Source organism: Bradyrhizobium daqingense, assembly GCF_021044685.1.
Taxonomy (GTDB): domain Bacteria; phylum Pseudomonadota; class Alphaproteobacteria; order Rhizobiales; family Xanthobacteraceae; genus Bradyrhizobium; species Bradyrhizobium daqingense.
In genome coordinates this window covers 6,858,290-7,088,975 of record NZ_CP088014.1, presented here as the reverse complement: position 1 = coordinate 7,088,975, position 230,686 = coordinate 6,858,290, and the positions used below count along the sequence as shown (strand labels likewise).

Here is a 230,686-nt window from a genome sequence, read left to right as displayed (position 1 = left end):
TCGCCGGCATCAATCCGGAGGACCTGCCGCAGGTCCAGGCTGTCGTCGATGCCATGAAGCGTGGCGAGAAGGAGGAGGCGCGCCTCGTCTATCGCAACTCGCACCGGGAGAACGGCGAAGTCTGGCTCGAATCGACCATGCGGGTGACGCTCAAGGACAATGGCCGCGTCGACGGCGTGGTGGCGATTTCGCGCGACATCACCGAACACAAGAAGCTGGAGACCAGGCTCGAGACCCTCGCAATCGAGGACAGCCTCACCGGCCTTGCCAACCGTCGCCGCTTCGACGAGCGGCTGAAGGAGGAGTGGGCGCGCGCCTATCGCGACCGCTCCAGCCTCGCCTTGCTGATGATCGACGTCGACCACTTCAAGGCCTACAACGACGAATACGGCCATCCCGCCGGCGACGCCTGCCTTCGCGTCGTGGCGCAGGTCATCGCGGCCGAGACGCAGCGTCCCGGCGATCTGGCGGCGCGCTATGGCGGCGAGGAATTCGCCATGCTGCTGCCGAGCACTGATGCCGCGGGCTGCGCCCGGATTGGCGACCGGATCCGGCGGGCGATCGGCGAGGCGGGCCTCGTTCACACCACCAACCATGCGACCGGTTTTGTCACCGCCTCGCTCGGAGGCGCGGCCTGTCGGCCGGTGCTGGAGCGCACGGCGGGCGTGGTCTCGCTCGTCGAGGCGGCCGACCAGGCGCTCTATGCGGCCAAGGAGGCCGGGCGCAACCGGCTGATGATGTCCGGCGAGGTCGCCGGCCTGATGGCCAAGGCCTCGGGTCAGTAGCTCATCGCTTCAATAATGCGGCGGCGGTTCATTGGCGGGCCCCGGCGCGTTCGCCTCGGCCTCCTGGAGCCGTTCGTTCAGCTGTGCGACCTGCCGCGTCAGCACATCGATCTGCTTCCACTGCGCCGTGATGGTCTGGTTCAGCGTCTCGATGGTGTCGTCCTGGTAAGTCAGGCGCGTCTCCAGCATGTCGATGCGCTCGCTCAGACCTTTGATCTCATTCGTCACGGCCGTGCTCCTTGTCCCCTCCGAGCAGGCCCTGTTCACGCAATCCATGGCCGAGCGCGATGCGCTCGTCGAACACGAAGCACTCACCTCGCCAGCGGCTCTGTGTCTCCGGCACCTCCTCCAGATATCTCAGGATGCCGCCCTTGAGATGATAGACCTCGGAAAAGCCGCGCGCGAGCAAATGCGCGCTCGCCTTCTCGCAGCGGATGCCGCCGGTGCAGAACATCGCGATCCTGCGGTGCTTGGCCGGATCGAGCTGCTCTGCCGCAAAATCCTTGAATTGGCCAAAGCTCTTGAGACCGGGATCGACCGCACCCTCGAACGTGCCCATCGCCACCTCGAAGGTGTTGCGGGTGTCGAGCAGCAGCGTGTCGGGGGCCGCGATCAGCGCATTCCATTCCGACGCGTCGACATAGGTGCCGACTTGCCTCGTCGGATCGGCGGCGGCATCGCCGAGCGTGACGATCTCCTTCTTCAGCCGCACCTTGAGCCGGCCAAACGGCATCGTCGCGGCGGTCGAGTATTTGAGCTCGAGATTGTCGAGCCTGCCGCCGAACATGTCGCCGTGCGCGAGCTCATGCGCGAACGCGTCGATGGCCTCCGGGGCGCCGGCGACGGTGCCATTGATGCCCTCCTGGGCCAGCAGCACGCTGCCCTTTAGCGCAAGGCCGGCGCAGAACGCGCGCAGCGGCTCGCGCAACTCCCGGAAATCCGGGAGGGCGGCAAACTGGTAGAAGGCGATAACCTTGGTGAGCGAATTCTCGTCGGGCATGGCGGCTCGTTTAGCAGGCGACCGTCGCTGGGAAAACCCGCTCCGGGGCCGAACGCCGAGCAGACCATACGCCCAGCGGATGGCAGCCATTTCACTGGTATGCCAGCATTGCTCCGGGAGGTCGGAATGTGTCATGTAAGCCCGGTTTTCCCGAGATGGCGCGCCACCGCGGCCACGGCCCAGAGAGCCTAACGAGAGCAAGAATTCGCATGAGAAACTTCCATTTCCCCGGCAGGTCCACGGTTCACGCCACCAACGCGATGGTGGCGACCTCGCATCCGCAGGCATCGCTCGCCGCGATCGAGGTGCTGCGCGAGGGCGGCACGGCGGTGGACGCGGCGGTCGCAGGCTCGGCCGTGCTCGGCGTGATCGAACCGCAATCGACCGGCATCGGTGGCGACTGCTTCGCGCTGATCCAGCCGCGGGGCGAAGGCAAGATCCTCGCCTACAACGGCTCCGGCCGCGCGCCGAAGGCGGCGAACGCCGACTGGTATCTCGAACGCAAGATCAACTCCGTGCCGCTGACCTCGGCGCATGCGGTCTCGATCCCGGGCGTGGTCGATGCCTTCGCCACCGTGCTGCGCAATCACGGCAAGTTCGGCTTCGATCGCCTGCTCCAGCCCGCGATCAAGGCGGCCGAGGAAGGCTACGTCGTCGCGCCCCGCATCGCCTTCGACTGGAAGAACCAGTTCGAGAAGCTCAAGGCCGGCACCAACACCGTGCGCTATCTGCTGCCGGGCGGCAAGCCGCCGGTCGCCGGCGACGTCATCCGCCAGGCCGAGCTCGGCAAGACCCTGCGCGCCATCGCCAAGGGCGGCCGCGATGCCTTCTACAAGGGCGAGATCGCGGAAGACATGGTCGAGACCCTCAGGGGAATCGGCGGACTGCACACGCTCGACGATTTCGCCGCCCATACCACGGAAGTGACTTCGCCGATCGGCACCATGTACAAGGGATACGACGTCTGGCAGTGCCCGCCGAATGGCCCGGGCCTGACCATGCTGCTGATGCTGAACATCCTGTCGAGGTTCGACCTCACGAAATACGCGCCGCTCAGCGTCGAGCGCTTCCATCTCGAGGCGGAAGCGGCGCGCATCGCCTACATGCATCGCGAGCTGCACGTCGCCGATCCCGACCACATGCAGATCGAGGTCGCCAGGATCCTCGCCAAGGAATTCTGCGACGAGCACATCAGCAAGATCCGCATGGACGGCATGCTCGACCTGCCGAACGTCGCGCCGCCGATGAACCCCTCGACCATCTACATCACGGTGGTGGACAAGGACCGCAATGTCTGCTCGTTCATCAACTCGATCGCGCATTCCTTCGGCTCGGCCATCGTCTCCAACAAGACCGGAGTCCTGTTCCAGAACCGCGCCGGCGGCTTCCGCATCCAGCCGGGTCATCCGAACAGCATCGCCGGCGGCAAGCGGCCGTTGCACACGATCATGCCGAGCCTCGTCACCCAGGGCGGTCGCTCCGTGATGCCGTTCGCGGTGATGGGCGGGCAGTATCAGCCGGTCGGCCAGACCCACGTGCTGACCAACATCCTCGACTATGGCTGCGACGTGCAGGAGGCGATCGACATGCCGCGCGGCCTGCATTACGAGGGCCAGTACCAGCTCGAGGACAGCGTGCCGGCCGCGATCGTCGAGGGCCTGAAGAAGCTCGGCCACAACACCACCAGCGTGGTCGCCCCGCTCGGCGGTGCCCAGGCGATCTGGATCGACTGGGACAAGGGCACGTTGACCGGCGGTTCCGATCCGCGCAAGGACGGTTGCGCGCTGGGTTATTGAGCGGTCACGAGGTTCCCGGCGTAAGATCAGGAAAAGTTGACGAAGGGCGATGCGGCATTTGCGGCATCGCCCTTTTCGCGTTCGGAACGGAGCTCATTGCTTCAGGTTAAGGGGCGATGGGCGGTGCAGCGTGCGCTGCTTGTAGCTCAGCGGCGGAGGCGTCGATGTCCGACAAACCAGGTTCCAAACAATCAGCATTCGATCGGCGCGCCTTCATGGCCGCTGCGGCTGGCAGTGCGCTGGTCCCGATGACGGCGCGCGGGGCCGTGGAGGACGCCAGGCCTCCGGCCGCACAAGATCCGTCGCTTCCCGTCGACGTCACGCTGCAGGTCAACGGCAAGGACAAGCGCCTCAGCATCGACGCGCGTACTACGCTGCTCGATGCGCTGCGCGAACATCTCAAGCTTACCGGCAGCAAGAAGGGCTGCGACCACGGCCAGTGCGGGGCCTGCACGGTGCTGGTCGACGACCGACGTGTGGTGTCGTGCCTGACCCTGGCGCTCGCTGCGGAGGGGCAGGAGATCACGACCATCGAGGGGCTGGCTACCGATGACCATCTGCATCCGATGCAGCAGGCCTTCATCGACAACGACGCGTTCCAGTGCGGCTATTGCACGCCGGGCCAGATCATGTCCGCCGTCGCCTGCGTCAAGGAGGGGCATGCGAGCAACGAGGCCGACATCCGTGAATACATGAGCGGAAATATCTGCCGCTGTGCCGCCTATCCCAACATCGTCGCGGCGGTGAAGCAGGCCGCGCCCGAAATCCTGAAAGGCTAGGCGCATGCGACCGTTTTCGTATCAGAGGGCGACAGACCCTGACATGGCCGTGCAGGCGCTCGGCGCCGCCGCGGCCGCGAACAATCCGCTGACAAAGGCCCCTGCGCAGCCGCTCGCCGGCGGCACCACGCTGATCGACCTGATGAAGCTCGACGTGATGCGGCCTGCCGCGATCGTCGACATCAATCCGCTCGCGCGCAGTTGGTCGGCAATCGAGCTCAGGGAAGGCGGATTGCGCCTCGGCGCGCTCGCGAAAATGTCGGATGTTGCCGCGCATGGAGAGATCCAGCGGCACTATCCGGTGATTGCAAATTCCCTGAAGCTCGCGGCCAGTGCCCAGCTGCGCAACATGGCGACGCTCGGCGGCAACGTGATGCAGCGGACGCGTTGCAGCTATTTCCGCGACGTCTCCTATGAGAATTGCAACAAGCGCAATCCCGGTTCGGGCTGCGCCGCGATGGACGGCGTCAACCGCATGCATGCGGTACTCGGCGTCTCGGACCAATGCATCGCGACCTATCCCGGCGATTTCGCGCAGGCGCTGATTGCGCTGGATGCTCTGGTCGAGATCACGGGCAAGGGTGGCACGCGCAGCATGCCGTTCTCCCAGCTTCACAAAGGCGCCGGGCACGACCCCCGACATCGAGACTTCGCTTCAGCCTGGCGAGCTGATCTCGGCTTTCTCGATCCAGGGCCGCTGGCCGCGCTCGGTGTATCTCAAGGCGCGCGACCGCCAATCCTACGAGTTCGCGCTGTCCTCGGCCGCGATCGCCCTCGACGTGCAGGATGGCACGATCCGGGATGCGCGCGTCGCGCTCGGCGGCGTCGCCACGGTGCCCTGGCGGGCGCGCGAGGCGGAGGCGCTTCTCAAGGGACAGAAATTCGACGACGGCTTGGCGCAGCGGGTTGCCGATGCCGCTTTCGCAGAGGCCAGGGGGCGGCGGCACAACAGCTTCAAAATCGCGCTCGGCAAACGCGTGGTGGCGCGCGCGCTCCAGCAGGCCGTAACGATGGAGATCTGATCATGACCGCTGCTGCTCCCGAGCCCAAGACCAACATGGGCAAGCCCGTGCCGCGCTATGACGCGGTCGTGAAAGTGACGGGACGCGCGACTTATGCGTCCGACATGCCGCTTGCCGATCCCGCCTATGCGTTCCTCGTCATCAGCGCGATCGCTAAGGGACGGGTCGACAGCTTCGATCTCGGCGAGGCCAAGCGCGTCCGCGGCGTGATCGACATCGTCACCCATGAGAACGCACCGAAGCTGAAGGAGTCGAAGCTCTTCAGCAATGGCGGCTATGCGGGCACGACGATCCAGCCGCTGAAATCGGCCGAGATCGCCCATGACGGCCAAATCATCGCGGTGGTCGTGGCCGAAAGCTACGAGGCGGCGCGCGAGGCCGCCAACCGCGTCAAGGTCAGTTATACGGCCGCCACGCCAAGCGCGACCTTCGACTCGCCCGGGACGACCACGGCGCCCGCGAAGGGGCAGACTGCCCAGTTCAAGGAAGACCCGAAGGTCGGCGATTTTGCCAAGGCGTTCGAGGAGGCCGAGGTCAAGCTTACCGCCTCCTACGAGACACCGACGCAACATCACAATCCAATGGAGCTGTTCTCGACCAGTTGCGCCTGGATGGGCGACAACCTCGTCATCTACGAGCCAAGCCAGTTCGTGTACGGCCTCAAATACGGTGTCGCCGAGCAACTCGGCATCGACGCCGACAAGGTGCGGGTGGTCAACCCCTATGTCGGCGGCGGATTCGGCTCACGCGGCTCGATGACGCCGCGCACCGCCATCATCGCCGGCATCGCCAAGCGGCTGAACCGGCCGATCAAGCTGGTGCCGACCCGCGACCAGGGCTTCACCATCACCACCCATCGTGCCGAGACCCGCCACGAGATCAAGCTCGGTGCGCGCCGCGACGGCAAGCTGGTTGCGCTCAAGCACGAAGGCGCCGAGGTGTCGTCGCGACCCGATGCCTATTGCGTCGGCGGCACCAAGACGACGACGCGACTCTATGCCTGCCCGAACGTCGACAGCCTGGTCTCGATCGTGCGCGCCGACCGCAACACGCCCGGCTTCATGCGCTCGCCGCCGGAAGTGCCGTATCTGTTCGCGCTGGAAAGCGCGATGGACGAGCTCGCGGTGAAGCTGAACGTGGATCCGGTGGAGCTTCGTCGCATCAACGACACCACGAACGAGCCGATCAGCGGCAAACCCTACACCTCGCGGTCGCTGATGGCCTGTTTCGACGAGGCCGCCAAGGCGTTCGGCTGGGCGCAACGGTCGCCTGAGCCGAAATCGATGTCGGACGGCGACTGGCTGATCGGCTATGGCTGTGCCGCCACCTGTTATCCCGCGCAGATGGGACCCGCAGCCGCGCGCGTGCGGCTGCAGCGCGACGGCCGCACCCGCGTCGAGATCGCCGGCCATGAGATCGGCACCGGCGCCTACACCGTCATCGCGCAGACCGCCTCCGAACGGCTCGGAGTGCCGCTCGAGAAGGTCGCCGTCTTCATCGGCGATAGCGATCTGCCGCCGGCGCCCGTTGCAGGAGGCTCCAACTCGACCGCCAGCACCTGCTCCGCGGTGATGATGGTGTGCGATCAGATCCGGCAGCGTCTGTTCAAGGCGGTGGTGCCGAGCCAGAGCCTGGCGGACAAGGCGAAGGAGACCGTGGGCATCGGCCAGACACCGGCAACGCAAGCGGCGAAGGGTGACCGTCCGCTCGACCTGGAGAAGGCCTTCGACGCGCTCGGGGTCGGCGTCGTCGAGGAATATGGCGAGTGGAAGCCGGAAGGTGCGCCGCTGGATTCGTTCCGCGCCATGCATAGCGGGCAGGTGCGGCTCGTGGGTGGGCATTCCATGAAGGACCAGATCGCGTATGCTTTTGGCGCGGAGTTCGTCGAGGTCCGCATCATTCGCTTCACGCACGAGATCCGTTGCCCGCGTTTCGTCGGCGCCTTCGCCGGCGGTCGCATCATGAATCCACGCACGGCGCGCAGCCAGCTGATGGGCGGGTTGATCTGGGGCATGTCGTCGGCGCTGCTGGAAGCCACCGAGATCGACGAACGCTATGCGCGCTACGTCAACGATAACCTTGCTGATTACCTCGTCCCCGTGAATGCGGACGTATCAGGCGTCGAGGTCATTCTGCTCTCCGAGGAGGATGATCGCATCAATCCTGTCGGCGTGAAGGGCCTCGGCGAGCTCGCCAATGTCGGCACCAATGCGGCGATCTGCAATGCGATCTACCACGCCACAGGACAACGCATTCGCAAGCTCCCGGTCCGGCTGGAAAATATCGAGGTGTGAGGGGTGGAAACCTCACCCGCGTTGCGCTAGACACCTTCCGCCTCAAACGGAAGGTGCCTTATGCAGCGTTTTCAGCGCGCGCTTCTCGCCCTGATGTCGGCACTCGCGATCACCGTGATCGCCGGCGTGTCGCATTTCGTTTCCACCACGGCCTCGGCCCAGACCGCAGGAAAGACCATGACCACAGCTTCAGGCTTGCAGATCATCGACAGCGTCGCCGGCACGGGTGCTTCGCCGAAGCCCGGCCAGATCTGCGTGATGCACTACACCGGCTGGCTTTATGAGAACGGCCAGAAGGGCAAGAAATTCGACTCCTCCGTCGACCGCAACGAGCCGTTCGAATTCCCGATCGGCAAGGGCCGCGTCATCGCCGGCTGGGACGAGGGTGTCGCCTCGATGAAGGTCGGCGGCAAGCGCACGCTGATCATCCCGCCGCAGCTCGGCTATGGCGCGCGTGGCGCCGGCGGTGTGATCCCGCCGAACGCGACGCTGATGTTCGACGTGGAATTGCTCGCAGTGAAGTGAGCCCAGGTCTTTCCGCATCGTCTTTCCGCGTCGTCATGGCCGGGTTTGATCCGGCCATCCACGCCTTGGCAGCCTGAAGAAAGAACGTGGATGCCCGGGACAAGCCCGGGCATGACGAGAGAACAGAACAAAAAGACCGGCCTTGCGGCCGGTCTTTTCGGTTTCAGCTTGTGCGTATTATTCCGCTGCGCGACGTGCGGCGGCCGCAGCGCGATCCATCGCGTCCTTTGCGGCGTCCTTGGCATCGCCCATGGCCTGCTGGCCCTTGCCCTTCACTTCCTGCACCACGCCTTCGCCCTTCATGCGATCGGATCCGGTGGCTTCACCGATGCCCTGCTTGGCCTTGCCGATCGCCTCGTTGGCGGTGCCTTTGATCTTGTCAGTCGTGCTGCCCATGGAATTCTCCTTTCGGTTTGCTTGGAATGACAACGCTGGACGGCTACGAGGGTTCCGATTTTGGTATGGCTGGCGGGCGCTGCTTTGGGTTAGTTTGCCGCGCACGGAACCAACAGAAGGCAAGCCCCATGACCGGCCATGATCATTCGCATTCCCACCATGACCACGATCATGACGATCGCTGGAAGCATGACGGCGTGCGCGTCATTCCCGGCAACCAGCTCGACACCAACGTGCCGTCGACCGCAGGCATGGACCGCGCCGCTGCCATCAATTTCGCCCGCGTCGGCGCGCAGAAATTGTGGGCAGGCACGGTGAGCATCAAGCCCGACGCCAAGACCGGCGCGCATCACCACGGCCATCTCGAAAGCGTCATCTATGTCGTGAAGGGCAAGGCGCGGATGCGCTGGGGCGAGAAGCTGCAATTCACCGCCGAGGCCGGCCCCGGCGATTTCATTTTCGTTCCGCCCTACGTGCCGCATCAGGAGATCAACGCCAGCCCCGACGAGGTGCTGGAGTGCGTGCTGGTGCGCAGCGACGGCGAGGCGGTGGCGATCAATCTCGACATCGAGCCGGTCGAAAAGCCCGAGACGGTGCTGTGGATCGACCCGGTTCACCGCGATCCCAACGAGAAGAAGTAGGCTTTCCGAGGCGGCGCGGGGTTCATGCGACAGGACCCCCGCAGGCGCGACCTCAAAAATATTCGGAAGCGATGTCGGGTGGCTGCCTGGCCATCCGTCCTTGGGCAGAACCCGCCAAGGAGCTTCCGATGCCCAAGATGATATTCGTCAACCTGCCGGTGACCGACCTCAAGCGTGCGACCGCCTTCTATGAGGCGATCGGTGCGGTCAAGAACCCGCAATTCTGCGACGACACGGCGAGCTGCATGGTCTTTTCCGAGACCATCTTCGCCATGCTGCTGACCCACGACAAATTCCGCCAGTTCACGCCGAAGCCGATCGCGGATGCCAAGTCCTCGAACCAGGTGCTGCTCTGCCTGTCCGCGGACAGCCGCAGCGACGTCGACGATATCGTCGGCAGGGCGGCGGCCGCGGGCGGCATGGCTGATCCCAGCCCGAAGGACGAATACAGCTTCATGTACGGCCGCAGTTTCGAGGATCCGGACGGTCATATGTGGGGCGTCAACTGGATGGACCTCGCGGCGGCCCCGCTGCAGCCCGCCATGGCCACGGCCTGATCGAAGCCGTGGAACAGGAGCATTCACATGTCCAAGGTCACGCCCTGCCTGTGGTTCAACGGTGATGCCGAAGAGGCCGCCAATTTCTACGTCTCCCTGTTGCCCGATTCCAGGATCGTGCACGTCCAGCGCAACGTCTCCGATGGTCCGTCCGGCAAGGAGGGCTCGGTGCTCGTCGTCGAGTTCACCCTCGGCGGGCAGCGCCTGGTCGCGCTGAATGGCGGCATGAAGATGGAGTACACCCACGCGATATCGCTGATGATCGATTGCGACGACCAGTCCCAGGTTGACAGCGTCTGGACCGCGTTCCTCGCGCATGGCGGCAAGGAAGAGCAGTGCGGCTGGCTCAGGGATCGCTGGGGCGTGGCCTGGCAGGTGGTGCCGAAGGCGATGTTCGAATTCCTGTCGAGTCCCGACAAGGCCGCGGCCGCACGCGTGGTGCAGGCCATGATGAAGATGGTGAAGCTCGACGTGGACGTGCTGCGCCAGGCATTCGAGGGCAAGTCGGCGGCGTGAGGCGCGACAATGTCGTACCGTGGGCAAAGACGCTCTTGCGCCGTGCCCACGATTTGCCCGCGATCAAGAGAAGTGGTGGGCACGCTTCGCTTTGCCCACCCTACGAGACCGTGCCCGCCCTAATAATTGATCCTGAGCCCGACGCCGCCATGGATGGTGTTGCCGACCGGCTGCGGGCCCAGCGTGCCATTGGCGAAGAGATCCACGATCCAGCCTTTTTGCACGCGGAATCCGAGGCGGCCGCCATATTCGAACCAGCCCTGGTTGCCCATGGTCGGCACCACCATGCCCTGGCCGGTCACGGTCGCCACGATGCCGCTGTGGGTCGCAAAGGATTGCACCCAGCCGCCGTTGATGTTGGCCTCGATGTTGCTGCCGTAGAGATGCGTCCACTGGCCGCCGATCTTGACCAGGCTGGCGCGGTCGGTCCCGGTCGCAAGGGTGGCGTCAAACGGATTGAAGGCCACTGCGCTGTCGGTGTAGCCCGATACGCGCTGCCAGAGTTGCCACACCTCGATGGAGGCCGCGACCTCGTCGCGCGGTGACAGCCGGCTGATCCACCCGGCGCGGCCATAGACGGCATAGTTCGAGGCGTTAGTCGAGCTGGTCACGCTGACCGGGCCGAGGCTGGTGTCGTAGCTGCGTGTGTAGCGCGCCTTCTGCCACGGCGTCAGGATCGTGCCGACGTCGAAGAACGGGCGCGACGAGCCCCAGTCGGTGAAATCGTAGCGCAGCGCAAAGGCGCCGATCGGCGCGCTCGTGATCTCGTAGCCTTTCCCGTCGTAATGCGTATAGGCGATGCCGGCGAGCAGCGACAGATTGTTGGTCAGCTCCTTGCGGCCGTGGATGCCGGCAGAGAACGAGCCGGCCGAGCCGAAAGCACTGACGCAGTCGCCGCAATTGACCTGCTCGTTGACGCCGAGCAGCACCGTGCCGAGCACGCGGTTGGTGATCATCTGGTTGAAGCGCTGATTGGCGAGGCCGCCGGTCGAATTGCCGCTGGACTCGGCGCCGGTCGGCGTCGCGGATGGACCCGGCGCAGGGCTCGGTGACGACGTGGGACTTGGTGACGGCGATGGACTTGGTGAAGGCGTGGGGCTCGGCGACGGCGAAGGACTCGGTGACGGGGAGGGACTCGGCGACGACGATTGAGCTGCGACTGAACCGATGCCGAGCGCAGCCGAGCAGAGCGCCACGGCAACAAGCAGCGCTGCACGCCCCATGAACTGTCTTGCCCGGTTCACCATCGTCACCGCCCGCACAGCATGCCGTCGTCCTGGACGGCTGGCGTGATGGTCGGCGAGGCGCCGGCATATTGGTTGACCGCGCACAGCCCGGCGCTCGCCGCGCAATCGGCGGCAAAGGTCCAGGGCGGCGTGTTGGACTTGGTGATGCTGACATTGCCGCCGGTCGAGGTGATGATCGCGGTGTCGCCGGGCTGGGTGAGCTGCACGCATTGGGACTTCGTCGTGCAGACGCTGGCCGCGCCGTCCTGAAGCACCACGACGGAGCGGCCGCGCTGCGAGAGGATGTCGAGCGTGGTGCCGCGCACGCCGATGGTCGCGAGCGGCGTCGTGATCTTGTAGGCGCTCTTGTCGGAGTTGCCGGTGACGAAGCGGAAAGCCCCGGTGGTCATGCGGATCGCGACGGCGCGATAGCTGTGGTCGTCGTTGAAGACGGTGCGGTCGAGCTTCAATGTCGCGCTGGGGCCCAGCGACAAATTGGTGCTATCGGCCATGACGAAGCGCGCCGCGCTGTCGGCTCCCGTGCGTACGGTCTCGTCGCGCAACATGCTGTCGCCGACGTTGATCGGGGTCGTGGTCGCGGCGACGCGCACCACGTCGTTCTGGATCACGACGGCTTGGCCGACGCGTGTCTGCGCGTGCGCGCCAGGACCTGCGCACAACGCGGCTGATAACAGCGACGGGAAAAACCAAAAACGCAAATTCATTTCACAACCGATCGATATGTCCCTGATCGTACCGGATCGCGCGCGCTTGCGATGTGGCGGAATTATCACAAGCGGCGCGGGACGTGCGTCATGCTTAGTGACAGTTGCGGCAGAATGCGTTCAATGAAAATCGCGATCTCTTTTTTTGTCCGCGGTGACGCAAATTTGCCACGCAAAACATCCCCACAGCAGACGCTCGAATTGCCCGCGGTTCCAGCGATGTCGCGGAGCGCAGTGATCGCTGTCGCGATATTCCTGACCGCTCATCTCCTGCTGCTGATCGGTGTCGTAACGCCGCAGAAGTTCGTCTTCGACGAGGTGCATTATGTGCCGGCAGCGCGGCAGATGCTGGCACCTGCGATGTCGCAGCCGATGCTCAACCCGATGCACCCGCCGCTTGCCAAGGAGCTGATCGCGGCGTCCATCGCAGTCTTCGGCGACAACGCGCTCGGCTGGCGCTATCCGGCGACCTTGTTCGGCGCGCTCGCGGTCGTCGCGATCTATCTGTGCGGGCTTGCGCTGTTCTCCGCGCAGGGACCCGCGATCGCCGCCGCGCTGATCGCCGGCAGTAACCAGATGCTCTACGTGCAGGCGCGCATCGCCATGCTCGATATCTTTGCGCTCGGATTCGGCCTGCTCGCGACCGCCGCCTTCATGCATGGCTTTCGAAGAGAGCGGCCGCATGCGCTGTTCGCGCTCGCGGGCAGCCTGTTCGGCTGTGCTGCGGCGTGCAAATGGAGCGGCTTGTTTCCGCTCGGCGTCTGCATCGTCATCGTCACAGTGATCGGCTTAATGCAGGGCTGGCGCACACAGTTTGCCGACGCCAGGCCGAGCGACTGGTATCGGCCCGACCTGTGGACCGGTTTTCGCGTGCAGCACGCCGCGCTCTGCTTCGCCGTCCTGCCGGCAATGACATATTTTGCAGCGTTCGTTCCGCTGTACGGATTGTCGCTGCCGGACCTGATCGAGGCGCAGCGGCGCATCTTCGCCGACAACACCACGACCGCGATCGCCGGCCACACCTATATGAGTTCATGGCCGTCTTGGCCGTTCCTGGCACGTCCGGTCTGGTTCCTGTTCGACAAGACGGCAGAGGACCAAATCGCCGCGATCGTTTTCCTCGGCAATCCGCTGGTGGCGTGGCCGGCCCTGCTCGCGCTCGCATTGGTGCTGCGCGACTTCGTCGTCTTGCGGCGTTGGGACGCCTTCCTGATCGCAGCGTTCTATTTCGGTCCCTGGCTCGCCTGGGCGCTGCTGCCGCGCACGCTCGGCTTCATCTATTACTATCTGCCCGCCGCGACCGCCGCGTCCCTTGCGCTGGTCTATGTGCTGCGTCGGGAGGGTTTGCCGCGCTGGCTGCTGTGGGCCTATGTCGGCATTGCTGCGGCCGGCTTTGCGGTCATGTTGCCGATTTCGGCGGCCTTCATCGGCGTCTCGATGCAGACCTTCAACCGATTGATGCTGTTCCAGAGCTGGATATGACAACGCCGCCTGCCGGGGAGGCAGGCGGCGGAGTTGTTGCGACGAACGGCCGGAAGAGTTATTTCGACGCGGTCTTGGTGTCCATGTTCACGACCTGGACCCGGCGGTTGACCGGATCGGCGCCGTTGCCGGCATCCTTCAGCTTGGTCTCGCCGTAGCCGACAGTGACGAGATCGGTGCCGTTGAGGCCGTAATTCTGCATCAGGTACTTCTTGATGGTGTCGGCGCGCCGTTCGGAGAGACCTTGATTGTACTCTTCGCCGCCGGTCGCGTCTGTGTGGCCGGCGACCACGAAGGTCGAGCCCTTGAGCGCCGGATCGGACAGGGCCTTGCCGAGCGCCTGCACCGAGGCCATCGAGGTCTTGGCGATGTCGGCCGAATTGTAGTCGAACTGGATCTCCAGATCGATCTTCGGCTTGGTCGCCGCGAGCTCGGCGATCTGCTCGCGCTCGCCCGTCGACAGCGACCGGGTCGAGCGGTTGCGCACGGTGTTGAGGAACGTCGCTTCCTTGGCCTGCGCCGTCGTGTCGGCCTGCGGACCGACGGACAGGCCACGGGTGGCGGGCTTCGGCTTCAGGGCATCCAGAATCTTGTCGGTCGAAACGTTGTTGTCGCCGGCCAGGGCGAGGCCCGCGCTCATCGAAAGCGCGGCCGTGAGAGTCATGGCCTTCAGTCCAAAGAGCTTATCAAAACGGGTCATTGTCCTATCCTCGTGTTACGCCTGATGGCGATTTGATGCTGCGAGCCTAGGGCAGGTTCAAAGACCTTGATGTGATCTTGGTCACATCCAACACCGCCGAGACGACATCACTCTGCTTTCCGGCAGCCATTTACGCCCGGTTCCTCGAACCACGCGCGCCGCGTGCATCGCGACGCCGCATGGCCCTCAGCCGAACAAGAATTTGTCCAGATGCCCGCCTAGCAGGCTTCAACTATTCGAAAATCCGTTCGCGACAGGAGCCGAGTTCCATCCCGTGCCGAGGTCGAGCGACTATCAGCGTGACTACCCATTCCATCGCAGCGGCCCGCCGGATCGGACAGTGACCCTGAGTTCCATGCCCATCTATATCGGTGCTGCGATGATCGCGGTGGCGATCTTGCTGTCGACGTTGATCACGGGGCTGACCTCCCGCTACGTCGGCCTGGAGGGGCTGACCGAAGAAAACATCTGGCTGGTCGATCGTCTCACCGGCAACGTCTATCGCTGCCAGTCGGAGGGGCGCGGCAAGGCGTCGTGTGAACCCGATGTGGCGACCGGCAGCGTCGGGAGCGCCCAAAAGCCGCACGCTAGAACCTCCGAAAATATCTTCTCTGCGAGCCCTTGTCCCGGAAAGATAGATGTCGCGTTGGCCGGCATGTAGCCGGCTTCGTTTCCGGAGGAGAAATTGATGAAGACCCTGTTGCTCGCGGCAACGTTCGTTGCACTTGCTCTGTCGCCCGCATCCGCCGCCAAGATGGAATGCACCAGTGCGAACATGGCCAAGCTCGTTGCCGGACTGGGCGGCGAAGACACGCCGGGCAAGATGGCAGCGCGGAAGTCGATGGCTGCGGCCAATTCCGACATGAGCAAAGGCAACATGCGAGGCGCCTGCAAGCACTACGTGAGTGCCGAAAAGGCAATGGCGAAGAAGTAAGACATTCCCGCCGAACTGGCACATTCTGGCCGCGCTGGCAGCAGATGGCAGCGCGGCTTTTTTCGTGAGGCCGGTGCTTCGCCGTCTCTCTTTCTCCCGGCGCGAATCCCGCTACATTGCCTCCCGCAATGTCCCGCGCCCCGAAACCTCTCCCCCTCTCGACGACACAGGCCCGGCAGATCTGGCTGCATGCCCAGCGGCTGGATCAGCGCGCCCCGTTCGGCGAGGGCGCACAGGCGGTGGCGGATGCCGTCGCCCATCTCGGCTATGTGCAGATCGACACCATCAATGTGATCGAGCGCTGCCACCACCACATCCTGTTCAGCCGTATTCCGTCCTACCGCCGCGCCGACCTGCGCCAGGCCCAGAGCGTCGACAAGAGTGTGTTCGAATACTGGACGCATGCGCTTTCTTACGTGCCGGCGACCGACTTCCGCTTCTTCCTGCCTGCGATGCGCGAGCACCGGCGCGAGGGGCACAAATGGTTCGCCTCGGTGAAGCCGGCCGACACGCGCAAGGTCATGCGGCTGCTGCGTGCCGGTCCCCTGACGATCCGCGACATCGACGACGATGAGCTGGTTGAGAAGGAGCACCTGTGGCAGAGCCGAAAACCCTCGAAGCGGGCCTTGCAGCTCGCCTTTTATACCGGCGCCGTGACCATCAGCACGCGCCTTGGCATGCTCAAGACCTATGAGTTGACGAGCCGGCATTTCGGCTGGGACAAGCTGCCGAGGCCGGCATCGGCGAAGGAAATCACGGCCTATCTGCTCGACCGCGCGCTGCGCTCGCAGGGGGTCGTCAGCCTGGATTCGATCTGCCATCTCGACGCGCCGCGCAAGAAGGCGGTCGCAAGCCTGATCGCCTCGCGCGTCCGCCGCGGCGAGCTCGTGCCGATCGCGATAGCGGGCGCCGGTAAGCAGGAGCATTGGGCCTCGCCCGCAGCGCTGGAGCCACATGATGTGCCGACCGATCTGGTTCACATCCTCTCGCCGTTCGACCCCCTGATCATCCAGCGCAAGCGCACCAATCTCATCTTCGGCTACAACCATCTGTTCGAAGCCTACGTGCCGAAAGCCAAGCGCAAGCTGGGCTATTTCGCGTTGCCGGTCCTGGCCGGCGACGAGATCGTTGCCGCGCTCGATCTGAAGACCGATCGGCAGGCCAAGAAGCTGCTGATGCAGAAATGGACCTGGGTCGGGCAGGGCAAGAAGACGGCAGGGCGCAAGGAGCTCAAGCGCGCGATCGAGGACGAACTCGATCGCTTCGAGCGGTTTCAATTGGCGGAGTGAGTCTTCGCGGGGTGGGTTGCGACGAGCCGGTCGAGCCAAACGCCGAGCAATATCCCCACCGCGTAGGCGGCCAAATTCCAAAGAGAGAAGATGCGTCCGAGGAGCAGCGCGCCGGCCGTCATGAGCCGGAACGCATCGAGCCACGGCGTGTGCACCAGGCGCGAGAATTCCACAATGACGGCGATCACGATCGCGATCGTCGCAATCTGCGTCCGCGTCCGCCGACGCAACAAGACGCCGACCAGCAGAAACACCATGGTCGCCCACAGCAGCGAGCCGCCGTACTTCACCACGAAGGCGGGCAGGCCGAGCGCAAAGCCGTACCAGCGCAGCGACAACCCGCAGACGATCACCGCGAGCGCGAGGGTGGCGCGGACCAGCGATGTCCGTCGCGGCGCAACAGGGTGATGCGGCTGCGCTTGGTGCATTGCTCGCTCCATTGACTCTTTGTCCGCGATGCTCAAAACCGCCACTCAGCCCTAGAAAAGCAACAACCCGGGGGAAGCCATGAGCCAGACCACCACCTATGCCGGTTCCGCCGGCGGCGCCAAAAACACCAGCGAGAACGCCAGCAAGAGCGACGTCGAGACCTCGACCATCCGCGCCATCTCCTGGCGTCTGATTCCGTTCCTGGTGCTGGCCTACTTCTTCTCCTATCTCGACCGCGTCAATCTCGGCTTCGCGGCGCTGACCATGAACGCCGAGCTGAAGTTCACGCCGCTAATCTTCGCCTGGGGCGCCGGCATCTTCTTCATCGGCTATTTTATCTTCGAGGTGCCGAGCAATCTCGCGCTGGAGAAATTCGGCGCGAGCCGCTGGATCGCCCGCATCATGGTGACCTGGGGCATCATCTCGGCGTTGATGGCAATGGTGAGCGGCGTCACCAGCTTCTACATCCTGCGCTTCCTGCTCGGCGTCGCCGAGGCCGGCTTCTTCCCGGGCATCATCCTCTATCTCACCTACTGGTATCCGGCCGAATATCGCGCCCGCTTCCTCGCGGCCTTCGCCATCGCCGTTCCGGTCTCGACCGTGATCGGCGCGCCGGTCTCGGGCCTGTTGCTCGGGCTCGACGGCATGATGGGGCTGAGGGGCTGGCAATGGCTGTTCATTATCGAGGGCATCCCCTCGGTGCTGCTCGGCATCGTCACCTGGTTCTACCTTACCGACAAGCCGGAGAAGGCGGACTGGCTCTCGGCCGAGCAGAAGGCCTGGCTCAAGGCCAGGCTCGACTCGGAGATCGCGGCCAAGCAGGCCGTGAAGCATCTGTCGCTCGGCCAAGCCCTGTCGTCGCCGAAGGTGATCGCCCTCAGCCTGATCTATTTCGGCTTCGTCGGCGCGCTCTATGGCATGCAGTTCTGGCTGCCGCAGATCGTCAAGGCATTCGGGCTCACCAACGCGCAGACCGGCTTCGTCACCGCGATTCCGTATCTGTTCGGCACCATCGCCATGGTCCTGTGGGCGCGGCATTCGGATGCGAGCCGCGAACGCGTGTTCCATGTCGGCGCGCCGCTGCTGCTCACCGCGGTCGCGCTCGGCGCGTCCTCCTATCTCACCGATCCCACCCTCACGATGGTGATGCTGACGGTGGCCGCGATCGGCGTGTTCTGCTGCTTCGGCGTGTTCTGGACCCTGCCGACCGCCTGGCTTTCCGGCACCGCAGCCGCCGGGGCCATCGCCCTGATCAACTCGATCGGCAATCTCGCCGGCTTCGGCGGGCCGTACCTGATCGGCTGGGTCAAGGAAGCGACGGGGCAGACCTCCACCGGACTGCTGGTGCTCGCCGTGCTGCCCCTGATCGCCGGGATTTTAGTGTTTGTCGGCGGCCACGACAGCAAGCACGAGTTCGCTGAACAAGGGCGGTAACTTAGGTCGCCCTGGCGACAGCCAGGGTGCATCCACCGCAGCCTCTCTCGGCGCAGGGGAAACGTTTTCAAGGTTGGAGTCCTGCCTTCTCCCGAGCGGAGGGGGCGCACCGCCCCTCAACCGATCACGCTTTCATGATGACTGACGATTATTGACTTTTATCAGTGATTAGTTGACATTCCTCTCATTCGAGATGCAGGAGTGTCCTCCGATGTTTGTCCGGTCGGTTTTGTCGAGCTATTCCAGGCTCTTGGCGGGTGTGTCGCTGGCCCTGATGGCCGCCGCGCTGGCCGGATGCAATGACACCGTCGCCGAAAAGGCCGAGCCGCCGCGGCCGGTTCTGGTCGCGACCGCCCATTATGATGCCGAGACGCCGGAGCGCAGCTTCGTCGGCACCATCAGGCCCCGGATCGAGAGCGATCTCGGCTTCCGCGTTGCCGGCAAGGTTGCAAAGCGACTGGTCGAGGTCGGCCAGACCGTCGAAATCGGGCAGCCGCTTGCAACCCTCGACGAGGTCGACCTCAAGCTCCAGGCCGAGCAGGCGCTGGCTGAGCAGACCGCCGCGACCGGCGTGCTGGCCCAGGCTGCCGCCGCCGAGCAGCGCGCCAAGGATTTGAAGGCCAAGGGCTGGACCACGGACGCCCAGATGGATTCGAGCCGTGCCGCCGCGGACGAAGCCCGCGCGCGGCTGAACCGCGCCGAGCGCGCGCTCGAGCTCAGCAAGAATTCCCTTTCCTACGCGACGCTCAACGCCGACGCCCGTGGCGTCGTCACCGCAACGCTGATCGAGCCCGGCCAGGTGGTTGCCGCGGGCCAGGCTTCGATCCGCGTCGCCCGCTTTGCCGAGAAGGAAGCGGTCGTCGCGATTCCTGAGACGCTGGTCGGACGCGCCAAGTCGGGCGTCGCCAGCGTCACTCTTTGGTCCGAGCCGGGCAAGAAGTATGCGGCCAAGCTGCGCGAGATCGCGCCGGCGGCCGATCCGGCCACGCGGACTTATCTTGCAAAGTTTTCGCTGCCCGAGGCGGACGACAAAGTCTCGCTCGGCATGACCGCGACGCTGACACTGTCGGACGCGGCCAGCGAGCGCGTCGCCCGGCTGCCGCTGTCGGCGCTGTTCAACGAAGGCGGCAAGCCGTCGTTCTATGTCGTCGACGACAACGGCGGCGTCACGCTCAAGCCCGTCACGGTGAAGTCCTACGAGAGCAACGACGTCGTCATCACCGGCGGTGTGGAAGAGGGCGCCAAGATCGTCGCGCTCGGCGTGCAGAAACTCGATCCGGGCCAGAGGGTGCGGATCGTGTCGTCACTGTCCTTTTAAGTTCTGTCATTCGGGGGCGCCCCGAGGGGCGAACTACGGTGCGCAATTGCGCACCTGAGAATCTCGAGGTTCCGGGTCTGGTCCTTCGGACCACCCCGGAACGACGTCAGAAATGAGTTACGTCGTGGGAGGTGAGTTTCGGCCCGAGCGCAAATGCGAAGGCTGAAGCGGCGAAGCGATCCAGAACTTGCCCAGCCCCCTGGATTGCTTCGCTGCCTCGCGACGACGCCTCGAACAGAGTGGCTGTCGTTTTTGGCAATTGGATCGTCTTTCGGAGAGTGCGATGAAGCGCTTCAACCTTTCGGCCTGGGCCGTCAGCCATCCGACGCTGGTGCTCTTCTTGATGATCATACTCGGTGTCGCTGGCTACTTCTCCTATGAGAAGCTCGGGCGCGCCGAGGATCCGTTCTTCACGGTGAAGGTGGTCAACGTCTCCGTGATGTGGCCCGGCGCGACCGCGCAGGAGATTCAGACCCAGGTCGCCGATCCCATCGAGAAGAAGATCCAGGAGCTGCCTTATTTCGAGAAGGTGCAGACCTATTCCAAGCCCGGCTTCACCGCGCTCCAGGTGACCTTTCGCGACAACACCCCGCCGAAGGATGTGCCTTATCTCTTTTATCTGCTGCGCAAGAAGCTGGTCGACGTGCAGGGCCAGTTGCCCTCCGGCATCCTCGGGCCCGTCGTCAACGACGAGTTCTCCGACGTCGATTCCATCCTCTACATGATGACAGGCGACGGCGCCGACTATGCCCAGCTCAAGAAGGTCTCCGAAGGCTTCCGCCAGCGCCTCTTGAAGGTTCCCGGTGTGACCAAGGTCGACGTCTACGGCAACCAGGACGAGCGCATCTTCGTCGAGTTCAGCCACGCCAAGCTCGCCACGCTCGGCATCACGCCGCAGGCGCTGTTCGATTCGCTGGCCAAGCAGAACAACGTCACGCCGGCCGGCACGGTCGAGACTTCCTCGCAACGCGTGCCGCTGCGCGTCACCGGCGCGCTCGACGGCGCCAAGGCGGTCGCGGAGACCCCGGTCGAGAGCAATGGCCGCGTGTTCCGCCTGGGGGATATCGCCACCGTCACCCACGGCTATGTCGATCCGCCGAGCTTCGTCGTCCGTCAGGAAGGCAAGCCCGCCATCGGCATCGGCGTCGTCACGGCCAAGGGTGCCAACATCCTCGAGCTCGGCAAGGAGGTCGAGAAGGCCACCGCCGACTTCATGAAGGCGGTGCCGCAGGGTATCGACGTCAAGCTGATCGCCGACCAGCCCAAGGTGGTCGAGCACGCCGTCGGCGAGTTCGTGCATTCCTTCATGGAAGCGCTCGTCATCGTGCTGTTCGTCTCGTTCCTGGCGCTCGGCTGGCGCACCGGCATCGTGGTCGCGCTGTCGGTGCCGCTGGTGCTCGGCATCGTCTTCATCGTCATGAACACGATGTCGCTCGACCTGCACCGCATCACGTTAGGTGCGCTGATCATCGCGCTCGGCCTGCTCGTCGACGACGCCATCATCGCGGTCGAGATGATGGTGGTGAAGATGGAGCAGGGCTGGGACCGCATGCGTGCGGCGTCCTTTGCCTGGGAATCAACTGCGTTTCCGATGCTCACGGGAACGCTGGTCACGGCCGCTGGCTTCCTCCCCATCGGCTTTGCCAATTCGGCGGTCGGCGAATATGCCGGCAGCATCTTCTGGATCGTGGCGATCGCGCTGGTCGCCTCCTGGTTCGTGGCGGTGATCTTCACGCCCTATATCGGCGTCAAGCTGCTGCCGGAGATGAAGGCGCACCACAACCACGATCCGCACGCGGTTTACGAGACCCGCATGTACAGGGGATTGCGCGCCATCGTGCAATGGTGCGTCAACCACCGCATCACCGTGGTGGTCGCGACCGTCGGCGTCTTCGCCGCCTCCATCGTCGGCTTCGGCCAGGTCCAGCAGCAGTTCTTCCCGCTGTCGGAGCGGCCCGAGCTGTTCCTCCAGCTGCGCCTGCCGGAAGGCACCGCCTTCAACGTCACCGAGAAGGCTGCGAAGAAGGCCGAGACGCTGCTCAAGGACGACAAGGACATCGAGACCTACACCGCCTATGTCGGCCAGGGTTCGCCGCGGTTCTGGCTTGGCCTCAACCCGCAGCTGCCGAACGAGGCCTTCGCCGAGATCGTCATCGTCGCCAAGGGCGTCGAGGCGCGCGAGCGCATCAAGGCCAAGATCGAGAACGCGGCTGCCGAGGGCTTCCTGTCCGAGGCGCGCGTGCGCGTCGACCGCTTCAATTTCGGCCCGCCGGTCGGCTTCCCCGTCCAGTTCCGCGTGATCGGCCCCGACGCCAACAAGGTGCGCGAGATCGCCTACCAGGTTCGCGACGTCATGCGCCAGAACAAGAGCGTCAAGGACGTCCAGCTCGACTGGAACGAGCAGTCGCCTTACCTCAAGCTCGTCGTCGACCAGGACCGTGCCCGCGCCATGGGCCTGACACCGCAGGACGTCTCGCAGGCGCTGTCCATGTTAATCTCCGGCGCGCAGGTCACGACCGTGCGCGACGGCATCGAGAAGGTCGGCGTGGTTGCCCGTGCGATCCCGTCCGAACGCCTCGACCTCGGCGGTGTCGGCGATCTCACCATCACCTCGCGCAACGGCGTCGCCGTGCCGCTCCAGCAGATCGCCAAGATCGAATATGCGCACGAGGAGCCGATCATGTGGCGGCGTAACCGCGACATGGCGATCACCGTGCGCTCCGACGTCGTCGACGGCGTGCAGGCGCCTGACGTCACGGGCCAGATCACGCCGAAGCTGAAGCCGATCATTGATCATCTCGAGCCGGCCTACCGGATCGAGCCGGGCGGCGCCTTCGAGGAATCCGCCAAGGGCAATGCCTCGATCTTCATCCTCTTCCCGGTGATGGTCATGGTGATGCTGACGCTGCTGATGATCCAGCTGCAGAGCTTCTCGCGCCTGATCCTGGTGTTCCTGACCGCGCCGCTCGGCATCGTCGGCGCCTCGCTCGGCCTCAACGTCGCCAATGCCCCGTTCGGTTTCGTGGCGCTGCTCGGCCTGATCGCGCTCGCCGGCATGATCATGCGCAACACCGTCATCCTGGTCGACCAGATCGAGACCGACGTCTCCCATGGCATGACCCGCCGCGAGGCGATCGTGGAGGCGACGGTCCGTCGCGCCAGACCGGTGGTGCTGACGGCGCTGGCCGCGATCCTCGCCATGATCCCGCTGTCGCGCTCGGCCTTCTGGGGCCCGATGGCGATCACCATCATGGGCGGCTTGTTCGTGGCGACCTTCCTGACGCTGCTGTACCTGCCGGGCCTCTACGCCCTGTGGTTCAGGAAGAGCCTGGATGAGGCGGGGACGCCCGAGCAGCCTGCCGCGCCGCAGCATGGGAGCGATGACCAGCACGCAATTCCGCTTGCCGAAGCGGCTGAATAGATGAGAAGACTGCTGACCAGCGAGTCCTGACTGATGGCCCTTATTTCGGAACATATCGAAGTCGACACCCGGGATCGTATCCTCGAGGTGGCCGAGCGGCTGTTCCGCCAGATCGGCTACCAGAAGACCACGGTCGGCGACATCGCCAAGGAGCTCAGGATGAGCCCCGCCAATGTCTATCGCTTCTTCGAATCGAAGAAGGCGATCCATCAGGCGGTGGCGCGCTCGCTGATGGGCGAGGTCGAGCTGGAGGCGCAGCGGATCGTGGCACGGCCCGGTCCGGTGCTGGATCGCTTCCGCGAGCTGCTCACCACCATCAATCGCATGAACACCGAGCGCTATGTCGGCGACAATAAGCTGCATGAGATGGTCGAGATCGCCATGCAGGAGGACTGGGACGTCTGCGTCACCCACATGGAATGTGTCGCCGGCATGATCGGCCAGATGATCGCGCAAGGCGTGGCCTCCGGGGAGTTCGAGGCACCCGACCTGCAACTGGCCGCGCTCTGCTCGTGCACGGCGATGATGCGCTTCTTTCACCCCCAGATGATCGCCCAGTGCGCCACCAAGCCGGGCCCGAACATCGACCAGATGATCGATTTCGTCATCGCGGGTCTGTCCCCGCGCCACTGACGGGCGGGGGAATTTCTCCTTATAAGCAGGCCGGCCACCCCGCGCTAACCGGCCGGTGGCGGACCAGGACGGAGCAACACACTCCGTCATTGCGAGCGCAGCGAAGCAATCCAGACTGTCTCCGCGGAGGGATTCTGGATTGCTTCGCTGCGCTCGCAATGACGATCAGGGAAAAGCCAGCGTGACCGACAAAGACCTGTACTTCTACGAGCCCTCCAAGGGCCACGGCCTCAAGCACGACCCCTTCAACGCCATCATCGCGCCGCGGCCGATCGGCTGGATCTCCTCGCGCGATACCAGGGGCCACGTCAACCTCGCGCCCTACAGCTTCTTCAATGCGTTCTGCTACGTGCCGCCGATCATCGGGTTCTCCTCCACCAACTGGAAGGACACGGTCTCGAACATGGAGCAGACGCGGGAGTTCGTCTGGAATCTCACCACCATGGATCTCGCCAAGCACATGAACGCGACCGCCGCGCATGTCGCGCCTGAGGTCGACGAGTTCGAGGTCGCGGGCCTCACCGCGGTGCCCGGCAAGCTCGTCAACGTGCCGCGCGTGGCCGAGAGCCCGGTGGCCTTCGAATGCAAGGTGTCCGACATCGTCCGCCTCAAGGGCGCCGACGGCAAGGAGGCCGACGCCTGGCTGACGCTGGGCGAGGTCGTCGCCGTCCACATCGACAGGGCCATGATCAAGGACGGCGTCTATCAGACCGCCGCCGCCCGTCCGATCGTCCGCGCCGGCCGTCGCGGCGACTATTTCGAGATCAAGCCGGAAAACATGTTCGAGATGGTGCGGCCGGATTAGGTCCGGGCTGCTACTCTCTCCACACGTCATTCCGGGGCGCGCCGTCAGGCGCGAGCCCGGAATCCATACTCCCGATCATAGTTATGGATTCCGGGCTCGACGCTTGCGCGTCGCCCCGGAATGACGGCGCGACATCCGTCCCCTTTCCCCTCCTGGAACTGCCCGCACGCCCCGGCCGTTATGGTCCCCGGGGCGGCCGCCCGGCCGCGTCAATTGGCTGCATTCTGCAGGCGAAGTGTTCACTTCCCCAGGCCACTTTCCGCTAAAATGCCAGATATCCGCGCCGACGCATGAGGTCCGCCATGAGCTTCCGCCGCGACAAAATCACGAAGCCGATCTTCTCCTGGGCACGCGGCGTGCTGCCGGCGATGTCCGACACCGAGCGCGAGGCGCTGGAGGCCGGTGACGTCTGGTGGGATGCCGATCTCTTCACCGGCAATCCTGACTGGTCGAAGCTTCTGAAGGTGCCGCAGGCGAGGCTGACTGAGGAGGAGCAGGCCTTCCTCAATGGCCCCGTCGACGAGCTCTGCGCCATGCTTGACGAGTGGAAGATCTTCTGGGAATGGCGCGACCTGCCGCCGGATGTCTGGCACTTCGTCAAGCGCGAGAAATTCTTCGGCATGATCATCCCGAAGGAGTTCGGCGGCCTCGGCTTCTCGCCCTATGCCCATTCGGAAGTCGTCCGCAAGATCTCGACGCGCTCGATCGCGGCGGCGGTCACGGTGATGGTGCCAAACTCGCTCGGGCCCGGCGAGCTTCTGATGCGGTTCGGCACGACGGAGCAGCAGGCGCGCTGGCTGCCGCGGCTCGCCGACGGCCGCGACATTCCCTGCTTCGGCCTCACCAGCCCCGAGGCGGGGTCAGATGCCGCCTCGATGGTCGACACCGGCGTCATCTGCAAGGGCGAGTTCGAGGGCCGCGAGGTCGTCGGCCTCCGGCTCAACTGGCACAAGCGTTACATCACGCTCGGCCCGGTCGCGACGCTGCTGGGTCTCGCCTTCAAGGCCTATGATCCCGATCATCTCGTGGGGGGCCAGGAAGAGCTCGGCATCACGGTCGCGCTGATCCCGACCAATCTGCCCGGCGTCGAGATCGGCCAGCGCCATCTGCCGTCGATGCAGGTGTTCCAGAACGGCCCAAACTGGGGCCGTGATGTCTTCATTCCGCTCGATTATGTCATCGGCGGCAAGGAACGGCTGGGGCAGGGCTGGAAGATGCTGATGACGGCGCTCGCCGCCGGCCGCGGCATCTCGCTGCCGTCGCTCTCTGCGGCCGGCGCCGCCTATGCCGCGCGCACCACCGGCGCCTATGCCCGCATTCGCGAGCAGTTCGGCATCTCCATCTCCAAGTTCGAAGGTGTCGAGGAGCCGCTCGCGCGCATCGTCGCGACCGCCTACCAGCTCGATGCCGCACGGCGGCTGACCTGCGCGGCGCTCAATGCCGGCATTCATCCTGCCGTCATCTCCGGCATCATGAAGCTGCACGCCACCGAGCGCATGCGCACCGCGATCGACGATGCCATGGACATCCATGGCGGTAAGGCCGTGATCGACGGCCCGCAAAACTATCTCGGTAATCTCCATCGCGCCGTGCCGGTCGGCATCACCGTCGAAGGCGCCAACATCCTGACCCGCAATCTCATCGTGTTCGGGCAGGGCGCCATCCGCGCGCATCCCTTTCTGCTCGACGAGATGAACGCGCTCGCCGATACCGATCGCGAGCGCGGGCTCACCGCGTTCGACAAGGCATTCTGGAAGCACGTCGGCCACAGCTTCCGGACTCTGTTCCGCGCCTTCGGCCGAAGCTGGACCTTTGGTGCCTTTGCAACGGCACCCGACGCGGGCGATGCCACGCCATTCTATCGTCAGCTCTCGCGATACTCCGCCGCCTTCGCGCTCTGCGCCGACATGGCGCTGCTGACGCTCGGCGGTGCGCTCAAGCGCAGGGAGATGCTGTCGGCGCGGTTTGGCGACATTCTTTCCGAGCTCTATCTGCTCTCGGCGGCACTGAAGCGCTGGCAGGACGAGGGGCGGCAGAAAGAGGATTTCGCCGCGCTGGAATGGTGCATGGCGACAGGCTTCAAAACGATCGAGAACCGGCTTGCCGAAATCCTCGCCAATCTGCCGAACCGCTTCGTTGCCGGCTTCCTCAAGCTGGTCGTCCAGCCGTTCGGCGCCCGCGTGCTCGGCCCGTCCGACCGCATCGTGCATCAATGCGCCGGCATCGTGCTGGAGCCCTCGGCGGCGCGCGAGCGTCTTACGCCGGACCTCGCTCTTCTCGATGACGACGGCGGCTTTGCCCGGCTGGAGCGCGCGTTCAAGCTGGTCGCGGCCACCGACGCCATCACCAAGCCCATGCGCGCTGCGCAGTTGCGCGACTGGAAGGAGGCGGTGACCAAGGGCGTGATCACGCAGGCCGAGGGCGAGCAGCTCGCGGCGGCCCGCGCAGCCGTCACTGGAGTCATCGAAGTCGATGATTTTGCGCCGGAGGCGCTGTCCCCGATTTACAAGAAATCCGGCGACGTGCATCAGTTCTTCCAGGAACTCGGTGAACAGAGGGCGGCGAGCTGATGGCACGACCGGTTTTCATCGTCGACGGCAGCAGGACGCCGTTCCTGAAGGCACGCTCAGGACCCGGGCCGTTCACGCCGGTCGATCTCGCCGTGCAATGCGGCCGGCCGCTGCTGGCGCGCCAGCCGTTCTCGCCTGACAGCTTCGACCAGGTCATCCTCGGCTGCGTTAACGTGATCGCCGACGAGATGAACCCGGCCCGTGTCGCCGCGCTGCGGCTCGGCATGGGCGAGGATATGGTCGCCTTTACGGTCCAGATCAATTGCGGCTCCGGCATGCAGTCGATCGACACCGCCTACCGCTACATCCGCGAGGGCCATGCGGACATGATCCTTGCCGGCGGCACCGAGGCGCTCAGCCATGCCCCGCTGGTCTGGCCCAACTCCGGCGTTCGATGGTTTGCCGGCCTTGCCACCGCCAAGGGCGTGGCGGCCAAGCTCGCGGCTGCCTTCAAGTTGCGCCCCCGCGATCTGAAGCCGATCATCGGCCTCGAGCGCGGGCTGACCGATCCCGTCACCGAGCTGAATATGGGGCAGACCGCCGAGGTCGTCGGCCATCTCTTCGGCATCACGCGCGCACAATCCGATGCCTACGCGGCCGAAAGCCATCGCCGGCTCGCGCATGCGCAAGCCGAAGGTTTTCTGAAAGGCGAGGTCGAGACCGCGTTCTCCCGCGATGGCAAGTACTTCGACCACGATGACGGCGTGCGCCCGGACTCGACGGCGGAGACGCTGGCAAAGCTCCGGCCGGTGTTCGAGCGGCCCTGGGGGCAGGTCACCGCCGGCAATTCCTCGCAGATCACCGACGGCGCATCCTGGGTGATCCTGGCCTCCGACGCTGCGGTCGCAAAGCACAAGCTCACGCCGAAGGCTGCGATCGTCGACAGCAACTGGGCGGCGCTCGATCCCAGCATCATGGGATTGGGTCCGGTGATGTCGACGACTCCGCTGCTTGCGCGCAACGGCCTCACCATCAAGGAGGTCGTGACCTGGGAGCTGAATGAGGCTTTCGCCACGCAGGTGCTCGGCTGCCTTGCGGCGTGGAACGACGATAAATTCTGCCGAGAGATCCTCGGGCTCGACGGCGCGGCCGGCGAGATCGACCGCGAGAGGCTGAACGTCGATGGCGGCGCCATCTCGCTCGGTCACCCCGTCGGCACCTCCGGCAACCGCATCGTGCTGCATCTCGTCAACGCGATGAAGCGGCTCGGCACCCGGCGCGGCGTCGCCACCGAATGCATCGGTGGCGGGCTCGGCGGCGCCATGCTGATCGAGGCGGTGTGACCATGGATTCCAAGATCATGACCGCACTCGCCGATCGCGTGCTGACGCTCGGGCCCCCTCCCGCCCCCGACAGCCCCTATAAGCACTTTAAGCTGACGCGCGATGAGGACGGCGTCGCCTGGCTGCTGTTCGACCGCGCCGACACCAGTGCCAACACGTTGTCCTCGGACGTGATGGAGGAGTTCGATGCCGTACTCGCGGCGATCGAGACTGAGCGCCCGGCCGGCCTCGTGATCCGCTCGGCAAAGCCGTCCGGCTTCATCGCCGGCGCGGATGTCAACGAATTCCGCGGCGCGTCCGATCCCGGTATGGTGGAGACGCGGATCCGTGCCGCGCATGCGGTGGTCGATCATCTCGAAGCCTTGAAGCTACCGACGGTCGCGGTCATCCACGGCTTCTGCCTCGGCGGCGGGCTCGAGGTCGCGCTGGCCTGCCAGTCGCGCATCGCCATCGAGGGCGCGCGCTTCGGCTTCCCGGAGGTGATGCTCGGTCTGCATCCCGGCCTCGGCGGCACCGCGCGTTTCACCGCGCTGGTCAATCCGGTCCAGTCGATGGCGCTGATGCTGACCGGCCGCACCGTTGATGCACGCCGTGCCAAATCGCTCGGCCTCGCCGACACCGTGACGCAGGAGCGCCACGTCCAGGGTGCGGTGAAGGATGCGCTGTTCGGACGCCTGAAGCGGGCCAAGCCCGGGCTGATGACGCGTGCCGCCAATCTCGGACTGGTGCGTGGATTGCTCGCCAAGCGCATGCGCTCGGAGGCGGCGAAGGCTGCGTCCCGCGAGCACTATCCCGCGCCCTATGCACTGATTGATCTCTGGGAGACACACGGCGGCAGCAAGGCTGCGATGCTGAAGGCCGAGCAGGCCTCGTTCGCCAAGCTGATGGTGACGCCGACCGCGCAGAACCTGATCCGCGTCTTCTTCCTGCGCGAGCAGATGAAGAAGGCGGCCGGCAGCGGCAACACCATTAAGCATGTCCACGTCATCGGCGCCGGCGCCATGGGCGGCGACATCGCGGCGTGGTGTGCGGGGCAAGGCTTGCGCGTCTCGCTCGCCGACATGAAAGCCGAGCCGATCGCGGGCGCGGTCAAGCGCGCCAATGAGCTCTACGGCAAGATCATCCGCAGGCGGACCGAGGTGCGCGATGCGCTCGATCGCCTCATCCCTGACATGGGCGGGGAGGGCGTGCGTAATGCCGATCTCATCATCGAGGCGGTCCCTGAGAAGCTGGAGCTGAAGCAGAAGGTCTATGCTGGGGTCGAGCCGCGGATGAAGCCGGGGGCGATCCTCGCCACCAACACGTCGAGCATCCCGCTGCAGGATCTGCGCACGACGCTGGCGCGGCCGGAGCGGCTGGTCGGCCTGCATTTCTTCAATCCGGTATCGCGGCTGCAACTGGTCGAGGTCGTCAGTCATGACGGCAATGTCGCTGAGGTGCTGAAGGAGGCGCTCGCCTTCGTCGGCGCGATCGACCGCCTGCCGCTGCCCGTGAAGAGCTCGCCCGGCTTCCTCGTCAACCGCGCGCTGACGCCGTACATGCTGGAAGCGATGGTGATGCTGGACGAGAAGATCGACCAGCGCCTGATCGATGCCGCGGCCGAGCAGTTCGGCATGCCGATGGGGCCGATCGAGCTGGCCGACCAGGTCGGGCTCGACATCTGTCTCGACGTCGGCGACATGCTGCGCACCAAGTTCGGGGACCTCTTGCCGCCGACGCCGGCCTGGCTGCGGGAGAAGGTCGCCAAGGGCGAGCTCGGCCGCAAGACCGGCAAAGGCTTTTACACCTGGAAGGACGGCAAGGCGGAGAAGGCGCAGTTGCCCGAGACGGGGCCGCGCGTCACGGACCAGATGATCGACCGTCTGGTGCTGCCGATCTCCAATGTCTGCGTCGCGGCGCTGCGCGAGGGCATCGTGGACGATGCCGACGCGGTCGACGGCGCCATGATCTTCGGCACCGGTTATGCACCGTTCCGCGGCGGGCCGCTCAACTATGCGCGCACGCGCGGCGTGGAAAATGTCGGATCCACTTTGCGCGGACTGGCCGAGCGATTCGGCGATCGCTTCGCGCCCGATCCGGGCTGGCACAGTTTCAAGTGAGAGAACCATGAGCGACCACGCCACGACCGCGCCGAGCGGCGATCTCTGCATCCGCACGCTGGCGATGCCTGCCGACACCAACGCCAACGGCGACATCTTCGGCGGCTGGCTGCTCAGCCAGATGGACGTCGGTGGCGGTGTATTCGCCTCGAAGGTCGCGAAGTCCCGCACGGTGACGGTCGCGATCGAGGCGATGAACTTTCGCAAGGCGGTCTATGTCGGCGATCTCGTCTCTGTTTACGCCAATCTCGTGCGCGTCGGCCGCACCTCGCTCACCGTGCATCTGGAAGCCTGGGCGCTTCGTCGCGGCGAGCAGTATCCGTTCCTCGTCACCGACGGCAACTTCACCTACGTCTCGATCGACGAGCATGGCCGCCCACAGGCGGTCCGTGCGACGGACACGACGATCGCGACGTAGTCGCGCGCGGCGCTCTGCCTCATCTCACGAAAACGTGGCAAGCGACGCCAAACGCGGCGCGCACGAGTCAACGCGTCGCGGCTTTGCCAAGAACGGGTCATAAAACGGATGAGGTCCGGGCGTACTCAATTGCGTGTCGATTCGGGGTGGAAACGGCCTCAAATGCCTGGGGAACCTTTGGGCAGGAGCACCGTTATTTGCCCGCACTGAGGAATCCACGGACCATGCCGGACAGCTACATTATTGAAGTCAACTCGCAGACCGCAGGTATCGTCGTTCGTTCTCAGGGAGGCTACTGCTTCTTCGCCTCATCCCACCGCTTCAATCGCCTCGAAGGTCAGCTCTTCCGCAACGCTCGCGAAGCCGAGCGCGCTGCGCGCAAGCTGATTAACGGCGATGTGAAGGAGGCGGCGTAAGCTCCGCGCTGTCATTCCGGCGCGCGCGAAGCGTGGTCGGAATTTTTTGCCGCTTAGAATGTCGATGAACGGATTCCGGGCCCGCGCCTTTCGGCGCGTCCCGGGCTGACACTATTGCTACAATTTCGTCGCGGCACGCGAGAGCAGCTTCCACTCGTCGCCCTGCTTCTGCCAGTTCATCAGGATGTGAAGGTTGGTGGATACTTTTTTCCCATCGGCCGCCATCTCCTGTTCGCCGAGCCAGTGGAAGCGAACGATCGCAGCCGGACCGACGACCTTGATGGTCGGATCCTTGTATTCGATCGAGAGGAATTTCGACTTGCCGTCGGTGGCGCTGGCGATGAAGGCCGCCTTGTCCTCGACCTTGCCGCTGGAATGGCTGTAGCTCAGTTCCTCCGCGCACAGCGCGCTAAGCGCCTTCGGGTCGGCCGCGATCTGGGCGAGGCGGAAGGCCTCCACCTTTTTCGCCACCGCCTCTTCGTCTGCCGAGGCGGCGAGGGCCGGTGCTGTGAGAGCGAGCGCGGAGACGGCAAGAGTCGAGAGAGCCAGGTCGCGTCGGTTGATCATCGTTTCCTCCTTTTTGATCTTGCGACGAGTGTTGCAGCCGCACGCGACTTTGTCGAGTGTCGCATTGTGGTCATGTGCATGCGCCATTGCGTGTCAGAAGGCGTATTGATACGCCTTCCGCATTGATGCGTCGCGGATTTGGGAAAGTAGGGAAATGATCGAAGCAATCGGCCGGGCATTGTTGTTCGACATCGACGGCACGCTTGCCAACACCGACCCGCTGCACCTCATGGCCTTCAACCAGGTGCTGGGGCCACGGGGCCATGTGTTCGATCACGTGCGCTTCTCCAGGGCAAGGCTTTGCCAATGCGTCGATCGGCGAGCGTTTCCTGCCGGGCGAAACGCCGGAGCGGCGCGCCGCGATCCTCAGCGAGAAGGAAGAGATCTTCCGCACGCTCGTCACCGGGCAGATCGAGCCGCTGCCGGGGTTGATGTCTGTGCTTGACCGCGCGGATGCGGCCGGCGTTCCCATGGTCGCCGTCACCAATGCGCCGCGCCTCAACGCCGAGCTGCTGCTCGGGGGCCTCGGCATCACCGAGCGGTTCAAGGCCATCGTGATCGGCGACGAACTGGCTCACGGCAAGCCGCATCCGCTGCCTTATCAGGAAGGGTTGCGCGTCGTCGGCGCCAGCGCTGCGGCCTCGGTTGCGTTCGAGGATTCACGCTCGGGCGTCCAGTCGGCTGTCGCAGCCGGCATTCCGACCATCGGTATCCGGACGAGCCTCAGCCATGCGGATCTCGTCGGTGCCGGCGCCGTTGCCTCGGCGAGCGCCTTTGACGATCCCGACCTGCTCACACGCCTTGCCGACGCCATGGCATGGTGAGCGGCCGCATCCGTTAACCGTGATCGTCTCCCGCATTGACCGATCGCGCGAACCGCCGCACCATGCATCGTTCTGATTTGAGGTTTTCGCCGTGACCGGACTGACTCATCGCCAAGCCGAAATCCTCAACATCGCGCGCGCCTCCGGCCGCGTCATGGTGGAGGAGCTCGCGCGCCGCTTCGAGGTCTCGGCACAGACCATCCGGAAAGATCTCAACGATCTCTGCGAGCGGAGATCGTTGACCCGCATTCATGGCGGCGCCATCATTGCCTCGGGTGTCGAGAACCTCGCCTATGAGGCGCGCCGCTTCGTCGCCGCCGACGAGAAGAAGGCCATTGGCGCTGCGGCAGCCTCGCTGATCCCGAACGGCTGCTCGCTGTTCATCAACATCGGCACGACGACCGAGGAGGTGGCGAGTGCGCTGACCTCGCACGAGGATCTCCTCGTCATCACCAACAATCTCAACGTCGCCATGCTGCTCTATCGCCATCCTCGCATCGAGGTGGTAGTCGCCGGCGGCACGGTGCGGCGCGCCGACGGCGCGGTGGTCGGCTCGACCGCGACGCAGCTGATCGGCCAGTTCAAGGTCGACTATGCCATCATCGGCGCGTCCGCGATCGACGAGGAGGGCGCCTTGCTTGACTTCGACTACCGCGAGGTGCAGGTCGCGCAGGCCATCATCGCCAATGCCCGCAGCGTCATGCTGGTTGCCGATTCCACCAAACTTCGCCGCAGCGCGCCGGTGCGCATCGCCCACATTACCCAGATCCAGACCTTCGTCACCGACCAGGAGCTGCCCGAGCGCCTCGCCACCATCTGCCACAGTAAGGGCATCGAGGTGGTGGAAGCGCTGCCGAAGGGTGCCGACATCGACGATGCGACGGCGGATAGCCAGGATGCGGCACCGGAAGCTTCACCGGTGGTGCGGCTGAGATAAGGTTCTTAGACATCGTCCCACGGATTGAGCAGCGCAACGCCGGTAGGTTCGAAATCTCCTAAGTTGCGCGTGACGATCGTCAGGCCGTGAACAAGCGCGGTTGCCGCGATGAGAGCGTCGCGTTCTGCCCTTGGGTTTGGAACGTGAAGTTGCGCGCAGCGCTGCGCAACGGCGGTGTCGATGGGCAGGATGCGATCTTCAAAGCGAGCCAGAATGTGATCGTCGATCCAGGCGCGCAGGATGGCACCTTGCTTGCTGTCTTTTCGCTCGATCAGGCGCGCGCCAAGTTCGATTTCGAGGATCGAGATCGCGGATATGAAGAAGCTTGCCGCGGGGATTGCATTAGCCCAGGTGGCGACATTGCGATGCGCCTTGTCGGGTCGCCTCAGTTCGGAAACGACATTGGTGTCCAGCAGAAACATCAATCGAGATCAGCAGGCCTGAAGACCCCGCCGGTCATGCGCGGCGGATCGAAATCGAAGTCCGTTCCCGGCTGTGCCAGAGCTTCGGCAAGACTCATATGTCCGCCGGTCAGGCGCAAATAATCTTCGATCGTTAGCAGGACATGGGCGGGCCGGCCGCGGTCCGTAATAAAGACGGGTCCCCGTGCAGCTGCTTTCTTGGCGCCGCTGGTGTCGTGGTTGAATTCTCGGCTGGTGAGGGTGGTCACCATCGTTTGGACCTCGCTCGGGACGATCTGCACAGCAATATATGTAGGCACGTTACTACATTCAAGTTTGGCGCTTCCGCCTTTGCGGATCCTCCCCGCAATCCTGCTGATTTCCCGGTCCTGCCACCCACAAAATTAATCTCCTTTCGCTTCCCTTCGCTTCTCTTTCGTCTTGCTTTCGTTTTTCGGTGTGATCTAATCAAAAGCGAAAGTAGCCGCTCGAAGAACGGGCGGCATCGGGGGATGCGTCTGTTGGAGCGTATTTACGACCTCGCCATCATCGGAGGCGGTGTGAACGGCTGCGGCATCGCGCGCGACGCGGTGGGCCGCGGCAACACCGTCTTCCTGTGCGAAATGAACGATCTGGCGAGCGGGACGTCGTCCTGGTCGACCAAGCTTGTGCATGGCGGCCTGCGCTATCTCGAATATTACGAGTTCCGCCTGGTTCGTGAGGCGCTGATCGAGCGCGAGATCCTTTGGGGCATCGCCCCCCACATCATCCGTCCCCTGCGTTTCGTCTTGCCGCATCACGCCGGCCTGCGCCCCGCCTGGCTGCTGCGCCTCGGTCTCTTCCTCTATGACCACATCGGCGGCCGCCATCTGCTGCCCGCCACGCGCTCGGTCGATCTCAAGCGCGACGAGGTCGGCAAGCCGCTGATTCCGAATCGCTACAGCCGCGCGTTCGAATATTCCGACTGTTTCGTCGACGACGCCCGCCTCGTCGTGCTCAACGCGCGCGATGCCGCCGACAAGGGCGCCGAGATCCGCACCCGTACCCGCGCCACCGAGATCCGCCAGTCAAACGGCGTCTGGATGGTCGGCATGGTCGACACCCTGACCGGCGAGCGCTCGCAGATCCAGGCGCGCGCACTCATCAATGCCGGCGGCCCCTGGGTCGAGGACGTGCTCGGCCGCGGCGCCGGCGTCAATGCGAAAGCCAAGGTGCGCCTGGTCCAGGGCTCGCACATCGTGGTCAGGAAGCTCTACGACCACGACCGCGCCTACATGTTCCAGAACGCCGACGGCCGCATCATCTTCGTCATCCCGTACCAGGACGACTTCACCCTGATCGGTACCACCGACCGCGACTATGACGGCGACCCCGCCAAGGTGAAGGCGACTCCCGAGGAGATCCAATATCTCTGCACCGCGGCGAGCGAATATCTGGCCAAGCCGGTGACATCGGACGACGTGGTCTGGACCTATTCCGGGGTGCGTCCGCTCTATGACGACGGCGCCAGCGAGGCCAAGGCCGCCACCCGCGACTATGTGTTCGAGCTCGATACGCCCGGCGGCGTGCCGCTGCTCTCGATCTATGGCGGCAAGATCACGACCTATCGCCGCCTCGCCGAGGAGGCGCTGGAGCGGCTCGCGCCCTATCTTCGCAGCGCGAAAGCGCGCGAGGGCTGGACCGGAAAATGGCCGCTGCCCGGTGGGGACATGAACGTCTCCGACATCGACGGGCTGATCGCCGAGCTGCAGCGCGGCTATCCCTTCCTCAGCCACGAGCATGCGCGACGCCTCGCCCGTGCCTATGGCACCCGGGCGATCAAGCTGCTGGGCGATGCCAAATCGGCGGCCGATCTCGGCCAGTCCTTTGGGGCGACGCTGACCGAGCGCGAGGTTCGCTATCTCATGGCCAACGAATGGGCGGTCACCGCCGAGGACGTCGTCTGGCGCCGGTCCAAGCTCGGCCTGCGACTATCTGCCGACGAGATCGCCGAGCTTGACGACTGGATCAGGACCCATGCCGTGCAGCAAACTCCCCTGCTGGAAGCAGGAGGACGCTCATGACCGTGACTCTCGATCACGTGACCCGGACTGTCGAGGGCGTCCCGCACATCCGCGACGTCTCGCTGACGCTGGAGAGCGGAACCCTCAACGTGCTGCTCGGCCCGACGCTGTCGGGCAAGACCTCGATCATGCGGCTGCTCGCAGGCCTCGACAAGCCAACCACGGGCAAGGTGCTGGTCAATGGCAAGGACGTCACCGGCGCCGACGTGCGCCAGCGCTCGGTCGCCATGGTCTATCAGCAGTTCATCAACTACCCCTCGTTCACGGTCTACGAGAACATCGCTTCGCCCCTGCGCGTGCAGGGCAAGCCGCGCGACGAGATCGAGGCGCGTGTCGCTGAGGCGGCCAAGCTGCTGCGGCTCGAGCCGTTCCTGAAGCGCACGCCGCTGCAGCTTTCCGGTGGCCAGCAGCAGCGCACCGCGATCGCGCGCGCCCTGGTCAAGGGCGCCGACCTCGTGCTGCTCGACGAGCCGCTCGCTAATCTCGACTACAAGCTGCGCGAGGAGCTGCGCGCCGAGCTGCCGCGCATCTTCGAGGCCTCGGGCGCGATCTTCGTCTATGCCACCACCGAGCCGACCGAGGCGCTTCTGCTCGGCGGCAACACGGTGTGCATGTGGGAGGGCCAAGCGCTGCAAATGGGCGAGACCGCCAAGGTCTACCGCCGGCCGCAGACCCTGCGCGTCGCGCAGGTGTTCTCCGATCCGCCGCTCAATCTGGTCGGTATCGAGAAGAAGAACGGGCAGGTCGTCTATGCCGGCGGCACCGCGTCACCGTCCTCCGGTCTTTATGCAGGCCTCGCCGATGGGATCTATCGCGTCGGTTTCCGTGCGCATCAGCTCGCCCTCGCGAATGGCGAGGCCGATCGTCACGCCTTCCACGCCACTGTAACGGTGACGGAGATCACCGGTTCGGAGAGTTTCGTGCATCTGACCCGCGACGGATTGAACTGGGTGGCGGTGCTGCACGGCGTGCACGAGTTCGAGCCCGGGCAGACGCTCGACGCCGTGCTCGATCTGAATGATGTTTTCGTGTTCGACGCGGCCGACCGCCTCGTCGCCGCTCCAGGTTCGTAAGGGGAGATGCGCCATGGCCCGCATTGACCTCGTTGATCTCGCACATTCCTACGGCGGCAACGATGCGCCGCAGGAAAGCTTTGCGCTCAAGCCCGTCACCATGACCTGGCGCCAAGGCGGCGCCTATGCGCTGCTCGGCCCGTCCGGCTGCGGCAAGACCACCCTGCTCAACGTCATTTCAGGCATCATCAGCCCGTCGCGCGGGAAGATCCTGTTCGACGGCAAGGACATCACACCGCTGTCAACGCAGAAGCGCAACATCGCCCAGGTGTTCCAGTTTCCGGTGATCTACGACACCATGACGGTCGGGGAGAACCTGGCGTTTCCGCTGAAGAACCGCGGCGTGCCGAAGGCCGAGATCGACAAGCGCGTGGCCGAGATCGGCCGCCTGCTCGATCTCGAGCCCTATCTCAATCGCCAGGCGACGCGGCTCACGGCGGACGCCAAGCAGAAGATCTCGCTCGGCCGCGGCCTCGTCCGCTCCGACGTCGCCGCCGTTTTGTTCGACGAGCCGTTGACGGTGATTGATCCCGAGCTGAAATGGCAGCTCCGCTCCAAGCTGAAGGCACTGCATCGCGAGCTCGACCTCACGATGATCTACGTCACCCACGACCAGACTGAGGCACTGACGTTTGCCGACACGGTGGTGGTGATGCATGACGGCCGGGTGGTGCAGAGCGGCACGCCGGCCGAGCTGTTCGACAAGCCGGCGCACACCTTCGTCGGTTATTTCATCGGCTCGCCGGGCATGAACATCCTGCCGGCGGAGGTGAGGGGACGCGAGGCCAGGATCGACGGTCACGTCATCGCGCTCAACCGCGCCTATGACAATCTGCCTGCGGGCGCGAAGATCGAGATCGGCGTGCGTCCCGAATTCGTCGAGGCCGTCGCGCCGGCGCCGGGCCTGCTGACGGCGAAGATCGAGCGCATCGACGATCTCGGCCGCATCCGTTTCGCACGGACGCGTCTTGGCGACGCCAAGCTCGCGGCGCGGGCCCCTGGCGGCTTCACCAGCGCGGACGGCACGGCCGGGCTGAAATTCGATCCGTCGCACGTCCACGTCTATGCCGACAGCCTTCTGGTGGAGGGAGCCGCCTGATGGACAAGACCGTCAACCAAAAAGCCTGGTTCCTGGTGCTGCCGGTGTTCCTGGTCGTCGCCTTCTCGGCGGTGCTGCCGCTGATGACGGTGGTGAACTATTCGATGCAGGACACCTTCGGCAACAACCAGTTCTTCTGGAACGGCGTCGGCTGGTTCAAGGAGTTGCTGGATCCCTCGACCGACCTCGGCAGCCGCTTCCTTGCTTCGCTCGGGCGCAACCTGTTCTTCTCGCTGGTGATCCTCGCCATCGAGGTGCCGCTCGGCATCGTCGTCGCATTGTCGATGCCGCGCCAGGGCTGGACCGTCGCCGCCTGTCTCGTGATCCTCGCGCTGCCGCTGTTGATTCCGTGGAACGTGGTCGGCACGATCTGGCAGATCTTCGGCCGGCCCGACATCGGCCTGCTCGGCTATGTCCTCAATGCCATGGGCTTCGACTACAATTACGTCTCCAACGACGTCGACGCCTGGGTCACCGTGATCGTGATGGACGTCTGGCACTGGACCAGCCTCGTCGCGCTCTTGTGCTATGCCGGCCTGAAGTCGATTCCGGAAGCCTATTACCAGGCGGCGCAAATCGACGGTGCCTCGCGCTGGGCCGTGTTCAAGGCGATCCAGCTGCCGAAGATGAATCGCGTCTTGCTGATTGCGGTGCTGCTGCGCTTCATGGACAGCTTCATGATCTACACCGAGCCGTTCGTCGTCACCGGCGGTGGGCCGGGCAATTCCACGACCTTCGTCTCGATCGAGCTGGTCAAGATCGCGCTCGGCCAGTTCGACCTCGGCAAGGCCGCGGCGCTGTCGCTAGTCTACAATCTGATCATCCTGATCGTCTGCTGGATCTTCTACACCGTCATGACCAATGCCGGCGTCGAACGGAAAGCCCAGACGGACAGCGAGCCGGCGGTGGAGCCCAAGCCTGCGGCCGCGCTAAAGCCCGTGCCCGCGCTCAAGCCAAAGGAAGGAGTGGCCTGATGCATTCGATCCCCGGCCGCCGCCTCATCATGGGGCTATTCCTCGTCTTCCTGCTGCTGCCGATCTACTGGCTCGTCAACATGAGCTTCAAGACCAACGCCGAGATCGTCTCGACGATGACGCTGTGGCCGCACACGCCGACGCTGCAGCACTACAAGCGCATCTTCACCGACGAGAGCTGGTACTCCGGCTACATCAACTCGCTGGAATACGTCGTCCTCAACACCATCATCTCGATCTCGGTGGCGTTGCCGGCGGCCTACGCTTTCTCGCGCTACCGCTTCCTCGGCGACAAGCACCTGTTCTTCTGGCTGCTGTCGAACCGCATGGCGCCGGCGGCGGTCTATGCGTTGCCGTTCTTCAACCTCTATTCGGCGATCGGCCTGTTCGATACGCCCTGGGCGGTCGCGCTCGCGCACTGCATCTTCAACGTGCCGCTCGCGGTGTGGATCCTCGAAGGCTTCGTCTCCGGCGTGCCGCGCGAGATCGACGAGACTGCCTTCCTCGACGGCTACTCCTTCCCGCGCTTCTTCATCAAGATCCTGGTGCCGCTGATCGCGAGTGGCATCGGCGTTGCCGCCTTCTTTTGCTTCATGTTCTCCTGGGTCGAGCTCCTGCTCGCGCGCACGCTGACCTCGGTGTCGGCCAAGCCCATCGCGGCGATCATGACACGTACGGTGTCGGCCGCCGGCATGGATTGGGGGTTGCTGGCAGCCGCCGGCGTGCTCACCATCATTCCGGGCGCGCTCGTGATCTGGTTCGTCCGCAATTACATCGCGAGCGGCTTTGCGCTCGGCCGGGTCTAGGAGGTTCTCATGGAATCCATCGCATGGATGGCCTGGACGCTGCCGACGGCGATCTTCTTCGCCGCGATCGCCGGCACGCTCGCCGTGATGACGTGGCTTGCGGCGGTCTATCCCGAGGCCGAGCGCGTCGGTGTGCTTCGCATTCCGACCACGCGCGGTGATCGCCTGTTCATCTCGCTGATCACGGCGGCGGTGATCCACCTCCTCTGGATCGGCCTCTTCGGCACCGATGCGATCGCGACGCTGCCGATCGGCGAGGAGGGGCTCGAGATCTCGCGCCTGTGGCTCGCAAGTGGAATTTCGCTGGTGGCGGCCGTGCTCATTTTCCGCACGGTCTGAAGCTCGCGAAGGGACGGCCAGATCCGGAAGCAATCCGGGTCTGTATAAAAGTTTGTCGCTGCAACGGAGGAAACCATGCGACAGTTTAGGAGAAGGAAAGGTCCATTGACCAAGAATAGTTTTCTGACCATGTCCAGCGCTACTGCGATCGTTGCAGTGTCGCTCGCCCTCTCGGCGCCGGTTCGCGCCGCCGACGAAGCCGTGATCCAGAAGTGGATCGCGGAATTCACGCCCTCGACGCTGTCGAAGGACGACCAGAAGAAGGAGCTGGAGTGGTTCGCCAAGGCCGCCGAACCCTTCAAGGGCATGGAGATCAACGTCGTCTCCGAGACGATCACGACTCATGAATACGAGGCGCAAACGCTCGCCAAGGCGTTCTCCGAGCTCACCGGCATCAAGCTCAAGCACGACCTCATCCAGGAAGGTGACGTCGTCGAGAAGCTGCAGACCCAGATGCAGTCGGGCAAGAACGTCTATGACGGCTGGATCAACGACTCCGACCTGATCGGCACGCATTTCCGCTACGGCCAGACCATCGCGCTGTCGGACTTCATGACCGGTGAGGGCAAGGACGTCACCAACCCCATGCTCGACGTCAACGACTTCATCGGCAAGTCGTTCGGCACCGGGCCGGACGGCAAGCTCTATCAGCTGCCCGACCAGCAGTTCGCGAACCTCTATTGGTTCCGCTACGACTGGTTCACCAATGCCGACTACAAGGCCAAGTTCAAGGCCAAGTACGGCTACGAGCTCGGCGTGCCCGTGAACTGGTCCGCCTATGAGGACATCGCCGAGTTCTTCACCAACGACATCAAGGAGATCAACGGCGTCAAGGTCTACGGCCATATGGACTATGGCAAGAAGGACCCGTCGCTCGGATGGCGTTTCACCGACGCCTGGCTGTCGATGGCCGGCAACGGTGACAAGGGCATTCCGAACGGTCTGCCGGTCGACGAATGGGGCATCCGCATGGAAGGCTGCCGCCCGGTCGGCTCTTCGGTGGAGCGTGGTGGCGACACCAACGGTCCGGCCGCAGTCTACTCGATCACGAAATATCTCGAGTGGATGAAGAAGTATGCGCCGCCGCAAGCGCAGGGCATGACGTTCTCCGAGTCCGGCCCCGTGCCGGCGCAGGGTAACATCGCCCAGCAGATGTTCTGGTACACCGCCTTCACCGCCGACATGGTGAAGCCGGGCATCGCCGTGATGAACGCCGACGGCACGCCGAAATGGCGCATGGCTCCGTCGCCGCACGGCTCGTACTGGAAGGAAGGCATGAAGCTCGGCTATCAGGACGCGGGCTCGCTCACGCTCCTGAAGTCCACTCCGCCGGATCGCCGCAAGGCGGCCTGGCTCTATCTCCAGTTCATCGTCTCCAAGTCGGTGTCGCTGAAGAAGAGCCACGTCGGTCTGACCTTCGTGCGTGAATCCGACATCTGGGACAAGTCGTTCACGGAACGTGCGCCGAAGCTCGGCGGTCTTGTCGAGTTCTACCGCTCGCCCGCCCGCGTGCAGTGGACCCCGACCGGCAACAACGTGCCCGACTATCCGAAGCTCGCCCAGCTCTGGTGGCAGAACATCGGCGATGCGTCGTCCGGTGCGAAGACGCCGCAGCAGGCGATGGATGCCCTTGCGGCCGCTCAGGACTCCGTGATGGAGCGCCTGGAGAAGTCCGGCGTGCAGGGCGCCTGCGGTCCCAAGCTGCACAAGAAGGAATCGGCCGAATACTGGTTCGCCAAGGCCCAGAAGGACGGCACGATTGCTCCGCAGCGCAAGCTCGCCAACGAGAAGCCGAAGGGCGAGACCGTCGACTACGACACGCTGATCAAGTCGTGGCCGGCCACGCCGCCCAAGCGCGCGGAAGCGAAGTAAGCCTCGCGCAGAGCATCAAGACACGAAGGGCCGGGAGCGATCCCGGCCTTTTTTTGTTATATAACCACTCTGCTCACCACACCGTCATTGCGAGCGAAGCGAAGCAATCCAGAGCCTTTCCGCGGAGGCAGTCTGGATTGCTTCGTCGCTTCGCTCCTCGCAATGACGGAGGATGGAGTGTTTGCGCCGCTTACTCCGCGGGCTCGGCCGCCAGCGTCGGATAGTCGGTGTACCCCTTCGCGCTGCCGCCGTAGAACGTGGTCTTGTCCCAGTCGTTCAGCGGCGCGCCCTGCTTCAGCCGCTCGACGAGGTCGGGGTTGGAGATGAACGGCTTGCCGAAGGCGATGAGATCGGCCGCGTTGGCGTCCAGCACCTTGGTGGCCAGATCGAAATCGTAGCCGTTGTTGGCGACGTAGGCGCCGGCGAAGCGCTTGCGCAGCGAGGCATAGTCGAAGGGAGCGATGTCGCGCGGGCCACCGGTCGCGCCCTCGACCACATGGAGATACACCAGCTTGAGTGCGCTGAGGCCGTCGACGATGTGGTCGTACAGCGCCTGCGGGTTTGAATCGGAGATGTCGTTGGCGGGCGTCACGGGCGAGATGCGGATGCCGGTGCGGCCGGCGCCGGCCTCGGCAACGACGGCCTTGGACACCTCGAGCATCAGCCGTGCGCGATTTTCGATCGAGCCGCCATAGGCGTCCGTGCGCTTGTTGGCGCCGTCCTTGGCGAACTGCTCGAGCAGATAGCCGTTGGCGCCGTGAATCTCGACTCCGTCGAAGCCGGCTTCGAGCGCATTCTTCGTCGCACGCTTGAAGTCGTCGATGATTTCAGGGATCTCGGAGAGCTCGAGCGCGCGCGGCTCGGAGACGTCGGCGAAGCCGCCATTCACGAAGGTCTTGCCCTTGGCGCGGATCGCGCTGGGCGCCACCGGAGCTGCGCCATTGGCCTGGAGGTCGACATGCGAGATGCGGCCGACATGCCAGAGCTGGATGAAGATCTTGCCGCCACGCTCATGGACGCGGTCCGTGACCTTGCGCCAGCCCGCGACCTGATCCTTGGAATAGATGCCGGGCGTGTCCTGGTAGCCTTGGCCCTGCTGCGAGACCTGGCTCGCTTCGGTGATCAACAGGCCTGCGGAGGCGCGTTGGCCGTAATAATCCGCCGCGAGCGAACCGGGCACGAACGTACCGGGCACGGCGCGGTTGCGTGTCAGCGGCGCCATCACGAGGCGGTTGGCCAGTGTGATCGGGCCGAGCTTGTAGGTCTCAAACAATTTGGTCGGACGGCTCATGGGGATGCTTCCAGGCAATGAGAGGTGACGAACACTTGTGCATCGCGACATCAGGTGCAAGGGCCGAGCCATACTCAAAGTGCAGGCATGCTACGCGGCACGGCCGCGTAGCATAATTCATGTGCACTCTCAGCCACGGCAGCAGAATTCCGCTGCGCGGCCTGCCATAGGCAAATCAGGTCAAGCCCATGAAATCGCGCTTGCCGATCTCGACGCCGTTGTGCCGCAAAATGCCGTGGGCGGTGGCGGCGTGGAAATAGAAGTTCGGCAGCGAAAAGGCGCTCAGAAATTGCTGGCCTTTCAGGGTCGTGGTCTTATCGGGTCCACTCGGGAAGGTGACGTCCTTGCTCTCGGCCCCCTCGAACTGCTCCGGCTTGAACGACTTCACATAGTCGATCGTCTTCGCCAGCCGCTGCTTCAATTCCGCAAAGCTGGTCTCGGTGTCGGGCGTCGAGGGCACCTCGCTGTGCGTCAGCCGGGCACAGCCCTTGGCGGCGAAATCGCTGACGAGCTGGACCTGCCTCGACAGCGGCAGCATGTCCGGGAAGAGGCGGGAGCCGAGCAGGACGTTCGGGTCGATCTTCCTGGCCGCGCAATGTGCCTCGGCCTTGGTGAGCAGGCCGGTGAGGCTGTTCAGCATTTGCAGATAGGCGGGGACGACGGCGTCGTAAAAGGACATGTGATGCTCGCTTGTGAATGGGAAATCTTAGGAGAAAACCTGAGTCACTCACATGGGAGGCTCATGGAAAAATACAATCGCTGAAGGTGGCTTGTGCGATGCGAAAATTCTACCTTGCTGGCTCGTGCTGTCTAGGTGCCACACCCTCACTGTCATCGCCCGCGAAGGCGGGCGATCCAGTACGCCGCGGCAGTCGTTTTGAATCTCGATGCCTTTGGAATACTGAATGCCCCGCCTTCGCGGGCATAACTACGGCCACCGTATTTAGCGCACCACGCCCGCCGGCTGCGCCTGCGCCGTGCCGCTGCCGCGCATGCGCGCGAGCAACTCCGCGGTCGGCCAGGAATCCGCCGGCAGGCCGTACTTGATCTGCATCGCCTTCACTGCCGTGCGGCTCAATTGGCCCATCACGCCATCGACCTTGCCGACATTAAAGCCGGCGCGGACAAGGTGCTGCTGCAACTCCTTCAGTTCGTTGAGCGGCAGTTGCACAACCGGCACGGCGGGCTGCCGCATCGGCGCGGCGCCGGCGATGCGGCTGGCGAGATAGGCTGCGGTGGTCGAATAGATCAGCGAGTTGTTCCACTCGGTGTAAGCCGCGAAATTCGCGTAGGCGAGGAAAGCTGGCCCGGTGCGCCCCATTGGCAACAGCAGCGAGGCGGGCAGGTCGTCGTGCGGCAGCGGCCGGCCATCGGGATAGGTGACGCCGAGTTGCGCGAATTTCGCGCGCGGCAGCTTGATCGTCAGGTCGGCCTGGTCCCACGGAAAGTTCGTGGGCGCGCGCACTTCCTGCAGCCATGGCTCGCCACGCCGCCACTTCAGTCCGGTGGCGATGTAGTTCGCGGTCGAGCCGATCACGTCGGGCGCGCTGCGTAACAGGTTGCGGTGGCCGTCGCCGTCATAGTCCACCGCATAGTTGAAATAATGCGTGGGCAAAAACTGCGTCTGCCCGAGCTCACCCGCCCAGGAGCCGATCATCTCGGATGGTGAGAGATCGCCGCGGTCGATGATCTTGAGCGCCGCGATGGTTTCCTTCTGAAACATCTCGGAGCGGCGGCAGTCATAGGCCAACGACACCAACGACGGCAGCGTATGCAGCTTGCCGAGCTCTGCGCCAAAGCTGCTCTCCAGTCCCCAGAAGGCGGCGATCACGGCAGGCGGCACGCCATATTCCTTCTCGGCGCGCGCGAACGCCGCCGCATGCATCTTGATGTGCGCCTGAGCGTTCCTGGCCGCGCCCTCCGACGCCCGGTTGCGCGAGAATTCCGTGAACACCTGACCGAACACGCGCTGGCCGCGGTCGCGGTTGACGATGCTCTGGTCGTAGGTGAGGTACGGCGCAGCCTCGGCGAGCGCACGCTCCGACACGCCGGCTGCAACCGCCTGCTGCTTCAGGTCGGCCAGGAAGCGATCGAAGCTCGCGCCGTTGTGGCAGGATGCCGCGCGCGGCGAGGGCGCGGCGGCTTTCGGCACTGCGGGCCTTGCGGGAGGCGGAAGGATTTGGGCGGAGGCGGTAGCTGTGCATGCGAGGAGCGCGACGGCCGCGATCGAAAATCGGGTCTGGACCATGGGGGTTCCGGCGGGGAGAGATGGGCGTGGATTCAGCCGAAGTCTAGGTGAAGTGATGGCCTCAGGCTATCCCTGCGCTCGCCGCTGATCCCGTCTGGAAGACGATAGGTCGCCCGCCTTGCTGCATCGGGCATGTATTCAAAAATCAAGCGCTTGGCTCGGTTGGATCAAACGCGCCGAATCGGGGTTGACCTGTCGAAACCGCCACTGAAAGGCTCGTCCCTATGGCCGAGTTGGCTCCGGCGTCGTCGCAACGAACACCGGCCGTGCGAGCTACGTCCTCGCCCATGCTCACGGCCGGCGGCATCGTTCTGGCCATCGGAGCCCTCTATCTCGGCCGTGAAATATTCGTTCCTTTTGCTCTTGCGATCCTGCTGAGCTTCGTTCTCACGCCTTTGGTCAATTGGCTGAGACGTTGGAAAGTGCCCCGCATTGCTGCGGTACTGATCGCCGTCTCCATTGCCTTTATCGTCGTTGCAGGGATCGCCTTGGTCGTTGGGCGCCAGCTGGTCCAGCTCGCCAGCAACCTTCCCAATTATCAGACCACCATCACCGACAAGATCCGCTCGTTGCAAAGCTCGGCGCCCGGCGGTGGGGTCGTCGACGCCGTCACTACGACGATGCAGGATCTGGGCAGAGAGATATCGGGAGACGAGAAGAAGCCGGGGAGCGCGCCGTCCCGGCTTGGCGCCGGCGGTGAGAGTCGGGAGCCCGTTACCGTACGGATGGAGCCGCCACAGCCGAGACCGCTGGAGCTCATTCGCTCTGTCATAGGGCCGTTGCTGGCGCCGCTGGCTACCTCCGGGTTGGTCGTCATCTTCGTGATCTTCGTGCTGCTCGAGCGCGAAGACCTGCGCGATCGCTTCATTAAATTGGCGGGAGCCGGTGACCTTCAGAAGAGTACTCAGGCCATCAACGATGCTGCGTCCCGGGTCAGCCGTTATCTGCTGATGCAGCTCGTTGTTAATCTGACTTACGGCGTGCCGATCGGTGTTGCACTCTACTTTGTTGGCGTCCCCAACGCGATTCTCTGGGGCCTCCTCGCAGCGGTACTTCGCTTCATTCCCTATCTCGGTCCTTTTATCGCGGCGATATTTCCTGCTGCCCTGGCCATCGCCGTCGATCCGGGCTGGACGATGCTGTTCTGGGTCGTCGGATTGTTCGTTACCGCTGAACTCGTCAGTAACAATGTCATCGAGCCTTGGCTTTACGGCTCCAGCACCGGGCTGTCATCTCTTGCAATCATCATCGCTGCGATTTTCTGGACGATGCTGTGGGGACCCGTCGGGCTGTTTCTGGCGACACCTTTGACCGTCTGCCTCGTCGTCATTGGGCGCTACGTCCCGCAGTTGGAGTTCTTGGGCATACTTCTCGGCAGCGACCCTGTGCTTGCGCCGGAGGAGCAACTCTACCAGCGTCTGTTGGCCGGCAACCTGGAAGAGGCGGTTGAGTTCGCCGAGAACTATGTCGACGAGTGTTCCTCGCGTGAGCTGTACGATAACGTCGGAATTCCAGCGCTGCGCTTGGCGGAGAATGATCGTCAGCGCAACAGCATCGATACCAACTACCGTCGTCTGGTTGCGGATACCGCTATCTCGGTTGTGCGGGAGGTTGACGACCATATCCGCGAGAAAGCGTCTGCAGTGACAGAGGGCAGTCACTCGGCGCAGCGACCATGCGTCCTTTGTCTCGCGGGACGCACGGAGCTCGATCATGCGGCGGCGGAGATGCTCGCGCAGGTGCTCGAGGAGCACGGCATCGGTGCCAAGGTCCTGCCGCCGATCGTGGTCAGTCGGGGAGCATTGGAGCAACTTGATCTGCAGGGCGTCGACGCGGTGTGCCTGTCTTACTTTCACCCGCAGCCGCAGGTCTATGCCCGCTATGTCTTTCGCCGCCTGCGCCGTCGGGCTCCCCAGGTGAAGCTGGCTGCCTGCTGCTGGAATTTGATCGCGGGAACGGAGCAGGCGGGAGAGCTCAAGACTCAAATGGCAGCAGACGCGGCTTTCGCCTCTCTCCAAGCCTGTGTCGAGCAGGTCGAAGCATGGGTCGGTCGCGCCGCAGCTCTGGGCGAGACGCCCCAGCTCACGGCCGACGCCGAACGTGCGCAGATCGCAGCGTTGCGCGGCCTGGGCTTGGACGCCTCGAAACGTCAGGACCTGGAGGAGGCGTCGAGAAAGGTTGCGCAGGCGTTCAACGTTCCGATCGCGCTGGTGACATTGGTCGACAATATCCAGCCGGCCGCCGCCGCTGACAGCCGCGCCCAAGACGTTCAAGCGGGTCTGCAGGGCAATCACGAGGGCTCCCTCGACGCGCATGTGATCGCTGCAGACGATATGCTGGTCTCGGAGGATGTCACCGAGGACCCGCGCTTCGCTGATGATCCGCATGTCTTGGAGAGGGGCATTCGCTTCTATGCGGGAGTCCCGCTACGGACTTCATCCGGTCATGTCGTAGGCTGCCTTTGTGTCATCGACACTCAGCCGCGGGAGTTCACCGACCAAGATCGTGACCGCCTGCAGGAGATGGCGAACCAATTGATGGTCGATATCCAGAGCGGTCGAGCGACCACAGGCGTCGAGTCGGATAGCTCGAGAGAGGTGCATCCCGCCCCCTAGCGGAGAGCAAACCGACCTTGCCGCCAAGAGTGCGTGGCACTAGCCGAACAGCCGCATCAGTAGCGCCTTGCCGACCGGGAGCGCCCTGACGCCCCGATAGGCGCGGACATACTCGCCGGCATAGAACGATCGGATCGCATGGACGCGCGTGTCCATGGCCTCCTCGAAGCGCACGGCGAATCCATCAGTGGTCCGTCGCACCACGATGGCCGCGATCGAGCGGCCGTAGATCTGGCACTCGACGGTGCTCCCAAGTGCCGGCGGATCAGGGTCGATCAGCCGCGCACCGGTGATCGAGATGTCGGCGAGCCGCGCGAGATGCGATCTGCCGTCCTGGCGCAGCAGCACCGGCTCGTTGCGATTGAAGCGCTCCGCCTTGCGCTTGCGCGGTTGCTCGATGCAGACGAAGCAGACCACGGTGAGGATGAACGCGTTGTAGAAGCTCCAGGCCAGCGCCAGTCCGCCATAGGCGATGTTCTCGCCGCGCTGGTGCAAGATGAAGGCATAGGCGATGGCCGCGAGCGTGATGAAAAGTGCACAGCCATAGATCCGCAGCAGCGGCCATTCGACAAATCGCCGGTCGCGATCGCCACCTTTCGCAGTGACCTTGAACTTGTGTCCCTTCGGTTTCAGCAGGCCGGTCGCCACCGCTTTGAGCACGGCGGGCGCGGCGATCAGCTGGGAAACATCCGTCATCATCGCGAGCGAGCGGCCGCGCGACAGCCAGGCCATGCTGAGGCCGTTCCAGACATAGAACGGCAGAAAGAGGCGCAATAGCTCGCTGAGATCGGCCCGCACCGCCTGGATGCCGAACAGCAGGAACAGCCAGGGCACCACGAGGCCCGCCACTTTCGAGGTGTAGACCGCCGACCAGCTCATGAAAGCATCGACCAGCGAAAGCCGGTCGACGAAGGACAGCTTCGAGCCCCGCGAGAGTGGTCCGCTGCGGCCGCGCACGATCTGCATCAAGCCGAGGCACCAGCGGGCGCGCTGGGTGATGTATTCCTTCAGCCCTTCCGGCGCGAGCCCGATCGTCAGGCGCTCGTTGAGATAGATGGTGTTGAGGCCGTGCTCCTTGAGGCGCAGCGTGACGAGATAGTCTTCCGTCACCGAATCGGTCGGAAAGCCGCCGATCTGCATCAGCCCGGAATAGCGGATGAGGGAGGAGGTGCCGCAGCAGAACGCGACGCCCCAGGCGTCCTTGGCCGGCATCAGGATGTCGAAGAAGAAGCGCTGCTCGTCGGGCCAGACGTCGGTCGCGGCGAGGTTGGTTTGGATCGGGTCGGGATTGATGAAGTGCTGCGGTGTCTGCACCACGCCGACCGACGCATCGTCCATGAGCGAGACGGTGCGCGCAAGGAAATCGGGCCGCGGCACGAAGTCCGCATCGAGGATGGCGACGAATTGCGGCCGCTCCGGCAGCGTCCCGACGTGCTTGAGTGCGTGATTGATGTTGCCGGCCTTGGCGTGGTGGTTGTCGGGCCGCGTCAGATAGTGGCAGCCAAGCTCGCCGGACAGCCGCCGCAGCCAGGGCCGCCGCCCGTCGTCGAGCACCCAGACGCGGTAATGGCCGTAGTCTATGCCGGTGGCGCCGATGATCGTGCGCTCAAGGATCCCTCGTTCCTCGTTGTAGGTGCAGATGAAGACGTCGATCATGGGTGCGCGCGGATCGGCGGCGCGGCGGTCGACCCTCGCGGCGCCGGTTCGGTCACGCGTGCGGCTCAGGAACAGCAGCGACAACGCGACCGCGACGAGCGAGGCCGCTTCCAGCAGCATGAAGGGATAGCCGATCGCGGCATCGACGGTCAGGCGCGGCGGCGGAAGCGTGGAGCTGACCCGCCAATAGAGGTAACGCAGCAGCAAGGCCACCGACACGATGGCCAGGAACGAGCGTGCCATCGTGCTGTCGCGCCTGAGCAGCGGCACGATCGCCATGAAGGCGCCGAGCGCGATCAGGCCGGGCGCCAGCGCCGCCGTCACGGTGCGGTCTCGTGCCGCGCAAACACGACGCGGCCGGTGCGTCCGACCGTGCAGGCGCGCGCCGCGGCATCGCGCGAGGCCACGGTCACGCGATAAGGCTCCTTGCTGAGCGCGTCCGGGTTGATGGCGAGATTGGCCGGCGCGCCTGCGGCGCCGGTCAGGTTGACCACGGTGCCGGAGATCGGCTCGCCGCCGTCGTTCGGCTCGAAAGTCGCGCGATCGCCGAGCTGCAGGCGATTGTAGACGCTCTCGGTGACGTTGGCGGTGATGACGGCGCCGCTGCAATCGAGCACCTTGAGCAGGGGCTGGCCGGCCTGCACGTCCTCGCCGGGCGAGGTCATCATCTCCCAGACGCGGCCTGCGACGGGTGTCGTAATGTTGGCTTCGGTGAGATCCGCGAAGCGGACCTCCTCGACGATAATCTCGTTGGCGAGCCAGGCAATCTCCGTGTCGGTGCGGGCGAGATCGGCCTCGAGGTCGCCGGCGCGCTGGCGCATCTCCTCCTCGCGCTGCACCGAGCTTGGCCGGTCGTTGTAGCTGTCGCCGAGGAAGGATCCGTTCCGGGCCGCGGCCAGCTCGACCTTGGCAGCGTCGAGCCGCTTGCGCGCACCGAGCTCCGTCTGCTGTGAGACCGAGAGCTCGCGCGTCAGCCGCGCCAACTCCACGGTCGAGACATTGCCGGATTTCGCTAGCGATGAGGCGCGTTCGACCGCGGCACTGGCCTCGTCCCGCCGCGCTGCCGCCGCTTCGATCGAGGTCTGGATCTCGGCGATGCGGGCTTCGAGCTGCAGCACGCGTCCGTCGCGGAATTGCGCGGCCTGCCGCGCCAGGTCCTTTTGCGCGGCCTGGGCCGAAGCGAGCTTCGCCGCAAGGCTCGGCCGCTCGTTCTCCAGGCGCGATTTCTGCCGCCGGAGATCGTCGAGCCGGGTGCGATCGCCGCGCGAGTTGAAGACGCGCAGAACGACGGTGCCGGCCTCGAGCCTGGCCTGGTCGGTGACGCGCTGGGCGGCCGCGACGCGACCACCGATCGGCGTGCGCAAGGTGACGAGGCGGGAATTCAGCACGGCCTCGACGCTCGAATTTTCCCAGATCGCGCGCAGTGGCAGCCAGCCGAACACGGCGACGATGGCGAGCCCGATCGCGACCTTGGCGCCGCGCCGCAGATGCGGCCAGCGGCGCCCCGGTTCTTGCTCGCTCTGCGTCTTGGCATGGCCGGCCTCGTCATTGGCGAAGAGGTGCTCGTGCAGGGAGTCCTGCAAACCCTTCGCATCAGTTTTGGCGTCGTGAGGGGAGGGAGCGGACGAGGGGGCGACGGAAGCGGCGCTCGAGCGGTCTACCATGGCGGTCACCTTGCTGACGGGAGGCCAACGGAACCGGTCAATGCACAAGTCCAATGCAGCGTGCCCGGTTACCGCGAGTTATGCGGAGATTGCGCTTTCTAGGTTGCTAAGCCTCCGCGTGTGTTTTTGTGTAAATCTCGGTCAAGCTTTAGTGGCGGCGGAAAGGCTGACTGGGCCGCTGGCCTCTGCGGCTCCACGACGCACGAACCTTGCAGCCGGCGGCCGCATTCATACCTCGAATGTGCCGGCCAGAGGTTCGCCCGCGGCCGCCCCAGGAGACGGCCATGAACTATTTTCGTACCGCAATGCTGCTCGCAGGTCTCACTGCCCTGTTCATGGGCGTGGGCTATCTGATCGGCGGTGCCTCGGGCGCCATGATCGCGCTCGTCATTGCCGCCGCGACCAACCTCTTCACCTACTGGAACTCCGACCGCATGGTGCTGTCGATGTACGGCGCCCATCAGGTCGACCGTGCCAGCGCGCCCGAGCTGGTCGGCCTCGTCGCCGAGCTTGCCGGCCGCGCAGCCCTGCCGATGCCGCGCGTGTTCGTGATGGACGAGATCCAGCCCAACGCGTTCGCGACCGGCCGCAATCCGCAGAATGCCGCGGTTGCCGTCACCACCGGCCTGATGAACCAGCTCAGCCGCGAGGAGCTCGCCGGCGTGATCGCGCACGAGCTCGCGCACATCAAGAATCACGACACGCTGCTGATGACGATCACCGCGACCATCGCCGGCGCCATCTCGATGCTCGCCCAGTTCGGCATGTTCTTCGGCGGTGGCAATCGCGAGAACAACAATGGTCTTGGCATCGTCGGCTCGATCCTGATGATGATTCTCGCCCCGCTCGGCGCCATGCTGGTGCAGATGGCGATCAGCCGTACCCGCGAATATGCCGCCGACAATCTCGGCGCGCGTATCGCGGGACAGCCGATGTGGCTGGCCTCGGCGCTGGTGAAGATCGAGGGCGCCGCGCATCAGGTGCCGAACTACGAGGCCGAGCGGAATCCCGCGACCGCGCACATGTTCATCATCAATCCGCTGTCGGGCCACGGCGTGGACAATCTGTTCGCGACCCATCCCTCCACCCAGAACCGTATCGCCGCGCTCCAGCAGCTCGCGGCCGAGCTCGGCGGGCGGGCCGCGCCCTCGGTCGGCGCCAACGAGAACTATCCGCCGCGGAGCCCGTGGGGACGCTCGTCGTCGCGTGGACCTTCACGCGGTCCTTGGGGCTGATGCGGAACCGGCGGGAATAAGCGCCCGGCTTTGTGATCTGGAGCACACTGGATCGTCGGAGCCGGTGTTAACACTTCGGCGAGACCATTTCTTCGAAAGGGGATGGGTGGCCGGCTCGCTGCCGGCCATCGTCGAAGATGACCAGAGCCGTCGTGCCATTGCTGATCGTCCTGTGCGTGCTCATCGGGCTGTCCACGCACATGGTCGTCAATTGCGGCGACGAGGACGATCCCGACATCTGCTCGGCCGTGATCGGCTTCTCGCCACTGCGCGGTTCGCTGATCGCCTTCGCCTATGAGGGGCGCGCGCGGATCGCCCTGCGCCGCGGTGACTTCAAACGTGCGATCGCCGATTTCGACGAGGCCATCCATCTCAATCCGAACCGCGGCTCGCTCTATCGCGACCGGGCGCTGGCGCGCCGGCAGAACGGCGAATTGGAGCTTGCGGTTGCGGATTACGACGAGGCGATCGCGCATGATCCCAAGCGCGCCACGGCCTATCACCAGCGCGGGCTCGCGCTCGCCGCCATGGGCGATCTCGACCGCGCCATTCTGAGCTACAACACGGCGGTCCGCCTCGACCCCGCGGATGCGCAGGCCCGCCTCGACCGCGGCCTTGCATTCCTGGCCCGCGGCCAGACCGACGACGCCCGCGCCGATTTCGAAGCCGCGCTGACGCTGCCTCTGGCGAAGGACAGCCGCGCGCATGAGACCGCCCGCGCAAAACTCGCCGAGCTCGCCAGCGGCGAGCCGACCCGGCTCGCCGCGCCGAGAAGGTGAGAGGGTTCTCTCCGCGAGTCCAGAATCGCAGGCTGGGCAAAGGCGCGCTTGCGCCGTGCCCACCATGCATCCAACGCTGCAACAGAAGTGGTGGGCGCGCTGCGCTTTGCCCACCTTACGAGACTTACTTCTTGGCTTTTACCTTTTTCGCCTTGGCGGCCTTCTTCGCCGGCTTCTCGTCCTTTGCCTTCTTCTTCGGCTTGGTCGCAACCGGCGTGCTGGCGGCAAGACGCATGGCGCGGGCGTAGCTGTCGGCGACGTTGTCGGCGGACATTTGCAGGCGCTTGGCGGCCGCGGTGGCCTGCTCCAGCGTGGCCTTGGCCATCATCTTGAAGCGGTCGCTGGCTTCCTTGCCCTTGGCCTTGGCCGCAAGGCCGTTGAAGCGGTCCCGCCGCTCCTTGGCGCGGGTCATGAGGCCCGTATGCAGCTGTCTGGCCAGTTGCCGGATCACGACATCCAGGTCGGCGTCCGCCATGTTGTTCTATCCCCTTCGAAAACGGTATCGATGCGGGCGGGACTATGCAGATCGGGCCCCCCCTTGGCAATTGCCGCCTGCGCGTCATCCGCAGCTTCCGACTCGCCGAACAAAAAGCCGCGCATGCTGCGCGGCTTTGATCTGGTTAGGCGCAGAAGATGCGGCGCCCGCCTCACTTCAGCGAGGCGACGGGCCCGCTCGTCGGCGCCGGGTCGGGGTCGAAGCCGAAGACGCCGACCAGGTATTTGTAATAGTCCGGCATCTTCTCCTTCAGCGCCTCGCGCGACTTCGGGTCGTGGAATTCGCTTTTCCCGGCCAGGAAGATGCTCGCGGTCACGGCAAAGAACTCCATGGGATTCTTCATCGCATAGGAGTCCTTGGGCAGCAGCTCCTTGGACTTGGCCAGGGCGAAATAGCCGATCACGCCCTTGTTGGCGTAGCCGTCCGGCAACAGCCGTGCGTGATAGGCGTGCAGGAGCTCGTGCAGCAGCACCGCCTCCTTCTCGTAGCGCATCATGTCCGGCCGCAGCATGATTACGCCGAGGCCCGAATCGACCGCGAGGTCGATGGCATTGGGATTGGTCCAGCGCTGCTTGTTCGGGTCCCAGACCGTCAGCGTCCGGGGCGCGCTGCGCTGGATGTCGGGCGTGACGCGGCCGTAGCATGCAGTCGCGGCGCCTTCGTCGAGGCAGGCGAGCTCGCTCGCCACGATCGGAACGGTGCGGAAGAAGCGCAGCACGCGCGGCGACAGGCCGACGCTCTCGACGACGTCGATCTGGGCCTTCAGATTGTTGGTGAGCTTGTCGACATCCTTTCGCTCGGAATTCTCCGACAGGTCGAACATGTAGCCGCGATAGCTCTGGAAGCCCGCCGGCAGCGGCTGCGCGGCTTCGGTGGACGCATCGAGCGACCCGGCAATGGATGGATTGGCGAAGAGCGCGCCAACGACGGTCGCTGTGAGCAGCAACGCAATGCGCATGATGAACCCCCTGATCTCACCTCGCCCGGTAGGATAGGCCACCGTCGTTTGCGAAACGTGAGTGGGGCGAGACTAAGGCGCCGATGTTGAGGCGTGCTTAATCCCTGGTTGCAGTTCGCAGCGGCGAATTAGTGCGGGGTTAACCAAGCGTGGATCGGCGGCGTGCTTCGGCGTAACATTCGCTACGGGCACCGGGCCCGAAAGTCCAGATAGCCGGTAGGAGGATGCCATGTATGCCGCCATCCGTCAGGCCAAGGCGAAAAGCGGGAGCGCGGAAGAGCTGGCGCGCCGCATCAAGGACGGCGCCGTTCCGATCATCAGCGATGTCGATGGTTTCCGCGCCTACTACGTCGTCTATGCCGGCGACGACACGGTGACGGCGATCTCGATCTTCGACAAGTTCGAGCAGGCGGAGGAGGCGAACCGGCGCGCGATCGCCTGGATCGAGAAGGATCTCGGGCCGCTGCTCGCCGGGCATGCGAGCGCGGCGGCCGGGCCGGTGATCGTGCATACCCTGGCATAGGCGTTAGGCAGATCAATCAAGCCGCATCCCCTACCGTCATGCCCCGCGAAGGCGGGGCATCCAGTACTCCGCGGGGCCTCGGCTCAATCACCGCGGCCGCGGAGTACTGGATCGCCCGCCTTCGCGGGCGATGACAGCGGTGGGTATGGCGTTCGCTTTTCGCCAAATACATGCTGCGCTTTACGGTGCCCGTTCCTCACAACTCCCGCGCATTCGAGAAGGCGAAGCTCGACACCCGCCGCGTCGTCTCGTCCAGAATGAGCGTGCGCGTGATCGGCGGCTCGGCGCGCTGGGCGCAGTTTTCGCGCTCGCAGAGCCGGCAGTTGACGCCGATCGGCGTGCCCTCGGTCTTCTCGAGGTCGATACCCGCCGCGTAGGTCAGGCGCGCGGCGTGACGGATCTCGCAGCCGAGGCCGATGGCGAAGCGCGGCTGCGGCAGGGGATGCGGAGCGACGGGGCGGCGTACCATCTGTGCGATCGAGAAATAGCGCGTGCCGTCCGGCAATTCGATCACCTGCTTGAGCAGGCGGTCCGGCGTGTCGAAGGTCGAATGCACGTTCCACAGCGGACAGGTGCCGCCGAATTTCGAGAACGGGAAGGTGCCGGAGGAGAAGCGTTTGGAGACGTTGCCGGCATTGTCGACGCGCAAGAGGAAGAACGGAATGCCGCGCGCGTTCGGCCGCTGCAATGTCGTGAGGCGATGGCAGACCTGCTCGAAGCCGGAGTTGAAGCGCTGCGCCAGCACGTGAATGTCGTAGTTCAGCGCTTCGGCTGCGGCGAGGAAGGCCGGATAAGGCATCATCACGGCAGCTGCGAAATAATTCCCGAGCGTGATGCGGAACAGCCGGCGTGGCGTATCGTCGAGCGGGCCGGCGCGGCCGATAATGGTCTCCAGGGCTTGCGCGCATTCGCCGAGGCCGAGCTGGAAGGCGAGCTGGAACGCGCGGCCGGGCGGGTCGACCAGCTCCGAGATCAGGAGCTGGCGGCGGTGGCGGTCGAAGCGCCGCAGCGTCTCGCGCATCACGTCGACGGGCATGATGCGGGTCTGGATCGAATGCTTTTCGCGCAAGCGGGCGGCCAGCGCTGCATAGAGCCCCTCGGCGGGCACGTTCAGTTCGTCGCGCAGATTTTCCGCGGCCTGCTCCAGCTCCGGAAAATAGTTGCGGTTGGCCTCGATCAGCTCGCGCACGCGCTCGACCGGATTGGCCTCATAGCGCGTGCCGACATCGCGGTCGGCCATCTGGGCCGCCGCCAGCGTCTCGCCCTGGCGCGCCTCGGCATAGGCGGCATAGAGCCGTTGCAGCGCATGGGTGACGCCGGGGCAGAGCTCGGCGAGATCGCGCAGTTCCTGCTTGGGAACGTCGATCTGGCGGAACAGGGGATCGGAGAAGATCTCGTTCAGCTCGGCGAAGAAGCGGTCTTCGTCGGCGGTGGCGAGGTCGCGCAGATCGAGGTCGTAGGTCTCAGCCAGCCGCAGCAGGATCTGCGCCGTCACCGGACGCTGATTCCGCTCGATCAGGTTGACGTAGCTCGGCGAGATCGACAGCCCCTCGGCGATCTGGGTCTGCGACAGCCCCAATTGCTGCCGGATCCTCCGGAAGCGCGGGCCGACGAACAGTTTCTTCCCGGACTCGGCAGGCATGCCTTTCATCTCCATCAAGGACAGCTATGCTGACCTATTGTTTACAAATTTTACAAAATAACATCTATTACATGTTCTGATGTTACATGACATCACCAATAAGAAACAAGGTCCCTGTACGAACTTTCCGTTTTCGCGTTTAGCTCCTGACACGCATTTCGCAATGCATTGTCAAGAATGTCGATGGCTTGGGTCATCGCCAGCGAAAGGATAAGGCTCATGAACTACCAGCCTCGCGGCATCAGCAACCTCCAGGGTCCGTCCTCGTATCAGGACGAGATCAAAGCGGCCCAGGCGCTCCTCGAGACCCAGCCGAGCTGGAACGGCGTGTCGGCCGAGGCCGTCGCGCGCATGCGCCTGCAGAACCGCTTCAAGACCGGCCTCGACGTCGCCCGCTACACTGCGGCGCTGATGCGCTCCGACATGGCGGCCTATGACAAGGACCCGACCAAATACACCCAGTCGCTGGGCTGCTGGCACGGCTTCATCGCCCAGCAGAAGCTGATCTCGGTCAAGAAGCACTTCGGCAAGACCGACCGCACCTATCTCTATCTCTCCGGCTGGATGATCGCGGCGCTGCGCTCCGAGTTCGGTCCGCTGCCCGACCAGTCGATGCACGAGAAGACCTCGGTGCCGGCCCTGATCGAGGAGCTCTACACCTTCCTGCGGCAAGCCGACTCGCGCGAGCTCAACGACATCTTCCGTCTGCTCGACAAGGCGCGCAAGGAAGGCGACAAGACCCGCGAGAAGGAGCTGATCGAGAAGATCGACAACTTCCAGACCCATGTCGTGCCCGTCATCGCCGACATCGACGCCGGCTTCGGCAATGCCGAGGCGACCTATCTGCTCGCCAAGAAGATGATCGAGGCGGGCGCCTGCGCGCTCCAGATCGAGAACCAGGTCTCGGACGAGAAGCAGTGCGGCCACCAGGACGGCAAGGTCACCGTGCCGCATGACGTCTTCCTCGCGAAGATCCGCGCCTGCCGCCACGCCTTCCTCGAGCTCGGCGTCGAAGACGGCATCGTCGTGACCCGCACCGACTCGCTCGGCGCCGGCCTGACGCAGCAGATCGCCGTCAGCCACAAGCCCGGCGACATCGGCGACCAGTACAACAGCTTCCTCGACTGCGAGGAAATCACCGCGGAGAACGCTCGCAACGGCGACGTCATCATCAACCGCAACGGCAAGATGATGCGCCCGAAGCGGCTGCCCTCCAACCTCTACCAGTTCCGCCCCGGCACTGGTGCAGACCGCTGCGTGCTCGATTGCATCACCTCGCTCCAGAACGGCGCCGACCTGCTCTGGATCGAGACCGAGAAGCCGCATATCGAGCAGATCGCCAGCATGGTCGATCGCATCCGCAAGGTCGTGCCGAACGCCAAGCTCGCCTACAACAATTCGCCGTCGTTCAACTGGACCCTCAACTTCCGTTGGCAGGTCTACGACGCCTGGAAGGAAGCGGGTAAGGACGTCAGCAAGTACAACCGTGCCGACCTGATGAAGGCGGAGTACGACGAGACGCCGCTGGCGCAGGAAGCCGACGAGCGCATCCGCACCTTCCAGGCGGATTCAGCCAAGCGCGCCGGCATCTTCCACCACCTGATCACGTTGCCGACCTATCACACGGCAGCGCTCTCCACTGACAATCTCGCCCGCGAATATTTCGGCGAGCAGGGTATGCTGGGTTACGTCAAGAACGTCCAGCGCGCCGAGATCCGTCAGGGTATCGCCTGCGTGAAGCACCAGAACATGGCCGGCTCCGACATTGGCGACGACCACAAGGAGTACTTCGCGGGCGAAGCCGCCCTCAAGGCGGGCGGCGCCCACAACACGATGAACCAGTTCGGCTAACGGCGGATCGGACCGGTCTGGACGCCAAGTCGGAGTCCAGGCCGGCCACGCACCTCAACAGGAGACTGACAATGACCAAAGGCAGCAATTTCTGGGTGATCGGCGGCGAGTTCGGTTCGATGAACTTCCACAAGCTCGTGGAAGGCTCGGCCCAGGTCAAAGGTCCGTTCAAGACCCGCAAGGAAGCCGAGGACTGCTGGCGCGAGGTCTCGGAAGAGAGCCGCCACAAGGCCGGCGTCCGCTTCTCCATCGTGGAAGAGCCTTCGCGCGTCTCGGCCTAAGGGCCTCGGCTGCCGACTGACTTAAGAAGACGTCCAAGGACGGATGGTCCCGTCCAGGCCCTGCCTGGGTGGGATCGTCTGTTTTTGGTACAGGTGAAACGTCTGTGGGCGCCGTAAGTATCTGGAATTGTGGACCCTTTGCTGGCGCTGTGGTTGCTGATAGGTTAACCGCGGTGTTTGAGGACGAGGCCGACAATGTCAGAGCCGGAAACCAGCGGGATCCATCCAAGCCAGCCGCGCCCGGTGCGGCTGCGCGATGCGTTGTTGCGCGCCCGGATCGAGGCTGCGGACCGGACCGGCGTGGTCGTGGATTTGCGCGATGCCGAGGTGGCGCGGCTGGAGATCCTGAACGACGCGCTCGATCCCCTGTTCGCGCAGGTACCTGATAAGATCGACCTGTTCGACCGCGGCATCAGCCAGGGTGATGCGCCGCGACTCTGGATCGACGTCGTCGCCCATATCATGATGGGGCGTGACAAGCGGATGTACCGCTTCGTCCAGGACACCCGCTTCGGCCGCATCGTGCTCGCCGAGTCGCACGACACCGCCGTCATCGTCGAAGCCGTCACCGACTATGTCGCCCGCCGCATGATCGAGCGCGAGCACGCGATGGTGGTCCCGCCCGAACCGCAATCCGCCGTCGCTCCGCCGCCGCGCCGCTCGCGCGTCTGGCCGTTCGTGTTCGGCTTCGTGCTCGGCGCTGCCGCACTGTTCGGCGTTGCCGTGCTGGCGACCCTGCAAAGCTGGTGAGGCTCTCTCGGTTGTCATTCCGGGGCATGCGAAGCATGAACCCGGAATCTCGGGATTCCGGGTTCGATGCTAACGCATCGCCCCGGAATGACGGTGTGACCTCAGATCAACCGCACATGCTTGATCTGCCCGACCTGAAATCCAGCCCCCAGGCTCCGCACCGTCTGCTCGCAGCGCCAGCCGGCATTGTCCTTTTCGACTCTCAGCAGATTGTACGCAGCCGCCGGATAGCGTCCGTGCGCGAGCGCGGAGGCCGAGGGGACGCCGAGCGCGGGAATGTTGCCGTTCGGCCCTTCGAACCACATCGTCGAATGGATGTGGTCGTGCCCATGCAGGATGAGCTCGACGCCGTGGCGCTTCAGGAGCGTGAGCAGGGCGGCCGCATCCGTCATCCGCTTTTGGCGCGCCAGGGATTTCAGCGGATGGTGCACCAGCAGCACCCGGAAGACGTCCTCCGCCGCGAGGCGCTCGAGGACCGCTTCGAGAGATGCGAGCTGATCGGGCCCGAGCGTCCCCGTCGCCATCAGCGGCAGCGTCGGCACCGCCGTGGACAGGCTGATCAGCGCGAGCGGCCCGCGCCGGCGCACGGCGGGGAAGGCCGCGGCATCAGGCGTGTCCGCGGCGATGTAGTGTAGGAACGTCTCGCCGAAGCGATGACGCGTCGCGCTGACATAGGCGTCGTGATTGCCAGGGATCGCAGTGACGCGGTCGGGCGGGCCGACGCTTTCGAGCCAGGCCAAGGCCGGCGCGAACTCGGCATCCAGTGCCAAGTTGACGAGATCGCCCGTCACCGCGATGTGGTCGGGCGCCTGGGCCTTCATGTCGGCAACCAGCGCATCGAGCACCTCGCGGCGCTGGTATTTGTACCGGTTGCGCGTCCAGTTGACGTAGCCGAGCGCGCGCTTGCCGGCGAGCTCGGTCAGCCGCGGCTTCGGCAAGGGTGGCAGATGCGGATCGGACAGATGGGCGAGCGTGAAGGGGGCCATGGCGCGCGATTGCCTCGCTATTGCTTCGCTGTAATGGCAAGGTCGCAGGGAAGACGCAACCCAAGCCTGAAATCCAAGCCTGCGCGAGCCAAGTCTGAGCAAGCGAGCAAGTCAAGTCTGAGCAAGTCGAGCCTGCAACGGGGTGTCAAGCCTGATGGGAGAACGATTGGACCGTGTCCGACGGAAAGCCGAGCCGCTGCTGCGGCGGATCTTCCACACCTATTTCCTGCTCGTCCGCGGCATGACACTCGGCGTCCGCGCCGTCGTGCTGGATGCGGAGAACCGGGTGTTCCTGGTCAAGCACAGCTACGTCTCCGGCTGGTACCTGCCGGGCGGCGGGGTCGACTTCGGCGAGACCATGGAACAGGCGCTGCGGCGCGAACTCAAGGAGGAGGGCGACATCGATTTGACCGGAGACGCCATGCTGCATGGCATCTACCTCAACAGCCACGTCTCCCGCCGCGACCACGTCGCGGTCTACGTGGTCAGGCAGTTCAGCCAGGACCGCCTTCCAGCACCTAACCGCGAGATCGTCGAATGCGGGTTCTTCGCGACCACCGCGCTGCCGGAGGGCACCACGCCCGGCACGCGGCTGCGGATCGCGGAAGTGCTGGGCGGCCGGCCTCCGATTGCGACGTGGCGCTGAGGGCGGCCTGTGCTAGTAACCGGCTCGAAGGATGCCACGGACATCGGATGAAGATTGCCAAATTCGCGTTCGGCCTGATCTGCCTTACGATCCTCGCCAGCAACATCGTCACGATGTCGCGCTGGAGCGAGGCGCGCGGGGTCTATGACGACATCTGCTATCTCCGGCAGGCGCACCTGTTCCAGCGCCTCGGCATCGGCGGGTTCAACACCAATACCGCGCTGGACGACGATGGCTATTTCGAAGGGAAGTTGAAGGAGATCGCCTTCGACGAGTGGCAGGATCAGAGCCGTTGGCCGTGCCACAATCCGATGCCGGGCGGCAAGCTCGTCCTGCAATATCCGCCGGGCACGGGATTCCTGCTGGCGCTGTTCCCTGAAGGCCGTCAGGTGGCGCCGCTCTACATTGCCGCAAGCCTGATCGTATGCGGCCTCGCTCTGTTTGGGATCTTCATGGCGCCGACGTTGACGTCGACCGTGGGCGCGGGTCTGTTCGGTGCGCTCGCCATCTATCTTATGATCAATCCGGCAAAGGCGAGCTATTCGATTGCGCCGACCATGGCGGTTTGCGCCCTCGCGGGATTCTTGACTGCGCTGTGGCTGATCAGGGACAAGCGCAGCGTGCTGCTGTTGGCACTGATTGGCCTCCTGCTCGGCGCGTCCGTCAGTTTCAGATTGCCGAACGCGCTGCTCGTCGCCGGCTATTGCCTGTTCCTGGCCGGCGCCTTCACATGGTCGCGGACGGTTTCGAGCTTCGTGCAGGGTCTCGCCTTCGGCATCGGCGTCCTCGTCGGCATGATCCCGACATTGGTTGCCCACGCCATCAATGCCGGCAGCCCGTTTGCCACCACCTATGGCAGCGTCGACGCGATCCCGCCGGGCTTCGACCTTGCCGTGCTCGGCCAATATCTGCGCGACATGCAGTTCGTGCTGATCGTGCTGGCGATCGGTTCGACGGCCTGGCTGTTCTTCGACGGAAAGCAGAGAGCGCGGCAAGTGGCCCTCGTCGTCGCCGGCAATCTCGCGGTCAATCTCGTCTTCTTCCTCAGCCACCCGATCTTCACGCCTTATTACATCGTGCCGATCACGATGCTGTCCCTATGGACCGTGTCATTCGCCTGGCTGATGCAGGCGGAAACGGCGCGTGAGGCGGTGGTCCCGGCTGGCCTGGAGGCGTTGCCGCGATGACTTTCGCGCCGCTTCGGATCGCCGTGCTGGTGCCCTGCTATAACGAAGAGGCGGCGGTCGCGACCGTCGTCGCTGGTTTCCGCAAAGTGCTGCCCTCGGCCGAGATCTATGTCTACGACAACAATTCGCGCGATCGCACGGTGACGGTTGCGCGCGACGCCGGCGCCATCGTGCGCAGCGAGCGGCGGCAGGGCAAGGGCCACGTCGTGCGCCGCATGTTCGCCGACGTCGATGCCGACGTCTATGTCCTGGTCGACGGCGATGCCACCTACGACGCGCCGAGCGCGACACGCATGATCGACAAGCTGCTCGACGAGCATCTCGACATGGTGGTCGGGCTCCGCATCGACCAGTCGCAGGCCGCCTACCGTCTCGGCCACCGCACCGGCAACCGCATGTTGACCGGCTTTCTGGCATGGACCTTCGGCCGTGACTTCCAGGACATCCTGTCGGGCTACCGCGTGTTCTCGCGCCGCTTCGTCAAATCCTTCCCCGTGCTGTCGGACGGTTTCGAGATCGAGACCGAGCTTGCGGTCCACGCGCTGGAATTGTCGCTGCCCGTCACCGAGATCGAGACGCCGTATTACGCGCGTCCCGAGGGCTCGTTCTCCAAGCTCAACACCTGGCGTGACGGCTTTCGCATCCTCGGCACCATGCTCAAGCTCTATCGCGCGGAGAAGCCGCTGCGTTTCTTCGGCGCCATTGGAATTGTCCTGGCCGTGGTGTCGATCGTGCTCTCGATCCCGATCGCGATCACCTTCATCGAGACCGGCCTCGTGCCGCGGCTGCCGACCGCCGTGCTGTCGATGGGTCTCATGATCATGGCGATGCTGTCGGGCTCGTCCGGGCTCGTGCTCGACACCGTGACGCGGGGCCGGCGGGAGATGAAGATGCTGGCCTACCTGGCCCAGCCGGCCCCGAAAAGGATCTGAACTCAGGGCCGCGCCCATGGACCTCCACATGCGCAAATGCTACTCCGCCGGATGACATGAACGATCTCTCACTGACCATCCTTCCCGAGGCCGCTGGCGATGCCCAGGCGGTCGAGCGGCTGCATGAGCGTACCTTCGGTCCCGGCCGTTTCGTGCTCAGCGCCTACAGGATTCGCGAGCACGTCGACCATTTGCTCGACCTGTCCTTTACCGCACGCATCGGCACGTTGCTGGTCGGCTCCGTCAGGCAATTGCCGATCCTGATCGGCGATACGCCGGCACTGCTGCTCGGACCGCTCACCGTCGAGCCGCCGTTCCGCGACCGCGGCATCGGCCGGCTGTTGATGGAACGCGCGCTGAAGGACGCCAAGGCGAAAGGCCACGCCATCGTGCTCCTGGTCGGTGACGAACCCTATTACAGCCGCGTCGGTTTCAAACAGGTCGCCAAGGGCCGCGTCACCATGCCGGGGCCGGTCGACGCAGCCCGCATCCTCGTGTTCGAGCTCGTCGACGGCGCCTTCGAGGGCGTGTCGGGGCAGGTGGGGCCCGACTGGAGCAAGGTGCGGGGATAGCCCGGTTTCGACGCTCTCATACGGAGTATCGACGATGCAGGTGCGGCCGGCTGACATCGCTGAAATCGATCATCTCGCACGATTGTGGCATGACGTCTGGCATGAATCGCATGCGGCGCTTGCGCCGCCTGAGCTGGTCCGCCTCCGCACGCTCTGGAGCTTTCGCGATCGGCTGTCAGCCATGCTTTCCGATGTCCGCGTCGTCGGCCCGGCCGGCGCGCCGCTCGGCTTGTGCGCCATCAGGGGAGACGAATTGTACCAGCTCTTCGTCTCGTCAAAAGCGCGCGGGCTCGGTGCGGCCGCGGCGCTGATCGCCGATGCAGAGGCCCGACTCGCCGCGCGCGGAGTGGAGCTGGCCTGGCTGGCATGCGCCGTGGACAATCACCGCGCCGCGCGGTTCTACGAGAAAAGCGGCTGGCGAATGGCAGGCACGTTCGTGATGCTGTCGGAAACGTCGAACGGACCCTTCCCGGTCGACCAGTGGCGCTTCGAAAAGCGGCTCGCGCCTTCGTAGCCCGATGGGGCCTCATCCCTTCGTCATTGCGAGCGCAGCGAAGCAATCCAGAATCTTTCCGCAGAGGCGGTCTGGATTGCTTCGTCGCAAGAGCTCCTCGCAATGACGGTGCAAGCCGGAGGCCGGCTTGAACCGCATCAGAATTTGAAGTTCGCGAATGCCCGGACGCCGATGCCGGGCAACAGGACCTGGTCCTTGTTGAAGGAGACCGCATTGCGGATGTTCTCGTTCAGCAGGTTATTGCCGACGAACCCGACATGCATCTCGCGCGCTCCGAACCAGCTTTGATCGAGCTTGGTCTTGTAGCTGACCTCGGCCCTCAGCAGGTTGTAGCCAGGCGTCGGCGTCTCCGCGATCGGTGCGATGTCGTTTTGCGCGAATGCGTGCAGCAGGTTCATCCTCGCAAACCAGTTGGCGTCGCGATAGTACACACCACCGCCCAGCCGCTGAGGCGGAATGCGGGGCACGTTGGTGCCGCCATCGAAGGTCGCGCGCACGATGTCGTATTGACCTTCAATGCCCCAGATCCCGTTCCAGACCGGCATCACGTCGTACTGGAACTGGAATTCCCCGCCACGAAACGTTGCGTCGCGCTGCGAATAGACCGCCTGATTCAATTCGAGGCCCGGGCCAAGCTGGCAAACGCCGTCCTCACACGTGTTGCCGGTCAGGCGCCGGTAGATGAAACCATTGAATTTGGTGTAGTAGCCCGTGAGTTCGAAGCGAAGCGGCCCTATCGCTCGTCGCAGGCCCGCCTCGACCGACTTGGCGGTCTCGATGCCAAGATTGGGATTGCCTATGTCGAAAGTGGTGGTGGCGTCGTGGCCGCCGCGCGAAAACAATTCCGCCGGTTTCGGCGCACGTTCGACATATTGGCCGGTGATGCTCGCGACCAGATCCCAAGGAAGGTTGTGGATCAGGCCGATGCTTCCGCTCACCGGCGTGAAGTTGCGGTTGAACGCCGTTGCAGGGCCGATCGCGGCCGGATCGGCGGTGAGGTCGAACACATCGGGGACGAAGGCTGGCGCCGTGCCGCTCAGCCTTGCGTTCTCGACGCGCCCGGCGATCTGAGCCTTGGTAGCTTCGCTGAATTTGAACTCGTTGAAGATGTACCCGGCGACCTTTGTGTTCTTGTTCGGATCGAACAGTCCGTTGATCGGGCTGCCCGGATCGTCCGGACTCGGCGCGGTCAGCTTCTGGTGCGACGCCTGAACGCCCACAGCGGTGGTCAGCGCAGCAAAGCGGACGTCGAACGGCGCGAGCTGCACCTCGACGCGGCCTTCCTGTTCCTTGTTGGTGAAGGTCTGTCTCACGCCGAGGGAGGCGAGGTCGGCAGAGTCGGCGAGCCCGACCTCATCGTGCTTATAGTCGGTGGCGCTGGCCCAGAATCGGATCGCATCGATCGCCGCAGCGTCCGGCCGGTATTCGCCTTTTGTCGTGAATTTGGTTTGCCGTCCATCGATCCGCGTCAGGAACTCGCTGCCCTCGATACCGGGGATGTGGTAGAGCGCGTTGTGCTGCGTGATCGCAGCACCAACGTAGCCGCCATCGAAGATGTAGGAGCCACCGACGGATCCGCCGTAGGCCTGCGATGCCGAATTCGGCTGTCGCCCGTTGAAGGGCAGCGTCGGGTCGGTCAAAAACGGGTAGCTTGGGATGCTGTAGTCGCCGCCCTTGCGGCCAAAGGCATCGGCGTGGACGGCAAAGTTACCGCCGCCGGCGTCGAGCAACACGGCACCTTCGGCCCCGCGATCGACCGAAGTCACTGCCGTCCGCGTCTCCGCGGTGATGCAGCCCGGCGATCCGACGTTTGCCAGCGGCGCCTTGGTCGGGAGCCCGTAAGTCGAAAAGGGCGCCGTGCAGGACGGCAAGGCATCCGGAATTCGATTGTTGGTTGCGCTCACCACGCCGCCGATCGCGGTGGAGCCGTAGCGCAGCGTCGCCGGTCCGCGGATGACCTCGACCTGGTTGGTTGCCAGCGGATCAATCGGCACGAAGTGATCCTCGCCGAGATCGGACGCGCCGTTGCTGCCCGTTCCGTTCTCGACAATGCCGACACGGTTGGTGTCGAGGCCGCGAATGATCGGGCGGCTGGATGCGCCGGGTGCGAATTCAGAGCCGGTGATGCCGGGCTTCGAGAACAGGAGATCGCCGAGAGTGCCGCCACCCTGGCGGCGGATCTCCTCGTTCGGCACCACCGTGACCGTCGCGAACTGGTCGGTGACAACAGGCAGCACGCCCTGCTGGGGCGCGGCGGCGGGGGCTGCTGCCGGCGTTGCTTCCGCGGGGGGCTGCTGGCTGCGAACGCGTGCGGTCCGGGTGGGGCGGACCGGACTGCGCGTCGGCACCACCGCTCTGCGCACGATGGGGCTCGGCGCCGTTACCGTGACGGCCGGGAGTTCGGTCGACGAGCCGCTTTGGGCGAACGCCGGCGTGGCGGCGGCACCGAGCAGGAGCAGGCTTGCTCCGCCAAGACGCTGCGCGCGTCGCAATTGAAATGACATGGTCCTGATTCCAGCCAGGCCGTCCGCATGGGGTCTGTTGATCGGAGGCGGCCTGCCGTCGCGGCGCGACGGAATTCGACTTCAACTTGTCCCAGGCAATCGCCTGAAGACGGCGAGGCTGGGCGTGATCAAGCGTTGGAAGTCAGGACGCGGGAGGGGCGCGGGGCTGGAATGCCGTGCCGGCCGATTTCAGATGGATGAATTCGGCATCGGTGGTGCGATGGAGCAGCTCGATCGCCTGCGGCAGCAGCAGCACGGGCGGCGTTGCCGACATGACGGTGCCCGCCATCGCAATGATGGCGCAGATGGCGCAATTGTCCTCGCCCTGATGATCGCGGTCATGGCCTGCCGGCGATTGCTTCTGGACCGCGGCGCGGTCGATCGCAGCCGCGCCCTTGGCGCTGTCCTGGGCGCCACTATCGGTCTGTTGGGCCGAGGATTGCGCAAGGGCGGCCTGCGCGAACCAATGGCTGTGGCCGAACGTCAGCGCGAACTGCACCAGCAGCGCGAAGAACGCGAGCCGGGCGCCGTGCCTGATATTCGACCGGAACCACTTCATCGGAAAAGCCACCCCCAACACCGAACGCCAATCCCCGGGCCTCTCGATGTTATAGTGTAACATCGCCTGATCGGTTCACCGATGTCAACGCCAGGCGGATCGGCGCGCGCAAGCCGCCGACCCGATGTGTCGTTCCGGCAACTAGCGCCCTTCGCGGGCCCAGGTCGCGGCGAAGGCACCCAGCAGCAGCAACAGCCCGATCACGCCGGCGAAGATTGGCAGCACGCCGACGCCTTTCACCACGCTGGCATCGCGCATCCGCACGCCCATCCAGCCGTCGCCATGGAACATGCCCACCGAGCGCACCGGCAGGATGCGCGGCAGCTCGACATTCGAGCCGCTGGCCACGCGAACGGCGTCGCCGCCGGTCGCCTGTGTCAGCGGCTTCAACGTCTCGGTAGTGGAGGTGACTTCAGAAAACTCCTTCGGATTGGTCGGGCCGACATTGATCAGCGCCTTCAGCGTGCCGTCGGTCGCCTGCCACAGGCCGAGTTCGCTCGCCGGCAGGCTGGCGCGCCATTCGCCGGGATCGCCGGGGCTGAGCGTGAGGTCGTGCGACACGCCCGACGGCGATGTGACGCTCACGGGCTGGACGCTGTCCGACATGGTCTGGCGCACCACGACGAGGTTCTTGCCCTGCACCTGGAGCCGGAGCGCCTCTTCGTCGAGATCCGGCTGCTTCATCAGCCAGTGCGACGTCCGCCTGAGCAGATCGAGATGCGGGCCGCCGCCTTCATAGCCGCGTGCCCACAGCCAGATGTGGTCGGACAGCAAGAGCGCGACGCGGCCCTCGCCGAAGCGTGACAGGAACAGCAGCGGCTTGCCGTCGACGCCGGTCATGACCGGCGGATTGACGGCATTGCGGGTGTCGACGGTGCGGAAGAACCGGCTCCAGCGCGGCGGCTCGCTGCCCGAACCCTCCAGCCCGCGCGTGACCGGATGACGTTTGCCGATGTCGGACAGATGCGCATAGAACGGCTTCTCCGTCACACCGACGGGTTCGGCCGGCAGCACCGAATCCAGCGGCGTGCGCCAGATGCTGGTGTTGGAGGCGTAGTCTGGACCGGCCGAGACCAGCACCGCGCCGCCGCCGCGGACATAGCGCGCGATGTTGTCGAAATAGGCGATCGGCAGCACACCCTGGCGGGCGTAGCGGTCGAAGATGATCAGCTGGAATTCGTTGATCTTCTGCTGGAACAGCTCGCGGGTCGGAAACGCGATCAGCGATAATTCGTTGATCGGCGTGCCGTCCTGCTTCTCCGGCGGCCGCAGGATGGTGAAATGCACGAGATCGACGCTGGCGTCGGACTTGAGCAGGTTGCGCCAGGTCCGTTCGCCCGAATGCGGCTCGCCCGAGACCAGCAGCACGCGAAGCTTGTCGCGCACGCCGTCGATGGCGACCACGGCGCGGTTGTTCACCGGCGTCAATTCGCGTTCGAGCGGCGAGGCTTCGATCTCGACGATGTTCGGCCCGGCATGTTTGATGTCGACGTCGACGCTGGCGGCCTGGCCGCTGGAGAGCGTGCGCTCGTTGATGACCTCGCCGTCGCGACGGACCGTGACCTTGGCACGCTCGCCGGAGACGCCCTGATCGTCGAGCCGGTAGCTGATGGTCTGGGTCTGCCCGACGATGCCGAAGCGCGGCGCTGCCGTGATCGCGATGCGGCGGTCGCGCTCGTCCTTCTGTCCGGTGACCAGCGCGTGCACCGGCGCCTGGAAGCCGAGCGCGGCGGCGTTTGCCGGAATGTCGTGGACGCGGCCGTCGGTGATCAGGAACGCGCCGGCGACGCGGTCGACCGGCACGTCCGACAAGGCCGAGGCGAGGGCGCCGAACAGCTTCGTGCCGTCGGTCTCGCCATCGGCCTGGCCAGCGTCGACGACGCGGACCTCGAGGCCCTTGATCTTCTTCAGGCTGTCGACCAGCGCTTCCTGCGCCTGCGCGGCCTCGCGGTTGCGGTTGCCGAAATTCTGGCTCGGGCTCTTGTCGACGATGACGGCGGCGACGGAAGTGAGGGGATCGCGGTCCTCGCGGGTGAAGGACGGATTGGCGAGGGCCAGCAGGAACAGCGCCAGCGCCGCGACACGGACGGCGGCACCGCGCGCCCGCGCAACCAGCAGCACGAGCGCAACGACGACGATCGCGGCGAGCGCGAGCCACAGCACGATGGTGGGAACGAGCGGGGTGAACGCGATACCGTAGTTCATGTCGTCACTCTCTCGGCCTCGTCATGGCCGGGCTTGTCCCGGCCATCCACGGATTGCCATGCGGCACGAAGAACGTGGATGCCCGGCACAAGGCCGGGCATGACGGCTACATCTTTGCGGGCCTTCAAATTCAAAACCCCGATCATTGCCCCAGCCGTTCGATCAGCGCCGGTGCGTGCACCTGGTCGGCCTTGTAGTTGCCGGTCAGCGTGTACATCACGATGTTGGCGCCGGCGCGGTAGGCGAATTCGCGCTGGCGGCTGTCGCCGCCGGTCACCGGCAGCATGGCCTGGCCGTCAGGTCGCACTGCCCAGGCGCCGGCGAGGTCGTTCGAGGTGATGATGATGGGCGAGACGCCGTCGCCGCCGCGCGCCGGCCGCTGCGCGCTGTCCTCGTCCTCGTCGCGCGGCAGGGTCTCGACCCAGGTCTGGCCGGTGACGAAGCGCCCGGGGAAATCGCGCAAGAGGTAGAAAGTCTTGGTCAGCACGTGCTCGCGCGGCACCGGCTCGAGCTCGGGCACGTCGAGCGAGGACAGGATTTCGCGCAGCGTTCGCATGGCCGGGGTCTGCGCCGCGCCGTTCGCGCCGGGCGGGGCCTCGATGGCGTCGCGGGTGTCGAACAGCACGGTGCCGCCCTGCTTCATATAGGCGTCGATCTTGTTGATGGCGTCCCGCGGCGGCTTGGGCGCGCCGGGCACGATCGGCCAGTAGATCAGCGGGAAGAAGGCGAGCTCGTCGCGCGCGGGATCGACGCCGACGGGATCGCCGGCTTCCAGCGCCGTGCGCTGCGCCAGGAACAGCGTCAGCCCGTTCATGCCGGCCTTGACGATGGAATCGACATCCGCATTGCCCGTCACGACATAGGCGAGACGGGTCTGAGATACCGCCTTCATCGCGAACTCGTCGGACGCGCTGTCGGCGCGCGCCGGCGTGGGCGAGAGCACCGCGAAGCCCGCAAGCGCGATCCCGAGCACGATCATCGCAGGCGCGGCGCGGCGGCGCAGCAGCGCAGCAAGACCGCCGCCGATCAGCGCGACGATGATGGCGTCGATCAGGAACAGCGCCAGCGCCGTCGACAGCAGCCAGCCGCGCAAGTCGCGCGGCTCGGCATTGGTGTAGGTGGCGTGCCGGGCGCGCAGGCTCGCGGTGTTCAGGGCTGCGATGCGATCGGCGCTGGCGAGCGTGTTCGCGGCGAGCGGTCCTTCGGCCGGACCATAGAAGCCCGGCGGATGATCGGGTGTGGCGCGGTCGCGGTAATCCGCGGGCAGCGGCTTTGCGGTCGCTGGCGGCGGTCCGAACGCGCCGAAACCGTCGAGAATGTGCAGCGGCGCCACCGTTTCAGTGGTCGCTTCGCTCGCGACTCCGGCACCGGGCTTGGAGGTGTAGCCGGACATGTCGACCACCCGCCGCAGCATTTCGACGAAGGTGCCCGACATCGGCAGGTCCGACCAGCGCATGTCGGCGCTGACATGGAACAGGCTGACGAGGCCCTTGCCGCGATGCTCGCCCGTCACCAGCGGCGTGCCGTCTTCCAGCGAGGCCCAGCTCTTGGTGGCGAGCACCGCATCGGGCTCGGCCAGCACCTGGCGGCTGACGGCGACGTCCTTGGGCACTGCGACGCCGGCGAACGGACCGTCGGCGGCGAAGGAGGCGAGATGCTGCGGCTTCTCCCAGGTCAGACTGCCGCCGAGCGTGCGGCCGCCTTTGCGCAGCTTGACCGGCACGAGATCGTCCTCGGCCTGCGCCAGCCGGGGGCCTGCGAACCGCACCAGCACGCCGCCCTGGTCGATCCAGGCATTGAGGCGCTCGCGCAGCTCAGGCGCGATGGTGCCGACATCGGCGAGGATGATCATCGGCAGCTTCTGATCGAGGAACTGGGTGATGCCCTGTTGCGGCGAGCCCTTGTCGGCGAGCCGCATGTCGGCGAACGGCGCCAGCGCGCGGGTGAGATAGAAGGTCGGCGCCAGCAGCGGCTGCGCGGTCTCGCTGGTCGCACCCGAGACGATGCCGATCGCGCGGCGACGCCAGCGTTTGTCGAGCAGCTGCACCGCGCCGGCGGAGCGCTCGCCCGAGATTTCGAGCCGCGTGATGTCGTTGCGCAGCTCGACCGGCAGATCGAACGACGCGTCGGTCTCCTTGTCCTGCGGTCCGAACGAATAACGCGCTTCGCCGATCGGCGAGGACTTCTGGTCCAGCGCCCGCACAGTGCCGGCGGCAATTCCGCCGTCGGTGCGCAGCACCTTCACGGTCATCCTGGCGGCGGCGTTCTCGGCCGCGACCAGCGCCAGCGGCGCAGAGGTGCCGCCGTCGAAGATGGTCAGGCTGCGATCGCCGATGGTCTTGCCGAGGCCCGTTACGAATTCCTCGCCGCGCCCGGTGTCGATTCCGTCGGAGAGCCAGGCGATCTCGCAGTCACCGGTGGCTTTCAGGAAGCGGTCGATCGCGGCCAAGGTATCGACGCGGTCGATCGAATAGGGCTTTGGCGCGAGCTGGCGCAGCGCCACGCGCGCCGCCCCCGCCGGCATCAGCGTGATGTCGCGGTTCGGCTCCGACAGCGGCACCAGCGCGATCGCGCGGCGGTCATTGTCGGCGTTGGCGATCAGCTCGTCGGCGGCCCTGATCCTGACGTCCCAATGCGAGGCCGCGCTCCAGCCGTCGTCGAACATGATCATCAGCGGCGCCTTGCTACCGGCGGCGCCTGTCTGCGGATTCCAGATCGGGCCGGCCGCGGCGAAAATGACGAGAGCCGCAGCCAAGAGCCGCAATGCGGTCAGCCACCATGGCGTCCGCGAGGGCGTCTCTTCCCTTGGCGCGATGTCGAACAGCAGTCGCGTCGGCGGAAACTCGATCCGGCGCGGCCGCGGCGGCGTCACCCGCAGCAGCCACCACAGCACGGGCAGGCTGATAAGGCCGATCAGGAGCAGCGGTTGGGTGAAGGCGAGCGGCAGTCCCATCATGCGGCCGGCCCCGCCTTGATCGTCGTGGTGCGGACGCCAGACTTGCTGACCTGCATGCCGGCATGCAGGAACAGCAAGAGCTCGGCGGCGGAGCGGTCGGTCGTGTGCGTGGTGAACAGCCAGTCGAGCTTGCTGGTTTCGGCGCGGATCTGGTCACGGTGCAGCGCGAGCCGTTCAGTGTAATCCTGCGCCCAGCTCTCGGCGCGGCCAGCCGTGATCACCCCGAAGCCTTCCGGCTCGACGAATTCGACGCGGCCGGAATAGGGGAACGTCTCCTCGGCGGGATCGACGATTTGCACCAGCGTGCCATGCGCGCCGGAGCCGGAGAGCCCCGCCAGCGTCGCCGTGATCTCAGAAATCGGCGACCAGAAATCCGATAGCACGATGGTCTCGGCGAGCGCCGACGGCACGAAGGACGGCGGCAGGCTGAGGCGGTCGGCATCGTCATGCAGCATCGCCTGCGCCATCTTGTCGATGACGCTGCGGCTCGCGGTCGGCGCCATCAGCCCGGGAATGCCGACGCGCTCGCCACCGGAGACCAGCAGCTCGGCCAGCGCGAAGGCGACGATCAGCGTCCGCTCGAGCTTGGATTCGCGCGCGGTCTTCGAGGCGAATGCCATCGAGGGCGAGCGGTCCGGCCAGATCCAGACCGTGTGCGAGGCCTCCCATTCGAGCTCGCGGACATAGAGATGGTCGTCACGCGCCGAGCGGCGCCAGTCGACATTCTGCGCCGGCTCGCCCGAGATGAAACGACGGTATTGCCAGAAATTTTCGCCGGAGCCGGCGCGGCGGCGGCCATGCAAACCGTGGATGACGTTGGCGGCGATACGGCGGGCCTCGAGCACCAGGCGTGGCAGCGAAGCGGCGAGCGTGCGGCTTTCGCCATCGGCACGTCGGATCGCGATGATCTCCTTCGCTGTGTGCCCGTTCTCTGCCGCCATCAACCGATCCGTGTCTTCAATTGCCGGATCACGTCCGGGATGGTGCGGCCTTCGGCGCGCGCCTGGAAGGTCAGCGCCATGCGGTGCTTGAGCACGGGCTCGGCGAGGTCGAGCACGTCGTCGATCGAGGGCGCGAGGCGACCGTCGATCAGCGCGCGGGCGCGCACGGCCAGCATCAGGGATTGGCTGGCGCGCGGGCCGGGGCCCCAGGCAATGAACTTGCCGGCTTCGCCGGCATCCGGGCCCGGGCGGGCCGAGCGCACCAGCGACAGAATGGCTTCGACGACGGAATCGCCGACCGGCAGGCGGCGGATCAGCCGCTGCGCCGTGATCAGCGCGTCCGGGGTCATCGCGCCTCTGGCCAGCGTTTCCTCGGCGCCGGTGGTCTCGAACAGGATGCGGCGTTCGGCATCGCGATCGGGATAGTCGACGTCGATCTCCATCAGGAAACGGTCGAGCTGTGCCTCTGGCAGCGGATAGGTGCCTTCCTGCTCCAGCGGATTTTGCGTGGCGAGCACGTGGAAGGGTTTCGGCAAATCGTGGCGCGCGCCTGCCACCGTGATGTGCTGCTCCTGCATGGCCTGAAGCAGTGCCGATTGCGTGCGCGGGCTGGCGCGGTTGATCTCGTCGGCCATCAACAGCTGCGCGAATACGGGCCCCGCGATGAAGCGGAAAGCGCGCTTGCCCGCGGTGCTCTCGTCCAGCACCTCGGCGCCGAGAATGTCCGACGGCATCAGGTCGGGCGTGAACTGGATGCGCTTGGCGTCGAGACCGAGCGTGACGCCGAGCGTCTCGACCAGCTTGGTCTTGGCGAGGCCGGGGACGCCGATCAAGAGCGCATGGCCGCCGGAGAGGATGGTGACGAGGGTGTTCTCGATCACGCGGTCCTGGCCGAAGATGACGGAGCCGATCGCCTCCTTCGCCGCACGAATCTGGCCCGACACCTGCTCGGCCGAACGGACGATTCCGTCCTCGAGTTTCTCGACACTCTCCGCCATTCGCTCGCTCCTTCAGCCGGCTACGCGGCTTGCTTGCGTCGTCACGTCACCTGCGTCACTTCAGGTCATCACGCCAGATCATGGGCCCCATGCTAGACTTGCAGGAAGGCCATGTATTCGTTGAATTAACCTATCCCCACCTTATCGGCTTCGGGTTATGTACGGCATCACGAAGTGGCGACCTCCCACACCGGGCTTATCCGGGGTGGAACCGAGCGCCAACGTACAACGTAGACCTGCAGCAATCGTGCCAAATAACATCCGTGCCAAATGACAAAGTCAGGGCAAACCATGGCGAACCAAGGGCAGAGCGCCGATCGCGGTCTCGAAGGGCTGACTGCTGCCGCCAAAAACGCTGCGAACGCCGAGGGCACCAAAAAGGGGTTGCCGCCGGTGCATCTGTGGAATCCGCCGTTTTGCGGCGATCTCGATATCCGAATCGCCTCCGATGGTACTTGGTTCTACATGGGCACGCCAATCGGCCGTCACACGCTGGTCCGCCTGTTCTCGACCATCCTCAAGCGCGAGGGTGACAAGCATTTCTTGGTGACGCCGGTGGAGAAGGTCGGCATTCACGTCGACGACGCGCCATTCATGGCGGTCGAGATGCTCGAGAACGGCGAGGGCCGCGATCGCGTGCTGAGCTTCCGCACCAATGTCGACGACTGGGTCACCTGCGATGCCGCGCACCGGTTGCGTTTCGAACAGGCCAGGGACGGCGGGTTGATGCCGTATTTGCATGTCCGCGCCGACCTCTGGGCCAAGGTGACCCGCGCGCTCTATTATGATCTGGTTGACATGGGCGAGGAGCGGATGGTCGATGGCCAGCCGATGTTCGGCGTCGAATCATCAGGAGAATTCTTCGCCATGGCCGATGCGGAGCAGGTGAGGGCCGCGCTTTGAACAAGCCTATCCCGAAGAACGATCCGGCCGTGATCAGCGCTGTGGATTTCTTTGCCCGCTCGAAGGCGAGGCTCGGCTTCGATGTCCCGCCCGGCCTCTACGATCCCAACATCATTCCCGCCTCGGGCGATCCCGGCACCGACAAGATGCTCGAGATCATCGCGCGCGAGCAGCCGGTGCGCCCCGCAGCGGTCCTGATCGCGGTGGTCGACCATCCCGAGCCGACCATCCTGTTGACGCAGCGCTCAGCGCATCTCAACGACCATGCCGGCCAGATCGCCTTTCCCGGCGGCAAGATCGACGCGACCGATTCCTCGCCGCTCGATGCGGCGCTGCGCGAGGCGGAAGAGGAGGTCGGGCTGTCGCGCGATTTCGTCGAGCCGATCGGCTATCTCGATCTCTACGGCACCGCCTTCGGCTTCCGCATCCTGCCGACGGTTGCGAGGGTGAGGCCCGGCTTCGAACTCACGATCAACCAGTCCGAGGTTGACGACGCCTTCGAGGTGCCGCTGTCCTTCCTGATGAATCCGGTGAACCACCAGGTGCACAGCAAGGAATTCCGCGGCATGGCGCGGTCCTATTACGCGATGCCGTTCGCGGAGCGCTACATCTGGGGGGCGACGGCCGGTATGCTGCGCGTGCTTTATGAGCGGATCTATTCATCATGATCCGACCGATTCTCACCGAGATCGGAATTTTCCTCATCCCCTTCGCCGTCTATGCGCTGTTCCTGGCCGCAACCCGGTCCGGTCTGTTCGCGCGATCGTCCTGGCCGGTCTATATCGTCGCGCGCCTCGCTCTGGTCGCGCTGGTGCTGGTGATCGCGGGGATGATCGGCATGGCGCATTATGGCGCCGGGCCGGATTCGACCTACGTTCCCGCGCATGTCGACAATGGCAAGTTCGTGCCGCAGAAATAAGGGCTGGACGATGAGCGCGGAGCCGTTACTCGCCGATGCGCCCTGGTTGATCGCTGGCGGGACCGCACGCGTCCTGCAATTGCTCAATGCGGACGGCGAGGAGGCGCGGGTGGTCGGCGGCGCGGTGCGAAATGCGCTGCTCGGTCTCGTGCCCGGTGACATCGACATCGCGACCACGGCGCTCCCGGACGACGTGATGCGACGCGCCAAGGCCGCCGGCATCAAGAGCGTGCCGACCGGCATCGATCACGGCACCGTCACGCTCGTCATCGACAGCAAGCCGTACGAAGTGACGACGCTGCGCGAGGACACCGAAACGTTTGGTCGCAAGGCCAAGGTCGCCTTCGGTCGCGATTGGGTGAAAGACGCCGAGCGGCGCGACTTCACCATGAACGGCCTGTCGGTCGATGCTCATGGCGTCGTCCACGATTATGTCGGCGGCATCGCGGATGCCAGAGCGCGGCGTGTGCGCTTCATCGGCGATCCCGATCAGCGCATCGCCGAGGATTTTTTACGCATCCTACGCTTCTTCCGCATCCACGCCGCCTTCGCTGCCGGCGAACCCGACCGCGACGGCTATCTCGCCTGCATCCGGGGACGCGCGGGCCTTGCCAGCCTCTCGGCCGAACGGGTGCGCATGGAGATGCTCAAGCTGCTGGTCGCAGACGGTGCCTCCGCGGCAGTGCTGGCGATGGCCGAAGGCGGCTTGCTGCAGGCGCTGACCGGCGGCGTCGTCTATACCGGGCCGCTGGCGACGATGATCGCGATCGAGCGCGAGCTCGGCCTCACCGCCAGCAGCACGCGGCGCCTTGCCGCGTTGACGGTGGCCGTGACCGAGGATGCCAAGCGCGTCGCCGCGCGCCTGAGACTCTCCAATGCCGAGACCAAGGCGCTGGATTCGATGGGGCATCGCTGGTGGCGCCTTGCCACCAAGGACGAGGCCAATGCGCGGCGGTTGCTCTACCGGCTCGGCGCGGAGCGCTACCACGATCGCGTGTTGCTGGGCTGGGCGCGCGCCGGCGGCGACGTCACCGCGACGCGATGGCGAGCGCTTGCCGAACTGCCGCAGCGCTGGATTGCGCCGAAATTTCCGCTGAAGGCCGCCGATTTCATCGCGCGCGGCATGGCAGAGGGGCCTTCGCTCGGACATGTGTTGACGCTTGCCGAGGACGCTTGGCTTGCGGCGGATTTTCCACTAGAGACAGCCGCGCTCACTGCCATCGCCGATCAAGCTGCGGCTCGCATCAGCCGCGATGAGAGAAATTGACCATCGTCTCAGGCTTCGCCGACATCTCGATTTTCCAGCTCCTGCTGGTCGCAATGATGGCGTTGTTTGCTTCGATCATCGGTGGTCTCGCCGGCTACGGCACCGGCGCCCTGATGCCGCTGGTGCTGGTGCCGCTGGTCGGCGCCGAGCCGGTGGTGCCGATCATCGCGATCTCGGCGATGCTCACCAATTCCAGCCGTGCACTCGCCTATATCCGTTATGCCGACCGCCGCCGCGCGCTGATTGTGCTCGCCTGCGCAGCGCTGACGACGGCACTCGGCGCCTATGGCTACACGCGTCTCACCAATGCCGGCGCCGCGCTCGTGATCGGCGCCATGCTGATCCTGAGCGTGCCGCTGCGCCGCGTGCTCCGCCGCCGACAGGTGCGGATCGGCGATGGCGGCCTTGCCGCCGGCTCGGTCGGCTACGGCGTGCTTGTCGGCGGCACCTCGGGCTCCGGCGTGATCCTGCTCTCGCTCCTGATGGCCGCGGGCCTCGAAGGCGCCGCCGTGATCGCGACCGACGCGATGATCTCGCTCGGCACCGGCTTCATCAAGATTGCGGTGTTCGGCCTCGCCGGAGCCGTGACCGCGCAGGTGCTCGCCTTCGCGCTTCTGATCGGCGCCATCGCCGTCCCCGGCGCGTTCCTGGCAAAGGCCTTCGTCGAACGGATGCCGGTGCACATCCACACCGCGATCCTCGACGCTGCCGTGATCACCGGCGGGCTGGTGATGATCTCGGCGGCGGCGAGGCAGCTGATCGCTTAGTCGACGCTGGCTGGCTTGGAATTCTCGTCTGCTATCCGTGGAAGCGGGCTGTGACGTGACCAGCCGATGATGGTCCTCATTCCTGAGTCGAGTGACGGCGATCACAGAGCGGTTGTAACTTCAAAGACATGTAGGTAGTCTTCGGGGCAGCCTGAGGCTGGCAATGGCTTTATTTCGAAGCATCTTATTGGCTTTATGGATTGTTGGACTGGGGGCGGGCTCGGCGTTTGCCGAGAAGCGCGTGGCCCTGGTCATCGGTAACTCGGCGTATGAAAAGGTCGCACGGCTCGGCAATCCTTCCAGCGATGCGGTACTCGTGGCGAACACCCTGAAGGCTGCCGGCTTCGATCTTGTCGATCTGCGCCTTGACCTGAAAGTAGCCGACATGAGGCGCGCGTTGCGCGACTTTATAGAACAGTCCCGCGATGCCGAGGTTGCGGTCGTCTACTATGCAGGACATGGCATCGAGGTTGACGGGGTCAACTATCTCGTTCCGATCGATGCCGTGCTCGAACGTGACACCGACATTTACGACGAGGCATTGTCGCTCGATCGTGTGTTGGTCGCTATCGAGCCTGCGAAAAAGTTGCGGCTCGTGGTTCTCGACGCGTGCCGTGACAGCCCCTTCTCGAAGGCGATGAAGCGCACACTCGCCTCCAGGGCGATTGGACGCGGCCTCGCAAAGGTGGAGCCATCAAACCCAAACACCCTGATCGCCTTCGCATCAAAGGCTGGCTCAACGGCGTTGGACGGCGATGGCAAAAATAGTCCATTCACGGCGGCGATGGTTCACCACGTGACCAGGCCCGGGTTGGATCTTCGAAAGGCTTTCGGTTACGTCCGCGACGAAGTCCTGAAGTCTACCGCCAACAGGCAAGAGCCGTATCTCTACGGTTCACTTGGGGGCGACGATTTGTCACTTGTCCCGGCAGCGCCATCCGCAACGGGACCGCAGGGCGATCCTCAGGCGGCTGTCCGGAGAGACTACGAGCTGGCGCTGCAACTCGGGACCCGCGACGGCTGGGACGCTTTTCTCTCTCAATACCCGGATGGTTTCTACGCTAACCTGGCAAGGGGACACGCGAAGAAAATCGCTGCAGAAGAGGCGCGGGCAGCTGCTGCTGAAAAGGCGAGGCTTGCGGAGCAGGAGAGGGCTCGGCTCGCCGCGGAAGGTGCAAGACAGTTCGAGATTGAAAAAGCAGCCGCGGCCGCCAAGGCTGCTGAAGAGGCCCGTATCGCCGCCGAGAAGCTCAAGCAAATCGAACAGGACAAGGCCGCTGCCGCTGAAAGAACTCGTCTGGCGGCCCAGGAGAAGGCGGCCCAGGAACAGGCGCTTAGAGAACAGGCGCTTCGAGAAAAGGCCCTGCGAGACAAGAACCAGCAGGTCGCCGCGCTACCACCTTCCCTCGAGCCGGAGCAGCCCAGCCCGGATACGGCTCGCGCGCTGCAAGCTGAGCTACGCCGTGTGGGGTGCAACGTGGGCGTTGTCGACGGCGTTTGGGATGAGCCCTCGCGCAAAGCCCTCGACCTCTTCAACAAGCACGCAGGCATGAAGTTGAATGTGAACGTCGCCACGACCGACGCGCTGGACGCTGTCAAGAACAGGAGCGGACGAATATGTCCGCTGATTTGTGAGAGCGGTTACCGTGCCGAGGGGGACCGCTGCACGAAAATCACCTGCCGCAAGGGCTACGTCCTGAACGACGACAATGAGTGCGATAAGAAGGGGGCCTCGCCCGTGGCAAAGAGCAAGCCGGAGATGCCGCAGCGCGAGGCAAGACCCTCCTCATCCTCCGCCGTCGCGCGTGCTGATGCGGCTCTCTCCAACGGCACCTACCAGAAGTGCATGGGCCCGATCACGGGATGCTATGCGAGAGCCATTCAGCAGATGGATCCGGAAAGAGCCAAGATCTGGTGCAGTCGACGGCCGACGTGCTGAGTCAGGCGCATGCTCTCAATGAGCGATCCGCTCTCTTTTCTGAATCGATTCTTGGATGCAGTTTGACCGGACACTTAAATCAAGGCGGGGAGCCAGAGATGCCGAGGATTTTTGCAGTTGTTTTGATCGTGATGTTTCCGCTGGTGCTTGCGGGCGAGGCGAGCTCGCAGGGGCACAGTCCCGCAGCCAAAATGAGCTCTGACAACGGACAATGTCCCACCGGAAGCTGCGCCATGGACGGATCGGCTTTCGCAAAACACCGAAAATATTGTTCGCCAGCCAATTGTCTGAACAAACGTTTCAACAAGAAGCAGACGCAGAGGTGAGTTCGATCGAGGCGCCCTCACTTCGTGTCGAGCGATGCAAATGCGGAAGCGATCCGAATTGGGCGTCGGCTATTGCCGCGTTCGCCGGGACAGCAGTTCCTTGGGTATGTCGGAGAGGCGCGCCTTGATGCGCGGTGAGGCGAAGTCGAGAAAGGCGCGCAATTTCGCCGGCATGAAGCGGTTGGGCGAATAGACGAAGCTCACCGGTTGCGGCGGCGGCTGGAAGCCTTGCAGCAGCGGCACCAGCTCTCCGGATCTAACGGAGTCCGCGACCAGATAAGAGAACGCGACGGTGACCCCGATGCCCGTGCGCGCGGCATCGGCGGCCGATTCCAGACTGCTTGCGACGAAGCGTGAGCGTACCGGCACTGCATAGTCGATCCCCTCGCGCCTGAACCGCCACGTCGTCGGCGACTGCATCGGCGGATAGCTGATGCAGTCGTGCGCGGAGAGATCGTCGGGCGACTTCGGCGTCCCGCGCGATTTCAGATAGGCCGGGCTGGCGCAGGCCACGCGATGGATTTCTCCAACGCGCACGGCGATCAAGCTGCTGTCGGCGAGATCGCCGACGCGAAGAGCGACGTCGATATGCTCGTCCAGGAGATTGATCGTGCGATCCTGCAGGTTGAGCTGAACGTCCACCTCCGGGAATGCCGCCAGGAATTCAGCCAGGATCGGCTGCAGGCATAGGCGGCCGAGCGCGACCAGCGTCGTGACGCTCAAATCTCCGCGGGGCGTCGTGTACTCGCCGGATGCGACGCGTTCGGCTTCGCTGACATCGGCAAGGATCCGCTTGGCCGCAGCGATGTAGGAGCGCCCCGCATCGGTCGGGACCAGCACGCGGCTCGACCGGTTGAACAGCTTGGTGCGCAGATGCGCCTCCAGCTCGGAGACTTTCCGGCTCACGGTGGCCAGCGGCATTTTGTGACGGCGGGCCGCCGCCGACAGGCTTCCGGCCTCCGCAACGGCCAGCACGATCGACATGCCCTCGAGACGGTCCATTTCATTACTTCCATTTTTTGGAAGGATACATCTCGATTTTGCCAGATACCGGTCAATTTCGGAAGGGCCTATTCCTCTCCGCGACGTAGCGACGTCAGCCAACCAACGGAGACGGACATGACCCAGACCAAAGGCACGGCCCTCATCACGGGCGCATCGACCGGCATCGGCGCCATCTACGCCGATCGCCTCGCCAAGCGCGGTTACGACCTCGTTCTTGTCGCGCGCAACCGGCAGCGCCTCGCATCGCTGGCGCGCCGGCTCGTCAACGAGACCGGACGCCAGGTGGAGACGGTCGAGGCGGACCTCACGTCGAGCGCCGACCTGCAGCGCGTCGAGCAGATCCTGAAAGACAATGCCGGCATCTCGATGCTGGTGAACAACGCGGGTGTCGGCTCCGCCGCCCCGCTCGTCGCCTCCGACGTCGAGAAGATGTCGGACATGATCCGCCTCAACGTCGGCGCTTTGACGCGGCTGACCTATGCAGCGGCTCCCGGATTCGTCGCCCGCGGCCACGGCACGATCATCAACATCGCGTCCATCGTCGCGATCGCACCGGAGGTGCTGAACGGCGTCTATGGTGGCACCAAAGCCTACGTGCTCGCCTTCAGCCGCTCGCTCGTTCACGAGCTCGCCGGCAAGGGCGTTCGTGTGCAGGCGGTGTTGCCGGGTGCCACTGCGACCGAATTCTGGGACGTCGCCGGCACCCCGGTTCACCAATTGCCGGCAGCCATCGTGATGTCAGCCGACGACATGGTCGATGCGGCGCTCGCCGGCCTCGACCTCGGGGAGACCGTGACGATCCCCTCGCTGGCGGACAAGTCGGAATGGGACCGCCATGAGACGGCGCGCCTTGCCATGACGGACAAGCTGTCCAGCGCGATTCCCGCCCCTCGCTACAATTTGCACACGCCGGTCAACGCGTGAGCTTCCATCCACACACACAAAGAATGGAGATTAAGATGTCACGGATCATCACTGAGCTGCCGATCTCGCCCATCACGCTGGGCTTCACCATCCGCTGGCGCGACCAGGCCGAGCGCTTGCTCGTCTACGCCGAGCCGGCCAGCCGCATCGGCCTCTATGTATCGCTTGCGATCATCTACGCCTGGTTCGGCGGCATGAAGTTCACCGACTACGAAGCCCAGGGGCTGGTGCCGCTGGTGGAGAACAGCCCGTTGCTGAGCTGGTTCTATGCCGTGTTCTCGGTGCGCGGCTTCTCCACCTTCCTCGGCTTCGTCGAATTGAGCATCGGCCTTTTGATCGCGCTGCGGCTGGTGAGCCCGTTCTTCTCCGTTGCCGGCGGTCTTCTCTCGGCCGGACTGTTCGTCACCACCGTCAGCTTCATGGTCTCGACGCCGGGCGTCGTGGTGCCGGAGCTCGGCGTGCCCGCGATCTCCGTGGCGCCGGGGCAATTCCTCCTGAAGGACGTCGGCCTGTTCGCCGCCTCGTTCTGGGTCTTCGCGGACTCGCTGAAATCGGTCATTCGCAAATGAGCACACGGATCGAAATCCGGACATTCAACGACGCATCAAGGAGCACGACAATGAGCAAGCGTCTTGACTACAACCAGATCGCACCGGCAGGCTTGAAAGCGCTGGGCGGCGTTTATGGCTACGTCACGCAGAGCAAGCTGCCGGCGACGCTGGTCGAACTGGTCTACTTACGAATCTCGCAGATCAACAATTGCGCCTACTGCCTCGACACGCATACGCGCGACCTGCTCAAGAAGGGCGTCGGCATCGAGAAGCTCGCGCTGCTTCAGGCCTGGCGGGAAGCAAGTGGTCTCTTCGATGAGCGCGAACGCGCAGCTCTTTCATGGGCCGAGACGGTCACGCGCGTCGCGGAGACCAACGTGCCCGAGGAGGCCTACCAGGCCGCGCGTGCCGTCTTCGACGAGCGCGAGCTCGTGGACCTCACCATCGCGATCGGCCTGATGAACGCCTACAACCGCATGGCCATCAGTTTCCGCGCGACACCTCCGGCTATCGCCGCGTGATGACCCAGTCCTTGCAACGAAAGGCACCTGCCATGAAATCGCATCCGAGAATCGCGGCCGCGGCGTTGATCGCCGCGGCCCTCTGGGCTCCGCTCGGAGCCCAGGCCGCCGAACCCTCGCTTGGAGACATCAAGCGCACCCATCTCCTGAAGGAAAATCTGAGCATCCCCGGACGTGAGGTCATCCAGGTGCGCGTGGACTTCCCTCCCGGCGTGACCGCTGCCAGGCACAGTCATCACGGTGAAGAGCTCGTCTATCTCATCGAAGGCGAGCTCGAATATCGGCTCGACGGCCGAGCGCCGGTGGTGCTGAGGGCCGGCGACGTGCTGTTCATTCCGCACGGCACCAATCACGCGGTGAAGAACGTCGGCACCGGCAACGCGGCGGAGCTCGCGACCTACATCGTCGAGAAGGGCAAGCCGCTGCTGACGCTCGGGCAGTGAAGCGCCGCGATCCGGCCACGAGAGTTCGGGAGCTCGGGACCTCAATTCACCAACCGGACACTGCCGATATCGGTGATGTCGTAGCCGCCCAGTTCGTTCGCCCTTTCCGCGAACGGACCTGAACGAAAGAAGCCGAACAGCTTCTGCGGCTGCGGCAGGAAATAATCGTGCTGCCGCAGGGCGAGATCGAACCGCTCCCATGTCAGCGGCACGAAATCGAGCCCCGCCGTGCGCGCAACGGATCGGGTCGCAATTCCGCAATCGGCTCTGCCCGCGCGCACGGCATGGCCGATTTCATCTCCGGTTGCGCAAACGGGTTGCTGCAGCGCGAGTTCACCCATGGCGACGCCCTCGCGGGCGAGCAAGGTCATCATGAGGAGCTGCGCGCCGGCGCCGCGCGGCCGCTGCGCCAGGCGCGCTCTCGACTTTGCGACGGAGGCAAGATCGGCAAGCTTCAGTGCGTTGCCCGGTGCGACGACCAAGCCTTGCTCGCGCCGGGCAAAAGCTATGACGACCGCGTCGCTCAGGTCTTGGGTATCGGCGATCCGGGCAACATTCGTTTGCTCGCCGTCCTCATCGAGGGCGTGAAGGTGGATCGCGGCCATCATGATCTCGCCGCCGGTCAGACGCCGCATCCCTTCTCCGCTGCCTTCCGGAAGGCTCGCCAATCCGCAGCCGCTTTCCCGAAGCGCCCATTCCAGCAGCGGGTCATGACTGCCGCCGACGATCGGGGGCGCCGGCTCCCGCGATATCGGAGTGGGAGCCATGCCGGCCGTCAGCCATCGGTTGAGCGCGGTACGCGGGAACAGCCATTTGCCTGTGACCTTGGTGCAGGGAACGGCGTTCTTCGCCACCAACTCGTAGAGCTTGCGCTCTGAAAGGCGGAGGAATTCAGCGGCCTCCTCAGTTGTGAGTAGCTCACGCATCCTGAATGTACCTGCAGATTAATGAAGCTATTCCGAGTTTGACCATATTGGGACAATGGGCGCAATATTGCATATGCCCGAGAACGCATCCGCCCTCGAACTTGTGCTTGCCGCCGATCGGGCGCTGTTCGCCATCGTGCGGCTCTCGTTGGCGGTCAGCCTGTCCGCCGTTGCACTTGCAGCCATTCTCGGCGTGCCCTTTGGGGCACTTCTCGCGCTCACCCGGTTCCCGGGCCGGCAGGCCACCATTGTCATCCTCAATACGCTGATGGGGTTGCCGCCCGTGGTGGTCGGGCTCGGCGTCTTTCTCGCGCTCTCGCGTTCAGGTCCGCTGGGGTCATGGGGTCTGTTGTTCACCCCCGCCGCCATGGTCGTCGCGCAAACGATATTGGTCGCCCCGATCATTGCCGCGCTGACGCGGCAAACGATCGAGGATCTCTGGAGCGAATACCGGGACGAGTTGACGGCCATGAACGTCGGTCCGGTGGGCCGGGTGGCGACGCTGGTTTGGGACGCCCGTTTCAGCCTCATCACCGCGCTGCTCGCCGGGTTCGGCCGGGCTGCCGCGGAGGTCGGCGCCATCATGATCGTGGGCGGCAACATCGACGGGTTCACCCGCACGATGACCACTGCGATCGCGCTGGAGACCTCGAAAGGCGATCTGCCTCTCGCCGTCGGCCTCGGCATCGTGCTGATCACGATCGTGCTCGCCGTCAATATTCTCGCGTGGACAGCACGGCGCGCGAGCGAGCGATGGGCGGGATAGGCATGCGTGCGCCGTCCACCGAGCTTCCGATTCGATTCGAGAACGTGACCTTCTCGGTTGGTCCGTTGACCATCCTGGACGGCATCGACCTGAATCTGACCGCGGGCGCGCCGACCGTCCTCGTTGGCCCCAACGGCGCCGGAAAGACGACGCTGCTGCGCGCCGCCATGGGGTTGGTGTCGCCGACACGCGGCCGCATCAGCTGGGGTGGTCGGGTCGACGTTGCACCGTTACGGCGCGCCATCGTGTTCCAGCGCCCGGTCATGCTCAGGCGGAGTGCGAGCGGCAATATCCGTTACGCCATGAGCGCTGCGGGCCTGCCGCGCGCGGAATGGAAGCGCCGCACTGACGAGGTTCTCGGGCTCGTCGGGCTCGACCACGTCGCCGATCGTCCTGCCCGCCGGTTGTCCGGCGGTGAACAGCAGCGGCTCGCGCTGGCGCGTGCGCTCGTCCGTGATCCCGCCGTACTCTTCCTCGACGAGCCCACTGCGAGCCTCGATCCGGCTGCGACCAAAGCCGTCGAGGATGTGATCCGCGCCGTCAGCGAGCGCGGGATCAAAGTGGTCATGTCGACCCATGATATCGGCGAAGCCCGCCGGCTGGCCGGGGACATCGTCATGCTTCACCGCGGCCGCGTCATTGAAACGGCCGCTGCGTCGTCGTTCTTCGCCGCGCCCGCAACATCCGAGGCGAGGAAGTTCGTCGCCGGAGAACTGATCATCTGATCGAGACGGAGAGATCGAAATGCTGAGCCGCCGCCACCTGCTTGCAATCGCCGCCTGTGTTGTGCTGGGCGGCCCCGCCTTTGCACAGGAAAAGTCGATCGTGGTTGCCTCGACGACATCGACCCAGGACTCCGGCCTGTTCGGCCACATCCTGCCGCTGTTCAAGGACAAGACCGGGATCACCGTGAGGGTGGTTGCTCAGGGAACGGGACAGGCGCTCGATACCGGCCGCCGCGGCGATGCCGATGTCGTCTTCGTCCATGCGAGGCCGGCAGAGGAAAAGTTCGTGGCCGAAGGGGCCGGCGTGAAGCGTTACGCGGTGATGTACAACGATTTCGTCCTGATCGGTCCCGAGAGCGACCCGGCGGGCGTCAAAGGCACGAAGGATATCGTCGCCGCGCTCAAGGCGATCAAGGAGAAGGGCGTCGCATTCATCTCGAGGGGCGACAAATCGGGGACCCATCAAGCGGAGCTCAATCTCTGGAATGCTGCCGGCATCGACATCGCGAAGGACAAGAGCGCCTGGTACAAGGAGATCGGGCAGGGAATGGGCGCTGCGCTCAACGCCGCCTCGGCCTCTAATGCCTATGTGCTCGCCGACCGCGGCACGTGGCTTTCATTCAAGAACCGTGGCCCGCTTGCGATCGTCGTTGAAGGGGACAAGCGGCTGTTCAACCAATACGGCGTCATCCTGGTGAACCCGCAGAAGCACCCGAACGTGAAGCAGGAGCTTGGCCAGCAGTTCATTGATTGGCTTGTTTCGCCGGAAGGACAGAAAGCCATCACCGACTACAAGATCAACGGCGAGCAATTGTTCTACGCCAACGCAAGCGACCGGGGCGCGTGATGCGGGCGGCGAGCTCGCCACCGCCATCATCGGGAACGGGAAGCCGCTGTTGACGCTCGGCGATTGAAGCGTCGCGATAATCTTGGCCGCGTCGCGTCACACATATTTTGCGGGCAAAAACGATGTTTGACAGCCCTCGGATGTGTCGCCGGGGCTACAGCAAAAACGCGTGATCGCCTCTACAAATTGGCTTCGGCGGACTGCCGCCAATCGGTGGTTCTATGCGGCAAGGCGCCGCCTCACGGGCGCAACGTAGAGGGAAGTCATGAAATCCGTTGTCTCTGGTGCTCTCCTGCTCTCGGCTCTCGGTCTCTCCCAGGCAGCCTCCGCGGCCGATCTCGGCAGGGCCTACACCAAGGCGCCGCCCGCGCCGGTCGCGTTCAGCTGGACCGGTTTTTATGCCGGCGTGCACGGCGGCTATGGCTGGAGCGATCCGACCGCGACCTTCGATCCCGGCGCGCTCGCGACCGGGACGGTCCCAGGCTACGTCGTGACGGGCGGCACCGGGCGTTCTCGCTGGACGTGAGTCCCAAGGGTGGGTTCGGCGGCGGCCAGGTCGGATACAACTGGCAGTCCGGCACGTTCGTCTACGGTGTGGAAGCGGATGTCAGCGGCGCAGCCATCAGGGAGACGGCAAGCCGCGCCTTCAGCGTCACCGGAACGATCGGCGGCGACAATGGCGCGTTCACCGGCGTGTTCAACCTCAATCAGGAGATCGACGTCTTCGGCACGGTCCGCGGACGCATCGGTTATGCTGCGAACAATGTGCTGATCTACGGCACCGGCGGCTTTGCCTGGGGGCACGTCAAGAACAGCATCTTCACCTCCAACCTCGCCACTCCGAACATCGCCAATTTCAACGGCTTCTTCCCGGCCTTGACGCGAAGCGCGTCATCGTCGGAGGTCCAGGTGGGTTTCTCGGCGGGCGGCGGCGTTGAATGGGCCTTCAATCCGCGCTGGACGTTCAAGGCCGAGTACATCTACATCAATCTCGGTCGGTCGAACGGCAATGCTCTTGCATTCCCCGGAGCGTCCTTCACGGATACCGAGGTTCAGCTTCATACGGCCAAGGGCGGCATCAACTACCGGTTCTGATGCGGCCGACATTTGCAGTGCGGGGGCACCCCGCTCAGCTGACCTCGACGGCTTTTCAGCTGCGCGTTGGTCGTTCTTTACGCAGCAGAACCTGCTTTGCCCCGGGGGAGAGCTTCTATACGGGAAGTCGCGACCGATAGGGCGCGGTCAGCAGCAGCATGAATAGCGCTCGGTCAGCTTGGTACTTTGCGCCTGGCCGACTTGATTCCCGGCCCTGCACGATGACCGCGCCGTCGCTGGTGCAGATGCTCCAGGTCCATTTCCTTCGCCTGCGCTGCACCAGGCGCACTTCGAATATCGGAAATTCCGGTCTGACCATTCGCCGCCGCTTCTCGTCAAACATCCAACTCCGGACTTGAACTCGGAGGGCCGACTTGTGTCTTCACCCATTTGGGTGATGAGCAGCGCGCATGCCAGCGCGAGCCCGATCCGTAAGTCGGCGTCATGATGCCTGGTCTGATCCGCGGCTTGCGGATGGAGACCGTCTAGCCGCCGCCCAATGCCTTGCCGGCGAGCAGGCTGACGAGTTCCTGCTGACGCGAAAGACCGGTCTTCGAAAGCACGGCTTTGAGCTGCGTGCGCACCGTCTCACGCGTAACGCCGATTGCTGCGGCCAGCGCATCCAGCGATTCGGCCCGTGCGACGCCGCGCGCGACCTGGGCCTCCGCCGGCGTCAGGTCGAATAGCCCTTGCAGGACTTCCGCAGTCGGCACCGCGCCGCGATCGACTGGAGTCACGACGACCATGAAGGTGGCGCGAGTGAAGACATCGCGGGCCGATCCGCGCACCGGGAGGACATGCAGGACCATCGCGACGCGATCCATCGCCGCTGCGATGGCAACGGATTTGACGGTCCGTCTGTTGCCGACGAACGGGGTCCCCAGCGCCGCGACGAACAGACCGTCCGCGGTGGCATCGGTCAAAGTCAGACGCTCGACGCGGTCGTGGAACATCGACGGCATCAGCGCTTCGAACAGGCCGTTTGCCGCGAGCAATCGGCCGCCGCCGCGCAATATCGCTCCGGGCAGCCCGATCACCTGCAGCGCATCGGCCTGTGCGCGAGCACGCTCGAAGCCCAGGCGGTTTGCAGTCAGGCACGCCCGAGCCAGATGCGGCCTCAGATCATCCAGGAACGAGACGATTTCGCGCGGCACCGGTCCATTGTCGTGGTGCCGTGGCATGACGATCGCAATCGAATCGCCACTCGGTATTGGGATGATCGTCCCGGCCCTGTAACCGAGCCCGTGCTTGCGGTAGAAATTGCGGTACACCTCATTGGTCGCAATCTCCTCCTCCGACACGAGGTCTCCATCATTGAGGAAGCCGGCGTAGTTGAGCGCGGCGGCACGCGGCAGCAACGGGTCGCGCTCGCTCCATCCTTCCTTCAGGAAAACAGGCATGGCCTCGTTGTGATTGACGGAGTTGACCGCACTGACATAGCCGTCGCGGACGGCGAAGAGCAGGCCGCCATTCCCGCCGATAGCGTGACCGATTTCACCGAGGACCTCGGGCCACAATGAGGTGATCAGCCCGGCCTCGTAGATGCGGTCAATCAGATGATCGAGATGCCCAAATCCGTTCATGCGCAGTGCGACAACATCAATGACCCAATTATAGCCGGACGACCGGGCGACGCAATCAGCCCTTATGCGGAGGGATCGACCTGGCTCTCCACTTCCGAAGAAAAGGAGTCCGACGCTCTATATCGCCGGCGAGCCTCATGCACAGTCCGCCGCTATCTGGAGAGCAGCCAGATCGCCGGTGCGCAAATCAAGCCCACAACGATCAGCATCAGCATGAGGCGGCCGAGCTTGCCCCAGACGCCGAGTTCAGAGAAATCGCGCTTCGGCATTCTGTCCAGCCAGCGGCGAAAGCGAGCCAAGTGCGGGCCCAATCCGCTCAGATCCAACCATTCCAGCATTCCAGCCCTCGCTGTCCGCGATATTGGCAGAGGCGCGTCAATCCGACCATAAGCCAGGTTTAATAATTGAGGTCGGCGTCTCCTCGCGGCCCCGGCCGAAGTCCTTGGTTGCACCTGCCCAGCGCGCAAAAATTCGAACGTGGCGTTCGTTACTACAATAGCCGCAAGCGTGGGTGGCCCACGACGTGTGCTCGCCTGCTACTCACGGTTAATGTTCGCTTCTCGTTGCCAATACAGGGAGGGCATTCAGGTCAGCCCATCCATTTTCTCGGAGGCGGCTCCCGAAATGGCGCCCGGCGCATTGTCATTCACCGCAACCACTTGAGTTCGGTTTTCCATTTTATTCCTCGGACCTTCGCGTCGACACAAGCTCGATTTGCCTGATGCAATCCGATGGCGGTCCGCGCACCGCTCCGGTCGGCTTTGCGCGCCTCGATGCCAGTTTCTGGGTGCGCTTGTTTGCTGGCGCGCCTCACGCGTGCAGAATCCTGCGCCTGCGCAACCGCGAATTCGTCGAGGCGGCGCTGTGCCAGGGCGAGGGCACGCTGCGCATCGTGCTCGGCCATATCCTACCCAATGCGATCTCGCCGATCCTGGTCGTGACGTCCTTGACGGTCGCCACCGCCATCTTGTTGGAGAGCGCGCTTTCGTTCATGGGCCTCGGCGACCCGAACCTGATGTCCTGGGGGTTCATGATCGGTGCGGGGCGCACCGTCATTCGCAATGCCTGGTGGATGAGCGTGTTTCCCGGGTTCGCCATTCTCATCACCGTGCTCGCGATTAACCTGTTCGGCGAAGGCCTCTCCGACGTCCTCAATCCCCGTGTTTCGAGGCGCCGGTCGTGAGGGGAGACTTGCAAGCCACGGCCCCCGTGCTTTCGGTCGAGAATCTCTCGATCGCGCTGCCCGAAGGTGGCGATCGGGCCTTCGCGGTCGAGAACGTCTCCTTCGAGGTGAGGCCGAACGAGGTCGTCTGTCTCGTCGGCGAGTCCGGTTCGGGCAAGTCGATGATCGCGCACGCGCTGCTGTCGCTGCTGCCGAAGAGAGTCGCTGTTGCCTCGGGCGCGGTGACGGTCGCAGGCCATAATCCGCTAAAGCTCCACGGGCAGGCGCTGCGCCGCCTGCGCGGGGGTGAAGCTGCGATGATCTTCCAGGAGCCGCTGTCCTCGCTGAATCCGCTCAAGCGCGTCGGTAAGCAGATCGAGGAGATGATCCTCACACATCAGAAGCCGACGCCGTCGGCGAGCAGAGGTGTACGAACGCGTGCAGCCGCTCCTGACGCAGGTGGGACTGCCCAATCCAAAGCTGCTCGAAAGGAGCTATCCGTTCGAGCTGTCCGGCGGCCAACGCCAGCGTGTCATGATCGCGATGGCAATGGCCAACCGGCCTGCGCTGCTGATCGCGGACGAGCCGACCACTGCGCTCGACGTCACCACCCAGCGCCAGATCCTGGGTCTGATCGACGAACTCAGGCGTGACCGCGGCATGGGCGTGCTGCTCATCACGCATGATTTCGGCGTCGTCGCTGATGTTGCAGATCGTGTCGTGGTGCTGCGCCACGGCAAGGTGGTGGAGCAGGGAACGGTCGAGGAAGTCCTGCGCCAGCCCAAGGCCGACTATACGCGCGAACTGATCGACGCGGTGCCGAAGGCTCGCCTCGACCAATTCAGCCGGAAGGCCGTTCATCAGGAGCCTCTGCTCGAGGTGATCGAGCTTCAGAAGACGTTCCGGGTCAAGCGCGGCTTCCTTCAGCCGCCGCGCGAGGTTGTCGCAGCCGACGGCATTTCATTGACGCTCCATGAAGGCGAGACGCTCGCCGTGGTCGGCGAGTCGGGTTCCGGCAAGTCCACCCTTGGCCGCATGATCCTGCGGCTTACGGAACCAGACGCCGGAGCCATTCGCTTCAACGGTCAAGACCTGCGCCAGCTCCGTGGCGAGGCGCTCCGCCAGGCGCGCAAGCAGCTTCAGATCGTGTTCCAGGACCCCTTCGCCAGCCTCGATCCGCGTCAGAAGATCGGCGATGCCATCGCCCGCGGCCCAATGGCCTTTGGCACGTCGCGCGCTGAAGCCATGGAGCAGGCGAAGAAGCTGCTCATGCGGGTCGGCCTCAACGCCGTCGCCGCCGATCGTTACCCTCACGAATTCTCCGGCGGCCAGCGCCAGCGCATCTGCATCGCTCGGGCATTGGCGCTGAGGCCGCGCGTGCTGATTGCTGACGAGGCTGTTTCGGCCCTCGACGTCTCCGTACAGGCGCAGGTGCTGGCGCTGCTCGCCGAGCTGCGGCAAGAGATGAAGCTCGCCATGGTCTTCATCACCCACGATTTGCGCATCGCCGCCGAGATCGCCGACCGCGTCATCGTGCTCCAGAAGGGCCGCATCGTAGAGGAGGGGGCAACCGCCGACGTCTTCACCGCGCCTCGAGCAGCCTATACCCGCGACCTGCTCGATGCAGTTCCGGGGCGCAACATCTTCGACCAGCCGGGCTTTGCGAGCGCGACTGGTGATATTCCGACAGCAAGGATGAGTTCATGACCGACGTTTCGCTTCCCTCCGCCGTTCGCGAACGCATCGAAGCCGCCGTGGATGCCGCCTTCGACAAACAGATCGACACCACAATCGCGTTCACCGCGATTCCAAGCACCCGTGCGGCCGAAGCGCCCTGTCAGGACATGTTCGCAAAGCTGCTGCGCGATCGCGGCTATGAGGTCGACGATTGGGTTATCAATCAGGACGATCTCAAGACACTGCCCGGTTACGGACCCGTCGAGACCGATTTCTCGCGTGCGCGCTCCGTCGTCGGCACCTACCGGCCGGCCAAGGAGGAAGGCCGCTCGCTGATCCTCCAGGGTCATTGCGACGTCGTCCCGGCAGGCCCGCTCGACATGTGGGAGCGGCCGCCGTTTCAGCCGGTGGTCGAGAACGGTTGGCTCTATGGCCGCGGTGCCGGTGACATGAAGTCGGGCACCATCTCGGCGCTCTACGCGCTCGATGCGATCAAGGCGGCGGGCTACAAGCCCAAGGGCCGCATTCACCTGCAGTCAGTGATCGAAGAGGAAAGCACCGGCCTTGGGGCGCTTTCAACCCTTCAGCGCGGCTACCGCGCCGATGCCTGCATCCTGCCCGAGCCGACCGACGAAAAGCTGATGCGCGCCCAGGTCGGCGTGATCTGGTTTCGGCTGAAGGTACGCGGAATACCCGTCCATGTCGCACGCGCCGGTACCGGCTCGAATGCGATCAAGGCCGCCATCCATCTGATCCAGAAGCTGGAAGGTCTCGAAGCCGAATGGAACGAGCGCGCCAAGACGCACCCATCCTTCAAATCGGTCAATCACCCGCTCAATTTCAATCCCGGCATCATCAAGGGCGGGGACTGGGCGTCCAGCGTTCCCGCCTGGTGCGACGTTGATTGCCGCATCGGCGTTCTGCCGGGATGGAAGATTGCCGACGCCCAGGCCGAGATCGTGGACTTTGTCAGCAGGGCGGCGCGCTCGCATCCCTTCCTTGCCAATAACCCGCCGGAGATCGTCTGGTCCGGCTTCCTGTCGCCGGGCTATGAAGCGACGGAGATCCAGGAAAGCGAAGCCGTACTGGCTCCCATCTACGAGCATGTGTTCGGTCGCAAGCTGACTGATTTTTCGTCCACTGCGCTGACCGACGCGCGCTTCTATGGTCTCGACTTCGGCGTTCCAGCGTTTTGCTTCGGCGCAACAATGGAAGGCGCACACGGCTTCAATGAGCGTGTCGACCTCGCATCAGTGAAGCGGGTCACGAAGACGCTTGCACTATTCGTCGCGAGCTGGTGCGGAATCGAGGCGAAGTAGCGCGAGCACCCACCAGGGGAGATGTGCAGCGGTCCTGCAAAAAGATCGTGCTCATAGAACCTGGGGGATGTTCGCCAGACAGGAGGTTCGCAGATGGATAATCAGGGGGCTGGTGGCAGGCCGCCGGTCAAGACCAAAGAGGATCTGCGCGCGCATTTCGGGCAGGTGAACCTGATCGCCGAGAAGAAGGTTCTCCATCATCTCGATAAGTTCTGCCGTGATTTCATCGCGCTGTCCCCCTTCCTCGTTCTCGCGACGAGCGACGGCCACGGTCACGCCGATGCAAGCCCTCGCGGCGACGCACCGGGTTTCGTTGCCGTGCTCGACGACAAGACGCTGCTGATTCCCGACCGGCGCGGCAACAATCGCGTGGACACGTTCGGCAACATCATTGCCTCGGCGGGGATCGGCCTGCTCTTCATGGTGCCCGGAATCAACGAGACCCTGCGGGTCAACGGTCGCGCGGAGATCTCGCAGGATGCCGAGCTGCTGGCGCCGCTCGCGGTGCAGAACGTCGTCCCGATTATAGGGCTCAAAATCCATGTCGAGGAGACCTACTTCCACTGCGGCAAGGCGCTCATGCGCTCGAAACTGTGGAGCCCGGCGACACAGGTCGAGCGCAACAGCTTCCCGACACTCGGCCGGATCATCGCCGAGCAGACCGCCGCCATCGAGACAGAAGTTGCCGAGAAGACGCTGGAAGAAGGGTATCGTACGAGGCTCTACTAAACGACAGGTTCGGCATTGCCATGCCGAGGCGCTATCGACACTGCTGCAGACAACGTGGCCGGCAAAATCAAGGCACGCGTCGCGGTGGTGTGAAGGGGGGAAATCGCCCTCATTGTGGGGGCGCCGCGTGACTACCCTGGAATGACTGTCGATCCTGTCGGAAGCGGTCAATCTCCGTGGACCGATGAACTTTATGGTCGGTCGTCCGCTCAGCGGCTTCTCAGGCTCCTGTGTGATTGATAGCGCCGACATGCTCATCCGGGACTCATTGCGGCGAAATTCCCGCCGCCTTGATGATCTTTCCCCATTTAGCAGTCTCCGCCTCCAGAAAGGCTTGGAGTGCCTCCGGCGTCGCGCGCTCGGGTTCGACCGGCGACATGCTGAGTTCGGCGAAGCGGCTGACCAGCGCGGGATCCTTCAGCGCCGTCTGCAGCGCGCTGACGAGTTGGCCGACCACGGGCTTTGGTGTGCCGCGCGGCGCGTAGAGACCGTACCAGGTCGTCACGTCGAATGCCGGAACACCGGCCTCGGCGGAGGTCGGCACGTCCGGGAGGGTCGCAACCCGCTTCTTGCTGGTGATCGCGTAGCCCTTGATTGTGTTCGATTGAATGTAAGGGGTCGGGCCGGTGGCGGGATCGCAATAGACGTCGATGTGGCCGGCGATCACGTCGTTCAACGCAGGTCCGCCGCCCTTGTAGTAGATCGGCGTCAGCTTGGTGTCGGTGGTGCTCATGAACATCAGGCCGCAGAGCTGTGAGGCCGAGCCGAGACCGACATTGCCGAAGGTGATCTTGTCACCGGAATTGCGAACGGTCGTAACCAGATCGCGGAGATCCTTGGCCGGAAAGTTCGGCCGCGCTACCAGGATCATCGGCACGTCGGTGACAAGTCCGATCGGGGCGAAGTCACCGACGGGATCAAACGGCAGCTTGGCGTAGAGGGCAGGGGCCGTGGCCTGGCCGACATGCATCAGCAGAAGCGTGTAGCCATCAGGGGCCGCCTTGGCGACGCGGTTGGTGCCGAGCGTGCCGCCGGCGCCGACGACATTCTCGATGACGATGGACTGTTTCAGCGTTGCGGTCATGGCGCTGCCGAGGATGCGCGCGATGACGTCGCCGGGGCCGCCGGCGGAGAAGGGCACGATGACCGTGACCGGCCGATTGGGATAGTCATCCGCGATCGCCGCGCCACAGGGAGAGAGCAGGAAAAATAGGATCAGCGATCGTACGAGATACGGCATCGAACACTCCCTGGCGGCATTTTTCTAGTCGTCGGAAGCCGCCGCCTCCTTGGCCGCCGACGATTTTTCGATCATGTCGAGCGCGGCCACCGCAGCCGCATTGATATGGTCCACGCAGCAGCGCTCGGCGAGGTCCGCATCGCCGCTCTGGATTGCGCGCCAGATGGCGGTGACCTCGCGCAAGCTCTTGTTGATCCGCTTCGGTTGCGACATCGAGGTGATCCGCAGCAGCTGGATGCGGTCGTGCAGCGGCTTCAGCGCGCGTTCGATGAAGGCGTTGCGGCAGCCGCCGATTAGCGCGGCGTAAAACTCGGTCTTGGCTTCGAGGCAGCCGACGAGGTCCTGCTTGGCTGCGGCCGCCTTCAGTCGTGTCAGAGCCTCCCCGATCCGGCGAGCCACGTCCGGATCGTGAAGCCTCGCGCATTCGCGGCCGGCAAAGCCTTCGAGCACCGCGCGTGCCGCATAGAGCTGCCGGGCCTCCTCGAGGCTGATCGTGGAAACCACGGGGCCGCGATGGGGGACGGTATTGACCAGCCCGTCGGCTTCCAGCGCGCGCAGCGCTTCCCGGATCGAGGGCCGGCTGACGCCCATCATCTCGCAGAGCTCACGTTCGACCAGACGCTGACCCGGCTTCAGCGTCCCGGACATGATCGCCTCGCGCAGCTTTTGCGCCACCATCGCCCGGACGGTCGGGACGTCCTCGATGCGGAGTGTCGACTGCAAATCGCTACGTCTTTCCATGTCCAGGCCCTGGTTCGGGAAAAGTTAGTACCGGTTTACAGGCAGAATCATCATTTCGGCAATTTGAACATGGGCAGGCTGGTCCAGGGCGAACACGATCGAGCGGGCAATATCGGCCGGCTCGAGCGCCATTCTGAACTGGTCGAAATAGTCCTTTTCCTTCTGCTTGTCGCCGCGGTAGCGGGTCAGGATGATGTTGGTCCGGGTAAGGCCGGGCTGAAGCTCGGTGACCCGAATCGCGGTTTCGGCAAGCTCACCCCTGAGAGTCTCGGTGAACATGTGCACGCCCGCCTTGCTGGTGCTGTAGGCGGCCATATCAGGCACGATACGTACGGCGTTGATCGAGCTGATGTTGACGATATGGCCGGCGTTGCGCTGGACCATATCCGGCAGAATAGCGCGCGTGATGCGCATCAGTCCGATCAGGTTGGTCTGGATGATGTTGGACCAATCGTCGGCAGACCCGGCGTCGAAGCGCGTCCGGCCGCCGATGTCATGTCCGGCATTGTTGATGAGGACATCGACCGGCTTGAAATGACTGGGAATGGCGTCCGGCAGACCATCCACGTCCTTGGGATCGCTGACATCCAGCTGGATCGGAAACACCTTGTCGCCGCCCGTGGCGGCGAGTTCCTGCAGCGCCCCAGCGTCGCGATCGACCAGCACGACGCGGCGGTCGCTGTCCAGCAGCGCCTTGGTGATGGCCCGCCCCATGCCGCCGGCAGCGCCGGTCAGGACGACGGTCTGGCCCGATTGTTCAGTCATGGCAGAACTCCCATTCAAATTGTTCTCATGCGACCGACCAACCGCCGTCGATCGGCAGGCTGGCTCCGGTGATATCGTTCGCGGCGGGACCACAGAGAAAGACGACCATGGCCGCGACGGCGTCCATTCCAACGAAGCGCTGCGTCGGTTGGCGTTCGCCGAGATATTCTCGGGTCACCTCATCGACCGGACGATCGCTGTTGGATGCGCTCGTCGCGATCTTGTTGAGGATTGCCGGCGTGGGCAGCGTGCCGGGGCACAGAGTGTTGCAGGTGATGCCGCTGCGGGCGGTTTCGATGGCCACCGCGCGCGTCAAGCCGAGAATCGCCGTCTTGGTGGTAACGTAATCGATGCGGTCCTCGACCGCGCGGCTCGAATAGATCGAGCCCATGTTGATGATCCGGCCCCAGCCGCGCTGCTTCATGACAGGCAAAGCAAGGCGGATCAGGTGGAACGGCGCTGACAAGTTCACGGCGAGCGCCTGATCCCAGCGATCGGGTGGAAACTGTTCGATGGCCGAGAAATGCCTGACAACTGCGTTGTTGACGAGAATATCGATGGCTCCGCATCGGTCGAGCAGGTCGGCCATCATGGTCTCGATGGCGTCGCGCCGGGCCAGGTCGGCCGCGGCGGGGATGACCTCGACGCCGAAGCGGGTGCGGAGATCGTCCGCGGCCTGCTTCGGCGCAACGAGATCATGAAGGACAATATTCGCCCCCGCGCCGGCCAGGCCCTCGGCCACGGCGAGGCCAAGGCCTGCCGTCGCACCGGTCACGAGCGCCCATTTGTTCTTCATCGCAGCCGCGCTCCGCTACTTCTTATCGAGCTCGGCAAAGACTTCCTTCGCGTTCCGGAACGCGTCCACGCCGGCCGGCACACCGCAATAGATCGCGACCTGCATGAAGACCTCGCGGATCTCCTCGCGGGTTGCGCCGTTGGCGAGCGCGCCGCGGACGTGGGTCTTCAGCTCGTGCGGCCGGTTGAGCGCGCAGAGCATCGCAAGATTGAGGAAGCTGCGAGTCTTCCGCGTTAGGCCTTCGCGCCCCCAGACGTAGCCCCAGCAATACTCCGTGGTGAGATCCTGCATGGGCCGGTTGAAGTCGTCCGCGGATGCGATCGCCTTGTCGACGAACTCGTTGCCGAGCACGCTCTTGCGGATTTCGAGACCGCGGTCGTAGGTCGCCTTGTCCATTCTGTTCTCCGTTTCTCTTTGGGGCGGTTCAGCTCTCAGCTCAGCCCTCACCCTAGCTCTTGGGCCAGAACGGCTTTGCCAGCGCGAGCTCGGGCGGGAACACCGTCACCGGTACGCCGGATTGCCACTGCACGATGGTCATCCCGGCGCCGACGCGGCGGCCCTTCTCGTCGAACTTGATCTCACCGAGCGGGTAATACTTTGAAGGGCCTGCATCCATCGTGCGCAAGGCTTCGCCGACGGCGACCCGGTCGGCCTTGCCGGCCTTCTCCAGCGCGTCCTTAATCACCCACATGTCGCCATAGGTGGAGATCGCGTTCTGCGTCATCCACGGCTCCTTGTCGCGCGTCTTCAATTCCGCGATCAGCGCCTCGTGGCCCTTGGCGCCCCAGCTCGCAACGCAGGTAAGGACCCCCTGGAGCAGTTCGGGACTCACGGTCTGCAGCATGTCCGGCTCGGCGATTGCGATGCCGAATGAGATCGTCGGGATCTTGCCCTGGCCGAGACCGAACTCGTTCATCTTCTCGAGCAGTAGCTTGGCATCGGAGATAACAGTCGGCAGGAAGAAGAGCAGATCGGGCTTGGCCGAGCGGATCCTCTGCACCAGCGATGTCGCGTCCGCCAGCGGCGGAGTGAACGTCTCGTCGACGATCAGTTGCAGTTGGTTCTCTGCCAAGAGGCCTTCGCGCATCGATTTCGCCGAGGCGATCGACGCGGCCGTGTTGTCGGTGAGGATCGCGACCGTCTTCGGCCGTTTGCCCGACGCCGTTTCCGCCAGCTTGATAATCTGCGGCAAGGCCTGACGGGCCTGCGAGCCTGCCGTGGCCGAGGTCTGGAACACGTATTTGAAGCCGCGATCCGTGATCAGGTCAGAGTAGGAGAGGGTGAGGACGGGCAAGTTGGCACGTTCGGTGACCTCGGTCACCGCGAGCGTGAACGACGACAGATAGGCGCCGCTGGCCGCGACCAGATCGCTCTCCTGCGCGACCATGCGCTGGGCCGCGTTCTTGGCCTTCTCGGTGGAGTCGCCGGAATCGAGCACCACGAGCTTCAGCTTGGCGCCGCCAAGCGCCTTGATGCCGCCTTGCGCGTTGATGTGTTCGACCGCCATCTCGGCGCCGTGACGCATCACGGTACCCGGGCGGGCGTACATGCCGGAGATCGGCACTAGGAGTCCGACCCTCACTTCCGCAGGTTGCTGGGCCCAGGCGCGAGACGCGATCAGCGTGCCGGACGCGCCGGCAAGCAGCGTTCGTCGACTTAGCGTAAATTTACTCATGACAATCCTCCTCCCTGAAAAATTGCGCGATGCTATTTCTTCGGCCAGAACGGCTGTGCCTGCGCGAGTTCGGGCGGATAGACGGTGACCGGCACGCCCGATTGCCATTGCACGATGACGACGCCAGCGCCGATCCTGCGGCCCTTCTCGTCGAACTTGAGCTGGCCGCCCGGATAATATTTCGACGGGCCGGCATCCATGGTGCGGAAAGCCTGCGCGACCGCATTGCGGTCGGCCTTGCCGGCCTTCTCCAGGGCTTCCTTCATCAACCACATGTCGCCGTAGGTCGAGATGACATTCTGCGTCATCCAGGGCTCCTTGTATTTGGCCTTCAGTTCGGCGATCAGCGCCTCGTGACCCTTCGAGCCCCAATTCGCGACGATGGTCATGATGCCTTGCACGGTCTCCGGGCTCACGCTCTGAAGCATGTCCGGTTCGGCGATGGTGATGCTGAAGGACACGGTCGGGATCTTGCCCTGGCCAAGACCGAACTCGCTGATCTTCTCCAGCCCGAGCTTGGCGTCCGACACCGCGTTCGGCATGAACAGCAGCAGGTCGGGCTTGGCCGAGCGAACCTTCTGGATCAACGGCGTCGCGTCCGAAAGCGGAGGGGTCCAGACCTCCTCAACGACGAGCTGGAGACCTTCCTGCGCGAACAGTCTTTCCTTCAGCGCCTTGGCGGTGGCGACTGAGGTGGCGGTGTTGTCCATCAACATCGCCACCGTCTTCGGCTTCTTGCCGGACGCATTCTCGGCGAGCTTCATCAACGTCGGCAGGCCGAGCTCGGACTGGCGGCTTGCGGTCGCAGCGGTCTGGAAGATGTATTTGAAGCCGCGATCGGTCAGAAGGTCCGAATAGGACAGCGTCAGCACCGGCAGTTCGGCACGCTCGGTCACCTCGGTGACCGCAAGCGTGAAGGACGACAGGTAGGAGCCGGTCGCGGCGACCAGATCGGGCTCCTGCGCCACCATGCGCTGCGCCGCATTCTTGGCCTTCTCGGTGGTGTCGCCGCAGTCGATAACGACCAGCTTGAGCTTGGCGCCGCCGAGCGCCTTGATGCCGCCCTGCGCATTGATGTGCTCGATGCCCATCTCGGCGCCCATCTTCATCACCTGACCGGGGCGGGTATAGATGCCCGACAGCGGCACGATCAGCCCGACCTTGATCTCGGCCGGTGTCTGCGCGCGTGCCACGCCGGCAAGGCCCACGGCGGCAGCGCCGGACAGCACGGTTCGGCGCGAGAGCCCCTTCGATGTCTTGTTCACTGTGTTCTCTCCTTGTCTTTGTTCTTGTCGTCACATGCCGAGATAGGCCTTGCGCACGCGATCGTCGGCGCGCAGCGTGTTGTTGTTGCCTTCGAGCACGACGTGGCCGGCTTCGAGGACGTAGCCGTGGTCAGCCGATTCCAGCGCTTCCGCGACGCGCTGCTCAACCAGCAGCATGGTCAGGCCGGATTGACGGCGGATCTCGATCAGGCGCTCGAAGATGAAGTCGGCGGTCGAAGGCGCGAGCCCCATCGAGGGCTCGTCGAGCATCAACAACTTCGGCGAGGAGGCGAGGCCGCGGCCGATCGCGAGCATCTGCTGCTGGCCACCGGACATCGTGCCTGCGAACTGGTTGCGGCGTTCCTTCAGCACCGGCAGCCACTCGAAGATGCGCTCGATGTTGCTCTGCCAGTCGCGCCGGCCGCTCTCCGTCATCGCGCCCATTTCCAGGTTCTCCATCACGGTGAGAGACGGGAAGACCTGTCGGCCCTCGGGAACGTGGGCGATGCCGAGATGGGGGCGCTGCGGCGGCGGCACGGCGAGCAGATCGACGCCGTCGAAGGTGATGGCCCCGCCGCTCGGCTTGACGATGCCGGAGATCGTCTTGAAAAGCGTGGTCTTGCCGGCGCCGTTTGGCCCGACGATCGCGACAAACTCGCCGGCGCCGACGTTGATCGAGATGTCGTTCAGGACGGGTTTGGCGGAATAGCCCGCGCTCAATCGCTCAATTCGCAGCATGGCCCACCCATTTCTTGCCGAGATAGGCCTCGATCACGCGATTGTCGCGCGTTACCACTTCCGGCAGGCCTTCGGTGATGACGGCGCCGTGGTCGAGCACGACGAACCTGTCGACCAGGCGGACCATCGCCTGCATCGTGTGCTCGATGATCGCGATGGTCGTGCCATCGCGCGCGAGCTGCTGGATCACGGCGACGACCTCGTCCGCCTCGCCGTGGCCGAGGCCCGCGAGCGTCTCGTCGAGCAGCAGGATGCGCGGCTGGCCGGCAATCGCGCGGGCCAGCTCCATCAGCCGCAGCTCCTTCGTCGAAAGCTCGCCGGCCACGCGGTCGGCAACCGCGGAGAGACCGACGCGGGCGACCGCGTCGGCAGCGAGCTTGCGTGCCTCCTCGTCGGACCGCGCCCGCACATAGGCGCCGACCACGACATTGTCGAGGATCGACATGCGCAGGAACGGCCGCATGACCTGGAAGGTGCGGCCGATGCCGGCCTCGCAGATCACGTGCGGGCGGTGACCGGACATGTTGCGGCCGTCGATCAAGACCTCGCCCTCGCTCGGCTTCAGGAAGCCGTTGAGGAGATTAAACAGCGTCGTCTTGCCGGCGCCGTTGGGTCCAATGATGCCGAGGATCTCGTTCTGGTGCAGCTTGAAGCTGACATTCTGCACGGCCTTGAGACCGCCGAACGAACGCGAGAGGTTCTTGACCTCGAGCATGACCTTGCCGGTGGCCGCACGCTGCTGCGAGGTGGGCTTCAGCGCGGTGACGTTGGCGACCGCTGTTTCGGGGACGTCAGCCGCAGCCGCCTTCGGCGCCATCCGCTTGCGCAGCAGATCGCGCAGCTTCCAGAAGAGGCCCTCCGGCGCCAGCAGAATGACGCAGACGATGGCGAAGCCGAAGATGACGCCCTGGATGCCGGGGAAGCGGTCGCCGGCCTCGGCATGCAGGACCTCGGCGAGCGGAATCAGGATCACCGAGCCAATCACCGGGCCCCAGACCGTGCCGACGCCGCCGAACATGGCGACGGTCAGTGCCTGGGCCGACACCAGCATGCCGAACACCGATTGCGGCGTCACGACCAGCAGCACCTGGGCGTAGAAACCGCCGATCGCTGCGGCGATGGCGCCGCTCAGCGTGATGGCGCGCAGCTTCCAGGCGAGCGTGTTGATGCCGGCCGCCTCGGCCGCGGCCTCGTTCTGCTTGATCGCGAGCAGCGCCATGCCGAAGCGGGAACGCTCGATCACTTGCGTCAGCACGATGGTCGCCAGCATGATTGCGAGCCCCAGCAGCGTGTAGATGTGCGGGTCGGAGAACTGCATGTAGGCGATCGGCGCATTGCGCTTGATAGGAAGCGTCACCTCCTGGAAGCCGAGCCACTCGAACACGTAGAGGATGGCGAGCGGGTAGGCGAGCATCGCCAGGGCGAAGTAATGGCCCTGGAGGCGGAAGGTCGGAAACCCGATCAACAGCCCGGCGATGCCGCCGAGCACGGCGGCGACGGGGATCAGCAGCCAGGGCGAGATGTCGAAGTAGATCTGGCCGAGCGCAGTCGCATAGGCTCCGATGCCAAAGAATGCGGCGTGGCCGAACGAGATCAGTCCGGTGTAGCCACTTAGCAGGTTCCAGGACAGGCCGAACACCGCCCACACCGGCACCAGCGTCAGGATGAGCTGGTAATAGGAGTTGGTGACGCCGAGCGAGAGCGCGGCATAGGCGAGGGTGAACAGCAGGGGCGGCAGAAAGGAACGCATTCGGAGCATCGTCACGTCCTCTCCACCATCCGTCCGAAGAAGCCCTGCGGACGGAAGAAGATGATGAGGAGGAAGACGGCGAAGATCGCGGCGTTCTGCAGCTGCGTCGGCAGGATCAGCGTCGACATCTGCTGCACGAGGCCGATCGTCATGCCGCCCCAGAACGCGCCGATGATGCTGCCCATGCCGCCAAGCACGACGCCCGCATACATGACGATGACGTATTCGAGGCCGACGAACGGGTGGAACGGATAGTTTGTGGCGAGGAGACCACCCGCGATTGCCGTGATGCCGCAGCCGAGCGCGAAGGCGGTGCGGTGCGCGCGGTCGACGTCGATACCCATATAGGTTGCCGCGGTCGGATTGTCGGCGGCCGCCCGGAGCGACTTTCCGATCCGCGTGCGCGTGATCAGCAGCGAAAGCAGGATCATCATGACCAGCGAAACGATCATGTCGATGCTGCGCGCCTTGTTGAGGAAGATGCTCATGTCGAAGAAGGGACCGAGCTCCCAGGCCGAACTCGACAGCGGTGTGCGGATCGAGGCGAGCACCGAGCCGAACACGAGGAGGCCGCCGTTTTGCAGGATCAGCGCGATGCCAAGCGTGAGGATGAGCTGCGCGTAGTGGCCTTCGCCTTCCAGCGAGGCGGTGCGCGTCCCTGAAACGTGCGAGATCAATGCCCGGTGGACGAAGTAGCCGAATACAGCGAGCACGGGGCCGGCTAGCAGGATAGCGACGAACGGACCGACGGCATTGCCAAAGAACGATTGAACGCCGGCGGCGGTGAACAGATAGAAGGCGGTGTACATGCCCAGCATCATGAAATCGCCATGGGCGAAGTTGATGACGCGCATGACGCCGAAGATCAGGCCAAGCCCGACGCACATCAGGCCGTAAACGGCGCCGATCAGAAGGCCCGCGGCGAGCGCTTGCAGAAATCCTTCCATCAGCTTCGCCTCCGCGCGGCTGACGAACCTAAGCGGGTCTCGAAATCGACCATGTTTCCCCCGTACTCTCCGGCACTTCTTATGATGCCGATCGTAAAACCCGTTCCGCCGTGTCCAGGCGGCATTGCGCTGCGATGTCGCCGGAATTGCCGAGCTGCTCGCAGGTCTCGATGAGTTGCTCGAGCCGGTGCGTGCGGTCCTCGCCGAGGACTCCATGAGCGGCAGCGCGGAAGCGCGTGCGAATATCTGATGGCGTTGCGGCGATGACGTCAGGTAGCGCGTGCCGGATGGTCCGACCGCTCCGCAGATGCACGGACACATCAGCGCCCTGCTTGCCGGGGAAGGCGGCGCTGAAGCCGGCATCCGGCTCGAGGTCCGTGACCGAGACCAGGCGGATGATGTCGGCATCATCGAGTTCGGCGTAGTTCTCTTCCTCGATCTCGCCGCGCGTCAGCGTCGCCGCGACGCTGAAGGGAATGCTCATCTTGGCCTGGAGCGCATTGCGGTAGGGCCCCATGGAATCGCAGCCGGGATAGCGAACCGCAGCATCGGGTGCGCGAATGACGACGCGCTCGATCTCATCGGTGCCGGCGAGCTCATGCGAGACGCGGAGCGCGGCCTGGGCGGCGGTCTGCGCGAAATTGCAGGCCGGGACCGGCTTGTTGTAGACCGCCATGATCTCGCACTCTCCGCCAGGGAAGATCGCGATGCTGTCGGGTGCGGCTTGGCGGCGATAGGCGGCGAACAGGCCCGCCTCGCCTTCGAGGATGGTTTCGGAGCCGAAGGCGCCTGCTGCGGCGAGGCCGACTGCCTTGATCGCGTTGCTGGCGGCAAAGCCCGGATGGAAATACATTTCGGAGCCGCCGGCGTGCGGCCACTCGTTCAGCCCGCTGGACGTGTTGGCAGCGATCGCGACGGCGCTGGTCGCTGCGTCTTCGGACAGGCCGAGCGCAAAGCTTCCGGCGAGCGCTGCGCCCAGAGGGGCCACGAGGCCGGTCGGACGATAGAGGCGAGCGAGATCGGAGGTCAGCAACGCGCGGCCGATCCGCGCGCCGGTCTCATAGCCGATGATGGCGGCCGCGAGCAGCGTCGCGCCGGACAGCTGCGACTGTTCCGACAGCGCGAGCAGCGTCGGCCAGATCACCACGCCGTGGTGCGCGATGCTGGCCGCATGCATGTCTTCGCGCACGAGACCGTGGCCCATCACGGCGTTGGCGAACGCCGCGTCGACCGGCGAGGAGAGTTGCGAGGTCCCGATGATGGTTGCGCAGCCGCCGTCGTGAGCGATTTGAACCGCCTGGCGGCTCCAGGGATGCTGGGAGGCCTCGAAGGCGCAGGAGAGGAAGTCCAGCAGACAGAGCTTGGCCTTAGCAACGACTTCGGGCTCGAAATCACCGAGGTCAACAGCAAGTGCGCTACGCGCCATCAGGCGCGTGAGCGATACCTTGCCGGATCCGGTCGGGCCGTTCGTCATTGCAACTCGCTCTCCCAAATGCTCGTGCGCTCAGCCGCGCATCTCGACCCCGGCCCACTCCTCGAGCACCTTGGCGATCGAGGTGAAATCGGATGATGCGCCGTATTTGGCGTTGGTGATCGCCAGCATCTGCCGCACCACCGCGCCGCAGACCATCGGCACGCCCATGGCCTCAGCCTCGTCAACGCAGAGACGGACGTCCTTGTAGGAAAGGCCGGTGGTGAAGCCGAAATCGAAGGTGCCGGGCAGCACCGAGCGGGGGAATTTGTCTTCGGAGGCGCTGTTGCGGCCGCTGCTGGAATTGATGATGTCGATCAGCACCTTGGCGTTGACGCCGCCCTTGACGCCCATGGCGACGGCTTCCGACGTGATCACCAGCGCCGCCGCCGCCATCAGATTGTTGGCGAGCTTGGCCGTCTGCGCCACACCGGGCTTGTCGCCGGTATAGAACAGCTTGCCGAAGTTCTTCAGGATCGGCTGCACGGTCTCGTAGGTCGGCTGCGGGCACGACACCATCACGGCAAGGGTGCCGTTGACTGCGCCCTTGATGCCGCCGCTGACGGGCGCATCGACCAGCGTCATGCCTTTGGCTTTGAGGCCTTCCGCGACGAACTTCGCCGCGCCAGGACCCGAGGTCGAGAGGTCGACCACGATCTTCGCGCGGTTGCCGCTGCTGATGCCGTCCTGGCCGAGCGTCACCGCCTTGACGATATCGGGCGTCGGCAGGCTTGCGAGCACGATGTCGGCGCGGGAGGCGACGTCCGCCGGCGACTGGCCGAGGAGAGCGCCGCGCTTGACCAGCGGCTGCGTTGCGTCGCTCTGCGTGTCGTAGACGACGAGCGAATAGCCCGCGTCCATCAATCGCCCCGCCATGGGGCCGCCCATGCGGCCCGTTCCGATCACGCCGAGCGTTTCTCCCGCCATCGTTCACTCCCTGTCGCGCGGCCCCAAATCGGGCGCGCCATCTTTATCTTGTCGTTGTCTGCCGGCCGGCCTGGACGACCGCCGTCGTTGCGGCAGCGGGGATCCCGCGTCAGCGACTGGATTGTTATGATTGTCAGACAAGCTGTCAAGCATAACATTTGGAGTCGACAGTTTGCCGCGGTTCGGCATAAGGTCCGAGAAAACGAGGAAGCGCCCCGCGTGCCGCAAGTCCAAATTCCAAGCGTGAGCAAGACCCTAGCCGATGTCGTCGCGGCCGCGTCATGGGCGGATGTGGAAGCGCAGAGCCTCGAGGCGCGGCGCTCCATCCTGAATTTCTTCGCAACGGCGCTCGGCTCCGCGCGCGATCCGGTGGTGATGGCTGCGATGCGAACCTTGTCGCCGTTCAGCGGTGCGGCGACTACAACGGTCATCGGTCATTCACAGCAGATGGACGCGATGTGCGCATCGTTCCTCAACGCCGTCTCGGCCAATCTGCTCGATTTCGACGATACGCATCCCGAGACGATCATCCATCCGGCGGCACCGGTCGCAGCGCCCGTGCTGGCGCTTGCGGAGACGCGCAGGCTGTCGGGCCGCGAGGTGCTGACAGCGTTCATCCTCGGAGTGGACATCGAGTGCCGGATCGGCAATGCCGTCTCGCCGCGCCACTATGCGCGCGGCTGGCACATCACCTCGACCTGCGGCATTTTTGGCGCCGCGGCGGCTTGTGCAAGACTACTTGGCCTGCCCGCGGAGGGGATTGCCAACGCCATCGGCCTTGCCGCAAGCCAGTCTGCGGGCAATGTCGAGAACCTGCCGAGCGCCGCCAAGAATGTCAGCGTGGGCAACGCAGCGCGCAACGGATTGTTCGCTGCATTGCTGGCGCAGCAGGGCTATGAGGCGGCCCCGCGCGCCATTGAAGGTCCGCTCGGCTGGGCCCGTACCATGGGTGATGAGCTGGATGTTGCTCGCCTGCTGGATGGCCTCGGCAAGACCTGGGAGATCGCCAAGAATACCTACAAGCCTTATCCTGCCGGCATCGTCTTCCATTCGGTCATCGATGCCTGTCTGAGATTGCGGGAGCAGATCGGCCGGCGGCTCGACCAGATTGACGCCGTGACCGTGGAGGGCTCGGCGCTGCTGCTTGCCCGCGGCGATCGCCCGGTCAACAACGCGCGCGATGCGCGCGTCAGTATCCATCATTGTGTGGCATGTGGTTTGCTGGTCGGCAAGGCCGGGGTCGCTGAATTCGCCCGCGAGACGGTGGTCCGGCCCGAGATCGCGCAGCTGCGGCAGAAGGTGAGGGCGGAGCGCGATGACCAGATGCCCGATGGCGCCGCGCGGGTCGCCGTGCGTCTATCGTCCGGTGAAGTCATCATCGAGACTGTCATCTCGCCGCGCGGCAGCCGGGCCGCTCCGCTCGCAGACCGCGATCTGGAAGCCAAGCTGCGCGAGGGCGTGCGGACCGGACAAAGCGACTGGAGCGCGGACCGCGTCATCGACGCGGTCCGGCGGCTCGACACGGTGGATGACATCGCCGAGCTCCTGGAATCGCTGCGACCGCCGCGATAGCGCTGGACAATCCCCAACTCGAATCTCTCAAGACCTGAAAGGGACGATCATGAGCAAGACCGAACTGTTCGAAAAAGGCCTCAAGGTGCGCAAAGAGGTCCTCGGTGAGGACTACGTCAACAAGTCGATCGCCGGTGCGGACGAGTTCACGCGCACGATGGCGGAGTGGTCCACGGAGTTCTGCTGGGGCGCGCTGTGGACCCGGCCCGGCGTCGACCGGCGCACGCGCTCGATCGTCAATCTGGCGATGCTCGGCGCGCTGAACCGGCCGCACGAGCTGAAGCTTCACGTCAAGGGCGCGCTGAAAAATGGCCTGACCAAGGAGGAAATCAAGGAGATCCTGCTCCAGGTCGCCGTCTATTGCGGCGTGCCCGCCGGCATCGATGCCTTCCGCAATGCGCGTGAGGCCTTTAACGAGGTCGACGCTGCCGGCTCCTGAACGAGGGTGCCATGGCTGACCCGGAATACGAACTCTTCGCCATCCGCTACGCAACGCGGGACGCGCAGCGGAGCGAGCACTTCATCGGCGGCGATCCGCATGACGGGCCGATGCCGATGGACTATTTCATGTGGCTGGCGCGGGGAGGTGGGCGCGCCTTCGTCATCGATACCGGCTTCAACGCCGAAATTGCGGAGCAGCGCAGGCGGACATTCCTGCGCTGCCCGGTGGAGACGCTGGCCGCGTTCGACATCGACCCTGCCGACGTCGGGGATGTGATACTCACGCATCTGCACTACGACCATGCCGGCAATTTCGACCGATTTCCGAACGCGCGGTTTCATCTCCAGGAGCGCGAGCTTGCCTATGCCACCGGGCCCTACATGCAATATCCGCGTCTGTCGCATTCCTTCGAGGTGGAGGACGTCTGCGGCATCGTGCGGCTGAACTATGCGCGCCGGGTGCTGTTCTACGATGGCGATGCCGAGATCGCTCCCGGGCTGACGGTCCATGCGGCAGGCGGACATTCCGCCGGGCTTCAATTCGTCCGGGTCAACACGCGCCGCGGTCCGGTTGTGCTCGCTTCCGACGTCAGTCATTTCTACGAGAACATGATCAGCGAGCGTCCCTTTACGACGGCGTTTCACGTCGGCGACATGCTGGTGGGGTTTGACAAGCTGCGCGCTGCGGCTCCGGATGCGGACCACATTGTCCCAGGTCATGATCCACTAGTCATGAAGCTTTATCCTGCCGCGGGACCGGAGCTGAAGGGCGTCGCTGTTCGCCTCGATGTCGCACCGTCTGGTGCTGCTCCTACGTAGGGCGCCGTCACGCAAAGTCAGATTTAAGGAAGCGATTATCGATTTTCGCCAGCGCTGTTCTGGGAAACCACCGTTCGTTGACCGCGAGGACAATGCGCGAAGCGAAAGTCGTTCCTTTGCCACTCGTCAGTGTCGTCTGAAGCGCCCCCATGTACATTAGAGCGGTCACGGGATAGATAGCGGGGGGAAGAGCTGACGCGATCATCCTGAAAGCTTTGGGCAAGTCCGGCCAAGGGGCTGTTGCCCCCTATTCGGGCAGCAAGAGCAATTCGCGTCACGAACTTGGATGCAAAAGTTCGACTCTGGGTTAAATTCCGCGCTCGGACGATAGCAGCGCGAAGTACGATGATTGTACAACGAATGCCCATTCACGGCCGGAGTGGTCCAGCGGTGCGACGGGTAAGTCATTGGTTTTTTATAACCCGGAGCTATCTCTTAATCAGCGGGTCCCAGGTTCGAGCCCTGGTGCGCCCACCATAAAATACTCTGGCATATCAGAGTTTAGACGGCGCACCCTCGTTCTTTTGAGCGTGGTGCCAGACCAGTCTGCGGCTGGCGGTCCTAAAGTCTGTCGCGCGCGTGCTACTCTCCCTGTTTCTGTCCTTCATGCATCGAGCGCGTAGGTTCCAATGGGGGAGCCCGATTACAGGCTCGTCGTAGGACAGGATATTCGGGCGAGCAAATCGGAAAAGGGGCGAACAGCCGGGCGGTGTTTGTCTCCAATTAATTAATTATATCTAAAATTAAATATTTTAAATCGCCTGAAGTGCGATTATAATCGCGTCGGTGCCGGGGAGCGCCATCCCGAATGGGGGAGGTGATGAGGACCCGAGATGAATACGACCGCTAATCGCTGGACGAGCCGGGAAGATGAGCTTTTTCGAAAACTGGTGAATTCCCGAGCATCGTCGAGCTCTATCGCCCAGGCTTTGAATAGAACCGAAGATGAGTTGAAGAGGCGAGGCTATCTCCTCGGGTTGCCGTTGAAGTGGTTCAAGGCAACTGGTGGCATACCCCGTCGCGTGCCAGGAAAGACCATGTTTTGCTCAACAGAGTAACGATCACCCATAGGGCAACATGAGCAAAGACCGACTTCATGCTGTGCACGTTCTGCAAGCGAGAGCAGTCACCTGGCGGCCATCAGCTGGGCTTGTCTTCCGCAAATGCCAAGGTTTCGACCTACGATCTGAACCGCCCCTTGATGCGCCGGCGGGGGAGAATGCAACTCAGGAGCCGCTAGAGACCTTTCCGGAGGGCTGGTGGGCTTCGCCGTGAACAGTGGTTGGCTGACAGGCTGGCAATCTGGGTCCAGGCGAATCCACCTCGGAGGCGCCTGCCTATTCGAGGTGAGGCAGCGCATAAGCCGGTCACCAGCGTGCTGCGGTGCTGCGCCCGAGGCGCCGGCAACGAGCGGCGGCTATAGCTTAAGATATATATTCCATATTTTCGAATGGCCTAAACTTTGGATTATTTCGCTTCGTTGAGAAGGTGCGTTTCATGACGGTGCACTCATTGAGGGGCAAATACGTTGCCACACGCAACAGGCTGTATTTCGAACAGGCCCCCACCTTACCATTCACAAGGCGCGAGAGTGAATGCACCCAAACTCTTCATTCGGCGATCAGATTTAAACGGACGTCCGATAATAACGAGTCGTGCTCGCTGAGCCGACGAGGTGATCTACAAGAGCGATTGAACAGCGTTGAGCGTGAAATCGAAGCATACGTAAAAATCGAGAGAGAGGAGAAGGCTCGGTTCGATCGCGAGTCCTATTTGTGGACTGCGGAGGATCGAATTGAGTGGCAGGAAACACAACTTGGCAATGCAGAACGTCTTCGCGAACTCCTGAAGGAGCATAGCGATCTGCAAAGCGGTTTCGAAGGCAAGAGTGCATGAACTCCAAGCTCATCGCAGGGAACGGGTAGTCCCTGGAGGCTCTTATGGGCAATATCAAAGAAGCTATTCTCCGCGCGATGCCTCAAATGCTGTTCTTTGTGGGGTACGCGGCTATTTTTTTGTTCGCGGTTCACCTCTACGCCTCGCTGATGTGGGGCAGAGGACCGTGAGTGACGATAGTTGACGCGGTGTGTTTTCGTCCCGTGCGGCTGGATCACGCCCTCTTGAGTGGGGTGTCGTCGCATGCACATGAGGCGCAATGCAGCTGCACATTCATGAGAGAGGGGCAGGCAGGGGCGGGCGTACGGGACGTCTAAATGGTTGCGATGTGAGCCTCTGCACCAGTGCCTGCCTTCATCAACGTCGTTCGGTCCGCAAGTTATCAGCCAGCCGGGAGGCTTATGAAAGAGGCAGTACGCGCCGCCAATCGGCTACCAGTCACCGTGCTCAGTGGATTTCTGGGGTCGGGGAAGACGACATTGCTCAACCATGTGCTGAGGAATCGCGAGGGCCTCCGAGTTGCGGTCATCGTCAACGACATGAGTCAGTTGAACATAGACGCAAATCTGGTTCGTAACGGTGGCGCGAATCTGTCGCATACAACCGAAGCCCTCGTGCAACTTAGTAATGGTTGCATATGCTGCACGCTGCGCGGCGATCTCCTGCTGGAAGTCAAGCGATTGGCCGAAGAGCGGCGCTTTGACTACCTTCTGATCGAAGGTACCGGGATTTCTGAACCCCTTCCTGTTGCCGCAACGTTCTCCTTTCGCGACGAAGCCGGTGCCTCGCTCTCTGATCTGGCGAACCTTGACACAATGGTTACCGTCGTGGACGCCTTGAACCTGCTCGCCATGTTTAACAGCCGCGATCTGCTGCGCGACCACGGCGAGTTACGCGATCCCTCCGATGGACGTACGCTCGTTGATCTCCTTGTTGAACAGATCGAATTTGCTGACGTGGTTGTGATCAACAAGGTGTCAGAAGTCACGGAGGCGACGCGTGCGGAGATTCGCAAGGTCGTTGCCGCGCTCAATCCACGGGCGCGCCAAATCGAGACCGACTTCGGCGACGTTCCCCTCTGCACAATTCTGAACACCGGCCTCTTCGATGAAGCGAAGGCTGCGGCTCATCCTCTCTGGAACAAGGAGCTATACAATCCCGCTTCCCATGTTCCGGAAACCGAGGAGTACGGCATATCGAGTTTCGTCTACTTGGAAAGACGCCCGTTCGATCCTCTCAGCCTGTTGTCCTTTCTCAATAAACCCTGGCCAGGCGTGATACGCGCCAAAGGACATTTCTGGCTTGCGACCCGTCCGGATTGGGTGGGTGTTCTCTCCGTCGCAGGGATGCAGCGTCGATGCGAGCCCATGGGACATTGGTGGGCGACGGTCCCGAAGTCGTCGTGGCCGAGCCATCCCGAGGTTCAACAACATCTCAATCACCAATGGGACAACTCCTGGGGCGATCGCCGCCAGGAGCTTGTATTCATCGGTTCAGGCATGGACGAAGCGTCCATTCGAGCCTCGCTGGATGCCTGCCTTGCCGATTCCGAGAATGGGTTCGATCCCCGGAGCTGGCACAATCTCAGCGATCCCTTTCCGCCTTGGCAGTATCCTGATCACGCAAGCTAAGTGGCGCGCAGGCGCTTTGCATTCCAACTACATCAATGCTCCCGGATGGCGATCATGTGATACGAAGAAATCTTGATATTAAATATTTAATAAGTTAATATATCCGCTTTAATGCGGCCCGATTGAATTGTTTGGCAACCATGGTCATAGCAGCCACTACGAGCAACGGTGCAACCGCAGCCGAAAGGCAGATCGAGCAGTGCGGCTTCGCGCTCGCTTCCGGCTTCAGAGCCCCGCCTGTCAGTTTAAAATTGGCTCGTTCGCGAACATTGGAGATGTCGCTTCGACATCCACGCAGTCGGCTGGGTGACCGGCGTCAGAATCCGTCGTTCATATTTCCCCAATCTCTCGCGAGGATGTCATGAGGTCCTTGTACGAAAAGCCTGGCTTGAGCCAGTTAGCTCTCGGATTGCGGACTTGGCCACGGACTCCGCACCGGAGAACTATCTGGGCGTCTGATCCAGAGGCCGAGGACGAGAGGCTGTCACCGCACCCCGCGCGAAATCCGCTGGAAACGGGCCTGCGCGCCTCAGATACCGCTGCGCTATCTTCATCCAGCATGGCTTCGAATGCCGAATTCGCAGGCGCGACCGCAGGATTGCGAACGCCAACCTCTGCGGCATCCGACCAAACGACCTCAAACCCCGTCGTCATCCTGGGCCGGATCCCCTCGGCAACCTTGGCCCCGAGTATCGTCGGATCGTCGACAATTCCAGCGGCCGCGCAGGTTTGTGGTTGCGGCTACTTCATTGCCCCCACACGATTGCTCGATCAAAGTGCAGCCCACAGCGGGCAGTTGCAGGGTACTCGAGTGTCTGGCGGAGCGGATTTCGTGCTGTCCGGCCAGGCTGGAATCATGGGAGCTTCCACCAGTGCCGCCATGTCATTGCAGCACGTTGCGCCGCTTGCCAACTGGAACGTCCTGCCAGGCGGAGGAGAGATCGGAAACGCGACACCGCCGGGTCAAATCGGAATTCTGTCCGGCTCGGTGACGACCGCAATTGCGCCCCCGGCCGGCCGGCAGGCCGCCACGACGGAATCGACCAGCCTTGCCGCTGCAGCGACTTCTACAAATCCAATCGTTCTCGAGAACCAGAAGCCGGGAAACCCGCAAAGCGAATGGGATATCGTTGGCGCGGGCAGTTCGAACATCGAGGGTTTCGCCACCGACATCAGCGTCAATCGGGGCAACCGGGTCGACTTCAAGATCAATACGAATTCGTCAGACTACCGGATCGATATCTACCGCCTCGGCTACTACGGCGGAATGGGCGCGCGAAAGGTCCACACCATCCAGCACACGGGCGTGCAAAATCAGCCCACACCGCTGCGCGACGCGGCGACCGGCCTGGTCGATGCGGGCAATTGGTCGGTCTCAGCCTCCTGGGATATTCCGGCCGATGCCGTGTCCGGCGTTTATATCGCAAAGCTTGTGCGCCAGGATGGAACTGCCGGCGCCAATCACATCCCCTTCATCGTTCGAGACGACAGCAGCACCAGCGATGTGGTCTTCCAGACCTCGGACACGACCTGGCAGGCCTATAACGGCTGGGGCGGCGCCAATTTCTATGGCGGCAACGGTCCCGCGACCAGTCAAGGCGCGGGACGCGCCTATGCGGTGAGTTACAACCGGCCGATCGCGACCCGCGGCAACGTCGGTACCTTCGCCGGTCCGCAGGACTATTTGTTCGGCGCCGAATATTCAGCGATCTATTGGCTGGAGCAGAATGGTTACGACGTCTCCTACATGTCGGGAGTCGATGCAGACCGTTACGGCAGTCTCCTCCTCAACCACCAGCTCTACCTCGACGTTGGTCACGACGAATATTGGTCAGGACAGCAACGCGCCAACGTCCAGGCGGCCCGCGATGCCGGCGTCAATCTCGCGTTCTGGAGCGGCAACGAGATGTATTGGCGTACGCGCTGGGGCAACAGCATAAGCAGCGACGCCGCGGCCTACCGCACCTTGATCTCCTACAAGGAGACCTGGTCGCCAGGAGCCTCGATCGATCCGAGCGATCAATGGACCGGGACGTTCCGTGATCCACGCCTCAGCCCGCCGGCGGTCGGCGGTGGAATCCCGGAAAATGCCCTGATCGGGCAGATGTTCCAGGTCGATGATGTTGGCCAAGGCAGCGGTCTCCAGTCGATCACAATTCCCTATGATGACGCCAACCTGCGATTCTGGCGCAACACCAGCGTCGCCAATCTTCAGCCCGGTCAAACAGCCACGCTGACCAAGAATTATCTCGGCTATGAGTGGGACGAGGCACCCGACAACGGATTCGATCCAGCCGGCCTGGTCCGGCTGTCCTCGACAACCGTTCCGGTCAATACCTACCTGCTTGACTACGGCAACACGACCGGACCTGGCGTCTCGACCCATAATCTGACGCTCTACCGCGCTCCGAGCGGCGCATTGGTCTTCGGCGCCGGAACGGTCTATTGGTCGTGGGGCCTCAGCGACAATCACGATCTGGCGCCGACGCCAACCGATCCGCGCGTGCAACAGGCGATGATCAACCTGCTCGCCGAGATGGGGATTCAACCCGGAACGCTACAGCCGGGGATGATTGCGGGTACCGCCTCGACGGACTCGACGGCTCCAACGTCCGCCATCAACGCATTGGCAAGTTTCAGTGTCGGGACTTCGGTCACGATTTCCGGCACGGCAGCGGATGTCGGCGGCGGCGTGATCGCCGGCGTGGAAGTTTCGACCGATGGCGGACTGAGTTGGCAAAACGCGATCGGTGACGAGACCTGGACTTATACCTGGTCGCCGCAGGTTGCCGGGACCTACACCATCAAGTCGCGCGCGGTGGACGACAGCATCAATCTGGAAACGCCTTCGGCAGGTCGCACGGTGACTGTTACCGCGCCGTCCTACGTCTCGCTCTTTCCGGGCTCGGCAACTCCCGCCACGGTCAACACCACCGATGCAAGCGCCGTTGAGCTCGGTGTGAGGTTCCAAACGTCGACCGCCGGCACCGTCAGCGGGATCCGCTTCTACAAGAGCAGCCAGGATACAGGCATCCACACCGGTGAACTCTGGACCAGCACCGGCACCTTGCTGGCAACCGCCACCTTTACAAATGAGACGGTGGGCGGTTGGCAGAGTGTGACCTTCTCCAACCCGGTTCCGCTAACGGTAGGCGCCACCTACGTCGCGTCCTATCACACAAATGTGGGCCACTACTCCTCCAGCGTGAACTACTTCACGAGCAATGTGACGAGCGGTCCGCTGACCGCCCTCGCCAATGGGAATGGCGTCTATACCTACAGCAATAATACGGCGTTCCCGACCAGCACGTTCCAATCGACCAATTTCTGGGTTGACGTCATGTTCAACCCTTCCACCACCAATACGGGGCCGGTGGCTGCGAACGATACCGCGAACGTGACACAGAATACACCCACGACGATCACGGCGGCGTCGCTGATCGCTAACGACAGCGACCCCGATGGAGATTTGCTGACCGTAACCGGCGTGAGCGCAGCGACAAACGGCACGGTCGCCCTCAATGCTCAGCCCAACCCGCAGAACAACACCATCACGTTCACGCCCAACGCCGGCTATAGCGGCCCGGCCAGCTTCAGCTACACGATCTCGGACGGGCGCGGCGGCACGGCTACGGCCAATGTCAGCCTCACGGTGGCGCCGCTCGGATCGGGCCCCTTCAGCCTCTTCAACGCGTCAAATACACCAGCGCAGACCAACCTCAACGACGGATCCCAACTTGAAGTCGGGATGAAGTTCACGTCCTCGGTCGCCGGTCAGATTACGGCTCTCAAATTCTACCGCAGCGCCAGCGACACTGGCGCCGACGTTCTTGATCTCTGGACGTCAACGGGCACCCGCCTTGCCACGGCCACCTTCACCAATACGTCGGCCAGCGGCTGGCAGACCGTTACCCTGCCGTCCCCGGTTTCGATTGCAGCCAACACGACCTATGTTGCTTCCTATCACACCACCGGCGCCTATGTGGTGACCGGCAACTACTTCACTACGGCTGTCACCAACGGCCCCTTGACCGCGCATTCGACCACGACGGCCGGTGGCAACGGCGTATACTCCTATGGCGGCACCAGCACGTCCGGCATCTTCCCGACCAACACCTATAACGCTTCGAATTACTGGGTCGATGTTGTGTTCACGCCGTCCAGCGGCAGCAACCAGCCGCCGGTTGCCAACAACGACAGCGGCTACACCACCACCCAGAACACGGCACTTGCGATTGCAGGGGCGGCGCTGCTCGCCAACGACACCGATCCGAACGGCGGGACGCTGACGATCACGGGCGTGAGCGGCGCCGTCAACGGCTCGGCCAGCTTCAACAGCCAGACCAATACGGTCACCTTCACGCCGAGCAGCGGCTATACCGGTGCGGCTTCCTTCAGCTATGCTATCGCCGACGGACAGGGCGGAACCGCAACTGCAACGGTCAGCCTGACGGTAAATACGGCAACGAACCAGCCGCCGGTAGCCAATAACGACAGCGGCTACAGCACCACGCGGGACACGGCTCTCACGATTGCCGCATCTGCCCTGCTTGCGAACGACACGGATCCGAATGGCGACCCGCTGACGATCACGGGCGTGAGCGCCGGCGTCAACGGCACCGTCAGCTTCAATGCCCAGACCAATCGGGTCACCTTCACGCCGACCACCGGCTACACCGGCGCCGCATCCTTCAGCTATGCCATCTCGGATGGTCGCGGCGGCACCTCAACTGCAACGGCTAGTTTGACGGTGACCACGCCGACAGTGAGCCTGTTTTCAAGTTCCGACACGCCCGCCATTCTCTCGGATCCTGACGCGGCCCAGGTCAATCTCGGGGTGCGTTTCACGTCATCCGCGGCCGGCACCATCAACGGCATCAAGTACTACAAGGGTACGGGCGACACCGGCACCCATACGGGGTCATTGTGGAGCAGCACAGGCACGTTGCTGGCGACCGCGACATTCACGAACGAAACCAGCAGTGGGTGGCAGACCGTCCTCTTCAATAACCCGGTTTCGATCGCTGCCGGCACGACTTATGTGGCAAGCTATCACAGCAATGGGCACTACACGTCCACGCCCAACTATTTTACCACCTCGCACGTCAATGGACAGCTCACAGCGCCCGCCGGCAACAATGGCATCTATACCTACGGCACCGGCAATCTGTTCCCGACCAGCACCTTCGGAGCCACCAATTACTGGGTGGACGTGGTGTATAGTCCCACGAGCGGCGGTGCCAACCGAACACCAGTTGCGACGAATGACTCCGGGTTCAGCGCTACACAGAACACTGCGATCTCGATCCCAGCTTCGGCCTTGCTGGCCAACGACACCGATCCTGACGGCGATCCCCTGACCATCACGGGCGTGAGCAACGGCGCCGGCGGCACCGCGAGCTACAACGCGCAGACCAGCAGCGTCACTTTCACACCGAACTCCGGATACACAGGACCGGCATCGTTCACCTATGCAATCTCCGATGGTCGAGGTGGGACGGCAAGCGCGTCAGCCTCTCTGACCGTCAACGCGGCATCTGCGAGCATCGTAAGTCTGTTCAGCAATCCGCCGAGTGTGGTATCGGTCAATGATCCGAACTCGGTGGAGCTTGGGTTCAAATTCCGGGCGTCGAGCGCCGGCGATGTCACCGGGCTACGCTTCTACAAGGGCCCGTCGAACACCGGCACTCATACCGCCAATCTATGGAGCAGCACCGGCACCCTGCTGGCCACAACCACCTTCACCAATGAGACGGCGAGCGGCTGGCAGCAAGTCAACTTCCCCACGGCCGTCACCCTCACGCCAGGGACGACGTATGTTGCATCGTATCACACGTCAGGAAACTACGCCGTCGATCCCAACTTGTTTAGTTCGGAGATCACAAACGGACCGCTGACTGCGCCATCCTCGGCCTCGAGCGGGGGCAATGGGGTGTATGCATATGGATCAAACAGTCTCTTCCCCACCAACACCTATAACTCATCGAGTTACGGCGTGGATGTTCTGTTCCGTCCGCAGCTGTCTGCGTAGCGGGCAGTGACAATGACGCGAGCCGACGGTGATCCCGATTGCGCGCACTGCACGTTAGAAAAGTAAATGCCGGTCTGGGCGAATCCAAGCCGCAGCCGAAGGGAGGCCGCGCACGAGTCCGTCACCTCGATGGGCACGGGCGAGCTGCGGAAACGGCGTCGAACGTGAAGGTACCCAATAGAGGCTGGCGGGAAGAGTAGTTCCCAGAGGGCTCATATCGGCAACTTCGAAGAAGCTATACTCCGCGTGATGCCTCGAATGCCGTCCTTTGCGATGTGCGCGGGACGAACTGCGCATGATTTGCGCTGACGCCAGTGATGGTGAAGGCTAAACAACGCCCGCGCGCTCTGCAGCTTGGCCTGTCTCCTGCACTGGACCAAACAGCAAAGCCGACCTTTCCAGTCAAGAATAGCTCCACGCGCGTCAGCAGTGGAAGATCGAAAGATGCCGCAAGTGTCGACAGCGACAATGATCGGGAAAGCCCAGCAGAGATGACTGGAATGATTTAATAATCTCGCCGTTGATATTTAATTGGAAGGATTAAAGACTTAATTTCGACAAAATGCATCGCCCTTTCAGCGTCGGGGCAGGGCCCATCAAATCTGGAGTCCTGCATGTTCGGCCGAATAGTCATTGCGTTAGCTGTCGTGTTGGCAGCCTCTATTTCCTCGGAGGCGCGCCCTCTACGGGCCACTCCCCCGCCTGAATGCAATGTGAGTATGCCTTGCGATTTTTCATACTCGGCGATGCATACCCAGAGAGTCATCGCACCAGCCCGGAATCCAGAGCGACATGGCGCACGCAGCTTTCGAATGTCGCTCGACAGCCCGGATCCGTCTGGAACCAAGATCGTCGGTAGTCGCCCGGCGGGATGCCCTCGATCATTCTGCGGGTGTGGTGCGGCCATACGTGTGTTTGGTCGCATCGTGCCCGAGCTGAATCTCGCGGCCAATTGGCTGCGTTTTCCCCGTTCCTCGCCGGCGCCGGGAATGGTTGCCGCGCGGCGTGGACACGTCTTCGTGCTGGAGCGCCACGTCGCCGGTGACATTTGGATGGCGTACGACGCTAACTCGGGTGGGCGCGCAACGAGAATCCATGCGCGCTCCCTCAAAGGGTACACCATCGTTAATCCTCATTCGGCTTAGCTGCGTACCGGTTCCCCGTAGACGAAGGCTGGTGGGCCTCGGCTCAGCGGCCTTCAATCCGCATTCGCGCTCCGATGACCGGCACTGGGGAGGTGAACTGGTGCGTGGGGGGTTGGGGGGCAGGGACGAGAGATCGAGGAAACTCACGAGCGCGGCACCCAATCTATAGCCGCCCGCTTGGGCTCGCAGCCTGCCGACAATCGGTTCCCAACGTGCACCGAGTTTCTGTGGTCAGCAAGGCCGCGCCGCGCTGAGCATCTTCGCAGGGCGGAGCAACCGGCTCCTCGACCCAGGCCTCGGGAGCGAACCAGTCGTGATCGACGCGGCAGACCGGGCAATGAGTATTGCCGAAAAATACCGCGCTTCGCAGAAACGTCTCACGATCACACGCAAATTCCAGTGGGAATGACGCGATCGGTTTGGGGCATTTGACCATAATCATACCCGTGTGACCGTTCCTGGACATAGCTCGCTGGAGGATGAAAGGTGAGCTGCTGCGTGAGCACGGGTTTACTTGGCGCGTTTGCACACGAAAGTGCTCTGCCAACCGACCGGACTTGCTTGCGCGGAGCCGTCCTAGTGCACGACAGATATCGCGGTCCGGCCAATCACAGTTCACTCCCCTTACATGCGCGCACACTCATAGCAGAAATTCAATTTGCTGATTAAGCATCTAACGCCTTGTTTCATTTCGAGATCGGCGATTTATGTGACGCTGTTGAATTAATTCCGGCCGGGACAGCGAGTCTCGGGCGCTTCTTTGTATCGAAGGGAATGCTGCGGGTTCAGTCAAAAGAACAAAATTTTTGTTCTTTTATATTATCGCTTTTCGTTGTTAATTTGGGCGGATGACGTAAACTATTTTTTCTGGGTTCGTTCGGTTGGGAGGGAACGATGTCTCAATCAATTTTTAAAATGCGTAATTCCAGGGCTACTGCGCAGCAATTGGCGAAAATGCGCGAGGAGCTTGCAATTATCGGCGAGAAAGAGCGCGTATTAAGGGAGCGTAGCGCGACTCGGGAAGTCTACCGATATCTACTCGATGCTCATCGTGTGGCTGCGTGGCCAACTGCTGATGAAGACGTGTTGAATATCCCACAAATCGGAAAGGGTGAAAGCAATCAGCTGGCCGTCTGATCGGGTGCGGCATCCGCGTTCGAACGAGGCGCCGGCAGCGATGTATGCCGGCGTTGAGCGTTGGGCCTAGATCGCCATCGAAGCACTTCCAAGCCGAGTTGGCTGTTCTTTCGAGCGATGCTGCGCATAGTATGGCGAGGATCTGCTCGCCGTTGAACTCGATACAGGGACGAGGTCGATTGCTCATTTGGTAGAATTCGTGCTGGAAAAATCCTCCGCGGAAGTGGTGCTCAAGCCGGCGATCGATGCGGTCTTTGCGCTGTTCGATGGTCAGCCGGTGCTGTTCAGCGCCACAGGGCAGAAGATCTATCAGCTGGATCAGGTAGGCGGCTTTATCTGGTGCAGACTGGCACAAGGAGCGTCTCTGGCAGCCGTGTATCACGAATTGGGCACGCTGGACATTGGTGAGCCCGTAGCGCGCCAGTTCGTGCGGCAGGCCATAAGCGCTTGGATCGATCGAGGGTTGCTGGACGTTGATCGGCGAATGTCGACGAATTGCGCCTTCTCGGCGGTGCTAGGGCGGCATCGAATCAGTGTGAGGGCTGAAAGCCGGCATCTCTTGCAGCGGATGGTTTCGCTGTTTTGTGCTTCGGACAACAACGTGGGCGGCCAAGCCGATATTGCGGTCGAGGCGATGATGCTGGATGATCACGTGCTCTTCGGTGGAAGCGACGCCGGCCTCCATAGGTGCGGAGTCGAGGCACTTGCGCCTACAATCAAAGCTCACCTCACCGACCGGCTTATCCGAAGTGATCGGTCGGTCTTCGCTCTCCATGCTGCGTCTCTTGCGAAGAATGGGGCTGGCTTGCTGTTATGCGGGGAAGCGGGAGCCGGCAAGTCGACACTTACACTCCAGTTGGTGGACGCGGAATTTCAGTATTCCGGCGATGATGTTGTACTGGTCAATGATGACGGCACTGCCTGTGGAGTCCCATTTGCCCTCACCCTCAAGGAAGGATCGTGGGAGTGGCTGTCGGCATCGCGCAGCAATTGGGACGGCGTCACGCATCGCCGAGCCGATGGCGCTCACGTGCGGTACTTGCAGGTTCCGAATGCGCACAACGGGAGTCTTTCCGTTAACTGGATCATCTTCTTGAACAGGGTCGCGAGCGGTTCGCCGAAGCTGACCGCCTTGAATCAACTCGATTCGATGAAGCGGCTCATCGAGGGGGCATTTGCCGCCGATGGAAGGCTTTCGACGACCGGCTTTTCCGCGTTGAAGGGGATTGTTTCTGGTGCACGATCATTTCTGCTTACCTATTGTGAAGCGGTAGAAGCTCGGGAGCTGTTGGTGGATTTGTGCGATGGGAAAGCATAGTAGGGCGCTGATCAGCCTTTGTGATTGCCTGCGAGGTGCGCCGCCCGTCGACGTGGATTGGATGTCCGTAATCGGGCTCGCGAACCAGACGCTGACGACACCCGCGCTTATCGACTTCGTTGATCGATATGAGTCGGTGCTACCTGAGGACCTCTGCGGGTATGTCCGCCAGATCTATCGTCGGAATGTTCATCGCAACGAGCGGTTGGTGGATCAATTGGAGGAAGCCGTCGTTGCGATGAATGGCCGCGGAGTCACGCCCGTGTTGCTAAAAGGGGCCGCGACGCTGGCTGCCGCGCCTCGCGAGCGGCGCGGAGTTCGGCTGATGTCCGATCTGGATATCATGGTCATGCCGGATGAAGCTGAAGCAGCAATTGCTGCTCTTCGTGAAATTGGCTATGGCATTCATATTCAGGCGTCTCGAGAAAGCCGGAGATGGTTCGTCGAACTGATCCGATCGACGGATGTCGGCACCATCGATCTGCAACAGGCGGCTCCTGGCCCCGCCCACTTCTACCGCGACCCTGCGCTGAGCCATTGCGTCACTGCGGCGCTGGGGCGGGGGAGCGTGCGAATTCCGACGCCCATGGACCGGGCGCTCATGTTGATCATCCATGATCAGTTTCAAGACTACGGCTATTGGCTCGGCGACCTGGACCTTCGGCATTTGGTCGAACTACGCGATCTGAACAGTTCCGTTGGAGGTCTCGATTGGGAGGAACTCAGCTCCCGTAGCTCGGGCGAACTGATGAAGAACGCGGTTGAAACTCAGCTGGTTGCCCTGGCGCAGCTGCTTGGGGTCGAGATCCCGCATGCGCTGCGCTCCCGACTGATTCCGCGTCTGCAGTTCGTTCGCCAATTGACGCAGGCGCGTTTTCCGAGCTCACGCGTGCCCCTCCTTGCGATGACCGTTCTGGATCTCAGAAACTACCGGCGAGACGCGTCCCTTGGCTCCGCCCGGGGCGCCCGGGGCGGGCTGTGGTCCATCCCAAAAGCGGGCACCTTGCACTTTCTGCTGAAGGCGGCCGCCGCAGTTCGTGCGGGGAAGGTCTAGGGCGACGACAACATCGATCTTGGAGATGAAGGGAGCCCCTTCCAGTGGCTGTAGAGCTAGGAATGTTCTCACCCACCAGCATTGCGGTCAGGCGAGTCGCCGTTCTCGCGGATCTTGAATTCATCCAGCGTGTGGCCGGACCGAAGGGCGGCGACTAGCCAGCGAGGCTGTTTACCGCGTCCGGACCAGGTCTCGGTCGGCTGGAGCGGGTTGCAGTATTTCGGCAAGACCTTCGGATATTTGCGGCGCGGCTGGGGCTGGCCTGCTCCCGTTTCGGTTGCCGCGTTTTCAGAGTCACCGAACTGGTCCGGCTGGTTCAGCTGCGCAAGGCGCTTTTCCAGTTCCCGCTTTTCGGCTGTAATTTTTTCAGCGAGAATCTTCGTGAGCTCCTCGTGGAGGAGCCAAAGTTCCTCAAAATCCATGGCTTCGAGATCCTGCCTCCGCATAGCATTCTCGTCACCGCTCGACGGACTGGTCATTCATCCACCATCCTCCCAGCTGCGTCAGTGTGGAAATTTGACGTGGCAATAAAAGTCATTATATTGTATTTAATAGTTATTACGATGATTATTTTATTATATGCCTCAAAAAGGCGAGGCGCCTCAAGGCGCGCGTAGCGGAGGAATTGTTTTGATTGAGTATCCTCTTGAACGTCTTCAGGATTCGGTCAGCCGGTTTGTCGTTCCCTCGGCCGCATGGTTGGATATCCAGGCGTTGAGATCCCAAATTGAGCTCCGACGTCGTGCGCTCCGGGATATCGAAGTTATTCGCTCTCGTTTGCAAATATGGGATGGCCCGCCAATAGCAAGGGTGTCTCGACGGACGAAAGGCAGCTCCCCACGCGGCGCATCGAGGGGGCGGCGGGGAAGGCCATTCACGCGACCTGTTTAATGTCACGTGGGCAATGTCGCGTGAAGGGTTCCGCGGCTGCATCTCAGGCGTGCAGTATAACCCCGTCCCGCAGTTAATTGTGCGAATCCTTCGTTTTCTGGCTTGATTAGTCAATGCGGCGCGGTTATGTGGGCACGAGTTTCCGCACGGTTCCATGTATTTTTTTGTAAACCTTTGAACTCTCCGGCTTGATTAATGTTGGCGGGAACATTATCAGTTGGGCACAACTACACGGTGGAATCATGTCGGCAAAGAAACTCGAATTAGAATCCATGTCGCTCGACGATCTTTGGTCGCTGCATGAAGAAATCAGCGGGATCTTGTCCGACCGGATCAAGGCGGAAAAGCAGGAGTTGGAAAAACGCCTGGCCGCTCTCGGGGGCGGGGCAGCTTCTTTGGCAGACTCAAGTGCGTCACGCCTATCCCAGACTGGCAAGCCAAGGCGCAAATATCCGCGCGTGCTGCCGAAGTATCGTAACCCCCAGACGTCCGAGACTTGGTCAGGGCGTGGCAAGCGGCCGCGGTGGTTGGTTGCTGCGATGAAGTCCGGCAAGCGGATCGAGGAGTTTCGCATAGGGGACGCGGGGTCGAAGCTCCGTCAGCGGGCTTGACCGGCTTGCAATCTCTCTTCGAGCGGATGGTTCGGATGAGCTCGACGGCACAGCCCGATAGACTGAGCCGCTAGTAGGCATTGCGCGCCCTCAACACCTCGACCGGAGTTCGCAGTAGGATTGCGAGATCGAGCCGCAGGCTCCAGTTATCAATGTACCAGAGATCGTATTGCACCCGCGTTTCGACCATGGCCGCCGTGGGCGTCGGGCCGCGGCAGCCATGGACCTGGGCCCATCCGGTCAATCCCGGCCTGACCCTGCGGCGAAGGGCGTAGTTCCGTACGAGCTTGTCGAATTTTCCGTCGTGAGCCAAGGCGTGAGGACGCGGCCCGATCAACGACATGCTTCCGTCGAGAACATTCAGCAGTTGTGGCAGCTCATCGAAGCTTGTCCGGCGCAACCATTTGCCGACGCGGGTGACGCGCCGATCCGTGCGGTTGGCCTGAAGGATCACGGGTCCGTCCTCGAGCACATCCATGGTCCGGAATTTACGGATCAAGAAGACCCGGCCGTTGAAGCCGCAGCGTTGCTGCCGAAAGAATACCGGACCGGGAGAATCCAGTTTGATTGCGACCGCTGCCAGCGCCAGCAACGGGGCAAATATCGCTAAGGCGAGGCCCGCGCCAATAAGATCGATCATCCGCTTTGCCCCGCATTCCAGCGGCGTAAGGGGGCCACGCTGGAGTTCTACGCAAACCGCACTTCCAAGCGTCCGAGTGGGATGTCGAAGCAATTCGGATGTCGTGCCGACGGGCACGAACATGATTGGGAAGGGCAATACTCGCAACTCGGCAACGAAGGCTCGCAGTTCGGGCCACCGCTCCGGGTCGGCTTCGACCACCACCTGATCGAGCTGGCAATTGCGAATGTAGTCGATCACGCGGGCTCTCAGCCGCTTTCGACAGGCAGGACCGAAGCCGAGCGGAGGCAAGCTGAACCGTCCCTTGATGCAATACCCGTGCATTGAGAGGGTTTCTGACAGCCCGGCGTTCGTCGACGGGGGTTGGTCGGTGATCAGGACGATATTCGTATCGGCGAACTTTCTGCCGCTCAGGCCCTTTCCGAGCAGCACCTTGACCGCCCACCGCTCGGCTGTAAGCAGGCCCAAGGCGACGACGCCGAAAAGCAGGGCCGCTTGCTGAGAGGTCCCCGTGCGAACCTCTAAGCCATGCAGGACCCAAAAGAAGACCAGCAATGACGCCCAGGCCATACAGACAGCGCGTATCTGGTTTCGAAGGAGGAGGAGCTCAACTGGCCGATAAAGGCCTTGGGTCTTCAGCAGGCAAACGAGGCAAGCTGCGCTGACCAGCGCCAAGCCAATCATGTCACTCAGATCGGCGGCGTCTCGCCCTTTCTGAGCTTGGAACAGAAATGTGGAAACGACGCCAGCAAACAGGACCGCCGCAATGTCCACACAGACCGCCACGTGTTCGACCGCGTCATAACGAAGAGGCCATTTGTGCTGGCGGGATGCTGGCAGTCCTGGACTGACACGATCGGCAATCTCACGATCAGGGAAATGTCGATTCACGAAATTCATCGCGCGCGCCCTGCAATTTAATATTTAATTTATTATTAATTAACTGAAATTATCAAGAGAAAAATGCGACTCCGGCAAATTAATTTTGGCCGTGCGCTGTCTTGCCGCCGATCCGTCGAACCAGGGGCGCCGGCGCCTGGATTTTACCGAGAGCCCTGTCGGAAGTGGCGCGCGCGCACTTGGTCGAGGTATGACGGATCCTGCTCGGAAATCAGGCTCTCGAGATAGGTCTTGCCGTCGGCCGAGGCTGACCGGTACGCGCTCACGAGCGCCGGTCGGAGGGCTGGCCGATGCGCGACGACCAGATTCACGTCGCGCTTGATCAAGTCGCGAAACTCCGGCTCCCGTACGACAGCGTCTGTAGCCAGCGCGACGGAAAGGCGCAACGGCAGCAGATCCAAATCGTTCGGTGCAGTGTAGTACGACATCTTGAGCATTGCTGCCGTGCCAGGCTGGGGCGAACCGTGCTTGGACGCCGCCGCGAGCATGAGCCAAATGTCTCCGCGGAGCGGCGACGAGCGCAATGCGCGAGCAAGCGTATTCGAGAGTTCTGGAAGAGCCGTCTCTTGGTCGCCCGCAGAAGAAGTCGAATTCGCCTCGGGTTTTGATCCCCCTCGGATCCACGAGTCTTCACGGGCTGCCGCAATCGAAGCCGGCTTCGACATCCCGTTCGGCCATGTTGTTGCAGTCGACACAATCCTCGATAAAGAAGGTCGACCACCAAGATACCACTCAGGCACGAACATCCATAGGGCCTGCGTCATCAGCGTGACTCCTAGGACCATCAAAGTGACCCGGGGCCAAGCGGCGACAAGCGCTGACGCAAACTTGGGGTAAGAAGCTGGAACTGGATCGGCGGCTCGGTCGGACGCCTCCTTCGATTCCAAAGACAGGGCATCGCGCCCTGCGCCGGGGATGCTTTGACCGAACGCAAGTCCGAAAAGCACGGCGGCCGAAAGCGACGCGCCCAAACCCAGAACTCCATGGTCGGCAAAGGCGAGTATCATCAGCGAAATTGAAGCTGCGGCCCCCAAGGCCGGATATGAGTAGTCATGAACTCGCGACAGAGAACGCCAGATCAGAGCACCTGCGCCTAGCATTGCAACAATCAGGACGCCGCAAAAGAAGACCCACCCCATGTCTATAACGACCGTGGCGGCGGCTGTTGGCCGCTCTCGCAAGGCGCTGGCCCCAGCGTCCCGATAAATCGGCAGAAGGACCGCCGAAGCGCCCGCACCGGATCCCGCCGGCCCGACATCCTGCAGCATGCGCTCGGTTGCGGTCTGGCTGCTCGTCGATAACGCAATCGTTGGATCAGTGTTCGTTCTGAGCGGAATGACGGTTAGAGTGGCAATGAAGATGATCATGGCGGCGGCCAGAACGCCAGCGGTGCCCCACACGCCCAAGAACCACCTGCGAATAGCGAACACCGAGAGCAATAGTCCCGATCCGAGGAGGGCGGCGACGATGGAGGCCAAGTTGCCCCGAATGAGCAGCGCGGCCATGCAGACGATCATCGTGATGATCGCGGCGATCAGAGCAGGGTAGGGGGCCGACGCAATTGTTCCTGGTCGACGGAGCCTGCGCAACTGATCGACCGAGCGTATCGCCGAGGCGGTGGACACCAAGACGCCGAGTACCACGAGGGTCGCACCATCGGGGCCAGCGGCGCCATTTGTTTCCCTGCTGAACCACAGAGCCGTAGCAATCGTGGTGAGCGACAGCAGAAGATGCAGGACTTGGCCTGCGCGAATCCGGTCAAGCGCGACGACCGCAGTGACGAGGGCTGCGGCGAGGACGGCGCAATACTGCGCGAGCGAGAACATGGTCGCCCCAGTATCGACCGTGATTATTTCGGCGAGGGGCTCGTTCAAGGCCGTCGATGCGGTTGCCCAGATGGGATTTCCCAATGTGCCGATTGGCAAGGGCACTGCCTGTAGGGCCATCAAGAACGCCGGAGTCGCAAGAATGATGACCAGCCCCGGCCGGAGCAGCTTGGCGAGCCCGAGCGAGGCGGTCGGTAGAAAAATCGCCACGATCAGCGACGCCGTCGAAAGTACGACGGCTACCATCACCCAGCTTCGCAAGTCTTCCGGCATTGCGAGCGCCGCGGCAATCGCCACCAATTCGGCCAACATGACAAGCCGGATAATCATCGAACACCATCATGTGGTGCGGCCACTCCGCTGTCCGCTGGCCGGAGAACGTGCAGGCCGCTGGAGACCGATTCAAGAGCCGGAAAGACCATAACGAATGTAGTGGCTGTCATGATAGTAGTAGCTCCGATGACCATCATATCGGGCCATTGCTTTGGTATCTGTTTTGCTGAGAACAACTCCGATCAGTGAATCTTGGATGTTGGGAGCCGTGTGCAGTGCGTGCTGCACGACATCGATCTTGGTCCGGCCCCACTCAACGACAAGGATGTAGCAATCTATGAGGGATGAAGTGGCCCGGACATCAACCAACGGGGTCAGGGGAGGAAGGTCGACGATGATATAGTCATATTGGGCACGCAGACGGTCGAACAGCTTGCTTATCGCGTCGGCGCAGAGGATTTCGCTGGTGTGAAGCAGAGGGCCTCGCCGCACGGCGGGCAGGAATGCAAGATTGGTCGTCGGATCCCGCCAGATTGCGTCAGCGAGCGATCGGCTCCCGTTTGCGACCTCGAGGATTCCGCAGGCTGCCTTGGGCGCAAAGATTGAAGACAGTGAGGGATTCCTGAGGTCGCAATCGACGATAATGGCGCTCTTGCCGGCGTGGCCGATCAATTGCGCAAGCGAGGCCGCAATTGTGGTCTTTCCCTCGTTGGGTAGGGCCGAGGTAATACCGATCACCTGCGAGGAGATCTTCTCCGGATTGTGGTCGATGGCAAGCTTGATAGAACGAATTGCCTCGGTATATCGAGAAAGTGGCATCCCAACCACGGTCCGATGGATGGCGGTGGGCGGTGAAACTATGCGTTGCTGAACATCATCCTCGGTTTTCTGGAGTCGAACTGCCGGTTTCTGAGATTTGCGGCTCGGCAAGAACGGGACCATGGAAAGACAAGGCAATTCCAGCACGCTCTCCACTTGTGAAGAGGTACGAAAGACGCGGTCCATGAGGTCCCTGAGGAGCGCCAAGCCAATACCGAGTGCGAGACCACCAACAATGCCGAGCGCCAGCACCAATCGTGTCTTCGGCTTGCTCTTGCTCGATGGCGGCGAAGCGGGGAAAAGCACCCGCGTTTCCGAGATGGGAAATGTCTCCTGCTGCGCGGAGCTCATGTAACGCTGCAGGAAGGTCTCATACAAGCTGCGTAAGCCTTTTGCCCGGCTCTCGAGATCCTTGATCGTCAGCTCGGCAGAATTGACCGAACGGGATTGAGCAACGGCCTTCGCAAGCTGCTTCTCGATCTCTTCCTGGCGCTGCTTCGCGAGCTCGAATTCACTTCGACTGACTTCAGCAAGTCTCCTGACTTCATCGAAAATGGAAACGCGAAACTCTCGCGCGCGGTTTCGGACATTGACGACCGCCAAGTGGTCGCGGCCAACTCTTGCGGTCAGCTCCGCCTCACGTCGGGTGAGTTCGAGATATTGCTGGCGCAGCGCCGTGATGATGGCACTGTTCAGCCCGTCGCTTCCGATAGCATCGAGGTCGAGCATCGAGGACGGCTTCTTCGGATCGAAGGAAGCAAGGAGGGTCTCGTAACGAGACAGCTTGGCCGTAGCTTCGGAGGTCTGGGCACGCGCGAGGGCCAATCGATTGTTGATTTCCGTGATCTGGTGCTCGTCGATGAGCCGCCCATCCAGAGAGACGATGTTGTTCTGGCTCTTGTAGACGTCGACGGCACGTTGTGCAGCGAGGGCTTGGTCTCCGAGATCCCGCAGCCTGTCTTGCAGCCAGCTTGTTGCCCGGCGGTTCGCGTCGAACTTTGCGTTGAGCTGATCGGTAACGTAGGTGTTGGCTATCGCATTGACGATCTCGGCGGCTCGAGCTGCAGAACTCGAATTGAAGCTGATTTCAATGACGTTGCTGTATCCGACACGTGAGGCGGAAAGCCGACTGAGGAATACGTCGACGATGGCGTCCGATGGTTCGACATGCCTACCGGATGGCGCGTCCTGCGTCGACCCGGCCCTGGCCCATGATCGAATTCGCTGCCAGAGCGAGTGTAGGGATGGCCCCGACGCGTTCAAGTCAGGATCGTTGGTCAGTTTCAACTGGTCGATGACCGCAGCAGCGGTGGCCTTCGATCTCACGAGCTGGATCTGGGTCTCGATTTGATTGAGATCAAAAGGCGGTTCGGCGAGAAGTGACTGCTGCTGGACGAATTGGGCCCTCGGATTGGCTAGCAGGATCTGGACCTGCGCCGTGTAGGTCGGAGATGCCAGTCGCAGATAGAGCAGGCTAATCGCAATGACGAGTGCAGCGGTAACAAGGATTACCAGATACTGACGCCGCAACAGTCCGATACCGAGATTGATGATCTCGGTGATCCCTCCGCCGTCGGTCTGGCCGGGTGGGGTCAAGTTCACCGGCAGCCGTAATCTGTCCGTGTCTTTGATGTTGTTCTGAAGCATCACGTACCTGTCTCGACGGGTGGGTCGTTGCGGCCGTCCGCTCGCAGGGCTCATTCGAGGAGACCTGCAGCCGGCGGCCGATTATATATCTGATAAAAATCATATTGCCAAATTAAATAAATCATATATTAGTAGCTTCCAGAGAAAAATGCCATAGCGGTAAATCCACGCCGGCTGGCTTCTTTAAAGTTGAGATATTACTGAGGGTTACGATGTAATTGATGGTTTCGGCTATATTAAATCGAGCGTCAGGCGTGAGGCGGCGGAGCGGAATGTTAATTCCGCGCATTATGGCCTACCCGCATCGAAGCCGAATTCATGTTTGGACGCGCAGGAGAATACTCGATGCTGGAATTACGATCCTTGGCGATCCCCGACGTCAAAGTAGTTCGCCCGGATCGGTTTTCCGACGCCCGCGGTTACTTCTCTGAGACTTTCCAGCGATCGACCTTCGCGGAGAAGGGCATCCTCCATGACTTCGTTCAGGATAATCAGTCCAGCTCGAAGCGCATCGGCACGGTGCGCGGCCTGCACTTTCAGCGTCCGCCTTTCGCGCAGGCCAAGCTGATACGGGTGTTGAGCGGCGCCATTCTCGACGTCGCGGTGGATCTCCGGCGTTCATCGCCGAGTTTCGGCAAGCACATCGCCATTCAACTGGATGGTGAAAGCGGCGAGCAGGTTTTCATTCCGAAAGGTTTTGCGCATGGCTTTTGCACGCTGCAGCCCAATACCGTCGTCCTCTACAAGGTCGACCAGGTCTACGCCCCGAGCCATGACGGTGGCGTCTATTGGGCCGATCCGGCGCTAGAGATCGAGTGGCCCGTGACAACCTCGGAGGCTCAGTTGTCGCCGAAGGACCAGATCCTTCCTGCGCTGAGCCAACTCGGTTGCGTGTTCGACTGATGGAGGCGAGTAGATGCGTATCCTGGTGACTGGCGGAGCAGGATTCATCGGTTCTGCGGTGTGCCGTCGTTTGGTGCTGCAGACCGGTGCTGCAGTGATCAACGTTGACAAGCTGACATACGCAGCCAATCTGGCCTCGCTTGCCAGCCTCGAGAGACTGGAGCCCTATGAGTTCCTGCAGTCCGACATCTGCGATCGTGAGGTCATCGATCTTGCGTTCGCCGACTACGAGCCGGATGCGATCATCCATTTGGCGGCAGAGAGCCACGTCGATCGCTCGATCAATGGACCCGGCGCATTCGTCAACACCAACATAGTTGGCACCTACACGCTGCTGGAGGCCGCCCGAACCTACTACGAACGTCTGCCGCTTCCGAGGCGGAAGCAGTTTCGCTTCGTCCATGTGTCGACAGATGAAGTCTACGGCTCGTTGGGCCCGAACGATTTGTTTCGGGAGGACACGCCCTACAGACCGAGCTCGCCGTATTCGGCGAGCAAGGCCGCATCGGACCATCTCGCGCTCGCGTGGTTTCGAACCTATGGCTTGCCGGTCATCGTATCGAACTGCTCGAACAACTACGGACCGTACCAGTTCCCGGAGAAGCTCATCCCGCTGACGATCCTCAACGCGATCGACCGAAAGCCTTTACCGGTTTACGGCGACGGCAAAAATATCCGCGATTGGCTTCACGTCGATGATCATGCGGCCGGCCTGATAAGACTGCTGCACGAAGGAAAACCGGGTGAGAAGTACAATTTCGGCGGAGATGCGGAGCGATCCAACATGGAGGTCGTCACCCAGATCTGTGACGTGCTGGATCGATTGTCTCCGACGACGGGCATGAGACGATCTCTCATCACCTTCGTGCCGGATCGTCCGGGGCATGATGCGCGCTACGCAATCGATGCGTCAAAGGCACGTCGTGAGCTCGATTGGAAGCCGACGAGAACCTTCGAACAGGGGCTGGCGGAGACCGTCGGCTGGTATCTCAAGAACCGTGCGTGGTGGGAGCGTACCCGTCGCGGCGCCTATGACGGCTCGCGTCTCGGTCTCCTGGCCTCCCAACATTGAGGTGAAGACGATGGTGCGACCCATCCTCATTGCGGGCCGAAATGGCCAGTTGGCAAGGTGTCTTCGTGAACTTGCCGCAATGCGCAGTCTGCCCGTGGTGGCTCTCGGGCGCCCGGAACTGGATCTTGAGAACCGGGAGGGGATCGACAAGCTCATTGCTTCAATCGCGCCGTCCGCGATCATCAACGCGGCCGCTTATACGGCGGTCGACCAGGCCGAGTCTGAGACGGCGAAGGCGTTCAGCGTCAACCGCGATGGTGCGGCGGCATTGGCGGATGTCGCATGGCAGATGAATATCCCGCTCATTCATCATTCGACCGACTATGTGTTCGACGGCTCGAAGCCAGATGCATACGATGAAAGCGACATTCCCGCACCGTTGAACGCCTACGGAGCGTCGAAGCTGGCCGGTGAAGCTGCTGTACTGGCAGCGCACCCCCTCGCGACCGTGATCAGGTGCTCGTGGCTCTACAGCCCCTATGGCAGCAATTTCGTCCGAACGATGCTGCGGCTGTGTGAGACGCAGCAGATCGTCAGGGTCGTCAGTGACCAGCATGGTAACCCGACCTCTGCATTCGATCTCGCGGAGGCCGTCCTCCAGATCGCAGAGCGGTCGGCAATGGACGATCGCAGGGCGACGGCCGGCATCTTTCATCTCGCGGGCCAAGGTGAGACGAACTGGCACGACTTCGCACGGGCAATCTTCTCCGAGCGTTCCCGTCTCGGAGCGAGAGTTCCGGCGCTGGAGGCGATCACCACGGAGGAGTTTCCGACCGCGGCCCGCCGACCTCGGAACTCGCGCCTCGACTCATCCAAGGCCGAACGCGTGTTCGGGATTCGATTGGCGCCGTGGCGCCATGCATTGAAAGCTTGTCTGGAGCAACTGGGAGAATCCGATGCTCAAGGGAATCGTGCTGGCCGGCGGCAGCGGAACGCGCCTTTATCCGATCACGCGCGTGGTCAGCAAGCAGTTGCTCCCGATCTATGACAAGCCGATGATCTATTATCCCCTGTCGACGTTAATGTTGGCAGGAATTCGTGAAATTCTGATCATCACCACGCCCTCTGACCGCTATCAGTTCGAGCGGTTGCTGGGTGACGGCAGTCAATGGGGCATTCGGCTCAGCTACGCGGAACAAATACGCCCCGCCGGTCTCGCGGACGCCTTCATAGTCGGTGCCGATTTCATCGGAGACGATCGTGTCGCGATGGTGCTCGGGGACAATATCTTCTTCGGCGATGGCCTGAGCGATCTGCTTGCCAGGGCGGCAGGACGCGAGGAAGGAGCGACGGTTTTCGCCTATCACGTGCGAGACCCTGAACGATATGGCGTGGTCGCGTTCGATGCGGCGGACCGCCCGGTATCGATCGAGGAGAAACCCAAACGGCCGGCTTCGAACTGGGCGATCACGGGGTTGTATTTCTTCGACAACCGCGTCGTCCGGTACGCCCGCCGCGTCGAGCCATCATCGCGCGGTGAGCTCGAGATTACCGATCTTCAGATGCGCTATCTTTCGGCTAGCGCGCTCCACGTCGAGCGTATGGGGCGGGGTTTTGCCTGGCTGGACACCGGCACGGTCGAGTCTCTCATCGATGCAGGTACGTTCGTGCAGACCCTGGAGAAGCGGCAGGGAATGAAGATCGCCTGTCTCGAAGAGGTCGCCTTCAGGCTCGGCTTCATCGATCGGGATCAACTTCTCGCTCTGGCGCGACCGCTGGAGAAGAGTGGCTACGGCAAATATCTGAGCGAAATTACGGCGCTCCCGCAATTTGTTTCCCAATAGCGGTGCTGGGCCCCTGATGTGGGCCGCAGCTCGCAGCATAGGAGGACGCGTATGCACCCCGAACTTTACACCGATGGAATTGAGGAAATCACCGTCAGCGGAACCATCGTCCGAGTCGATCTGGTCAGTCTTTCACCAACCGAGCGCGACGCCAACAATGCCCCCAAGCGAGTGTTTTCTCAGCGACTGATCTTCTCGGTCGAATCCTTCGCCAATTCGATCGACGTGATGCAGAAGGCACTGCAGGGACTGGTTGACGCGGGTGTAGTGCGTAGGAATCCACCAGTTGAGGTGCAAAATGCCCCGTCGGGAGCGCGTGATGCGATGTCGCCTAACACACGGCCTGTGAATGTCTCTTCGAACTTCCGCTGAAATCGACCCCGCTGACGGCGCGACCGACCAGGCGGCAGGCGCGCCGGGGCTGGCAACGCAGACGGCATTGGAATGCCTGTCTAGGATCTCCGGGCATCACGGTATCGACCTGCCGGTCGAACGCCTGAAGCACGCCTACGCCGTGGCAGCTCCGCCGTCGTTGCGTCTCCTGTTGCGCATGGCGAGGGATGCGGGCCTGCGCGCGAAAAGCACGAAACTGGATTGGGGCGCATTGATACGCCTCGGTGAGGCCTATCCGGCGCTGGTTCGGCTCGACAATGGCAACTGCATCGTGGTTCTTGGTACGGAACGAGGCGCTGAGGGCGATGTCGTCTGTGTCTTCGATCCGCTCGCCGACCGCAAGCACGAAGTCTTGGTTGTCGACCGGGACCGATTCTGTGCCCGATGGGCCGGTGACACGATCCTGATCAAGCGCGAGCAGGAGGTTCGGGATGGTCGGAGGAGTTTCGGCCTACGGTGGTTCGTACCGGAGTTGCTTCGTCAATGGCGGTTATTCAGGGATGTCGCGATCGCCGCCATCCTGCTCTATGCTTTGGGCCTCGTTGTTCCGATCTTCTTCCAGCTCGTCATCGACAAGGTTCTGGTTCATGAGAGCTTTACCACGCTGTACGTACTTGCGGCAGGAGCGGCCGTAGCACTCGTCTTTGACGCAATGTTCGGTTTTCTGCGGCGCTACCTGCTGCTCTATGCGACGAACAAGGTCGACATTCGAGTTGCCACGAGGACCTTCGCGCATCTTCTCGGGCTGCCGGTCACTTTCTTCGAGCACATGGCCGCAGGGGTGCTGGTCAAGCACATGCAGCAAGCGGCCCGCATCCGAGAATTTCTGACCGGGCGACTGTTCTTGACGAGCCTCGATGCGCTCTCGCTATTTGTCTTCCTGCCGGTCCTTGCACTCTACAGCGTCAAGCTGACGCTGATGGTCCTCGCATTCACCGCCGCCAGCGGTGTTGTCGTCGGCCTGCTGATGGGGCCTTTCCGGCGACGTCTTTACGATCTTTATCAGGCGGAAGGTGCGCGGCAGGCTTTGCTCGTCGAAACAGTTCACGGTATGCGCACCGTGAAGTCGCTCGGAATGGAGCCCGAGCAGGGCAGGGTGTGGGATAACCGCTGTGCGCAGTCCGTGTCCATGCGCTTTGGTGTCGAGAAGATTTCCGCAGGCGCCCAGGCGCTCACCGGATTTCTCGAAAAACTCATGACGCTTGGGATCATTGCGCTCGGAGCCCTCGATGTCTTCGCTGGCGAAATGACGATCGGAGCGCTGGTCGCCTTCAATATGTTGGCCGGGAGGGTCTCCGGACCATTGGTTCAACTCGTGACCATGGTGCATGAGTACCAGGAAGTGGCTCTCGCCGTGAAGATGCTCGGCGAGGTCATGAATCAAGCACCGGAGCGTGATGGCAAGAAAGATGGGCTGCGGCCTGACTTCGCCGGGAGAATCGAGTTCGAGAGCGTTTCTTTTCGCTACGGAGCTGAAGGAGCGCCGGCGCTCGAAGATGTCTCTTTCACCGTCGAGCCGGGTTCGATCTTCGGGATCGTCGGCCGGAGCGGCTCTGGCAAAACGACGCTCACACGGCTGATCTCGGGCATGTATCCGGTGCAGCAGGGACTCTTGCGTATCGACGGGTATGATGCGAGGGAGCTCGATCTGGCACATCTGCGCCGAAACCTCGGCATTGTCCTGCAGGATAATTTCCTGTTCCGTGGGACCGTCCGCGACAATATCGCCTGTGTGAAACGTGATGCGACCTTTGCCGAGGTCGTCGCTGCGGCCCAGCTCGCCGGCGCTGACGAGTTCATCGAGCGGTTGCCGCGCGGCTTCGACACCCAGCTCGAGGAAGACGCCTCGAACCTGTCCGGCGGGCAGAAGCAGCGGCTGGCGATAGCGAGAGCTCTGATCGCCAATCCACGGATCCTGATCTTCGATGAAGCGACGAGCGCACTTGATTCCGAAAGCGAGATGATCATCAGGCGCAATCTCCGCCGTTTGGCGGCGGGGCGCACCGTCATCATCGTCTCGCATCGGCTGTCGATGCTGACCGACGCAAACCAGATCCTGGTGATGGACCGCGGCCGGATCGTCGACGTGGATCGCCACGATCGCCTTCTCTCGAAATGCACCATCTACAGGCATTTGTGGAATCAACAGATGAAGCAGATCGCATGAAGGAGACGACGCAAATACGCACGGATGGCAAGCCGGACGGTCTGGTCCCCGCCAGATCGGTCGAGCGACGGCAAAAGCCATTCAGGCCGGCGCCTAGGCGAATGCCGGTGGTCGCCGAGTTTCAATCGGATGCATCCGAGGTCGAGCAGCAAGCGCCCCCGCGGCTCGCTCGGATCACCCTCTACGGTTTACTTGCACTGATTGCCTTCGCGGTCACCTGGGCGTCCGTTTCGCAAGTTGAGATGATCGTCACAGCGCAGGGGAAATTGACCACGACACGCCCCAACCTGGTCGTGCAGCCTCTGGAAACGTCGGTCATACGCGAGATCCACGTCAAGGCCGGTGATCGCGTCAATCGCGGCGACCTTCTGGCGACCCTCGATCCGACTTTTTCACAGGCGGATTTCGACCAATTGCGCGGCAGAGTGGCTGGGTTCGACGCGTCGATCAATCGCCTAGGCGCCGAACTGAACGGGGCCGAGTATAGAGCCAAGGACCTCACCAATGCAGATCAGATCCTGCAGGGAAAGTTGTTCTTGCAGAGGAGAGCCGCCTACGAGGCGCAGATCCAGAACTACGACGCCCAGATCGCGTCGGCTCGGGCCAATCTGAAGACGGCGCAGGACGAGGAGGGGGTACTCCTTCAGCGGCTCGATACGATGCGTTCGATTGAATCCATGCGCACCACGTTGATGGACAAGGAGGTCGGTTCGAGGTTGAACTTTCTACTTTCTCGTGATGCACGGCTCGACGTTGAGAGCAATCTGGCGCGTGTTCGCGGCAGTATCGCCGATACGACGCATCGGCTGGAGAAGGCCCGTGCAGACCAGAAGGTCTTTGCCGAGGAGTTTCGTCGCACCACGTATCAGGAGCTGGTGGAGACGTTGCCGAAGCGCAATAGCGCGGCAGAGGAGTTGAAGAAGGCCGAACTTCGTCGACAGCTGATCGTTCTTCAGGCGCCGGCAGATGCGGTGGTGCTCGACATCGCGAGCAGAACGGTCGGCTCGGTGGTTCGCGAAGCAGAAACACTTTTTGTCCTGGTTCCTCGTGACGTGCCGCTTCAGGCGGAAGTCAACGTCGAGGGCCGGGATATCGGACAGGTCGCGCTGGGGCAGGCAGTCCGTATCAAGTTTGAAGCGTTTCCTTTCCAGAAGTATGGCACTGCAACGGGGGAAGTCCGCGTCATCAGTCAGGATACGTTCTCGCCGGATACGAAGGCCGAAGGTGCGCGACGCGCGCCAGCCCCCTATTACCGCGTACTGGTCGATTTGTCGGACACGCACCTTCGGCTGCCGGCTGAGCGCATTCAACTGATTCCGGGTATGGCAGTCACGGCCGAACTGAAGGTCGGCAAGCGCACCGTGATTTCCTATTTCCTCTACCCGTTACTGCGCGGATTGGACGAAAGCATCCGTGAATACTAACCTGGCTCAGGATGGCGATTTATCATGATCATTAGTCCGAATTGTGGAGTAAGGCTGGTGGTGCCAACCGCCGCGGGTAAACTGTCGGAGAATTCACCGCTGGTGAACTATGCGCTCAACGGACTTGAACGTTGTTGGCTACCTGAGCACCGCCGCTGGTCTCATATTTATCATCTCGACGGACGTTCTTCGCCTAACGAGTCGGTACCAAACAGCGACGTATTCTATACCCTCAATGTCCTGCTCGGAATGTCGCGCATCCGCGACGTGCCAGATGGCATTGACCTTCCCGAAGTATTCCATCGCAACGTTACACAACTGACAAAGCTTCCGGTGCGCAAATATGCGTTCGGCATGGCGCTATGGAGCGGTGCCGAGCTCGGCCTCGAGATACCAGACCCGGTCAAACGCGAGCTGAGGGCGCTTCTTGCCAACGAATCCCGGTGGAAGAGCCTCCGTGCCCAGGACCTCGGCATGCTGCTCACGGGGATCGTCGCCCAGGCGAGGGCAGGCGAGAACGAGTGGTGGTGCCACGCCGGGCCGCTTTATCGTTTCCTGAAGGAACGCTTCCACAGCGAATCGGGATTGTTCTTCGATGCGCCATTCGGCTTACGGCGACGATTTTCGTCCTTTGCCACGCAGACATATCTGTCGATTGCCTGCTATCAATATGGCGAGTTCGCCGGCGAGGCGTCCGCGCTCGTCATGGCCGATACGTGTGTGCGCAATCTGATCGCGCTTCAAGGGCCGCAAGGCGAATGGCCCTGGTTCTTCGACGCCCAGACCGGCCGCGTTCTTGACTTCTACGAAGTCTATTCGGTCCATCAGTATGGTATGGCCCCGGCAGTGTTGGAGTGGGCCGAGCGCTTCGGGCGGCGGGGGGCGCGAGAGGCTCTGGTCAAGGGCTTCAACTGGGTATTTGGCCACAACCAGCTGGGCCGGTCCATGCTCGTGCCTGAGCTGAGCTTGACCATCCGCTCGCAGGTTCGAAAGGGTGAATTGACGACAAAGGCGCCGCGGATGGTGCGCGCACTCAGGAACGCCTGGACCGGAAGCGAGGCACGGCTGATCGACAGCGCTGACGTCGGCGTCAGGCTTGAATGCCGCAGCTACGAACTGGGTTGGATCCTGTGGTCATTCGGCCGGCGCACCGACCTGCCAGAGCTGACGCACAATCGTGCCTTCGGCGACACCTGACGGCATTGCTCGCTCGCTAACGATTCCAAGCGACCGCTCGCCGGCCTCGTAGGTGCGAGAGCATCGTCATGGCGCGGTGCGTTCGGACAGCACACAATACGGCGATGGCTTTGAGGCGGATGCTGCCGCCATGCAGGCGGTCGCTGGTGAGCACGGTCACAGCGTTTGGTGCGAGGGATGCGAAGACGAAAAGCGCTTGCATGATCCAGCGCAATTGCCAGACCGGTTTCGCTTCCGCCATGTTTCGATAGTGCGCGATGTGTCGATCCCATTTGGCGTAAAGCTCCTGGAGCGAGCTACGGGCCGGATGGAAGACGATCATTTCAGGAGTGTATCTAAACCGAAGGCCCGCGCGCAGCGCACGTTTTCCCCATTCCATATCTTCGGCGACGTCAATGCCGGCGAAAGGGCCGACACAATCGAAGTCGCGCCGAAACACCGCCATGTTGCCGGTGCCGGAATAGCCATGGCGCTCGATATAGAGCTTGAAGCGATAAGCGAAGACGCTCTCATAAGCTGCAATGGCGTCGAGCTCGGCGTCTTCCGGCCGCCAGATACGAACGTCGCCACCGAGAACCGTGCCAGCTGGCGATAGCGAAGACCATTTCAGCACGCTGCTCAGCCAATCCGGATGAGCTCTACAATCCGCGTCGATGAAGGCCAAGATCTCGCCTTTGGCAGCAGCCACGCCTGCATTTCGCGCCGGGCCAGGGCCCGAGCGCGGTTCGTACTCCAACCGTACACCGGGATGATCGGCTACGACGTCCACCGGGGGCGTCGCCGAGCCGTTGTCCACCACGATGATCTCGAACGCGTCCCGGCGCAACGTCTGTGCGTTCAGGCTTCGCAGGCAGGCCCCGAGCGCGTCAGGCTGGTTGAGGTGCGGGATAATGACGGAGATCATCGGTTAAATCCTTCATTTAATTCGACCGTGGTCGTCTGACGCCGGGCTGACGCTATCGGCAGCGAATGATGATGGCTGCTCGATTTTAAACCTTGCAATTAAATATTAGGTGCGTATTATCTCGATAATAAAGTTAAATGCAAACTGTTAAAATTTGTATATTTTACTGGGAGTTGGATTCCGATGCGCGCGTCATTTTTGGGATGCCCAGTTGATCTGCTGACGATGGCGGAAACAATCGATCTGGCCCGCGGGGCCATGCGCAGCCGGCGGCGACTGCAGCACGTGGCGCTCAACGTCGCCAAACTCGTCAACATGCGGTCTGACGCCGTACTCGCAGCCGACGTCGCCAACAGCGATATCGTCGGTATCGACGGGATGGGAATTCTTTGGGGCGCTCGAGCGTTGGGGTTGCGGGCGCCATCGCGGGTTGCCGGCGTCGATCTCCTCGCCGAGCTGCTCGCCACATGTGCGCAGGAAGGCTTCAAGCCCTATTTCCTGGGCGCTACTCCCGCCGTCCTGCACAAAGCTCTGCAGGCCGCGTGCGAGAGGTATCCTTCACTCGCCTTTGCCGGTTGGCACGACGGCTATTTCAAGCGCGAGGAGGAGGACGACGTCGTCCGGGACATCCAATCCAGCGGGGCCGACTGCCTTTTTATCGGGATGCCGACGCCTCGGAAGGAACGATTTCTCGCCGCTCATCGTGACGATCTCGGCGTGCCGTTCATCATGGGGGTGGGCGGGGCGTTCGACGTCTTAGCAGGCTCCGTTCGCCGCGCGCCGGTCCGGATTCAGAAGCTCGGGCTGGAATGGCTGTACCGCATCTATCAGGAGCCAGGACGGATGTGGTGGCGATACGCCAAGACGAACACGCTGTTTGCGGTCGTCCTGGCGCAAGCGTTGGTCAAGCAGACGTTTCAGCATGCACTTCACGCACCGGGTGCTGTGCCGCCGGGACCGAGCCGGATCGGAGGGTGACGCGTGCACAAGCATTTCTTCGTACTTCTGGGAACACGGCCTGAGGCAATCAAGCTCTTTCCCGTCATCAACCGACTCAAGGCGGAAAATCGTAAGGACGTTTCCCTGACGATTTGTGCCACCGCGCAGCATCGACAGTTGCTCGATCAGGTGCTGAAGCTGGCCAAGGTGGTCCCTGATTTCGATCTGAATGTCATGACGGCCAACCAGACGCTGGACAATCTAACTGCTCGGCTGCTTGGGCAGGTCGGCGAGTTGCTCGAAAAAGTGAAGCCCACCAGGGTCATCGTCCAAGGTGACACGGCGACCGCCATGACCGGCGCACTGGCGTCCTATTATCACCGTATACCGGTCTCGCACATCGAGGCGGGACTTCGCAGCGGCGACATCTTCGCGCCCTGGCCCGAAGAGGTGAACCGCAAGATCGTCGGTTCGATCGCCGATCAACATTTTGCTCCGACAGAGCGTGCCGCGCGCGCGCTACGTTCTGAAAATGTTTCGGATGACCGCATCCACGTCACCGGCAATACGGTCGTCGATGCTCTCATTCTCGCGAAAGCCATGGTCGAGTCCGATCCAGATCTGTCGAGCCGCTGGGACGGCATCAAGCAGCGCCATGGCAATCGGCGCATCATCCTGGTGACCTGCCACCGCCGGGAGAACTTCGGGGGCGGCGTCGCCAACATCGTGAACGCATTGGAGACGATCCTGCGCAGGGAGGACGTCGCGATGGTGCTTCCTGTGCACCCGAATCCGAACGTGCGCGACCTGTTTGCGGCCCGGCTGTCGGATCACCCGCGGGTCGTGCTTATTTCTCCCCAGGAATACACCGATTTCGTTAGCCTGCTGTCGCTGTCGCATTTGGTTCTGACGGATTCAGGCGGCGTCCAGGAGGAGGCTCCGACCTTCGGTAAGCCAGTCCTGGTGATGCGCGATACCACCGAGCGCCCCGAAGGAGTGGAAGCGGGAACGGCGCGGCTGGTCGGTGCGAACTACGACAGGATCGTCGGGGAGACGTTTCGTCTGCTCGACGATGACGAGACTTATGCTGCCATGGCGCGTTCGCACAATCCCTTCGGTGATGGTCACGCGAGCGAGCGGATCGTGAAGGTGCTCCTCGATGCCTGAATTCCGAAAGATCAATGTCGTTGGACTTGGCTATATTGGACTGCCGACGGCCGCGCTGATTGCGAGCCGGGGGTTGCAGGTGGTCGGTATCGACACGAACGAGCGGATCGTCGAGACCGTCGCATCTGGCAAAATCCACATTGCGGAGCCGGATCTCGACGGTCTCGTCTCCAAGGTCGTGTCGAGCGGCGCTCTGACGACGTCCAGGACGGCGCAGCCGGCCGACGTCTTCATCATCGCTGTACCGACACCTATCGATCGCGAGAGCCGTCCCGACTTGTCGAGCGTGAATGCCGCAGTCGACAGCATCGTGGATCTCCTCACGCCCGGCAATCTCGTCATTCTCGAATCGACATCGCCGATCGGAACGACCGAAGCGATCGCAAAGCGGATCGTCGAGCGCAGGCCGGACCTGCACATCGGAGTGAACGGCAAGGAGGACGGAGCGATCTACGTCGCTTATTGCCCCGAACGGGTGCTGCCGGGGCGGATATTGACCGAACTCATCAACAACGACAGGTGCATCGGCGGTATCACACCGACCTGCACCCGGCTCGCTCAGCGCTTCTACAAGATGTTCGTTCGCGGTGCTTGCGTCGGTACTACGGCGCGTGCGGCGGAACTCGTCAAGCTCACCGAGAACGCCTATCGCGATACCAACATCGCATTCGCGAACGAGCTCTCGTTGATCTGCGACAGGTTCGACATCAACGTCTGGGAGGTGATCGATATCGCCAACCGCCACCCGCGCGTGAACGTACTGCGCCCCGGACCGGGCGTGGGCGGGCACTGCATTGCGGTCGACCCCTGGTTCATCATCGATTCTGCCCCGGACCTTGCGCGTGTGATGCGAACGAGCCGGGAAGTGAACAACGCCAAGACGCACAAGATCATCGAGCGCGCGGAGGCGCTGATCGACGATCATCCCTATGCGAACGTCGCCTGCTGCGGACTGACATTCAAGGCCAATGTCGACGACTTGCGTGAAAGCCCGGCGATGGAGATCGCGACGCATCTCGCGGCGAAATACGGCGAGCGGATCAAGGTCGTCGAGCCGAACTTGCGTCGCCTGCCGCCTCAATTGGCCGACTACCGCGTCGCGTTCATGAACATCGACGAAGCCCTGCGCAGTTGCGAAATTGCGGTTCTCCTTGTCGATCATGATGAATTCAGAATGGTGCCACTGTCAGAGCGCCGACATCTGGACGTCATCGACACGCGAGGCATATGGCAAGATATGCCGGCGCGGACGTAAGGCACACAGTAACTCCCAAATGGTTCGAGGTTAGCATGCGAGACAGTCAGCTGGGGATCGGGGTCGTGGGATATGGCTATTGGGGTCCCAACCTCGTCCGTAATTTCTCAGTCAACCCCGCCGCCCGCGTCGTCGGCGTAAGCGACCTGGATCCAGGCAGGCTCGGTGCGATTAGACAGCTTTACCCTGCAGTAGAGACGACACCACGCTATGACGATCTGCTGAACGATAGCTCCATCGATGCAATCGCAATCGCGACGCCGGTGCGAACGCATTATGAGCTGGCGATTGCGGCTCTGAGGGCCGGCAAGCACGTATTGGTCGAGAAACCCCTCGCACCGAGCGCGGAACAGGCGATGCGCCTGATCGATGAGGCCGACCGGCGTGGATTGACACTGATGGTCGATCACACCTTTCTCTACACCCCAGCGGTTCAAAAGATTCGTGAGTTGCTCCTGAAGAGAGAACTCGGGGATATCTACTATTATGACAGCACGCGATCGAGCCTCGGCCTATTTCAGAAAGACGTGAACGTGATCTGGGATTTGGCGGTGCATGACATCTCGATCATCCACCATATCCTGGATGAGGAGCCGGTCGCCGTTTCGGCTACGGGGTCGTGCCACGTTGCGGGTTCGCCGGAGAACATGGCGCATATCACGTTGTTCTTTGCCAACGCATGTGTGGCCCACGTGAGCGTCAACTGGCTCTCGCCCGTCAAGGTGCGCCAGACCTTCATCGGCGGCAGCAAGAAGATGATCGTCTACGACGACCTCGAGCCGACCGAAAAGATCAAGGTCTACGACAAGGGCATCACGCTCGATGCCAGCACCGAGGACGCACACCAGTTCCGAATTGGATATCGTGCCGGCGACATGTGGGCTCCGCATATCTCGCCCCATGAGGCGCTGCAGACGGAAGTCGGGCATTTTCTGGACTGCGTGCGCAGCGGTAGCCGGCCGATCTCCGACGGCACCTCCGCATTGCGGGTCATCGAAGTGCTGGAGGCGGCGTCGCGCTCGATCGCGGAGCACGGCAAACCGGTCCTCCTCAAGCAACCGCAGCTGGTTCGGGAGCGCGCCCGCGCGACGGCCTAGATCTTGATGCCAGCGGGCATTGCCATGAGCCGACAAGCGACGGTTTCGCGATGAATTCGGTCCAACGTTCCATTCTGCTTTCCGCGGCCGACCGCTACGGCAACCTCGTCGTGTTCTTCGTGGCCACCGCGGTCCTTTCTCGCTTGTTGTCGCCGGCGGAATTCGGAGTCTATGCAGTCGTCAACGCCATCGCGTTGGTCATTGCGGCCTCGTTCCAAGAGTTCGGAGGCGGCAATTATCTGATTCAAAAGCGTGACTTGTCGGCCGAAGATGTCCGCTCGGCCTTCACCATGACGTTCATCATTTCGGGTGCGGTTTGCGTTCTTCTGTTCGTCTTCGCCGACAAGCTGTCGCTGTTGTTCGCGCAGGATAGTCTTAAGGAAGCGATCGAGGTCTCAGCCCTGAATTTCCTGCTCCTGCCGATCTCCGGCACGTATTCTGCCTTGCTGCGAAGGGACATGAAGTTCGGCACGTTGGCCGTATGCAACTTTGCGTCTGGCCTTGTGACCGCGCTGGTCTCGATTGGACTCGCGGTAGCAGGCTTGAGCTATATGGCGCCGGTCTGGGGCGGTCTGGCTGGAAACGTGGCCCTGACTCTGGCGTTACTGGTCGGCCACCGGGACCCCGGCGCGTTGCGTCCTTCGCTGCTCGCCTACCGCGACATCGTCAGCTTTGGCCTCTATTCGAGTGGAGTCAGCGTCATCAACATCTTCTACAATCTGGCGCCCCAGCTATTCTTGGCCAGGATCCTCGACTTCGCGTCCGTCGGTTTGTACAGCCGCGCGATCAACTTGACGCAGGTTTTCGACAGGCTCGTCACGCAGGTCCTGAACCCCGTTATCATGCCGGCGATTGTCGCAAAGCGTCAGGCCAGGGAAGACTTGAAGGCGGTCTACCTCGAGGCGATCCAACTGCTGTCCGTCGCCCAATGGCCCTTCCTGATATTCGTGGCCTTTATGGCCCGGCCGATCATTGCGATCTGGCTCGGTCCGACCTGGCTGGAGATCGTGCCGTTGGTGCGCCTGCTGTGCTTCGCGAACATGGCACTTTTTGCGGCGTGCTTGAGTTATCCGGTGCTCGTCGCCGTTGGAAGCGTTCGGGACGCCTTGATCTCCTCTTGCATCTCGCTACCGCCGTCGCTTCTCGTCCTTCTGGGCGCATCCTTCTTCGGTGTGCAGGCGGTCGCCGGAGCGGCACTTGTGACGCTGCCTTTTCAGGCTGCAGTCGCGATTTACTTCATCGGACGGCACTTGCGCTTTGGATTAAAGGATCTGGTGCAGGCGCTGAAAAGGAGCGCAATCGTCACTGCGGCAACTGCATTCGGCGTCGCCGGCTGTACGACGTTGATGGAAGCTGGGGTGCTGAGCCCCCTGGCCGGGCTCGTTTTGGCAACCTGTGCTGCAGCGCTTTGCTGGTGGCTGGGGCTGCTATTGACCGGCCATCCCTTGCTGCATCAGCTTCATCAGGTGGTGGCGGATCTTGCCCGCATTGTGCCAAGGCTACGACTGTCGCGTTCGGCCCTTTGAGGTCTTGGGAACTTTTGGAGACGAAGATGCCGATCACAAGTGATGTACAACTCGGCCGCGATGTCAGGATCTTTCATCCGGAACTGGTCAATCTCTACGGTTGCACGGTCGGTGATGAGACGAGAATCGGTACCTTCGTCGAAATCCAAGCGGGCGCCACGATCGGCGCGCGCTGCAAGATTTCCTCGCATAGCTTCGTCTGCGAAGGCGTCACGATCGAGGACGAGGTGTTCGTCGGTCATGGGGTCATGTTCACGAACGACAAGCACCCAAGGGCGACCACGGCGGATGGCCGGCCGCAAGGCGCCTCTGATTGGACCTTGCAGCGCACCCGGGTCTGCAGAGGCGTATCCATCGGCTCGAATGCGACCGTTCTGTGTGGTGTGACGATCGGCGCCGGCGCGTCCATCGGAGCCGGCGCGGTGGTGACCAAGGACGTGCCGCCGGGCGCGATTGTGGCTGGAGTGCCTGCGCGACCTCTGTTCGCGGACGTAGCACCGGCTCTGCGGCGTGAGCGCGTCGTCGGGGAATCGCCGTAAACCATTAAAGCGCGATTATCGCATATTGACTGTTGATTTAATCTGATAATAAGATTTAAACTAATTTAAATGCAGCGCGGCTACCTGAAAGTTTTTGACCTTGATTCCTTTCCTGGATTTGAAAGCGCAATACGCCAAGATCAAGCCTGAGATCGACGCAGCGGTGGAGCGGGTGATCGGAAGTGCGAACTTCGTGCTCGGCCCCGAGGTGACGGCGTTCGAGGAACGTTTCGCCGAGTATTGCCGTACCTCTCACTGCCGTGCGGTGAACAGCGGCACGTCGGCACTTCACCTTGCGCTACTCGCGGCCGGAATAGGCGCCGGCGATGAAGTCATCACGGTTTCGATGACGTTCGTCGCGACAACGGCGGCCATTCTTTACAGCGGTGCCAAACCGGTGTTCGTCGATGTCGATCCCGATACGTGGACGATGAATCCTGCTTTGATCGAGGCGGCGATAACGCCACGGACGAAGGCGATCATGCCGGTTCACCTGCATGGATTGATGGCCGACATGGATCCGATCATGTCCATTGCCCGTCGTCATGGCCTGGTCGTCATCGAGGATGCGGCACAGGCGCATGGTGCGGAGTACAAGGGCCGCCGCGCCGGCTCAATCGGCGATCTGGGGTGCTTCAGCTTCTATCCCGGCAAGAATCTCGGCGCGTTCGGCGAGGGTGGGGCAGTCGTCACCGATCAGCCTGACCTTGTGCGTCGTGTGTCATTGCTGCGGGACTGGGGTCAGGAGGCGAAGTACAAGCACGTTGTTGCCGGATACAATTACCGCATGGACGGCATCCAGGGCGCGGTGCTGAACGTCAAGATGAATCACATCGAGTCCTGGACGGACGCGCGCCGTTCTCTCGCCGAGCGATACGATACGCTCCTGTCAGATATTCAATTGGCTTGCCCCCAGCCGCCCTGGTACAGCCGCCACGTCTATCACGTATATGCCGTCAGGTTGTCACGGCGTGACGATGCGCTCAGATCGCTGCGCGATGCCGGCATCGACGTTGGGATTCACTATCCGGTTCCAGTTCATCTGCAAAAGGCATATGCGGAGCTCGGCTATCAGCCTGGCGATCTCCCCGTCACGGAGATGCTGGCGAACCAGCTTCTCTCGCTTCCCATCTATCCTGAGCTATTGCCGGAGCAAGTTGCCGAGGTCGTCTCCACTCTCAAGAGAGTCGCGCCGCTGGAATTCGCTCGGGATCTTCACGGCGAGCGGGATCAAATTCCTGCAGGGCCCATCAACAGGAGGGCGTCTTGATCGATCTCAAGGGCAAACGCATTTTGGTTACGGGCGGAGCGGGGTTCATCGGCTCCCATATCGTCGACCTTCTGTGCGACGAAGGCTGCATCGAGATTGTCGCTCTCGACAACATGGTGCGAGGCAGGCCGGCGAATCTGCGGCGAGCGCTGGGGCGCGGGCCGGTACGGCTCGTGCACGGCGACATACGCGACAACAAGCTCATGGGAGCCTTGGTTAAGGCGGCCGATATCGTATTTCACCAAGCAGCGCTGCGGATCACGCACTGCGCCGCTGAGCCCCGCCTGGCCAAGGAAGTCATGGTGGATGCCACGTTCGACCTGCTCGAGCTCTGCGTCAAGCACGACGTCGAGAAGGTGATCGCGGCGTCTTCCGCCTCCGTGTACGGTATGGCGGAGGAGTTCCCGACGACCGAGCGACAGAATCCCTACGACAACCGAACTCTCTATGGCGCCGCAAAGGCGTTTAACGAAGGCCTGTTTCGCACTTTCAACGACATGTACGGCCTCGACTACGTGGCGTTCCGTTACTTCAACGTCTATGGCAGCCGCATGGACATTCACGGGCGCTACACCGAGGTGCTGATCCGGTGGATGGAGCGGCTCGAAGCCGGGCTGCCACCGGTCATCTTTGGCGATGGCCAACAAACCATGGATTTCGTGCATGTGCGCGATGTGGCCCGTGCAAACATATTGGCAGCCCGGGCCAAGGTGACCGACGAGGTGTTCAACGTAGGCAGCGGGACCGAAACGAGCCTGGTGCAGCTTGCCCAAGCCCTCGCTTCCGTCATGGGGCAGCCCAGAATGATGCCCGAATTCGCGCCGGAACGCTCGGTCAATCCGGTGCCGCGCCGATTGGCGTCGGTTGGAAAAGCGGAGCGTCTGCTGGGTTTCCGCACCACCATCTCGCTCGAGCAGGGGCTTTCAGATCTCGTGAAATGGTGGCTGGCCGAACGCGAGCTCAGAGTTGTCGATCAGGGACAGGCAGCGGCATCATGATTCCGATTGCAATGCCAGTCCTTGCCGAGCAAGAGGCCGATGCGGCGCGAGCGGCCGTCCTGTCCGGATGGGTGTCACAAGGTCCGCAAGTGGCAGCTTTCGAGCGTGAATTTGCCGCTTTCGTCGGCGCGCCTTTTGCGTGTGCCGTGTCCAACTGCACGACAGCCCTGCAACTCGCGCTGGCGGCGCTGGACGTCGGACCCGGCGACGAGGTCATCACAGCAAGCCATTCCTTCATCGCAACGGCCAATTCAATCCGAAATCAGGGCGCAGTCCCCATCTTTGTGGATGTCGATCCGGAGACCTACAACATAGATCCCCGGCGGCTGGCGGATGCGATTACTCCGCGTACGCGTGCGATTATCGCGGTTCACCAAATGGGCATGCCGTGCGATTTGGGAGCCCTGACGGCTTTGGCGGACCGTCATGGCATCACCCTGATCGAGGACGCTGCCTGTGCTGCCGGCAGCGAGATCCAGATCAAGGAGAATTGGGAGCGGATCGGCAAGCCGCACGGACACATCGCCTGCTTTTCCTTTCATCCCCGCAAGGTGATCACGACCGGCGAGGGCGGCATGCTGACCACTGCGGATGCCGACCTCGACCGCAAGTTCAGGCTCCTGCGCCAGCACGGGATGAGCGTTCCCGACACGGTGCGGCATGGCTCCTCGCAGGTGATCTTCGAAGAATATCTTGTTTCAGGTTACAATTTCCGGATGACCGACATGCAGGCCGCGATCGGGCGCAAACAGCTGGAACGGCTGCCGGACCTGGTGGCACGCCGCCGTGCTGTTGCGGCCAGATACGCCGAGCTGCTTGGCAACTTCGAAGGTTTGAGGCTGCCAACAGAGCCAAAATGGGCCAAGTCCAACTGGCAGAGCTATTGCGTGCGCCTCCCCAATCGTCTCGATCAGCGCTCGGTCATGCAAAATCTGCTCGACCAGGGGATCGCGACGCGCCGCGGCATCATGTGCTCGCATCGCGAACCGCCTTACGTGAAGGCGGCGCAGCGCCACGACCTTCGCCACTCAGAACTCGCACAAGATCGGTCGATCCTGCTGCCGATCTACGCGCAGATGAGCGAGGCAGAGCAGCTTCACGTCGCAGAGTGCCTCAAAGCGGAACTGGCCAAGGGATAGCTATCGCGAGGCAGACCCGCGGCAGACTCTCGAGGAATGTACGCGAGTCCGCTTCCCCTCGAGCGCATGCCCCGATGACCAGGAAGAGCGGCCGAAGCTCTCATGACAGGGCCGGTTCGAACGTCGCCAAGAGGGCAAGCGTCGGCGGAGGTGCCTCTCATCTTGCGAGGTCGTCACGACAGGAGAAATCAAAGCGATGGCCAAGTTTGACGTCCTTGTCCCCTGCTACAATTACGGGCGCTTCCTGACGGATTGCGTACGAAGTGTGCTTGATCAATCCATTGCCGACGTTCGAATCCTCATCATCGATGACGCATCCTCGGATTCGTCTGTCGAAATTGCGCGCGGCCTCGCGGACAGCGACTCACGCGTCAGCGTCGTGGCTCACGCGAGCAACAAGGGACATATCGCGACGTACAACGAGGGAATCGAATGGGCGGACAGCGACTACTTTCTGCTGCTGTCCGCGGACGATCTGCTCGTGCCGGGAGCGTTCGAACGCGCGGCGAAAATCATGGATTCGCGGCCGGAAGTAGGATTGACCTATGGCGAATGTCTGGTGTGGCGTCGGGACACGCCTCGGCCCTTCGTCAACTCGGTCCAGGACTTCCGATGGACCAAGCAAGATGTGGTGGCGGACATGTGCCGGACCGGCTCCGACTTCGTGGCCACGGCGACGGCGATCGCGCGAACAAGCGTCCAGAAGGCGGTAGGTGGCTATAGACCGTCGCTTCCTCACAGCGGCGATCTGGAGATGTGGCTCCGGTTTGGCGTGCATGCAGAAGTTGCCAAGATCGAGGGGGTGCAGGGGATTTACCGAAAGCACGATTCCGCTATGTCGAACCCCTATCTCGCGGAGATGATGACGGAGTATGGACAGAGGAAAGCGGCGTTCGACAGCTTCTTCGAGACCTGTCGCGATCGACGCCGGGACATGCCGTTGTTGCAGCGGCAGGTGGCGCACTCGCTCGCCGATCAGGCCTTCGACACCGGGATCAGCTATATCCGACAGGGGCGCCTGGACAGCGGCTTTACGCTTCTGCGCTGGGCCATGAGCCTCGATTCGCGAATGCGCTACCTTCCCCCGGTCTGGCGGCTTCTGCGGATGCCCGGGCCGGAGGGGCGCCAAAGGCTCCTGTCCTTGATGGGCAAGCCGAAGGCGCGACGGCAAGAGGTGTTGCAGAGCTCAGCCGCCATCCCCGGTTTAGGCGCGGACAGGGACCGCCAGAGCTAGGTCATGACGAACAAGGTGCTCTTCCTCAGCCACGAGGCCTCGCGGACGGGGGCGCCAATCATGCTGCTCAACATCCAGCGCTGGCTTCGGCGCCACGATTCCATTTCCTTCCGTACAGTGACTGCCAGCCCGGGCGACCTCAGCAGGGAATTCGCAACGCTCGGCAAAGTCGACTCCGTCGAACCCGGCGATCTGCTTTATCGTGCGATGAGGCGCTTCGATATGCATCATTTCGCGCAGTCAAATCATCTGGCCCGCCTGCAAAAGGATCTCTCCAAGGACCGCTTCGGTCTCGTCTATGTCAATTCGATAGCGTCCGGGCGGTTGCTCGAACGATTGCCCATCGGGGATTGCGAGGTCCTCTGTCACGTCCACGAGCTTGCGGGAGCCATCCGAAGCGTCGGATTGACCAACCTCGCGGCGCTCGAGCGGCGCCGCCCTCGATATATTGCGGTGTCCGACGCCGTGCGGGATTGCCTGATCGAAGATTTCGACATCGCACCGCACCGGATCGAGGTCGTCGAGCCTTTCATTCCTGAACTCGAAGAGGATTCCCCCAACGCGGAGGAAGCGCGCCTCGGGCTTGCGCACGAATTGGACATTCCGCCTGACGTGAGCATCGTGTGCGGTTGCGGCTCGATCGAGACGCGCAAGGGCACGGACCTGTTCATAGAGGTCGCTCGCCAGGTCGCCGGCGGCGTCAGTGGGCGAAATGTCCAATTCGTGTGGGTGGGCGGCGCCCCGGACAAGGTCAAGACCATGCAGCGCAGGCTCAAGAGCGAGGCGCCGGCCGCGCAGGTGCGCTTCGTTGGGAGAAAGGCCGACGTCGATAGATATTTTGCCGCATCCGACGTTTTTCTTCTGACGTCGCGCGAGGAGGCGTTTGGCCTTGTGGTTCTGGAAGCAGCGAGGCGCAACACGCCCACGATCTGCTTCGACGCAAGCGATGCAGCGCGGAGGTTTGTCGAGCCGGACGCCGGTTTCAGCGTGGCCAAATTCGATGTTGCGGAGATGAGCAGGAAGGTCATCGAGTTCCTCTCGTCCCCTTCGCTGCGGGAGCAAATGGGACGCGCGGCGAAACGTAAATTTGAGACGCACCATACCCCCGGGCAGGGGGGACGAGCGATAGCATCACTCATCCAGGATGCGATGAGACGGAAAAGTGGCGCGGCTCCGGGCGAAAATCTCATTGGCTTTCGCGAAATGAGAACGGAGTAGCAGCAGCGCCATGCCCCTGCCGGCATTCTCCATCCCGCTGCCGTCCGGGCGCAGTTCGCCGCCGCCGGGCTGTCAGAGCGCGATGCGCGCCCCCATCAGCGAAATGGCCAGGATCGAGCGCCGAACAAACGACCCTACTTTATTCGTCGAAGGCTTGATTGCGATTCGTCCCAAGTTGATATAAATGGCTTATTTAATTTTTATTATATGGTGATCTCGCTATGTTCCCGGGCGCTAGTTTCCACGTATATACCTGTGCGCGATCGACGGACGTCGAAATCCTCGATCGTGATCTTCGGCGCTCGCCGGCGATTGCCAGGGGCGACGTAAAGCTCACGGTCCTGTGGAATCAGCCTAGCGCTTCCGGCGCCTATGCCCGGGCGATCGCAAGTGCGAAGGAGGATATCCTCATCTTTGCCCATTGCGACGTTTTCTTCCCTGAATACTGGTTTGAGCGGCTGAATTCGGAAATCGGGCGGCTCACGCAGCAAGACAGCCGGTGGGCCGTGGCTGGAATGAGCAGCGTCACGGCAGCAGGGGACGTGGTCGGTCGCACGTGGGATGCCTCGCTTGCCCCGCTATTTCCTGAAACTGGAGGGATTCATGGGGGAGAGCTGAAGGTACCGGTACGAGTGGTCAGCGTCGACGAACTGGCGATCATCGTCCGCCGGGACTCGGGCGTGTCCTTCGATCCCTTGCTGCCGGAGTTTCACCTCTACGGGGCAGACATCGTGCTCGAAGCCGAGAGGCTGGGCAGGTCTTGTTACGGTCTGGACCTGCCGTTGATCCACAACGCCAAGGCACAGCTTTCGTTGGGGCGCGACTACGTTCGAGCCTATCGCTACATGGTGCGGAAATGGCGGGATCGCCTCCCCGTCCAGACCACGTGCGGGACGATCACCCGCAATCCGTTCGTCCTGCCGATGCGTCGCCTGCGCATGCGCCATAAGGCGATGTTCCGGAGGTCAACGTATTCGACGCAGCGGGCGTCGGATCCCAGCGCAATCTCTAAGGAGTTGGGGATGGACCGGATGCTGGCTGCTTCACTGTCGGAGAACGGTTGTCTGACGCCGGCGTGATTCAATCCGCGTCTCGTGGCGAGCTCGGTGTCTCTCCTCGGCATTAACGTTCGTGATTAGAATTTATTTAATTGGCTTGTCGTATATAATATTATAATGTAAAGTGATTTAATAGTGCGGCCGTCCACTCGATAGGACGGCCTTCGAGCGACGTCATTTACCCCGCTGAACGGGGAAAGAGGTAGAAATGGTTGCCACAGCTGTGCTGCCGCTGTCTGCGGAGTCCCAATGTCTCGATAGCAAGTCCTTCCTTCCGTTGGATAAAATGCGCCGCCAGGCCGACGCATGGGCCGAGCAGTACCGGGACAACCAACCCTTTCCTCACATCGGAATCGATACCTTTTTTGATGACGAGGTCATTAGAAGGGTCGCGGCGGAGTTTCCCGGAGAATTTGAGAGCTCGTGGAATCGGACCTTTCTCGATGCCGGCGCGTATGAGGAGCAGAAGCTCGGACTCGACCGCTTTGAGGACTTTCCTCCCTACATTCAGCAGTTCGTCAGTTCGCTGAATTCGCGGCTCTTTCTGGACTTCCTGGAGCGCCTCACAGGCATCGAGGGCCTCATTCCCGATCCTTACCTCGTTGGCGGCGGGTTGCACATGATTCCGCGCGGTGGTCGCCTCGCCATTCACGCAGACTTCAACAAGCACAAGAAGCTGAGGCTGGACCGCCGGCTCAATCTGCTGGTCTATCTGAACCATGATTGGAAGCAGGAGTGGGGCGGCGCCCTCGAATTGTGGGACAAGGACGTCAAGGCAAAGCAAAAGGCCTATTTTCCGATTGCGAACCGGATCGTTGTATTCTCGACGACCGATACCGCATATCACGGGCATCCCGATCCGCTGACGAGTCCAAAAGGCAAGTATCGCAGGTCGATCGCGCTCTACTACTACACCAATGGTCGACCGGAAGACGAGATGTCCGAAGACCATACGACGATCTTCAAAATGCGGCCGGGCGAGGTCAGGAAGCGAACGACCCTCGAGGTCATCAAGCCCTTCATCCCCCCGATCGTCTGGCAGATTCCGAGAATGTTCAGGCGCTGATGATCTTCCATTCGGCGGCTTTGGCATGGTGAAGAGCGTCCTGTTGCAGGGCCGGGGAGCTAATCGCTCCAACAGGTGGGGAGACATTCGTTGAGGATCCGCCTCGCCAGCGCTGCGGTAGCCACGGGCCAGATCGAGCGTGAGCCTTCGCTGCTTCCGAGTGCCAGTGGGGTTCCGCAACGCTCACATCCGATCGCGACCTGGCTTTTCTTTGCCGGGGTCGTGTTGCCCGCCGATATGAGCTTTTTGCTCGGGAGCGCGAAGTTCAATCCCGAACGGTTGGTCATCGCTTTGCTGTTGATTCCGGCTCTCTTCTTGTTGCTGCAGAAGGGACGGCGGTTCGTTGCCTGCGATCTGTTCGTCTTGCTGGCGGCGGTTTGGATGCTGGGAGTATCAGCGCAGGAGAACCGTCCCTCCGAATTGTCCTCGGCGGGTGCGGTGACGCTCGAACTGCTGGGCGGCTATATTGTCGGACGCGCGTTCTTTTTCGGACGCCTGGCGGTCGCGGAGTTCATCAAGGGCTTGAAGATCGCAGTGACGATAATCGTCGCTGTCGCAATGGTCGACCACATGTCGGGCAAGCTCGTCGTCAACAGCTTTCTCGGGCTGAACAGCGAGCCGGAGTTCAGAAATGGCCTGATGAGAGCGGCGTCGGTCTTTCCGCACGCGATCTCCTATGGGACGTTCTGCACGGCTGCCGGAGCGATCTTTCTGTACTCGGAGAGCCGGCTGTCTCGGATCGGCTGGGTTGGGGTTGCTTTCCTGGGATGCTTCCTGGCGATGTCTTCAGCGCCAATGTTGATGTTCATGGTCGTCTTGTCGGTCTTTAGTTATGACCGGCTCATGAAATCCAATCCATGGCGGTGGAAGGCGTTCGCAGCCGTCATCGGAGCCGTGCTCGCCTTCATCTACCTCACCACCAACAATCCGACCTCCTGGATCGTCGCGCACCTCACGCTCGATCCCTCGACGGGCTATTTTCGCAAGGCCACATGGGATCGAGCCTTCTACAATATCGGTTTCGCTCCCTGGGCAGGCTTTGGTTTCGGCGATATTGGCGCAGGCCTGGAATTTTTCGACAATGCTTCGGTGGACGCCGTTTGGCTGGTCATCGCGCTCCGGTTTGGTATTCCGATCGTAGTCTTCATGCTGCTGGCCAACGTGACCTCCTTCTACGTCGGGTTCGGGCGAAAGAGCGTCGGCCCGACGCTGGATGAGTACATGGACAGGATGCGTTCGGGCTTCACGCTCGCGGTCATGACATTGGTGCTGGTTGGACTCACCGTGCACTACTGGAACACGATGTGGATGGTTTGGGGTGCGTATATCGGAATACGGGCTTCACTCTATGAACATTTTTGGGGGACGAGACACCTCAGCGAACTTTCCCCTGCATGGTATGGTCCTCCGGTCTATGCTCCGGCGACCGGGCGTCGATGGTAGGTGTGTCATGCAGTCGCCTTTGACAGCAACCGTTGGAGGCTTGCTTGCCTGCGCATTTGCTGCCGCAGCGGCACTGCATACAGATCTCTCTCTCGCAACAGCGGCCGAGGACACACATGCGTCGCGGGCATACGACCAGAACAGCGATGGGGCCCCCAGTGCGCCTCGTTGCGACGTTCAGTATCCCTCGCTGCTTAGCCGATATCGCACTCGTCCTCCTTGGCGTGTTGCAGGGGTCGACTATTGCGTGGGTCATCCGGCGGGGATCGAGTTCAAGGATCCTGCCGCAATTTCGATGACCGGGGTGACGGTCGATCGCAGAAAGCGGCTCGTCACCGTAACCGGAAACGGCATCACGCTGGATGGCTATGATTTCTCCGTCGATGGTGGCTGGGGCGTCGTGGTCGAGGGAGATGATGCGACGATTCAAAACTGCAATTTCCTCGTTGGCGGCAATCGCAACCAACCCGTCCTTGCGGCGGTGTCGTCATCGAACGTGAGGGTCGCGTACTGCACGATTGACGGCCACAACGAGCCCAACGTCGGCGGCCTCATCGAAAGCCGTGGCTCAGGTACGCTGACCGTCCAGTATTGCTGGCTGAAGAACGCCGGCGGCGACATGGTTCAAATGCACAATGGCGGTCGGGCAGCAGGCCTCGTTCTCCAATACAATCTCATTCAGAATGCTGGCATGGCGCCCGGCGCGCACGGCGACTACACGGAGTTCATCGACGGGCCGTTCACGGTGACCGTCGAGTACAACACGACCGCCCAGAGCGGAGGGACGAGCCAGGGGTTCATGGTGGAGCCTGACATTGGCTCCAACGCCGGCAGGATCATCTCGGGCGAAATCGGCAACAACACGTTGACTGGTGCAGTGAACGCGTTCACAGGCGTCACTGTCGCCGATATCGTGAACGCATTTACGGTCCGCGATAACTATTTCGATCCTTCGAGGACCTCGTCGGGACTGGCATTTGGCGGTCCCATTCGCGGCGGACCCAACGACAACAGCGCCAAGTCGATCTATGTGCGCAACGTGAACATGCTCACGGGCGCCATTGTGCAGGATGTCAAGACAAATGGGATATCTCGTCGTTGATCGCCTGAGGTCGTGTGTCGGCTTGGCTCCATCAGTGTCGTGTGGGGGCAGGAATGAGAGCCGAAGCAGTGTTGATCGGGTCAACGCTATGAATGAAATCACGGCGCGCCACCACGTCAGGGTCGTCAGAACACGCTCCGAGATTGAGTCGCTTCGGGAGTTCTGGAACTCGTGCAATCCCCCTCGAGATGCAGATATCGACTTCTTCCAGTTCATCTTGGAGATATATCCGCAGGTTCAGCGGCCGCACATCGTGGTCCTCTACGGCGAAGGGCTTCCCACCGCGCTTCTCGTCGGTCGATTGGAGGCGAGCCCCGTGCCGGTCAAGCTGGGGTATTTTGCCCTTCCGGTTCCTGAGTTAAGAGTCCTGCAGATTGTGCACGGCGGTTGGCTGGGAGAGATCTCCGAGCAGAACGCAAGGATGCTAACCGAGAGCATCATGCAATCGCTGGCGGCCGGGGAGGCCGATGCGGCCTCATTTCATTCTCCGGACGTCAATTCTCCGCTCGTCAAATATGCCCGAGGTCTTCCGACCTGGTGGTGCGCCGACCACTTGATCAATCCACAAGCTCATCGGCTGTGCGAACTTCCGGAGAAGGCTGGCTCGTTCCTGGCTGGCCTTCCGAAGAAGGGGCGATACAACCAGCGCAAACGCGCCGAAAGTATTGCTTGTGATTTTTCGGACAGCAGAATCGAGCGATTTGGTTCGCCCGCTGACGTGGATCAGCTGATGCGGGACGCGGAGACCGTCGCAGCCAAATCCTATCAACGCGGACTAGGTGTAGGGTTCTCCGAAAGTCCCGTCATCCGATCGCGTCTCCGTTTCGAAGCAAGCAAGGGCTGGCTGCGAGGATACATTCTTTACCTCAACGGCCAACCGGTCGCTCTCTGGATCGGCTCGCTACGCAATGGAGTCTTTCTCAGCGAGTACGTTTCCTACGATCCTGCCTATGCAAAGTACGGTCCCGGCCTCCATCTGATTCTGAGCGTATTGGAAGAACTACAGGCGTCCCCGAGCCGGCCGGTGCGATTGGTCGACTTCGGTATCGGCGATGCAACTTATAAGGAATTGCTGGCTAACCTGTCGAGACAGGAGTCGACGGTCTATATCTTCGCCCCGCGATTGAAGGCGGTTTGCATCAACCTCCTGCGCACCTCCATCGGCAGGCTGAATCGTCTGGCCAAGAGTTTGCTGCGGAGCTCGTGGCTAGCGGGAATCAAGCGGAAGTGGCGGACCGGGGTCAGCAGTCAACCGTCTTATCGGGCACCTCCGTCATGATCGTGAAGCCCATGGACAGCCCCAAGGCAGGACAAGATGTGCGTCCCGGAGTGCTTGCGGAAGAACCTGCATGTGCTCATCGGAGGCAGGATCGAGCTTTTGAGCGCGCAGTCGCAAAGAGCATCTCATTGGGTGTGCTGATGCCGCTGCCACTCAATGGAATGGGAGTTGGCTATACGTGCAGCTCCCTCGCAAAGGGGATGGCGAGTGAGAACTTCGATGTGACGATCGTGACGCCGCGGGCGCAGTTGGCGCTGCCACCGGTACAACTCGTCGAAGTACTGCCGGATTGGGCGAGATATGTCCCATATCGGCTCGTGCGACGTTGGGTCGGCCGTACAATCGAGCGCGTATTCCTCTCTTGCATCGATCAATTTGAATCCGGGAGGCCGGCAGCCTATCTCTGGCCGGATGCAAGCTTGGAGACTATCCAGCACTTGAAGCGGCGCGGTGTTGCGGTGTTTCGGGAACAGTTCAATTGCCACACCGGGACGGCAAAGAGAATTCTCGATCATGCGTACGAGCGGCTTGGAGTAGCGCCTGCGCACGGGATCACGTCTGCGAAGGTCGATCGTGAGACGCAGGTCCTCGAGGCGGTGGATCACGTGTTTTGTCCGAGCCCACTGGTCGAGGCCTCGCTGCTGGAGAACGGCGTGCCTCGATCCAAGTTCTTGAACGCGAGCTACGGCTGGGAGCCGGCACGGCTTGTCGGAAAACCGCCTTTGCTCGAACCGAGCGCTGGCGTCACGGTGGTTTTTGTCGGCGCCATATGCGTGCGGAAAGGAGCCCATTTGCTTCTGGACTATTGGGCACAGAGCGGGGTGAAGGGAAGGCTCGTGCTCGCGGGAGAGATGGAGCCGACCATCAGGGAGAAGTGCGCCAGCCTTCTTGCCAGGGATGACGTGATCGTATTCGACTATCTCAAGGACGTTGGCGCGCTTTATCGATCGGCGGACCTCTTCATGTTTCCTTCGCTGGAGGAGGGAAGTCCTTTGGTCATGTACGAAGCGTGCGGCGCTGGACTTCCGGTCGTCACGACGGAGATGGGGGCGGGGCGCTTCGTGCGGGACGGTCATGAGGGGTTCGTGCTCGATCCCTACGATGCGGCGCGTTGGGTCGAGGCCATTCGTTTGCTGGCAGGCGACCTCAAGCTTCGACGAACGATGTCGGAGGCTGCTGCCGGTCGCGCCGAGCGTTTTATCTGGGCCGACGTCGCCAGTCAGCGTCGTCAGCAGATCAAGGAATGCCTTGGCCATGGCCTCTGACCGCGCAAAGCTCGCAGTGCTGATCGTCGGGTATCGCAATCCCGACGACATTCTGCGGTGTCTAAGATCGCTCGCAGCTTCCGATTGGCAGGAGTTTGAAATCTTCGTCTGCGAAAATGGAGGGAAAGAAGCCTTCGAAACGTTGGCGGCCGCGCTCCTCGGTCAGGAGCGGATGCTGCCATGTATCCCGGACGAAGATGATGTCGCGGATGCGCCCGCCGGGCGGTTCAGTTCTGTCGTTAAACTCCGATTCCAGAATCGAGCCGTTATTGTCCGACTTGGACTCGCGACAGACAACTTCGGTTATGGCGGAGGGATAAACGCCTGGCTCGAACGCCTGTTGGGTACGCGCGGCTGGGAAGCAGTGCTCGTTCTCAATCCGGATACCGAAGTGCACGAGAACTGCCTGACGGAATTCATGGCCAAGGCAGACCAGGGTTTCGGCATGATTGGTGGTACCCTCGTTTTCGACGATGCGCCCGACAAGATCATCAACTACGGACTTCAATGGTCGCCCGTCACCGGCCGGGTTCTCGCCGTCGGCCGGAACTTGGCAGCCGGCACGTCTCCGGCGCCTGAGGTGCTCTCACGGATCGATACGATCAGCGGCGCCTGCGTGCTGGTTACGCGTGCGTTTATCGAGGACGTCGGATTGATGGCCGAGGACTATTTTCTCTACATGGAGGATGTGGACTGGGGTCGTCGCCGCGGTAAGCACAGAATAGGCTTCGCGGAACGGGCGATCGTACGCCACGTTGGCGGCACCGCCATCGGTTCTGCGATTGATCCGAGAAAGCAATCATTCCTTTCCGTCTATCTGTCGGCGCGTAACAGCATCCTCTTCGCGCGCCGGTGGGCCAAACGCCGGTGGCTTCTTCACTTTGGCTGGGGTTTGCTGCACGCCGTCCGGTACGTCGTTATTGGCGCCCCTTTGGCAGCGAAAGTCACCCTCGTCGGCCTGATGGACGGCGCCCAGGGTAAGTCCGGGAAACCCGACGCTTCCGTGCGATTGCCTCAGCCCGGCTAGGCGCTACGCATGTTCAGCTTCAATCGCAGAGGCGGCGCGTGCTCATCTTGCGCGAGCGGCCAGGTTGGCGAGCGCGCCAATGGGAGGCGCGGCTTGGGGTGATGCAATTCGGGTGTCCCGCGCAAGACGCCCGTGTTTGAGTCCGGGCGACCTGGGTCGTGGCGACCCGCCCGCTCAATCGATCACGACGAACTCGTTCGCGAGGAAAGGCCATGATCGCCCGGATATTGTGGCGTGGGCTTGGCGTAATGCCTTCGATCGGGAGCACCGATTTACCTTCCCGCATCGAGTTTTGTTATATGCTTATTTAAAATCATTATTTCGGAATAGAGCGCTATTTTGATTGCGCAATCAATTGTGCTCCCTTGGCGTCAATTCATCGCTGGTCAATCGGCTACCGGTCTTCTCTGTGCCTGGTTTTGGTGCGATGTTGTCTGTGGATCTGCGATTCGTGCCGGTGCGTTTGTGCAAGGTGCGTGTTTAATTATTTAATACACGTGAGTGTGGCGGTCTGAGCCAAGACATGACCCCAGCACAGCCTCGATCTAGTCCAAAAAAAGTCCGCGGTGCTCAGCCAAGAGTCGCCGCGGCCGAGATAATCGGCTTCTAAGAATAGCGTGTCGCTCGGGGGACCTCGCGGTTGAGCGCGCGCTATCGTTCCTAATAAATCAGGAGAACAGGGTAGATGGCAATTAACGACGGCTCCGCAAATGCTCCAGTTGGAACGCCGCAGCTTCCGAACTTGCTCGATTCCTACGGTGCGAACCGGCCCGGATGGAATGTCGCGGGCGTGGATTACCACGTGGGGACGCCCTCGGGATTAGCGCTGAAAAATCCGGCGACGATCTCGATGGCCGGGGTATCGGTGAATACGGCGAACCACACCGTCACGGTGACGGGCAGCAACGTCACGCTCGACGGCTATGATTTCTCGCTCAACGGTGGCTGGGGCGTTGTCGTCCAGGGCGCCGGTACGAAGATTCTGAATTCCAACTTCCAGGTCGGGTCCAATGGCCTCAAACCGATCCTGGCGACGGATTCGTCGTCGAATTTGACGGTCATGTACTCGACGCTTGACGGCAACAACAACGGCAACGTCAGCGGCCTCATCGAGAACCGCGGTTCGGGCACGCTGACCGTGGAGTATTCTTGGCTCAAGAATGCCGGCGGCGACATGATTCAGATGCACAATGGCGGCAAGTCGGCCGGCCTCGTCGTCGAGTACAATCTGATACAGAACGCCGGAATGGCATCCGGTGCGCACGGCGACTACACCGAGTTCATGGACGGGCCGTTCACCGCCACCATCATGTACAACACCACCACCCAGAACGGCGGAGCGAGCCAGGGCTTCATGGTGGAGCCCGACATCGGCAGCAGCCCGGGCACGATTGTTTCCGGCGAAATCGGCAACAACGTATTCACCGGCAGCGTCAACGCCTTCACTGGCGTCACGGTGGCGGATATCCAGAATACGTTCACCGTCCACGACAACTACTTCGATCCGTCCAGTTCGTCTTCGGGACTGGCGTTCGGCGGTGTCCGGGGCGGTCCCAACGACTCCACCTCGAAGTCGATCTATATCCACAACGTCAACATGAAGACTGGTGCCGTCCTTCAGGACGCAAATGCACCGACGTCGCCGACGTCACCCACGTCGCCGACACCGCCGACCGGTTCGACTGCACCCACGATCGCCTCCATCTCGAACGATAGCGGCACCGCTGGCGATCGCATCACGAACGACAGCACCCTCGAGCTGAAGGGCAAGGCCGCTGCCGGCAGCACCGTCAAGGTCTACGACGGTACGACCCAGCTCGGTTCGGCGACTGCGGATTCGAGCGGGAATTGGGACTACATCACCAAGGTCCTGACTGACGCCAAGCATACGCTCACCGCAACGGCGACCAACTCGTCGGGGCAGACCAGCGCGGCGTCGTCTGCGGTGGTAGTCACCGTCGATACCAAGGCGCCGACCGCCCCGACCATCGTCAGCAACAAGGTGAACACCGCCAATCAGGTGGTGATGTCGGGCAATGCCGAAGCAAGCAGCGTCGTCAAGGTGTTCGACGGCACGACCCAGATCGGCACCGCGACCGCGAACAGCAGCGGTGTGTGGGCCTATACGTCCGCAGCTCTTGCTGTCGGTGCGCACAGCCTCACGGCGAAGGCCACGGACGTGGCAGGCAACACCAGCGCGGCGTCCGCCGTTGTCACGGCGAGCGTCACCTCGACGTCGCCCACCGCACCGACGACACCCACCACCCCGACAACCCCCACCACGCCGACGTCGCCCACTGCCGGCACGGTGATCGAGTCGGCCGGTGCGACACGGCTCGTTGAGAGCGGCGACAAATTCTACCTCAACACCAGCACCGGGACAGGCCCCACGCTGAAGAAGGGCGGAGTGGCGTTTGTCGACGGGTCGGATGGCACCTGGGCGCCCATTGCCGCGGAAAAGACGGCAACGGGTTACGTGGTCGGCTGGAAGGAGGCGAGCAGCGGCCTGTACACCGCATGGAACACCGACAGCAACGGCAACTATCTCTCCCACGTCAGCAGCCTGACCGGCTCCACGTCGGGCGGCGCCGTGTCGGGTGCCAACTCTGGCCTCAAATCGCTCGAGACGACCTTCCACCAGGATCTGAACGGTGACGGACAGATCGGTACTTCCACCACGTCCACACCTACGTCTCCTACGTCTCCGACCTCACCGACGTCGCCTGCCGCTGGCACGGTGATTGAGTCGGCCGGTGCGACGCGTCTCGTTGAGAGTGGCGACAAGTACTACCTCAACGGCAGCACCGGGACGGGCCCCACGCTGAAGCATGGCGGTGCGGATTTCATCGAGGGATCAGATCACACCTGGGCTCCCATTGCCGCGGAAAAGACGGCGACGGGCTATCAGGTCGTCTGGAAGGAGGCGAGCACCGGTCAGTATACGGCGTGGAACACCGACAACAACGGTAACTACGTTTCCCACCTGAGCAGCTTGACCGGCTCCACGAAGGGGGGCTCCGTGTCGGGGTCGAACTCCGGCCTTAAATCGCTAGAGACGAGCTTCCACCAGGATCTCAACGGCGATGGGCAGGTCGGTACGGCTACGTCGTCCACGAGCAGCACCCAACTCGCTGCGACTTCGAGCTCGACGAGCAGCAACGTACAGACGAGCACGTCAGGCAATGACGCCTTCGTTGGCACCACCAAGGCCGACACGTTCTCGTTTGCCGCGAATTTCGGCAACGATGTCATCAAGGACTTCACGGCCAGCGGACCTGCTCACGACACGATCCAGTTCAGCAAGAGCGTGTTCGACAGCTTTGCGAGTGTTCTGTCCCACGCGACCCAATCGGGTCAGGACGTCGTCATCGCGACGGGGGGCGACACGCTCACGCTGAAGAACATGAAGGTCGGTTCGTTGACCAGCCAGGACTTCCACTTCGCGTAAAGTGTGGGCATCCACACCGAGTAGTACTCAACAACTGCCTTGGGGATCTCTTGGGGGATCTTCAGACAAAGGCATGGTTCAAGGGCGGCTACCATGATGGACTTTGGACGGCGGGGGGCATTCCCCCCGCCCGCTAATCTCATTCGAATTCCACTTCTTCACATATCAGAGCTCTGGGCGGCTGGACGGCAGCGGGCGGAAAGCGCCGAGCTGCGGACATCGCGGCTGGTCGATTGGGCAAGGCGCCCGATCGAAGCTCTGCGGCAACGAATATTCACCGGTCGCCCGCGGCCGGCGGATGACTATGACGATTCGCAATCGGAGCTGTCGGCCTTCCTGCGGTCCTGCCGCCGGATTTTCTGGGCCCTCGCGGCCTTCAGCGGGATGAGCAATCTCCTCATGCTCACCGGTTCGTTCTTCATGCTGCAAGTGTATGACCGGGTGCTGCCCGGACGCAGCATACCGACACTGATCGCCTTGATGGTCCTGGCGACGGTGCTTTACCTGTTTCAGGGTGGGCTCGACCTCATCAGGAGCAGGATAAGTGCCCGGGTCGGGCGGTATTTCGATGAAATGCTGGGCGCTCGCGTTTTCGACGCGCTTGTTCGCCTGCCTCTCAAGACCAGGGCGGATGGCGACGGCTTGCAGCCGGTGCGGGATCTTGATCAGGTCCGCAGCTTCCTGTCGAGCGGCGGGCCGACGGCGCTGTTCGATCTGCCCTGGATGCCGATCTATCTCGGCGTCTGCTTCCTCTTTCACTTCTGGATCGGCGTCACTGCGCTGGCCGGCGCCCTGGTGCTTGTCGGCATTACGATCCTCACGGAGACTCGAACCCGAGGGCCGGCGAAGGCGACCTCGCGTCTGGCCGTATCGCGAACTGCCCTCGTGCTCGAGGGGCGGCGGAATGCCGAAGTCTTGCAGGCCATGGGCATGCGCCAGCAGGCCGCGTTGCGCTGGCGGGATGCCAACGCGAAGTACCTCGCGGCGCAAGAGCGGGCCAGCGATGTCGCGAACGGACTCGGTGGCGCCTCGAAGATATTCCGGGCAATCCTGCAATCGCTGGTTCTGGCCGTCGGGGCCGTCCTCGTCATCAACCAGGAATCGACCGCCGGCATCATCATTGCCGGATCGATCCTCACCGCGCGGGCACTGGCGCCCGTCGAGATGGCCATTGCGAACTGGAAAGGCTTCGTCGCTGCGCGGCAGTCGGGACAGAGGCTCGATCACTTGCTGAAGCTTTTGCCCGAAGAGCAGGAGCGGTTGGCGCTACCTGCGCCCGTTGAAACCCTCACCGCCGAGCATCTCTATGTCGGCGCTCCGAACTGCGAGAGGCCCACCCTCAGCGAAGTGTCATTCCAGCTTCGGAGCGGGCAGGCGGTCGGAATCATTGGTCCAAGCGGGTCCGGCAAGTCGACGCTGGCACGTGCGCTGGTTGGGGTGTGGCCGTGCGTTCGAGGCCGGATCCGGCTCGACAACGCCGCCCTCGATCATTGGTCTTCGGACGCCCTCGGCAAGCACATCGGTTATCTGCCCCAGGATGTCGAATTGTTCGACGGCAGCATTGCCATGAACATTGCACGATTCGACCCGCAGGCAACCGCCGCCGCTGTTCTTGAAGCCTCACATTCCGCCGGTGCGCACGACCTCATCCTCTCCCTTCCGGACGGATACAGCACGAAGATCGGCGAGGGAGGACTGGCGCTGTCCGCCGGGCAGCGGCAGCGCATCGGGCTTGCGCGCGCGTTTTACGGCAAGCCCTTCCTGGTTGTGCTCGATGAACCCTCGTCCAATCTCGATGCCGAGGGCGAGGAGGCCTTGACCGCGGCGATCATGAACGTGCGCCGCCGGGGGGGAATTGTCGCCGTTGTCGCCCATCGCCCGAAGGCGCTGGAAGCGGTTGACCATGTCTTGTGTCTCGGAGACGGCAGGGTTCAGTCCTTCGGCAAGAAAGAGGAGGTTCTCAACAAAGTGTTGCGAAATCCGGTACCGCTCAAAGTTGTCGGGGAAGCTCAAGGAGGTGGCCGATGAGCGGTCAGGTAGCGCCGGCGCTGCAATCCATCCAGCGTTACATGATCGTCGGAATGATCATGCTGGCTCTGGTGACCTTCGGGGTCGGCGGCTGGGCGACAACGACCCAATTGTCGGGCGCGGTCATCGCCCAAGGCGTGGTTGTGGTGGATTCGAGCGTCAAGAAGGTCCAGCACGCGACGGGCGGGATCGTGGGCGAGTTGCGCGTGCGGCAAGGCGACCGGGTCAGGGCAGGCGACATTCTGATCCGGCTCGATGAGACCCAGACGCTCGCGAATGCGACGATCGTCACCAACAGCATCGATGAGCTGTTCGCGCGGCAGGCTCGTCTCGAGGCCGAGCGCGATGGCGCCGAGCAAGTCGTGTTTCCCAAGGTGCTGCTCGACCGCTCCAAGGAAAGCAACTCCGAGGCGAATCGTGCAATCACCGCGGAGCGCAAGCTGTTCGACTTGCGGCGTCAGGCGAGGAGCGGCCAGAAAGCCCAGTTGCAGGAGAAAAGCGCGCAGCTTGAAAACGAGATCAAGGGCTACATGGGGCAGACCGAGGCCAAGCAGAAAGAGGTCGAATTCATCCGCCAGGAGCTCGAGGGCGTACGTAGCCTCTGGCAGAAGAATCTGGTGCCGATCACGCGGCTCAATGCCCTCGAGCGCGACTCCGCGCGCATCGAAGGCGAGCGCAGCCAGCTCGCCGGAATGATTGCTCAGTCGAAGGGCAAGATCTCGGAAATCGGGCTCCAGATCATTCAGATCGACCAGGACCTGCGGACGGAAGTCGGCAAGGACCTGATCGACACGCGCTCGAAGCTCGCCGAACTGAGCGAGCGCAAGACTGCCGCCGTTGATCAGCTAAATCGGGTCGATATCAGGGCTCCGCAATCGGGTCGTGTCCACGAGCTGAACGTCCACACCGTTGGCGGCGTCATCTCGCCCGGCGAGCAGATCATGCTGATCGTACCTGATGCAGATTCGCTCGCGATCGAGGTCAAGATCGCACCGCGCGATATCGACCAAGTTTATGTGGGACAGACCGCAACGATGCGCTTCGCAGCGTTCAACCAGAAGACCACGCCCGAAATCGATGGGGAGGTCAGCATGGTCTCGGCGGATATTACGCAAGATCAGCGCGCCGGCACGAGCTACTATACGGGCCGCGTGCTGCTGAAGCCGGAGGAGCTGGCGAAGCTCGGCTCGGCCAAGCTGCTGCCCGGCATGCCGGTCGAGGTGTTCATCAAGACGGCAGGACGGACCGCATTGTCATACCTGCTCAAGCCGCTGCAGGATCAGGCGGGGCACGCGTTCAAGGAGCGGTGAGATCTTTCGCGCGAGCATTCGTCGCCGGCGCCCCACCCGAGGGCGCCGGTGACGAAAGCGCATCACGCCCTGCGACGGGAGCGTACGACCTAGTTTGAGTGCCCGCGTTCAAGAACTCAAATCATATTCGGCGGTAAATCTTGAGATCGCTGGATGCGCGGGCAACTCCCTCGCGGCGCTCTTGATCGGGCCCCTCCGTCCGGTGGCCCGACCGACCAAAAACTTTCCCCCTATTCACTCGTCCTGATGTTTGCATCTGCAGGGCTCTGCGGACATCCCGGGGGCGTCTGCGTGCGGCATTCGCGTCGATTTAATGTGCATTTATTGTTGTTATTTAAATTAAATAGAATTAATATCGAAGGGTGTGAGCGACCGGGCCGTTTCCGCGACCGGGAGGCTCGAAGCAGCGAATCCTGACCAAGTTGGCGTTCTCAGGGGGCGGCGGATGCAGCGAACCTCGGGGCCGGCCGTTGCGGCAGCCATTGCTGTTATGATCGGAGGCATTCAGTGGGCTCGTGCGGGATTGTTGACCGTGCCAAGAACGCCGCCGGCTCCTGCGCGCATTGAACTCGGACGCCCAACGCTTCCGCCTCTCACATATACGATGTTTTGCCTGCGGTATGACGCCGAATGTCGTCCGCAGCGCTCGTTCCGCGGCGGCCCGATCCGGTTGACCGAGACGCGATGGGCAGACCTGCAGGAGATCAATCGCATGGTCAATCAGGCGATAGAACCGGCTCGCAACGAGCTCGGTCTCGCCGGCGAAGAGTGGACCATCAACCCCGATCGTGGCGATTGCAACGATTACGCGGTGAGCAAGCGTCACGAGCTGCTCCGGCGCGGCTGGCCGGCGCGCGTCCTCCTATTGAGCGAAGTGGTCATGAGGTCCGGCGAGCATCATCTGGTGCTTCTGGTTCGGACTAGGAGCGGCGATTTCGTCCTCGACAATCTGACGCCACGGATCAAGCCGTGGTCGCGGACGCCCTATCGCTGGGTTCGCGTGCAAAGCGCAGGCAGTGACGGGCTGTGGGTCACCGTTGGACGCGAAGGGGTATGAGGCATGGGCGACGCCGGAGCCTGAGGCTGCCTTGGCCGGACCGCTTGCGCTTACCTGTGAGCGCTATTCAGCCGCTCGAGCGAAGCCAGCCGATCTTCAAGCGCGACGATCCGGCGGAGAAGATCGATGCGCGACAGCCCCAGGGTAGCTCGCGTCGATCCGATGACGGAAGCGGCAGCACACGGCTGCTCGGCGTCGGGAAGCAGGACGCTGAACATACGCAATACGCCGTCGCCGGTCAGCACATCGACCCAGCCTTCGGAAGATGATCGCCCAACGATCCGGCCCGGCACGCGGCCGACATAGCCGCGAGCATCAAGCTGGGGGGAGGCGTGAGTGATGATGAGACGCTGCCCGGCAAGGTGGGTGAAGGCACCAGGAAATGGCGGCGTCAAGCCGCGGATCAGCCGATCGATGGTGTCGGTTGGTTGCCGCCAGTCTATCTCTCCATCGTCCGGAACACGGGTGCAGCCATAGGAGGCGTGATCGGCATCTTGAGCTGTGCCCTGATAGCCGGTGATCGCTCGAACGACGACCCCGCCGAGTTCATCTTCCTGGATCGCGTTGAGGCGATCGTAGAGAGAGGTGACGGTGTCGTTCGCACCGATCGAGATGGCCTTCTGAAACAGCAGATTGCCGCCATCAAGCTCCGGGACGACGAGGTGAATGCTGATGCCGGCGGTGGTCTCGCCGTTGATGATTGCCCAATTGACGTTGGCGCGGCCGCGATAACGCGGCAGAAGGGAATAGTGCACGTTGACGAAGCGACACGATGCAAGAATGCGCGGGGGAATGATTCGATCGAACGAGGAGATCACAACTGCCGCCGGGCGCAGGTCCTCGATCACTTTCTGGAGCTGGTTCAACTCCAGCAACTCCGTAACCGGGATGCCTCGTGCTTCTGCGAATGCGCTCAACGCGCGGACCTCAGGTTGGTCCGGCTTTCGGAAGATCTGGACCACACGGCACCGCGCCGCCAAGGAGCGAAGCGCCGCGAAGCCCGTCGGCCCGTCCGCGAGGAGCACGACATCGGGCTGCAGGGGTTCCGTCATGTCGCCGCCGGCCACGGTACGAGCTGGGCGAAGCCATCCGGAGTTACGGCGCCACCGCGCCGAACCCATTCGGCTGCGCGCAAGCCGCCGGTCTGCAATCGTACGATCGGTTCGGGGCCGATGTCCGAGAGCAGAATGCCCATGTGGCCTTGCTTGACGGGGCTCGTTGGCCAGACAGCGAATCCATTTCGCGCCAGCGCCGTTCGATCGATATCGCCCCAGAACTGTACCACCACAGCGCCGGCGCGCGCGCAGGCGGCCAAATGTGTCGCCTCTGCCTGGCCGACGCGTGGCGTGGTCGCTGGCTGCAAGGCGACGACGAAGGCGTCCCACGCGTCGGGGTGGACAGCTGCAACACTGTCGAATGTCTTGACCTTCGCCCCGAGGCTTGTCAGCCCGGTGTGCAGCGGAGCAAGGAAGTCGTTGTCGCAGAGCAGGCCTATCTTGTTGCCGAGGACCGCCAGACCACAGTCGTGCAACTGCTTCACGGCGAGCGGGCCGAGAAATGAGAAGACGTCGACGGCGGGGTGCCGCTCGTTGACTCCGACCACAGGGATTCCGCGCCGGGCGCACGCTTCGATATCGAGGTCCTCACCGCGAAATTCCCAGGCCTCGAACATCAAGGCAATCACGGCGTCGTCGCGCAGCTGGTCGATCAGTTCAGCAGTGAGAGGACGAAGGTGGCCACTGTTGGTTACGATATCGACGTTGTGGAGCATCTCAGGGCTGATGCTATCCAAAATCTCGATACGGTCAGCGACACCCAGAAGAGCCGCAAGCTCCATGGTCTCGCGCTTGGCATCGAGCACGGTCCCATGGCGGCCGGGCCTCGTGAACGCGTGGACGCGCTTGGCTCCGGCCATCGCTGCGAGGACGGGGGTCACGGCATAAGCGCCAGTTGCGGCTTCGGTCAGCACAGTCATTCCCGACATGTCCAGTCCCGTTTCCGCGACGGCGAGCTTCATCAGCGTTCGTAGACGAACAGGAGAGAAGCCTGGTCTGCGAAAAGTTTTCATGCCCGCATCGCCGGATTGCAATTGCGCGACCGTCGTTCCAGTCACAGTCATCGATCTGCCCCGCTGTTGCCCGTGAAGGAAACCGGCTTCATCGTATTTTTGAACGGTGCGCTCTGGAAACCAACTGCGCGCTGTCCGGAGCGCGATGTCGAACAGATCGCGTATGAGCGCTCAGGTGGTGCTGCCGATGCGAATTCTCGGAAGCGGGCACGATGCGCCGAGCTCAACAGATGCTGGAGGGCTGGCCCCAATCCGCTGTTCGTGGTCGTCAGAGGGACTCTTTGAGGGCAGTGCATTCGGCCCGCGGGCATGTCAAATAACTCTGCTGGAAAGACATCATCGATGAAAATGTGCGGCCAAGGTTTCGCGCATGCATGTTCGGCGCAAGGCGTCGCTCATGAAAAGCCTTCGCCCCCGTCTGTCCTACTCTCATCCGCGCCGCTCCATATTTAATTTGAGTTTTAAATCCTAAAATACAAATGTCAAAATAAATAGTCTTCGAGCGGGCGCCGGATGTCCGAGTGGTGCCGGCAGTTAAGGCCATTTTTCCGGCGCCAGATTAAATTGCAACATATTTGAATGCGCGATGCCCGGGCGCCGGTCATTTGCCGACCGGCTGGACCGGCGGGAGGATGGCATGGCTCACCCTATGCCGAGATCGTCGAGCGTCGGCGGTTCTTGAAGAGCTGAGGAAATTCGCCCTCGTTGCTCCTCCAGCGATGGCTTTGCTGCTTTCAACCTCTCTGACCTCAACCGCTATGGCTGGTTCTGGCGAGCGATTGTGCAGGGCAGCAATGGCAAGGGCAACAATGGCAACGATGGCAGCCCCAGCGGGAAGGAGGACGGGACCCGTTAAAGGGGCGCCCGCGACAATGTTCGGACCACCGGCCCGACGATAGTCGGGGCTTCAAACGGTTCGGCGGCGCTTTTGTCCAGATGGGCGGTTGATCAGGAGGTCATTCAGCTTCTTGCCGGCGCGAAGTTGCGCTTTCAGCCATCGGGGCTGTTTGCCGCGACCCGACCAGGTTTCGGATGGATTCTTGGGATTCCGATACTTTGGCAGCACCGGGGGGTAGGGGCGGCGTTCCCGTGCCCCGTGGCCATCGGCAGTGCCCTCCAGCCTGCGAAGTCGCTCTTCGAGCTTGACTTTTTCTGCGGTCATCCTGCGGCTAAGAACCGCAGTCACCTCGTCGTACAGCCGCCAAAGCTCCGCCGTACTGGCGGACGTCCAGTTGTCGTTGTCCATTGGAAGCTGTCCCCACTACTTCCAGTCTCAAAGCAGGAAGTGGGGCATATCAGGTCCAAGCCCGGTCGGGCAAGCTTTGTTAGCGCTACCGACTGGGGACGACGTTCCGACCGAGCGGGCGTCTCCTGAGGAGGATTCGCCGGCTGGCTCGCCCTCTGCCGAACATGCGCTGCTCGGCCTTCAACACGCGACTACGCAAATTTTGCAATTCAGTGAATTGAACGATCAAAGCTTGATGAGTTTGACGCAGAATCGCCGCAGAGTACATGTGACCACCTACTCGCTACTGAAGATTACTGATGACCGCCTGGCGAAGTTTGTCGGCCTGGCGAAGAGCCGATCACTTTGCCGATCAGCGCTCCTATAATCGGAATTGAAAACCATTCTCGTTGAAAAGTGTCTGTCCGCCTCCTTCCCTCGACGTCGGGCACTTGAGAAAATTTGCGCTCCTCATTTCGAGCCTCCCGGCGCTACGGCCAAAAATAAAAGATTGCCGCTATTTGTACCCGATACGCACCCCCGCTGGGTGGATAGGTCAACGTTTCTTGCCTTCCAGTTGCGCCTCACTTTCGGCGAAACTTTGCTGAAGGTTAGATTTGAATCGCGAGCGTAACTATATATCCTTGGTAATAATCCGCAGTGAACGATAAGTCGATGTCGACGCAAATATATCGTTGCGAGAGTTTGTTTGGCACACCTATTTAAAATTGTCCAATGGGCCTGACTTTACACGAATTCATGGCTCGGCTGGGCGAGCAGAGCCCGCATTCCTACGGTGCTGCAGGCATATCCGAAGCAAGTTACGGTGCTCCGGCCGCTACGTGCCGTGGCAGATGCCAAGTTTTGCGGTGCGGGCCGGCTTCATGGTTAACGCGCGTCACGCGTCAGCAGGGGCATTGCTGGAATAAACCGCCGCCGTGCGGGTTTTGATCTTCGGGCAGAGAAACATGCGCCGCATCAGAATTGTCATCGCGGATCGACACCCGATCGTCCTGCAGGGGGTCAGCAGCCTCCTTTCGATGCAGAGTGATCTTGCGGTCGTGGCCTCCTGCGGAGATGCAGCAAGCTGCACCCAGTCAATACGGCTTCTTGTGCCGGACATTGCGCTGATTGATGCTACAATGTCTGATATCAGGCTGCCGGACTTGCTTGCCCTCGCAAATGCCGAGGGCCAAGGTACTCAGGTGGTTCTCTTCGCAGATGCGGCAGACGTTCGCGAACTGCAAAGCTTGGCTATGGGCGGTTCCTGTCTCGTTCTCGGCAAGGACGCCAAGCTGGAGACGTTGGTCGCGACCCTGCGGAAGGTAGCCCAGAGCCAACGCTTGGCGTCACGTTCGGCCAGTCCCGGAGAGCTCGGCGACGAACCTCAGGCTGGTGAAGAGAAGTCACTGACGCAGCTTACCGGCCGGGAGCGGCAGATCATGCGGCTCGTATCCGAGGGATTATCGAACAAGGAAATCGGTCGTTGCCTGAAAATCACGGATGGTACGATCAAAGTGCATCTCCATCACATCTTTCAGAAGCTGGACATCAGCAACCGGACCGTTCTCGCGGCGCTGGCCATTTCACGGAACGAGCTGCGTCTGGAGGCTCGTGAAATCGACGTTTCCGCCCTACCACAGCGAGATCCCGCCAGCGCAAAATGACGTGGGCGTCACGCGCGTAGCGCCATTCATATTGGTCATTGTTTTGTGCTGTCAGCGTCGGCGATCGCGCTTAGACATTCAAGCATGCTGCGGCAGGCCCCTTCGGCCTCGGCCAGCGTTTGAAACGGCGAGCCGCTGATCTTGATGGCTCCAATATTCTCGAAAAGCGGTCGCCAACTCGCCAAGTAGCCGGAGCGTCCATGAAAGCCCGGACCGGTGGGGCTGCCGAAACTGATCACGAAGGAGAAGCCATCGCTGCTTGCGCTCCAGATCTCAATGCCCTCGGCAGCGGGACGGTGAAATTGCAGTGGCATGTGGCAATGATCCGTCGGTGGCATTAAATTCGGCGAAGAGATTATATAATTAAATATATCAAATTGGGATGCAAGCTGAATTTCCTGCGCTTGGACGTGCCCTGAATGCGGTAGAATTACCCGGAACAGGCGCCTGTTGGACGGGGCGTGCCGCTACCCGCAAGCCGCTGCGCGCCCCGAGGTCTCCACCAAGCTGCACGTGGGTACCGACGCCATTTAAATATTTGTTGAGCCTTTATTTAATTTATAATATTGTGGGAACAAGTTATTAAATAGAGGAGTGCGCATTGTGACCCGCGACGACGATAAAGATGACGATCGGCGGACATTCTTGAAAACCTGCGGACGGTTCGCGGCTGTTACACCCCCGGTCATGACCCTACTCCTGTCCACCTCCCTCACATCAACAGCGATTGCACGCTCAGGCGGTTTGCGCGGCGCGGCGCGGGGCGATGACGGGGGGCGGTCATTCTTCGACAACGATCGATCGTCAGGGGGCTCCGGCTCCACCGGCGGTGGATCCGGGGGTGGTGGAGCATCCGGCGGTCGTCAGAGCGGGTCAGCCAGAGCCGGCGGGACGTCCGGCGGTGGATCTGGTGGTCGAGGGGGATCGGGCGGTAACGGTCCCGTCGCGACCGAGGGGAGCTCTGGAAATCCGAGCGCAGCCGGAAGCCTTGATTGTGCAGATGAAGATGACAATGCGCGCAAGCGCAATCCCGATTGCGAACGACCGGCCACGCGAGTTTCGAGCGCAACCGGCTCCTAGCATTGGTGCACCGCGCGACACCCGAGCGCGATCCTAACGCGCCGCCACATCGCTTGGGCGACGCAGCATGCCAAATGTTAGTGCGCGGCATCTCGATCAATTGCATATTTTTCCCGGTCGTCAAGGCTGGGGGATTTTCCAGGACATTTCGAGAGGAGGCCTGCCATGCACGCTCGATCGAACCACTCCGCTGCTGTTCTTCTGCAACGTATCGAAGCGCTGGCCTCGCAGTTCGCAGAACTCGAGAGTCTCAGAGATCGAGTTGATCGGGAAGAAGACCGGCAGCGCGGCCGGTGTGAGCCGGGCCACGTCCGGAAAGCGAGTCAGCTCGGAGGACAAGCGAGCGTGCGCTGCAAATTGGTATATTTGAAATCCAAGCCTGCGCCGCTTGGTCGCAATTCCATCGAATTATCGCGGCGAGTGTCCGAAAGCGAACGGATGGCCCGGTTTTAATCGATCATAGTCGTTGCCGGTACGGGGGGCGGGCGGTTCATCCGCAGCGGCATCCTTACGCCAAGAACAGGGGCACTGAGCTTCTGACGCAGCAAACGCCAGGAGCGGTAGGGGTCTTCAATCCATCACCTAGTTTCGCTTGAAGGGATGAAAGCTCGTGAATGATGCCAATGTGAAAGTCGGAACGCATTCCGATCCAGTGAATGATATTGCGAATGGAGCAAAGCCGAGGTTCGATTTACCGATCATGAATTTCCAGGAAGTCTTCCGCGATTTCGCCGAGCAGGGCGCCGCCATGGCCAAGAAACATATCGAGAGCATGAAGGCGACTTCCGAGGAGATCAGCGACGTTCTCCGCGAAGCCTGTTCCATGAACGTGAAGGGTGTTGTCGATTACGGCGCCAGGGTCATGGAGATGTCCAAGGACAACACGAGCTCCAGTCTGGAATTCTTGTCCCGGCTCGCTGAGACCAGGTCGCTGCTGGATGTCGTACATCTTTCGACGGCCCAAAGCCGCGAAGCCTTCGAGGTCGCCTCCACACAGAACCGGGAGCTTTGGCAGCTCGCGCAGCGGGTCGCCATCGACACGACCGATCCCATTAAGGCCGGCTTCAACCGGGTATTGAACAGGACCGTCGCATAAGACTGTCTGAATGAGGCTACCAGCCTCGCGGATCGGCTGGACAGGCATCTCGGCGAAGCGGAGGTGCGGGTCCAGCCGACGGCGGGTTCGCGTAGCCGGGGCCGGCAAAAGATTGCGGGAAATCAAGATGGGTATGGTGATGATCAAGTGCCCGGAAACGGGGAGTGCCATTTCAACGGGTATCGAGACCAATCGCGAGAGGTTCCGATCCAGTGCAGTTTTCTTTTCGCGCACCTATTGCCGGCTCTGCGCGACTACACACGAGTGGTTCGCTAGAGAGGCTTGGGTCTACGAGCCTGCCCCGGATGGTCAGCCGGGGAGCTGGCAAGCGTCTCGCGCCATCGTGGCGTGAAGAACCTCGGCTGCGCCCTGAGACACGATCCGATCGATCTTGCGGCTCATCAGCTTGTAGCACTCGCACGCAACGGCTTCGAGCCGCGGCCGGTCAATCTCGAGCTGGCCCCGCCGATTCGATTTCAAGCCTCTTGACGCCCGCAACGCACTCACGACGTGCGTGACGGTGGTACGGCGGACGCCCAGTAGCTCCGATATGGTCTCCTGAGTGAGCGGGATGAGATTGCTGCCATCTGCCCGGTCGTGAATGTGAAGCAGCCAGCGCGCCATCCGGGCTTCGACGGAGTGCAGGGCATTGCAGGCCGCAACATACTGCAATTGCGTCAACAGCGATCGCGTGAAAATCTGCACCATGGATGTGATCGCGGGGCTGCGACGCAGAGCCGTCAGAAATTTCGCTGCCGGCATCTGCAGCACTGCCCCTGGGACGCGGACGACCGCTGTCACGGGTGAGCGAGATACGCCAAGCGCAGACGACAGACCGATGGCACCCTCATGGCCGATCACCGCCGTGGCGACCGTCTGCCCATTGGGCAAGTCCACGATGAAGGCGATCGCGCCACTACAGGGGAAAAGAAGGTGTTCGATCCGATCGCCCGATCGAACCAATATGGCATCGCGCGCGAGCACGACTTTCCGCAAATGAGGTTCGAGCAAAGCAAAATCCGCCGGCGGCAACGCTGCTAACAACCGATTTCCAACCCTACTCCCGTGGTCCATCATGGGATTGGTCCCCGACGGATGCTCGGCTAGAACTCGTGCCGGTTGTCGGACTGCCCTGGAGGACGATGGCCCAACAGCAAGCCAACCGGCCACTAAAGATATGGTTCCAATGACGGTGTATATAACACCCTCGCCACCAGGAGAAAGCGCGTAAGGCGCGGACTGCAAGCGCAGCCTGAATCATTCGGCGTCGGACTATTGCGGAAGAATGTCTGATCACTCGGGCAATCGGTGCAACGATCCATGAATGTGCGGAAGCGGCTCATTCTTCCGCCGGTCAGTCCCGTAACGCGACCGGCGAGTCATTGGTCGTTCTCAACCCCGTCGCTAACTCCTGCAGTATCGGGCGAGGGGCTGGCTCTTCCAAACGTGGCCATGGAGTTCATTCGCTCTTCCTCCAGATATCAGGCGCTTCTATCTCGGAGCGGAGGTGAGTATTGCGTGAGACGTGCCCGGAGCGTCGTGAGCCCCAGCTTTGCCGAGAGCGATACCGGGATGTAGACCTTTTGTGCATCGACGAACCCGAATGATATTTCGGTGTCTCCGGGCGATCTATTCTGCATTCCCGCTTGTGAAGCGAGGGCTCCGTCCCTGATCGAGCCTGGATCAGGCGGAGCGCGATCGTTGCGCAGGCGTCCGTGGCCGCGAGGGCTTTGCTGTCTTTCCGTCCGAGCAAAGGAGCCCATTGATGAACAGCTTGAAGAGAGCCGTGACCTTCTTGGCGTCCTGTTTCGGATCGTGCAGCGATACCGCCTTTCTCGCATCCATCAGACCGAGAATAGCCATAGCTGCAGTCTCGGGGTGCAATGCCGGCTGGATCTCCCCCCGCGCTTGTCCGTGGCGGATCACTTCGGCGATGAGGTTGCGCATGCTCCGACTGCGGCCGTGCAAGATCTTCCCCATCGCGGGATTGCGTCGGCTCTCGGCGAGCATTTCGAAGAAAAGCGCAGACTGGGCGGCACTTGCAGGCTGTTCGAATTCCGACTGCAGCGCGGAGATGACCGAGCCGCCGCCATGGACCTCCTGCTTGACTCGCTCGGAAGCGCCCTCGAGCCGGGCGTCGGCCATCGCGGCGATGATCGCGTCCTTGCTTTCGAAATAATGATAGAGGTGACCGGGACTGATGCTCGCTTCAGCGCAGATTTGAGCCGTCGAGGCGCCGCTCAGTCCGCTTCGGAGAAAGCAGCGCATCGCGGCAGCCAGGATCTCTTGCCGCTTTTGTTCGTGCTTGATCGGGTCGAGTTTGCGCATAAGGGCTTCTTTAAACTGGGCTAATTGCTCCAGCAACCCCCTCGGGACAAAAGCGCAATCCCACTTCCCGGCGTAGAAGGATCTTCGTCAGTCGCTTTCGCGCATTGAATTCCCGTTGGACTCGCATGCACCTTGCGCGCTTCGTGCCGAACCATGTGGCGGCTCACCGTCGAGATCGCTGGGCGGGAATATGCTGTCGTAGATCGCGCGAGCTTCCTGGATGAGACGAAGCCGCTCGAGCTCGGCTTTCGGGACGAGTCGGATGACATCAGCCATGTGTACCTCCGCTAGGCTGCTTCATCCGCGCGCCGCCAAACCGGAAACGGGTCTGCGAGCCGTGCCCATTCCGCGATGTCCATCGCAGGCTTTCCGGTGACGAGACACGCGTCCAGGCGGGCGCGGATCGAGTCTTCATCCATGCCGGCGCCGATGAACACGATTTCCTGGCGGCGATCGCCGTAGATGTCGCTCCAGTTCTGTCGAAGCTTCTTTCGCCATAAGGGATCGTCCGGCCATCGTTCGGCCGGCACGCTGGCCCACCAGAAGCCGAGGGCCTCTGTGCGAATGATCGAACCCGCCTGGCTGATTTCACCCAGCCATTGCGGACGGGTCGCGAGCCAGAAATGCCCCTTGGCGCGAATGACGCCAGGCCAGGGCTCCTTGATGAATCTGTCGAATTTGCCAGGGTCGAACGGCCGGCGCGCGCGATAGACGAAGTTCCTCACGCCGTACTCGTCCGTTTCCGGCACGTGATCGGCGAAGCCGTAGAGCTCCTTGTACCAGAGCGGATGCGCTTGCGCCTTTTCGAAGTCGAACCGGCCGGTGTCGAGAATGCGGTCGAACGCGACCCGGCCGTGATTGGCTTCGATCAGGTCCGCTTCCGGATTGAGGGCGCGAATGATCTTTCGCGCCGCCTCGCGCTGCCCGGGCGAGGCGTCATCGACCTTGTTCAGGACGATCACATCGGCGAATTCGATCTGCTCGACCAGGAGATCGACCAGTGTGCGCTTGTCGTTCTCCAGCGCTTCGCCGCGCTGCTCCAGGAACTCCGTCGACGAATAATCCCCGAGCAGGTTCACGGCGTCGACCACCGTCACCATGGTGTCGAGACGCGCCACGTCGGACAGGCTTTCGCCGTCTTCGGAGCGAAAATCGAACGTCGCTGCGACCGGCAGCGGCTCGGCGATGCCTGTCGATTCGATCAGCAGATAGTCGAAGCGACCTTGTTCGGCGAGGGCGCGGACTTCCTTCAAGAGATCGTCGCGCAGCGTGCAGCAGATGCAGCCGTTCGTCATCTCGACGAGCTTCTCATCGGTCCGGGAGAGATTCGCACCGCCATCGCGAACCAGATCCGCATCGATGTTCACCTCGCTCATGTCGTTGACGATCACCGCGACCTTCAGGCCCTTCCGGTTGTTCAGGACGTGGTTCAGCAAAGTGGTCTTTCCAGCCCCGAGGAAGCCGGACAAGACGGTGACGGGGAGTTTGTGCATGGAGATCGAAAAGCCTTTTCAAGGGGATAGGGCGGCGGCGCTTGGGATGGGGCATTTCGGCTGACGTTATGTAATGTTATAACATTACATCAACGAAGCCGGGCCATCTGTCAAGGCGCTTTGGCGCGGGATGTGGATCGCGTGCCCGGGTGTCGTGAACGCGACTTCCCGGTCGGCGCGCTTCGCCGGCCAGCCATCCCGCCTTCTCAATCGAGCCTGCGATCTTCATGGCCGCGTTGGATTCGCGGTGGCCGGTCGATCGCGATGCCATCGAAGAGGCGGCTTCGATGGACGGATTGATTTTGCAAGGCGATCGGTCTAATAAATCGTCGTGAAAGCGATTTCGCCATCAGCCGAACAGCGTCGCCGTGGCCGTCCGCCCAGGGACCAGACACGGCCCGACGCGCCGCGCGCTCGGCTCATACGCGCCGGCGTCGCGATCCTGACCGAGAAGGGTTTTAGCGCCGTCGGGGTCGAGGAGATTCTGGACGCGGCAGAGGTGCCGAAAGGCTCATTCTACCATTACTTCGACAGCAAGGAGGCTTTCGGCCTCGAGCTGATCGACGCCTATGCCGGCTATTTCGCGCGCAAGCTGGACCGCTGGTTCGACGACACCGGACGTGCGCCGCTCGACCGTATCGGCGATTTCATCGCGGATGCTCGCTCGGGAATGGCGAGATACCGCTACCGGCGCGGCTGCCTCGTCGGCAATCTCGGACAGGAGATGGGCGTTCTGCCGGAGCCGTTCCGCAAGCGCCTCGCCGCCGTGTTCCGGGATTGGGAAGCGCGAACATCACGTTGCCTGCGGTCGGCGCAAGAGGCGGGCGAGATATCGAACCATCTCGACTGCGACAGTCTCGCGCAATTCTTCTGGACCGGCTGGGAGGGCGCGGTGCTGCGTGCCAAGCTGGAACGGCGCCCCGACGCGCTCGACGTCTTCGCTGCGGGCTTTCTTGCGATGATCCGGACGCGAGGTGACGGACAATGACGATCTTGCCAATCTCCAACGAGCAGTAACCCGGGAGCTCAACATGACCGAAACACGCGCCGTCAGCCGCTTCCCTGTCCCCGATCTCGCCGATATGCCCGACGACATCCGCAGCCGCATCCTGGCCGTGCAGGAGAAGTCCGGCTTCATTCCGAACGTCTTTCTCGTGCTCGCCCACCGGCCGGACGAGTTTCGCGCATTCTTCGCCTATCACGACGCGCTGATGGACAAGCCCGGCAATCTGACCAAGGCCGAGCGCGAGATGATCGTGGTTGCGACCAGCAACCTCAATCAGTGCCAATATTGCGTGGTGGCGCATGGCGCGATCCTGCGGATCCGCGCCAAGGATCCGTTGATTGCCGATCAGGTCGCCATCAACTACCGCAAGGCCGACATCACCGATCGTCAGAAGGCCATGCTGGATTTCGCCGTTCGGGTCTCGATGGAAGCGTACAAGACGTCCGAGAGCGACTTTGCGTCGCTGAAGGACCATGGCTTCACCGAGGAGGACATCTGGGACATCGCCGCGATCTCGGCCTTTTTCGGCATGTCGAACCGGCTTGCGAACGTGACGAGCATGCGTCCGAATGCCGAGTTCTATTCCATGGGCCGTGGCTGAGAGACGGAGCGAAGCCATGGAGCTTTCATCCGAGGAATGCCGAAGGCGTGAGTTCACTTAGTCCGGATGAGCGAAAGCGAAATCCGGGGCCACTGTTCGTCCAGACGCCAGAACCCCGGATTGCGCTGGCTCACTCCGAGCTACCCGTCGTGCGGCTGTGTCGCCCCCTGTCAATTCCATCGCGGAAAAATATTCCACTTTACCGAAATTCGGAATTGACGTATGTGTCGTCCATCCCGGCTCACCCTTGAGGGGCGGTCATGTTGTCGTGTGATCGCAGAGCCGGGCTTGCGGTGGACGCAGCAGCGTCGTGCGCGAGAGCCAAGGGCAGGGCGGATTGCTCTCCGTGAACCCTTCGCATCGCGCGGACGAGCGGCGCTGTCAGGTTCGTCGCGTCATATTCCGGTGGCAAGGTGCACAACGCCGTCGGACCCTGTGGCGCCAACGAACCGTGCGTACGGCAAAACCGTGTGGTCCTGGCCGTCGTTGCTACGGTCAAGCTCTTGCGGAGGCGGCATCTGCGTCAACCGGCGCGGGGCCGGTGAATTCCGTGAGGGCGAGGGAGGCCAGAAGGAACTCGGCTCCCGGGAGAGCACGGCATAAGCCGTCCGACCATCGCGCAGGGAAGGCCGTGTGTTGGGCTTCACCTGTATGCTGCTGTGCGGTTCTTCCTGCGTGTGCTCTATGCGCAGCGGACCGCGGGTGCCGCCGGCACCCGGCCTTCCCTGCACCCTCTTGGCTATGAGGGTGGAGCGATCAAGCAAAGCTCGGGCGAAATGCGCCGCGAGAATGCGAGGGCATGTCTCCAGCCACACTCACTGTCATCGTCCGGCTTGACCGGACGATCCAGTACTCCGAGATAGCAGTGATTGATCGAGACGCCGCGGCGTACTGGATTCCCCGCTGGAGCCTGTCATCGGGCTCGCCGAAGGCGAGACCCGGTGGCGGGGAATGACAGCGGAGGTTAGAGAGAGAGCCAGCTATCGCCACATACTCCGTCATTGCGAGGAGCGAAGCGACGAAGCAATCCAGAATCCCTCCACGGAAAGACTCTGGGTTGCTTCGTCGCAAGGGCTCCTCGCAATGACGTGGAGAGAGCGTGCGCCACATTCCGCTCTCGTGCCGGACGCAGCGCAGCGTCCCTTCGACGGTGCGCGGCAGAGCCGGGGCCCATCTCTCCGAGCCGCGGCTCCGCGGCCTGACCCGTCAATCAAATTCAACGACCGGAAACAGTACAGCAATCTCAAAGCCACAACGCGGCCACAGCCGTCTCGTTTCAGAGCAGCAGGTGCTCTTGAGGTGTGGAATGTCGGTGTTGCGGGCCTTGCTGGTCGCCGTGGCGATGGGCGGTGTATCGATCGCGAGTTCAATTCCCGTCGCGCTGTTGCCGCAGCCGGCGGCCGCGCAAAGCGCCGAGACGATCGTGGTCGAAGGTAATCGCCGCGTCGACGCGGAGACCGTCCGCTCCTATTTCCGCCCCGCCGCCGGCGGACGCCTCGATCAACCCGCCATCGACGAAGGCCTCAAGACGCTGATCGGGACCGGCCTGTTCCAGGACGTGAGGATCAACCGCGGCCCCGGCGGCCAGCTCATCGTCTCCGTGGTGGAAAATCCGGTGATCGGACGCGTCGCCTTCGAGGGCAACAAGAAGATCAAGGACGAGCAGCTCACGTCTGAAGTCCAGTCCAAGGCGCGCGGCACCTTCTCCCGCGCCATGGTGCAGTCCGACACGCTGCGAATCGCCGAAATCTATCGCCGGTCCGGCCGCTATGACGTGCGCGTCACGCCTGAGGTCATCGAGCAGCCGAACAACCGCGTCGACCTGATCTTCACGATCGAGGAGGGCGCCAAGACCGGCGTCAAGTCGATCGAGTTCGTCGGCAACAATGCGTTCTCGTCCTATCGCCTGCGCGACGTTATCAAGACGCGCGAATCGAACCTCCTGAGCTTCCTCGCCAGCGGCGACATCTACGACCCCGATCGGGTCGAGGCCGACCGCGACCTGATCCGCCGCTTCTATCTCAAGAACGGCTTTGCCGACGTCCAGGTGGTGGCCGCGCTCACCGAATACGATCCCGAGAAGAAGGGCTTCAACGTCACCTTCAAGATCGAGGGAGGCGCGCAATACCGCGTCGGTTCGGTCGACTTCCGCTCCAGCATTCCGAATTTCGATCCCTCGTCGCTGCGGGCCTATTCGCGCGTCTATGCCGGTTCGCTCTACAACGTCGAATCGGTCGAGAAGTCGGTCGAAGAAATGCAGATCGAGGCGTCGCGCCGCGGTTATGCCTTCGCCGTGGTCCGCCCGGGCGGCGACCGCAATTTCGAGGCGCACACCGTCTCCGTCGTGTTCAACATCGACGAGGGCCCGCGCACCTATATCGAGCGTATCAACCTGCGCGGCAACACCCGCACACGCGACTACGTGATCCGCCGCGAGTTCGACATCTCCGAGGGCGACGCCTACAACCGCGCGCTGGTCGACCGTGCCGAACGGCGCCTGAAGAACCTCGATTACTTCAAGAGTGTGAAGATCACGACCGAGCCCGGCTCGTCGAGCGATCGCGTCATCCTGATCGTCGACATGGAAGAGAAATCGACCGGCGATTTCTCGATCTCGGGCGGCTACTCCACGACCGACGGCGCGCTGGCCGAAGTCTCGGTCTCCGAACGCAACCTGCTCGGCAAGGGCCTCTACGCCAAGGCGTCGGTCAGCTACGGCCAGTACTCGTGGGGCATATCTCTGTCCTTCGTCGAGCCTTATTTGCTCGACTATCGGCTGGCGCTCGGATTCGATACCTACTGGCGCCAGCAATTGTCGAACAGCTATACGAGCTATGGCGTGACGACGCTGGGCTTCGCTCCGCGCCTGGGCTTTGCGCTGCGCGAGGACCTCTCGCTCCAGCTGCGCTATTCGCTCTATCAGCAGAGCATCACGCTCGCCAGCGCGTACAACAATTGCAACAACAACGCCTCGAACACGTCGCTGGCCTTCAATCCGACGCCGGCCTACATCAAGAACGTGCTGGGCGGCGTCGATCCGACCAACGCCACGGACTCCGGCGTTTACGGCTACGGTTGTTACGGCGACGGCGAATCGAGCCTGCCGGTCCGCAAAGAGCTGGCCAACGGCGCGACCTGGACGTCGGCGCTCGGCTATACCTTGAACTACAACACGCTGGACAACACCAAGAACCCGACCGACGGGTTGCTGATCGATTTCCGACAGGATTCCGCAGGGGGTGGCGGCGATGTGACCTATCTGAAGACCGCGATCGACACGAAGTACTACACGTCGCTCGTGTCCGACATCGTCAGCGTGATCCACCTCCAGGGCGGCATCCTCAACAAGCTTGGCGATCAGGATCTGCGGATGCTCGACCATTTCCAGATGGGACCGAACCTCGTGCGCGGATTCGCTTCGAACGGCATCGGCCCGCGCGACATCACCCATTGGAGCCTGGGTGCGAGCGGCGATGCGCTCGGCGGCACGAAATACTGGGGCGCGTCGATGGAATTGCAGATGCCGTTCTGGTTCCTGCCCAAGGAGGTCGGCCTGAAAGGTGCGGTCTATGCCGATGCCGGCTCCCTTTGGGGCTATCAGGGGCCGACGTCGTGGGCGGCCACCGGCGAGGTCAACACGGCGGCCTGTCCGACCTGCGGACTGCAATATGACGACGGCAATTTGGTGCGATCGTCGGTCGGCGTCGGCCTGATCTGGGCCTCGCCGTTTGGGCCGCTACGCTTCGACTATGCCGTGCCGATCACCAAAGGCAAATACGACATCGTCCAGGAGTTCAGGTTTGGCGGCGGCACCTCGTTCTAGCGATGCGTCGTCGGGACGTGCGGGGGCCCTTTGGTCGTGCGTTCGTGAAAACGCGTGAAGCTCGTCTCGTGTGCAGAAGTGGACAGTCGCTTCCGGATATCGGATAATGCGCGCCTGAAATTGCAGGACACTATGGCCTGCGCTCGGACTTCCACAGAAGGGCCAATCCGATGAGCCAGCCAGGCGCCTATGGACAGAGGCTCGGGCAGTTCCTTCGTTTGAAGGAAACGCCGCCTGCCTTGGTCACGCGCTCGCTGCGCAGTACCGAGCTCGCGGTGACCGAAACTCGGAATGATCGCCCGGTGCCCGGTCTGTCCGGTTCGTTCGCCGCCGAAGACGCCTTTCTCGTCAGCCTGAAACTTCGGGATTACCCGGATTGCGAGCTCTGGGATGACGGCAAGTATATCACGAAGGCTGACGTCCACGCCGGCACGACATATCTCTACGACCTCAAGCGCGATCCGCGCTATGTCATCGACAAGCCATTCCACTCCCTTCACTTCTACATTCCCCGTTCGGCGCTCGACAACATCTCCGATCAATGCAATGCGCCGCGGATCGACGAACTCGACTGCCGGGTCGGCATTGCACATGACGACGAAACAATCCGTCACATCGGCGCATCGTTGCGGAAAGGCCTGCGCAGGCCGGACGAGGCCAACCAGATTTTCATCGACCACATGATGCTTGGGCTGACGGCCCATGTCGCCCAGACCTATGGAGGACTTGCGCGCAAGTCCTCCGAACCCGCGCGCGGCGGCCTTGCGTCCTGGCAGGCGAAGCGCGCCTGCGAGAGGCTGGAATCCGACCTCGGCGGCAAGCTCTCGCTCCAGAACATCGCGACCGAGCTGGACCTCTCCGTCAGCCATTTTTCCCGGGCGTTTCGCATCTCCGTCGGCATGCCGCCGCACCAATGGCTGCTGCATCAGCGCGTCAAGGCCGCCAAGCAACTGATGACCGTTCGCGATCTGCCGCTGACGGAGATTGCGATCTCGGCCGGGTTCGCCAACCAGAGTCACTTCACGCGCGTGTTTTCCTCGATCGTCGGCGTCAGCCCGGCCGCGTGGCGCCGTGAGACGCTCGGTGCCACGCCCGATCCGCCGCCATCGAGCAGTCGATGACGACGGGATACGCTCAGCCGCCGAGAATGCGGCTGCAGGCGTCGACGAACACCTCTGCGCCGGTGACGATATCGGAATCCGCTGTGTTCTCGGTCCAGTGATGGCTGATGCCGCCGATCGACGGCACGAACAGCATGGCGGCCGGCATCACGGTGGCGAGCATCTGCGCATCGTGGCCGGCGCCGCTGGGCATGCGGATGGATCGTCCGCCGGCCAGAGCCTTGCTCGCCCCTTCGATTGCATCCTGAAAGCCGGAGTTCATCATCGCAGGTGCGCCAGTGCGCAGCTTCGTGATAGTGACGGTGCAGGGGCCCTTCGCGTTGACCTCGTCGGCCATGGTGCGCAGCAATTGCTCCAACCGCGCAATGACGGCCGGATCGTCGTCGCGGATCTGGAACAGCATCTCTGCGCCACCCGGAATGATGCTCGGCGCGCCGGGATCGAGCGTGATGCGACCGGTGGTCCAAACCGTCCGCGAACCGCATGTCTCGGGGAAACGTTGGTCGATCGCGACGCAGAACTTGGCCAGCGCCAGCCCCGCATCCTTGCGTACGGCCATGCGCGTGGTGCCGGCGTGGTTCTGCTCGCCGGCGAAGTTGATCCTGTACTGCCAGATGCCGACGATGGAGGTCACGACGCCGATCGCGAGGCGGCCGCTTTCGAGCGTGTCGCCCTGCTCGATATGCGCCTCCAGATATCCCACGTGCCGGCCCGGCTCGGCGGTGACGCGCGCCCGTCCGGAAAGACCCATGTCGGCGAGCGCCTCGCGCATGGTGCGGCCGCTGGTGCGGTCGCGCGCGGCATCGATCTCAGCCTCGGTCACTTGCCCGACAAAGGAGCGCGAGCCGAGGAAGCTGCCGAAATGCCCTTCCTCGTCGCACCAGCAGGCGACCTCGACCGCGCCCTTGAACGCAGGATCGCCGTTGAGCACGCGCGCGGCCTCCAGCGCATAGACGACGCCGAGCGGACCATCGAGCCAGCCGGCATAATTCTGGCTTTCCAGATGTGAGCCCGCCAGCAGTTTCGGTCCCGGCTTCGTGCTGGTGCCGAAGACGTTGCCAACGCCGTCGATTGCGGCGGAGAGGCCCGCATCGGGCAGCTTCTGCGCCAGCCAGTCCAGCGACTGCCTGTGCGGCTCGGAGAAGGTCGGCTTGTGCACGCCGGTCTTGTAGGTGCCGATGGCGCGGAGCGCGTTGAGGTCGGCGAGGACGCGCTTCCCCTCAGTGCGGGGCGGAGTGTCAGGCATGTTCGGCAACCTTCAGCGCCTCGGTGCGGATCTCCTCGACCAGCCGTTCCTTGAGCTGGACGAATTCCGGCGTGGTCTTGATCTTGTAGGAGCGCGGATGCGGCAGGTCGACATTGATCTCGGCCTTGATCCGGCCAGGACGCGCGCTCATGACGATGACGCGGCTGCCGAGGAAGATGGCTTCCTCGATGTCATGGGTGACGAACAGTACGGTCTTCTGGTCGCGCTCCCAGATGCCCAGCAGCATCTCCTGCATCAGGGCGCGGGTCTGGTTGTCGAGCGCGCCGAAGGGCTCGTCGAGCAAAAGGATCTTCGGATCATTGGCAAGCGCGCGCGCGATCGCCGTGCGCTGCTGCATGCCACCGGACAGTTGCTTCGGCCAGTGGTTCTCGAAACCGGACAAGCCGACCTGGCGGATGAAAGCGTCGGCGATTCTGTTGCGCTCGTCTTGCCCGACGCCGCGCTCGCGCAGGCCGAAGGCGATATTCTCGCGCACCGTCAGCCAGGGAAACAGCGTGTAGGACTGGAACACCATGCCGCGATCGGCGCCCGGGCCGGTCACCTCGCGTCCGTCAAGCGTGACACGCCCGCTGGTCGGACGGTCGAGGCCTGCGACGATGCGGAGCAGCGTGGACTTGCCGCAGCCGGAGGGCCCGAGGATGGTGACGAAGTCGTTGTTGCCGATGACGAGATCGGTCGGCTCCAGCGCCTTGGTCGGCGCGTTGCCATGGCGCGCAGGAAAGGTGCGCGAAACCTGTTCGATCCTGAGCGTCGTCATGCGAGCTTCCACGGAAACAGCCAGGCGTTGAACGCCTTGAACAGGAAGTCCGAGACCAGACCGATCAATCCGATCACGATGATGCCGAAGATGATCTGGCCGGTGTTGAGCAGGGCTTGGCTGTCGGTGATCATGTGGCCGATGCCCGAGGACGAGCCGATCAGCTCGGCGACGATGACGTAGGTCCAGGCCCAACCCAGCACCAGCCGCAGGATCTCGGCGATCTCCGGCGCGGAGGAGGGCAGCAGCACCCGGCGGATGATGCCGCGGTCGCTGGCGCCCAGCGTATAGGCGGCCTCGACCAGATCGCGCCGCGTGGCGCCGACGGTCACAGCGACCATCAGGATGAGCTGGAACACCGAGCCGATGAAGATGACGAGCAGCTTTTGCAATTCGCCGATGCCGGCCCACAGGATCAGTAGCGGGATGAAGGCGGAGGCGGGCAGATAACGCGCAAAGGAGACGAACGGTTCGAGGAACGCTTCGACCGGCTTGTACGCTCCCATCAGCACGCCGAGGGGGACCGCGATGATGGCGGCGAGCGCAAAGCCGCCGACGACGCGCCAGATCGTCATGCCGATGTCGTAGAGGAAGCCGTGCTTGGTGAGCAGCTCGACGCCCTCCTGGACCATGGTCAGCGGATTGGCGAGGAAGGTCTTCGACACATGGCCGCCGAACGTCGCCCACGACCAGAGGGCGACGAACAGCACGAAGAACGCAAGGCCATAGGCCGCGCGCTGCCTCGATGTAACGGGGTCCAGAGGACGCATCAGACTATTTATCCGAGAGGTCGATCATGCGCCGGTCCCGCGATTGCGCGGAACCGGCGGCTCGACGAAGTTTACTTGATGAAGCTCGCGTCGTAGAGGTCCTCGACCTTGGGTGCGGCCTTGATGATGCCGATCTCGAGCAGCAGCTCGGCGGCCTCCTTGTTGAAGGTCAGGAAGTCGCCGGCGAAGAATTTCTGGTTCGCGGCCTTGTCCTGCCAGCGCAGGTATTTGGCCGAGTTGCCGAACTGCTCGGCGGTCTGCTTCACGTCGGCGCCCATGATCTCGTACGCCTTGGCCTGGTCCTTGGCGATCACCTCGATCGCCTCGAAATAGCTGTCGGCGAGGGCCTTGGCAGCCTTGGGGTTCTCCGTCAGGAATTTCGGCGTGCAGCCGAAGGTGTCCATGACCATCGGATAATCGAGCGTGGTCGCGATGATCTTGCCCTTGTCGGGCGCGGCACGCACGGTCGAGAGGTATGGCTCATAGGTCATCGCGGCATCGTTCTGGCCGGAGACGAAGGCCTGCGCGGCCGCAGCCGGCTCGAGGTTCACCACGGTCACGTCCTTCGTCGTGAGGCCGTTCTTCTTGAGCATCCAGGCCAGCGCGAAATACGGCGAGGTGCCCGGCGCGGAGGCCGCGACGGTCTTGCCCTTCAGGTCCTTGATCGCGGTGACGTCGTTGCGCACGGCCATGCCGTCGGCGCCATAGCTCATGTCGAGTTGGAAGATCTGCTTGGTGGCAACGCCATTGGCGTTCCAGGAGATCCAGGTCTCGACCGTGGTCGCTGCGCACTGGATGTCGCCGGAGGCGATGGCAAGATGCCGGTCCTTCTGCGGGATCTTCTTGATGGTGACGTCGAGCCCGTTCTTCTTGAAGATGCCAGCCTCCCGCGCCAGCGTCAGCGGTGCAAAGCCGGTCCAGCCGGAGATGCCGACGCCGACCTTGACGTCGTCGGCGAGCACGGGAGTGGAGGCCGCGAGGGCAATGATCGTCGCAAATACTTTTGAACTGCGCATGTTTGTCGTCCTCTTGCCGATCGATGGATTGACGTCCTGTTGATCATTGTCGGTCCGTGCGGACCGTTGCCCGAAGCATTGCACGAATTGTGCCGACATTCTCCTCTCAGCCTCCCTTGAATCGGGCGACAAGGCGGTGAGAGTCACCGGGATAGAGCAGGCGCACCGCGGTGATGGTGCGCGCGCTGCGCCATGTATAGCGGTCGATCACGAGGCAGGGGGCGCCGACGGCGATGTCGAGCGCCTCCGCCGTGCGGTCGTCCGCGACGATGGCACTGATCGTGTGCTCGGCCTCCGTCCATGGGACATGGTGAAGCAGCCAGGAGCCCGGCGGCTCGCGCGAGAAATCCGCGGTTGCGGCATCCGGCACCGATGCGAGATCGATTAGCCTGTCCTCGACGGCGAAGGGCACCTTGTCGGCGCTGTGCCGGCAGGCGATCGCGACCACCTTGCCGGCCTTCCCGACACCGAGACGGTCGCGATCGGCGGCGGTCGCGGTGCGCAGCTTGCGGCCGATCAACTCATAGCCATAGGTGCGGCCAAGCGCCGTGATCTCGGCGCGGATGTCGGCGATCTTGAGCACCGCCGACTGATGCTGCGGGCGGCGCACGAAGGAGCCGGCACGCCGTCGCCGCTCGATCAGATCGGCTTGCGCCAGCTCCGACAGCGCCTTGTTCACGGTCATGCGCGAGCAGCCGTAGCGGGCCACCAGCTCGTGCTCGAACGGAATGCGATGGCCCGGCGGCCACTCGCCGGTCAGGATGCGCTTCTCGATGTCGGCGCGGATGCGCTTATACAGCGTCGGCTTGTCGCCATCGGTTACGAGGCTCATGCGACGAGCCTCCGCACCGCCGCGTTGAAACCTTCGCGCGCGGCTTGACGTAGCCTGTGCCGGCCGCCTTCGACGACCTTGTTGCCGCCGGCCCAGACGCAGTCGATCGCGCCATCGCATGCGGCGAAGATCCAGCCGTCGATGGTTGCATCGCCAGTGCGCCCCGCCAGCGAAGGATGCGTCGTGTCGAGCGTGACGATGTCGGCGCGCGCGCCCGGTGCGAGGCCGACCATCGGCTGCGCCAGCGCCTGCGCGCCGCCCGCAAGTGCGTGGTCGAATAACGTGCGCCCCGTCGAACGGCCGGCCCCGCTGGAGAGCACATTGCGCTGGCGGTGCTTGAGCCGCTGGCCGTATTCGAGCTGGCGCAATTCGTCGCCGGCGCCGACCAGCACGTTGGAATCGGAGCCCACACCGAAGGCGCCGCCGGCAGCGAGAAACTCTCGCGCCGGGAAAATGCCGTCGCCGAGGCTTGCCTCGGTGATGGGGCAGAGACCTGCGACCGCGCCGGTGTTCGCGAACGCCGCGACCTCCGCATCCGTCATGTGCGTGGCGTGGATGAGGCACCAGCGTGGATTGATCGGCGCGTGCTCCAGCAGCCATTGCACCGGACGTTGTCCCGACCAGGCCAGGCAATCCTCGACTTCCTTCGTTTGCTCGGCGGCGTGAATGTGCACTGGCCCACCATCGGCAAGCGGGATGATCGCCGCGAGTTCGTCAGGTGCCACCGCGCGCAGGCTGTGTGGTGCAATGCCAATATTGGCACCCGGCAGACCGCTGATGGCCTTGCGCGAGGCGGCCATCAGCGCGGCGAACTGATCGACCGAGCAGATGAAGCGGCGTTGGCCCGCATGCGACGGCGCGCCGCCGAAGGAGCCATGCGCATAGAAACTCGGCAACAGCGTCAGCCCGATGCTTGAAGCTTCGGCAGCCTCTGCGATGCGTGCGGCCATCTCGCCGAGGTCGGCGTAGTGCGCGCCGTCGCGATCATGATGTAGATAATGGAATTCGCCGACGCGGGTAAAACCGTGCTCCAGCATCTCGACATACAGAAGCGTTGCGACGGACGCGACGTCGTCCGGCGTCATCGCCAGCGCGAAACGGTACATCGTCTCGCGCCAGGTCCAGAACGTGTCGGTGCTGTCGCCGCGCAATTCGGCGAGGCCTGCCATGCCGCGCTGGAACGCGTGGCTGTGCAGGCTCGCCAACCCCGGAACCGCAATCTGGTGACGCTCATCACCGGCGGAAGGCGTCATGCCCGGCGTCACCTCCGCGATCGCGCCGGCGGTGATCACCACCTGCACGTCATTGGCCCAGCCCGAGGGCAGGAGCGCGGAGGCGAAATGCAGTCGGGTCATGGTTACACGCCGGCTGGACAGAACGATCTCACGATTATATGTCTAGACATATAAGTCAAGCATCCCACGCGAAGGGACCGTTGCATGGCAGAGCGCTTCGACAGGATCTGGCATAATGCCCGGCTCGCCACGATGCGGGCCGACCGTCCCGATCTGGGCGAGATCGACCGCGGCGTGATCGCGGCGCACGGTGGCCGGATCGTCTATGCGGGCGCGCAGACTGATTTCCCGGCAGATGCCGATGCCACCGAACGGATCGACTGCGAAGGACGCTGGATCACGCCCGGCCTTGTCGATTGCCACACCCATCTCGTCTATGGCGGCAATCGCGCGCACGAATTCGAGCTGCGCCTGAAGGGCGCGAGCTACGAGGAGATTGCGCGCGCCGGCGGCGGTATCGTGTCGACGGTGGCGGCGACGCGCAAGGCGAGTGAAGCCGAGCTCGTCGCGAGCGCGTTGCCGCGGCTCGACGCCTTGATCGCCGAGGGCGTCACCACGATCGAGATCAAGTCCGGATATGGGCTCGATACCGAAACCGAGATGCGCCAGCTCTCTGCCGCGCGCAGCCTTGGGCAGAAACGGCCCGTTGCGGTTCGCACTTCCTTCCTGGGCGCGCATGCATTGCCGCCGGAGGCCACCGGCGACAAGGACCGTTATATCGATCTCGTCTGCAACGAGATGCTGCCGGCCGTCGCGAAGGCCGGCCTTGCCGATGCCGTCGATGCCTTCATGGAGGGTATCGCGTTTTCGGCCGAACAGACCGCGCGGGTGTTCGAGACGGCGCGGGAGCTTGGACTGCCTGTCAAGCTCCATGCCGATCAGCTGTCGAACCTCGGTGGTGCCACGCTTGCGGCGAAATTCTCGGCGCTCTCGGCCGATCACCTCGAGCACACCGACGAGACCGGCGCCGCCGCAATGGCGAAGGCGGGTACCGTGGCGGTGCTGCTGCCCGGTGCATTCTACTTCATCCGCGAGACGCAGAAGCCGCCGGTCGAGACGTTCCGCAAGGCTGGTGTCCCCATGGCACTCGCGACCGATTGCAATCCCGGCAGCTCTCCGCTGACCTCGCTGCTGCTCGCGATGAACATGGGTGCGACGCTGTTTAGGATGACAGTTGCCGAATGCCTTGCCGGCGTCACCCGCGAAGGCGCGCGGGCGCTCGGCGTGCTGGAGGAGACTGGTACGTTAGAGGCCGGCAAATGGTGCGACCTCGCCATCTGGGACATCGAGCGTCCCGCGGAGCTGGTCTATCGCATCGGCTTCAACCCTCTGCAACGCCGAGTATGGAGGGGACAGTGACAGGGCCGGGCGCGACCATCGTCGTCAAGCCGGGAGCGGTCAGCCTCGACGATCTCGCGCGCGTGCTCGAGGGAGCTCCTGTCGTGCTCGATGCCTCGTTCTGGCCGCGCGTCGAGGCCGCGGCGGAGATCGTCGCGAAGGCGGCGCGCGCCGACGCACCGGTCTATGGCATCAACACAGGCTTCGGGAAGCTGGCGTCGAAGCGCATCCCGCCCGATCAGACCGCGCTGCTCCAGCGCAATCTCATCGTCTCGCATTGCTGCGGCGTCGGCCAGCCGACACCGGAGCCGATCGTCCGCCTGATGATGGCGCTGAAGATCGTCTCGCTCGGTCGCGGCGCTTCCGGCGTGCGCCGCGAGGTGATCGAGCAGTTGCAGGATATGCTGGCCCAACAGGTCTACCCATTGGTGCCACAGCAGGGCTCCGTGGGCGCCTCCGGCGATCTTGCGCCGCTGGCGCATATGACGGCGGTGATGATCGGCGAAGGCCAGGCGATCGTTGACGGGAAGATCGTGTCCGGCGCCGATGCGCTCGAGGCTGCCGGCCTGGCGCCACTGACGCTCGGCCCCAAGGAGGGGCTGGCGCTGATCAACGGCACACAGTTCTCGACCGCCTACGCCATATCAGGCGTGCTGCGCGCATTCCGCTTGGCCCGCGCCGCTCTCGTGACCGGCGCATTATCGGTGGACGCGGCGATGGCCTCAACGGCGCCGTTTCGGCCCGAGATCCAGGCATTGCGCGGACATGCAGGGCAGATCGCCGCGGCCGCGACGCTGACGGCGCTGCTCGATGGCAGTGATATCCGTCTGTCGCATCTCGAAGGTGACGAGCGCGTGCAGGATCCCTATTGCCTGCGCTGCCAGCCGCAGGTCGCGGGCGCCGCGCTCGACCTGATCACGCAAGCGGCGCGCACACTGATCGTCGAGGCCAATGCCGTCACCGACAATCCGCTGGTGCTGGTCGAGACCGGCGAGATCGTCTCCGGCGGCAATTTCCACGCCGAGCCGGTGGCCTTCGCCGCCGACGCGATTGCACTCGCGCTGTCGGAGATCGGCGCCATCAGCGAGCGCCGCATCGCCACGCTGGTCGATCCTGCGCTCAATTTCGGCCTGCCGCCGTTCCTGACGCCAGATCCCGGCATCAATTCCGGCTTCATGATCGCCGAGGTGACGGCGGCCGCGCTCTATGCCGAGAACAAGCAGCGCGCGGCTGCCTGCTCGATCGATTCGACGCCGACCAGCGCCAACCAGGAAGATCATGTCTCGATGGCCGCGCATGCTGCGCGGCGGCTGTCGGATATGGCTGACAATCTCGCCGCGATCCTCGGCATCGAGCTTCTGGTCGCGGCGCAAGGCATCACGCTGCGCGCGCCTCATGCGACCAGCGCGCCGCTTGCTGCCGTCGTTGCCAAGCTGCGCGAGCAGGTGCCCGCGCTCGGCGCCGACCGTTACATGGCCGGCGATCTCGCCGAAGCCGCTGCGCTGATCGAAGCCGATGCGTTGCCGGCCATCGCGATCACCGCACTTCCATCCGACCCGTTTCCGAGACTTGATGAGAGGTCCGCATGAACCGCCGACTGGACAATGACCGCATCATCCGCGCTCCCCGCGGCAGCGACATCAGCGCCAAGAGCTGGCTGACGGAAGCGCCGTTGCGCATGCTGATGAATAATCTCGATCCTGATGTCGCCGAGCGCCCGAGCGAGCTCGTGGTCTATGGCGGCATCGGCCGCGCCGCGCGCGACTGGGACAGCTTCGACCGGATCGCGGCGGCCTTGCGCTCACTGGAAGGCGACCAGACGCTGCTGGTCCAGTCCGGCAAGCCGGTCGGCGTGTTCCGCACCCATGCGGATGCGCCGCGCGTGCTGATCGCGAACTCCAACATCGTGCCGCATTGGGCGACGCTCGATCATTTCAACGAGCTCGATCGCAAGGGCCTGATGATGTACGGCCAGATGACGGCGGGCTCCTGGATCTATATCGGCAGCCAGGGCATCGTGCAGGGCACCTACGAGACCTTCGTCGAGGTCGGCCGGCGCCACTATGGCGGCAGCCTCGCCGGCAAATGGATTCTCACGGCTGGTCTCGGCGGCATGGGCGGCGCGCAGCCGCTGGCCGCGACCATGGCCGGCGCCTCGATGCTCGCGGTTGAATGTCAGCCGAGCCGTATCGAGATGCGGCTGCGTACCGGTTACCTCGATCGCCAGGCCGCGACCCTCGACGAAGCCCTCGCGATCATGGCCGACGCCGCGCAGACGAAGAAGGCCGTCTCGGTCGGCCTGCTCGGCAATGCCGCGGAGATTTTTCCGGAGCTGGTGCGCCGCGGCGTCAGGCCCGACATCGTCACCGACCAGACCAGCGCGCACGATCCGATCAACGGCTATTTGCCCAAGGGGTGGACACTCGCGGAATGGGAAGCCAAGCGCGCCTCCGATCCGAAATCGGTCGAGCGCGCCTCGAAGACCTCGATGGTCGAGCACGTCCAGGCCATGCTGGATTTCCATGCGCAGGGCATCCCGACGCTCGACTATGGCAACAACATCCGCCAGATGGCGCAGGACATGGGCCTGAAGAACGCCTTCGATTTCCCGGGCTTCGTGCCCGCTTATATCCGCCCCTTGTTCTGCCGCGGCGTCGGGCCGTTCCGCTGGGCTGCGCTGTCGGGCGATCCCGAGGACATCTTCAAGACCGACGCCAAGGTCAAGGAGCTGATGCCTGACGACAAGCATCTGCACAATTGGCTGGACATGGCCAAGCAGCGCATCAAGTTCCAAGGCCTGCCGGCGCGGATCTGCTGGGTCGGTCTCGGCGATCGGCATCGTCTCGGCCTTGCCTTCAACGAGATGGTGGCGCGCGGCGAGCTCAAGGCACCGATCGTGATCGGCCGCGATCATCTCGACAGCGGCTCGGTGGCGAGCCCCAACCGCGAGACCGAGGCGATGAAGGACGGATCGGACGCGGTGTCCGATTGGCCTCTACTCAATGCGCTGCTCAACTGCGCCAGCGGCGCGACCTGGGTCTCGCTGCATCATGGCGGCGGCGTCGGCATCGGCTATTCCCAGCACGCCGGCATGGTGATCGTCGCCGACGGCACGCCGGAAGCGGCCAGGCGGATCGAGCGCGTGCTCTGGAACGACCCGGCAAGCGGCGTCATGCGCCATGCCGATGCGGGCTATGAGACCGCGATCGACTGCGCCCGGGACAAGGGGCTCGATCTGCCGACCCTTTCGACGTAATCGCGCCTCAGGCTACGACCTTGGCCTCGGCGCCGTCGAGGCGCTGCCGTTCCTTCGCCAGATAGTCGCCGATCGCGCCGGCCGTCATGGGCTTGGCGAAATAATAGCCTTGGATGAAGTCGCAGCCCAGGCGGCGCAGGGTGTCGAGCTGCGCGCGCGTCTCGACGCCCTCGACGACGCAGGCGATCTCCATGTCGTCGCACAGGCCCGTGAGCGACTTGATGATCTTGTAGCTCACGGGATTGTCGTTGATGTCGGAAACGAAGCTGCGGTCGATCTTGATCTTGTCGAGCGGCAGCCGGTGCACATGGCTCAGTGACGAATAGCCGGTGCCGAAATCGTCCAGCGAGACGCCGCAGCCCATTGCCTTGAGCGTCGCCGTAAGGGTAGAGCCGCGAAGGACCATACGGTGAAGCCGGCGCCGATCGGCAGCGTCAGCCAGTTGGTGGCGCGCGGATTGCGCAGGATGTCGGCGTCGCTGCGCACAAGATGGCGCTGACGCAGCCACCAATAGGTGCGCAAGCCCGCGAGCACCGTGAGCACGCTCGGCACGATCATCGTCAGCCAGTCTGGCGGCCACGGCCCGGGTAAAGGGCGCGTAGATCGGGCTCCGCCGGACAGGGCAGTGCCTGTTGCATGAGCCGCGGGGCTTCCAGAACCGTGCAAGGTGAGGCCCTGCTAAGCATGTCGAGCGCCCGAGTCGGACGTTTCGGCCCAGTCAGGTGGTTTGCGGCTACGTCCTGCTAACCATGCGCGGCGCAGCGCATTGTCGCACGTCAGCGGCTCGGGCTGACGTGCTGGTTCGCCTCTCTGCGCAAGGCTGACGCGTGGTCGCCGCTACTTCTTCTCGACCGCCGCAGTCTGCTTGGCCAGCTGCTTGTCGAAATCATCCGAAAGGCCCGCGATGTAGGTTGCGAGCTCTCCCGGCTTGACGAAGGGATTCGGTGCGCCGTCCTTCATCTCTGCGCGCTTGGCCTGCATGCCATAGACTTCCGGATGCGGCCCGAGGAGCACGTCGATCTTCATCGCCTTGGCCTTGGCGTAGGTCGCGCGGTAATCGTCGACGATGCCGGGATAGGTCGGCTGGCCGACCAGCCTGTTCAGCGCCACAGTGCCGCTACAGAAGAACAACACCTCGCGGGTCTGATCGCCGTCCTTGACGCTCATCTCCCAGCTCGTGCAACCCGGCGAATGGCCGGGCGTCGCATGCGCCGTCAACGTGACATCGCCGAGCGTGACCTTGTCGCCTTCCTTCACCGTGCGGTCCACCTTTACCGCGGGGAAGGCGAGGTCCTGGTTCTTCTCGTCGCCGGGATAGTAGCCGCCTTCGAGCAGCGGCTTGTCGCGCTCGCCGGCCACGAGTTGCGCGCCGGTCTCCTTCTTGATCTCGGCGAAGCCGCCGGTGTGGTCGAGATGCGCATGCGAGTTGAGGATGAGCTTGATGTCGGAAACCTTGAAGCCGAGCTTGGCGATGTTGTCCTTGATCATGCCGGTCGACTGGGGCATCGCGGTATCCATCAGGATCAGGCCTTGCGATGTCTTGATGACGTAGACGGCGATGCCAGCGGTTCCGACATAGTAGATGTTGCCGATGAGCTGGAACGGCTCGAACGGCGCCGTCCACTTCTGCATGGCCGCTGCCAGGAAATCCTTGATGGTCTGCGCCTGCGCGCCGGTCGTAAGCAGCACCATTGCGCACAATGCGGCCGTCAGCCTTCTCATGGTTCATCTCCCAGATTGTTCTTGTCGTTTGATCGGGCGCGAGGATGTCGTGTGTCTCGACCACTGCGCAAGTTACGTCTTCGCGAGCATATGCGATCTCCCAGATCGGGACATTACCCCAGCACTTCGCGCGCTGATGGTCGGTCGCAGAGGAAAGGATCAGGCGAGCGCGGCCTGGCGTTCCCGCACGGGCTCGCGGACCCGATCGGATTTCGTGGGCTCGGCGAGCCGCGTGAAATTGCGCTGGCTCGCGTACACGGGCGCCTCGACGATGATCCCTTCGCAGACGATCTGCCCGCCGAGCATCTTGAATTCCAGCTTGTCGTAGCGGGGCATCGTTTCGCCCGGCGCGGGCGGCAGCAACCCGACACTGCCCTGGATGTTGAGCGTGGCATCGCCGGTGCCGTGAAGGCGAGGATTCCACATCCTGACGCCGGTTTCTGCCCAGCGCTGCCGGATCAATGCGGCGCGATCGGCGGGTTCCGCCGGGCGGGCCCGAACTTTCCGCACGTTGCGGACTTCGGAGGGCGGACTGACAGGGGCGGGAGGCTCGGTGCTCGTGACGGCGGCGCCTGGTTCGGCGGACGGAGCCTCCGCAGCAATGTCTGCGGCGCGCGGAGGATCGCTTGCGGGGGGCGGCGTAATCTCGACGTTCGGAGAAGAGCCGTCGTCGGAGCTGGCTGCCGGCACGTCCGCAGCAACGCTGTCGGCGTCGACTGCGATTGCGAGGATTTCGTCGGCCAACGGATCGATGGCTGTGGGGACGACGAGCGAGGGACCGTGCTCGGCGATGGCGTCGGGAACATCCAGCGCGGTCTCGACCTCGGCCGACGAAAGTGGCAATACCTCTGCAACGACGGGTTCGAACGGAGCCTGGATATCAGAAGAGATATCGGTGACGACATGGGCAGCTGCGACCGGCTCGTGCGTGAGATCCGGCGGTGAAACCGAAGCCTCCTCGATGGCAGGCACCGCCAAAACCACATCGGCCTCTGTCGGCGACTTCGCAGCTGAAGCGTCGTTGGTGCAGATGTCGGTCGACGGGCTCTCCGCGACGGCACAAACAGCCGTGTCATCCTCAGCAACCGGAGCCGCAACCGCGAGGTCAGCATCTTCATGGAGAGGTGCCGCGCCGAGGCCTGCGACGGGAGCTGGCGCAGTTTCCGCGACTTCAACGATGGTGGCTGGACCAGCTGCGGCACTCGGCGCGATGTCAACACTGCCGCCGTGCGCCGAAGACCGAAGCCGGGTGAACGCCCATTTCACCGCGGGGATGCGGCGCAGCAACGATATCAGTCTCGACAGCACTGGGAGTTGTCCAAGAGGTACTCGGCGTGAGGCAATCGCTGATTCGTCAGCAATATGAAAAACTGCCCCGGCCGTCACACCGATGTCAATGTAGGTGGGACCAATTGCAGAACATCTGTGCATCGTGAAGAATGGGCGCGCGATGCCGGCGCTACAGTACGGCCCGGCGACATCATCCGCGGCTACTGTTCTGTCGAGAGGGAGTGAACGCGAGATCTCCAAGATGCGCCTGAGCAAGTCTCGTTCGTCGACCTTTACGTATGACGTCGACGGCGACGAGCTGTTCGGTCCCGGGCCGGCGAGAGGAGCCTCGGCCCCTCTCCAGATTTTCGAGCGGGGCGCTTTATTTGCCTGCGCCTGCACCCGCGCTCCCGCCGGCCTGGCTGCCCATGTTGTTGGTGTTGCTGCCGCCGGCCGATGGAGTCTGTGCGCCCTTGCTGTCGCTGGCCTCGTTTTGCATGTTCGACGAACGGCCTGTCGTCATCCCCTTGGTCCCGGGCCCTCGCGACGAGGGACCGACGTCGCCCTGGCCGGAAGCGCCCGGGGCGGGTTGGGTCTGCGCGACGGCGCCGCCGGTCGCCAGGGCCATGATGCACGCGGATGCCAGAATGATCTTCTTCATCGTCGTCTCCTTGACTTCACCTCGAAGACAACCTGCCGCTTCTGACGACGTTCCCATCGTCGCTGATGTCGGGGCCGTTCCGCTCCGACTAACGAGGAACTCTCGTGTGTTCGCATCAGCGTGAAGGTCGCCGGGATAGCGCGAGCGCTGCCTTGGGCTCAGTGCTCGGTGTCGGCTGATGCAGAGACCGTTTCGGCCGCCCCGATGCTTTTTCGCCAATAGTGTTCGATGTGGTCGATCAAGAGAGGCGGCAGCGGCACGTAGTTGAGCGTTTCGGCATATGATCTTCCGCTTACGAGCGACCAGCGGACGAAGTCCATGGCTGCTGCCGACCGCTCCGGAGATTTCGGCCCCTTCGGCATCAGCACGAAGGTCGTGGCCGTGATGGGGTAGGCGTCTTCGCCGGGGGCGTCGGTCAGCACCAGATGGAAATCCTTCGCCGCTTTCCAGTCCGCACTGGAGGCTGCAGCCTTGAACGATCCTGCGTCGGGGATCACGAAATGGCCGGCGCTGTTCTGCACCAGGCCGAAGGCGATCTTACCCAGCCGTTGCAGTGCGTAGGTGTATTCGAGGTAACCGATCGAGCCCGGAACGCGGCTGACCAGCGAAGCGACGCCCTCATTGCCCTTGCCGCCCACTCCGAGCGGCCACTTGACCGATATGCCTTCACCGACGCTCGTCTTCCATCGTGGGCTGACCTTCGAGAGGTAGTTCGTCCAGTTGAATGTCGTGCCGGATCCGTCGACGCGATGGACCACGGCGATCGGCGCATTCGGCAATCTGATGTCGGGATTGATCTCGCTGATGGCCGGATCATTCCATGATTTGAGCTTGCCGAGATAGATGTCGGCGAGCACCTGCCCGGTGAAACGGATCTGTCCGGGCCTGACACCGGCGATATTGACGACCGGCACGACGCCTCCGATCACGATCGGGAATTGCATCAGGCCGAGCCTGTCCAACTGCTTGGGATCGAGCGGCATGTCGCTTGCGCCGAAATCGACGGCCCCTTTCTTGATCAAATCGACCCCGATGCCCGAACCGACTGCTTGGTAGCTGACGGCATGGCCTGTCTGGGTATTATATGCGTCGATCCATTTGGCCATCACAGGCGAAACGAAGGTCGAGCCAGCCCCTTTGGTTTCGGCTGCCAAGCTTTGCGTGGCGGCCAGCAGAGCGGTGAGAATGACCGGGAGCTTGATGTGTTTCGTCATGAGCATGACGCCTAGCAGCTGAGGCACGAAGCCGGTGTGGTCTGTCTCACAATCGCGAAGAGGAATTCGCCCCGGCGATTGCGTACCAATCACACCACAGCGCTGGCGTGCACCGCGTCATCCGATCGGGCGAGGTCGAGGTGATCCGAGGTCCGCCGAGCTTGCCGCGTCTCCTCTGCGGGGGCGCTGGGGTGGGGCGCAGATTCGGGCAATCCGCTTGGCAGGCCGCTAAATCCTGCCCTCTAGCGACCGAATGGCGGCTTTATTCCCGCCTCGGATGCATTAAGGAACAGGATCGGGTCGCGCCGGCCCAATGCCGGTGCTAGACCCTGACCAGAAACAATGGCCAGGCCACGCTGGTACGGGCCGCAAGCATGAAGGATGTGACGCAATGATCCAAACCGTTGGCATCATCGGGGCAGGGACCATGGGGAACGGCATCGCGCAGGTCTGCGCGGCGGCCGGGCTCTCGGTCGTGATGGTCGACATTTCCGATGCGGCGGTGAACCGCGGCCTTTCGACCGTCGGCGGCAGCCTCGAGCGCCTGGTCAAGAAGGAGAAGATGTCGGCGGCCGACCGCGACGCGACACTCAAGCGCATCACCGGCACCACGGACCGGGCGAAGCTGTCGGATTGCGATCTGGTCATCGAGGCCGCGACCGAGAACGAGGAGCTCAAGGTCAAGATCCTGAAGGACCTCTGTGCAACCTTGTTGCCGCGCACGCTGGTCGCAACCAACACCTCGTCGATCTCGATCACGAAGCTCGCCGCAGCGACCGACCGCCCCGATCGCTTCATCGGCATGCACTTCTTCAACCCGGTGCCGGTGATGGCGCTGCTGGAGCTGATCCGCGGTTTGCAGACCTCCGACGACACCCACGCCAAGGCGCTCGATTTCGCCAAGCGCGTCGGCAAGGTGGCGATCACGGCCAAGAACAGCCCGGGCTTTGCCGTCAACCGCATCCTGTGCCCGATGATCAACGAGGCGATCTTCGCGCTTCAGGAGGGGATCGCGACGGCGGAAGAGATCGATGCCGGCATGAAGCTCGGCTGCAACCATCCGATCGGACCGCTGGCGCTTGCCGATCTGGTCGGGCTCGACACCATGCTCTCGGTGATGGAGGTCTTTTACAAGGGCTTCAACGACCCTAAATACCGGCCGGCCCCCCTGCTGAAAGAGATGGTCGATGCCGGCCATCTCGGCCGCAAGACGGGGCAGGGCTTCTACACCTATAACGCCTGATGAAGGCACCGGCGGCGGGCCTCAGCGTCCGCCGCCGGATCCCGCTCTTTGCGCTGCGACAAGACGTCGTGCGCAATTGGCCCGACAATGCTGGACGGGCGGCTCGCGGGAACAATCGAACGGATAGCAGAGGATATGTCAGATCGACTGAAGGCCGAGCGCGAGGCGGCGGCCGCGCGGCGGAACCTGCTGACCCAGGATGCGATCGAGCGCACCGGGATCACCGAGGAGATGATCGGGGAACTCGTCACCCGCTTCTACGGACGCGTGCGCGAAGACGCACTGCTCGGTCCGGTCTTTGCGATTGTCCGGAACTGGGACGAGCACCTTGCCAAGCTCCGGGATTTCTGGTCGTCCGTCGTGCTGATGAGCGGCCGCTATCATGGCTCGCCGATGCGGGCGCATCTGCAGCTGAATCTAGTCGGCGATCATTTCGACCGCTGGCTGGATCTGTTCGAGCAGACCGCACGCGAGGTCTGCCCGCCCGCGGCCGCCGCGCTCTTCATCGACAAGGCCCGGCGCATCGCCGACAGTTTTGAAATGGCGTCGGCAACCGTCGCAGGCCGTATCGCATCGCCGCGTCACGTGCTCCGGCCGTAAGGCCATCTGCTCGATGTTGTGCTGCGCGATAGGGATCGCGCTGCACCAATTCCAACATCATCGGTCTGCTCTGCAAAATCATCATGCTGATCGCGCAGCGTGACGTAGAAGTTGCAAAAATGCCTTTGAATGCAGTGGTGGTCGCGCAATCAGAGCGAGCAAAGCCATATTGATGCACTGCGGCGCCAAGTCTTCGCCTTGTTTTCGGCAGAGTTCCAGCGCCTGCTATCGGGCATGTCGAGCGCACCGTTCAACGTCCCTTCCTCATCATCCGATCATAATGCGGAACCTGAAGCCGACGCGGGCATCGAGCAAACGCGGCGAACGCTGCTGCTCGGCGCGCTTGCGACCACCGCTTGTCTCGGCTGTTCGCCGCCGGCGCGCGCGGGTGAGGATCCGCCCGGCTCGGACGAACGGCCCCAGAAGGGCGATGTGCTCGTCTTCTCCGAAGGTGATCAGGAGGGAAAGCTCATCACCGCCGCCGATGTCAAAGTCGGTGGGCCACCGCTCCACGCCTGGCCGAAGGATCCCAACACATCCGTGGTGCGCAGTGCCTCGCGGCTCAACGAGATCCTGATCATCAAGCTCGATCCCGCCGATCTCGATGAGAAGACCCGCGCGCGGGCCGTCGACGGCATCATCGCCTATTCCGCGATCTGCTCGCATGCGGGCTGTCCCGTCACCGCCTGGGTAAAGAGCGACGTCGGAGACAAGGAGATGTTCAAGTGCATGTGCCATAACTCCGAATTCGATCCCCGCGCGGGCGCGCAGGTCGTGTTCGGGCCGGCACCGCGACGGCTCGCAGCGCTGCCGCTCGCGCTCGCTGACGGTTCGCTCAGCGTCGCCGGCAATTTCCTGGGAAAGGTAGGTGGCACGCAGCCAGGATGACGGAGAGTTGCGGGCCATGCCCGCGCCACGAGAGGCCGCATCCGCCGTTTGGGCGGACGACGGGACCAACGACAAGAAATAACAAGAACGACAACGACAAGAACGACAAGAATTCACAACAAGAATTCAAACGGATGAAAAAGGGGAACGTCCATGAAAACTTCCAGCACCAGGAAGCAATGGTTACTGTCCGGCTTCGTCGCCTTCACCTGTCTTGCTTCGACTCTTGCCTCGACCGCCGCCATATCAGGTCCGATCGAGAATTATTCTCCGGTCACTGCGCAGCGATTGGAAAATCCCGAGCCAAACAACTGGATGCTCTACCGGCGCACCTATGACGGGCACGGCTATAGTCCGCTCGATCAGATCAACACCTCCAACGTGAAAAACCTCACACCGGTCTGGACCTTCGCGACCGGCGTGGTCGAAGGCCATCAGGCGCCGCCGATCGTCAACAATGGCGCGATGTTCGTGACCACCCCGATGGGGCAGGTGATCGCGCTGAACGCAAAGACCGGCGACGAATACTGGCGCTACAAGCGGCAGCTTCCTGACGATCTGTTCCAGCTGCATCCGACCAACCGCGGCGTCGGCCTGTGGGAGGACAAGCTCTACCTCGCCACCACGGACGACCACGTGGTCGCGCTCGATGCCAAGACCGGCAAGGTGCTCTGGGATACCAAGGTGCAGGACTACAGGAAGGGCCAGTACCTGACCCTGATGCCGTTGATCGTCGACGGCAAGGTCATCGTCGGCGGCTCCGGCGGCGAGTTCGGCGTGCGCGGTTACGTCGTGGCTTATGATGCCAAGGACGGCAAGGAGCTGTGGCGGACCTACACCATCCCCGGCGAAGGCGAGCCCGGTCACGACACGTGGCAAGGCGACGACTGGAAGAACGGCGGTGGGTCGGCCTGGATGACCGGAAATTACGACAAGGAGACCAAGACGATCTATTGGGGTGTCGGCAACGCGGCGCCATGGCCTGGCGAAACCCATCCCGGCGACAATCTCTATACTGCATCCGTGCTCGCGCTCGATCCCGAAACCGGCAAGATCAAGACCCATTTCCAGTATCACCAGAACGATTCCTGGGATTGGGATGAGGTCGACGCGCCGATGCTGATCGACCTCCAGCGCAACGGCCGCACCATCAAGAGCCTGGTCCATCCCGGCCGGGACGCGATCTTCTGGGTGCTCGAACGCACGCCGACCAAGATCAACTATGTTGCCGGATGGCCGTTTGTCTACACCGACGTCTGGAAGGGCATCGACGAGACCGGCAAGCCGATCGTGGATCCAGCGCACAAGCCGGTGATCGGCAAGCGCGTCGAGTTCTGTCCGTCGCTGTGGGGCGGCAAGGACTGGCCGTCGGCGGCTTACAGTCAGAGGACCGGGCTCGTCTACGTGCCTGCCAACGAGAATTTCTGCGGGGGCTTCACCGGCGAGAAAGTGCCGCTCAAGCCGGGGGAGCTCTGGCTCGGCACCAAGCCGGAGGACATCGGCCTGAAGACAAGACCGGGCGCCGATCATTTCGGCGAGCTGCAGGCCTGGGACCCCGTCACGGGCAAGAAGATCTGGCAGCACAACTTCCCCAAGTCACAACTGTTCGGTTCAGTCACGGCGACGGCAGGCGATCTCGTCTTCGTCGGGGGGACCAACGACCGCAACTTCCGCGCATTCCACGCCAAGACCGGCGAGCTTCTGTGGGAACAGAAGACCAACTCCGGCATCGTTGGCATGCCGGTGTCCTATGAGATCGATGGCACGCAGTACATCGCGATCCAGTCGGGCTGGGGCGTGGACGCACAGCGCATCCAGGATGCACTCGTGACCAACAATATCGGCATCGAAGCCAACGTGCCGCAGGGCGGCGTCGTCTGGGTGTTCGCGCTGAAGAAATAGCTCCGCGGGCGGATCGAAAGAGGCGGAGCAGCAGGGGGGTGGCGAATGCGGCGGACGGCAACGTCCGCCGCATTCTTGCTTGTGCCTTGCTATGCTGGCCGTCGCGCCTACTTCCCCTGCCTGTCGACCGTGTCCTTTTCCTTCTGGTTCATCTCGCGAATCTTGGGATCGGGATTGTGCTGCCCCGTCGTCTGGTTGGTCGAGGGGGGCTGGGCATTGGCGTTGGGCAGCGAGTTCTGGTCGGGCGCGGTGGGGCGCGTGGCCGTGGTCGGCGGGGCGGTATTGCTTTGGGCGAACGCGCCCGAGGCGGTCAAAAGAAAGGCGCTCGACAGCGAGACTGCGAGCGCCTTTGAGATGCTGGTCATCGATCTGCTCCTGTCAGATCGATGGAAACGGCGAGCGGCCGCTTGTGTTCCGGGCTACGCTTCCAATTGCTTGCCGATCGGAAGCGAGCGGATGCGTTTTCCCGTCGCCGCGAAGATGGCATTGATCAGGGCCGGCGCGAACGGCGGAACGCCGGGCTCGCCGACGCCGCTCGGCGGCGTGTCCGGCCCGGGCGGCACGATGTAGACGTTGGTCACCACGGGAGAGTCGTCCATCCTGACGACCTGGAAGTCGTCAAAGTTCTTCTGCTGCACCTTGCCGTCCTTGAAGGTGATCTCGCCGTATTTGGCGATGCTCAGCCCCATGATCGCGGCGCCCTCGATCTGAGAGGCGATGCGCTCGGGATTGACATAGGTGCCGCAATCGATCGCGGTGTCGACCCTCGGCACCGTCAGCTTGCCCTTGTCGTCGATGGCGACCTCGACGATGGTCGCGATGTAGCTGACGAAGCTGCGGTGCACGGCGATGCCGAGGCCGTGGCCCTTCGCGACCTTCCGTCCCCACTCGCCCTTCTCGGCGACCAGCTCGACCACCTTGCGCAGGCGCGCGGTGTCGATCGGGTAGCTGTCCTGGGGCTCGCCGTAGTTCCAGAGGTCTTTCACCTCGGGCTTGACGATGCGCGGGCTCCCGATCAGCGCGAGCAGCGTCTCCTTCTGGTCGCGGCCGGTCGCTTGCGCGATCTCGCCGACCATCGATTGCACCGCGAAGGCGCGCGGGATGTTCGAGACCGAGCGGAACCAGCCGATGCGGGTGAACGCCGCGGCTTCCGGGTTCTCGCAGGAGATGTTGGCGATCTCGAACGGCATGTCGACGAGGCCCATGCCGATCTCGAAGGGTGCCTGATGCACGGTCCCGGCGGCGAACGTCGAGGCGATGCTGGGGGCCACGCTGCGATGGCGCCAGGCGATCACCTTGCCGCTCTTGTCGAGACCTGCCTCGATCCGCTCGACCGAGACGGTGTGCAGGAAACCGTTGTGGATGTCGTCCTCGCGGGTCCACTGCACCTTCACCGGCGCGCCGAGCTCCTTCGAGAGCAGCGCGGCTTCGAGCGCGAAGTCGCATTTCGACTTGCGTCCGAACCCGCCGCCGAGCAGCGTGACGTTGACCGTGACGTTGGCTTCGGGAATGCCGAGCGTCTTGGCGACGTCCTCGCGGGTGCCGCCGGGGCTCTGTACCGGCGCCCAGATCTCCGCCTTGTCGCCCTTGACGTCGGCGACCGCCACCGGCGTCTCCATGGCGACGTGCGCGAGATGGGGGAGGTAATACTCGCCGATAATGACCTTGTCGGCGCTCTTCAAGGCGGCATCCGCATCGCCTTCCTTGCGCAGGACAAGGCCAGGCTTGCGGGAGGCCTCCTCGAGCTCGTTGCGGTAGGCGACGGAGTCGTATTTGCCGTTGGGACCGTCGTCCCAGGTGAGCTTCAGCGCGTCGCGACCCTTGATCGCCGCGCCGGTGTTGCGCGCGATCACGGCGACGCCCCCGAGCGGCTGGAATTTCGACGGCCAAGGCCAGCCGCGCACCTGCATCACCTTCTCGACGCCGGGGATCTTCAGCGCCTCCTCCGGCTCGAACTTGACCAGCTTGCCGCCGGTCACCGGCGGACGGGCGATCACGGCATATTTCATGCCGGGCAGCCGCACGTCGGCGCCGTAATGCGCCTTGCCGGTGGTGATGTCGTGGAGATCGACGATGCCGATCTGGCCCTTGCCGAGATAGCGGAAGTTCTTGGGGTCCTTCAGCTTGAGGCCTTCGATGCTGGGCACCGATTCCTTGGCGGCGTCGGCAGCGAGCTCGCCGAAGCCGAGCTTGCGGCCGCTGGCACTGTGGACCACCTCGTGATTGACGGCCTTGACCTCGGTCGCCGGCACGCCCCACCGCTTCGCCGCGGCCTGCTCCAGCATGGTGCGCGCGGAGGCGCCGATCTGGCGCATCGGGATCAGATAATGCCGCGTGCTACGCGAGCCGTCGGTGTCCTGGTTGCCGAACTTGACCTCGTCGCCATGGGCTTGCTGCACCTTGACCTTGGACCAGTCGGCTTCCATTTCCTCGGCCACGATCAGCGGCAGGCTGGTGCGCACACCGGTGCCCATTTCCGAACGATGCCCGACGATGGTCACGATGCCGTCCGGCGCGACCGAAACGAACACGCGTGGATCGACCACGACGCCGTGCGGCATCTTGCCTGCGCCGGTTTCATAGGCGAATGCCTGGCGCGACATCACGGGCGCGGCGAGCACGAAGCCGCCGGTGACGCCGAGACCTTTCAGGATGCTGCGGCGCGAGACCTTCTCGACCCGGATGTTCTTTTCGAAGCCGCGAAGCTTGCGGGGGTTGTCGATGAAATTCATGTCACACTCCCGTCGATGCGAGATGGACGGCGTTCTCGATGCGCTGGTAGCAGCCGCAACGGCAGATGTTGCCGGCCATCCCTTCGCGGATCTGGTCATGCGAGGGTTTCGGGTTGTCCATCAGCAGGGCCGCGGCCTGCATGATCTGGCCCGCCTGGCAGAACCCGCATTGAGGCACGTTCACCTGCCGCCAAGCCTTTTGCACCGGATGATCGCCAGTCGGATGCAGCCCCTCGATCGTGGTGACCTCGCGGCCGGCGACGTCGTTGACCGACGTGATGCAGGCGCGCACGGCCTGCTTGTCGACGATGACGGTGCAGGCGCCGCACAGGGCCTGGCCGCAGCCATATTTGGTGCCGGTCAGGCCGGCCTCGTCACGGAGGAACCAGAGTAGCGGGAGATCCGGGTCGCCGTCCCAGCTCTGTTCCTGGCCGTTGATCTTCACCTTGATCATGATCGTCCCTCGCTCTTCATAAGCATGCCAAATTGAAATTGCGCCGACGCTGGCCGGCGACGGTTCGTGCGTCGTCTCCGCCGCATTCCGCCGTCATCCCGCGCGGGCAAATCCCGAAAGGGGGCAGGAACGCTATTGGCGATGTCTGGATGTGCTCGATACCTCCCGTTGTTGTTCTTGATTGATTGAACTTCGCGCGGCATCGTGACGGCGCGATCGTAGCAGAGATCGCTCCGGCTCGGCGTTCACAGCCGAGTGTTCACCGGGAAAAGATTGCATCCATGGTTTGTCAAAAGCAGGGCGCGGCGGCATGCCGCGCGCTTGCGATGCGTGGCGCAATCAAAAAAGCTTCGTCCGGCAGGAGCACTGCACGGACGAAGCAGGATGCCTCAGTCGAGGGAGGGAGAACGCAGGCACCGGGAGCTTCAACAGGAAGCCGACGATCCTGCGCAGTCATTCAGAGACCAGGACTGAGGAGCTGATGGTCCTCACATATGCGTGGTGCAGAGGCGGCAGCATCGCCGCGAAGGTCCCCGGACGGAGACCGATCCGGCTCGCTGGCGGTGGTCGGCGCCAGCGAGCGGATTGAAGCGTGGCGGAGGCTCGATGGCCCCACCCGAGTGGCCTTCCTAGGCGGCCTTGGCTTTTGCCACGTGGGTCGCGATCGCGTCCATCAGTGCCGGCGACAGGCAGTCATAGGGCTCCAGCCCGATCTCCTTCAGCCGCGAACGGATGCCCGCCATTTGCTCCGGCTTGACGCCCGATTCGATCACCGAGGAGACGAAGGCGGCGAATTGCGGCGCCTGCGAGCCCTGCTCCTGGAACAACTCGGGATGGATGAAGTCGAGGCCGTAGAACGGATGGCCCTTGTTCTCGATGCGGCCATACATGTGCGTGCCGCAGGCCTTGCAGGCATAGCGCTGGATCACCGCGGACGCATCGACGATCTCAAGCTTGTCGCCGTTCTCGAGCACCGAGACGTTCTGACGCGGCACCACGGCGACGACCGAGAAGGTCGCGCCTTGCGGCTTCCAGCACTTGGTGCAGCCACAAGCGTGGTTGTGCGCGACGTCGCCCTTGATGCCGACCTTGACCGGATGGTCCGAGCATTTGCAGACCAGCGTGCCGCCAGCGAAGCTGCCGCTGCCCTGTTTGAGGCCGTTGTCGATCGATGGATGGAGTGCAACAGTCATGGGTCGATCCTCCTTGGTGTGATGGCTTTCGAGCTAGAACACGACGACGGAACGGATGGATTTGCCCTCGTGCATGAGGTCAAATCCCTTGTTGATCTCATCGAGCTTGAGCACGTGGGTGATCATCGGATCGATCTGGATCTTCCCGTTCATGTACCAGTCGACGATCTTCGGCACGTCCGTGCGTCCGCGCGCGCCGCCGAAGGCGGTGCCGCGCCAGTTGCGCCCGGTGACGAGCTGGAACGGGCGGGTTGCAATCTCCTTGCCGGCCTCGGCGACGCCGATGATGATCGAGGTGCCCCAGCCGCGATGGCAGGCTTCCAGCGCCTGGCGCATCACCGTGGTGTTGCCGGTGCAGTCGAAGGTGTAGTCGGCGCCGCCGTCGGTGAGGCCGACGAGGTGCTGGACGATGTCGCCGGTGACCTTCTTCGGGTTGACGAAGTGGGTCATGCCGAACCGCTTGCCCCAATCCTCCTTGGAATCGTTGATGTCGACGCCGATGATCTTGTCGGCGCCCGCCATCTTGGCACCCTGGATCACGTTGAGCCCGATGCCGCCGAGGCCGAACACGACCACGTTGGAGCCCGGCTCGACCTTCGCAGTGTTGACGACGGCGCCGACGCCGGTGGTCACGCCGCATCCGATGTAGCAGCTCTTGTCGAACGGCGCGTCCTCGCGGATCTTGGCGACCGCGATCTCCGGCAGCACGGTGAAGTTCGAGAAGGTCGAGCAGCCCATGTAGTGGTAGATCGGCTTGCCCTTGTAGGAGAACCGGCTGGTGCCGTCAGGCATCACGCCCTTGCCTTGCGTCGCGCGGATCGCGGTGCAGAGATTGGTCTTCTGGCTGAGGCAGCTTTTGCACTGCCGGCATTCCGGCGTGTAGAGCGGGATGACGTGGTCGCCCGGCTTCACCGAGGTCACGCCGGGACCGATCTCCCGGATGATGCCGGCGCCTTCATGGCCCAGGATGGATGGGAAGATGCCTTCGCTGTCGAAGCCGTCGAGCGTATAGGCGTCGGTATGGCAGATGCCCGTGGCCTTGATCTCAACCAGGACTTCGCCGGACTTCGGACCTTCCAGGTCGACCTCGACGATCTCGAGCGGCTTCTTGGCTTCGAAAGCGACGGCGGCGCGTGTCTTCATCGGTAACTCCTCAGATCCTCGTAGAATGCCAGGACGTCGTCTCGGCAGCCCTGGCCACGTTCATTTGTTGCCCATGCAGGCGTCTTCGGCCTTGGTGTAGGCCTCTGCCTTGTCTTCCTTCTTGGCGGGACGCTGCCGGCCCAAGGCTTCGGTGGAGCGGGCGCGCAAATAGACGTAGAGATCGTCCATGTAGCAGGCGACGTTCGGGTTGTCGCCGAAGGCCGGCATGACGTTTTCCTGCCCCGCCGACATGTTCTTGCGACCGGACGCGACCACGCCGAGGAAGTCGCCATAGCTCATGCTCTTGACGGAATCCTTCAGCGCCGGCGCGTAGGTGGAGCCCATGCCGTCCGGGCCATGGCAGACGTGGCAGTCGGAATGGTAACGGCGGTATCCGGAATAAGTGAACCAGTCCACGGTGCCGTCGGCCGAAATCTTGTAGGTCGGGTTTCCGTCCTTATCGAGCCACTTTCCGTCGTCTTCCTTCTTCACAGCGGCCGGGTCGCCCGGACCCTCTGCGACCGCGGTTCCTCCGGACGCAACGAAGATCATCATCACAGCAATGACAGAGCAGATTTTACGCAAGAGATTGTCCTCGGAAGGCGTTCGGTGGAGACGAGCCGGCGCGTGGAGTGGATCCACGCGCCGGAGCGATGCTGAGCGAGGCCTAGTTCGGCAGCGAGAACACGGTCAGCGTGCCGCCGAGCGCCGTGTAGTTGCTGAGGGCCGCGTAGCCGCCGACGGCGCCGAGACCGGCGGTCGGATCGGTCAGACCTGCCGCCAGACCGATGCCGGCCCAGCCACCCACGCCGGAGAGGATGGCGATGTACTGCTTGCCATTATTCTCATAGGTGGTGACGTTGCCGATGATGCCGGAGGGAGTCTTGAACTTGTAGAGCTCCTTGCCGGACTTGGCATCGACCGCCTTCAGGTAGCCTTCGAGCGTGCCGTAGAACACCACGCCGCCTGCCGTTGCGAGCGCACCCGACCAGACCGAGAACTGCTCCTTGTTCGACCAGACGATCTTGCCGGTCTTGTTGTCCCAGGCGATGAAGTTGCCCATGTGGCTTTCACCCTGGGGCGGGTACATCGAAAGCGTCGCCCCTACATAGGGCTGGCCTGCGGTGTAGCTCACCTTGAACGGCTCGTAGTCCATGCAGACGTGGTTGGTCGGAACGTAGAACAGCTGAGTGTCCGGCGAGTAGGCCGCCGGCTGCTGGTCCTTGGTGCCGAGCGCGGCCGGGCAGATGCCCTTCGTGTTCTTGTCCTCTCCGCCGTGCTCGGTCGAGTATTGTGCGACGACCTTGGGACGGCCATAGGTCGGCGAGTTCTTGTCCATGTCGACGCCGCTCGTCCAGTTCACTTTGGGATCGTACTTCTCGGCAACTAAAAGTTCGCCGCTCTCACGGTCCATGGTGTAGGCGAGACCGTTGCGGTCGAAGTGCGTCAGCAGCTTGCGGTTCTGACCGTTGATCTGCTGGTCGCTGAGGATCATTTCGTTCACGCCGTCATAGTCCCATTCGTCGTGGGGCGTCATCTGGTAGACCCACTTCGCCATGCCGGTGTCGGCATCGCGTGCGAAGATCGCCATCGACCATTTGTTGTCGCCGGGACGCTGCTTCGGATTCCAGGTCGAAGGATTGCCCGACCCGTAATAGACGAGGTTCAGAGCGGGATCGTAGGAGATCCAGCCCCAGGTGCAGCCGCCGCCGATCTTCCACTGATCGCCCTGCCAGCTCTTCAACGAAGAGTCCGGGCCGACTGGTTTGCCGAGCGACATCGTCTTGGCGGGATCGACCTTGATCTGATCGTCCGGACCTGTGGAATAGGCGCGCCAGACCTGCTTGCCGGATTTGAGGTCGTATGCGGTGACATGGCACTGCACGCCGAATTCGCCGCCGGAGATGCCGACCAGGACCTTGTCCTTGACGACCAACGCGGAAGACGTACCGGTTTCGCCCTTTGCCGGATTGCCGTTGGTGGCTGACCAGGCCACCTGACCGGTCTTCGCGTCCAGCGCCACCAGATTGGTGTCGGCCTGATGCAGGATGATCTTGCCGTCGCCATAGGACAAGCCGCGGTTGACGGTATCGCAGCACATGACTGGGATGACGTTAGGATCCTGCTTGGGCTCGTATTTCCAAACGATCTTGTTCTCCTGCGAAAGGTCAATGGCGTAGACCTTGTTCGGGAACGGCGTGTGGACGTACATCATGTTGCCGATGATCAGCGGGCCGCCTTCGTGGCCACGCAGCACGCCGGTCGAGAAGGTCCAGGCAACTTGGAGTTTCCCGACATTCTGTGCGTTGATTTGGTTTAGCTTCGAATAGCGGGTATTGGCGTAGTCGCCCGCCGGCATCACCCAGTCTTTCGGGTTCTGCGACATCTTGATCAACTCGTCATTGGCTGAAGCGCTGCCGACGGCGAGAGCCGCCGCCGAACCAAGACAGGTCGCCAGTAGCACCTTGCGCATAGTTATTCCTCCGTTGGTCTCGTTTATTGTTTCCGAAGCATTGCTCAATCACCGGGCTTCTCGTCCGGCGTCTGCTCGTGCAGGGCGGTCACGATTGGGACCAGAAACGATGCTGTGCTGTTTCCTCCTCCTGATGAGAGCCACGGGTCCACATGTTGGAGCGGCCCGTTCTTGTTGTTCCTGCCGCAATCCCTAACCACTTCGTCAACGGGAAACTTGCCCAAGAGAGAACCCGGTTTGCTTGACAGCGCACGGAGACGAAGATTTTGATTTTGCAGTAGCGAATTCAGCGGCTTCCGTGCTGCTGCGGGGCCGTCTCAACGCTCAGGTTCCCCTTGACGGCGCTGCAACTAAGGGGGAGGATTAACTTTCAAGGGCGGCAATGGAGCGATGGCGCACGTTGCAAAAGACCGCTCAAATTCGAGGTAAACGTCACGCAATCACGGCTGAGGGCTCCGGCAGCGCTGGTCGCGATTCGCGTCGAATCTCCGGGTCAAACCAGTGGCTGGATTAATGTCCGACACAATTCATACGCTCTCGACGACCGGAATGACGCCGAAGCGCCAGATCCAGAGTTGGATCGACGGGCTGACGAGCCTGTGTGGGCATTTCGACGTCGATCCGCTGGAGGCGTCTTCCCTCGAGGGGCGTATCGACTACACGACGGTCTCGCGCCTGAAGCTCTGCCAGATCGAGGTCAGCCAACATCGCATCGCGCACACGCTGGCGCGGGCGAAGGCCAATGAACACCCTTACATCAAGATCCACTTCCAGACCTACGGCGTGTCCTATTTCGAGCAGGAAGGCCGCCACATCGAAATCAATCCGGGCGACATCATCGCCTATGACGTCTCCTGCCCGCATTCGATCATCAGTCCCGCCTTCACGCGTCACGACGTCGTGATCGTGCCGAAGGCGCTGCTGCGAGACCGAGGATTCCCGTCGCAGCGGATGCCGGCGTGCAAATTGTCGGCGAAGACCGGGACGGGCCGGATCGCCCATGATTTCGTCCACGCCACCTTCGACGAGGCGGCAAAACTCTCGGCGAACAGCGCGGTGGGCGTTGCCGATTCGCTGATCGACCTCCTGCTGCTGCCGTTGCGCGAGGCCGACACGATGTTCGATCGTGTCGGGCCGGAGGCGATGTATGTGCGTGCGCAGTTCTTCATCCGCGAGCACCTGCGCGATCCGGATCTGTGCATCGACCAGATCTCGGCCGAGCTCGGCTGCTCCAAGCGCTATCTGCACATGCTGTTCTCCGAGCGCGGCACCACGGTGAGCGACTACATCTGGCAGGCGCGCTTGCAGAATTGTCGTCAGGAATTAGAGGCTCACGCCGGCAAGACCATCACCGACGTCGCGTTCTCCTGGGGCTTCTCCAGCTCATCGCATTTCAGCCGCGTATTCCGGAAATATTTCGGCGTGGTGCCGTCCTCGATTCACAAGGCGCAGCAGGGCGCAGCGAGCTCGAACGAGCATTAGGCTGGCGCGCCGCGGCCGAGGCGTCGACAGGGGCCTGTCACGTGCCGGCGACTGCAATGATCTCTCTCAAGCCGACGCGGCCATGTAGGGAATGCTCGCCACGAGAACGACCAGCAGCACCGCGTTTCCGAGCATCCCGCTCCAGTGCAGCTGGCGCAGCCGACGCGGGGCTTCAGAATCACCGGCGTCCCTCGCGCTGAGCTGGTCGTCCATCCGCCGCATGAACCAAGGGCGACCCCAGATCGCAATGGCTGCGATCAGGCCAACGCCAATCGCGGCCATCAGGCGGCCCTCGAGCAGCAAAGCCACCGTCCCGATGACGCCGGCGACGCGCATCACCAGAAAATGGGCGTTGAACATTCCGCGCAACAGCTGGGCGACGGGCTGGATATCGAGCCTGACCAGCAGAAAGGCGGGCGAGGCAAGCGTGAAATAGCTCATCGGAAAGAGCAGGATGATCATAACGGCGACGGCGACGGCATCTGGTGTCATGCGCTCGGCCTTCCTGTCCGCGTCGCTCGGCGTTCCGGCAGCGATCGCACAATCATAACGGGAAAACGTGCTTTCGACAGTAGGCTTTGGCCGGACGTCGGGCCGCGAAGGCACACCGGCGCGCTGCGCCGTGCCTCGAGGTCAGGCCGGCTCGAGACCGAGCGACTTTGCGCTCTCGATCCAGATCGGCAGCTCGCGCTGATACAGCTCGTTGGTTTCCTTGAATCCGATCGCAGGCTCCAGCACGAAAGTGGCGAGAACCTCCTTCACTTTCGGATCGTTGTTGGCGGCGACGCAGAGATCGGCCAGCCGGTCGACGATCGGCTGCGGCGTCGCCTTCGGCACCGCCCAGCCCGAGAAGCCGCTCACGGTGAAGAATTTCGACGTCGCGCCTTGCTCGGGAAGCGTCTTGATATCGGGGATGGCGCCGACCTTCTTGGAATGCACGGCGAACACGGTGCCCCGATCGCTTTGCAGAACGGATTGCGCGGCCGTATAGCTGCCCATTGCCGCATCGAGGGTGCCTTCCAGCATTCCCGTCCACATCGGGGCTTCGCCGCGATAGTGAACCGGCTCGATGTTGAGGCCATATTGCTTGTTGAGCTCATTGATCGTCATGTGCGGGGCGGACCCGGCACTGTAGGTGCCGAAATTGACCTTGCCGCTCTTGCGCGCGAAGGCGACGAAATCCTCCAGCGTCTTGACGCCGGTTTTCGGGTTCGCGACCAGCAGGAGGCCGGCGCCGGGAATGACGCTGACGAGGGTTAGATCCCGGTCCATGTCATAGCCCGGATTCTTCACCACCACGCGGTTCATGATGTAGGTGGTCGAAATCGAACATAGGATGGTGTGGCCGTCGGGCTCCGCACGGGCGACTTCCGCCGTGCCGATCGCGCCGGAGGCCCCGGGCTTGTTCTCGACGACGACGGTCTTGCCGACCTGCTTGGAGATGAATTCGCCAAAGGCGCGCGCCAGGAGGTCGGTCTGTCCGCCGGCCGGGTAGCTGCAAATCATGCGGATCTGCCGCGAGGGCCACGCGGCTTGCGCCGAAGCGCCGCGTGAGACGAAAGGCATCGCGAGTGCGGTTGTACCGGCAGCGACGAAGCGGCGGCGATCGAGTTTTGCGGACATGATTCCCTCCCAGATTTTCTCTGAAGGTACTGCATCAGGCTGGCGCTGGCATGGAGGCAAGGCGAGACAGATTGGCGCATTCGAACGGCGGACTGCCTGTTTTCGCATCATATCGGGGGCCGCGCCTTCCGCACGATGCGCAGCCACACGATGTCGGTCAGGGCCACCGCGACGAGACCGAACGCGCCGCCGATCAGCACATTGGCGATGCGTTCCTCCGCGATGCCGCTTGCGCCCCCGGCAAAGGAGGCCGCGAGGGCGATGAAGAAGCAGCGCAGGCCGAAACCGACGACGTAGCGAGAGAACGAGATCAGGGTGAGGGTGGCCGCAAGCACCGCGAGCGCGTAGCCGATCCGACTTTGCGGCAGCGCGATGCCGGCGAGGAGGCCGAGCGGCACGCCGACGAGCGCGCCGACCGCGCGCTGCTTCAGCTTGCCGGTCGAGGCGGAGAGGTCACCCACGATCACGCTTGCGGCCGACCACATCACCCATTGCCCCTGGGCGAGGTCGAGCATCTCGACCAGCGCCGCCGCGGCGAAGACCGCCATGGCGGTCGCGCTCGCGGGCAGAAGCCACTCGGCCGCGGGCGGCCCGAACGGGGCCGCATCACCGTCCTCTCGCCGCCGGTCATAGATCCGGATGGCGCAGACCAGCGCCAGTGCGATCGGCGAGGACAGAAGGATGATGCCGGCATGACGCAATGCATCCGCGGCACTCGCGCCCTCCCGCACCTCGCAGGCGAGATAGACGGCGGGGATGAACACCCAGTTGCCGAGCGTGCGGAAACCTTCGCCTTGGCGTGTCACGGCCACGGCAAGGAAGCCGGCGAGCGCCGTCAGCACGACGAACAGCGGCTTGATGGGATTTGCGAGGAAGAGAGCGGCAAAGGTGACGAGAATGGCAAGGTAGTGCCATGCGATCGCTTTCGGTGCCAGTTGCAGCCTGAGCGCGGGAATGAGCAGCGAGACCGCGATCAGCCCGAGATTGAGCAGCGCTGTCTCGCGCGAGGCGAAGTAAGCGGCGACGAGCGGCCGACGACGATAAGCGCCCGCAGGAGCTCACTGGTCTTGATTTCGCGAGAGAGGACGTCGCGCAGGCCTGCGGCGGAGGTCGGGGAGTTCACGAGGCACCAAGTGGACGAATGACACGCACCAGACATAGCACGAATAACGCCACCTCTTTGCTGGCGCGGCGATACCGTGCCTCACGCTCGCTGTCACCGCCCGGCTTGGCCGGGCGATCCAGTACTCCGAGGCGTTTGTGTTCAATCGATAGGTCGCGGCGTACTGGATGCCCCGGTCAAGCCGGGGCATGACACGGTGATGTGGGGGCAGGTGGGGCGATCTCACCGCTGAATGATCTTCATCCAGACATCGCCGAGGATCGCAGGCTCGCGCGGCGGCAGATAGGTGAGGCCGGCCTGCTTGCCGAGTTCGGCGATCTTGCCTTCCGCGGCGAGCGCCGTCAGTGCCTTGTTCACGGCCTCGATCAAAGCGGGATCGCCGGCAAGCCCGACATAGCCTCGATTGGCGCCGATCGGATAATAGTAGCCGGAGGCGGTGACTGCCGTATCGGGGTGGGCGGCGCGATGGGCATCGAAGCGCGCTAGGTCGATCAGCGTTGCATCGTGGTCGCCGCGCTCGAGCGCGCCGAGGAGGTCGTCGCGACCGGGGACGAGATGGGTGATGTCGTCGATCAGGCGTCCCTTGTCGAAGGTCATCAGGATGGCATCGCCGAGCGAGCCGCTTTCGATGACGAGGCGAAGGCCGGCGAGATCGCCGATGTCGCCGATCTTGCGGCCCTTCGCTTTCGGCCCGAGCACCACCGCCATCGGCGAGTAAACATAGGGCTGACTGGGCGCGAGCGTGCCAAGTTCGACGCGCCGCCGCCTGTCGTCACGCGTGGCCCCGACGAAATCCGGCAGGCGCGCTGTCTTCATGCCGGGCTTGACCAGGGAATCGGTCGTCAGCGCATAGCCGCCGACCAGCGCGCAGCGCCCGTCCGAGAGCAATGCGTTGGCCTCGAGCTGCGGGCTGGAATCTTCATCGAGCCTGCTCTCGAACCACTGGATCGCCAGCGGCCGACGCAGGCGCTCGGCGACCGCCTGCGCCAGCAGCACGTCGAAGCCCGCATCCGCCTTGCCCTTTTGATGCACCGACAGTGGCGGCCGGTCTTTGTCGAGGCAGATTCTCAGCGGATTCTCGGCCGCGTGCGCGACAAGTGGCGCCGCCGAGAGGATCACGGCTGCGCTCCAGGCGGCGAGGCAGCGTCTCATGGCTTTCTCCGGCTGGAGACGAAGGCCCAGAGGTTCCCGATTTCGTCGTCGCTGAGAATGTCCGCCCAGGGCGGCATCTTGTTGTTCTTGCCGTTCTTCACAACGGTGACGAAGCGTGTCTTGTCGTCGGGAATGGCGCGCAGGTCCGGCGTAACGGTGCCGGAGTTCATCAGATTGGGGCCATGGCAGTGCGAGCATTTAGAGGCGTAGGTCGACTTGCCATGATCGATCTGCGCCTGCATGGAATTGCCGGTAGCGTCATCGGCGCGAGCGGTCGCCGCAAGCGCGACCGACAGCACCGCGACGGCGGCGATCGTCGCCGCCGTCTTGTGAGAAGTCATCTTCAGCATCGTGCCCGTTAGCTACTGCTTGACTGCAAAGAGCCACAGCGAGCCGCCGGGCGGCACCTGAGCCAGCCGCTCGTCGCCAGAGAACAGCGAGTAGACGCCGCCATAGCCGCTCGTCACGGCGACGTACTGCACGCCGTCCTGCTGCCAGGTCACCGGCTGTCCCTCGATGCCGGAGCCGGTCTGGAACTGCCAGAGCTTCTTGCCGGTATCGGCATCGAAGGCCTCGAACTCGCCGGTCAGCGCGCCAGAGAATACGACGCCGCCGGCCGTCGACAGCACGCCCGAGAAGCGCGGAATATCGCTCGGCGCTTCCCATTTCGATTTTCCGGTCATGGGGTCGATGGCCTTGAGATGACCGCGCGGCCCGTCGCCGTACTCCCAGAGGTCGGTCAGATCCATGCCGAGATACCATTCACCCTGCTTGAAGGTGACGGGCTCGGTCTTGTACCTGCCGCCGAACGCGAGCGTGTTGGCATAGGCAAGGCCGGTCTGCGGATTGAACGACATCGGCTCCCAGTTCTTGCCGCCGAGAATGGAGGGATAGACGGTGACTTTCTTGCCCTCGCGCGCGTCCTTCGACACATCGGTCTCGATCGGACGTCCCGTCTTCATGTCGATGCCGGTCGCCCAGTTGACCTTCACATAAGGATTTGCGGCGAGCAGCTTGCCGTTGGTGCGGTCGAGCACATAGAAGAAGCCGTTGCGGTTGGCGTTCATCAGCGTCTTGGTCGGCTTGCCCTCGATGTTCACATCGGCGAGCACCATCTCGGCCACGGCGTCGTAGTCGAACGGGTTGTTCGGCGAGAACTGGTAGTGCCACTTGATCTTGCCGGTCTTGGGATCCATCGCCAGCACGGAGCAGGTGTAGAGATTGTCGCCGGGGCGCACTGCCGAGTTGAACGGGCCTGGATTGCCGATGCCCCAATAGACCGTGTTCAGCTCGGGATCATATGAGCCCGTAATCCAGGTCGAGCCGCCGCCGAGCTTCCAGGTGTCGCCCTTCCAGGTGTCGCCGCCGGGCTCGTCCGGCGAGGGGATCGAATGGGTGCGCCAGACATGCTTGCCCGTCGCAGGGTCCCAGCCGTCGATGAAGCCGCGCGTACCGAACTCGGCGCCGGAGATGCCGGTGATGACCACACCGTCGGCGACCAGCGGGGCCACCGTCATGGAGTAGCCTTCCTTGATGTCGGCCGCCTTCTGCCGCCACAGCTCCTTGCCTGTTTTCGCGTCGATCGCAATCACGTTGGCATCGAGCGTCGTACGGAATAGTTTGCCTTCGTGAATCGCGACACCGCGATTGATGATGCCGCAGCAGACGATTCGGGGCGTCTCGGCAGGATATTCGATCTTGCTCTTCCAGATCTGCTTGCCGGTCTTGACGTCCACCGCCATGGTTGCATTGTGCGTGGTCACATAGATCACGCCCTGGTAGACGATCGGCTGGGATTCCTCGCTGCGGTCGTCGTTAAAGGAGTAATTCCAAACAGGGACGAGGTTCTTGACGGTATCCTTGTTGATCTGTTTCAGCGTCGAGAAGCGCTGAAGATTGTAGCCCATCCCGTAGTTGAGAACGTTCGACGTATCGGTCACACCCTTGACCAGCTGCTCGGTGGTCTGGGCATACGCGCAAGTTGATACAAGCATGACGAGGCTCGCGGCCATCGCAAGGCGTTTCATCCGTTCCTCCCAATATGCGCGTCTTTGACGCTGCGGGAGCAACACTCCGCCCGAATGCAAAACGCGTCAATACGAAAGTCGTAAGTGCGACGCCGATATGTTGAGCGGCAGATGCAGTCACCTGACAGAAACCTTACAACCCCTCTCACACTTGTGCGCAGGCGCTGGAGAAATTCCGCGGTGCGAGGCGGCCGAGACGGAAAGCGACGAGCTTGAGGCGGGAGTTCCGGGAATTGTGACGCGCGCAGGTTGTAATTTCCCCTTGAACCGGAGCTCGTTTGCGGACTTATGTCGGTTTGATCCCTCTCGAATCGAGGATCTCAGGAGGTTTCGATGATGTCTCGTCACTCGGTTGCGCTTGCGCTCACGATCGCATTGCTGTCCGGTCCGGCCTTCGCGGCATCCGGTGGCGCGGTCAAGATGTTCGATACGGACAATGACGGCACGCTCGATCTCGCGGAGGTGAAGAAGGCGGCCACCGCATTGTTCACCAAGCTCGACCCCGATCGCGACGGCACGCTGGACGCACGTGAACTGCGCGGGCGGCTATCGGCGAAGGAGCTGGCCGCCGCCGACCCCGATCGCGACGGGACCCTGACGCTGGACGAATACCTTGCCGTGGTGGAGCAGCGCTTCAACGCGGCCAATCCGGACAAGGACGGAACGCTCGATGCCAAGGAGCTGAACGCACGGCCCGGCCGCGCGCTGGTGCGCCTGCTGCGCTGAGCGCCGCACTGCCGGGAGCTTAATTCCGGACCGGAAGCCCGGAACATCAGGCTGTGCGGTCTGTTCTTCTCGCGATGTCCTGCTCTGCGCCGGGGCAGCGCGGCGGGAGAAGAGGAGAAGCAGATGAACACGAAACGTTCCGTTCTTGCTGCCTGCGCGATCCTGACGTTGAGCGCGGGCGTCGCCATCGCCGGCCCGTGCAACACCGGCAGCGCCAGCACCGACAAGGATGCCGGTTCCGGTCCGGTCACCGTGGGTTCGGCACAGTCCCAGAGCTCGTCCAGTGAAACGGGTCAGCATCCGCCGACCAGCACGATGAACCGCGCCAGCAGCGGCGCGGCAGCCTCGTCGGAAGATGCACAGCGACAGATGCAGAGTCAGCCGACCGCAGCGGAGCGGGCGGAAGGCGCCAAGCCCAATACGCAAACGGCAGGCAAGGATTGCTGACGCGGTACTAGTCGTGCCGATTCGAGCGTGATGTGTCGCGCGAAGTCGTCTTGTTCAGCCCCGTGCTTGACCAAGAGCGAACTGGCTTTGCCCGAGAGAGAAATAGAGCCGCGAAGAATCGACACGGATGCGTTCGGCGTTCGAATCGGCGCTTGAACTGTCGGGGACCCAGCCCTAGGTTTTGCCCCGCGCTATGTCGCGCTCAATACCTTGGGAGACCCGAATGGCTTGGAAAGCTCCGAAGATCGTGGAAGTGCCGGTCGGCATGGAAATCAACATGTACGCCTGCGCTTCGCGCAAGTAAGACTGACGACCTGCCGCGGCTGCGACGGCAAATGCCGCCGAAGCCGTGGCAGTGTCGGACCGTCGGCTGCCGCGGGCAAGACTCGTGATCTGGTGCTGACGTCAACATCACACGCCTTCAATTCCCTCCATCAAAATCTCGATCGCGTTCTGCAGCCCTGTGTTAGGCTCACGCCTGGCCAGCGCCTCATCAGGTGGCGCACGCCTTCGGGGCAGGGGATGCGCGGCAGGGCTTGCAAATTCGGAATGGCGGTTGCGTGCTTGGCCGCGCTCGCACCGACATGTGTCAGCGCGGAAGAAGGCTTCGATACCGAGCACATCTTCGGCTTCATGATCGGCACCGATATCGGCAATGTCGGCGAGCGCGAGTTTCAGACGCAGACCACAGGGAGCTTCGGCAAGGGCAGGGGTATCTATCGCGCCCTCGAGCACGAGGTCGAGATCGAAATGGTGCCGCTGCCGAATTTTCGCGTCGAGGTCGGCGGCACTGCCAGCCTACACGACATTACCGGCGTCCCCGACATCGACGATCGCCGCCAGTTCAATTTCCAGGGCGCCTCGCTCGACCTGCGCTATCGCCTGCTCGACCGCGAGCGGGCGCCATTCGGCCTGACCGTCGCCGCAGAGCTCCACGGCAATCGCATCGACGAGACCAGCGGCGCGAAGGGACGGATGTACGGCACCGAGTTCACGCTCGCCTTCGACCGCGAGCTCGTTCCGAACTTCGCCATCGCTGCGCTCAACCTGATCTATCAGCCGGAATGGGCGCGCTTCGAGATGACGGGACTATCCGAGAAGAGCTCGACGATCGGGGCGGCGTTTGCCGGCCTGGTGCGCGTTCGGCCCAATGTGCTGCTCGGCGGGGAGATGCGTTATTTTCGGCAATACGAAGGCATTGGCCTCGGCGAATTTTCGGGCCAGGCCCTGTTTGTCGGCCCGACCGCTTATTTCCAGCTCTCCGAGCGCTCGCGGCTGACCTTGAGCTGGAGCATGCAGGCCTGGGGACGTCCGGCCGGATCGTCCGGCAATCTCGACCTCGTCAATTTCGAGCGCCACCAGGCCAGATTGGTGTTTGGCGTTAATTTCTAGTTGTGGGGCATGTCTCCTGCGCGCGGGTAGAGTTGCCAGAGCAGAGTTCCACCACCCGATTTGAAACTTCGCTCTCCTTGGGACGTAGTTTTTCGTGCTAACCTCGGTTGCCCATGCGAGAGGATCCCGGCATGAACCGATCAATCTGGTGGTGACTGTGTGTGCGGTGCTCTCGCCTGCGACCTGCGAGGAACAGCATCTGGTGTTCCACTATTCCGGGTCGCCGCGGCAATGCGCGATGGCCGCGCCCCCCTATATTGCGCAATGGGTCGGAGAGCATCCGAAGTGGCACGCGATAAAGTGGCGCTGCGAATACCCGCACCCGAACGACAAGGCGTGAGGGGTCCAACGCAGAGACGCGGCGCTACTTATTGCAGTCCTTAAGATCCTTGTCGGCGATCGAGAACACCGCATCGGCCCTGATCTCGATGTCGCGAACCACGCATTGGCGCCCACTGGGATAGCCGACCTTCGCGTCGTAGCGGCCGGGCTCGACGCCCACGATGCGCAACCGCTCGTCGTGGTCGACCTCCTTGTCCTTGTCGTTCAGGCATTGGTTCGGGCCCCAGTCAGTCTTGCCGGAGGGAGCGAGCTGGAAGCCGGAGATCGTCTCCGTCGTCAGATTCCAGAGCCGGATGCCCTTGCCCTTGGCCTGCGCGGCGGCTTCGCCGGCAAGCGTCAACAACGCGATCAAAGCCAGAACCCAACGCATCAGCCAGTCCTCCCAAAGGCGCGCCATCATTCCCTGATCAGGCGTTCGCGGTTCTTTGCCTTGTCGAAGTTTTTGGCGCGGTCAAGGCCGTTCGGTGCGATCAGCTTCGCCGAGACGAGATCGGCGCCGTCGAAATCGACCTCGATGACGATGGCACCGGTCAGATCGGCGCCACCGAGTTGGGCGTTTTTCAGCGATGCACCACTCAGGTCGGCGCCCCTGAGGACCGCGAACTCGAGGTCGACGCGCGACAAATCGGCGTTGCGCGCGTTCAGCCGTTCCAGATTGGCGGATCTCAGCACCGCGCGCATCAGCCCCATCGACTGGTTGCGCATGTCGGCGCCGAGATGCGCATCCGCAATCGACGTGCTGACCATGCTTGCGCCGGTGAGATCTGCCGTGATGCGCGCACCAGTCAGATCGGCGCCGTCGAGGCGAGCACGTGCCATCTGTGATGCGAACAAACTGGCGCCCTTCAGGCTCGCGCCCGTGAGATCTGCATCCAGCAGCCACGCCTGATCGAGGATCGCCCCATCGAGCCGGGCGCCGGTGAGTTTCGTCTTGTTGAGCCGTGCCGCACGGAGAATGGCTTTGGTGAGGTCGAGGCCACTGAGATCGAGCCCCGATAACCGCTTGCCGGTGAAATCGGCCGGCGCGCCGGCGATCGCTTTGGCTAGTGTGGCTTCGACCTCCTGCCGGCTCATCTCGGCGGAGACCATGGCGGGTGACGTCAGATCGAGATCGCGCATCATGTCCTGCGCGCGCGATGTTGTCGCGAGCAGAGCAAGGCCAAGCGCCGTCAGGGCGATCGTTCGCGTCATCAGCAGACTCCGCTGCGATCCAATCTAGCACATGCCTCGCGCGATTGCCTATGAGGCATCCCGCCCGGCGCGTTCGTCGCCTTCCTCTTGGATGCGTCGCGCTAGCACGGCCTTGATTGCCGCAATCTCGGCTTCGCCCCGTGCGTCGCGCGGAATGGCGATCGGCACCTCCTGCATGATGCGGGCCGGCCGCGGCGACAGGAAGAGCAGGCGGTCGCCGAGCCGGATCGCGTCGTCGAGGCTGTGGGTGACGAGCAGCGTCATCACCGGACGGCTCGCCACCAGCGTTGCGATCTCGTCGCGCAGGCGGCCGGCGAGCGCGTCGTCGAGCGAGGCGAGGGGCTCGTCGAGCACCAGCAGGTCGGGCTCGACCGCGAAGGCACGGGCCAGTGCCACGCGCCTGGCGAGCCCCAGCGACAATTCGCCGGGGAAGTGGTTGCGATGCGCCTCCAGCTCCAGGATCCTGAACAGCTCGGCGAGCTTCGCATCGGTGACGTCGGGGGCCGCCAACCGCACATTCTGCTCGACCGAGCGCCACGGCAGCAGCCGCGGCTCCTGGAACACCATGCCGATCCGCGCCTGCGGCGGGCGCGCGATCCGTCCTTGAAATTCGTGGTCGAGCCCCAGGATGATGCGCAGCATCGTGCTCTTGCCGCAGCCGGAGGGGCCGATCAGCACGCCGACCTCGCCGGATTGCAGCGCGAATTTGACCGGCGCCAGCACCTCGTGCGTTCCGCCCGCGGCACTCTTGAACGTCTTACCTGTGATCTCGACCTCAAGCCGCACGGGGGCGCCACCGTGTTGCGCGGGCTTCGAACGGCTGCACCAGCAAGGTTTCGATGACGAGCACGACGGCGGCAAACGTCAGCGAATAGGCGAGCAGCCGCGGCGTGTCGAACAGCTGGAAAGCCACGCCGATCTCGAAGCCGACGCCGTTCGGCCGTCCCAGGAGCTCGGCGACCAGCACGATCTTCCACACCAGCGACAGGCCGGAGCGGGCGGAGGCTGCGATATAGGGCGCGAGCTGCGGCAGCACGACGTGGCGGAAGGCGCGCCATCGCGGCATCGCGAACACGCTCGCCATCTCGTCGAGCGAGCGGTCGAGTGCGCGGGTGCCCTCGCGCAGGGTGACGATGGCGGTCGGCAGCTTGTTGATGGCGATCGCCGCGATCGCGGCGGCCTCGGTGAGGCCGGCCCAGATATAGGCCAGCACGATCACGACCAGCGCGGGCAGATTGAGCAGCAGGATCAGCCAGGGATCGCCGAGCCGGTCGGCGAGCTTCACGCGGCCCATCAGATAGCCGATGGCACTGCCGAGCGACATCGCCAATGTGAAGGCGAGCGCCACGCGGGCCAGCGTGGCGCCGAGATGCAGGAACAGCGCGCCGGATGCGGCCTCCGCGATCATCACCTGGAGCACAGCCGGCGGTGAGGGCAGCTTTGCGCCGCCGACGAACAGCGCGGCGGTCCACCAGATGGCGAGGAACAGGGCGAACGAGAGAAGACGCAGCACCTCAGTCTCCGGGGACCGCGTGATAGAAGGTGCCGGGATCGAGCTCGGCCGCCGGTCCCACGAGATCGCGGCCACCGGTCTCGGCCAGCACGCGGTAGAGCACGCGCGCGTCCGTCTCCTCGTCGGCAATGCTTCGGCGCGGGATGCCGTCGCGATAGCGCTCGCGGTAGGTCTTGAGCATGGCTGGATCGCTGGTGCCGGTGAGCGGCGCGATCTTGTCCCAGGCCGCGTCCGAGGTCACCAGCAGCTCCTTGGCCTTGCGCGTCATCGCGATGAAGCGCGCCACGGCGTCGCGATGACTTGCCGCCCAGCTCTCGTCGAAGACATAGCCGACCGCGGCGACCGCGCCCTTGGCGCCGAGCTTCGGCAGGATGTCCTCGATGCCGGCGAGCCGGCGAAAGCCCTTGACTTCGAGCTGCGCGCAGAAATTCCAGAAATTGAGGCTCGCATCCATCTCGCCATCGAGCGCCTTGGCGGCGATCAGGGGCGGGGCACCATAGACGACGGTTGCCGCAGACTTCAGGTCGATGCCGTCTTGCTTCATGCTTGCCTGGAGCAGCAGCCAGCTCTTGTCGATCGCACCGCCGGCGACGGCGAGCTTGCGTCCCTTCAGATCCGCAAGCGTCTTGATCGGCGAACTGGCCGGCACCATCACCGCGCCGAGCGCGCTGGAGTAGGGATAGAAGGTGAGCTTGGCGCCGAGCGCGCGCTCGCGCGATACCCACAGCCAGTCCGACAGGATGATGTCGGTGCTGCCTGCGCGCATCGCGATCTTGCCGGCCTCGGTGCTCGCGAGCTCGGTGACCTCGAGCGACAGGTCGGCCTCCTTGTCCAGACCGCTTGCGCGGATCGCGGCCAGCTCCCAGGAGAATGTTCCGGTCTTCTGCACCGCAAGGCGGATGGTCTCCGCGGCGCGGCCGGGTGCGGCAAGGGTCAACGCCAGCATCACCGCGAGCGCCAATGTTCGACCAGAAGCTCTCATCACCTTGTGAGCCGTTTCCTCTGACGGAGTACTTTTCAGGACAATAC

202 protein-coding genes and 6 pseudogenes (1 of these 208 only partly in view) are annotated in these 230,686 nt (G+C 63.0%); 124 read left to right on the top strand and 84 right to left on the bottom strand.

Annotated elements, in window-relative coordinates:
- Positions 1-785, top strand: partial view of a diguanylate cyclase domain-containing protein gene (locus LPJ38_RS33905; RefSeq protein ID WP_145638980.1) — the 3' portion only. 1,120 nt of this gene lie to the left of the window's left edge; 785 of the gene's 1,905 nt are visible here — the last part of the coding sequence; its start codon lies beyond the left edge, outside the window; the stop codon is at positions 783-785.
- 9 nt (positions 786-794) lie between these two features.
- On the opposite strand, the gene LPJ38_RS33900 is transcribed toward LPJ38_RS33905, so the two are convergent.
- Together LPJ38_RS33900 and trhO are read right to left on the bottom strand one after the other, a co-directional pair.
- A complete protein-coding gene (locus LPJ38_RS33900; RefSeq protein ID WP_145638978.1) occupies positions 795-1,013 on the bottom strand; it encodes a SlyX family protein in 219 nt (72 codons plus the stop codon).
- The gene (gene trhO / locus LPJ38_RS33895; protein ID WP_145638976.1) at positions 1,003-1,785 is read right to left on the bottom strand and encodes an oxygen-dependent tRNA uridine(34) hydroxylase TrhO; all 783 of its coding nucleotides are present in this window, start codon (positions 1,783-1,785) and stop codon (positions 1,003-1,005) included. The genes LPJ38_RS33900 and trhO overlap by 11 nt, the downstream gene beginning before the upstream one ends.
- A 209-nt stretch (positions 1,786-1,994) precedes the next feature.
- Between trhO and ggt the strand changes: the two genes are divergently transcribed.
- From ggt to LPJ38_RS33865, 5 genes and pseudogenes are all read left to right on the top strand, one after another.
- On the top strand, positions 1,995-3,581 hold the full coding sequence (gene ggt / locus LPJ38_RS33890; RefSeq protein WP_167520631.1) for a gamma-glutamyltransferase: 1,587 nt from the start codon (positions 1,995-1,997) through the stop codon (positions 3,579-3,581).
- Between the two features lie 164 nt (positions 3,582-3,745).
- Positions 3,746-4,360, top strand: coding sequence for a (2Fe-2S)-binding protein (locus LPJ38_RS33885; RefSeq protein ID WP_145638972.1), 615 nt, complete (start codon positions 3,746-3,748; stop codon positions 4,358-4,360).
- A gap of 4 nt (positions 4,361-4,364) precedes the next feature.
- Positions 4,365-5,382: pseudogene (locus LPJ38_RS38375) on the top strand (FAD binding domain-containing protein).
- Between the two features lie 2 nt (positions 5,383-5,384).
- On the top strand, positions 5,385-7,676 hold the full coding sequence (locus tag LPJ38_RS33870) for a xanthine dehydrogenase family protein molybdopterin-binding subunit (protein WP_145638969.1): 2,292 nt from the start codon (positions 5,385-5,387) through the stop codon (positions 7,674-7,676).
- A gap of 60 nt (positions 7,677-7,736) precedes the next feature.
- A complete protein-coding gene (locus LPJ38_RS33865; RefSeq protein ID WP_091898973.1) occupies positions 7,737-8,201 on the top strand; it encodes an FKBP-type peptidyl-prolyl cis-trans isomerase in 465 nt (154 codons plus the stop codon).
- 177 nt (positions 8,202-8,378) lie between these two features.
- Here the strand turns inward: LPJ38_RS33865 and LPJ38_RS33860 are convergent, their stop codons facing one another.
- A complete protein-coding gene (locus LPJ38_RS33860) occupies positions 8,379-8,597 on the bottom strand; it encodes a CsbD family protein (protein WP_145638967.1) in 219 nt (72 codons plus the stop codon).
- Between the two features lie 128 nt (positions 8,598-8,725).
- Here LPJ38_RS33860 and LPJ38_RS33855 point away from each other — a divergent pair, with 128 nt between their 5' ends.
- From LPJ38_RS33855 to LPJ38_RS33845, 3 genes are all read left to right on the top strand, one after another.
- Positions 8,726-9,238 (top strand): cupin domain-containing protein, encoded by a 513-nt coding sequence (locus tag LPJ38_RS33855; protein ID WP_008568982.1) that lies wholly within the window; start codon positions 8,726-8,728, stop codon positions 9,236-9,238.
- Between the two features lie 128 nt (positions 9,239-9,366).
- The gene (locus tag LPJ38_RS33850; RefSeq protein ID WP_145638965.1) at positions 9,367-9,795 is read left to right on the top strand and encodes a VOC family protein; all 429 of its coding nucleotides are present in this window, start codon (positions 9,367-9,369) and stop codon (positions 9,793-9,795) included.
- 27 nt (positions 9,796-9,822) lie between these two features.
- Positions 9,823-10,311 carry a VOC family protein gene (locus tag LPJ38_RS33845; RefSeq protein ID WP_145638963.1) on the top strand — a complete coding sequence of 163 codons (489 nt, stop codon included), beginning with the start codon at positions 9,823-9,825 and terminating at the stop codon, positions 10,309-10,311.
- Positions 10,312-10,430: 119 nt separating this feature from the next.
- Here the strand turns inward: LPJ38_RS33845 and LPJ38_RS33840 are convergent, their stop codons facing one another.
- Together LPJ38_RS33840 and LPJ38_RS33835 are read right to left on the bottom strand one after the other, a co-directional pair.
- Complete coding sequence (locus tag LPJ38_RS33840) at positions 10,431-11,558, bottom strand: hypothetical protein (RefSeq protein WP_145638961.1); 1,128 nt, start codon at positions 11,556-11,558, stop codon at positions 10,431-10,433.
- 2 nt (positions 11,559-11,560) lie between these two features.
- Positions 11,561-12,262 (bottom strand): FecR family protein, encoded by a 702-nt coding sequence (locus LPJ38_RS33835; protein WP_167520630.1) that lies wholly within the window; start codon positions 12,260-12,262, stop codon positions 11,561-11,563.
- A 51-nt stretch (positions 12,263-12,313) separates the two neighbouring features.
- Here LPJ38_RS33835 and LPJ38_RS33830 point away from each other — a divergent pair, with 51 nt between their 5' ends.
- Complete coding sequence (locus LPJ38_RS33830) at positions 12,314-13,744, top strand: phospholipid carrier-dependent glycosyltransferase (RefSeq protein WP_145638957.1); 1,431 nt, start codon at positions 12,314-12,316, stop codon at positions 13,742-13,744.
- Positions 13,745-13,802: 58 nt separating this feature from the next.
- Here LPJ38_RS33830 and LPJ38_RS33825 read toward each other — a convergent pair whose 3' ends face one another.
- Positions 13,803-14,444 carry an OmpA family protein gene (locus LPJ38_RS33825; protein WP_145638955.1) on the bottom strand — a complete coding sequence of 214 codons (642 nt, stop codon included), beginning with the start codon at positions 14,442-14,444 and terminating at the stop codon, positions 13,803-13,805.
- A 355-nt stretch (positions 14,445-14,799) separates the two neighbouring features.
- Here LPJ38_RS33825 and LPJ38_RS33820 point away from each other — a divergent pair.
- The 3 genes and pseudogenes from LPJ38_RS33820 to LPJ38_RS33810 all read left to right on the top strand — a co-directional run.
- Positions 14,800-15,024, top strand: a pseudogene (locus LPJ38_RS33820) (hypothetical protein); the annotation flags it as partial.
- A gap of 108 nt (positions 15,025-15,132) precedes the next feature.
- Positions 15,133-15,378 carry a hypothetical protein gene (locus LPJ38_RS33815; RefSeq protein ID WP_145638953.1) on the top strand — a complete coding sequence of 82 codons (246 nt, stop codon included), beginning with the start codon at positions 15,133-15,135 and terminating at the stop codon, positions 15,376-15,378.
- Positions 15,379-15,506: 128 nt separating this feature from the next.
- The gene (locus tag LPJ38_RS33810; RefSeq protein ID WP_145638951.1) at positions 15,507-16,667 is read left to right on the top strand and encodes a winged helix-turn-helix domain-containing protein; all 1,161 of its coding nucleotides are present in this window, start codon (positions 15,507-15,509) and stop codon (positions 16,665-16,667) included.
- On the opposite strand, the gene LPJ38_RS33805 is transcribed toward LPJ38_RS33810, so the two are convergent.
- Positions 16,652-17,095 carry a ribosomal maturation YjgA family protein gene (locus LPJ38_RS33805; RefSeq protein ID WP_167520629.1) on the bottom strand — a complete coding sequence of 148 codons (444 nt, stop codon included), beginning with the start codon at positions 17,093-17,095 and terminating at the stop codon, positions 16,652-16,654. The genes LPJ38_RS33810 and LPJ38_RS33805 overlap by 16 nt on opposite strands.
- A 79-nt stretch (positions 17,096-17,174) precedes the next feature.
- Here LPJ38_RS33805 and LPJ38_RS33800 point away from each other — a divergent pair, with 79 nt between their 5' ends.
- From LPJ38_RS33800 to LPJ38_RS33755, 10 genes are all read left to right on the top strand, one after another.
- Positions 17,175-18,530, top strand: a complete 1,356-nt coding sequence (locus LPJ38_RS33800; protein ID WP_145638949.1) for an MFS transporter — start codon at positions 17,175-17,177, stop codon at positions 18,528-18,530.
- Positions 18,531-18,741: 211 nt separating this feature from the next.
- Positions 18,742-19,848 carry an efflux RND transporter periplasmic adaptor subunit gene (locus LPJ38_RS33795; RefSeq protein WP_145638947.1) on the top strand — a complete coding sequence of 369 codons (1,107 nt, stop codon included), beginning with the start codon at positions 18,742-18,744 and terminating at the stop codon, positions 19,846-19,848.
- Positions 19,849-20,131: 283 nt separating this feature from the next.
- Positions 20,132-23,269, top strand: coding sequence for an efflux RND transporter permease subunit (locus LPJ38_RS33790; protein ID WP_145638945.1), 3,138 nt, complete (start codon positions 20,132-20,134; stop codon positions 23,267-23,269).
- A gap of 33 nt (positions 23,270-23,302) precedes the next feature.
- Positions 23,303-23,902 (top strand): TetR/AcrR family transcriptional regulator, encoded by a 600-nt coding sequence (locus tag LPJ38_RS33785; RefSeq protein WP_145638943.1) that lies wholly within the window; start codon positions 23,303-23,305, stop codon positions 23,900-23,902.
- 181 nt (positions 23,903-24,083) lie between these two features.
- A complete protein-coding gene (locus tag LPJ38_RS33780) occupies positions 24,084-24,707 on the top strand; it encodes a flavin reductase family protein (RefSeq protein ID WP_145638941.1) in 624 nt (207 codons plus the stop codon).
- 302 nt (positions 24,708-25,009) lie between these two features.
- The gene (locus tag LPJ38_RS33775) at positions 25,010-27,277 is read left to right on the top strand and encodes an acyl-CoA dehydrogenase (RefSeq protein WP_167520628.1); all 2,268 of its coding nucleotides are present in this window, start codon (positions 25,010-25,012) and stop codon (positions 27,275-27,277) included.
- Positions 27,277-28,560, top strand: a complete 1,284-nt coding sequence (locus tag LPJ38_RS33770; protein ID WP_145638937.1) for an acetyl-CoA C-acetyltransferase — start codon at positions 27,277-27,279, stop codon at positions 28,558-28,560. The genes LPJ38_RS33775 and LPJ38_RS33770 overlap by 1 nt, the downstream gene beginning before the upstream one ends.
- A 2-nt stretch (positions 28,561-28,562) precedes the next feature.
- A complete protein-coding gene (locus tag LPJ38_RS33765) occupies positions 28,563-30,659 on the top strand; it encodes a 3-hydroxyacyl-CoA dehydrogenase NAD-binding domain-containing protein (RefSeq protein WP_167520627.1) in 2,097 nt (698 codons plus the stop codon).
- Positions 30,660-30,666: 7 nt separating this feature from the next.
- Positions 30,667-31,077: an acyl-CoA thioesterase gene (locus LPJ38_RS33760; protein ID WP_145638932.1), complete on the top strand. Its 411-nt coding sequence runs from the start codon at positions 30,667-30,669 to the stop codon at positions 31,075-31,077.
- Between the two features lie 224 nt (positions 31,078-31,301).
- Complete coding sequence (locus tag LPJ38_RS33755) at positions 31,302-31,493, top strand: hypothetical protein (RefSeq protein WP_008568616.1); 192 nt, start codon at positions 31,302-31,304, stop codon at positions 31,491-31,493.
- Positions 31,494-31,610: 117 nt separating this feature from the next.
- On the opposite strand, the gene LPJ38_RS33750 is transcribed toward LPJ38_RS33755, so the two are convergent.
- A complete protein-coding gene (locus LPJ38_RS33750) occupies positions 31,611-32,060 on the bottom strand; it encodes a nuclear transport factor 2 family protein (RefSeq protein ID WP_145638930.1) in 450 nt (149 codons plus the stop codon).
- Between the two features lie 154 nt (positions 32,061-32,214).
- On the opposite strand from LPJ38_RS33750, the pseudogene LPJ38_RS33745 reads away from it, so the two are divergent.
- Positions 32,215-32,884 (top strand): annotated as a pseudogene (locus LPJ38_RS33745) (HAD family hydrolase).
- A gap of 91 nt (positions 32,885-32,975) precedes the next feature.
- Complete coding sequence (locus tag LPJ38_RS33740) at positions 32,976-33,821, top strand: DeoR/GlpR family DNA-binding transcription regulator (RefSeq protein ID WP_145638928.1); 846 nt, start codon at positions 32,976-32,978, stop codon at positions 33,819-33,821.
- Positions 33,822-33,826: 5 nt separating this feature from the next.
- On the opposite strand, the gene LPJ38_RS33735 is transcribed toward LPJ38_RS33740, so the two are convergent.
- Together LPJ38_RS33735 and LPJ38_RS33730 are read right to left on the bottom strand one after the other, a co-directional pair.
- Positions 33,827-34,243, bottom strand: a complete 417-nt coding sequence (locus tag LPJ38_RS33735) for a type II toxin-antitoxin system VapC family toxin (protein WP_145638926.1) — start codon at positions 34,241-34,243, stop codon at positions 33,827-33,829.
- Complete coding sequence (locus tag LPJ38_RS33730; RefSeq protein ID WP_145638924.1) at positions 34,243-34,494, bottom strand: type II toxin-antitoxin system prevent-host-death family antitoxin; 252 nt, start codon at positions 34,492-34,494, stop codon at positions 34,243-34,245. The genes LPJ38_RS33735 and LPJ38_RS33730 overlap by 1 nt, the downstream gene beginning before the upstream one ends.
- Before the next feature lie 240 nt (positions 34,495-34,734).
- On the opposite strand from LPJ38_RS33730, the gene glpD reads away from it, so the two are divergent.
- The 7 genes from glpD to LPJ38_RS33695 all read left to right on the top strand — a co-directional run bounded on the left by glpD (position 34,735) and on the right by LPJ38_RS33695 (position 42,448).
- On the top strand, positions 34,735-36,285 hold the full coding sequence (glpD, locus tag LPJ38_RS33725) for a glycerol-3-phosphate dehydrogenase (RefSeq protein ID WP_145638922.1): 1,551 nt from the start codon (positions 34,735-34,737) through the stop codon (positions 36,283-36,285).
- On the top strand, positions 36,282-37,358 hold the full coding sequence (locus LPJ38_RS33720; protein ID WP_145638920.1) for an ABC transporter ATP-binding protein: 1,077 nt from the start codon (positions 36,282-36,284) through the stop codon (positions 37,356-37,358). Before glpD ends, LPJ38_RS33720 begins: the two co-directional genes overlap by 4 nt.
- A 13-nt stretch (positions 37,359-37,371) precedes the next feature.
- Positions 37,372-38,457 carry an ABC transporter ATP-binding protein gene (locus LPJ38_RS33715; RefSeq protein WP_145638916.1) on the top strand — a complete coding sequence of 362 codons (1,086 nt, stop codon included), beginning with the start codon at positions 37,372-37,374 and terminating at the stop codon, positions 38,455-38,457.
- Complete coding sequence (locus LPJ38_RS33710) at positions 38,457-39,431, top strand: carbohydrate ABC transporter permease (RefSeq protein WP_145638914.1); 975 nt, start codon at positions 38,457-38,459, stop codon at positions 39,429-39,431. The genes LPJ38_RS33715 and LPJ38_RS33710 overlap by 1 nt, the downstream gene beginning before the upstream one ends.
- Positions 39,431-40,237 carry a carbohydrate ABC transporter permease gene (locus LPJ38_RS33705; protein WP_008561018.1) on the top strand — a complete coding sequence of 269 codons (807 nt, stop codon included), beginning with the start codon at positions 39,431-39,433 and terminating at the stop codon, positions 40,235-40,237. Before LPJ38_RS33710 ends, LPJ38_RS33705 begins: the two co-directional genes overlap by 1 nt.
- 9 nt (positions 40,238-40,246) lie before the next feature.
- Entirely contained in the window at positions 40,247-40,576 is a 330-nt protein-coding gene (locus tag LPJ38_RS33700) for a DUF2160 domain-containing protein (protein ID WP_008561016.1), read from the top strand.
- 129 nt (positions 40,577-40,705) lie between these two features.
- A complete protein-coding gene (locus LPJ38_RS33695) occupies positions 40,706-42,448 on the top strand; it encodes an ABC transporter substrate-binding protein (RefSeq protein WP_167520634.1) in 1,743 nt (580 codons plus the stop codon).
- Between the two features lie 190 nt (positions 42,449-42,638).
- On the opposite strand, the gene LPJ38_RS33690 is transcribed toward LPJ38_RS33695, so the two are convergent.
- The 3 genes from LPJ38_RS33690 to LPJ38_RS33680 form a co-directional block, all read right to left on the bottom strand.
- Positions 42,639-43,739, bottom strand: a complete 1,101-nt coding sequence (locus LPJ38_RS33690) for an alkene reductase (protein WP_145638910.1) — start codon at positions 43,737-43,739, stop codon at positions 42,639-42,641.
- Between the two features lie 175 nt (positions 43,740-43,914).
- Positions 43,915-44,418, bottom strand: a complete 504-nt coding sequence (locus LPJ38_RS33685) for a DUF1993 domain-containing protein (protein WP_145638908.1) — start codon at positions 44,416-44,418, stop codon at positions 43,915-43,917.
- Between the two features lie 264 nt (positions 44,419-44,682).
- Complete coding sequence (locus LPJ38_RS33680; RefSeq protein ID WP_145638906.1) at positions 44,683-45,987, bottom strand: lytic murein transglycosylase; 1,305 nt, start codon at positions 45,985-45,987, stop codon at positions 44,683-44,685.
- 287 nt (positions 45,988-46,274) lie between these two features.
- Here LPJ38_RS33680 and LPJ38_RS33675 point away from each other — a divergent pair, with 287 nt between their 5' ends.
- Positions 46,275-48,602, top strand: coding sequence for an AI-2E family transporter (locus LPJ38_RS33675; protein ID WP_231088483.1), 2,328 nt, complete (start codon positions 46,275-46,277; stop codon positions 48,600-48,602).
- A gap of 39 nt (positions 48,603-48,641) precedes the next feature.
- Here the strand turns inward: LPJ38_RS33675 and LPJ38_RS33670 are convergent, their stop codons facing one another.
- Positions 48,642-50,582 carry a glycosyltransferase gene (locus LPJ38_RS33670; RefSeq protein WP_145638902.1) on the bottom strand — a complete coding sequence of 647 codons (1,941 nt, stop codon included), beginning with the start codon at positions 50,580-50,582 and terminating at the stop codon, positions 48,642-48,644.
- Complete coding sequence (locus tag LPJ38_RS33665; protein ID WP_145638900.1) at positions 50,579-51,922, bottom strand: HlyD family secretion protein; 1,344 nt, start codon at positions 51,920-51,922, stop codon at positions 50,579-50,581. Before LPJ38_RS33665 ends, LPJ38_RS33670 begins: the two co-directional genes overlap by 4 nt.
- Positions 51,923-52,206: 284 nt before the next feature.
- Here LPJ38_RS33665 and htpX point away from each other — a divergent pair, with 284 nt between their 5' ends.
- Both htpX and LPJ38_RS33655 read left to right on the top strand, forming a co-directional pair.
- Entirely contained in the window at positions 52,207-53,157 is a 951-nt protein-coding gene (gene htpX, locus LPJ38_RS33660; RefSeq protein WP_145638898.1) for a zinc metalloprotease HtpX, read from the top strand.
- Positions 53,158-53,294: 137 nt separating this feature from the next.
- Entirely contained in the window at positions 53,295-53,936 is a 642-nt protein-coding gene (locus LPJ38_RS33655) for a tetratricopeptide repeat protein (RefSeq protein WP_145638897.1), read from the top strand.
- 124 nt (positions 53,937-54,060) lie between these two features.
- Here LPJ38_RS33655 and LPJ38_RS33650 read toward each other — a convergent pair whose 3' ends face one another.
- Both LPJ38_RS33650 and LPJ38_RS33645 read right to left on the bottom strand, forming a co-directional pair.
- Positions 54,061-54,411: a hypothetical protein gene (locus tag LPJ38_RS33650; protein ID WP_145638894.1), complete on the bottom strand. Its 351-nt coding sequence runs from the start codon at positions 54,409-54,411 to the stop codon at positions 54,061-54,063.
- Between the two features lie 172 nt (positions 54,412-54,583).
- Complete coding sequence (locus tag LPJ38_RS33645) at positions 54,584-55,390, bottom strand: zinc-dependent peptidase (RefSeq protein ID WP_167520626.1); 807 nt, start codon at positions 55,388-55,390, stop codon at positions 54,584-54,586.
- 229 nt (positions 55,391-55,619) lie between these two features.
- Between LPJ38_RS33645 and LPJ38_RS33640 the strand changes: the two genes are divergently transcribed.
- Positions 55,620-55,913, top strand: a complete 294-nt coding sequence (locus LPJ38_RS33640) for an antibiotic biosynthesis monooxygenase (protein ID WP_014497428.1) — start codon at positions 55,620-55,622, stop codon at positions 55,911-55,913.
- Between the two features lie 196 nt (positions 55,914-56,109).
- Here the strand turns inward: LPJ38_RS33640 and LPJ38_RS33635 are convergent, their stop codons facing one another.
- Positions 56,110-57,555, bottom strand: a complete 1,446-nt coding sequence (locus LPJ38_RS33635; protein ID WP_145638890.1) for a helix-turn-helix domain-containing protein — start codon at positions 57,553-57,555, stop codon at positions 56,110-56,112.
- Positions 57,556-57,774: 219 nt separating this feature from the next.
- Between LPJ38_RS33635 and LPJ38_RS33630 the strand changes: the two genes are divergently transcribed.
- The 3 genes from LPJ38_RS33630 to LPJ38_RS33620 all read left to right on the top strand — a co-directional run bounded on the left by LPJ38_RS33630 (position 57,775) and on the right by LPJ38_RS33620 (position 60,437).
- Positions 57,775-59,406 (top strand): isocitrate lyase, encoded by a 1,632-nt coding sequence (locus tag LPJ38_RS33630; RefSeq protein WP_145638888.1) that lies wholly within the window; start codon positions 57,775-57,777, stop codon positions 59,404-59,406.
- A gap of 71 nt (positions 59,407-59,477) precedes the next feature.
- The gene (locus LPJ38_RS33625) at positions 59,478-59,687 is read left to right on the top strand and encodes a DUF4170 domain-containing protein (RefSeq protein ID WP_008560963.1); all 210 of its coding nucleotides are present in this window, start codon (positions 59,478-59,480) and stop codon (positions 59,685-59,687) included.
- Between the two features lie 195 nt (positions 59,688-59,882).
- Positions 59,883-60,437 (top strand): hypothetical protein, encoded by a 555-nt coding sequence (locus tag LPJ38_RS33620; RefSeq protein ID WP_167520625.1) that lies wholly within the window; start codon positions 59,883-59,885, stop codon positions 60,435-60,437.
- A gap of 101 nt (positions 60,438-60,538) precedes the next feature.
- On the opposite strand, the gene LPJ38_RS33615 is transcribed toward LPJ38_RS33620, so the two are convergent.
- Entirely contained in the window at positions 60,539-61,423 is an 885-nt protein-coding gene (locus tag LPJ38_RS33615; protein WP_145638885.1) for a metallophosphoesterase family protein, read from the bottom strand.
- 154 nt (positions 61,424-61,577) lie between these two features.
- On the opposite strand from LPJ38_RS33615, the gene LPJ38_RS33610 reads away from it, so the two are divergent.
- From LPJ38_RS33610 to LPJ38_RS33590, 5 genes are read left to right on the top strand one after another with little or no spacing between them, the layout of a single operon-like run.
- Entirely contained in the window at positions 61,578-62,069 is a 492-nt protein-coding gene (locus LPJ38_RS33610) for an NUDIX domain-containing protein (RefSeq protein ID WP_145638883.1), read from the top strand.
- A gap of 47 nt (positions 62,070-62,116) precedes the next feature.
- Positions 62,117-63,256, top strand: coding sequence for a hypothetical protein (locus LPJ38_RS33605; protein ID WP_145638880.1), 1,140 nt, complete (start codon positions 62,117-62,119; stop codon positions 63,254-63,256).
- Positions 63,253-64,188 carry a glycosyltransferase family 2 protein gene (locus LPJ38_RS33600; RefSeq protein WP_145638878.1) on the top strand — a complete coding sequence of 312 codons (936 nt, stop codon included), beginning with the start codon at positions 63,253-63,255 and terminating at the stop codon, positions 64,186-64,188. The genes LPJ38_RS33605 and LPJ38_RS33600 overlap by 4 nt, the downstream gene beginning before the upstream one ends.
- A 56-nt stretch (positions 64,189-64,244) precedes the next feature.
- A complete protein-coding gene (locus LPJ38_RS33595; RefSeq protein ID WP_145638876.1) occupies positions 64,245-64,760 on the top strand; it encodes a GNAT family N-acetyltransferase in 516 nt (171 codons plus the stop codon).
- A gap of 34 nt (positions 64,761-64,794) precedes the next feature.
- Positions 64,795-65,274 carry a GNAT family N-acetyltransferase gene (locus LPJ38_RS33590; RefSeq protein ID WP_145638873.1) on the top strand — a complete coding sequence of 160 codons (480 nt, stop codon included), beginning with the start codon at positions 64,795-64,797 and terminating at the stop codon, positions 65,272-65,274.
- Between the two features lie 137 nt (positions 65,275-65,411).
- Here LPJ38_RS33590 and LPJ38_RS33585 read toward each other — a convergent pair whose 3' ends face one another.
- The 6 genes from LPJ38_RS33585 to LPJ38_RS33560 all read right to left on the bottom strand — a co-directional run bounded on the left by LPJ38_RS33585 (position 65,412) and on the right by LPJ38_RS33560 (position 75,437).
- A complete protein-coding gene (locus LPJ38_RS33585; protein WP_145638871.1) occupies positions 65,412-67,778 on the bottom strand; it encodes a TonB-dependent receptor in 2,367 nt (788 codons plus the stop codon).
- 142 nt (positions 67,779-67,920) lie between these two features.
- A complete protein-coding gene (locus LPJ38_RS33580) occupies positions 67,921-68,337 on the bottom strand; it encodes a DUF2946 family protein (protein ID WP_167520624.1) in 417 nt (138 codons plus the stop codon).
- Positions 68,338-68,478: 141 nt separating this feature from the next.
- Positions 68,479-70,542: a hypothetical protein gene (locus tag LPJ38_RS33575; protein WP_145638867.1), complete on the bottom strand. Its 2,064-nt coding sequence runs from the start codon at positions 70,540-70,542 to the stop codon at positions 68,479-68,481.
- A gap of 142 nt (positions 70,543-70,684) precedes the next feature.
- Positions 70,685-73,498 (bottom strand): DUF4159 domain-containing protein, encoded by a 2,814-nt coding sequence (locus LPJ38_RS33570; protein WP_145638865.1) that lies wholly within the window; start codon positions 73,496-73,498, stop codon positions 70,685-70,687.
- The gene (locus tag LPJ38_RS33565; protein WP_145638864.1) at positions 73,495-74,439 is read right to left on the bottom strand and encodes a DUF58 domain-containing protein; all 945 of its coding nucleotides are present in this window, start codon (positions 74,437-74,439) and stop codon (positions 73,495-73,497) included. Before LPJ38_RS33565 ends, LPJ38_RS33570 begins: the two co-directional genes overlap by 4 nt.
- The gene (locus tag LPJ38_RS33560) at positions 74,439-75,437 is read right to left on the bottom strand and encodes an AAA family ATPase (protein WP_145638862.1); all 999 of its coding nucleotides are present in this window, start codon (positions 75,435-75,437) and stop codon (positions 74,439-74,441) included. Before LPJ38_RS33560 ends, LPJ38_RS33565 begins: the two co-directional genes overlap by 1 nt.
- A gap of 291 nt (positions 75,438-75,728) precedes the next feature.
- Here LPJ38_RS33560 and LPJ38_RS33555 point away from each other — a divergent pair, with 291 nt between their 5' ends.
- The 6 genes from LPJ38_RS33555 to LPJ38_RS33530 all read left to right on the top strand — a co-directional run bounded on the left by LPJ38_RS33555 (position 75,729) and on the right by LPJ38_RS33530 (position 81,232).
- Positions 75,729-76,340, top strand: coding sequence for a DUF1285 domain-containing protein (locus tag LPJ38_RS33555; RefSeq protein WP_145638860.1), 612 nt, complete (start codon positions 75,729-75,731; stop codon positions 76,338-76,340).
- Positions 76,337-77,008 carry a CoA pyrophosphatase gene (locus LPJ38_RS33550; protein WP_145638858.1) on the top strand — a complete coding sequence of 224 codons (672 nt, stop codon included), beginning with the start codon at positions 76,337-76,339 and terminating at the stop codon, positions 77,006-77,008. The genes LPJ38_RS33555 and LPJ38_RS33550 overlap by 4 nt, the downstream gene beginning before the upstream one ends.
- Positions 77,005-77,259: a DUF6111 family protein gene (locus LPJ38_RS33545; protein ID WP_145638856.1), complete on the top strand. Its 255-nt coding sequence runs from the start codon at positions 77,005-77,007 to the stop codon at positions 77,257-77,259. The genes LPJ38_RS33550 and LPJ38_RS33545 overlap by 4 nt, the downstream gene beginning before the upstream one ends.
- A gap of 10 nt (positions 77,260-77,269) precedes the next feature.
- Positions 77,270-78,526 (top strand): CCA tRNA nucleotidyltransferase, encoded by a 1,257-nt coding sequence (locus LPJ38_RS33540; RefSeq protein ID WP_145638853.1) that lies wholly within the window; start codon positions 77,270-77,272, stop codon positions 78,524-78,526.
- Positions 78,523-79,293, top strand: a complete 771-nt coding sequence (locus tag LPJ38_RS33535; protein WP_145638851.1) for a sulfite exporter TauE/SafE family protein — start codon at positions 78,523-78,525, stop codon at positions 79,291-79,293. The genes LPJ38_RS33540 and LPJ38_RS33535 overlap by 4 nt, the downstream gene beginning before the upstream one ends.
- Before the next feature lie 163 nt (positions 79,294-79,456).
- Complete coding sequence (locus tag LPJ38_RS33530; RefSeq protein ID WP_145638849.1) at positions 79,457-81,232, top strand: caspase family protein; 1,776 nt, start codon at positions 79,457-79,459, stop codon at positions 81,230-81,232.
- A 395-nt stretch (positions 81,233-81,627) separates the two neighbouring features.
- On the opposite strand, the gene LPJ38_RS33525 is transcribed toward LPJ38_RS33530, so the two are convergent.
- Positions 81,628-82,560 carry a LysR family transcriptional regulator gene (locus LPJ38_RS33525; protein ID WP_145638847.1) on the bottom strand — a complete coding sequence of 311 codons (933 nt, stop codon included), beginning with the start codon at positions 82,558-82,560 and terminating at the stop codon, positions 81,628-81,630.
- A gap of 117 nt (positions 82,561-82,677) precedes the next feature.
- Here LPJ38_RS33525 and LPJ38_RS33520 point away from each other — a divergent pair, with 117 nt between their 5' ends.
- Genes LPJ38_RS33520 through LPJ38_RS33505 form a run of 4 tightly spaced genes read left to right on the top strand, consistent with a single transcriptional unit; the run spans position 82,678 to position 85,002 of the window.
- Complete coding sequence (locus LPJ38_RS33520) at positions 82,678-83,487, top strand: SDR family NAD(P)-dependent oxidoreductase (protein ID WP_145638845.1); 810 nt, start codon at positions 82,678-82,680, stop codon at positions 83,485-83,487.
- A gap of 35 nt (positions 83,488-83,522) precedes the next feature.
- Positions 83,523-84,056, top strand: coding sequence for a YkgB family protein (locus LPJ38_RS33515; RefSeq protein WP_145638843.1), 534 nt, complete (start codon positions 83,523-83,525; stop codon positions 84,054-84,056).
- 50 nt (positions 84,057-84,106) lie between these two features.
- Positions 84,107-84,559 (top strand): carboxymuconolactone decarboxylase family protein, encoded by a 453-nt coding sequence (locus tag LPJ38_RS33510; RefSeq protein ID WP_145638841.1) that lies wholly within the window; start codon positions 84,107-84,109, stop codon positions 84,557-84,559.
- 32 nt (positions 84,560-84,591) lie between these two features.
- Positions 84,592-85,002: a cupin domain-containing protein gene (locus LPJ38_RS33505; protein ID WP_145638839.1), complete on the top strand. Its 411-nt coding sequence runs from the start codon at positions 84,592-84,594 to the stop codon at positions 85,000-85,002.
- Positions 85,003-85,043: 41 nt separating this feature from the next.
- Here the strand turns inward: LPJ38_RS33505 and LPJ38_RS33500 are convergent, their stop codons facing one another.
- Positions 85,044-85,928, bottom strand: coding sequence for a substrate-binding domain-containing protein (locus LPJ38_RS33500; RefSeq protein ID WP_145638837.1), 885 nt, complete (start codon positions 85,926-85,928; stop codon positions 85,044-85,046).
- 73 nt (positions 85,929-86,001) lie between these two features.
- Between LPJ38_RS33500 and LPJ38_RS33495 the strand changes: the two genes are divergently transcribed.
- The 5 genes from LPJ38_RS33495 to LPJ38_RS33475 all read left to right on the top strand — a co-directional run bounded on the left by LPJ38_RS33495 (position 86,002) and on the right by LPJ38_RS33475 (position 89,361).
- Positions 86,002-86,694, top strand: coding sequence for an ABC transporter permease (locus tag LPJ38_RS33495; protein ID WP_145638835.1), 693 nt, complete (start codon positions 86,002-86,004; stop codon positions 86,692-86,694).
- Positions 86,695-86,696: 2 nt separating this feature from the next.
- Complete coding sequence (locus tag LPJ38_RS33490; protein WP_145638833.1) at positions 86,697-87,419, top strand: ABC transporter ATP-binding protein; 723 nt, start codon at positions 86,697-86,699, stop codon at positions 87,417-87,419.
- Between the two features lie 19 nt (positions 87,420-87,438).
- Positions 87,439-88,266 carry an ABC transporter substrate-binding protein gene (locus LPJ38_RS33485; RefSeq protein ID WP_145638831.1) on the top strand — a complete coding sequence of 276 codons (828 nt, stop codon included), beginning with the start codon at positions 87,439-87,441 and terminating at the stop codon, positions 88,264-88,266.
- A gap of 265 nt (positions 88,267-88,531) precedes the next feature.
- Positions 88,532-88,792 (top strand): hypothetical protein, encoded by a 261-nt coding sequence (locus LPJ38_RS33480; RefSeq protein ID WP_158644779.1) that lies wholly within the window; start codon positions 88,532-88,534, stop codon positions 88,790-88,792.
- A complete protein-coding gene (locus LPJ38_RS33475; RefSeq protein ID WP_158644778.1) occupies positions 88,789-89,361 on the top strand; it encodes an outer membrane protein in 573 nt (190 codons plus the stop codon). Before LPJ38_RS33480 ends, LPJ38_RS33475 begins: the two co-directional genes overlap by 4 nt.
- 485 nt (positions 89,362-89,846) lie before the next feature.
- On the opposite strand, the gene LPJ38_RS33470 is transcribed toward LPJ38_RS33475, so the two are convergent.
- Entirely contained in the window at positions 89,847-90,878 is a 1,032-nt protein-coding gene (locus tag LPJ38_RS33470; RefSeq protein ID WP_145638828.1) for a helix-turn-helix transcriptional regulator, read from the bottom strand.
- 218 nt (positions 90,879-91,096) lie between these two features.
- Positions 91,097-91,282 (bottom strand): hypothetical protein, encoded by a 186-nt coding sequence (locus LPJ38_RS33465; RefSeq protein ID WP_145638826.1) that lies wholly within the window; start codon positions 91,280-91,282, stop codon positions 91,097-91,099.
- Positions 91,283-91,744: 462 nt separating this feature from the next.
- Here LPJ38_RS33465 and LPJ38_RS33460 point away from each other — a divergent pair.
- From LPJ38_RS33460 to LPJ38_RS33445, 4 genes and pseudogenes are all read left to right on the top strand, one after another.
- Positions 91,745-92,127: pseudogene (locus LPJ38_RS33460) on the top strand (ABC transporter permease); the annotation flags it as partial.
- Positions 92,124-93,813 (top strand): annotated as a pseudogene (locus tag LPJ38_RS33455) (dipeptide ABC transporter ATP-binding protein). The pseudogenes LPJ38_RS33460 and LPJ38_RS33455, both read left to right, overlap by 4 nt.
- Positions 93,810-95,102, top strand: a complete 1,293-nt coding sequence (locus LPJ38_RS33450; protein WP_145638822.1) for an ArgE/DapE family deacylase — start codon at positions 93,810-93,812, stop codon at positions 95,100-95,102. The pseudogene LPJ38_RS33455 and the gene LPJ38_RS33450 overlap by 4 nt, the downstream one beginning before the upstream one ends.
- A gap of 93 nt (positions 95,103-95,195) precedes the next feature.
- The gene (locus tag LPJ38_RS33445; RefSeq protein WP_145638820.1) at positions 95,196-95,831 is read left to right on the top strand and encodes a pyridoxamine 5'-phosphate oxidase family protein; all 636 of its coding nucleotides are present in this window, start codon (positions 95,196-95,198) and stop codon (positions 95,829-95,831) included.
- Positions 95,832-96,096: 265 nt separating this feature from the next.
- Here LPJ38_RS33445 and LPJ38_RS33440 read toward each other — a convergent pair whose 3' ends face one another.
- The 12 genes from LPJ38_RS33440 to LPJ38_RS33385 all read right to left on the bottom strand — a co-directional run bounded on the left by LPJ38_RS33440 (position 96,097) and on the right by LPJ38_RS33385 (position 108,146).
- Entirely contained in the window at positions 96,097-97,071 is a 975-nt protein-coding gene (locus LPJ38_RS33440; protein ID WP_145638818.1) for a tripartite tricarboxylate transporter substrate-binding protein, read from the bottom strand.
- Between the two features lie 24 nt (positions 97,072-97,095).
- Positions 97,096-97,812: a GntR family transcriptional regulator gene (locus LPJ38_RS33435; protein ID WP_145638816.1), complete on the bottom strand. Its 717-nt coding sequence runs from the start codon at positions 97,810-97,812 to the stop codon at positions 97,096-97,098.
- 24 nt (positions 97,813-97,836) lie between these two features.
- Positions 97,837-98,577 carry an SDR family oxidoreductase gene (locus LPJ38_RS33430; protein WP_145638814.1) on the bottom strand — a complete coding sequence of 247 codons (741 nt, stop codon included), beginning with the start codon at positions 98,575-98,577 and terminating at the stop codon, positions 97,837-97,839.
- A gap of 25 nt (positions 98,578-98,602) precedes the next feature.
- Positions 98,603-99,373, bottom strand: coding sequence for an SDR family oxidoreductase (locus tag LPJ38_RS33425; protein ID WP_145638812.1), 771 nt, complete (start codon positions 99,371-99,373; stop codon positions 98,603-98,605).
- Between the two features lie 15 nt (positions 99,374-99,388).
- On the bottom strand, positions 99,389-99,769 hold the full coding sequence (locus LPJ38_RS33420; RefSeq protein ID WP_008557226.1) for a carboxymuconolactone decarboxylase family protein: 381 nt from the start codon (positions 99,767-99,769) through the stop codon (positions 99,389-99,391).
- A gap of 52 nt (positions 99,770-99,821) precedes the next feature.
- Entirely contained in the window at positions 99,822-101,048 is a 1,227-nt protein-coding gene (locus LPJ38_RS33415; RefSeq protein ID WP_145638810.1) for an ABC transporter substrate-binding protein, read from the bottom strand.
- Positions 101,049-101,080: 32 nt separating this feature from the next.
- Positions 101,081-102,313: an ABC transporter substrate-binding protein gene (locus LPJ38_RS33410; RefSeq protein WP_145638808.1), complete on the bottom strand. Its 1,233-nt coding sequence runs from the start codon at positions 102,311-102,313 to the stop codon at positions 101,081-101,083.
- 30 nt (positions 102,314-102,343) lie between these two features.
- The gene (locus tag LPJ38_RS33405; RefSeq protein ID WP_145638806.1) at positions 102,344-103,051 is read right to left on the bottom strand and encodes an ABC transporter ATP-binding protein; all 708 of its coding nucleotides are present in this window, start codon (positions 103,049-103,051) and stop codon (positions 102,344-102,346) included.
- Positions 103,038-104,810 (bottom strand): branched-chain amino acid ABC transporter ATP-binding protein/permease, encoded by a 1,773-nt coding sequence (locus LPJ38_RS33400; RefSeq protein ID WP_208750589.1) that lies wholly within the window; start codon positions 104,808-104,810, stop codon positions 103,038-103,040. Before LPJ38_RS33400 ends, LPJ38_RS33405 begins: the two co-directional genes overlap by 14 nt.
- A 2-nt stretch (positions 104,811-104,812) precedes the next feature.
- Positions 104,813-105,748: a branched-chain amino acid ABC transporter permease gene (locus tag LPJ38_RS33395; RefSeq protein ID WP_145638803.1), complete on the bottom strand. Its 936-nt coding sequence runs from the start codon at positions 105,746-105,748 to the stop codon at positions 104,813-104,815.
- A 79-nt stretch (positions 105,749-105,827) separates the two neighbouring features.
- Positions 105,828-107,222 carry an MmgE/PrpD family protein gene (locus LPJ38_RS33390; RefSeq protein ID WP_145638800.1) on the bottom strand — a complete coding sequence of 465 codons (1,395 nt, stop codon included), beginning with the start codon at positions 107,220-107,222 and terminating at the stop codon, positions 105,828-105,830.
- A gap of 30 nt (positions 107,223-107,252) precedes the next feature.
- Positions 107,253-108,146 carry an NAD(P)-dependent oxidoreductase gene (locus tag LPJ38_RS33385; RefSeq protein WP_145638799.1) on the bottom strand — a complete coding sequence of 298 codons (894 nt, stop codon included), beginning with the start codon at positions 108,144-108,146 and terminating at the stop codon, positions 107,253-107,255.
- A gap of 243 nt (positions 108,147-108,389) precedes the next feature.
- Between LPJ38_RS33385 and LPJ38_RS33380 the strand changes: the two genes are divergently transcribed.
- From LPJ38_RS33380 to LPJ38_RS33335, 11 genes are all read left to right on the top strand, one after another.
- Entirely contained in the window at positions 108,390-109,718 is a 1,329-nt protein-coding gene (locus LPJ38_RS33380; RefSeq protein ID WP_231088481.1) for an MmgE/PrpD family protein, read from the top strand.
- A gap of 49 nt (positions 109,719-109,767) precedes the next feature.
- Entirely contained in the window at positions 109,768-110,157 is a 390-nt protein-coding gene (locus LPJ38_RS33375) for a carboxymuconolactone decarboxylase family protein (protein WP_008557256.1), read from the top strand.
- An 11-nt stretch (positions 110,158-110,168) separates the two neighbouring features.
- Positions 110,169-110,978, top strand: coding sequence for an N-acyl homoserine lactonase family protein (locus tag LPJ38_RS33370; protein WP_145638795.1), 810 nt, complete (start codon positions 110,169-110,171; stop codon positions 110,976-110,978).
- A 1,692-nt stretch (positions 110,979-112,670) separates the two neighbouring features.
- Positions 112,671-112,874: a hypothetical protein gene (locus tag LPJ38_RS33365; protein WP_231088480.1), complete on the top strand. Its 204-nt coding sequence runs from the start codon at positions 112,671-112,673 to the stop codon at positions 112,872-112,874.
- A 44-nt stretch (positions 112,875-112,918) separates the two neighbouring features.
- Entirely contained in the window at positions 112,919-113,044 is a 126-nt protein-coding gene (locus LPJ38_RS38030; protein WP_283811483.1) for a hypothetical protein, read from the top strand.
- 231 nt (positions 113,045-113,275) lie between these two features.
- Positions 113,276-114,505 carry a GTP-binding protein gene (locus LPJ38_RS33360; RefSeq protein WP_145638793.1) on the top strand — a complete coding sequence of 410 codons (1,230 nt, stop codon included), beginning with the start codon at positions 113,276-113,278 and terminating at the stop codon, positions 114,503-114,505.
- An 811-nt stretch (positions 114,506-115,316) separates the two neighbouring features.
- Complete coding sequence (locus LPJ38_RS33355; protein WP_430640297.1) at positions 115,317-120,536, top strand: DUF4082 domain-containing protein; 5,220 nt, start codon at positions 115,317-115,319, stop codon at positions 120,534-120,536.
- Between the two features lie 614 nt (positions 120,537-121,150).
- Positions 121,151-121,681, top strand: a complete 531-nt coding sequence (locus LPJ38_RS38370) for a hypothetical protein (protein ID WP_231088478.1) — start codon at positions 121,151-121,153, stop codon at positions 121,679-121,681.
- A gap of 894 nt (positions 121,682-122,575) precedes the next feature.
- On the top strand, positions 122,576-122,818 hold the full coding sequence (locus LPJ38_RS33345; RefSeq protein WP_145638785.1) for a hypothetical protein: 243 nt from the start codon (positions 122,576-122,578) through the stop codon (positions 122,816-122,818).
- A 199-nt stretch (positions 122,819-123,017) separates the two neighbouring features.
- On the top strand, positions 123,018-124,136 hold the full coding sequence (locus tag LPJ38_RS33340; RefSeq protein ID WP_145638783.1) for a serine/threonine protein kinase: 1,119 nt from the start codon (positions 123,018-123,020) through the stop codon (positions 124,134-124,136).
- A complete protein-coding gene (locus LPJ38_RS33335) occupies positions 124,123-125,190 on the top strand; it encodes a nucleotidyltransferase family protein (RefSeq protein ID WP_145638782.1) in 1,068 nt (355 codons plus the stop codon). Before LPJ38_RS33340 ends, LPJ38_RS33335 begins: the two co-directional genes overlap by 14 nt.
- Before the next feature lie 68 nt (positions 125,191-125,258).
- Here LPJ38_RS33335 and LPJ38_RS33330 read toward each other — a convergent pair whose 3' ends face one another.
- A complete protein-coding gene (locus tag LPJ38_RS33330) occupies positions 125,259-125,636 on the bottom strand; it encodes an H-NS histone family protein (RefSeq protein ID WP_145639042.1) in 378 nt (125 codons plus the stop codon).
- Between the two features lie 687 nt (positions 125,637-126,323).
- On the opposite strand from LPJ38_RS33330, the gene LPJ38_RS33325 reads away from it, so the two are divergent.
- The gene (locus tag LPJ38_RS33325; protein WP_145638780.1) at positions 126,324-126,692 is read left to right on the top strand and encodes an H-NS histone family protein; all 369 of its coding nucleotides are present in this window, start codon (positions 126,324-126,326) and stop codon (positions 126,690-126,692) included.
- Positions 126,693-126,762: 70 nt separating this feature from the next.
- On the opposite strand, the gene LPJ38_RS33320 is transcribed toward LPJ38_RS33325, so the two are convergent.
- The 3 genes from LPJ38_RS33320 to LPJ38_RS33310 form a co-directional block, all read right to left on the bottom strand.
- Positions 126,763-128,232, bottom strand: coding sequence for an exopolysaccharide biosynthesis polyprenyl glycosylphosphotransferase (locus LPJ38_RS33320; protein ID WP_145638777.1), 1,470 nt, complete (start codon positions 128,230-128,232; stop codon positions 126,763-126,765).
- Between the two features lie 143 nt (positions 128,233-128,375).
- Positions 128,376-130,388: a hypothetical protein gene (locus tag LPJ38_RS33315; RefSeq protein ID WP_145638774.1), complete on the bottom strand. Its 2,013-nt coding sequence runs from the start codon at positions 130,386-130,388 to the stop codon at positions 128,376-128,378.
- 72 nt (positions 130,389-130,460) lie between these two features.
- Positions 130,461-132,797 (bottom strand): Wzz/FepE/Etk N-terminal domain-containing protein, encoded by a 2,337-nt coding sequence (locus LPJ38_RS33310; protein WP_145638773.1) that lies wholly within the window; start codon positions 132,795-132,797, stop codon positions 130,461-130,463.
- A 345-nt stretch (positions 132,798-133,142) separates the two neighbouring features.
- Here LPJ38_RS33310 and rfbC point away from each other — a divergent pair, with 345 nt between their 5' ends.
- The 8 genes from rfbC (at position 133,143) to LPJ38_RS33270 (ending at position 141,737) form a co-directional block, all read left to right on the top strand.
- A complete protein-coding gene (gene rfbC / locus LPJ38_RS33305; RefSeq protein WP_145638771.1) occupies positions 133,143-133,700 on the top strand; it encodes a dTDP-4-dehydrorhamnose 3,5-epimerase in 558 nt (185 codons plus the stop codon).
- A gap of 13 nt (positions 133,701-133,713) precedes the next feature.
- Positions 133,714-134,772: a dTDP-glucose 4,6-dehydratase gene (gene rfbB / locus LPJ38_RS33300; RefSeq protein ID WP_145638768.1), complete on the top strand. Its 1,059-nt coding sequence runs from the start codon at positions 133,714-133,716 to the stop codon at positions 134,770-134,772.
- Positions 134,773-134,782: 10 nt separating this feature from the next.
- Positions 134,783-135,760 (top strand): dTDP-4-dehydrorhamnose reductase, encoded by a 978-nt coding sequence (gene rfbD, locus LPJ38_RS33295; RefSeq protein WP_145638767.1) that lies wholly within the window; start codon positions 134,783-134,785, stop codon positions 135,758-135,760.
- The gene (rfbA, locus tag LPJ38_RS33290; protein ID WP_145638765.1) at positions 135,669-136,556 is read left to right on the top strand and encodes a glucose-1-phosphate thymidylyltransferase RfbA; all 888 of its coding nucleotides are present in this window, start codon (positions 135,669-135,671) and stop codon (positions 136,554-136,556) included. The genes rfbD and rfbA overlap by 92 nt, the downstream gene beginning before the upstream one ends.
- 51 nt (positions 136,557-136,607) lie before the next feature.
- Positions 136,608-136,928 carry a hypothetical protein gene (locus LPJ38_RS33285; protein ID WP_145638763.1) on the top strand — a complete coding sequence of 107 codons (321 nt, stop codon included), beginning with the start codon at positions 136,608-136,610 and terminating at the stop codon, positions 136,926-136,928.
- The gene (locus LPJ38_RS33280) at positions 136,906-139,116 is read left to right on the top strand and encodes a peptidase domain-containing ABC transporter (RefSeq protein ID WP_231088477.1); all 2,211 of its coding nucleotides are present in this window, start codon (positions 136,906-136,908) and stop codon (positions 139,114-139,116) included. Before LPJ38_RS33285 ends, LPJ38_RS33280 begins: the two co-directional genes overlap by 23 nt.
- Before the next feature lie 107 nt (positions 139,117-139,223).
- A complete protein-coding gene (locus LPJ38_RS33275) occupies positions 139,224-140,540 on the top strand; it encodes an HlyD family type I secretion periplasmic adaptor subunit (protein ID WP_145639038.1) in 1,317 nt (438 codons plus the stop codon).
- A gap of 57 nt (positions 140,541-140,597) precedes the next feature.
- Positions 140,598-141,737, top strand: coding sequence for a hypothetical protein (locus tag LPJ38_RS33270; RefSeq protein ID WP_231088475.1), 1,140 nt, complete (start codon positions 140,598-140,600; stop codon positions 141,735-141,737).
- A 16-nt stretch (positions 141,738-141,753) separates the two neighbouring features.
- Here the strand turns inward: LPJ38_RS33270 and LPJ38_RS33265 are convergent, their stop codons facing one another.
- Entirely contained in the window at positions 141,754-142,641 is an 888-nt protein-coding gene (locus LPJ38_RS33265; protein WP_145638760.1) for a glycosyltransferase family 2 protein, read from the bottom strand.
- Positions 142,642-142,824: 183 nt separating this feature from the next.
- Here LPJ38_RS33265 and LPJ38_RS33260 point away from each other — a divergent pair, with 183 nt between their 5' ends.
- The 22 genes from LPJ38_RS33260 to LPJ38_RS33155 all read left to right on the top strand — a co-directional run bounded on the left by LPJ38_RS33260 (position 142,825) and on the right by LPJ38_RS33155 (position 171,106).
- Complete coding sequence (locus LPJ38_RS33260; protein WP_145638758.1) at positions 142,825-143,619, top strand: WecB/TagA/CpsF family glycosyltransferase; 795 nt, start codon at positions 142,825-142,827, stop codon at positions 143,617-143,619.
- A gap of 3 nt (positions 143,620-143,622) precedes the next feature.
- Positions 143,623-144,747, top strand: coding sequence for a non-hydrolyzing UDP-N-acetylglucosamine 2-epimerase (gene wecB, locus LPJ38_RS33255; protein WP_145638756.1), 1,125 nt, complete (start codon positions 143,623-143,625; stop codon positions 144,745-144,747).
- Positions 144,740-146,002, top strand: a complete 1,263-nt coding sequence (gene wecC / locus LPJ38_RS33250) for a UDP-N-acetyl-D-mannosamine dehydrogenase (RefSeq protein ID WP_145638754.1) — start codon at positions 144,740-144,742, stop codon at positions 146,000-146,002. Before wecB ends, wecC begins: the two co-directional genes overlap by 8 nt.
- Positions 146,003-146,037: 35 nt before the next feature.
- The gene (locus LPJ38_RS33245; protein WP_145638751.1) at positions 146,038-147,099 is read left to right on the top strand and encodes a Gfo/Idh/MocA family protein; all 1,062 of its coding nucleotides are present in this window, start codon (positions 146,038-146,040) and stop codon (positions 147,097-147,099) included.
- 50 nt (positions 147,100-147,149) lie between these two features.
- Entirely contained in the window at positions 147,150-148,625 is a 1,476-nt protein-coding gene (locus LPJ38_RS33240) for an oligosaccharide flippase family protein (RefSeq protein WP_145638749.1), read from the top strand.
- Between the two features lie 26 nt (positions 148,626-148,651).
- A complete protein-coding gene (locus tag LPJ38_RS33235; protein WP_145638746.1) occupies positions 148,652-149,164 on the top strand; it encodes an acyltransferase in 513 nt (170 codons plus the stop codon).
- Between the two features lie 100 nt (positions 149,165-149,264).
- The gene (locus tag LPJ38_RS33230) at positions 149,265-150,434 is read left to right on the top strand and encodes a DegT/DnrJ/EryC1/StrS family aminotransferase (protein WP_145639033.1); all 1,170 of its coding nucleotides are present in this window, start codon (positions 149,265-149,267) and stop codon (positions 150,432-150,434) included.
- Positions 150,431-151,432 (top strand): NAD-dependent epimerase/dehydratase family protein, encoded by a 1,002-nt coding sequence (locus LPJ38_RS33225; RefSeq protein ID WP_145638744.1) that lies wholly within the window; start codon positions 150,431-150,433, stop codon positions 151,430-151,432. The genes LPJ38_RS33230 and LPJ38_RS33225 overlap by 4 nt, the downstream gene beginning before the upstream one ends.
- The gene (locus tag LPJ38_RS33220; protein WP_145638742.1) at positions 151,429-152,571 is read left to right on the top strand and encodes a DegT/DnrJ/EryC1/StrS family aminotransferase; all 1,143 of its coding nucleotides are present in this window, start codon (positions 151,429-151,431) and stop codon (positions 152,569-152,571) included. The genes LPJ38_RS33225 and LPJ38_RS33220 overlap by 4 nt, the downstream gene beginning before the upstream one ends.
- A gap of 196 nt (positions 152,572-152,767) precedes the next feature.
- Positions 152,768-153,805, top strand: a complete 1,038-nt coding sequence (locus LPJ38_RS33215; protein WP_145638740.1) for a glycosyltransferase — start codon at positions 152,768-152,770, stop codon at positions 153,803-153,805.
- Between the two features lie 3 nt (positions 153,806-153,808).
- Positions 153,809-155,023, top strand: a complete 1,215-nt coding sequence (locus tag LPJ38_RS33210; RefSeq protein ID WP_145638739.1) for a glycosyltransferase family 4 protein — start codon at positions 153,809-153,811, stop codon at positions 155,021-155,023.
- A gap of 221 nt (positions 155,024-155,244) precedes the next feature.
- A complete protein-coding gene (locus LPJ38_RS33205; protein WP_145638737.1) occupies positions 155,245-156,102 on the top strand; it encodes a glycosyltransferase family 2 protein in 858 nt (285 codons plus the stop codon).
- Between the two features lie 187 nt (positions 156,103-156,289).
- The gene (locus LPJ38_RS33200; protein ID WP_145638735.1) at positions 156,290-157,147 is read left to right on the top strand and encodes a 2OG-Fe(II) oxygenase; all 858 of its coding nucleotides are present in this window, start codon (positions 156,290-156,292) and stop codon (positions 157,145-157,147) included.
- A 90-nt stretch (positions 157,148-157,237) separates the two neighbouring features.
- On the top strand, positions 157,238-158,590 hold the full coding sequence (locus LPJ38_RS33195; RefSeq protein WP_145638734.1) for a hypothetical protein: 1,353 nt from the start codon (positions 157,238-157,240) through the stop codon (positions 158,588-158,590).
- Positions 158,591-158,837: 247 nt separating this feature from the next.
- Complete coding sequence (locus LPJ38_RS33190) at positions 158,838-159,692, top strand: hypothetical protein (RefSeq protein WP_145638731.1); 855 nt, start codon at positions 158,838-158,840, stop codon at positions 159,690-159,692.
- An 88-nt stretch (positions 159,693-159,780) separates the two neighbouring features.
- Positions 159,781-160,971 (top strand): GNAT family N-acetyltransferase, encoded by a 1,191-nt coding sequence (locus tag LPJ38_RS33185; protein ID WP_158644777.1) that lies wholly within the window; start codon positions 159,781-159,783, stop codon positions 160,969-160,971.
- Positions 160,972-161,105: 134 nt separating this feature from the next.
- The gene (locus LPJ38_RS33180) at positions 161,106-162,236 is read left to right on the top strand and encodes a glycosyltransferase family 4 protein (protein ID WP_231088685.1); all 1,131 of its coding nucleotides are present in this window, start codon (positions 161,106-161,108) and stop codon (positions 162,234-162,236) included.
- The gene (locus LPJ38_RS33175) at positions 162,226-163,263 is read left to right on the top strand and encodes a glycosyltransferase family 2 protein (protein WP_145638726.1); all 1,038 of its coding nucleotides are present in this window, start codon (positions 162,226-162,228) and stop codon (positions 163,261-163,263) included. The genes LPJ38_RS33180 and LPJ38_RS33175 overlap by 11 nt, the downstream gene beginning before the upstream one ends.
- A 685-nt stretch (positions 163,264-163,948) precedes the next feature.
- Entirely contained in the window at positions 163,949-166,711 is a 2,763-nt protein-coding gene (locus LPJ38_RS33170; protein ID WP_231088474.1) for an Ig-like domain-containing protein, read from the top strand.
- Positions 166,712-166,804: 93 nt separating this feature from the next.
- Entirely contained in the window at positions 166,805-168,739 is a 1,935-nt protein-coding gene (locus tag LPJ38_RS33165; RefSeq protein ID WP_231088473.1) for a type I secretion system permease/ATPase, read from the top strand.
- On the top strand, positions 168,736-170,049 hold the full coding sequence (locus tag LPJ38_RS33160; RefSeq protein ID WP_145638724.1) for an HlyD family type I secretion periplasmic adaptor subunit: 1,314 nt from the start codon (positions 168,736-168,738) through the stop codon (positions 170,047-170,049). Before LPJ38_RS33165 ends, LPJ38_RS33160 begins: the two co-directional genes overlap by 4 nt.
- A 445-nt stretch (positions 170,050-170,494) precedes the next feature.
- Positions 170,495-171,106: a transglutaminase-like cysteine peptidase gene (locus LPJ38_RS33155; protein ID WP_145638722.1), complete on the top strand. Its 612-nt coding sequence runs from the start codon at positions 170,495-170,497 to the stop codon at positions 171,104-171,106.
- 50 nt (positions 171,107-171,156) lie between these two features.
- Here the strand turns inward: LPJ38_RS33155 and LPJ38_RS33150 are convergent, their stop codons facing one another.
- The 3 genes from LPJ38_RS33150 to LPJ38_RS33140 form a co-directional block, all read right to left on the bottom strand.
- Positions 171,157-172,158, bottom strand: a complete 1,002-nt coding sequence (locus LPJ38_RS33150; protein WP_145638720.1) for a methionyl-tRNA formyltransferase — start codon at positions 172,156-172,158, stop codon at positions 171,157-171,159.
- Complete coding sequence (locus LPJ38_RS33145) at positions 172,155-173,225, bottom strand: hypothetical protein (RefSeq protein WP_231088472.1); 1,071 nt, start codon at positions 173,223-173,225, stop codon at positions 172,155-172,157. The genes LPJ38_RS33150 and LPJ38_RS33145 overlap by 4 nt, the downstream gene beginning before the upstream one ends.
- An 856-nt stretch (positions 173,226-174,081) precedes the next feature.
- Positions 174,082-174,420 (bottom strand): H-NS histone family protein, encoded by a 339-nt coding sequence (locus LPJ38_RS33140; protein WP_145638718.1) that lies wholly within the window; start codon positions 174,418-174,420, stop codon positions 174,082-174,084.
- Positions 174,421-175,367: 947 nt separating this feature from the next.
- Here LPJ38_RS33140 and LPJ38_RS33135 point away from each other — a divergent pair.
- Positions 175,368-176,066 carry a LuxR C-terminal-related transcriptional regulator gene (locus tag LPJ38_RS33135; RefSeq protein ID WP_145638716.1) on the top strand — a complete coding sequence of 233 codons (699 nt, stop codon included), beginning with the start codon at positions 175,368-175,370 and terminating at the stop codon, positions 176,064-176,066.
- Positions 176,067-176,101: 35 nt separating this feature from the next.
- Here the strand turns inward: LPJ38_RS33135 and LPJ38_RS33130 are convergent, their stop codons facing one another.
- Positions 176,102-176,380, bottom strand: a complete 279-nt coding sequence (locus LPJ38_RS33130) for a nuclear transport factor 2 family protein (protein ID WP_008557470.1) — start codon at positions 176,378-176,380, stop codon at positions 176,102-176,104.
- A 1,376-nt stretch (positions 176,381-177,756) separates the two neighbouring features.
- Between LPJ38_RS33130 and LPJ38_RS33120 the strand changes: the two genes are divergently transcribed.
- Complete coding sequence (locus tag LPJ38_RS33120; RefSeq protein ID WP_145638714.1) at positions 177,757-178,242, top strand: phasin family protein; 486 nt, start codon at positions 177,757-177,759, stop codon at positions 178,240-178,242.
- A 309-nt stretch (positions 178,243-178,551) separates the two neighbouring features.
- On the opposite strand, the gene LPJ38_RS33110 is transcribed toward LPJ38_RS33120, so the two are convergent.
- The 4 genes from LPJ38_RS33110 to zigA all read right to left on the bottom strand — a co-directional run bounded on the left by LPJ38_RS33110 (position 178,552) and on the right by zigA (position 182,063).
- Positions 178,552-179,319 carry a Crp/Fnr family transcriptional regulator gene (locus tag LPJ38_RS33110; protein WP_145638710.1) on the bottom strand — a complete coding sequence of 256 codons (768 nt, stop codon included), beginning with the start codon at positions 179,317-179,319 and terminating at the stop codon, positions 178,552-178,554.
- Between the two features lie 606 nt (positions 179,320-179,925).
- Positions 179,926-180,570 (bottom strand): TetR/AcrR family transcriptional regulator, encoded by a 645-nt coding sequence (locus LPJ38_RS33105; RefSeq protein WP_145638708.1) that lies wholly within the window; start codon positions 180,568-180,570, stop codon positions 179,926-179,928.
- Positions 180,571-180,657: 87 nt separating this feature from the next.
- The gene (locus LPJ38_RS33100) at positions 180,658-180,846 is read right to left on the bottom strand and encodes a hypothetical protein (protein ID WP_145638706.1); all 189 of its coding nucleotides are present in this window, start codon (positions 180,844-180,846) and stop codon (positions 180,658-180,660) included.
- A gap of 11 nt (positions 180,847-180,857) precedes the next feature.
- A complete protein-coding gene (zigA, locus tag LPJ38_RS33095; RefSeq protein WP_145638705.1) occupies positions 180,858-182,063 on the bottom strand; it encodes a zinc metallochaperone GTPase ZigA in 1,206 nt (401 codons plus the stop codon).
- Between the two features lie 331 nt (positions 182,064-182,394).
- Here zigA and acuR point away from each other — a divergent pair, with 331 nt between their 5' ends.
- The 4 genes from acuR (at position 182,395) to LPJ38_RS33075 (ending at position 188,614) form a co-directional block, all read left to right on the top strand.
- Positions 182,395-183,051 (top strand): acrylate utilization transcriptional regulator AcuR, encoded by a 657-nt coding sequence (gene acuR, locus LPJ38_RS33090; protein WP_231088471.1) that lies wholly within the window; start codon positions 182,395-182,397, stop codon positions 183,049-183,051.
- Between the two features lie 43 nt (positions 183,052-183,094).
- On the top strand, positions 183,095-183,670 hold the full coding sequence (locus LPJ38_RS33085) for a peroxidase-related enzyme (protein ID WP_145638703.1): 576 nt from the start codon (positions 183,095-183,097) through the stop codon (positions 183,668-183,670).
- Between the two features lie 1,306 nt (positions 183,671-184,976).
- Positions 184,977-187,493, top strand: a complete 2,517-nt coding sequence (bamA, locus tag LPJ38_RS33080) for an outer membrane protein assembly factor BamA (RefSeq protein ID WP_231088470.1) — start codon at positions 184,977-184,979, stop codon at positions 187,491-187,493.
- 170 nt (positions 187,494-187,663) lie between these two features.
- Positions 187,664-188,614 carry a helix-turn-helix domain-containing protein gene (locus tag LPJ38_RS33075; RefSeq protein ID WP_145629370.1) on the top strand — a complete coding sequence of 317 codons (951 nt, stop codon included), beginning with the start codon at positions 187,664-187,666 and terminating at the stop codon, positions 188,612-188,614.
- 13 nt (positions 188,615-188,627) lie between these two features.
- On the opposite strand, the gene LPJ38_RS33070 is transcribed toward LPJ38_RS33075, so the two are convergent.
- The 6 genes from LPJ38_RS33070 to LPJ38_RS33045 all read right to left on the bottom strand — a co-directional run bounded on the left by LPJ38_RS33070 (position 188,628) and on the right by LPJ38_RS33045 (position 194,611).
- Positions 188,628-189,860, bottom strand: coding sequence for a Zn-dependent hydrolase (locus LPJ38_RS33070; protein ID WP_145629368.1), 1,233 nt, complete (start codon positions 189,858-189,860; stop codon positions 188,628-188,630).
- Complete coding sequence (locus LPJ38_RS33065; RefSeq protein ID WP_167520275.1) at positions 189,853-190,638, bottom strand: ABC transporter ATP-binding protein; 786 nt, start codon at positions 190,636-190,638, stop codon at positions 189,853-189,855. Before LPJ38_RS33065 ends, LPJ38_RS33070 begins: the two co-directional genes overlap by 8 nt.
- Positions 190,635-191,408, bottom strand: a complete 774-nt coding sequence (locus tag LPJ38_RS33060; protein ID WP_145629365.1) for an ABC transporter permease — start codon at positions 191,406-191,408, stop codon at positions 190,635-190,637. Before LPJ38_RS33060 ends, LPJ38_RS33065 begins: the two co-directional genes overlap by 4 nt.
- Positions 191,409-191,479: 71 nt before the next feature.
- Complete coding sequence (locus LPJ38_RS33055) at positions 191,480-192,424, bottom strand: ABC transporter substrate-binding protein (protein WP_145629363.1); 945 nt, start codon at positions 192,422-192,424, stop codon at positions 191,480-191,482.
- 106 nt (positions 192,425-192,530) lie between these two features.
- On the bottom strand, positions 192,531-193,256 hold the full coding sequence (hutC, locus tag LPJ38_RS33050; protein ID WP_145629361.1) for a histidine utilization transcriptional repressor HutC: 726 nt from the start codon (positions 193,254-193,256) through the stop codon (positions 192,531-192,533).
- Positions 193,253-194,611, bottom strand: coding sequence for a formimidoylglutamate deiminase (locus LPJ38_RS33045; RefSeq protein WP_145629359.1), 1,359 nt, complete (start codon positions 194,609-194,611; stop codon positions 193,253-193,255). Before LPJ38_RS33045 ends, hutC begins: the two co-directional genes overlap by 4 nt.
- Positions 194,612-194,695: 84 nt before the next feature.
- Here LPJ38_RS33045 and hutI point away from each other — a divergent pair, with 84 nt between their 5' ends.
- The 3 genes from hutI to hutU are packed head-to-tail and all read left to right on the top strand — an operon-like array spanning position 194,696 to position 199,145.
- Positions 194,696-195,910 (top strand): imidazolonepropionase, encoded by a 1,215-nt coding sequence (hutI, locus tag LPJ38_RS33040; protein ID WP_145629357.1) that lies wholly within the window; start codon positions 194,696-194,698, stop codon positions 195,908-195,910.
- Positions 195,895-197,478, top strand: coding sequence for a histidine ammonia-lyase (hutH, locus tag LPJ38_RS33035; protein ID WP_167520274.1), 1,584 nt, complete (start codon positions 195,895-195,897; stop codon positions 197,476-197,478). The genes hutI and hutH overlap by 16 nt, the downstream gene beginning before the upstream one ends.
- The gene (hutU, locus tag LPJ38_RS33030) at positions 197,475-199,145 is read left to right on the top strand and encodes a urocanate hydratase (protein ID WP_145629353.1); all 1,671 of its coding nucleotides are present in this window, start codon (positions 197,475-197,477) and stop codon (positions 199,143-199,145) included. The genes hutH and hutU overlap by 4 nt, the downstream gene beginning before the upstream one ends.
- A gap of 7 nt (positions 199,146-199,152) precedes the next feature.
- Here hutU and LPJ38_RS33025 read toward each other — a convergent pair.
- From LPJ38_RS33025 to pstS, 6 genes and pseudogenes are all read right to left on the bottom strand, one after another.
- Positions 199,153-199,527 (bottom strand): annotated as a pseudogene (locus tag LPJ38_RS33025) (EAL domain-containing protein); the annotation flags it as partial.
- Positions 199,458-199,703 carry a hypothetical protein gene (locus tag LPJ38_RS33020; protein ID WP_167520221.1) on the bottom strand — a complete coding sequence of 82 codons (246 nt, stop codon included), beginning with the start codon at positions 199,701-199,703 and terminating at the stop codon, positions 199,458-199,460. The gene LPJ38_RS33020 and the pseudogene LPJ38_RS33025, both read right to left, overlap by 70 nt.
- A 279-nt stretch (positions 199,704-199,982) precedes the next feature.
- Positions 199,983-200,867: a BJP family subclass B3 metallo-beta-lactamase gene (gene blaBJP, locus LPJ38_RS33015; protein ID WP_145629350.1), complete on the bottom strand. Its 885-nt coding sequence runs from the start codon at positions 200,865-200,867 to the stop codon at positions 199,983-199,985.
- A 159-nt stretch (positions 200,868-201,026) separates the two neighbouring features.
- Positions 201,027-202,154, bottom strand: a complete 1,128-nt coding sequence (locus LPJ38_RS33010; RefSeq protein ID WP_145629348.1) for a hypothetical protein — start codon at positions 202,152-202,154, stop codon at positions 201,027-201,029.
- Between the two features lie 364 nt (positions 202,155-202,518).
- A complete protein-coding gene (locus LPJ38_RS33005) occupies positions 202,519-202,797 on the bottom strand; it encodes a hypothetical protein (protein ID WP_008562364.1) in 279 nt (92 codons plus the stop codon).
- Positions 202,798-202,955: 158 nt separating this feature from the next.
- Positions 202,956-204,011, bottom strand: coding sequence for a phosphate ABC transporter substrate-binding protein PstS (pstS, locus tag LPJ38_RS33000; RefSeq protein WP_145629346.1), 1,056 nt, complete (start codon positions 204,009-204,011; stop codon positions 202,956-202,958).
- A gap of 391 nt (positions 204,012-204,402) precedes the next feature.
- On the opposite strand from pstS, the gene LPJ38_RS32995 reads away from it, so the two are divergent.
- From LPJ38_RS32995 to LPJ38_RS32980, 4 genes are all read left to right on the top strand, one after another.
- Positions 204,403-205,254, top strand: coding sequence for a 3-hydroxybutyryl-CoA dehydrogenase (locus tag LPJ38_RS32995; RefSeq protein WP_145629344.1), 852 nt, complete (start codon positions 204,403-204,405; stop codon positions 205,252-205,254).
- A gap of 135 nt (positions 205,255-205,389) precedes the next feature.
- Positions 205,390-205,854, top strand: coding sequence for a group III truncated hemoglobin (locus LPJ38_RS32990; RefSeq protein WP_145629418.1), 465 nt, complete (start codon positions 205,390-205,392; stop codon positions 205,852-205,854).
- 234 nt (positions 205,855-206,088) lie between these two features.
- Positions 206,089-206,742, top strand: a complete 654-nt coding sequence (locus tag LPJ38_RS32985; protein ID WP_145629343.1) for a QcrA and Rieske domain-containing protein — start codon at positions 206,089-206,091, stop codon at positions 206,740-206,742.
- A 153-nt stretch (positions 206,743-206,895) separates the two neighbouring features.
- On the top strand, positions 206,896-208,644 hold the full coding sequence (locus LPJ38_RS32980) for a methanol/ethanol family PQQ-dependent dehydrogenase (RefSeq protein ID WP_145629342.1): 1,749 nt from the start codon (positions 206,896-206,898) through the stop codon (positions 208,642-208,644).
- A 107-nt stretch (positions 208,645-208,751) separates the two neighbouring features.
- Here the strand turns inward: LPJ38_RS32980 and LPJ38_RS32975 are convergent, their stop codons facing one another.
- From LPJ38_RS32975 to xoxF5, 7 genes are all read right to left on the bottom strand, one after another.
- Complete coding sequence (locus tag LPJ38_RS32975; RefSeq protein WP_145629341.1) at positions 208,752-209,009, bottom strand: hypothetical protein; 258 nt, start codon at positions 209,007-209,009, stop codon at positions 208,752-208,754.
- Positions 209,010-209,063: 54 nt separating this feature from the next.
- Complete coding sequence (locus tag LPJ38_RS32970) at positions 209,064-211,376, bottom strand: xanthine dehydrogenase family protein molybdopterin-binding subunit (RefSeq protein ID WP_145629340.1); 2,313 nt, start codon at positions 211,374-211,376, stop codon at positions 209,064-209,066.
- A gap of 1 nt (position 211,377) precedes the next feature.
- The gene (locus tag LPJ38_RS32965; protein ID WP_060737855.1) at positions 211,378-211,830 is read right to left on the bottom strand and encodes a (2Fe-2S)-binding protein; all 453 of its coding nucleotides are present in this window, start codon (positions 211,828-211,830) and stop codon (positions 211,378-211,380) included.
- Positions 211,831-212,459: 629 nt separating this feature from the next.
- Positions 212,460-213,023: an S-(hydroxymethyl)glutathione synthase gene (gene gfa / locus LPJ38_RS32960; protein WP_145629339.1), complete on the bottom strand. Its 564-nt coding sequence runs from the start codon at positions 213,021-213,023 to the stop codon at positions 212,460-212,462.
- Between the two features lie 33 nt (positions 213,024-213,056).
- Positions 213,057-214,166, bottom strand: a complete 1,110-nt coding sequence (locus tag LPJ38_RS32955) for an S-(hydroxymethyl)glutathione dehydrogenase/class III alcohol dehydrogenase (RefSeq protein ID WP_145629338.1) — start codon at positions 214,164-214,166, stop codon at positions 213,057-213,059.
- Between the two features lie 60 nt (positions 214,167-214,226).
- On the bottom strand, positions 214,227-214,718 hold the full coding sequence (locus LPJ38_RS32950) for a c-type cytochrome, methanol metabolism-related (protein WP_145629416.1): 492 nt from the start codon (positions 214,716-214,718) through the stop codon (positions 214,227-214,229).
- A gap of 115 nt (positions 214,719-214,833) precedes the next feature.
- Positions 214,834-216,639 carry a lanthanide-dependent methanol dehydrogenase XoxF5 gene (gene xoxF5 / locus LPJ38_RS32945; RefSeq protein WP_145629337.1) on the bottom strand — a complete coding sequence of 602 codons (1,806 nt, stop codon included), beginning with the start codon at positions 216,637-216,639 and terminating at the stop codon, positions 214,834-214,836.
- A gap of 513 nt (positions 216,640-217,152) precedes the next feature.
- On the opposite strand from xoxF5, the gene LPJ38_RS32940 reads away from it, so the two are divergent.
- Complete coding sequence (locus LPJ38_RS32940) at positions 217,153-218,121, top strand: helix-turn-helix domain-containing protein (protein ID WP_060736694.1); 969 nt, start codon at positions 217,153-217,155, stop codon at positions 218,119-218,121.
- 66 nt (positions 218,122-218,187) lie between these two features.
- Here LPJ38_RS32940 and LPJ38_RS32935 read toward each other — a convergent pair whose 3' ends face one another.
- From LPJ38_RS32935 to LPJ38_RS32910, 6 genes are all read right to left on the bottom strand, one after another.
- The gene (locus LPJ38_RS32935) at positions 218,188-218,613 is read right to left on the bottom strand and encodes a hypothetical protein (protein ID WP_145629335.1); all 426 of its coding nucleotides are present in this window, start codon (positions 218,611-218,613) and stop codon (positions 218,188-218,190) included.
- A 141-nt stretch (positions 218,614-218,754) separates the two neighbouring features.
- Entirely contained in the window at positions 218,755-219,744 is a 990-nt protein-coding gene (locus tag LPJ38_RS32930) for a Bug family tripartite tricarboxylate transporter substrate binding protein (RefSeq protein WP_145629333.1), read from the bottom strand.
- Between the two features lie 107 nt (positions 219,745-219,851).
- Entirely contained in the window at positions 219,852-220,586 is a 735-nt protein-coding gene (locus tag LPJ38_RS32925) for an FUSC family protein (RefSeq protein ID WP_231088469.1), read from the bottom strand.
- A gap of 503 nt (positions 220,587-221,089) precedes the next feature.
- On the bottom strand, positions 221,090-222,019 hold the full coding sequence (locus LPJ38_RS32920; protein WP_145629331.1) for a substrate-binding periplasmic protein: 930 nt from the start codon (positions 222,017-222,019) through the stop codon (positions 221,090-221,092).
- The gene (locus LPJ38_RS32915; protein WP_145629329.1) at positions 222,016-222,369 is read right to left on the bottom strand and encodes a c-type cytochrome; all 354 of its coding nucleotides are present in this window, start codon (positions 222,367-222,369) and stop codon (positions 222,016-222,018) included. Before LPJ38_RS32915 ends, LPJ38_RS32920 begins: the two co-directional genes overlap by 4 nt.
- A gap of 12 nt (positions 222,370-222,381) precedes the next feature.
- Positions 222,382-224,046 carry a methanol/ethanol family PQQ-dependent dehydrogenase gene (locus tag LPJ38_RS32910; RefSeq protein WP_145629327.1) on the bottom strand — a complete coding sequence of 555 codons (1,665 nt, stop codon included), beginning with the start codon at positions 224,044-224,046 and terminating at the stop codon, positions 222,382-222,384.
- 333 nt (positions 224,047-224,379) lie between these two features.
- On the opposite strand from LPJ38_RS32910, the gene lanM reads away from it, so the two are divergent.
- The 5 genes from lanM to LPJ38_RS32885 all read left to right on the top strand — a co-directional run bounded on the left by lanM (position 224,380) and on the right by LPJ38_RS32885 (position 226,951).
- On the top strand, positions 224,380-224,772 hold the full coding sequence (lanM, locus tag LPJ38_RS32905; RefSeq protein ID WP_145629325.1) for a lanmodulin LanM: 393 nt from the start codon (positions 224,380-224,382) through the stop codon (positions 224,770-224,772).
- Positions 224,773-224,895: 123 nt separating this feature from the next.
- Entirely contained in the window at positions 224,896-225,219 is a 324-nt protein-coding gene (locus LPJ38_RS32900) for a hypothetical protein (protein WP_060736691.1), read from the top strand.
- Between the two features lie 223 nt (positions 225,220-225,442).
- Positions 225,443-225,523, top strand: coding sequence for a pyrroloquinoline quinone precursor peptide PqqA (pqqA, locus tag LPJ38_RS32895; protein ID WP_008562446.1), 81 nt, complete (start codon positions 225,443-225,445; stop codon positions 225,521-225,523).
- A gap of 260 nt (positions 225,524-225,783) precedes the next feature.
- Positions 225,784-226,611, top strand: coding sequence for a DUF6662 family protein (locus LPJ38_RS32890; protein WP_231088468.1), 828 nt, complete (start codon positions 225,784-225,786; stop codon positions 226,609-226,611).
- 94 nt (positions 226,612-226,705) lie between these two features.
- Complete coding sequence (locus LPJ38_RS32885) at positions 226,706-226,951, top strand: hypothetical protein (protein ID WP_145629321.1); 246 nt, start codon at positions 226,706-226,708, stop codon at positions 226,949-226,951.
- A gap of 24 nt (positions 226,952-226,975) precedes the next feature.
- Here LPJ38_RS32885 and LPJ38_RS32880 read toward each other — a convergent pair whose 3' ends face one another.
- The 5 genes from LPJ38_RS32880 to LPJ38_RS32860 are packed head-to-tail and all read right to left on the bottom strand — an operon-like array spanning position 226,976 to position 230,639.
- Positions 226,976-227,323: a hypothetical protein gene (locus tag LPJ38_RS32880; protein ID WP_145629319.1), complete on the bottom strand. Its 348-nt coding sequence runs from the start codon at positions 227,321-227,323 to the stop codon at positions 226,976-226,978.
- Positions 227,324-227,349: 26 nt separating this feature from the next.
- A complete protein-coding gene (locus LPJ38_RS32875) occupies positions 227,350-228,144 on the bottom strand; it encodes a pentapeptide repeat-containing protein (RefSeq protein WP_167520273.1) in 795 nt (264 codons plus the stop codon).
- A gap of 48 nt (positions 228,145-228,192) precedes the next feature.
- Positions 228,193-228,930 carry an ABC transporter ATP-binding protein gene (locus tag LPJ38_RS32870; protein ID WP_145629314.1) on the bottom strand — a complete coding sequence of 246 codons (738 nt, stop codon included), beginning with the start codon at positions 228,928-228,930 and terminating at the stop codon, positions 228,193-228,195.
- Complete coding sequence (locus tag LPJ38_RS32865; RefSeq protein ID WP_145629312.1) at positions 228,920-229,657, bottom strand: ABC transporter permease; 738 nt, start codon at positions 229,655-229,657, stop codon at positions 228,920-228,922. Before LPJ38_RS32865 ends, LPJ38_RS32870 begins: the two co-directional genes overlap by 11 nt.
- A gap of 1 nt (position 229,658) precedes the next feature.
- Positions 229,659-230,639, bottom strand: a complete 981-nt coding sequence (locus LPJ38_RS32860) for an ABC transporter substrate-binding protein (protein WP_167520282.1) — start codon at positions 230,637-230,639, stop codon at positions 229,659-229,661.
- Between the last annotated feature and the right edge of the window lie 47 nt (positions 230,640-230,686).

Coding starts and splice junctions, on each gene's coding strand:
- LPJ38_RS33575 (WP_145638867.1), bottom strand. CDS start 70,542: ATGAACTACGGTATCGCGTTCACCCCGCTCGTTCCCACCATCGTGCTG.
- LPJ38_RS33020 (WP_167520221.1), bottom strand. CDS start 199,703: ATGATCGTGCCGAGCGTGCTCACGGTGCTCGCGGGCTTGCGCACCTAT.
- LPJ38_RS33435 (WP_145638816.1), bottom strand. CDS start 97,812: ATGGAAAGACGTAGCGATTTGCAGTCGACACTCCGCATCGAGGACGTC.
- LPJ38_RS33865 (WP_091898973.1), top strand. CDS start 7,737: ATGCAGCGTTTTCAGCGCGCGCTTCTCGCCCTGATGTCGGCACTCGCG.
- LPJ38_RS33220 (WP_145638742.1), top strand. CDS start 151,429: ATGATTCCGATTGCAATGCCAGTCCTTGCCGAGCAAGAGGCCGATGCG.
- LPJ38_RS33310 (WP_145638773.1), bottom strand. CDS start 132,797: ATGCTTCAGAACAACATCAAAGACACGGACAGATTACGGCTGCCGGTG.
- LPJ38_RS33210 (WP_145638739.1), top strand. CDS start 153,809: ATGACGAACAAGGTGCTCTTCCTCAGCCACGAGGCCTCGCGGACGGGG.
- LPJ38_RS33140 (WP_145638718.1), bottom strand. CDS start 174,420: ATGGACAACGACAACTGGACGTCCGCCAGTACGGCGGAGCTTTGGCGG.
- LPJ38_RS33085 (WP_145638703.1), top strand. CDS start 183,095: ATGACCGAAACACGCGCCGTCAGCCGCTTCCCTGTCCCCGATCTCGCC.
- LPJ38_RS32930 (WP_145629333.1), bottom strand. CDS start 219,744: ATGTCCGCAAAACTCGATCGCCGCCGCTTCGTCGCTGCCGGTACAACC.
- LPJ38_RS33345 (WP_145638785.1), top strand. CDS start 122,576: ATGTCTCAATCAATTTTTAAAATGCGTAATTCCAGGGCTACTGCGCAG.
- LPJ38_RS33055 (WP_145629363.1), bottom strand. CDS start 192,424: ATGCGCAGTTCAAAAGTATTTGCGACGATCATTGCCCTCGCGGCCTCC.
- blaBJP (WP_145629350.1), bottom strand. CDS start 200,867: ATGAGAAGGCTGACGGCCGCATTGTGCGCAATGGTGCTGCTTACGACC.
- LPJ38_RS33665 (WP_145638900.1), bottom strand. CDS start 51,922: ATGGTAGACCGCTCGAGCGCCGCTTCCGTCGCCCCCTCGTCCGCTCCC.
- LPJ38_RS33645 (WP_167520626.1), bottom strand. CDS start 55,390: ATGCGCATTGCGTTGCTGCTCACAGCGACCGTCGTTGGCGCGCTCTTC.
- LPJ38_RS33235 (WP_145638746.1), top strand. CDS start 148,652: ATGCCGATCACAAGTGATGTACAACTCGGCCGCGATGTCAGGATCTTT.
- LPJ38_RS33395 (WP_145638803.1), bottom strand. CDS start 105,748: ATGGAAGGATTTCTGCAAGCGCTCGCCGCGGGCCTTCTGATCGGCGCC.
- LPJ38_RS33005 (WP_008562364.1), bottom strand. CDS start 202,797: ATGAAGAAGATCATTCTGGCATCCGCGTGCATCATGGCCCTGGCGACC.
- rfbA (WP_145638765.1), top strand. CDS start 135,669: ATGCTCAAGGGAATCGTGCTGGCCGGCGGCAGCGGAACGCGCCTTTAT.
- LPJ38_RS33240 (WP_145638749.1), top strand. CDS start 147,150: ATGAATTCGGTCCAACGTTCCATTCTGCTTTCCGCGGCCGACCGCTAC.
- LPJ38_RS33285 (WP_145638763.1), top strand. CDS start 136,608: ATGCACCCCGAACTTTACACCGATGGAATTGAGGAAATCACCGTCAGC.
- LPJ38_RS33700 (WP_008561016.1), top strand. CDS start 40,247: ATGGAATCCATCGCATGGATGGCCTGGACGCTGCCGACGGCGATCTTC.
- LPJ38_RS32955 (WP_145629338.1), bottom strand. CDS start 214,166: ATGAAGACACGCGCCGCCGTCGCTTTCGAAGCCAAGAAGCCGCTCGAG.
- LPJ38_RS33705 (WP_008561018.1), top strand. CDS start 39,431: ATGCATTCGATCCCCGGCCGCCGCCTCATCATGGGGCTATTCCTCGTC.
- LPJ38_RS38030 (WP_283811483.1), top strand. CDS start 112,919: ATGGGCAATATCAAAGAAGCTATTCTCCGCGCGATGCCTCAAATGCTG.
- LPJ38_RS33835 (WP_167520630.1), bottom strand. CDS start 12,262: ATGAATTTGCGTTTTTGGTTTTTCCCGTCGCTGTTATCAGCCGCGTTG.
- LPJ38_RS33640 (WP_014497428.1), top strand. CDS start 55,620: ATGTATGCCGCCATCCGTCAGGCCAAGGCGAAAAGCGGGAGCGCGGAA.
- LPJ38_RS32920 (WP_145629331.1), bottom strand. CDS start 222,019: ATGAGACGCTGCCTCGCCGCCTGGAGCGCAGCCGTGATCCTCTCGGCG.
- trhO (WP_145638976.1), bottom strand. CDS start 1,785: ATGCCCGACGAGAATTCGCTCACCAAGGTTATCGCCTTCTACCAGTTT.
- LPJ38_RS33405 (WP_145638806.1), bottom strand. CDS start 103,051: ATGCTGCGAATTGAGCGATTGAGCGCGGGCTATTCCGCCAAACCCGTC.
- LPJ38_RS33370 (WP_145638795.1), top strand. CDS start 110,169: ATGGCTGACCCGGAATACGAACTCTTCGCCATCCGCTACGCAACGCGG.
- LPJ38_RS33525 (WP_145638847.1), bottom strand. CDS start 82,560: ATGGACCGTCTCGAGGGCATGTCGATCGTGCTGGCCGTTGCGGAGGCC.
- htpX (WP_145638898.1), top strand. CDS start 52,207: ATGAACTATTTTCGTACCGCAATGCTGCTCGCAGGTCTCACTGCCCTG.
- LPJ38_RS33415 (WP_145638810.1), bottom strand. CDS start 101,048: ATGAGTAAATTTACGCTAAGTCGACGAACGCTGCTTGCCGGCGCGTCC.
- LPJ38_RS33650 (WP_145638894.1), bottom strand. CDS start 54,411: ATGGCGGACGCCGACCTGGATGTCGTGATCCGGCAACTGGCCAGACAG.
- pstS (WP_145629346.1), bottom strand. CDS start 204,011: ATGACGAAACACATCAAGCTCCCGGTCATTCTCACCGCTCTGCTGGCC.
- LPJ38_RS33425 (WP_145638812.1), bottom strand. CDS start 99,373: ATGAAGAACAAATGGGCGCTCGTGACCGGTGCGACGGCAGGCCTTGGC.
- LPJ38_RS33655 (WP_145638897.1), top strand. CDS start 53,295: ATGACCAGAGCCGTCGTGCCATTGCTGATCGTCCTGTGCGTGCTCATC.
- LPJ38_RS33870 (WP_145638969.1), top strand. CDS start 5,385: ATGACCGCTGCTGCTCCCGAGCCCAAGACCAACATGGGCAAGCCCGTG.
- LPJ38_RS33555 (WP_145638860.1), top strand. CDS start 75,729: ATGGCGAACCAAGGGCAGAGCGCCGATCGCGGTCTCGAAGGGCTGACT.
- LPJ38_RS33545 (WP_145638856.1), top strand. CDS start 77,005: ATGATCCGACCGATTCTCACCGAGATCGGAATTTTCCTCATCCCCTTC.
- pqqA (WP_008562446.1), top strand. CDS start 225,443: ATGGCTTGGAAAGCTCCGAAGATCGTGGAAGTGCCGGTCGGCATGGAA.
- LPJ38_RS33775 (WP_167520628.1), top strand. CDS start 25,010: ATGAGCTTCCGCCGCGACAAAATCACGAAGCCGATCTTCTCCTGGGCA.
- zigA (WP_145638705.1), bottom strand. CDS start 182,063: ATGCACAAACTCCCCGTCACCGTCTTGTCCGGCTTCCTCGGGGCTGGA.
- LPJ38_RS33105 (WP_145638708.1), bottom strand. CDS start 180,570: ATGCGCAAACTCGACCCGATCAAGCACGAACAAAAGCGGCAAGAGATC.
- LPJ38_RS33450 (WP_145638822.1), top strand. CDS start 93,810: ATGACCGACGTTTCGCTTCCCTCCGCCGTTCGCGAACGCATCGAAGCC.
- LPJ38_RS33565 (WP_145638864.1), bottom strand. CDS start 74,439: ATGGCGGCAGAGAACGGGCACACAGCGAAGGAGATCATCGCGATCCGA.
- LPJ38_RS33765 (WP_167520627.1), top strand. CDS start 28,563: ATGGATTCCAAGATCATGACCGCACTCGCCGATCGCGTGCTGACGCTC.
- LPJ38_RS33815 (WP_145638953.1), top strand. CDS start 15,133: ATGAAGACCCTGTTGCTCGCGGCAACGTTCGTTGCACTTGCTCTGTCG.
- LPJ38_RS33720 (WP_145638920.1), top strand. CDS start 36,282: ATGACCGTGACTCTCGATCACGTGACCCGGACTGTCGAGGGCGTCCCG.
- LPJ38_RS33635 (WP_145638890.1), bottom strand. CDS start 57,555: ATGCCTGCCGAGTCCGGGAAGAAACTGTTCGTCGGCCCGCGCTTCCGG.
- LPJ38_RS33485 (WP_145638831.1), top strand. CDS start 87,439: ATGCTGAGCCGCCGCCACCTGCTTGCAATCGCCGCCTGTGTTGTGCTG.
- LPJ38_RS33520 (WP_145638845.1), top strand. CDS start 82,678: ATGACCCAGACCAAAGGCACGGCCCTCATCACGGGCGCATCGACCGGC.
- LPJ38_RS33595 (WP_145638876.1), top strand. CDS start 64,245: ATGAACGATCTCTCACTGACCATCCTTCCCGAGGCCGCTGGCGATGCC.
- LPJ38_RS33070 (WP_145629368.1), bottom strand. CDS start 189,860: ATGCCTGACACTCCGCCCCGCACTGAGGGGAAGCGCGTCCTCGCCGAC.
- LPJ38_RS33390 (WP_145638800.1), bottom strand. CDS start 107,222: ATGACGAACGGCCCGACCGGATCCGGCAAGGTATCGCTCACGCGCCTG.
- LPJ38_RS33580 (WP_167520624.1), bottom strand. CDS start 68,337: ATGAAGTGGTTCCGGTCGAATATCAGGCACGGCGCCCGGCTCGCGTTC.
- LPJ38_RS33155 (WP_145638722.1), top strand. CDS start 170,495: ATGCAGCGAACCTCGGGGCCGGCCGTTGCGGCAGCCATTGCTGTTATG.
- LPJ38_RS33620 (WP_167520625.1), top strand. CDS start 59,883: ATGTCAGAGCCGGAAACCAGCGGGATCCATCCAAGCCAGCCGCGCCCG.
- hutU (WP_145629353.1), top strand. CDS start 197,475: ATGAACCGCCGACTGGACAATGACCGCATCATCCGCGCTCCCCGCGGC.
- LPJ38_RS33885 (WP_145638972.1), top strand. CDS start 3,746: ATGTCCGACAAACCAGGTTCCAAACAATCAGCATTCGATCGGCGCGCC.
- LPJ38_RS32900 (WP_060736691.1), top strand. CDS start 224,896: ATGAACACGAAACGTTCCGTTCTTGCTGCCTGCGCGATCCTGACGTTG.
- LPJ38_RS38370 (WP_231088478.1), top strand. CDS start 121,151: ATGTTCGGCCGAATAGTCATTGCGTTAGCTGTCGTGTTGGCAGCCTCT.
- LPJ38_RS33060 (WP_145629365.1), bottom strand. CDS start 191,408: ATGCGTCCTCTGGACCCCGTTACATCGAGGCAGCGCGCGGCCTATGGC.
- LPJ38_RS33065 (WP_167520275.1), bottom strand. CDS start 190,638: ATGACGACGCTCAGGATCGAACAGGTTTCGCGCACCTTTCCTGCGCGC.
- LPJ38_RS33375 (WP_008557256.1), top strand. CDS start 109,768: ATGAGCAAGACCGAACTGTTCGAAAAAGGCCTCAAGGTGCGCAAAGAG.
- LPJ38_RS33280 (WP_231088477.1), top strand. CDS start 136,906: ATGTCTCTTCGAACTTCCGCTGAAATCGACCCCGCTGACGGCGCGACC.
- LPJ38_RS32990 (WP_145629418.1), top strand. CDS start 205,390: ATGTCAGATCGACTGAAGGCCGAGCGCGAGGCGGCGGCCGCGCGGCGG.
- LPJ38_RS33150 (WP_145638720.1), bottom strand. CDS start 172,158: ATGACGGAACCCCTGCAGCCCGATGTCGTGCTCCTCGCGGACGGGCCG.
- LPJ38_RS33510 (WP_145638841.1), top strand. CDS start 84,107: ATGAGCAAGCGTCTTGACTACAACCAGATCGCACCGGCAGGCTTGAAA.
- LPJ38_RS33185 (WP_158644777.1), top strand. CDS start 159,781: ATGAATGAAATCACGGCGCGCCACCACGTCAGGGTCGTCAGAACACGC.
- LPJ38_RS33495 (WP_145638835.1), top strand. CDS start 86,002: ATGCCCGAGAACGCATCCGCCCTCGAACTTGTGCTTGCCGCCGATCGG.
- LPJ38_RS33170 (WP_231088474.1), top strand. CDS start 163,949: ATGGCAATTAACGACGGCTCCGCAAATGCTCCAGTTGGAACGCCGCAG.
- LPJ38_RS33790 (WP_145638945.1), top strand. CDS start 20,132: ATGAAGCGCTTCAACCTTTCGGCCTGGGCCGTCAGCCATCCGACGCTG.
- LPJ38_RS33680 (WP_145638906.1), bottom strand. CDS start 45,987: ATGGTCCAGACCCGATTTTCGATCGCGGCCGTCGCGCTCCTCGCATGC.
- LPJ38_RS33160 (WP_145638724.1), top strand. CDS start 168,736: ATGAGCGGTCAGGTAGCGCCGGCGCTGCAATCCATCCAGCGTTACATG.
- LPJ38_RS33795 (WP_145638947.1), top strand. CDS start 18,742: ATGTTTGTCCGGTCGGTTTTGTCGAGCTATTCCAGGCTCTTGGCGGGT.
- LPJ38_RS32880 (WP_145629319.1), bottom strand. CDS start 227,323: ATGCGTTGGGTTCTGGCTTTGATCGCGTTGTTGACGCTTGCCGGCGAA.
- LPJ38_RS33695 (WP_167520634.1), top strand. CDS start 40,706: ATGTCCAGCGCTACTGCGATCGTTGCAGTGTCGCTCGCCCTCTCGGCG.
- LPJ38_RS33590 (WP_145638873.1), top strand. CDS start 64,795: ATGCAGGTGCGGCCGGCTGACATCGCTGAAATCGATCATCTCGCACGA.
- LPJ38_RS33845 (WP_145638963.1), top strand. CDS start 9,823: ATGTCCAAGGTCACGCCCTGCCTGTGGTTCAACGGTGATGCCGAAGAG.
- LPJ38_RS33785 (WP_145638943.1), top strand. CDS start 23,303: ATGGCCCTTATTTCGGAACATATCGAAGTCGACACCCGGGATCGTATC.
- LPJ38_RS33480 (WP_158644779.1), top strand. CDS start 88,532: ATGAAATCCGTTGTCTCTGGTGCTCTCCTGCTCTCGGCTCTCGGTCTC.
- LPJ38_RS33800 (WP_145638949.1), top strand. CDS start 17,175: ATGAGCCAGACCACCACCTATGCCGGTTCCGCCGGCGGCGCCAAAAAC.
- hutH (WP_167520274.1), top strand. CDS start 195,895: ATGGAGGGGACAGTGACAGGGCCGGGCGCGACCATCGTCGTCAAGCCG.
- wecC (WP_145638754.1), top strand. CDS start 144,740: ATGCCTGAATTCCGAAAGATCAATGTCGTTGGACTTGGCTATATTGGA.
- bamA (WP_231088470.1), top strand. CDS start 184,977: ATGTCGGTGTTGCGGGCCTTGCTGGTCGCCGTGGCGATGGGCGGTGTA.
- LPJ38_RS33205 (WP_145638737.1), top strand. CDS start 155,245: ATGTTCCCGGGCGCTAGTTTCCACGTATATACCTGTGCGCGATCGACG.
- ggt (WP_167520631.1), top strand. CDS start 1,995: ATGAGAAACTTCCATTTCCCCGGCAGGTCCACGGTTCACGCCACCAAC.
- LPJ38_RS33100 (WP_145638706.1), bottom strand. CDS start 180,846: ATGGCTGATGTCATCCGACTCGTCCCGAAAGCCGAGCTCGAGCGGCTT.
- LPJ38_RS33265 (WP_145638760.1), bottom strand. CDS start 142,641: ATGATCTCCGTCATTATCCCGCACCTCAACCAGCCTGACGCGCTCGGG.
- LPJ38_RS33110 (WP_145638710.1), bottom strand. CDS start 179,319: ATGATGGACCACGGGAGTAGGGTTGGAAATCGGTTGTTAGCAGCGTTG.
- LPJ38_RS32975 (WP_145629341.1), bottom strand. CDS start 209,009: ATGACCAGCATCTCAAAGGCGCTCGCAGTCTCGCTGTCGAGCGCCTTT.
- LPJ38_RS33570 (WP_145638865.1), bottom strand. CDS start 73,498: ATGATGGGACTGCCGCTCGCCTTCACCCAACCGCTGCTCCTGATCGGC.
- LPJ38_RS33750 (WP_145638930.1), bottom strand. CDS start 32,060: ATGATCAACCGACGCGACCTGGCTCTCTCGACTCTTGCCGTCTCCGCG.
- LPJ38_RS32940 (WP_060736694.1), top strand. CDS start 217,153: ATGTCCGACACAATTCATACGCTCTCGACGACCGGAATGACGCCGAAG.
- LPJ38_RS32875 (WP_167520273.1), bottom strand. CDS start 228,144: ATGACGCGAACGATCGCCCTGACGGCGCTTGGCCTTGCTCTGCTCGCG.
- LPJ38_RS32935 (WP_145629335.1), bottom strand. CDS start 218,613: ATGACACCAGATGCCGTCGCCGTCGCCGTTATGATCATCCTGCTCTTT.
- LPJ38_RS33215 (WP_145638740.1), top strand. CDS start 152,768: ATGGCCAAGTTTGACGTCCTTGTCCCCTGCTACAATTACGGGCGCTTC.
- LPJ38_RS33130 (WP_008557470.1), bottom strand. CDS start 176,380: ATGCCACTGCAATTTCACCGTCCCGCTGCCGAGGGCATTGAGATCTGG.
- LPJ38_RS33625 (WP_008560963.1), top strand. CDS start 59,478: ATGACCAAAGGCAGCAATTTCTGGGTGATCGGCGGCGAGTTCGGTTCG.
- LPJ38_RS33600 (WP_145638878.1), top strand. CDS start 63,253: ATGACTTTCGCGCCGCTTCGGATCGCCGTGCTGGTGCCCTGCTATAAC.
- LPJ38_RS33710 (WP_145638914.1), top strand. CDS start 38,457: ATGGACAAGACCGTCAACCAAAAAGCCTGGTTCCTGGTGCTGCCGGTG.
- rfbC (WP_145638771.1), top strand. CDS start 133,143: ATGCTGGAATTACGATCCTTGGCGATCCCCGACGTCAAAGTAGTTCGC.
- gfa (WP_145629339.1), bottom strand. CDS start 213,023: ATGACTGTTGCACTCCATCCATCGATCGACAACGGCCTCAAACAGGGC.
- LPJ38_RS33830 (WP_145638957.1), top strand. CDS start 12,314: ATGTGGCGGAATTATCACAAGCGGCGCGGGACGTGCGTCATGCTTAGT.
- LPJ38_RS33245 (WP_145638751.1), top strand. CDS start 146,038: ATGCGAGACAGTCAGCTGGGGATCGGGGTCGTGGGATATGGCTATTGG.
- LPJ38_RS33690 (WP_145638910.1), bottom strand. CDS start 43,739: ATGAGCCGTCCGACCAAATTGTTTGAGACCTACAAGCTCGGCCCGATC.
- LPJ38_RS33420 (WP_008557226.1), bottom strand. CDS start 99,769: ATGGACAAGGCGACCTACGACCGCGGTCTCGAAATCCGCAAGAGCGTG.
- LPJ38_RS33530 (WP_145638849.1), top strand. CDS start 79,457: ATGGCTTTATTTCGAAGCATCTTATTGGCTTTATGGATTGTTGGACTG.
- LPJ38_RS33630 (WP_145638888.1), top strand. CDS start 57,775: ATGAACTACCAGCCTCGCGGCATCAGCAACCTCCAGGGTCCGTCCTCG.
- LPJ38_RS33445 (WP_145638820.1), top strand. CDS start 95,196: ATGGATAATCAGGGGGCTGGTGGCAGGCCGCCGGTCAAGACCAAAGAG.
- LPJ38_RS33175 (WP_145638726.1), top strand. CDS start 162,226: ATGGCCTCTGACCGCGCAAAGCTCGCAGTGCTGATCGTCGGGTATCGC.
- LPJ38_RS32915 (WP_145629329.1), bottom strand. CDS start 222,369: ATGCTGAAGATGACTTCTCACAAGACGGCGGCGACGATCGCCGCCGTC.
- LPJ38_RS33145 (WP_231088472.1), bottom strand. CDS start 173,225: ATGACTGTGACTGGAACGACGGTCGCGCAATTGCAATCCGGCGATGCG.
- LPJ38_RS33330 (WP_145639042.1), bottom strand. CDS start 125,636: ATGCGGAGGCAGGATCTCGAAGCCATGGATTTTGAGGAACTTTGGCTC.
- LPJ38_RS33515 (WP_145638843.1), top strand. CDS start 83,523: ATGTCACGGATCATCACTGAGCTGCCGATCTCGCCCATCACGCTGGGC.
- LPJ38_RS33490 (WP_145638833.1), top strand. CDS start 86,697: ATGCGTGCGCCGTCCACCGAGCTTCCGATTCGATTCGAGAACGTGACC.
- lanM (WP_145629325.1), top strand. CDS start 224,380: ATGATGTCTCGTCACTCGGTTGCGCTTGCGCTCACGATCGCATTGCTG.
- LPJ38_RS33560 (WP_145638862.1), bottom strand. CDS start 75,437: ATGGCGGAGAGTGTCGAGAAACTCGAGGACGGAATCGTCCGTTCGGCC.
- LPJ38_RS33360 (WP_145638793.1), top strand. CDS start 113,276: ATGAAAGAGGCAGTACGCGCCGCCAATCGGCTACCAGTCACCGTGCTC.
- LPJ38_RS33075 (WP_145629370.1), top strand. CDS start 187,664: ATGAGCCAGCCAGGCGCCTATGGACAGAGGCTCGGGCAGTTCCTTCGT.
- LPJ38_RS33735 (WP_145638926.1), bottom strand. CDS start 34,243: ATGTTTCTGCTGGACACCAATGTCGTTTCCGAACTGAGGCGACCCGAC.
- LPJ38_RS32950 (WP_145629416.1), bottom strand. CDS start 214,718: ATGATCTTCGTTGCGTCCGGAGGAACCGCGGTCGCAGAGGGTCCGGGC.
- hutI (WP_145629357.1), top strand. CDS start 194,696: ATGGCAGAGCGCTTCGACAGGATCTGGCATAATGCCCGGCTCGCCACG.
- LPJ38_RS33200 (WP_145638735.1), top strand. CDS start 156,290: ATGGTTGCCACAGCTGTGCTGCCGCTGTCTGCGGAGTCCCAATGTCTC.
- LPJ38_RS33505 (WP_145638839.1), top strand. CDS start 84,592: ATGAAATCGCATCCGAGAATCGCGGCCGCGGCGTTGATCGCCGCGGCC.
- LPJ38_RS32910 (WP_145629327.1), bottom strand. CDS start 224,046: ATGAAACGCCTTGCGATGGCCGCGAGCCTCGTCATGCTTGTATCAACT.
- LPJ38_RS32965 (WP_060737855.1), bottom strand. CDS start 211,830: ATGATCAAGGTGAAGATCAACGGCCAGGAACAGAGCTGGGACGGCGAC.
- hutC (WP_145629361.1), bottom strand. CDS start 193,256: ATGAGCCTCGTAACCGATGGCGACAAGCCGACGCTGTATAAGCGCATC.
- glpD (WP_145638922.1), top strand. CDS start 34,735: ATGCGTCTGTTGGAGCGTATTTACGACCTCGCCATCATCGGAGGCGGT.
- LPJ38_RS33385 (WP_145638799.1), bottom strand. CDS start 108,146: ATGGCGGGAGAAACGCTCGGCGTGATCGGAACGGGCCGCATGGGCGGC.
- LPJ38_RS33260 (WP_145638758.1), top strand. CDS start 142,825: ATGCGCGCGTCATTTTTGGGATGCCCAGTTGATCTGCTGACGATGGCG.
- rfbD (WP_145638767.1), top strand. CDS start 134,783: ATGGTGCGACCCATCCTCATTGCGGGCCGAAATGGCCAGTTGGCAAGG.
- LPJ38_RS33770 (WP_145638937.1), top strand. CDS start 27,277: ATGGCACGACCGGTTTTCATCGTCGACGGCAGCAGGACGCCGTTCCTG.
- xoxF5 (WP_145629337.1), bottom strand. CDS start 216,639: ATGCGCAAGGTGCTACTGGCGACCTGTCTTGGTTCGGCGGCGGCTCTC.
- LPJ38_RS33855 (WP_008568982.1), top strand. CDS start 8,726: ATGACCGGCCATGATCATTCGCATTCCCACCATGACCACGATCATGAC.
- LPJ38_RS33315 (WP_145638774.1), bottom strand. CDS start 130,388: ATGATTATCCGGCTTGTCATGTTGGCCGAATTGGTGGCGATTGCCGCG.
- LPJ38_RS32860 (WP_167520282.1), bottom strand. CDS start 230,639: ATGAGAGCTTCTGGTCGAACATTGGCGCTCGCGGTGATGCTGGCGTTG.
- LPJ38_RS33500 (WP_145638837.1), bottom strand. CDS start 85,928: ATGCGTGAGCTACTCACAACTGAGGAGGCCGCTGAATTCCTCCGCCTT.
- LPJ38_RS33685 (WP_145638908.1), bottom strand. CDS start 44,418: ATGTCCTTTTACGACGCCGTCGTCCCCGCCTATCTGCAAATGCTGAAC.
- LPJ38_RS33715 (WP_145638916.1), top strand. CDS start 37,372: ATGGCCCGCATTGACCTCGTTGATCTCGCACATTCCTACGGCGGCAAC.
- LPJ38_RS33045 (WP_145629359.1), bottom strand. CDS start 194,611: ATGACCCGACTGCATTTCGCCTCCGCGCTCCTGCCCTCGGGCTGGGCC.
- LPJ38_RS33165 (WP_231088473.1), top strand. CDS start 166,805: ATGATGGACTTTGGACGGCGGGGGGCATTCCCCCCGCCCGCTAATCTC.
- LPJ38_RS33850 (WP_145638965.1), top strand. CDS start 9,367: ATGCCCAAGATGATATTCGTCAACCTGCCGGTGACCGACCTCAAGCGT.
- LPJ38_RS32995 (WP_145629344.1), top strand. CDS start 204,403: ATGATCCAAACCGTTGGCATCATCGGGGCAGGGACCATGGGGAACGGC.
- LPJ38_RS32970 (WP_145629340.1), bottom strand. CDS start 211,376: ATGAATTTCATCGACAACCCCCGCAAGCTTCGCGGCTTCGAAAAGAAC.
- LPJ38_RS33430 (WP_145638814.1), bottom strand. CDS start 98,577: ATGACTGAACAATCGGGCCAGACCGTCGTCCTGACCGGCGCTGCCGGC.
- LPJ38_RS33810 (WP_145638951.1), top strand. CDS start 15,507: ATGTCCCGCGCCCCGAAACCTCTCCCCCTCTCGACGACACAGGCCCGG.
- LPJ38_RS33840 (WP_145638961.1), bottom strand. CDS start 11,558: ATGGTGAACCGGGCAAGACAGTTCATGGGGCGTGCAGCGCTGCTTGTT.
- LPJ38_RS33825 (WP_145638955.1), bottom strand. CDS start 14,444: ATGACCCGTTTTGATAAGCTCTTTGGACTGAAGGCCATGACTCTCACG.
- LPJ38_RS33860 (WP_145638967.1), bottom strand. CDS start 8,597: ATGGGCAGCACGACTGACAAGATCAAAGGCACCGCCAACGAGGCGATC.
- LPJ38_RS33325 (WP_145638780.1), top strand. CDS start 126,324: ATGTCGGCAAAGAAACTCGAATTAGAATCCATGTCGCTCGACGATCTT.
- LPJ38_RS33320 (WP_145638777.1), bottom strand. CDS start 128,232: ATGAATTTCGTGAATCGACATTTCCCTGATCGTGAGATTGCCGATCGT.
- rfbB (WP_145638768.1), top strand. CDS start 133,714: ATGCGTATCCTGGTGACTGGCGGAGCAGGATTCATCGGTTCTGCGGTG.
- LPJ38_RS33675 (WP_231088483.1), top strand. CDS start 46,275: ATGCTCACGGCCGGCGGCATCGTTCTGGCCATCGGAGCCCTCTATCTC.
- LPJ38_RS33730 (WP_145638924.1), bottom strand. CDS start 34,494: ATGGTGACCACCCTCACCAGCCGAGAATTCAACCACGACACCAGCGGC.
- LPJ38_RS33805 (WP_167520629.1), bottom strand. CDS start 17,095: ATGCACCAAGCGCAGCCGCATCACCCTGTTGCGCCGCGACGGACATCG.
- LPJ38_RS33400 (WP_208750589.1), bottom strand. CDS start 104,810: ATGCTCCGAATGCGTTCCTTTCTGCCGCCCCTGCTGTTCACCCTCGCC.
- LPJ38_RS33465 (WP_145638826.1), bottom strand. CDS start 91,282: ATGCTGGAATGGTTGGATCTGAGCGGATTGGGCCCGCACTTGGCTCGC.
- LPJ38_RS33585 (WP_145638871.1), bottom strand. CDS start 67,778: ATGTCATTTCAATTGCGACGCGCGCAGCGTCTTGGCGGAGCAAGCCTG.
- LPJ38_RS33135 (WP_145638716.1), top strand. CDS start 175,368: ATGCGCCGCATCAGAATTGTCATCGCGGATCGACACCCGATCGTCCTG.
- LPJ38_RS33615 (WP_145638885.1), bottom strand. CDS start 61,423: ATGGCCCCCTTCACGCTCGCCCATCTGTCCGATCCGCATCTGCCACCC.
- LPJ38_RS33610 (WP_145638883.1), top strand. CDS start 61,578: ATGGGAGAACGATTGGACCGTGTCCGACGGAAAGCCGAGCCGCTGCTG.
- LPJ38_RS33335 (WP_145638782.1), top strand. CDS start 124,123: ATGGGAAAGCATAGTAGGGCGCTGATCAGCCTTTGTGATTGCCTGCGA.
- LPJ38_RS33760 (WP_145638932.1), top strand. CDS start 30,667: ATGAGCGACCACGCCACGACCGCGCCGAGCGGCGATCTCTGCATCCGC.
- LPJ38_RS33440 (WP_145638818.1), bottom strand. CDS start 97,071: ATGCCGTATCTCGTACGATCGCTGATCCTATTTTTCCTGCTCTCTCCC.
- LPJ38_RS33605 (WP_145638880.1), top strand. CDS start 62,117: ATGAAGATTGCCAAATTCGCGTTCGGCCTGATCTGCCTTACGATCCTC.
- LPJ38_RS33755 (WP_008568616.1), top strand. CDS start 31,302: ATGCCGGACAGCTACATTATTGAAGTCAACTCGCAGACCGCAGGTATC.
- LPJ38_RS32985 (WP_145629343.1), top strand. CDS start 206,089: ATGTCGAGCGCACCGTTCAACGTCCCTTCCTCATCATCCGATCATAAT.
- LPJ38_RS33540 (WP_145638853.1), top strand. CDS start 77,270: ATGAGCGCGGAGCCGTTACTCGCCGATGCGCCCTGGTTGATCGCTGGC.
- LPJ38_RS32980 (WP_145629342.1), top strand. CDS start 206,896: ATGAAAACTTCCAGCACCAGGAAGCAATGGTTACTGTCCGGCTTCGTC.